General features: G+C 71.3%; 181 protein-coding genes, 1 tRNA gene, 2 rRNA genes, 3 pseudogenes and 1 riboswitch (2 of these 188 only partly in view). Of the genes and pseudogenes, 74 read left to right on the top strand and 113 right to left on the bottom strand.

What is annotated here, in order from left to right:
• The 10 genes from P8A18_RS26700 to mgtE all read left to right on the top strand — a co-directional run.
• Positions 1 to 631, top strand: the 3' portion of a protein-coding gene (locus tag P8A18_RS26700) for an alpha/beta fold hydrolase (protein ID WP_306058428.1). Its footprint begins 173 nt before the window's first position; only the last 631 of its 804 coding nucleotides appear in the window; its start codon lies beyond the left edge, outside the window; the stop codon is at positions 629 to 631.
• A 266-nt stretch (positions 632 to 897) separates the two neighbouring features.
• Positions 898 to 2064 carry a hypothetical protein gene (locus tag P8A18_RS26695; RefSeq protein WP_306058426.1) on the top strand — a complete coding sequence of 389 codons (1167 nt, stop codon included), beginning with the start codon at positions 898 to 900 and terminating at the stop codon, positions 2062 to 2064.
• Positions 2061 to 4628 carry a lantibiotic dehydratase family protein gene (locus P8A18_RS26690; RefSeq protein ID WP_306058424.1) on the top strand — a complete coding sequence of 856 codons (2568 nt, stop codon included), beginning with the start codon at positions 2061 to 2063 and terminating at the stop codon, positions 4626 to 4628. Before P8A18_RS26695 ends, P8A18_RS26690 begins: the two co-directional genes overlap by 4 nt.
• Positions 4625 to 6424, top strand: coding sequence for a hypothetical protein (locus P8A18_RS26685; protein ID WP_306058422.1), 1800 nt, complete (start codon positions 4625 to 4627; stop codon positions 6422 to 6424). Before P8A18_RS26690 ends, P8A18_RS26685 begins: the two co-directional genes overlap by 4 nt.
• The gene (locus tag P8A18_RS26680) at positions 6414 to 8372 is read left to right on the top strand and encodes a TOMM precursor leader peptide-binding protein (protein WP_306058418.1); all 1959 of its coding nucleotides are present in this window, start codon (positions 6414 to 6416) and stop codon (positions 8370 to 8372) included. Before P8A18_RS26685 ends, P8A18_RS26680 begins: the two co-directional genes overlap by 11 nt.
• Before the next feature lie 14 nt (positions 8373 to 8386).
• The gene (locus tag P8A18_RS26675; protein WP_306058416.1) at positions 8387 to 9907 is read left to right on the top strand and encodes a nitroreductase family protein; all 1521 of its coding nucleotides are present in this window, start codon (positions 8387 to 8389) and stop codon (positions 9905 to 9907) included.
• 16 nt (positions 9908 to 9923) lie between these two features.
• Complete coding sequence (locus P8A18_RS26670) at positions 9924 to 10985, top strand: thiopeptide-type bacteriocin biosynthesis protein (protein WP_371933717.1); 1062 nt, start codon at positions 9924 to 9926, stop codon at positions 10983 to 10985.
• Positions 10985 to 11977 carry an ABC transporter ATP-binding protein gene (locus tag P8A18_RS26665; protein WP_306058412.1) on the top strand — a complete coding sequence of 331 codons (993 nt, stop codon included), beginning with the start codon at positions 10985 to 10987 and terminating at the stop codon, positions 11975 to 11977. The genes P8A18_RS26670 and P8A18_RS26665 overlap by 1 nt, the downstream gene beginning before the upstream one ends.
• Positions 11968 to 12813 carry an ABC transporter permease gene (locus tag P8A18_RS26660; RefSeq protein WP_306058410.1) on the top strand — a complete coding sequence of 282 codons (846 nt, stop codon included), beginning with the start codon at positions 11968 to 11970 and terminating at the stop codon, positions 12811 to 12813. The genes P8A18_RS26665 and P8A18_RS26660 overlap by 10 nt, the downstream gene beginning before the upstream one ends.
• Positions 12814 to 13056: 243 nt before the next feature.
• On the top strand, positions 13057 to 14424 hold the full coding sequence (mgtE, locus tag P8A18_RS26655; protein ID WP_306058408.1) for a magnesium transporter: 1368 nt from the start codon (positions 13057 to 13059) through the stop codon (positions 14422 to 14424).
• A 93-nt stretch (positions 14425 to 14517) separates the two neighbouring features.
• Here mgtE and mhpA read toward each other — a convergent pair whose 3' ends face one another.
• Positions 14518 to 16083 (bottom strand): bifunctional 3-(3-hydroxy-phenyl)propionate/3-hydroxycinnamic acid hydroxylase MhpA, encoded by a 1566-nt coding sequence (gene mhpA, locus P8A18_RS26650; RefSeq protein WP_306058406.1) that lies wholly within the window; start codon positions 16081 to 16083, stop codon positions 14518 to 14520.
• A 237-nt stretch (positions 16084 to 16320) separates the two neighbouring features.
• On the opposite strand from mhpA, the gene P8A18_RS26645 reads away from it, so the two are divergent.
• From P8A18_RS26645 to P8A18_RS26625, 5 genes are all read left to right on the top strand, one after another.
• The gene (locus P8A18_RS26645) at positions 16321 to 16524 is read left to right on the top strand and encodes a thiazolylpeptide-type bacteriocin (RefSeq protein ID WP_306058404.1); all 204 of its coding nucleotides are present in this window, start codon (positions 16321 to 16323) and stop codon (positions 16522 to 16524) included.
• A gap of 80 nt (positions 16525 to 16604) precedes the next feature.
• The gene (locus P8A18_RS26640; RefSeq protein ID WP_306058402.1) at positions 16605 to 18254 is read left to right on the top strand and encodes a class I adenylate-forming enzyme family protein; all 1650 of its coding nucleotides are present in this window, start codon (positions 16605 to 16607) and stop codon (positions 18252 to 18254) included.
• Entirely contained in the window at positions 18251 to 19093 is an 843-nt protein-coding gene (locus tag P8A18_RS26635; protein ID WP_306058400.1) for a 2-amino-3,7-dideoxy-D-threo-hept-6-ulosonate synthase, read from the top strand. Before P8A18_RS26640 ends, P8A18_RS26635 begins: the two co-directional genes overlap by 4 nt.
• Entirely contained in the window at positions 19065 to 20183 is a 1119-nt protein-coding gene (locus P8A18_RS26630; RefSeq protein ID WP_306058398.1) for a 3-dehydroquinate synthase II, read from the top strand. The genes P8A18_RS26635 and P8A18_RS26630 overlap by 29 nt, the downstream gene beginning before the upstream one ends.
• Positions 20180 to 21418 carry an FAD-dependent oxidoreductase gene (locus P8A18_RS26625; protein WP_306058396.1) on the top strand — a complete coding sequence of 413 codons (1239 nt, stop codon included), beginning with the start codon at positions 20180 to 20182 and terminating at the stop codon, positions 21416 to 21418. The genes P8A18_RS26630 and P8A18_RS26625 overlap by 4 nt, the downstream gene beginning before the upstream one ends.
• Before the next feature lie 13 nt (positions 21419 to 21431).
• Here the strand turns inward: P8A18_RS26625 and P8A18_RS26620 are convergent, their stop codons facing one another.
• Positions 21432 to 22040: a response regulator transcription factor gene (locus P8A18_RS26620; RefSeq protein WP_018553615.1), complete on the bottom strand. Its 609-nt coding sequence runs from the start codon at positions 22038 to 22040 to the stop codon at positions 21432 to 21434.
• A 361-nt stretch (positions 22041 to 22401) separates the two neighbouring features.
• Positions 22402 to 23832: an esterase/lipase family protein gene (locus P8A18_RS26615; protein ID WP_306058393.1), complete on the bottom strand. Its 1431-nt coding sequence runs from the start codon at positions 23830 to 23832 to the stop codon at positions 22402 to 22404.
• Positions 23833 to 23907: 75 nt separating this feature from the next.
• Between P8A18_RS26615 and P8A18_RS26610 the strand changes: the two genes are divergently transcribed.
• The 5 genes from P8A18_RS26610 to P8A18_RS26590 all read left to right on the top strand — a co-directional run bounded on the left by P8A18_RS26610 (position 23908) and on the right by P8A18_RS26590 (position 31726).
• On the top strand, positions 23908 to 26028 hold the full coding sequence (locus P8A18_RS26610; RefSeq protein ID WP_306058391.1) for an ATP-binding protein: 2121 nt from the start codon (positions 23908 to 23910) through the stop codon (positions 26026 to 26028).
• Positions 26021 to 28324, top strand: coding sequence for a WD40 repeat domain-containing protein (locus P8A18_RS26605; RefSeq protein ID WP_306058389.1), 2304 nt, complete (start codon positions 26021 to 26023; stop codon positions 28322 to 28324). Before P8A18_RS26610 ends, P8A18_RS26605 begins: the two co-directional genes overlap by 8 nt.
• Before the next feature lie 65 nt (positions 28325 to 28389).
• Entirely contained in the window at positions 28390 to 29064 is a 675-nt protein-coding gene (locus P8A18_RS26600; protein ID WP_306058388.1) for an RES family NAD+ phosphorylase, read from the top strand.
• Between the two features lie 472 nt (positions 29065 to 29536).
• Positions 29537 to 29926: a hypothetical protein gene (locus tag P8A18_RS26595; protein ID WP_026249984.1), complete on the top strand. Its 390-nt coding sequence runs from the start codon at positions 29537 to 29539 to the stop codon at positions 29924 to 29926.
• A 186-nt stretch (positions 29927 to 30112) separates the two neighbouring features.
• A complete protein-coding gene (locus tag P8A18_RS26590) occupies positions 30113 to 31726 on the top strand; it encodes a hypothetical protein (RefSeq protein ID WP_306058386.1) in 1614 nt (537 codons plus the stop codon).
• Position 31727: 1 nt separating this feature from the next.
• On the opposite strand, the gene P8A18_RS26585 is transcribed toward P8A18_RS26590, so the two are convergent.
• Positions 31728 to 32048: a hypothetical protein gene (locus P8A18_RS26585; RefSeq protein WP_306058384.1), complete on the bottom strand. Its 321-nt coding sequence runs from the start codon at positions 32046 to 32048 to the stop codon at positions 31728 to 31730.
• Between the two features lie 210 nt (positions 32049 to 32258).
• Here P8A18_RS26585 and P8A18_RS26580 point away from each other — a divergent pair, with 210 nt between their 5' ends.
• The 6 genes from P8A18_RS26580 to P8A18_RS26555 all read left to right on the top strand — a co-directional run bounded on the left by P8A18_RS26580 (position 32259) and on the right by P8A18_RS26555 (position 37872).
• The gene (locus P8A18_RS26580) at positions 32259 to 33779 is read left to right on the top strand and encodes an ATP-binding protein (RefSeq protein ID WP_306058383.1); all 1521 of its coding nucleotides are present in this window, start codon (positions 32259 to 32261) and stop codon (positions 33777 to 33779) included.
• Positions 33776 to 34219: a roadblock/LC7 domain-containing protein gene (locus P8A18_RS26575; RefSeq protein WP_306058381.1), complete on the top strand. Its 444-nt coding sequence runs from the start codon at positions 33776 to 33778 to the stop codon at positions 34217 to 34219. Before P8A18_RS26580 ends, P8A18_RS26575 begins: the two co-directional genes overlap by 4 nt.
• A 17-nt stretch (positions 34220 to 34236) precedes the next feature.
• Complete coding sequence (locus P8A18_RS26570; protein ID WP_306058379.1) at positions 34237 to 34578, top strand: DUF742 domain-containing protein; 342 nt, start codon at positions 34237 to 34239, stop codon at positions 34576 to 34578.
• A 61-nt stretch (positions 34579 to 34639) separates the two neighbouring features.
• A complete protein-coding gene (locus P8A18_RS26565) occupies positions 34640 to 35188 on the top strand; it encodes a GTP-binding protein (RefSeq protein ID WP_136205309.1) in 549 nt (182 codons plus the stop codon).
• Positions 35185 to 36534, top strand: coding sequence for a cytochrome P450 (locus tag P8A18_RS26560; protein WP_306058377.1), 1350 nt, complete (start codon positions 35185 to 35187; stop codon positions 36532 to 36534). The genes P8A18_RS26565 and P8A18_RS26560 overlap by 4 nt, the downstream gene beginning before the upstream one ends.
• 90 nt (positions 36535 to 36624) lie before the next feature.
• A complete protein-coding gene (locus tag P8A18_RS26555) occupies positions 36625 to 37872 on the top strand; it encodes a cytochrome P450 family protein (RefSeq protein ID WP_306058375.1) in 1248 nt (415 codons plus the stop codon).
• Between the two features lie 85 nt (positions 37873 to 37957).
• On the opposite strand, the gene P8A18_RS26550 is transcribed toward P8A18_RS26555, so the two are convergent.
• Together P8A18_RS26550 and P8A18_RS26545 are read right to left on the bottom strand one after the other, a co-directional pair.
• Complete coding sequence (locus P8A18_RS26550) at positions 37958 to 38167, bottom strand: DUF397 domain-containing protein (RefSeq protein WP_306058374.1); 210 nt, start codon at positions 38165 to 38167, stop codon at positions 37958 to 37960.
• A complete protein-coding gene (locus tag P8A18_RS26545; RefSeq protein WP_306058372.1) occupies positions 38149 to 38991 on the bottom strand; it encodes a helix-turn-helix domain-containing protein in 843 nt (280 codons plus the stop codon). Before P8A18_RS26545 ends, P8A18_RS26550 begins: the two co-directional genes overlap by 19 nt.
• A 176-nt stretch (positions 38992 to 39167) precedes the next feature.
• Here P8A18_RS26545 and P8A18_RS26540 point away from each other — a divergent pair, with 176 nt between their 5' ends.
• Entirely contained in the window at positions 39168 to 39461 is a 294-nt protein-coding gene (locus P8A18_RS26540) for a hypothetical protein (protein WP_306058369.1), read from the top strand.
• Positions 39462 to 39895: 434 nt separating this feature from the next.
• On the opposite strand, the gene P8A18_RS26530 is transcribed toward P8A18_RS26540, so the two are convergent.
• Positions 39896 to 40255, bottom strand: coding sequence for a winged helix-turn-helix transcriptional regulator (locus P8A18_RS26530; protein WP_371933795.1), 360 nt, complete (start codon positions 40253 to 40255; stop codon positions 39896 to 39898).
• 110 nt (positions 40256 to 40365) lie between these two features.
• Here P8A18_RS26530 and P8A18_RS26525 point away from each other — a divergent pair, with 110 nt between their 5' ends.
• Positions 40366 to 41013 carry an NAD(P)-dependent oxidoreductase gene (locus P8A18_RS26525; RefSeq protein ID WP_306058366.1) on the top strand — a complete coding sequence of 216 codons (648 nt, stop codon included), beginning with the start codon at positions 40366 to 40368 and terminating at the stop codon, positions 41011 to 41013.
• 217 nt (positions 41014 to 41230) lie between these two features.
• Positions 41231 to 42490 carry a DUF3500 domain-containing protein gene (locus tag P8A18_RS26520; protein WP_306058364.1) on the top strand — a complete coding sequence of 420 codons (1260 nt, stop codon included), beginning with the start codon at positions 41231 to 41233 and terminating at the stop codon, positions 42488 to 42490.
• 278 nt (positions 42491 to 42768) lie between these two features.
• Here P8A18_RS26520 and P8A18_RS26515 read toward each other — a convergent pair whose 3' ends face one another.
• Entirely contained in the window at positions 42769 to 43296 is a 528-nt protein-coding gene (locus tag P8A18_RS26515) for an SRPBCC family protein (protein ID WP_306058362.1), read from the bottom strand.
• 153 nt (positions 43297 to 43449) lie between these two features.
• Between P8A18_RS26515 and P8A18_RS26510 the strand changes: the two genes are divergently transcribed.
• The 4 genes and pseudogenes from P8A18_RS26510 to P8A18_RS26500 all read left to right on the top strand — a co-directional run.
• The gene (locus tag P8A18_RS26510) at positions 43450 to 44355 is read left to right on the top strand and encodes a helix-turn-helix domain-containing protein (protein ID WP_306058360.1); all 906 of its coding nucleotides are present in this window, start codon (positions 43450 to 43452) and stop codon (positions 44353 to 44355) included.
• 83 nt (positions 44356 to 44438) lie between these two features.
• Positions 44439 to 45467, top strand: a complete 1029-nt coding sequence (locus tag P8A18_RS26505) for a hypothetical protein (RefSeq protein ID WP_306058358.1) — start codon at positions 44439 to 44441, stop codon at positions 45465 to 45467.
• 372 nt (positions 45468 to 45839) lie between these two features.
• Positions 45840 to 46190 (top strand): annotated as a pseudogene (locus P8A18_RS34365) (DUF4158 domain-containing protein); the annotation flags it as partial.
• A gap of 64 nt (positions 46191 to 46254) precedes the next feature.
• A pseudogene (locus tag P8A18_RS26500) lies at positions 46255 to 46575 on the top strand (Tn3 family transposase); the annotation flags it as partial.
• A 345-nt stretch (positions 46576 to 46920) separates the two neighbouring features.
• Here the strand turns inward: P8A18_RS26500 and P8A18_RS26495 are convergent.
• From P8A18_RS26495 to P8A18_RS26485, 3 genes are all read right to left on the bottom strand, one after another.
• Positions 46921 to 47646 carry an ABC transporter permease subunit gene (locus tag P8A18_RS26495; protein ID WP_306058356.1) on the bottom strand — a complete coding sequence of 242 codons (726 nt, stop codon included), beginning with the start codon at positions 47644 to 47646 and terminating at the stop codon, positions 46921 to 46923.
• A gap of 107 nt (positions 47647 to 47753) precedes the next feature.
• Positions 47754 to 49316, bottom strand: a complete 1563-nt coding sequence (locus tag P8A18_RS26490) for an ABC transporter permease subunit (RefSeq protein WP_306058354.1) — start codon at positions 49314 to 49316, stop codon at positions 47754 to 47756.
• The gene (locus P8A18_RS26485; RefSeq protein ID WP_306058352.1) at positions 49313 to 50260 is read right to left on the bottom strand and encodes an ATP-binding cassette domain-containing protein; all 948 of its coding nucleotides are present in this window, start codon (positions 50258 to 50260) and stop codon (positions 49313 to 49315) included. The genes P8A18_RS26490 and P8A18_RS26485 overlap by 4 nt, the downstream gene beginning before the upstream one ends.
• A 218-nt stretch (positions 50261 to 50478) precedes the next feature.
• Here P8A18_RS26485 and P8A18_RS26480 point away from each other — a divergent pair, with 218 nt between their 5' ends.
• The 6 genes and pseudogenes from P8A18_RS26480 to P8A18_RS26455 all read left to right on the top strand — a co-directional run bounded on the left by P8A18_RS26480 (position 50479) and on the right by P8A18_RS26455 (position 57455).
• On the top strand, positions 50479 to 51639 hold the full coding sequence (locus P8A18_RS26480) for a sensor histidine kinase (protein ID WP_306058350.1): 1161 nt from the start codon (positions 50479 to 50481) through the stop codon (positions 51637 to 51639).
• Positions 51636 to 52313 carry a response regulator transcription factor gene (locus P8A18_RS26475; RefSeq protein ID WP_306058348.1) on the top strand — a complete coding sequence of 226 codons (678 nt, stop codon included), beginning with the start codon at positions 51636 to 51638 and terminating at the stop codon, positions 52311 to 52313. Before P8A18_RS26480 ends, P8A18_RS26475 begins: the two co-directional genes overlap by 4 nt.
• Before the next feature lie 183 nt (positions 52314 to 52496).
• Positions 52497 to 52685: pseudogene (locus P8A18_RS34455) on the top strand (zinc finger domain-containing protein); the annotation flags it as partial.
• Positions 52686 to 52827: 142 nt separating this feature from the next.
• A complete protein-coding gene (locus tag P8A18_RS34360) occupies positions 52828 to 53850 on the top strand; it encodes a recombinase family protein (RefSeq protein WP_371933794.1) in 1023 nt (340 codons plus the stop codon).
• A gap of 126 nt (positions 53851 to 53976) precedes the next feature.
• The gene (locus P8A18_RS26460) at positions 53977 to 57267 is read left to right on the top strand and encodes an AAA domain-containing protein (protein WP_306058347.1); all 3291 of its coding nucleotides are present in this window, start codon (positions 53977 to 53979) and stop codon (positions 57265 to 57267) included.
• Between the two features lie 17 nt (positions 57268 to 57284).
• Positions 57285 to 57455, top strand: coding sequence for a hypothetical protein (locus P8A18_RS26455; RefSeq protein WP_306058345.1), 171 nt, complete (start codon positions 57285 to 57287; stop codon positions 57453 to 57455).
• 115 nt (positions 57456 to 57570) lie between these two features.
• Here the strand turns inward: P8A18_RS26455 and P8A18_RS34450 are convergent, their stop codons facing one another.
• The 8 genes from P8A18_RS34450 to P8A18_RS26410 all read right to left on the bottom strand — a co-directional run bounded on the left by P8A18_RS34450 (position 57571) and on the right by P8A18_RS26410 (position 74984).
• Positions 57571 to 59214: a carbohydrate binding domain-containing protein gene (locus P8A18_RS34450; RefSeq protein ID WP_306058343.1), complete on the bottom strand. Its 1644-nt coding sequence runs from the start codon at positions 59212 to 59214 to the stop codon at positions 57571 to 57573.
• A 325-nt stretch (positions 59215 to 59539) separates the two neighbouring features.
• Positions 59540 to 60214 carry a lytic polysaccharide monooxygenase auxiliary activity family 9 protein gene (locus P8A18_RS26445; protein ID WP_306058341.1) on the bottom strand — a complete coding sequence of 225 codons (675 nt, stop codon included), beginning with the start codon at positions 60212 to 60214 and terminating at the stop codon, positions 59540 to 59542.
• 1417 nt (positions 60215 to 61631) lie between these two features.
• A complete protein-coding gene (locus P8A18_RS26440) occupies positions 61632 to 67685 on the bottom strand; it encodes a hypothetical protein (protein ID WP_371933793.1) in 6054 nt (2017 codons plus the stop codon).
• An 88-nt stretch (positions 67686 to 67773) separates the two neighbouring features.
• Positions 67774 to 70050 (bottom strand): hypothetical protein, encoded by a 2277-nt coding sequence (locus P8A18_RS26435; protein ID WP_306058337.1) that lies wholly within the window; start codon positions 70048 to 70050, stop codon positions 67774 to 67776.
• A gap of 520 nt (positions 70051 to 70570) precedes the next feature.
• On the bottom strand, positions 70571 to 70963 hold the full coding sequence (locus P8A18_RS26425) for a type II toxin-antitoxin system death-on-curing family toxin (RefSeq protein WP_306058335.1): 393 nt from the start codon (positions 70961 to 70963) through the stop codon (positions 70571 to 70573).
• Positions 70960 to 71154, bottom strand: coding sequence for a ribbon-helix-helix protein, CopG family (locus P8A18_RS26420; RefSeq protein ID WP_007445201.1), 195 nt, complete (start codon positions 71152 to 71154; stop codon positions 70960 to 70962). The genes P8A18_RS26425 and P8A18_RS26420 overlap by 4 nt, the downstream gene beginning before the upstream one ends.
• 286 nt (positions 71155 to 71440) lie before the next feature.
• Positions 71441 to 72811: a class I SAM-dependent RNA methyltransferase gene (locus tag P8A18_RS26415; protein WP_306058332.1), complete on the bottom strand. Its 1371-nt coding sequence runs from the start codon at positions 72809 to 72811 to the stop codon at positions 71441 to 71443.
• 124 nt (positions 72812 to 72935) lie between these two features.
• Positions 72936 to 74984, bottom strand: a complete 2049-nt coding sequence (locus P8A18_RS26410) for an APC family permease (protein WP_306058330.1) — start codon at positions 74982 to 74984, stop codon at positions 72936 to 72938.
• Positions 74985 to 75281: 297 nt separating this feature from the next.
• Between P8A18_RS26410 and P8A18_RS26405 the strand changes: the two genes are divergently transcribed.
• The gene (locus tag P8A18_RS26405; RefSeq protein ID WP_018551451.1) at positions 75282 to 75950 is read left to right on the top strand and encodes a potassium channel family protein; all 669 of its coding nucleotides are present in this window, start codon (positions 75282 to 75284) and stop codon (positions 75948 to 75950) included.
• Positions 75950 to 76627, top strand: a complete 678-nt coding sequence (locus P8A18_RS26400; protein WP_018551452.1) for a potassium channel family protein — start codon at positions 75950 to 75952, stop codon at positions 76625 to 76627. Before P8A18_RS26405 ends, P8A18_RS26400 begins: the two co-directional genes overlap by 1 nt.
• 61 nt (positions 76628 to 76688) lie before the next feature.
• Here the strand turns inward: P8A18_RS26400 and P8A18_RS26395 are convergent, their stop codons facing one another.
• The 12 genes from P8A18_RS26395 to P8A18_RS26340 form a co-directional block, all read right to left on the bottom strand.
• On the bottom strand, positions 76689 to 77447 hold the full coding sequence (locus P8A18_RS26395) for a DUF3159 domain-containing protein (RefSeq protein WP_018551453.1): 759 nt from the start codon (positions 77445 to 77447) through the stop codon (positions 76689 to 76691).
• A 3-nt stretch (positions 77448 to 77450) separates the two neighbouring features.
• The gene (locus tag P8A18_RS26390; protein WP_306058327.1) at positions 77451 to 77867 is read right to left on the bottom strand and encodes an OB-fold nucleic acid binding domain-containing protein; all 417 of its coding nucleotides are present in this window, start codon (positions 77865 to 77867) and stop codon (positions 77451 to 77453) included.
• A gap of 87 nt (positions 77868 to 77954) precedes the next feature.
• Positions 77955 to 78647, bottom strand: a complete 693-nt coding sequence (locus P8A18_RS26385; RefSeq protein WP_306058325.1) for a response regulator — start codon at positions 78645 to 78647, stop codon at positions 77955 to 77957.
• A complete protein-coding gene (locus P8A18_RS26380) occupies positions 78644 to 81256 on the bottom strand; it encodes a sensor histidine kinase (RefSeq protein ID WP_306058323.1) in 2613 nt (870 codons plus the stop codon). Before P8A18_RS26380 ends, P8A18_RS26385 begins: the two co-directional genes overlap by 4 nt.
• A gap of 165 nt (positions 81257 to 81421) precedes the next feature.
• The gene (locus P8A18_RS26375; RefSeq protein WP_306058322.1) at positions 81422 to 82156 is read right to left on the bottom strand and encodes an ABC transporter ATP-binding protein; all 735 of its coding nucleotides are present in this window, start codon (positions 82154 to 82156) and stop codon (positions 81422 to 81424) included.
• Positions 82157 to 82268: 112 nt separating this feature from the next.
• On the bottom strand, positions 82269 to 82946 hold the full coding sequence (locus P8A18_RS26370; RefSeq protein ID WP_306058320.1) for a potassium-transporting ATPase subunit C: 678 nt from the start codon (positions 82944 to 82946) through the stop codon (positions 82269 to 82271).
• A 6-nt stretch (positions 82947 to 82952) separates the two neighbouring features.
• Positions 82953 to 85037, bottom strand: a complete 2085-nt coding sequence (gene kdpB, locus P8A18_RS26365; protein WP_371933716.1) for a potassium-transporting ATPase subunit KdpB — start codon at positions 85035 to 85037, stop codon at positions 82953 to 82955.
• Positions 85034 to 86698, bottom strand: a complete 1665-nt coding sequence (kdpA, locus tag P8A18_RS26360; protein WP_306058317.1) for a potassium-transporting ATPase subunit KdpA — start codon at positions 86696 to 86698, stop codon at positions 85034 to 85036. The genes kdpB and kdpA overlap by 4 nt, the downstream gene beginning before the upstream one ends.
• A gap of 7 nt (positions 86699 to 86705) precedes the next feature.
• Positions 86706 to 86795 carry a K(+)-transporting ATPase subunit F gene (gene kdpF / locus P8A18_RS26355; protein WP_018520580.1) on the bottom strand — a complete coding sequence of 30 codons (90 nt, stop codon included), beginning with the start codon at positions 86793 to 86795 and terminating at the stop codon, positions 86706 to 86708.
• Positions 86796 to 87099: 304 nt separating this feature from the next.
• Positions 87100 to 87864, bottom strand: coding sequence for a DUF3710 domain-containing protein (locus P8A18_RS26350; RefSeq protein WP_306058315.1), 765 nt, complete (start codon positions 87862 to 87864; stop codon positions 87100 to 87102).
• Position 87865: 1 nt separating this feature from the next.
• On the bottom strand, positions 87866 to 88399 hold the full coding sequence (dut, locus tag P8A18_RS26345) for a dUTP diphosphatase (RefSeq protein WP_018551463.1): 534 nt from the start codon (positions 88397 to 88399) through the stop codon (positions 87866 to 87868).
• Positions 88399 to 88983 (bottom strand): PaaI family thioesterase, encoded by a 585-nt coding sequence (locus tag P8A18_RS26340; protein ID WP_026249571.1) that lies wholly within the window; start codon positions 88981 to 88983, stop codon positions 88399 to 88401. Before P8A18_RS26340 ends, dut begins: the two co-directional genes overlap by 1 nt.
• A gap of 58 nt (positions 88984 to 89041) precedes the next feature.
• Between P8A18_RS26340 and P8A18_RS26335 the strand changes: the two genes are divergently transcribed.
• Positions 89042 to 89500, top strand: a complete 459-nt coding sequence (locus P8A18_RS26335) for a DUF3093 domain-containing protein (protein WP_018551465.1) — start codon at positions 89042 to 89044, stop codon at positions 89498 to 89500.
• 6 nt (positions 89501 to 89506) lie between these two features.
• On the opposite strand, the gene P8A18_RS26330 is transcribed toward P8A18_RS26335, so the two are convergent.
• The 4 genes from P8A18_RS26330 to P8A18_RS26315 all read right to left on the bottom strand — a co-directional run bounded on the left by P8A18_RS26330 (position 89507) and on the right by P8A18_RS26315 (position 93071).
• Positions 89507 to 90460: a hypothetical protein gene (locus P8A18_RS26330; protein ID WP_306058313.1), complete on the bottom strand. Its 954-nt coding sequence runs from the start codon at positions 90458 to 90460 to the stop codon at positions 89507 to 89509.
• Between the two features lie 13 nt (positions 90461 to 90473).
• Positions 90474 to 90770, bottom strand: coding sequence for a DUF4193 domain-containing protein (locus tag P8A18_RS26325; protein ID WP_003965732.1), 297 nt, complete (start codon positions 90768 to 90770; stop codon positions 90474 to 90476).
• A 406-nt stretch (positions 90771 to 91176) separates the two neighbouring features.
• Positions 91177 to 92412 (bottom strand): sensor histidine kinase, encoded by a 1236-nt coding sequence (locus P8A18_RS26320; RefSeq protein WP_306058278.1) that lies wholly within the window; start codon positions 92410 to 92412, stop codon positions 91177 to 91179.
• A 5-nt stretch (positions 92413 to 92417) separates the two neighbouring features.
• Positions 92418 to 93071 (bottom strand): response regulator transcription factor, encoded by a 654-nt coding sequence (locus P8A18_RS26315; protein ID WP_306058276.1) that lies wholly within the window; start codon positions 93069 to 93071, stop codon positions 92418 to 92420.
• A 381-nt stretch (positions 93072 to 93452) separates the two neighbouring features.
• Between P8A18_RS26315 and P8A18_RS26310 the strand changes: the two genes are divergently transcribed.
• Entirely contained in the window at positions 93453 to 93629 is a 177-nt protein-coding gene (locus tag P8A18_RS26310) for a hypothetical protein (protein ID WP_306058274.1), read from the top strand.
• Between the two features lie 105 nt (positions 93630 to 93734).
• On the opposite strand, the gene P8A18_RS26305 is transcribed toward P8A18_RS26310, so the two are convergent.
• Both P8A18_RS26305 and P8A18_RS26300 read right to left on the bottom strand, forming a co-directional pair.
• Complete coding sequence (locus tag P8A18_RS26305) at positions 93735 to 94559, bottom strand: inositol monophosphatase family protein (RefSeq protein ID WP_306058272.1); 825 nt, start codon at positions 94557 to 94559, stop codon at positions 93735 to 93737.
• A gap of 45 nt (positions 94560 to 94604) precedes the next feature.
• A complete protein-coding gene (locus P8A18_RS26300) occupies positions 94605 to 95732 on the bottom strand; it encodes a ferrochelatase (RefSeq protein WP_306058269.1) in 1128 nt (375 codons plus the stop codon).
• A gap of 208 nt (positions 95733 to 95940) precedes the next feature.
• Between P8A18_RS26300 and P8A18_RS26295 the strand changes: the two genes are divergently transcribed.
• Positions 95941 to 97263, top strand: coding sequence for a D-arabinono-1,4-lactone oxidase (locus P8A18_RS26295; RefSeq protein ID WP_306058267.1), 1323 nt, complete (start codon positions 95941 to 95943; stop codon positions 97261 to 97263).
• A gap of 15 nt (positions 97264 to 97278) precedes the next feature.
• Here P8A18_RS26295 and P8A18_RS26290 read toward each other — a convergent pair whose 3' ends face one another.
• Positions 97279 to 98289, bottom strand: a complete 1011-nt coding sequence (locus tag P8A18_RS26290; protein ID WP_306058265.1) for a hypothetical protein — start codon at positions 98287 to 98289, stop codon at positions 97279 to 97281.
• A gap of 495 nt (positions 98290 to 98784) precedes the next feature.
• Here P8A18_RS26290 and sepH point away from each other — a divergent pair, with 495 nt between their 5' ends.
• Positions 98785 to 99843 carry a septation protein SepH gene (gene sepH / locus P8A18_RS26285; protein ID WP_306058262.1) on the top strand — a complete coding sequence of 353 codons (1059 nt, stop codon included), beginning with the start codon at positions 98785 to 98787 and terminating at the stop codon, positions 99841 to 99843.
• A gap of 102 nt (positions 99844 to 99945) precedes the next feature.
• Here the strand turns inward: sepH and P8A18_RS26280 are convergent, their stop codons facing one another.
• Complete coding sequence (locus P8A18_RS26280; RefSeq protein ID WP_306058260.1) at positions 99946 to 100776, bottom strand: sulfurtransferase; 831 nt, start codon at positions 100774 to 100776, stop codon at positions 99946 to 99948.
• A 230-nt stretch (positions 100777 to 101006) separates the two neighbouring features.
• On the opposite strand from P8A18_RS26280, the gene P8A18_RS26275 reads away from it, so the two are divergent.
• Positions 101007 to 101783 (top strand): VOC family protein, encoded by a 777-nt coding sequence (locus tag P8A18_RS26275; protein WP_306058258.1) that lies wholly within the window; start codon positions 101007 to 101009, stop codon positions 101781 to 101783.
• A 147-nt stretch (positions 101784 to 101930) separates the two neighbouring features.
• On the opposite strand, the gene P8A18_RS26270 is transcribed toward P8A18_RS26275, so the two are convergent.
• The 4 genes from P8A18_RS26270 to P8A18_RS26255 all read right to left on the bottom strand — a co-directional run bounded on the left by P8A18_RS26270 (position 101931) and on the right by P8A18_RS26255 (position 107375).
• Complete coding sequence (locus P8A18_RS26270; RefSeq protein WP_306058256.1) at positions 101931 to 102581, bottom strand: thymidine kinase; 651 nt, start codon at positions 102579 to 102581, stop codon at positions 101931 to 101933.
• Between the two features lie 58 nt (positions 102582 to 102639).
• Positions 102640 to 103827, bottom strand: a complete 1188-nt coding sequence (locus P8A18_RS26265; protein ID WP_306058254.1) for an alkaline phosphatase family protein — start codon at positions 103825 to 103827, stop codon at positions 102640 to 102642.
• The gene (locus P8A18_RS26260) at positions 103827 to 104423 is read right to left on the bottom strand and encodes a DUF5998 family protein (protein WP_018551479.1); all 597 of its coding nucleotides are present in this window, start codon (positions 104421 to 104423) and stop codon (positions 103827 to 103829) included. The genes P8A18_RS26265 and P8A18_RS26260 overlap by 1 nt, the downstream gene beginning before the upstream one ends.
• A 90-nt stretch (positions 104424 to 104513) precedes the next feature.
• The gene (locus P8A18_RS26255) at positions 104514 to 107375 is read right to left on the bottom strand and encodes a bifunctional acetate--CoA ligase family protein/GNAT family N-acetyltransferase (protein ID WP_306058252.1); all 2862 of its coding nucleotides are present in this window, start codon (positions 107373 to 107375) and stop codon (positions 104514 to 104516) included.
• Between the two features lie 173 nt (positions 107376 to 107548).
• Between P8A18_RS26255 and P8A18_RS26250 the strand changes: the two genes are divergently transcribed.
• Complete coding sequence (locus P8A18_RS26250) at positions 107549 to 107830, top strand: HPr family phosphocarrier protein (RefSeq protein ID WP_018105371.1); 282 nt, start codon at positions 107549 to 107551, stop codon at positions 107828 to 107830.
• A gap of 182 nt (positions 107831 to 108012) precedes the next feature.
• Here P8A18_RS26250 and P8A18_RS26245 read toward each other — a convergent pair whose 3' ends face one another.
• The 4 genes from P8A18_RS26245 to P8A18_RS26230 all read right to left on the bottom strand — a co-directional run bounded on the left by P8A18_RS26245 (position 108013) and on the right by P8A18_RS26230 (position 112944).
• Positions 108013 to 108717: a GntR family transcriptional regulator gene (locus tag P8A18_RS26245; RefSeq protein ID WP_306058248.1), complete on the bottom strand. Its 705-nt coding sequence runs from the start codon at positions 108715 to 108717 to the stop codon at positions 108013 to 108015.
• A 189-nt stretch (positions 108718 to 108906) separates the two neighbouring features.
• Complete coding sequence (locus P8A18_RS26240; protein ID WP_306058246.1) at positions 108907 to 109761, bottom strand: M23 family metallopeptidase; 855 nt, start codon at positions 109759 to 109761, stop codon at positions 108907 to 108909.
• Between the two features lie 13 nt (positions 109762 to 109774).
• Positions 109775 to 109942: riboswitch (cyclic di-AMP (ydaO/yuaA leader) on the bottom strand.
• Positions 109943 to 110164: 222 nt separating this feature from the next.
• Entirely contained in the window at positions 110165 to 111547 is a 1383-nt protein-coding gene (locus P8A18_RS26235; protein ID WP_306061157.1) for a M16 family metallopeptidase, read from the bottom strand.
• Between the two features lie 26 nt (positions 111548 to 111573).
• The gene (locus tag P8A18_RS26230; RefSeq protein WP_306058244.1) at positions 111574 to 112944 is read right to left on the bottom strand and encodes a M16 family metallopeptidase; all 1371 of its coding nucleotides are present in this window, start codon (positions 112942 to 112944) and stop codon (positions 111574 to 111576) included.
• A 335-nt stretch (positions 112945 to 113279) separates the two neighbouring features.
• Between P8A18_RS26230 and P8A18_RS26225 the strand changes: the two genes are divergently transcribed.
• On the top strand, positions 113280 to 115730 hold the full coding sequence (locus P8A18_RS26225; RefSeq protein ID WP_306058242.1) for a DNA gyrase/topoisomerase IV subunit A: 2451 nt from the start codon (positions 113280 to 113282) through the stop codon (positions 115728 to 115730).
• Positions 115731 to 115756: 26 nt separating this feature from the next.
• On the opposite strand, the gene P8A18_RS26220 is transcribed toward P8A18_RS26225, so the two are convergent.
• Together P8A18_RS26220 and P8A18_RS26215 are read right to left on the bottom strand one after the other, a co-directional pair.
• Positions 115757 to 116896 carry a CobW family GTP-binding protein gene (locus P8A18_RS26220; RefSeq protein WP_306058240.1) on the bottom strand — a complete coding sequence of 380 codons (1140 nt, stop codon included), beginning with the start codon at positions 116894 to 116896 and terminating at the stop codon, positions 115757 to 115759.
• Positions 116897 to 116915: 19 nt separating this feature from the next.
• Positions 116916 to 118076, bottom strand: coding sequence for a citrate synthase/methylcitrate synthase (locus P8A18_RS26215; RefSeq protein ID WP_306058238.1), 1161 nt, complete (start codon positions 118074 to 118076; stop codon positions 116916 to 116918).
• Between the two features lie 134 nt (positions 118077 to 118210).
• Here P8A18_RS26215 and P8A18_RS26210 point away from each other — a divergent pair, with 134 nt between their 5' ends.
• Positions 118211 to 119515: a citrate synthase gene (locus P8A18_RS26210; RefSeq protein ID WP_306058236.1), complete on the top strand. Its 1305-nt coding sequence runs from the start codon at positions 118211 to 118213 to the stop codon at positions 119513 to 119515.
• A gap of 29 nt (positions 119516 to 119544) precedes the next feature.
• Here P8A18_RS26210 and P8A18_RS26205 read toward each other — a convergent pair whose 3' ends face one another.
• From P8A18_RS26205 to P8A18_RS26175, 7 genes are all read right to left on the bottom strand, one after another.
• Positions 119545 to 120564: a LacI family DNA-binding transcriptional regulator gene (locus P8A18_RS26205; protein ID WP_306058235.1), complete on the bottom strand. Its 1020-nt coding sequence runs from the start codon at positions 120562 to 120564 to the stop codon at positions 119545 to 119547.
• Between the two features lie 274 nt (positions 120565 to 120838).
• Positions 120839 to 122431 (bottom strand): monocarboxylic acid transporter, encoded by a 1593-nt coding sequence (locus tag P8A18_RS26200; RefSeq protein WP_306058233.1) that lies wholly within the window; start codon positions 122429 to 122431, stop codon positions 120839 to 120841.
• Complete coding sequence (locus tag P8A18_RS26195; RefSeq protein WP_306061155.1) at positions 122428 to 122871, bottom strand: DUF485 domain-containing protein; 444 nt, start codon at positions 122869 to 122871, stop codon at positions 122428 to 122430. Before P8A18_RS26195 ends, P8A18_RS26200 begins: the two co-directional genes overlap by 4 nt.
• A 131-nt stretch (positions 122872 to 123002) precedes the next feature.
• On the bottom strand, positions 123003 to 123680 hold the full coding sequence (locus P8A18_RS26190; protein WP_306058232.1) for a response regulator: 678 nt from the start codon (positions 123678 to 123680) through the stop codon (positions 123003 to 123005).
• Entirely contained in the window at positions 123677 to 124840 is a 1164-nt protein-coding gene (locus P8A18_RS26185) for a sensor histidine kinase (RefSeq protein WP_306058230.1), read from the bottom strand. Before P8A18_RS26185 ends, P8A18_RS26190 begins: the two co-directional genes overlap by 4 nt.
• The gene (locus tag P8A18_RS26180) at positions 124837 to 125355 is read right to left on the bottom strand and encodes a CcdC protein domain-containing protein (protein ID WP_306058228.1); all 519 of its coding nucleotides are present in this window, start codon (positions 125353 to 125355) and stop codon (positions 124837 to 124839) included. The genes P8A18_RS26185 and P8A18_RS26180 overlap by 4 nt, the downstream gene beginning before the upstream one ends.
• A 131-nt stretch (positions 125356 to 125486) precedes the next feature.
• A complete protein-coding gene (locus P8A18_RS26175; RefSeq protein WP_306058226.1) occupies positions 125487 to 127607 on the bottom strand; it encodes a DNA gyrase/topoisomerase IV subunit B in 2121 nt (706 codons plus the stop codon).
• Between the two features lie 434 nt (positions 127608 to 128041).
• Between P8A18_RS26175 and P8A18_RS26170 the strand changes: the two genes are divergently transcribed.
• Entirely contained in the window at positions 128042 to 128275 is a 234-nt protein-coding gene (locus P8A18_RS26170; RefSeq protein WP_024489001.1) for a DUF7455 domain-containing protein, read from the top strand.
• A 106-nt stretch (positions 128276 to 128381) separates the two neighbouring features.
• Here P8A18_RS26170 and P8A18_RS26165 read toward each other — a convergent pair whose 3' ends face one another.
• From P8A18_RS26165 to P8A18_RS26140, 6 genes are all read right to left on the bottom strand, one after another.
• Complete coding sequence (locus P8A18_RS26165; RefSeq protein ID WP_306058220.1) at positions 128382 to 129212, bottom strand: S1 family peptidase; 831 nt, start codon at positions 129210 to 129212, stop codon at positions 128382 to 128384.
• Between the two features lie 164 nt (positions 129213 to 129376).
• On the bottom strand, positions 129377 to 130921 hold the full coding sequence (locus P8A18_RS26160) for an RNA polymerase sigma factor (protein WP_026249577.1): 1545 nt from the start codon (positions 130919 to 130921) through the stop codon (positions 129377 to 129379).
• A 323-nt stretch (positions 130922 to 131244) separates the two neighbouring features.
• A complete protein-coding gene (locus P8A18_RS26155) occupies positions 131245 to 132111 on the bottom strand; it encodes a FadR/GntR family transcriptional regulator (protein WP_018551499.1) in 867 nt (288 codons plus the stop codon).
• A gap of 180 nt (positions 132112 to 132291) precedes the next feature.
• Complete coding sequence (locus tag P8A18_RS26150; RefSeq protein WP_306058217.1) at positions 132292 to 134106, bottom strand: ATP-binding cassette domain-containing protein; 1815 nt, start codon at positions 134104 to 134106, stop codon at positions 132292 to 132294.
• Between the two features lie 220 nt (positions 134107 to 134326).
• A complete protein-coding gene (locus P8A18_RS26145) occupies positions 134327 to 135091 on the bottom strand; it encodes an NUDIX hydrolase (protein ID WP_306058215.1) in 765 nt (254 codons plus the stop codon).
• A 141-nt stretch (positions 135092 to 135232) separates the two neighbouring features.
• Positions 135233 to 136540 (bottom strand): DUF4192 domain-containing protein, encoded by a 1308-nt coding sequence (locus P8A18_RS26140; protein WP_306058213.1) that lies wholly within the window; start codon positions 136538 to 136540, stop codon positions 135233 to 135235.
• Positions 136541 to 136650: 110 nt separating this feature from the next.
• On the opposite strand from P8A18_RS26140, the gene P8A18_RS26135 reads away from it, so the two are divergent.
• Entirely contained in the window at positions 136651 to 138822 is a 2172-nt protein-coding gene (locus P8A18_RS26135) for a RecQ family ATP-dependent DNA helicase (RefSeq protein WP_306058211.1), read from the top strand.
• Between the two features lie 218 nt (positions 138823 to 139040).
• Positions 139041 to 139670, top strand: coding sequence for a hypothetical protein (locus P8A18_RS26130; protein WP_306058209.1), 630 nt, complete (start codon positions 139041 to 139043; stop codon positions 139668 to 139670).
• 246 nt (positions 139671 to 139916) lie between these two features.
• Here P8A18_RS26130 and P8A18_RS26125 read toward each other — a convergent pair whose 3' ends face one another.
• From P8A18_RS26125 to P8A18_RS26115, 3 genes are all read right to left on the bottom strand, one after another.
• The gene (locus tag P8A18_RS26125; protein ID WP_306058207.1) at positions 139917 to 140534 is read right to left on the bottom strand and encodes a hypothetical protein; all 618 of its coding nucleotides are present in this window, start codon (positions 140532 to 140534) and stop codon (positions 139917 to 139919) included.
• A gap of 60 nt (positions 140535 to 140594) precedes the next feature.
• Positions 140595 to 141305 (bottom strand): ribonuclease HII, encoded by a 711-nt coding sequence (rnhB, locus tag P8A18_RS26120; RefSeq protein WP_306058206.1) that lies wholly within the window; start codon positions 141303 to 141305, stop codon positions 140595 to 140597.
• A gap of 115 nt (positions 141306 to 141420) precedes the next feature.
• Positions 141421 to 142047 carry a TetR/AcrR family transcriptional regulator gene (locus tag P8A18_RS26115; RefSeq protein WP_306058204.1) on the bottom strand — a complete coding sequence of 209 codons (627 nt, stop codon included), beginning with the start codon at positions 142045 to 142047 and terminating at the stop codon, positions 141421 to 141423.
• A 239-nt stretch (positions 142048 to 142286) separates the two neighbouring features.
• Here P8A18_RS26115 and P8A18_RS26110 point away from each other — a divergent pair, with 239 nt between their 5' ends.
• The gene (locus tag P8A18_RS26110; protein WP_306058202.1) at positions 142287 to 143840 is read left to right on the top strand and encodes an MFS transporter; all 1554 of its coding nucleotides are present in this window, start codon (positions 142287 to 142289) and stop codon (positions 143838 to 143840) included.
• 235 nt (positions 143841 to 144075) lie between these two features.
• On the opposite strand, the gene P8A18_RS26105 is transcribed toward P8A18_RS26110, so the two are convergent.
• From P8A18_RS26105 to P8A18_RS26090, 4 genes are all read right to left on the bottom strand, one after another.
• The gene (locus P8A18_RS26105) at positions 144076 to 145572 is read right to left on the bottom strand and encodes a DUF4153 domain-containing protein (protein ID WP_371933715.1); all 1497 of its coding nucleotides are present in this window, start codon (positions 145570 to 145572) and stop codon (positions 144076 to 144078) included.
• 620 nt (positions 145573 to 146192) lie between these two features.
• Positions 146193 to 147095: an ADP-ribosylglycohydrolase family protein gene (locus P8A18_RS26100; RefSeq protein WP_306058198.1), complete on the bottom strand. Its 903-nt coding sequence runs from the start codon at positions 147093 to 147095 to the stop codon at positions 146193 to 146195.
• 10 nt (positions 147096 to 147105) lie between these two features.
• A complete protein-coding gene (locus P8A18_RS26095) occupies positions 147106 to 147765 on the bottom strand; it encodes a histidine phosphatase family protein (RefSeq protein WP_306058196.1) in 660 nt (219 codons plus the stop codon).
• A gap of 90 nt (positions 147766 to 147855) precedes the next feature.
• A complete protein-coding gene (locus tag P8A18_RS26090; RefSeq protein WP_306058194.1) occupies positions 147856 to 148461 on the bottom strand; it encodes a YdbC family protein in 606 nt (201 codons plus the stop codon).
• Positions 148462 to 148652: 191 nt separating this feature from the next.
• Between P8A18_RS26090 and P8A18_RS26085 the strand changes: the two genes are divergently transcribed.
• A complete protein-coding gene (locus tag P8A18_RS26085) occupies positions 148653 to 149189 on the top strand; it encodes a TerD family protein (protein WP_306058192.1) in 537 nt (178 codons plus the stop codon).
• A 132-nt stretch (positions 149190 to 149321) separates the two neighbouring features.
• Here P8A18_RS26085 and P8A18_RS26080 read toward each other — a convergent pair whose 3' ends face one another.
• The 3 genes from P8A18_RS26080 to nrdR form a co-directional block, all read right to left on the bottom strand.
• Complete coding sequence (locus tag P8A18_RS26080; RefSeq protein ID WP_306058190.1) at positions 149322 to 150437, bottom strand: hypothetical protein; 1116 nt, start codon at positions 150435 to 150437, stop codon at positions 149322 to 149324.
• A gap of 195 nt (positions 150438 to 150632) precedes the next feature.
• Complete coding sequence (locus tag P8A18_RS26075; RefSeq protein ID WP_306058188.1) at positions 150633 to 153530, bottom strand: vitamin B12-dependent ribonucleotide reductase; 2898 nt, start codon at positions 153528 to 153530, stop codon at positions 150633 to 150635.
• A 167-nt stretch (positions 153531 to 153697) separates the two neighbouring features.
• Entirely contained in the window at positions 153698 to 154210 is a 513-nt protein-coding gene (gene nrdR, locus P8A18_RS26070; RefSeq protein ID WP_018551516.1) for a transcriptional regulator NrdR, read from the bottom strand.
• Positions 154211 to 154705: 495 nt separating this feature from the next.
• Here nrdR and lexA point away from each other — a divergent pair, with 495 nt between their 5' ends.
• Complete coding sequence (lexA, locus tag P8A18_RS26065; RefSeq protein ID WP_026249583.1) at positions 154706 to 155500, top strand: transcriptional repressor LexA; 795 nt, start codon at positions 154706 to 154708, stop codon at positions 155498 to 155500.
• A gap of 82 nt (positions 155501 to 155582) precedes the next feature.
• Here lexA and P8A18_RS26060 read toward each other — a convergent pair whose 3' ends face one another.
• Genes P8A18_RS26060 through P8A18_RS26040 form a run of 5 tightly spaced genes read right to left on the bottom strand, consistent with a single transcriptional unit; the run spans position 155583 to position 163583 of the window.
• On the bottom strand, positions 155583 to 157553 hold the full coding sequence (locus tag P8A18_RS26060; RefSeq protein WP_306058186.1) for an ATP-dependent DNA helicase: 1971 nt from the start codon (positions 157551 to 157553) through the stop codon (positions 155583 to 155585).
• 50 nt (positions 157554 to 157603) lie between these two features.
• Positions 157604 to 159472 carry an IucA/IucC family protein gene (locus P8A18_RS26055; protein WP_306058184.1) on the bottom strand — a complete coding sequence of 623 codons (1869 nt, stop codon included), beginning with the start codon at positions 159470 to 159472 and terminating at the stop codon, positions 157604 to 157606.
• Positions 159473 to 159532: 60 nt separating this feature from the next.
• Entirely contained in the window at positions 159533 to 160243 is a 711-nt protein-coding gene (locus P8A18_RS26050; RefSeq protein WP_306058182.1) for a GNAT family N-acetyltransferase, read from the bottom strand.
• An 18-nt stretch (positions 160244 to 160261) separates the two neighbouring features.
• Positions 160262 to 162175, bottom strand: coding sequence for an IucA/IucC family protein (locus P8A18_RS26045; RefSeq protein ID WP_306058180.1), 1914 nt, complete (start codon positions 162173 to 162175; stop codon positions 160262 to 160264).
• 28 nt (positions 162176 to 162203) lie between these two features.
• Positions 162204 to 163583: a diaminobutyrate--2-oxoglutarate transaminase family protein gene (locus tag P8A18_RS26040; protein WP_306058178.1), complete on the bottom strand. Its 1380-nt coding sequence runs from the start codon at positions 163581 to 163583 to the stop codon at positions 162204 to 162206.
• 325 nt (positions 163584 to 163908) lie between these two features.
• On the opposite strand from P8A18_RS26040, the gene P8A18_RS26035 reads away from it, so the two are divergent.
• Positions 163909 to 165138 carry a trypsin-like serine peptidase gene (locus P8A18_RS26035; protein ID WP_202453124.1) on the top strand — a complete coding sequence of 410 codons (1230 nt, stop codon included), beginning with the start codon at positions 163909 to 163911 and terminating at the stop codon, positions 165136 to 165138.
• A 128-nt stretch (positions 165139 to 165266) separates the two neighbouring features.
• Entirely contained in the window at positions 165267 to 166436 is a 1170-nt protein-coding gene (locus P8A18_RS26030) for a trypsin-like serine peptidase (protein WP_306058175.1), read from the top strand.
• Positions 166437 to 166505: 69 nt separating this feature from the next.
• On the opposite strand, the gene hflX is transcribed toward P8A18_RS26030, so the two are convergent.
• The 7 genes from hflX to P8A18_RS25995 form a co-directional block, all read right to left on the bottom strand.
• Positions 166506 to 168026, bottom strand: coding sequence for a GTPase HflX (gene hflX / locus P8A18_RS26025; RefSeq protein WP_306058173.1), 1521 nt, complete (start codon positions 168024 to 168026; stop codon positions 166506 to 166508).
• 142 nt (positions 168027 to 168168) lie between these two features.
• Positions 168169 to 169635 carry a M1 family metallopeptidase gene (locus P8A18_RS26020; protein ID WP_306058171.1) on the bottom strand — a complete coding sequence of 489 codons (1467 nt, stop codon included), beginning with the start codon at positions 169633 to 169635 and terminating at the stop codon, positions 168169 to 168171.
• Positions 169636 to 169724: 89 nt separating this feature from the next.
• Complete coding sequence (locus P8A18_RS26015; RefSeq protein WP_306058169.1) at positions 169725 to 171869, bottom strand: RelA/SpoT family protein; 2145 nt, start codon at positions 171867 to 171869, stop codon at positions 169725 to 169727.
• Positions 171870 to 172009: 140 nt separating this feature from the next.
• Positions 172010 to 172882 carry a diaminopimelate epimerase gene (gene dapF, locus P8A18_RS26010; RefSeq protein WP_306058167.1) on the bottom strand — a complete coding sequence of 291 codons (873 nt, stop codon included), beginning with the start codon at positions 172880 to 172882 and terminating at the stop codon, positions 172010 to 172012.
• 75 nt (positions 172883 to 172957) lie between these two features.
• A complete protein-coding gene (locus tag P8A18_RS26005; protein ID WP_306061153.1) occupies positions 172958 to 173410 on the bottom strand; it encodes a hypothetical protein in 453 nt (150 codons plus the stop codon).
• 308 nt (positions 173411 to 173718) lie between these two features.
• Positions 173719 to 174504: a GNAT family N-acetyltransferase gene (locus P8A18_RS26000; RefSeq protein ID WP_306058165.1), complete on the bottom strand. Its 786-nt coding sequence runs from the start codon at positions 174502 to 174504 to the stop codon at positions 173719 to 173721.
• Positions 174505 to 174687: 183 nt separating this feature from the next.
• On the bottom strand, positions 174688 to 175254 hold the full coding sequence (locus P8A18_RS25995) for a TetR/AcrR family transcriptional regulator (protein ID WP_306058163.1): 567 nt from the start codon (positions 175252 to 175254) through the stop codon (positions 174688 to 174690).
• 190 nt (positions 175255 to 175444) lie between these two features.
• Here P8A18_RS25995 and P8A18_RS25990 point away from each other — a divergent pair, with 190 nt between their 5' ends.
• Positions 175445 to 176872 carry an MFS transporter gene (locus P8A18_RS25990; protein ID WP_371933714.1) on the top strand — a complete coding sequence of 476 codons (1428 nt, stop codon included), beginning with the start codon at positions 175445 to 175447 and terminating at the stop codon, positions 176870 to 176872.
• A 147-nt stretch (positions 176873 to 177019) separates the two neighbouring features.
• On the opposite strand, the gene P8A18_RS25985 is transcribed toward P8A18_RS25990, so the two are convergent.
• A complete protein-coding gene (locus P8A18_RS25985) occupies positions 177020 to 177628 on the bottom strand; it encodes a TetR/AcrR family transcriptional regulator (protein ID WP_306058159.1) in 609 nt (202 codons plus the stop codon).
• 67 nt (positions 177629 to 177695) lie between these two features.
• On the opposite strand from P8A18_RS25985, the gene P8A18_RS25980 reads away from it, so the two are divergent.
• Positions 177696 to 179030, top strand: coding sequence for an alpha/beta hydrolase (locus P8A18_RS25980; protein ID WP_306058157.1), 1335 nt, complete (start codon positions 177696 to 177698; stop codon positions 179028 to 179030).
• A gap of 159 nt (positions 179031 to 179189) precedes the next feature.
• On the opposite strand, the gene miaA is transcribed toward P8A18_RS25980, so the two are convergent.
• Positions 179190 to 180131: a tRNA (adenosine(37)-N6)-dimethylallyltransferase MiaA gene (gene miaA, locus P8A18_RS25975; protein WP_306058155.1), complete on the bottom strand. Its 942-nt coding sequence runs from the start codon at positions 180129 to 180131 to the stop codon at positions 179190 to 179192.
• A gap of 145 nt (positions 180132 to 180276) precedes the next feature.
• Between miaA and P8A18_RS25970 the strand changes: the two genes are divergently transcribed.
• Positions 180277 to 180531: an antitoxin gene (locus P8A18_RS25970; protein ID WP_018551534.1), complete on the top strand. Its 255-nt coding sequence runs from the start codon at positions 180277 to 180279 to the stop codon at positions 180529 to 180531.
• Between the two features lie 101 nt (positions 180532 to 180632).
• On the opposite strand, the gene P8A18_RS25965 is transcribed toward P8A18_RS25970, so the two are convergent.
• Both P8A18_RS25965 and miaB read right to left on the bottom strand, forming a co-directional pair.
• Positions 180633 to 181346: a class III extradiol dioxygenase subunit B-like domain-containing protein gene (locus tag P8A18_RS25965; protein WP_306058153.1), complete on the bottom strand. Its 714-nt coding sequence runs from the start codon at positions 181344 to 181346 to the stop codon at positions 180633 to 180635.
• A 52-nt stretch (positions 181347 to 181398) separates the two neighbouring features.
• Complete coding sequence (gene miaB / locus P8A18_RS25960) at positions 181399 to 182919, bottom strand: tRNA (N6-isopentenyl adenosine(37)-C2)-methylthiotransferase MiaB (protein WP_306058151.1); 1521 nt, start codon at positions 182917 to 182919, stop codon at positions 181399 to 181401.
• Positions 182920 to 183041: 122 nt separating this feature from the next.
• On the opposite strand from miaB, the gene P8A18_RS25955 reads away from it, so the two are divergent.
• On the top strand, positions 183042 to 184040 hold the full coding sequence (locus tag P8A18_RS25955; protein WP_306058149.1) for a TAXI family TRAP transporter solute-binding subunit: 999 nt from the start codon (positions 183042 to 183044) through the stop codon (positions 184038 to 184040).
• 139 nt (positions 184041 to 184179) lie between these two features.
• Here P8A18_RS25955 and P8A18_RS25950 read toward each other — a convergent pair whose 3' ends face one another.
• Complete coding sequence (locus P8A18_RS25950) at positions 184180 to 185574, bottom strand: sensor histidine kinase (RefSeq protein WP_306058147.1); 1395 nt, start codon at positions 185572 to 185574, stop codon at positions 184180 to 184182.
• A gap of 15 nt (positions 185575 to 185589) precedes the next feature.
• Complete coding sequence (locus P8A18_RS25945) at positions 185590 to 186282, bottom strand: response regulator transcription factor (protein ID WP_306058145.1); 693 nt, start codon at positions 186280 to 186282, stop codon at positions 185590 to 185592.
• Positions 186283 to 186602: 320 nt separating this feature from the next.
• On the opposite strand from P8A18_RS25945, the gene P8A18_RS25940 reads away from it, so the two are divergent.
• From P8A18_RS25940 to P8A18_RS25910, 8 genes are all read left to right on the top strand, one after another.
• Entirely contained in the window at positions 186603 to 187391 is a 789-nt protein-coding gene (locus P8A18_RS25940; RefSeq protein WP_026249590.1) for an amino acid ABC transporter ATP-binding protein, read from the top strand.
• Positions 187392 to 187460: 69 nt separating this feature from the next.
• Positions 187461 to 188300, top strand: coding sequence for a glutamate ABC transporter substrate-binding protein (locus P8A18_RS25935; protein ID WP_306058142.1), 840 nt, complete (start codon positions 187461 to 187463; stop codon positions 188298 to 188300).
• A 75-nt stretch (positions 188301 to 188375) separates the two neighbouring features.
• Positions 188376 to 189041, top strand: a complete 666-nt coding sequence (locus P8A18_RS25930; protein WP_306058140.1) for an amino acid ABC transporter permease — start codon at positions 188376 to 188378, stop codon at positions 189039 to 189041.
• Positions 189038 to 189949 (top strand): amino acid ABC transporter permease, encoded by a 912-nt coding sequence (locus P8A18_RS25925; RefSeq protein WP_306058138.1) that lies wholly within the window; start codon positions 189038 to 189040, stop codon positions 189947 to 189949. The genes P8A18_RS25930 and P8A18_RS25925 overlap by 4 nt, the downstream gene beginning before the upstream one ends.
• Before the next feature lie 197 nt (positions 189950 to 190146).
• Positions 190147 to 191760, top strand: coding sequence for an FAD-dependent monooxygenase (locus tag P8A18_RS25920; RefSeq protein ID WP_306058136.1), 1614 nt, complete (start codon positions 190147 to 190149; stop codon positions 191758 to 191760).
• 32 nt (positions 191761 to 191792) lie between these two features.
• Positions 191793 to 191879, top strand: coding sequence for a putative leader peptide (locus P8A18_RS34345; protein WP_311307652.1), 87 nt, complete (start codon positions 191793 to 191795; stop codon positions 191877 to 191879).
• A gap of 104 nt (positions 191880 to 191983) precedes the next feature.
• Positions 191984 to 192511, top strand: coding sequence for a cupin domain-containing protein (locus P8A18_RS25915; protein WP_371933792.1), 528 nt, complete (start codon positions 191984 to 191986; stop codon positions 192509 to 192511).
• Positions 192508 to 192918: a rhodanese-like domain-containing protein gene (locus P8A18_RS25910; protein WP_306058133.1), complete on the top strand. Its 411-nt coding sequence runs from the start codon at positions 192508 to 192510 to the stop codon at positions 192916 to 192918. The genes P8A18_RS25915 and P8A18_RS25910 overlap by 4 nt, the downstream gene beginning before the upstream one ends.
• Before the next feature lie 59 nt (positions 192919 to 192977).
• Here P8A18_RS25910 and P8A18_RS25905 read toward each other — a convergent pair whose 3' ends face one another.
• Together P8A18_RS25905 and P8A18_RS25900 are read right to left on the bottom strand one after the other, a co-directional pair.
• Entirely contained in the window at positions 192978 to 195533 is a 2556-nt protein-coding gene (locus tag P8A18_RS25905; protein WP_306058131.1) for an FtsX-like permease family protein, read from the bottom strand.
• On the bottom strand, positions 195530 to 196222 hold the full coding sequence (locus P8A18_RS25900) for an ArsR/SmtB family transcription factor (RefSeq protein ID WP_306058130.1): 693 nt from the start codon (positions 196220 to 196222) through the stop codon (positions 195530 to 195532). The genes P8A18_RS25905 and P8A18_RS25900 overlap by 4 nt, the downstream gene beginning before the upstream one ends.
• A 442-nt stretch (positions 196223 to 196664) precedes the next feature.
• On the opposite strand from P8A18_RS25900, the gene P8A18_RS25895 reads away from it, so the two are divergent.
• Entirely contained in the window at positions 196665 to 197348 is a 684-nt protein-coding gene (locus P8A18_RS25895; RefSeq protein WP_306058128.1) for a DUF6197 family protein, read from the top strand.
• Between the two features lie 151 nt (positions 197349 to 197499).
• Here the strand turns inward: P8A18_RS25895 and recX are convergent, their stop codons facing one another.
• The 4 genes from recX to P8A18_RS25875 form a co-directional block, all read right to left on the bottom strand.
• Entirely contained in the window at positions 197500 to 198141 is a 642-nt protein-coding gene (gene recX, locus P8A18_RS25890; protein WP_306058127.1) for a recombination regulator RecX, read from the bottom strand.
• A 4-nt stretch (positions 198142 to 198145) separates the two neighbouring features.
• The gene (gene recA / locus P8A18_RS25885; RefSeq protein WP_306058125.1) at positions 198146 to 199273 is read right to left on the bottom strand and encodes a recombinase RecA; all 1128 of its coding nucleotides are present in this window, start codon (positions 199271 to 199273) and stop codon (positions 198146 to 198148) included.
• Between the two features lie 237 nt (positions 199274 to 199510).
• Entirely contained in the window at positions 199511 to 200680 is a 1170-nt protein-coding gene (locus P8A18_RS25880) for an AI-2E family transporter (protein ID WP_306061151.1), read from the bottom strand.
• A 172-nt stretch (positions 200681 to 200852) separates the two neighbouring features.
• Positions 200853 to 201047, bottom strand: a complete 195-nt coding sequence (locus P8A18_RS25875) for a DUF3046 domain-containing protein (RefSeq protein ID WP_306058123.1) — start codon at positions 201045 to 201047, stop codon at positions 200853 to 200855.
• A gap of 78 nt (positions 201048 to 201125) precedes the next feature.
• Here P8A18_RS25875 and P8A18_RS25870 point away from each other — a divergent pair, with 78 nt between their 5' ends.
• Positions 201126 to 202040, top strand: a complete 915-nt coding sequence (locus tag P8A18_RS25870; RefSeq protein ID WP_306058121.1) for a hypothetical protein — start codon at positions 201126 to 201128, stop codon at positions 202038 to 202040.
• An 84-nt stretch (positions 202041 to 202124) separates the two neighbouring features.
• Here the strand turns inward: P8A18_RS25870 and P8A18_RS25865 are convergent, their stop codons facing one another.
• The 3 genes from P8A18_RS25865 to P8A18_RS25855 are packed head-to-tail and all read right to left on the bottom strand — an operon-like array spanning position 202125 to position 204104.
• Positions 202125 to 202430 (bottom strand): AzlD domain-containing protein, encoded by a 306-nt coding sequence (locus tag P8A18_RS25865; RefSeq protein ID WP_018551556.1) that lies wholly within the window; start codon positions 202428 to 202430, stop codon positions 202125 to 202127.
• Positions 202427 to 203230 carry an AzlC family ABC transporter permease gene (locus P8A18_RS25860; protein ID WP_306058119.1) on the bottom strand — a complete coding sequence of 268 codons (804 nt, stop codon included), beginning with the start codon at positions 203228 to 203230 and terminating at the stop codon, positions 202427 to 202429. The genes P8A18_RS25865 and P8A18_RS25860 overlap by 4 nt, the downstream gene beginning before the upstream one ends.
• 10 nt (positions 203231 to 203240) lie before the next feature.
• Positions 203241 to 204104 (bottom strand): AraC family transcriptional regulator, encoded by an 864-nt coding sequence (locus tag P8A18_RS25855; protein ID WP_306058117.1) that lies wholly within the window; start codon positions 204102 to 204104, stop codon positions 203241 to 203243.
• A 101-nt stretch (positions 204105 to 204205) separates the two neighbouring features.
• Between P8A18_RS25855 and P8A18_RS25850 the strand changes: the two genes are divergently transcribed.
• Both P8A18_RS25850 and P8A18_RS25845 read left to right on the top strand, forming a co-directional pair.
• Positions 204206 to 208870, top strand: a complete 4665-nt coding sequence (locus tag P8A18_RS25850) for an Lhr family helicase (protein WP_306058115.1) — start codon at positions 204206 to 204208, stop codon at positions 208868 to 208870.
• Positions 208871 to 209037: 167 nt separating this feature from the next.
• Complete coding sequence (locus P8A18_RS25845; RefSeq protein WP_306058113.1) at positions 209038 to 209868, top strand: DNA-formamidopyrimidine glycosylase family protein; 831 nt, start codon at positions 209038 to 209040, stop codon at positions 209866 to 209868.
• Here P8A18_RS25845 and P8A18_RS25840 read toward each other — a convergent pair.
• From P8A18_RS25840 to P8A18_RS25790, 11 genes are all read right to left on the bottom strand, one after another.
• Positions 209861 to 210127 (bottom strand): hypothetical protein, encoded by a 267-nt coding sequence (locus P8A18_RS25840; RefSeq protein WP_018551561.1) that lies wholly within the window; start codon positions 210125 to 210127, stop codon positions 209861 to 209863. The genes P8A18_RS25845 and P8A18_RS25840 overlap by 8 nt on opposite strands.
• Positions 210128 to 210406: 279 nt before the next feature.
• Positions 210407 to 210601 carry a CsbD family protein gene (locus P8A18_RS25835; RefSeq protein WP_306058111.1) on the bottom strand — a complete coding sequence of 65 codons (195 nt, stop codon included), beginning with the start codon at positions 210599 to 210601 and terminating at the stop codon, positions 210407 to 210409.
• Between the two features lie 55 nt (positions 210602 to 210656).
• On the bottom strand, positions 210657 to 211130 hold the full coding sequence (locus P8A18_RS25830) for a Dps family protein (protein ID WP_306058109.1): 474 nt from the start codon (positions 211128 to 211130) through the stop codon (positions 210657 to 210659).
• Between the two features lie 369 nt (positions 211131 to 211499).
• Positions 211500 to 211883: a helix-turn-helix domain-containing protein gene (locus tag P8A18_RS25825; protein ID WP_018105285.1), complete on the bottom strand. Its 384-nt coding sequence runs from the start codon at positions 211881 to 211883 to the stop codon at positions 211500 to 211502.
• Positions 211884 to 211992: 109 nt separating this feature from the next.
• Positions 211993 to 212502 carry a CinA family protein gene (locus P8A18_RS25820; protein WP_306058104.1) on the bottom strand — a complete coding sequence of 170 codons (510 nt, stop codon included), beginning with the start codon at positions 212500 to 212502 and terminating at the stop codon, positions 211993 to 211995.
• Positions 212499 to 213215 (bottom strand): CDP-diacylglycerol--glycerol-3-phosphate 3-phosphatidyltransferase, encoded by a 717-nt coding sequence (pgsA, locus tag P8A18_RS25815; protein WP_306058102.1) that lies wholly within the window; start codon positions 213213 to 213215, stop codon positions 212499 to 212501. Before pgsA ends, P8A18_RS25820 begins: the two co-directional genes overlap by 4 nt.
• Positions 213212 to 214690: a 30S ribosomal protein S12 methylthiotransferase RimO gene (gene rimO / locus P8A18_RS25810; RefSeq protein WP_026249596.1), complete on the bottom strand. Its 1479-nt coding sequence runs from the start codon at positions 214688 to 214690 to the stop codon at positions 213212 to 213214. Before rimO ends, pgsA begins: the two co-directional genes overlap by 4 nt.
• A 134-nt stretch (positions 214691 to 214824) precedes the next feature.
• Positions 214825 to 215625 carry a helix-turn-helix domain-containing protein gene (locus P8A18_RS25805; protein WP_018551567.1) on the bottom strand — a complete coding sequence of 267 codons (801 nt, stop codon included), beginning with the start codon at positions 215623 to 215625 and terminating at the stop codon, positions 214825 to 214827.
• Between the two features lie 202 nt (positions 215626 to 215827).
• Positions 215828 to 218608, bottom strand: coding sequence for a DNA translocase FtsK (locus P8A18_RS25800; protein ID WP_306058100.1), 2781 nt, complete (start codon positions 218606 to 218608; stop codon positions 215828 to 215830).
• Between the two features lie 193 nt (positions 218609 to 218801).
• Positions 218802 to 219479: a response regulator gene (locus P8A18_RS25795; protein WP_018551569.1), complete on the bottom strand. Its 678-nt coding sequence runs from the start codon at positions 219477 to 219479 to the stop codon at positions 218802 to 218804.
• Positions 219480 to 219723: 244 nt separating this feature from the next.
• Positions 219724 to 225204 carry a HAMP domain-containing protein gene (locus tag P8A18_RS25790; RefSeq protein ID WP_306058098.1) on the bottom strand — a complete coding sequence of 1827 codons (5481 nt, stop codon included), beginning with the start codon at positions 225202 to 225204 and terminating at the stop codon, positions 219724 to 219726.
• A 400-nt stretch (positions 225205 to 225604) separates the two neighbouring features.
• On the opposite strand from P8A18_RS25790, the gene P8A18_RS25785 reads away from it, so the two are divergent.
• Positions 225605 to 228232, top strand: coding sequence for a SpoIIE family protein phosphatase (locus P8A18_RS25785; RefSeq protein ID WP_306058096.1), 2628 nt, complete (start codon positions 225605 to 225607; stop codon positions 228230 to 228232).
• 58 nt (positions 228233 to 228290) lie between these two features.
• On the opposite strand, the gene P8A18_RS25780 is transcribed toward P8A18_RS25785, so the two are convergent.
• The 3 genes from P8A18_RS25780 to P8A18_RS25770 form a co-directional block, all read right to left on the bottom strand.
• Positions 228291 to 228363 (bottom strand) — tRNA-Thr (locus P8A18_RS25780).
• Positions 228364 to 228557: 194 nt separating this feature from the next.
• Positions 228558 to 228674, bottom strand: a 5S ribosomal RNA gene (rrf, locus tag P8A18_RS25775).
• Between the two features lie 96 nt (positions 228675 to 228770).
• Positions 228771 to 230686 (bottom strand): 23S ribosomal RNA (locus tag P8A18_RS25770) (it continues 1209 nt past the right edge of the window).

Here is a 230686-nt window from a genome sequence, read left to right as displayed (position 1 = left end):
GCGCGGACACGGCGCCTCCGAACGCCACCCGCACGATGTCTCCCGCGCCGCGTACATCGCGGACGTCATCGCCGTCATCGACCACTTCGCCCTGGACCGCCCCGTCCTGGTCGGCCAGTCCATGGGCGGCCACACCGCGATGCTCACCGCAGCCGCGCACCCCGGCCGCATCGGCGCGCTGGCCCTCGTGGAAGCCGGCTTCGGCGGCCCGAACCCGGACCTCCCCACGAACATCGGCAACTGGCTGGACTCATGGCCGGTCCCGTTCCCCTCGCCCGAGGCGGCGGCAGCCTTCTTCGGCGGCGGCAGCCTCGGCGCGGGCTGGGCGGCGGGCCTGGAACAGCGCGCCGACGGCTGGTGGCCCCGCTTCGACCGGGACGTCCTGGTCCGCTCACTGGCGGAGAACGCCCAGCGCTCCTTCCACGACGCGTGGGCCCGCGTCACGTGCCCCACCCTGCTCGTCCTGGCCCGGTCCGGCTTCCTCCCCGCCGACGAGGTCACCGAGATGCTCCGCCTGCGCCCCGAAACCAGGGCCGTCAGCATCCCCGGCACGGGACACGACGTACACCTGGAGGCGCCGGAGGCGCTGTACGGGGCGCTGTCGGGGTTCCTGGCCGAGGCCGCCCGGTAGCAGGGCACGAGGACGTCGACGTCCCCGGCCTCCGATCCGGGGCCGGGGCCGGTTCACCGACGGGCGGTCCGGTTCGGTGCGTTCGGCCGATCCTATGCACCGCGGTCGCGCGCGCGTCGACTCCTCACCTGCGGAAAGTGATCAATGTCATCAAAGGCGTGACGCATGTCAGCCGGGCTCCCCCTGCCGTTGTCCGGTCACCCGGCGGCGACGCAGGATCGGCGGCGGCTCGCCCCGACCGCCCCGATCACGGCAGGTGACACGGTTTGAACCTGGATACCGAACCCGCTGCAATTCCGGCCCGTGCCCCTGGCATCACCACCGGAGTCCGGCTCTTCACGCGAGGGGGCATCCATCCCCAGTGGCTGGCGAACGCCGTCCTGCCCGCCGTCCGGGCGCTCGACGAGGAGCTGAACGCCCCGGTGCTGTATCTGCGGCGGGGCTGGCTGCACGGCCCCCATGTGGACCTGGTGGCCCGGCCGGCCGGGGGTGAGGCGGGGGCCGTGCTGCCGTGGGACGACATCGCGGCGAAGCTGGACGCGGGGCCGCTGGTCCCCGATGAGCAGCTGAGCGAGGAGGACTACCTCGTCCGCGCACGGGAGTTCGGCAGGCTGGAGCGGGTCGAGCCGCCCTATCTGCCGATGCACCCGCACGGCCGGCTCGAATGGCTGGACGCCACACGGACCGCCACCTGGCCCGAGCCGCTGAACGCCCTGTGCGATCTGGCGCTGACCCGGATCAACCGGCCGCTGACGGCGGCGGTCGCCGAGGCCGCCGCGGGTGCGGGCACCCTGCCCACCCGGGTGGCGGAGGCGATGGTCGCGCTGGCGGCGTCCCACCACTCCGGTATCCCGTTCGGGGTGTTCTCGCTGCGCAGTCACGCCGAGGCGTTCCTCTCCTGGGCGGCGCCCCGCAAGGACGTACGGCCGGTCTTCGCCCGCCGGCTCGCGGGTGACGCACCGCTGCTGCGGGCCCTGGTCGAGCAGACCCTGGCGGACACCGGCGGCCCCTCGGCGGCCCGTTGGCGTCAGGCGTTCGGCTACTGCATGGGGGTCTTCGACTCGGCCGTCGCGCAGGAGACGCTGACCCTGCGGACGCTGGAGGAACGGGAGGGCGGCTTCGACCGGCGCACCATGGGACCGCCCGGCCAGGAGGACGTCACCGGCCACCGGGGCAGCGACTTCCACACCGCGGTGAACGCCTCGGGGGCCGTGGCCGGCACCACCGACTGGTTCGCGTCCTACCGCCTGTTGATCAACCTGTTCTACCAGCAGCTCCTGCTGCTGGACGTGTCCCCGATGCACCGCTACTACCTGTGCTACGCCATCGCGGAGACCGTGGACGAGGTGCTGGGCGAATCCTGGAGCGACCGCCTGGCCCGGACGGCACAGGCCCGGACGGCCGCGGGCCTGCCTGCCGGGACCGTCGCGTGAGGCCCGGGACGACGGGCGAGGACGCCCCCGCCGCTGAACCGCTCTGGATGCTGCGCGTCAACCCGCTGCCCAGGGCGCGGCTCGCGGACCCCGTACTGGCCGCGCTGCTGGACGAGGTGTGCGCCGCGGAGAACGAGGTCGAGGCCGCGGCGGAGGTCTGCTCGGCTCAGCTGCACCAGCTGATCGGCGCCACCGCCGACCCCGGCGGGCGCGGCCCGCTGATCGCGCTGCGCCGGGACATCCACAACGACCGCGCCCCGCGCACCGGGGACGAGCCGGTGCCCGCGGTGGCCCGCTGGCGGGCGGCCCGCTCCGAGCGGGACGCGCTGCGCGAGGCGCTGGACCGGGAGTATCCGCAGGCCGCCGGCCGGGAGCGGAAACGGCTGGCGGGGCTCCTCGCCGATGACGACCTCAGACGTTCGCTCGCCCTGGTCGCACCGGAGGTGGCCGCCGGCGCCGACCGCTACCGGGCCGCCCTGGAGGGCGGGGGGAAGCTGTCCGCCCGGCTGCGCAAGTCCGAACGCGGCCTGGTCCAGTACGTCACCCGCGCCATGATCCGCACCAGCCCGCTCTCCCGGTTCACCGCGGTCGGGCTGGCCCGCCCCGGCCCGCGGGGCGTCGCGCTCGACGACGTGGCCCCCGACGGCGCGGTCCCGGTCGTCGGGCTGGACCGGATCATGCTGCACTACGTCCTCGGCGGACTCAGGTACGAGGCCGAACCGGGGCGGGCGGTGCGGCCGGAGGACTGGGTGCAGCTGCCGCCGACCTCCGAATTCGGGCCGGGGCGCGAGAAGCTGATGTTCCTTCAGCCCTCCGGGGGCCTCATCCGCCGGCTCTCCACCTCGGTCGCGGGGCCGGTGCGTCCGATGCTGAACGCCGTGGCCCTGGGCGCCCGGCAGGTGTCCGCCGTCGCGGCCGAGGTGGCCGGGGAGTTCGGCTGCCCGGCCGAGGACGCGCTGACCGCGGTGCGGGGGGCCGTGCGTGCGGGAATCCTCTGCCTGAGCGACGGCCCCGAGGACGGCGACCTGCCCTTCCGTACGGCGCTCGACCGCCCCGGCCTGCCCAGCGCCCCGCTCCTGGCGGAGGTGAACGGGCTGCTCCCGGAGGTCGCCGCCGCCCCGGCCGAGCGGCGGACCGCCGTGCTCACCCGGCTGCGCGGCACACTCGCCGACCTCAGCAACCGCGCCGGCCGGCCCGCGCAGGTCCTGGTGGAGGAGGACTACGTACTGCCGTCCCTGACGGTGGACACCGCCCCCTGGCACGGCGCCCTGGACGACATGGCGGCGGTGGTGGAACTCCTGTCGGTCTTCGACCGGTTGCACGACATCCGCGCGGTGCTCTCCGCGATCTTCGTGGAGTGGTACGGAGCGGGGGCCGAGGTGCCGCTCGCCGAGCACGCCGAACGGATCTCCGCCGAGGTCTACCGGCGGGGCGGTTCGCTGGACGGCGAGATCCCCCAGGACGGCGGCCCGGCCGACGGCTCCCTCGGCCGGCTGCACCAACTGCGCGTGGACGTCCTGGCCCGGATGCGGAGCAGGCTCACGGACGCGGGCCCCGACGCCCGGGACGTGGTCCTGACCGCGCGGGAGGCCCGCGGCCTGGTCGCCGCGCTCCCGGACCGCTTCCGCCAGGACCCGCTGGCCTACGGCGTGCTGGTGCAGCCCTGGCAGGACCGGCTGATCTACAACGACGCGTACGCCGGGCACGGCATGCTCTACGGCCGGTTCCTCGGCGCCGACCGCGAGCTGGACGGCCCGGCCCTGCCGTATCTGGCACAGCGGCTGCGGCGGCAGTACGGGGCGGACGGCCGGCGGGTCGCCGAGGACCTCGGGCTGCACCGGCTGAACGTCAACGCGCACGCCCGGGTGCTGCCCCACGGCATCGACGCGGAGGGCTGGTTCACTCTGCGCCTCGCCCACGATCCGGCCACCGACGCGCTGTGCGTCCGCGACGCCGAGGGCCGCGACCTGCGGGTGCTGACCCTGGGCAGCGGCCACCCCGAGTTCCTGCCCGCCCCGGTGCGTATCGCGGCGTGGCTGGTCAGCGGCGGCCGGCTGATGGAGGACTTCGTCGGCGACTGGCTCGCGTCGGCGGGCGGTTCGGGTGACGCCACCCGGGTCTGCCCCCGGGTCTCGGTGGGGCGCGCGGTGCTGGCCAGGCGGCGCTGGTACGGCGGGAGGGAACTGGCCGAAGCGGTCACGGCCGGCCGGGAGGAGACCGACCGGCTGCGGGCACTCGCCCGCTGGCGCGCCCGGCACGGCGCACCCGCCGAAGTGGTCCTCAAGACACCGCTGGAGGACACCTACGGAACGGAGGCGCTCCAGGCCGCCGCCGCGCTCGGCTTCGGCGCCGAGGAACACCGGCAGCGGCAGAAGCCCCAGTACACCGACCTGGAGAGCGCCGTGAGCGTACGGGTGCTGCCCCGGCTGATGGAACGGCGGAGCCCCGGCTATCTGGAAGAGGCCCTGCCCACCGTGGCGGACTCCCGGCACGCGGCGGAATGGGTGGTCGAGATCGCCCGGACCGCCGGTGCTCCCTTCACCTACGGAGGAAAGACCGCATGACGATGAGGTCACGGCCGTATCTGCACTACGCACCCGTCACGGGAGGCGTCTACTTCAGTGGGCCGCGCACCCAGTTCGTGATTCTGGGTCCCAAGGTGCTGCTCACCGTCGCGGATGTCTGCGTCCCGCTGCTGGAGACGGGCGCCACGGAGGACGAGCTGGTGACGGCGCTCGGCTCGGAGCGGGCCAGGCCCGCCGTGCGCAGGCTCACCGACGAACTGCGCGCCCGCGACCTGCTGCTGGACCCGGAGCGGTTCACCGCCGGCGCACCGGACGAGGAGACCCGGGAGCGTTTCGGTGAGGCGCTCGCCCATCTGGAGGCGTTCAGCGACGACCCGTACGCCGCCTTCGGCGCGCTGCGCGCCGCCCGGGTCCTGCTGCACGGGCCCTGCGCGGCCGTGCTGCCCGCGGCCCGTGGGCTGGCGCGGGCCGGTGCGGGCCGGCTGGTGCTCGCCCCCACCGACCCGCAGGACGCGGTGGCCACCGCGCGGCGGCTGGGCGCGAAGCTGCTCACGGACGGCGTGGACGGTCTGGACGTGAGCGATGTGGACGCGGTGATCTGGTGCGCCGAGGGCCCCGGTGTCGCGGAGGCCGCCGCCCGGCTGCTGGGGCTCCCCGACGGTGTGCCGCTGGTCCCGGTGCGGCTCGGATCCACCGCCCTGGCCGGCCCGGTGGTGACCGGCGGGTCCGGCGCGCACACCGCCGACGCGCTGGCGGCCCGTGCCGAGGACTGGGCCGCTGCCCGGGAGACCGGGCCCGCGCCCCGGCCCGGCGCCGACGCGCTGGCGGGGGCCCTGGCCGGGCAGTTGGTGTTCGAGGTGCTGGCCGGTGTCGGCACGGCGGGCGGCGCGCATGTCGTGCACGGGGAGGACCTGTCGGCGGACATGCTGCGCACCGCGGCGGGTGCCACCGTGCCGGAGCCCGCTCCGGCTCCGGCTCCCGTGGAGAGCGGGAACGCCCCGGTGACGGACCCGGCGCTGCAAGGCGTCGTCGCCCCGCTGTCCGCGCCCTGGACCGGGCTGTTCGAACTGGCCGAGGGCGGCGACCTGCCGCAGCTGCCGCTGGCGCTGCGCGAGGCGGGGCTGCCCGGCCGGAAGGGGGCCGGGGTCATCGGCTGGGCCAGGGACCAGCAGGGTGCCACCGTCGCGGTCGCCCTGGAGGCCCTGCGTCAACTGGCCGTCCCGGAAGGCGGTCCGGCGGTGGGCGCCGCCGGGATCACCGAGGACCAGTGGCTGCTGGACGGCGCCCTCAGGCTGCTGACCGAGCGCGCCGCACCGAGTGAGCGGCCGGACCCCGTACGCCTGCTGCCCGCCACCGAGGTGGTGCGGCGCGCTCTGGCCGAGGAGCACGGACTCCCGGTCGTGGTGCGGCTGCTGGAGATACCGGGGATCGGCTGGCCGCTGGCGCGGGCGGTGCACGCCGAGACCGGCGAAGTGTACGGACACGGCTGGGGCCCGACCGGGGAGGAGGCCGCGCACGGCTGCCTCGGTACGGTCCTCGCCGGCCGCATCGCGGCCGGGTTGCGGCCCGGTGCCGGGGTCGCGGCCGTGCACACCGGGGCCCTGCGGACGGCCGGTCCGCAAGCCCTGGCGCGGCTGCGCGCGGAGATCGCCGCCCGCGCGGCGGCGGGCCTCCTCCCCGGGGAGCCCGTGGGGACACCGCTGCGGTCCGACCCGGTGCTCGGCACCCTGCCCGTCTTCTTCGGCCCGGTCGCGCTGAGCCCCGTCCCGAGCCCCGTCCCCCCGGCTTCCCCCGAAGCCCCGGCGCACGCCGAGGAGCCCGCACATGCCCGGTGAGATCATGACGGCCCCCGCCCGGCCGCAGCCCGCCGCCGGCCCGGACCCGGAGGTGGCGACCGGTCCCGACCTCACCGGGCCCGCCGCCGGGGAGTGGGCCCGAGCGCTGCTCCCGCTGGTCGCCGCCCGGCCCGGCTCCCTCTCCCTGAACCGCGGCTGGAACCCGGACTGGGAGCGGGAGCGGGTGGACGCCGCGTCGGCCGGCGGCCGGCCGCATCTGTCGGTCCGGCTGTTCGGCGGTGAGGTCCTGATCGGCCCGTACTGGGTCCCCGGGGCGGAGGGCGGCTGCGCGGGCTGTGCGGAGCTGCGTTCCCGGGTGGTCGCCGGCCATCCCCTGGCCGCCGACCCCCTGCGGCCGGTCTCGCGTCCCGCGATGCGCCGCCCGTTCCTGCTGGAAATGCTGGCCCCCGTCCTCCGGAGCCTGGACGAACGCCCCCTGGAAGCCGGTGAGTTGTACGCGCTCGGCGGGCCTTCCTCCCGCCGCCATCTGGTCCGGCGCAGCGCCCGCTGCCGGGTCTGCGCCGCCGACCCCGCCGGGCTCGACCCGGCCCCGCCCGCCCCGTGGCCGGTGCGGCGGATACTCGCCGGACCGGACGGGCCGACGCGCGGCGCGGACGGTGCCGGACTGCTCGGCCCCGGACTGCTCCGCGCGCGGACGGTGGACCCCCGGTTCGGGCCGGTCGACCGGGTGGTGCGGGAGGCGTCGCCGCCGTACGCCATGAGTGTGGCCTCCCTGCCGGAGTCGCTGGCCATGGGCTTCGCCCGCGCGGGGACCTTCGCCGACGCCGAGCCGGTCGCCATCCTGGAGGCGTACGAGCGGCTGGGGGGCTTCCCCCACGAGGCGGCCGTCGTCGGCGCGGTCAGCTACCGCGAGGTCGCCGACCGGGCCGTGGACCCCGGCACCCTCGGCCAGTACACCGAGGAGCAGCTGGCCCACCCCGGCAGCCGGGTCACGCCGTACAGCCCGGACACCCCGATGGACTGGGTGTGGGCCCGGGACCTGCACGGCGGGCCGTCGTCGCTCGTCCCGGCGGAGATCGGTTTCTACCAGTACGACCACCGGTTCGGGCGGGCGTACGACACGGTGCGCCGCAGCGACTCGCGGGCACGCACCTTCTACTTCCACGACTCCTCCAGCGGCTGCGCCCTGGGCTCGTCGCCGGAGGAGGCGGTGCTGCACTCGCTGTTCGAACTGGCGGAGCGGGACGCCTTCCTGAACGCCTGGCACCGGGCGGCTCCGTTGCCGACGATCGAGCTCTCCTCCGTCACCGATCCGGCCTCGCGGCGCCTGCTGGACCTGATCGACGCGCACGGCTTCGACGTCCATCTGCTGGTGGCGACGGGCGACATCGACCTCCCGGTCGTCTGGTCGCTCGCGGTGAACCGGGAACAGCCCTTCCCGGCCAGCTTCTCCGCCGCGGGGTCCGGCTGCGACCCGGTGGCCGTGGCGCGTACCGCCCTGTGGGAGCTGGCGCAGCTGGTCACCGATCCGGTGACCTGGACCCGCGAGGACATCGAGCCGATGTTCGCCGATCCGTGGCTGGTGGACCAGTTGCACGACCATCTGAAGCTGTACTCGCTGCCGGAGGCGCTGCCGCGCGTCGTCTCGGTGCTCGGCGGGCGCCGGGTCGCCCTGCGGGACGCCTTTCCCGCCTGGCCGCACCGGCTGCGGGAGGCGGCGGGCGGCGATGTGCGCCGGGCGCTGGACTTCACCGCCGGGCTCTTCGCGGACGCCGGTCTCGAACGTGTCCTGATGGTGGACCAGTCCACCCGTGAGCACCGGGACCTGGGGCTCGCGGTCGCCAAGGCGGTCGTGCCCGGCATCACCCCGATGTGCTTCGGCCAGCCCCAGCAGCGGCTGAGCGGGCTGCCCCGGCTGGCGGCCGCGCTCGCGGGCACCCCCGCGGAGCACCGTAAGGCGCCCTACGACCCCCACCCGTTCCCGTGACCGCGGAGGCAGCTGTGAACGTACCGGAAGCCCCCGCGCCGGACCGTGCGGGCCCGGTGCCCGAGGACGCGGACACCATGGCCCGGGACCGGATGTGGTACCTGTTCGCCGCCGGGGCCGACCGGCCGGCCGAGCCGCCGATGCCGCCGGACGCGGAGCCGCCGCCCGGCGTGCCGGTCTCCGCCCTGCCGGTGGCCCCCCGGCTGCCCGGCACCGCCCGGTTCGACGACCTCACCGCGCTGCCGCCGGGAACGGTCGACCTGCTGGAGGACGCCCCCTTCCCGGCGGGCCGGATCACGGGCGTACCGGAGGACCGGGCACTGGCACACGCGCTGGTCGCCGCCTTCGGGGTGCAGCGCCGCGAGCCGGAGAACCCGTTCAACGACCACCGGGGCTACGCCTCGGTGCGGGCCAAGTTCCCGGTGCAGGTCCTCGTCAACGACCGGGGCAGGCGGCAGGTGTTCGACCCGTACCGGCGGGCACTGGCCGGGCTGTCCGGCGCCTCGTCGGCGCCCTCGGCGGCCCGGGAGGTGCTGCTCACCGGGCGCTTCACCCGGCTCCCCGCCACGTACCGCTGGTACCGGGGCTCGCTGGTGCAGCTGGAGCTGGGCATCGCGCTGCGCGCGCTGTGCGTGGCCCTCGAACTGCTGGGAATCCCGGCGCGGGTGCGGTTTCCCGGGCCCGGTGCCCGGCAACGGCTCGCGGAGTTCGGCCTCACGCCCAGCTGGGAGTGGACCCTGCCGGTGGTGGTCGAGCTGACCGGGGACGCCTCCGCGGGGCCGGCGGGTCCGGACCACGGCCCGGCCGAGGCGGTGCCGGACGGGGTGATGGCCGATGTGGTGGAGATGAACCGCGCCCAGGAGTTCCCCGCCGCCGCGGCCCCGGTGGACACGGCCATCGCGTCCACCGCGCCGGACACCGGCCGGTCCTGGGCGGAGGTGCTGTGGCAGCGCACCTCGGGACGGATGCCGCGCGGCCTGTTCGGGAACAACGCCCGGCCGCGCACCGTACCGGGCGAGGTGCTGGACACCGCGCGCGACTGGCTGCTGACGCCCCCGCCGGGCGCCGGACCGCGGACGGCGGCCGGGGCGCTGCGCGTCACCGCCGTCACCCAGTCGGTGACCGGCCACCCCGACGGGGTGTACGAGGTGACCCCCTCGGCCTACACCCCGCGCGCCACCGGCCCCGGCGTACCGGCCCGGCTGGAGGAGATCTACGGCTACCCCCTGGCACCGGGCAACGGCTGCGACGTACGGCACGCGTCGGTGCTGTGGTTCCTGTCGTTCCGTCCCCGGGAACTGGCCGCGCACCTCGGCACCAGTGGCTGGACGGCGGCGCAGTACGCCTGCGGCTGGGCCGTGCACGGACTGACGCTGGCAGCGGCGTCCGCGGGCCTCTACGCGCGCCCGGTGCGGGCGTTCCGTGAGGCGCCCGCACGCCGCATCCTCGGGCTGCCGTCCGACGAGATGGTGGTCCTCGCAGTGATCAGCGGGACGTCGCGGTTCAGCGGCCCGCTGCTCGACCTCCGGCAGTGACGCTCGACCTCCGGCAGTGAATGAGAGAACGGAGACAACAACGGTGCAGTCCACATCCACCGGTCGCACGGCATCCCGGACAGCTCACCGGCCGGCTTCCGAGGCGGCGGCCTCCCGGGAACTGGGCCCCGCGGTCCAGTGGCGTTCCTGGCACCTCCACATCGGGTCCATGGCGCGGTCCGCGCACGACCGGGTGGTCACCGACGTCATCGGCCCCGCGGTGGACCTGTTTCCCGGCCACCCCTGGTTCTTCATCCGGTACTGGCAGCACGGGCCGCATCTGCGGCTTCGGGTCGGCGGGCTGACCGCCTCGGAGACGGCACGCGCCGAGCGGCTGCTCCAGGACCGGCTCGGCCGCGCGACCCCGCTCCTGGAGGGTGAGGAGCCGCTCGACCGGGACACGTATCTGGCGCACGCCCGGCGGCTCTCCGCGCTGGAGGAGCCGCACCGAGGCGTCCGCCCGGCCGGCCCCCGGGACCCGGGCGTCTACCAGGACACCTATGTCCCGGAGACCGAACGGTACGGCGGGCCCGCTCTGATGCCCGCCACGGAGCGGCTGTTCCAGCTCTCCAGCGAACTGGTGCGCGCCTTCCTGCCCCGGCTGCCCGACTCGCGGTCGCGTTCGGCGATGGCGCTGCGGGCGGCCATGTCCGCCGGTACGGCGCTGGGCGGCCCGGCCGACCAGGCCATGTTCTACGCGCGTGGCCTGGAGGCCCTGCGGCAGATGGTGGGGGCCGGATTCCGGCTCTCCACCGAGCAGTTGGACCGGCTGTGCGGGTCCAGCCCGGGCGCCGGGAAACGTCCGGCAGGGGCGCCGCCCGCCGTCGACCCGGCCCAGCACGGCCCGTTCGCGTCCTGGCACACCCTGCTCTGCGACCTGGCCGAGCGGGTCCGTACCGAAGGCACCGCCGAACATCCCGGGGAGGTCTTCTTCTCCCACGTCCACATGCTGCACAACCGCCTCGGACTGACCATGGCCGAGGAACTCCAGACCTACGCCCGGCTGGTCCACCTCTTCCCGCCTCCGGAGCCCGGCACGCCCGAAGCCCTCGCGCAGCCGGCACCCAAGGAGCACTGATGGCACGCACCCTGCTCACCCCGGCGGCCTCCGCGGCGGCCCCGTCCGCCGGCGCACCGCCGATGGCCGTCCGGACCATGGGCATGTCCCGGTCCTACGGCGACAAGACCGCGCTGCACCCGATCGATCTGGAGATCCGCGGCGGCGAGCTGGTCGGCCTGCTGGGGCCCAACGGCGCGGGCAAGTCCACGCTGCTCAGCCTCCTCGTCGGGCTGCGCCGGCCGACCTCGGGCCACTGCGAGCTGTTCGGCGGCGACCCGCGCAGGGCGGTGCACCGCAGGCTGATCGGTGTCACCCCGCAGGAGACCGGGCTGCCCCCCACGCTCCGGGTCGGCGAGGTGGCCGACTTCGCCGCCGCGCACTACGAGAACCCGGTCCCCCGGGGCGAACTGCTGGACCACTTCGGGCTGCTGGACAAGGAGCGCCGTCAGACCGGCGGGCTGTCCGGCGGTGAGAAGCGCCGGCTCGCGGTGGCCCTGGCCTTCGTGGGGCGGCCCCGCATGGTGTTCCTCGACGAGCCCACCACCGGGCTCGACGTGGAGACCCGCCGCACCCTGTGGGAGGTGATCCGCGCCTTCCATGCCGAGGGCGGCACCGTGCTGCTGACCAGTCACTACCTGGAGGAGATCGAGCAGCTGGCCGACCGCGTGGTGGTGCTCACCCGGGGCCGGGTCGCCGCCGACGACACGGTGGACGCGCTGCGCGGGCTGGTGCGCGCCCAGCGGGTCAGCCTGCTGGCCGACGAGGTGCCCCCGTTGCCCGGCATCCTCACCTCCGAGCGCGTCGACGGCCGTATCCATCTGCTGACCCCCGACGCCGACGCGCTGGTGCGCGATCTGGTCATGAGCGGGGCACCGTTCTCCGGGCTCGAAGTCCGTTCGGCGACGCTGGAAGAGGCGTTCCTCACCCTCGCGGACGAGGCGGAGGCCGACGACGCCCCCGCCGGCACGCCCGCGAAGACGACACAGTTGGGAAACGGCCCGTGGCGATAAGCACACCTGAGACGGCAAGCGCCTCCGAGGCGGCCCCCGCCGGTCTCCTGCCCGGCGGGCCCCCCGCCGAAGGGGTACGCGCCGCCCTGCGCACCCAGGTCAGGATGTCCCTGATGCACGCGCGCTACCAGCTGCTGCGCACCCTGCGCATCCCGATCGCGCTGGTGGGCACGGCGTTCTTCCCGGGCGCCTCGATGCTGTTCTTCGTCGTCCCGGCCGCCGGCGACGACCCCGTGGGCGCGACCTACGCGACCGCCGCGATGGTGGTCTTCGCGACCATGATCAGCAACCTCTTCGGGCACGGCATCGGGGTGGCGGAGGAGCGCCAGCACCCGTGGGACCTCTACACCCGTACGCTGCCCAGCGGGCCGGGCCCCAAGTTCGCGGGACGGCTGCTGTCCGGGCTGCTCACGATGCTGCTGTCCATGATCCCGCTGCTGCTCATCGCCGCACTGGCGACCGAGGCCACCACCACCCTCCTGGGCTTCCTGACCGGTGTGGTCGTCGTGATCCTGGTCTCCGTCCCGTTCACCCTGCTGGGGCTGACCATCGGCTATCTGCTGCCGATCCGGGCGGCGTTGACGGTGGTTCAGCTGACGTTCTTCCCGCTGGCCTTCGCCGGAGGGCTGTTCTCCGGGGCGGGCCAGGCACCCGGCTTCATCGAGACGATCGCCCCCTTCACGCCGACGCGCGGGGCCGCCGAGCTGATGTGGGCGGCTGTGGGCGACTACCAGCTGAACCCGGTCGCGGCCATCTCCTTCGTGGGGTGGACGGTGGCCCTGGCGGTGCTGTCGGTGTACGCCTACCGGCGCGACGAGGGCCAGCGCTTCCACTGAGCCCGCCCCGGTGGAGCGAACCGGCGGAGGGGGTGAGGGTCCGGGGGGACCGTCACCCCCTCCGCCGGTTCGGCCGGCCGGCTCCGCCCTCGCTCGCGAAGGGCGGTGTCGGCCCCGGCAGGCCACGCGCGCTATCCTGCGAGCGCGTCTTCAAGGGCGGAGGACACGGCAACGGTGCCGGTCGGTCCTCGCAGGCGGGTGATACCCGATTCCCTGATCCACCGCTGTACCCGAGGACCTGCCATGCCACAGTCGAACCCGCCGCCCGAGCCGAGCGCGGAGCAGGCCGAGTCGTTGCGGGACGTCGTGGGCGACCAGCGACTGGATGCCGCCCAGGAGTGGCTGGAGGCGCATCCGCCGCATGTGATCGCCGATGAGCTGGCACGCATGGACGCGGTCGACGCCGGGGTGGCGTTCCGGCTGCTGCGCAAGGACCGGGCGCTGGAGGTGTTCGAGGAGCTGGAGCCGGTCGACCAGCAGCAGATCCTGGAGGGGCTGCGGGACCGCTCCTTCCGGGACCTCATCGAGGACATGGCCCCGGACGACCGGGCCAGGATGCTCCGGGAGGCCCCGGCCAAGGTCGTCAAGCGGGTGCTGGCCGGGCTGAGTCCCAACGAGCGCAGGATGACCTCCTCGCTGCTCGGCTACCCGGAGGGCTCCGTAGGCCGTTACATGACACCCGAGGTGATGGCGCTGTCGCGGGCGCTGACCGTCGAGCAGGCGCTGCGTACCGTACGGGAGAAGGGGGCGGACGCGGAGACCGTGTACACCCTGCCCGTGGTCGACTCCGGCCGCCGGCTGACCGGGGTGGTGGAACTGCGTGAACTGGTGCTCAACGCACCGGGCACGATGGTCTCCGATCTGGTCGTGACCGAGCCGGCCTCCGCGTACGCCACCGACTCCGCCGAGGCCGCGGCCCGTCTGATGCGGGAGACCAACGACTTCAACCTGCCCGTCGTCGACAGCGAGGAACGGCTCGTCGGGCTCTTCACCATCGACGACGCCGTGGAGGTCATCGAGGCGGCCGACACCGAGGACGTCGCCCGCCAGGCGGGTGCCGCGCCGTGGGCCGGCCACTACATGGCCGCCTCCGTGTGGCAGCTCGCCCGCTACCGGGCGCTGTGGCTGAGCCTGCTGCTGGTCGCGGCGACCCTCACGGTCGGCGTGACCCGGGCGTTCGAGACCACCCTGGAACAGGTCGCCGCCCTCGCGCTGTTCATCCCGATGCTGATCGGCGCGGGCGGCAACGCCGGCGCCCAGGCCGCCACCGCCTGTGTACGCGCCCTGGCGGTCGGCGAGGTCAGGAGTTCGGACCTGATAAGGGTGATCTGGCGGGAATGCCGGGTGGGCCTGGTCCTGGGGTCCCTGCTGGCCGTGCTCGGCCTGCTGCTGGGCACGGTGTTCGTCAGCGCGAGGATCGCCCTGGTGGTCGGTATCACCCTGGTCATCATCTGCGGGTGGGCGGCGACCATCGGCGGCGCCATGCCGCTGCTGGCCCGACGGATGCGGATCGACCCGGCGGTGGTCTCCGCGCCCATGGTCACCACCCTCGTGGACGCCACCGGCCTGATCATCTACTTCCTGACCGCGAAGGCCGTCCTGGGCGTCTGACCCGCACACCGGACGGAGCCGGCCGCCGGGACGTGTCCTGACCGCCCGCCGTCAGGTGAGCGGCGGGCCGGGACCCACCCGGGCGCCGGGGCGTTACGCGGTCGGCTCCAGGGACGGCGACCAGTGGCCGGCCAGCCCGCTCAGCAGCGCCTCGGTCTCCGCCGGGTTCCGGGCCAGGCCGTAGACCCGGCAGTCGGGGCGGACGACCGCCGCCGTCGCGCCGAGCGACCCGAGCCAGCCCCGCAGCGGCGCGTCGGCGGGGTCCCCGGGCCGCAGGTGACGCGTCCGCAGCCGCCAGCGTGCCGCGCACCGAGGCAGCCCGGGGGCGAGCGGCGCGGCGGGGCCGTCCGTGCTGAGGAGCACCGGGTCCGGGCCGAGGTGCCCGGCGCCGCCCAGTACCCCGGGCGGGACCGGCAGCCCCGCGCCGAAGCCCGCCGTGCCGTCGGCCCCCCGGTGGTACAGCCCCCCGTCCGGGGTGTGGACGCCGGGCTGTGCGGGGCGGGCGACGTCCGCGTCCGGCCGGGACGCCATCGCCCTGTCCCGGTGTGCCGCGGCGACCGGATCGGTCAGGCAGATCATCCGGCCGAGCGCCACCGACCGGTCGATGCTCGCCTGGGCGTCCGGGCGGCGCTCGGCCTCGTAGCTGTCCAGCAGCTCCGGCAGCGCGGCACCGGCCAGCACCCGGTCCAGCTTCCACGCCAGGTCGCCGGCGTCGCGGATGCCGGAGCACATGCCCTGCCCGGCGAACGGCGGCATCTGGTGGGCGGCGTCCCCCGCGAGCAGCACCCGGCCGGCCCGCCAGCGGTCCGCGTTGCGGGCGGTGAAGGTGTAGACGGCGTGGCGTTCCAGCGTGGCGTTGCCCGGTTCGACGCCGAACATGGCCAGCAGCCGCCAGGCGTTCCGGGCGGTGCCGAACGCCTCGGGGGCCTCGCCCGGCAGCCGCATGAACTCCCAGCGGCGGTGCCCGGGCCCGGCCGAGACCGCGACGCGGGGGCGGGCGGGGTCGGCGATCTGCACGTTGCACGGCGGGAAGTCCGCCGCCCGGTGCGGAGTCACATCGCAGGCCATCCAGTCCAGTGCGAAGCCGCCCTCGCTCAGCGTGGCGCCCACCGCCTCGCGCACCATGCTGTTGGCGCCGTCGCACCCGACGATCCAGCGGGCCCTCAGCACCCGCTCCGGGCCCCCGGCGACGGGGCGCACCGTGAGGTCCGCGCCGGTCTCCCGGGCGGTCAGCCGGACCGCCTCGTGCCCGCGCAGCAGCCGCAGGTTCGGTATCCGCGCGGCGCGCTGCTCCAACGCCTCCTCCAGGCCCGGCTGGTACATGGAGGTGGACGCGGGCCAGCGGTGGGCGGGGTCGTGGCCCAGCCCGATACGGAGCAGGGTGCGGCCGGCCGCGTCGGCGACCACGTAGTCCTCGGAGGGTTCCCCGAACGTGCTCAGGTGGGGGCCGGCCCCCGCGGCGTCGAGGATGCGGGCGGCGTCGGCGTCGAAGGCGACGGCGCGCGGCATCGGGTACGGCCGGGGCCAGCGTTCGACGACGGTGACCTGCCGGCCGCGCTGGGCGAGCAGGATCGACAACACCTGGCCGACCGGGCCGAATCCGACGACGAGGACGTCGGCGGGGGCCTCTTCCGAGGCCGGGGGCGGCGCAGCGCTCAACTTTCTCTCCCCTCCCGAAGAGCGAGTGGACTGCCCGGGTGGGACCGCGCCGGGAAATCCGGAAACGTGGTCACGCTAGCCCCCGTTCCACGCCGGGGGGCCCCGCGGAACCCCCCTGGGGAAAGAACGTGATGAATGTCAGCGCGGCCCGGGCGGCCGTTGTCCCGGCCGACGCGCGGCTGCCAGCATCAGCGCGTCATCGAAGCCCTCTGCACAAGGCATTGGAAGGGATCAATCATGAGCACTCTCGCGAGCGAGACCCCCGCCGGCGACCTGTTCGCCTCGTTCGACATCGACGAGCTGGAGGTGCTGGAGGTCTCCGACAGCGTGGGCCTGCCGGAGATGGGCGCGAGCTCGTCGAGCCTGAGCGTCGCCTCCGAGGCGGCGGCGGACGTCAGCCTCTGCTGTTCGTCGTCCTCCTCCACCTGCTGCTGCTGCTGATCGCAGGTGCCCGCGTACCGGACCGCCTTCCCGGTCCGGTACGCGGGACCGTCCCCGCGCACGTCCTGGAGAGGAGCCCCATGACCGCTGGTCCCCCCGTGCGGATACCCCCGTCCTGGGCGCGGCACGAGCACTATGCCTTCCGGCTTTCGCACACCTGGGCACAGCACCCGGACGCGCCGGCGGTGTACTGGTCGGGGCTCTGCCTCACCGCGCGGGAGAGCCTGTCCCTGGTCTTCGACACGGCTGCCGCGCTACGGGACGGGGGGATCGCCCCGGGCGACACCGTCGCCCTTCTCACGGCGGCCAATCACCCCACGGCGCTCTTCGCGCGCTACGCCGCGCATCTGCTGGGCGCGGCCGTGGTGTCGGTCCGCGCGGCCAACCCCCGCAGCGACGCCGAGATGCTCCCGCCCGAGGTCCAGGCCGAGGTGCTGCGGGACACCGGCAGCCGCCTCCTGGTCGCCGACGAGACCACGGCGGTACGGGCCGCCGCACTGGTCTCGCCCGCTCTGCCCGGCCTGTTGCTGCCCGCCCCCGGCAGCTCGGCCCCACCCGCAGGCGGCGCCCTGGCCCCGGTGCCCCCGGACGCCGGCTTCGGACCTGACGACGTGGCCGCGTACGCCCCCGGGGTCCGCGCCCGGATCACCTTCACCAGCGGGACGACCGGACTGCCCAAGGGGATCGTCCAGAGCTACCGGACCTGGAACTCGACCGTCGGCGTCTACCCGGCCGCCCCCGGCCCCACCGGGCCCGCCCGCGTCCTGGCCGTCACCCCGGTCAGCCACACGGTGGGCTCCATGGTGGACGCGGTGCTGGCCGCCGGCGGGTCCGTGGTGCTGCACGAGGGGTTCGACGCGGACGAGGTGCTGGACGCCTTCGGCCGCCTCGCCGTGACGGACACCTATCTGGCGGTGCCGCACCTCTACCGGCTCACCGAACGGCTCTCCGCGGCCGGCGTCCGCCCGGACCTGTCCGCGCTGCGCCAGGTGGTGTACAGCGGGACCCCGGCCGCGCCGCACCGGATCGCCGACGCGCTGCGCTGGTTCGCCGGCCCGCTGTCCCAGCTGTACGGCTCATCGGAGGCGGGCGGCATCTGCGGCCTGGACCGGCTGGACCATCAGGAGCCCGAGCTGCTGGGGGCCGTGGGCCGGCCGTTCCCCTGGGTGGAACTGAGCCTGCGCGACCCGGAGACCGGCCGGGACGTCCCCAGGGGCGGGACCGGCGAGGTGTGCGTGCGGTCCGCGACAGCCATGGACGGCTACCTCGGCCGCGACCCGGCGGAGGGCACCACCCCGGACGGCCGGCTGCGCACGGGCGATCTCGGCCGTCTCGACGTGTACGGCAGGCTCCGGCTGACCGGCCGCCTGGGCCACGTCATCAAGAGCGGCGGCCAGAAGGTGCATCCGGCCGCCGTGGAACGCGTCCTGTCCGAGCATCCGGCGGTGCGGGAGGCGGTGGTGTTCGGCGTACGGGACCACGACCGGGTGGAGCGGGTGTACGCGGCGGTGTCGCTGCGTCCGGGGAGTGAGGGCGACGACGTCCGGCTGCGGGCCCATGTCGGGGCGCGGCTGGACTCGGCCCATGTGCCGGTGCACATCAGCCGGTGGCCCGAGCTGCCGTCGAACGACAGCGGCAAGCCCGATGTGCGGTATCTCCGCGGCCTCGCGGAGGCGGCGGACAGCGAACCCGGCGTGCGGGAAACCACCGGGGAGAGGAGAGCGATATGACGTCATATCTGCATTTCGCGCGGGAGATGCGGCTCGGCAGGCTGTTCCGTCACGGGGACGGCCGGCTTCTGATCACCCCGCTCGACCACTCCGTCACCGATGGCCCGGTGGTCCCTCGCGGCAGCACCATCGACCATCTCACCGGCCAGCTGGCCGCGGGCGGTGTCGATGCCGTGGTCGTCCACAAGGGGGTGCTGCGGCACATCAGCCCGTCCCGTTTCGCCGGGATGTCGCTGATCGTCCACCTCAGCGCGAGTACCCGGCACGCGCCGGACTCGGACGCCAAGTACCTGGTGACGGCGGTGGAGGACGCGCTGCGGCTCGGGGCGGACGCGGTGAGCGTCCACATCAACATGGGCTCGGCGGACGAGCGGCAGCAGATCGGGGACCTGGGCCGGGTCGCGGACCTGTGCGACCGCTGGAACCTCCCCCTGCTGGCGATGGTCTATCCGCGCGGCCCCGGTATCGACCATCCGCAGGCCCCGGAGCTGGTGGTGCACGCGGCGACGCTCGCCGCGGACCTCGGCGCGGACGTGGTCAAGGCCCCGTACGCGGGGAGCGTGGCCGAGATGCGCGATGTGGTCGCCGCCTGCCCGATCCCGCTGCTGTGCGCGGGCGGTCCCCGCCGTGGTTCGGGCACCGACGCGCTCGCGTTCGTCAGGGACGCCCTGCTCGGCGGCGCCGCCGGGGTCGCGATGGGGCGCAACATCTTCCAGGCCGCCGATCCCCGCCGGATGGCCGCCCGGGTCGCCGCCGTGGTGCACGGCGAGCCCCAGCCGCTCGTGGCCGACACGACAGAAGGGCAGTGTGATGAACGGACAGAAGCTGTGCTGGCTTGATATCCGTGGCGCCGGTACCGCCCGGCCCGCGATCATCGAGGAGGCCCTGCACCAGCGGACCGACGGCATCGTCGCCGGTGACCTGCAGACCCTGGCCGACCTCCCGCCCACCGTCCGCAAGGTGCTGCTGCCCAGCGGTGAGGGCTGGTGGCGGGACGAGTGCTTCCCCGGCGCGGCCGACATCGTCATCCTGCCGCCCGGCTTCGCCGGCCGCGCGGAGCTGGAACAGGCCCACCCCGAGGTGGAGTTCGGGCGCCTGGTGGAGATCACCGACGCCACGAGCCTGGAGGAGGCGTGCCACGCGGCGCGCACCGAGCGCTGGAGCGTCCTCGACTTCCGCGATCCGACCAAGATCCCGCTGGAGATCGTCATCGCCGCCGCCGCGGGCTCCAAGGGCGCGATCGTGACCACCGCCGGCGACCCGGAGGAGGCGGCGATCACCTTCGGGGTGCTGGAACTCGGCTCGGACGGGGTGATGATGCCCGGCCGCTGTGTGGGGGACGCCACCGCGCTGGTGGAGGCGGCCCGTTCCTCGGCCGGTGAACTGACGCTGACCGAACTGACCGTCACCGCCACGACGCACATCGGCATGGGCGAGCGGGCCTGTATCGACACCTGCAGCCAGCTCGGCGAGAACGAGGGACTGCTGGTCGGCTCCTACTCCAAGGGGATGGTGCTGTGCGTCAGCGAGACGCACCCCCTGCCGTACATGCCGACCCGTCCCTTCCGGGTGAACGCCGGCGCCGTGCACAGTTACGTCGTCGCACCGCACGGCCGCACCAACTACCTCAGCGAACTCCACGCGGGCGCCCCGGCACTGGCGGTGGACTCCACCGGACGCACCCGGGTGGTGCCGGTGGGCCGGGTCAAGGTCGAGACCAGACCGCTGATCTCGGTCGACGCGGTGTCACCGGAGGGCGTACGGGTCAACCTCATCCTCCAGGACGACTGGCACGTACGGGTGCTGGGGCCGGGCGGCGTGGTGCTGAACTGCACCGAACTCGCCCCGGGCGACACGCTGCTGGGCTACGTCCCCACGGCCGACCGGCATGTGGGCTACCCCATCGACGAGTTCTGCCGCGAGCAGTGACCAGGACGCGGGAGGTACCGGCACGTGCCGCCGCCGTGGCGGTGATCGGCGGCGGCATCGCGGGGCTGACCCTGGCCCTCGCCCTGCGGCGGGAAGGGGTGGACTGCACCGTCTTCGAGCGGAGCCCGGAACCGGCCGGGGCGGGAGCCGGGCTCCAGCTGGCACCCAACGCCACCAGGCTCCTGCACCGCCTGGGCGTCGCCGAAGCGCTCCGCGCGGTCGCGGTACTCCCCCGCGCCCTGCGGATCCGCGGCTGGGACGACGACCTCCCGCTCCACACCACCGCACTGGGCGACGCCTGCCGACACGGCTACGGCGCGCCCTACTACACGGTCCACCGGGCCCAGTTGCACCGCGTACTGCGGGAAGCCGTCGGCGGCGCCCAGGTGCGGACGGGCCACCGGCTGACGGACCTGACGGAGGACCCCGGCGGCGTGGACCTCACCTTCGCCTCGGGCGCCCGCCACCGGGCGGATGTGGTGATCGGCGCGGACGGCGTGCACTCCGCGGTCCGGGCCCGGCTGGCCGGCGACGCCCCCGTGTTCTCCGGCAGCAGCGCCTACCGCGGCCTGGTCCCGGCGGATCGTCTCCCCTGGGCCGCCGGTGAACCGGAGGTCCGGGTCTGGCCCGGCCCCGGACGCCATCTGGTGTGCTACCCGGTCTCCGCGGGCCGGGAGATCAGCTTCACCGCGACGGTCCCCGCGGCCTCGGCGGGCGAGGAGTCCTGGACGGCCGAGGGCGACCCGGCCGAACTCGCCGCCGCCTACGACGGCTGGAACCCCACGGTCACCCGCCTCATCGCCGCCGCCGACACGGTACGCCGCTGGCCCCTGCACGACCGCGAGAGCCTGCCCGACTGGGTCACCGCCCGGGTGGCCCTCCTCGGCGACGCCGCCCACCCCATGCTCCCCTTCCTCGCCCAGGGCGCGAACCAGGCGATCGAGGACGCGGTCACCCTGGCCGTCTGCCTGGGCCGGGCCGCGCCGGCGGACACCCCGGCCGCGCTCCGCCGCTACCAGGACCTGCGCCTGCCGCGCACCACGCTGATCCAGCGCGGCGCACGCCGGAGCACCCAGTACCTGCACCGGCCGGACCGCCCCCACCACCCCGGCGCCACCGCGGACCCGCACGGCCTGGCGGGGCTGCGGGCCATGGGATGGCTCTACGGCCATGACGCGGAGGCCGTCGCGACGGGAGAGGCACGGGAGCCGCTGACGGGGAGCACGGCACCCTGAGAGGCCCCCGCCCTCACAGCCACCGCTGCTCGGTGGCGATGCGCGCCGCGTCGAAGCGGTTGCGGGCCTGGAGTTTCCTGATGGCGGTCGAGGCCAGGTTCCGTACGGTGCCGACCGCCAGGTAGAGATCCCGGGCGATCTCCTTGAGCGAGGCGCCCGAGGCGGTCAGCCGCAGCACATCGGCCTCCCGGGCGCTCAGTGGACAGTGGAGCGACACCGGCTGCGAGACGAACAGCCCCGGGTCCATGGTCAGACACCCCACCGCGGCCCCGCGGATGGCCCCTATCAGGTACGGCAGTTCGACCTGTAGGGACACCACGCTCAGCACCCCGGCCCTGATCGCCTGGTCGGTGGAATTCGGCGAGGACTGACTCGAAATCAGCGCAACCCCGCACTGCGGCCGTGTCGTACGCAACTGGCCCAGTATGTCCAGCACGTCCTCGTCCACGGTGCCCGTCTCGACCACCGCGACGGCCGGCTCTAACCGCTCCACGGCCGGCAGAAGATCATCATGCTGCTTTGCGGCTCCGACCACGGAAAAGTCGGCCACGGTATCCAGGTACTTCGCCATCACCTCGACGGACAATGCGTACTCTCCGGCCACGACGATGCGGATGCTCATGCCAGTCCCCCCATGCACGCGGAAACAACACATCGAGGGACCACACGCGCCTCCGGGATGGCTCATTGTGGTCGCTCAATGATCTCATGAAGGTAATGGGTGAAGCCGTGAAGTGTTCATGTAATGACGGAGAATCTAGGCGTATAGCGTGAGGAGAGCGTGCAGGCATACCTCACCTACGGCCCATACGGCATAAATAGGTGCAGGCGGCGCGGCGCCTGCACGAGTCGGGATGTCGCCACACGCTGACGGAACGCGCCACGAAGTCCGCCCGCACCCGGCAGGCACTCCGGCGCTCCTCGTCGCCGCCTCTCGTCCACCGCCTGCCCGCCCGACGGCGGGGCGGGCAGGGCCGGCCGGCCTACTCCTCCGCGGTGTCGCCGCCGGCGAAGACGATCTGGGTGACCTCGGGGCCGTAGTTGGCTCGCGCGGTGATCCGGTAGAGGCCGGCGTCGGGCACGGTGACGTGGGCGCTGAGGCGGTCGTCGCCGGTGACGTCGAAGGAGAAGTCGGGTCCGCTCCACGTCCCGTCGAGGCTGGTGATGCCGCACTCCACATCGGCGGGCTCGTCGGTGCCGGTGAGGACGCACTCCCAGGCGGCGCCCGGGGTGACGTAGTCGGGGACGGTGAGGCCCAGACCGTCGTCGCCCTGCTCCGGGCCCCTGATCAGCGCGTCGTGGTCGAGGAGGAAGTCCTCGACGAGGGGCATCGCCCTCTTGTTGGCGGCGAGCGCCCCGTGCTGGGCGGCGAGAGGGATCGTGGGCGTGGTCACGGCGGCCGAACCACGGTGCACGGTGCCGTCCCCCCACACCTGCGTGCGGCGCGGGACTCCGTTGGCGTCGCGGCTCAGCTCGCCGTCCGCGCCGGTGACGAAGCAGTACTCGGACGCGCGCACCACGCCCTGGTCGAGCGTCAGGGACTGGACGGTGTCCTGCCGTACGCCGACGACGGGCTGCTGCCGCGGCAGGCTCTGGGCGTAGAGAGTGGTGAAGAAGTCCTGTGCCTGGGTGAAGAGTTCCTTGTCGCCGCCGAGTGCGGCGACGTCTGCGGCGGTGAGCCGGTGGACGTCCATGCCGTCCTCCAGGCACCTGAAGCGGGGCAGGAGTTCGTGGACGGCCGGCATGGTCGCGGCCGCCGCGGCCAGACGGGCGTGCGGCAGCGGCAGGGGCGCGCCCTGGAGGGCGTTGAGGATGTTGGCGGCGACGACGGAGCCCTGGAACGGGGTGCCCAGAGTGAGGATGCCTCGGGTGTCGGGGGCGAGGTCGTTGTCGCCGCCGAGGGTCAGGGCCGCGTTGGTGACCAGGCCGCCCATGGAGTGCGCGACGAAGACGAGACGGGCGGGGCGGTCTTCGAGGGCCTCCCGGCGGGCTTCGCCCTGCGCCGGGTGCGCGAGCCAGTTCTGCAGGTGGTCGCGGGCCTGCCGGGCGAGACGGCGGCCGTTGACGGCGATGGGAAGGCGCCAGTCGTAGGGGAAGGTCATGACGGCATCGGGGTGAGCGGCACGGTGCTCGGCGAGGTTCACCAGTCGGGTGTAGGGCTCGATGCCGCGCAGGAAAGGGCTCCAGACCGGAGTCCGGAGCAGCCTGCGCGCCTCGACCCGGCTGTGGTCGCCGGTGCGTTCCTCGTCGGTGAGGTGCAGGGGGGCGAGGCCGTTGGGGCGCAGCCAGGCCCGGGTGAGCCAGCGCGGGTCGGCGATCCCCCAGATCACCCGGCCCGTCGTGGTGTCGTACAGCTCGCTGCCCATGATCCCGGGGACGACGACGATCGCGTCGTGGGTGATGCGGTGGGTCACACCGGGCTGGACATGCGGAGCTGGAGCGGGCCGGACTTGCCCCCGGGGCTGGTTCATGGCTGTCACACTAATGACATGCGACACACGGGGGGCGAAGTACGGCCAACGGCACTTCCGTTACAGGGTGACGCCACGTCGATCGAGCGTGCGCTGCTGACTCTTGCCGTACGCGACTACCCTCGGGACCCGGCGCGCGAGCAGTTCGCCAGGGGCATCGACCAGCAGCGGGAAGTGGTCCACGAGTGGTGGTGGCGCACCCCGGATCCGGAGCTGGCGTTCACTCCGGTGGAGCCGCCCCAGGAGCTGGTGAACCGGGACGCGGTCGAGGAGTTCCTGCGCGCGTCGAAGGTGCGGGACATGAACGGCGAGGCGCTCGTGGTGTTCATCACCAGCCACGGCATCGCGGGCAGCTCGGACACGCACTTCCTGCGTCTTCCCGAAACGGATTCCAAACGCCTGCTGGCAACGGCCGTACGGACCGTGGATGTCGTGTCCGCGGCCCTGGACTCGCACGCCAGGAACGTTCTGGTGATCGTCAACACCTGTTTCGCCGGCAACATGGCCGCGGACCTGGCGGCCGCGCACAAGGAGATCAGACCGGACCGGCGGGACAACTGCCAGTTGGACGTCCTGGTGACCTGCGGTCTCAAGTCCAAGATCGAGGTCACCAGATTCCCCACCCTGTTACGGGCCGCTCTGGAGCGGCTGCGCCGCACCGCCGGCATCACCACCCCGTATCTGAGCGTCCCGGACTTCATCGCGCAGTACGCGCTGGGACTGCGGCCCGAGGAGGAGAAGAAGTTCAAACTCCACCACCTCGTCCAGGGCGGCACCCTTCAGCCCTCCGTCTGCCTGCCCAATCCCGGGTACGTCCGGCTGCCGGAGCTTCCCGGGGCCCTGGCGGGACACACTCCATGGGCTGCCGAGTACTGGCTGGACCGGGCGAGCGGCCGGCCCCATGACCAGGACTCGGGCTGGTACTTCCGCGGGCGCGAGTCGCTGAACAGGACGGTCGCCGACTTCCTGGGGCCCGGCACACGACGCGGTGTCCTGCTGGTCACGGGGTGCGCGGGCAGCGGGAAGTCGGCCGTCCTGGCGCGGGCGGTGATGCTCAGCGACCCGGAGTTCCGCGGCGACCCGCTGTACAAGCAGATCGAGGACAGCTCCGCGGCGGCCACGATTCCCGGGGAGAACCCCCGCTGCGCGGCGCTGCTGGCCCGCAGCCTCGACGCCGCCCAGTTCGCCGCGGGCCTGGTCACGGCCCTCGGGCTGCCACTGCGGCCGGTCGGTCCCACGGACGACCAGGTCGCCGTCTGGTCACGGCAGCTCCTCGCACATGTCGAGGAATCCGATGACCCGGTGACGATCGTGGTGGACGCCCTGGACGAGGCCCAGGAGCAGTCCCGGATCGTGAGTGATGTGCTCGGCCCTCTGGAGCCGTGGTGCCGTGTGCGCGTTCCCGGCCAGCGCCAGGACCGGCCGGCCGGCGACACCTCGCCCGGTCTGCGGCTCCTGATCAGTGTCCGTTCGAGTCAGCCCGCCCACTCCGCCGGCTCCGTCGCCGTCGAGGACGACGCGGGGCTGCTGCACACGCTGCGCCGCCTCTTTCCGGCCGCGCTCGTGGAACGCACGGACAACCCCGCCAGCAAGGAGGACATGAAGCGGTACCTGAGCGCGCTGATCACCGAGAGCGCGGGTGAGGAACTGGTCCGCGCGATCTCGCCCGTGGTGGACGCGGTGTGGCCGTCCTTCATCGACGCCCGGCTGGCGGGTTACCAACTGCGCAACGCGCCGGACCCGTTGGCCCTGGCCAGGGACGAGGAGTGGCATCGTACGACGCTGACGCAGGGCATCCGCGGGCTCCTGTACCGCGATCTGCGCATCGTGGAGAACGACGGCCTGCACCCCCGCGTCGCCCTCGCCCTGCTGAAGGCCTCCGCCTACGCCAAGGGCCAGGGCGTGCCCTGGGGCGAGGTGTGGCCGGCCATCGCAGGCGTCTTCCTGCTCCCCGACCAGCTGGAACCGCAGGAGTGGGACACGATGATCGGCAAGCTCCTCAGCGGCCGGCTGAGCGGATATCTGGCCCAGTCCATCGAGGACGACCGCCGCGTGTACCGTCCCGCTCACGAGGAGCTGGCCGCGGAACTCCTGCGGCCCGACAGCGATCTGCCGGCGTCCGGTGGTGACCATGACTGAGGCGTCGGAGGCGTACCAGCGCGACATCCACCGTCAGATCGCCGAACGGCTCAAGGATCTGGTGCCCAGCGATCCCACCCTGCCTCCCCACCCCTACCTGCGCCGGCACCTGGCCGAGCACGCTGCGCTGGGGGAGGTCTTCGACGACGACCACGTGACACCCGGCCTGCTGGCCTGGGAGAGCAGTTCGCAGGTCCGCAGGCTGCTGGCCGCGCAGGACACGACGAACGAGCGGCGGCAGTGGCTGTGTGCCTGGGCGGCCCTGGAGCCCTTCGCCCTGAACACCGATGCGCTCTCGCGCCTGAGCAGTCTGCGACTGGCCCGGCACGCGACCCTGCGGCCCCCCGTCGAGATCGTCCCCGCGGCACACACGGCCGCCTTCGGCGCCCCCGTCCCGGTGAGCCCGCTGTGGAGCGACCGCGTCGTGCCCACCCCCGCCTGGACGGCCAGCCCGGCCGAGGTGACGGCGCTGGCCACCCTGCACACGTCGGACGGCACGGCGCAGAAGATCGCCACCGGCGACGACACCGGGACACTGCGCCTGCTGCGCACCGACGGCCGGCTCACCCACATCCCCGTGCACCTGCATTCGGGGGCCATCACCCACCTGCTGGCGCTGCGCGGCGGCCTGCTCGTCACCGCCGGGACCGACGGCCGCGTCATGGCGGTCCAGGAGGAGGGCGGCCGGCTCACCCACCACCAGGTCGCACGCCGGGAGAGGACCTGGGTCAGCTCTCTGACCACCTACCAACCGCACGGGCGCCCGCTGTTGCTGCTCGCCGCGTTCAGCGACGGGGTGGTCGAGGCCGTCGACCTGGGCCGGTTCCACCGGCACCCGCTGCCCCTGGAGCGGCTCACGGACCCATCGGCGCTGTTGTGCGGCATCCGGACGGCCGACGGAGAGCAACGGCTGCTGTTCAGCGCCCGCGCCACCGTCCACCGCTACGACGGGAGCACGCCCGAGGTCCACGGCCGGCACCAGGCGCCCGTCCGTGCCCTGATCGCCCTTTCGCAGGCCGGCCGCTACGTCGTGGGCGACGAGAGCGGGAGGGTCACGCTGTGCGACCTCGAAGCGGACGGGCCGCTCGCTGTCGGACGTCATGACGCCGTCCAGGCGGGAAGCTCACCGGCACCCGTGACGGCTCTGCACGAGGTGGTCCTCGCGGACGGACCGGCCCTCGTGTCGGCCTCGGGTGACGGCACCCTGCGGTTGTGGCGGCTGCCGGACCTGCGGCCGGTCGCCGGTGTCCTGGCCGCGCACACCGCTCCGGTGAACGCCCTGACGCGCCTGCCCGGCCGCCGTCACGACCGGCTGCTGTCGGGCGGCGCCGATCACGTCGTGCGCGGCTGGTCCGTCGACGAGGCCACGTTCGGCCAGGAGCCCCAGACCTGGAACCGGGTCACGGCCTGCGCCGTGTCCCCTTCGGCTCCCCATCTGCTCGCCGTGGCCCGCGCGTCACGGGTGATCCTCAGGGACCTGGCCACCGGCACCGAGACCACCCGCATCAAGGGACGCCGTATCAGCGCCCTGGCATGGCTCCGGATCAACGGCCGCAGGCTGCTGGCCGTGGCACTCGACGACCTCAGCATCATCTGCGTGGACCCGGAGACCAACCGCCAGGCCGGCCCCCCGATGACCGGCCACAACCTGCGTATCCGCACACTCGTCACGCTGCCCACCCTGCTCGGCGAGCGACTTGCCAGCGCCGGCGCGGACGGGCGTGTCTGCGTCTGGGAGCCGGCGACGGGCAAGCGTCTCGCCCTCTTCGACGACCACGACCTCACCGTGCGGTGCCTGGCCACCCACCAGAACGCCGAGCACCGCCTGCTGGCGTCCGGCGGCAGCGACGGCAACATCAGAATCTGGAACGCGGACACGCTGGAGCAGCACTCCCCCACCATCAAGTGCGACCAGGGCCTGATCAACGACCTGGCCTTTGTCACCCCGGACGACGGCGGGCTGATCATCGCCGCGGCAGGACGGGACGGCACCCTGAAACTGTGGGACGCGGAAACCCGGGAACCGGTGCGCACGCTGGCCTGCGGCGACGGTGAGCTCAGCGCCGTCACCTCCGTACAGCTCCGCTACGGGCGCACGGCGCTGGCCGCGGCGGGCAAGACCAGCGTCCACCTGTGGGACGCCACGACGGCACAGCCCTTGCTGCAGATAGTCACGGGTTCGCCGATCACCTCGCTCAAGACCGTCCAGGACACCGATGACGGCACCTCGTCCATCCTCCTGGCCTCCGGCGAAGCAGGACCGATGGCGGTCCGCCTGCACCACAACCTGCTGTGACCCGCTGTGCGCTTCCACTCGACCGGCCTGTACGGGCCCGACCGACCGACCACGGACGAGGATCAATGACCGTTCCCCACCTGATTCCCGCACCCGCCGAGGGGGTCTGGCGCCTGGGCTGGGCGCACGACCCGATCAAGTACAACCAGGTGGAACCCGAGACGTTCGACGGCTCCTCCGCCGGCCGCTTCAGCCTGTTCTCGTACGAGACGCTGTACTGCGCGTCCAGCCCGGCCGGCTGCTACGCCGAGGCGCTCGCCCTGTACCGGGTCTCCCCCTTCATGCGGTCCCTGATGCGGGACGCGCCCGCCGGTCACGGCCACATGTCCGTGGGAGACATCCCCTCCAGCTGGCGCGATCTGCGCATCCTCGTCCGGCTGACCGCGTCTCCCCAGGCCCAGTTCCTGGACCTGGAGGACGACCGGACCCGTATCGCCCTCACGGAAGCGCTGGGAGAGGACTTACGGGCCTTCGGCGTGGAGGGCGTGCTGACCGACAAGGACATCCGGGGCAAGGACCGCACAGTCGCCCGGCAGATCGCGGCCTGGGCCGTCACCCAGCGCAACAAGGCGGGGCACCAGCTGATGCAGGGCATCACCTACCGGTCCGGTTACGGCGGATACCGCTGCTGGGCGATCCTGCGCGACGCCGAACTCGAAGAGCAGGAACGCAGGCCCATCAGGCAGGAGGACGTCGCACTGCGTGAGGTGGCCGAGGAATACGGGATCACCGTGCGGTGACGCCGTTGCGTCGTCCGGCCGTACAACGTGTCGCCCATTCAGGTCGTCTGCCTCAACGGCCCACTCGGTCGAACAACTTACCCATCCCGGGGTGAATACCCAGATGGGAGCCGTCCCCTCTCACCCAATGGTGGGATTCAGGTGTGTTTTTGAGCGGCAAAGCGATGGAGTAAGGAATCCCTAAACGGGTAGTCTTCAGGTAACTCACCCGAGGAGCAACCATGTTGAAGCACAGACCGCACACAGCACGGCTGTTACCGGCACCGCCCTGGCGGCCGTCGCCGGCCGCACAGCTGGCGTACGCGAACATGAATGCCTCCTCCCAGCCGACGTGGTGTGCCGCCCCGACCCATGAGCCGGACGGGCCCTGTCCGTATTGACCCGCACCGCCATCCGGCCCCGGCGCGTCGAAGCGCCAGCACTGCTTCGCCCACGCGCACACCCGGGGCGAGGAATCGAGGAGACCATGCAGATGCAGACCCAACGAGAGACATCGGCAGAGGCGGAGGGCCGCGCGCTGCGGACCACCACCGAACTGCGGCCCGATCAGATGGCTCAGCTTCTCCAGGACACGTTCAGCCAGAGAGTCGCGGCCCTCATCGCCGGGATCGAGGACCCGAAGCAGGTCGGGCGCTGGGCGCGGAGCCAGAACACGCCACGCATCGACTCCGAGAACCGGATGCGGGCCGCCTGCCAGGTCTTCGCCTTCATCTCCGACTGCGAGAACCAGCACATCGCCCGTGCCTGGATGCTGGGGATGAACCCCCAACTGGACGACGACTCCCCGATCGAGGCCATCGCCGAAGGCAGGTTCAAGGAAGCGATGGCCGCCGCACGGTCCTTCCAGCGCGGTGACCTCTGACCCGGACCTCACGCCCACGACGCGGCCCCGGTCACGCACCGGACGCGGATAGGGTGTTCGAGCGACGACACACCATGCTCGCTCAGGAGGTTACGGGTGGGGCCACGACCCCCGGCGATTCGCGTACCGGTCGGGGAGGGGTCCGACCGGTGGACGAGCCGGACGGCTCAGCGACGAGTCCTACTGGTGATCCACAACGTCACCTCGGCCGGCCGCCTGCTGGACCTGGTTCCGCTGTTCCACGACGACTTCCGCGTCCAGGTACTGGTCACTTCGACGGGCTCCTCGGCTTTCCAGGACGGCATCCGCGAGTTGCTCCGCGATCTGCAGCTTCCGGAACTGCCCTGGAAGCAGGCCCTCGCGACTCCGGTGGACCTGGCGGTCTCAGCAAGCCTCGGTGGCGAACTCAACCTGATTCAGGGTAATTTGTCAGTATTGTCACACGGGGTCGGATACACTAAGAAACTGGGCAAGCCGGGATCCGGGACGCCTACGTTCGGGCTGTCGCCGGAGTGGCTGCTGTCCGACGGGCGGGCCTTTGTCGACGGGCTCGTCCTCTCCCACCCCGAGCAGTTGGAGCGGCTGGCCCGGGTCTGCGAGGACGCGGTGCCCTCAGCCGTACTCGCCGGGGACCCGTGCTTCGACCGCATGCTCGCGGCGCGCCCGTACCGGGACAGATTCCGGCGAGCGCTCGGAGTCCGCAGCGGGCAGCGACTCGTCGTCCTGAACTCGACCTGGAACCCGGAGGGGTTCTTCGGCACCGGTGGCGGGCAGGACATCCTGCCCGGGTTGCTGCCCCGGCTCACCGCCGAACTGCCGGCCGATGACTACCGCCTGGCGGCCGTTCTCCACCCGAACATCTGGTACGGCCACGGCCCCGGCCAGATCCGGGCATGGCTGGACAGGGCCGTGCGCGACGGGCTGACCCTGATCGATCCCGCCCACGAGTGGCGGCAGGCCCTGCTCGCCTCCGACCTCGTCCTCGGGGACTTCGGCGCGGTGTCCTACTACGCCGCCGCCCTGGGCACGCCCGTCCTCCTGGCCGCCGACGGGACGGGGGTACTCGATCCCGAGGCACCGCTGGCGGAGTTCGTCCGCCGTGCGCCCCGACTCGCCCCCCCCCACGCCCCGCTCCTCCCCCAAGTGGAGCGGGAGATCGCCGCCCATCGCCCGGACCCGGACGCCGCCGGGTCCGTCACCTCCGAACCGGGCCGATCGGCCGAACTGCTGCGGCGGCACTTCTACACGCAGATGGACCTTCCCGAGCCGCCGGGCCCCGCATCCCTGGAGCCGCTGCCGCTCCCCGCGTACCGTCCGCGGAAGGTGACGTCACCGCTGCACGTACGGACCCGTGTGGAAGGGACGGACATCGCCGTCGAGCGGTCCGCCGGCCACCCCGCAGGGGCGGCCGGCGACGCGCATCTGTGCGTACACGAGGAGACCCGTCACCCCGGCGACCTGGACACGGCCGACGTGATCACGCGAGAGGCGCGGGCGGACGATCCGCGGCTGGGCGGTCCGGACACGTGGACCGACGAGGTGCTGCGGCTCCACCCCCACTGCTCGACGGCCGTGTACCTGACGGGACCGCACACCTGTGTCGTACGCGTTCGGGGGCGCCGACGCACGTTCCGGCTGTCCGCCGACACGAGCACCGGGGCGGACGCGGACCCGGCGGCGTACGCCTGCGCCTTCCACGTCTGGCTCGCGTACGGCGGCGCGGTCCCCGAGCGCGGAATCGTGCTCCGGATGCACAGCGCCGGCGGCGTACATCCGTTCCGCGTGGAAACCGCCGGCTGAGCTACCGGTCGATGGCCGCCTCGCAGCGACGCCGCAGACCGGCGAGGTAGGCCCGGTGCGGGGCGGCGGAGGCGGGCAACAACGCCTCGGCGTTCCCCTGCTCCCACCGCCCCGTCTCCCCCAGGCAGTGGGCCGGCTGGAAGTGGAGGGCCGCCGCCATCCGCTCGTCCGCCCGGCTCTCGTCGGCGCACCGGGCCGCGTCCCGCAGCGCGGGAAGCACCTCGTCCCAGTACCCCGCCTTCAGTTGCAGAGGCCACAGGGAACGGGCCAGCCACAGGGCGGTGCCGGTCCGCGGGCGGACATGTGGCCCCCAGGTCCTCACGCACCGGAACCGACGGCGCATGGGCGTCAACACGCCATTCCCGGCCGCCTGGTGTGACTGAAACGAATCGGTGCCCCGACAACTCCGGCCGGTTGACCTACGCTCTGCATGCTCCCAACCCCCCGCACGGGGGTTCGACGTGTCGTGAAAGGTTTCGCTTCTCGTGGCTGGCACCAATATCTACAGGGTCGTCAGATCGGGACCGCTGTGGTGAGCCGACCGTCGAGAGAGCCAGGACGCGGCCCCGGTGCGAGCGCCGCCGTCGCCGTCGCCGGATGGGCTGTCACGCTGTCGGCCGCCGCCGGTGCGGGGTGGGTCGTCGTCACCGCGGACGCCGAGCGGCACCGGGCGCTGGCGGGAGCCTGTGCCGCGGCGGTCGTCCTGTTGCTCGCCTGCGTACTCTTCCTCGCCCGGCGGCTGTCCACCGAACGCGCGCACCGGGCCCGGGAGGCCGAAGTCGCCACCGCCCGGGGCTCCGAGGTGGCGCGTCTGGCCGCGGTACGCGTCCCGGCCATCGCCGAGCGGCTGCGGACCGGACAGCGGCTGGATGGTGTGCCGGGGCCGTTGGCGTCGCCGGAGGAGACCGGTGAGGAATTCGCCCGAGCGCTGGACTCGGTCGTCGTCGCGCTCGGTTCGGACACGGCCGTGCACCGCGAGCGTGCGCTGCGCGACTCGGTGCAGGCCGCCTTCGAATCCGTGGCGCGCACCATGCATGTGATGGCCACCGTGCAGCAGCAGGTCCTGGACGAGGTCGAGCGCTCCATCGAAGACCCCCTTCTGATGGCGAACGTGATGAAGGCCGACCACGCGGCCTCGCAGATGACCCGCAAGGCGCAGACGCTTCTGGTGATGTGCGGGATCTGGCCCGCCCGTCGCGAGACCCGGCCGGTCTCGCTCTACGACTGCGTACGGGGCGCCCAGTCCCGGATCGTGGAGTTCGGACGGATCGAGGTGCACGGCGGACAGACCCTGTACGCGGTGCCCCCGGCGGTGGAGGGGCTGATGCACTCCATCGCCGAACTGCTGGAGAACGCCGCGGTGTTCTCACCGTCCAGCTCCCCCGTGGTCGTCAGCGTGCGGGAGGTGGGCGCCGGTGCGGTCATCGAGATCGACGACGCCGGGCTCGGGATGCCGCCGGACGTCCTGCACCAGGCCCTCGGCCAGCTTCGCGACGACCTGGACCTGACCCGCCTGGGCGCGGTGCCGCGGCTCGGCCTGGCGTGCGTCGGGCGCTGGAGCCGGGAGCTGGGCTTCAACGTGGAGCTGAGCGCGTCCTCGGCGTACGGCGGCACCCGGGCGGTGATGTTCGTACCGTTCCGGCTGCTGACCGAGCCGCTGCCGAGGGCCGCCGCACACCGCCGCCCGGCCGTCGAACCGGCCGAACACGTCGGGCCTGTCGTCTCCCCGGCAGATGTGCGCGACGACGCCCCCGAGCCGGCCGGCGCACCCGCCCCGACGACGGCCGGCCTGCCCCGGCGGCGCAGCCGGCGCGGTGCCACCCGGGCCACGAGCGCCGCACGGCACTCGGCGCCCGGCCCGCTGCCCGGTGCCGAACCCGCCGAACCCTGGACGCCGGAGGCGGCACGCGCCTCGATCACCAGCGTGGTGTCCGGAACCTTGCGTGGCCGGGCGGCCGTCGACGCGAACGGCGACACCGAACCGGCGTCGCCCCCGCACGGCGGACAGACCCTGCCCAGTACCCCGCACGAGCACGCCGGAGGCCGACCGTGACCGGAACCATCGCTCGACTCCCCGACTTGGGGTGGATGCTCCGCCCACTCACCGAGATTCCCGGCGTCCGGCACTCCGTGGTGGTGTCCGAGGACGGACTGCGTCTCGGGCACGCCTCCGCCGAGAACCTCACGGGTCCGGTGGCCGGCCTGAGCGTCGCCGAGGCGGAATCGCTGTCGGCGGCCTGCGCGGCGATGACCATGACGGGGCGGTCCACCAGCGCGCTGCTGTTCGGGCGGGACGCCCGGACACGCCAGTTGATGCTGGAGACCGACCAGGGGTTCGTGCTGTTCACCCATGCCGGGGTCGGCGCGCACCTGGGGGTCGCCACCGATCCGGACGCCGACGTGGGCCTGGTGGCCCAGCAGATGCAGTTGCTGGTCGCGAAGATCGGCGCACACCTGAGCAGCATGCCCCGGGACGAGGCCGCCGCAACGTGACGACGGAGCGGCCTGAGGTGCCGAGGGCCTCGGCGATCCGCCCGTATGTCATCACCCGCGGCCGCACGGAGTCCGACGGCGAGCCGCTGTCCTGGGAGTCCCTGGTGATGACGGCGGAGGCGGCGTTCCCCGCCACGCTCCAGCCGGAGCACCTCGCCATCCTCAAGCACTGCGAGGGGCTCATCTCCGTCGCGGAGGTGGCCGCTCACCTCGGCCAGCCGCCGTCGGTCGCGCAGGTGCTGCTCTCCGATCTCCTCCGATGGGGGCTGATCGTGACCCGGCCGCCCATCCCGCAGGCCGAACACGCCGATGTGACCATGCTCAGAAAGGTCCTCCATGGTCTCGAAAGTCGCCTCTGAAACTCTGGCCCCGGCCGGCCCGCCGCCCGCCGCGGCCGGCGGGAAGTACCTCGACTCAAGCGTGTCGGGCGCGGCGAAGATCCTGGTCGTCGGCCCGCTGGGGGTGGGCAAGACGACGCTGATCGGTACGGTGTCGGAGATCGAACCGCTCTCCACCGAGGCGTCGATGACCCAGGCGGGCGTCCGGGTCGACCCGGACGTGGACAGCGGCAAGAAGACCACCACGGTCGCCCTCGACTTCGGCCGGCTGACCATCGACGGCGACCTGGTCCTGTATCTGTTCGGCACTCCCGGACAGCAGCGGTTCCTGCCGGCCTGGCAGGACCTGGCCAAGGGGGCGCTCGGCGCGCTCGCGCTGGTGGACACCCGGGACCTGGCGGCCTCCTTCGACGCGCTGGGCAATCTGGAGGATCTGGACCTGCCCTTCGCGGTCGCCGTCAACGTCTTCCCGTCCGGCCCCCGTTACGACGCCGACGACATCCGTACGGCCCTCGATCTGCTGCCCGAAACTCCCCTGGTGACCTGCGACGCACGGGACCGGGCCTCATCGATCCGGGCGCTGATCGCCCTGATCCGTCACCTCATCCACGTCGCCACGGAGTCCTCATGAGCACGCCGCACCCCACGACCGGGCCGGCCGTCGGCTGCCCCGTGACCGGCGCCTCCGTCGCGACGGCCGCGCTGTACGGGCCCGACCTCGACGGCATGACGATGCCCGCGCTGTACGAGGAACTGCGCCGCGCACACGGCCCGGTGGCGCCGGTGTCCGTCGCCCCCGGCATCGACGCCTGGCTGGTCCTGGGCCACCGCGAACTGCTCCGGCTCACCCGCGAGGAGCAGGACTTCTCACACGACCCGCGCCGGTGGAGCCTGCTGCGTGAAGGCCGGGTGCCGGCCGACTCGCCGATCCTGCCGATGGTCGGCTGGCGCCCGGCGCTGCTCTTCGCGGACGGGCAGCAGCACCGCAGAATGCGCACCGCCGTCTCCGACGCGCTGGCCGGGATCAACGGACACGAGCTGCGCCGCAGCGTCCGGGCCACCGCCGAGGCCGTGATCGCCGGATTCGCGGCGCACGGCGAGGCCGACCTCGTCTCCGCGTACGCGCGCCTGCTGCCGATGCGGGTGATCGCCGGGCTGCTCGGGCTGGACGACCGGACCGGCGGGGAGCTGGTGGAGGCGGTGGCGGGCCTCGTGTCGGCCAGCAGCGTGGCAAGGGACGCGAGCCGCAGGATGGGCGCCATCCTGCACGGACTGATCGAGGAGAAGCGGCGGGTGAGGGGCGACGACATCGTCTCGGCGCTGCTGCACCACCCGGCGCGGCTCACCGACGAGGAGGTGCTGCACAACCTGGTGGTCATGTTCGTCGCGGGCAACCAGACCACGGTGAACTGGATCGCCACCACGCTGCGCATCCTGCTCTGCGACCCCGCTCTGCGCTCCTCACTGAGCGGCGGCCACCTCAGCGTGGACGACGCACTCGACGTGGTCCTGTGGCGCTTCCCGCCCACCCAGAACTTCCCGGCCCGCTACGCCACCCGCGACATGACGTTCGGCGGCCAGGACGTCCGGGCGGGCGACATGCTGATCCTGGGCCTGGCGGCGGCCAACGCGGACCCGGAGGTGCTGCCGGACGACGGCACCCCCGTGGTCGGCAACCGCTCCCATCTGGCATTCGGCGCGGGCCCCCACACCTGCCCCGCCCAGGACCCGGCCCGGCTGATCACCCGGACCGCGGTCGACACGATCCGGCACCGCCTGCCCGACCTGGAACTGTCGGTCCCGGAGAGCGAGTTGAAGTGGGTCAACTCGCCCTGGAGCAAGGGCCTGGGCACTCTGCCCGTACGTTTCACCTCACCGCAGTTGCCGCAGGGCCCGGTGCCCTCCCGGACGGCCGAGGCCCCCGCCCCGGCATGGCCGCACCGGAACGCGGCGCGGCCACAGACCCGCCCGCACTGACCCGCCCGAAGCGACCTTTCCGCGGCACGCCTCCCCCTCCCCCCTCCCTCCCTTCCCTCCCTTCCGACCCTCCGAAGAGCTGGAGCCCCGTTGAACACGTCACCGGTGAACCCCGCGGCCGACCTTCCGCACCGCCTCGACCCGGCGGGTGGCTGCCCGCACGCGGCCAACGCCCGGCTGCTGGCCCAGGGGGCGGTCACCCCGGTCGTCCTCCCCGGCGAGGTGCGGGGGATGGCGGTGCTGGGCCACGACGCGCTGAAGGAATTCCTCGCGCACCCCGACGTCGCCAAGAACGCACAGCACTTCACGGCGCTCCAGGCCGGGGAGATCGCCGACGGCTGGCCGCTGAAGACGTTCGCCACGGTGCAGGGGATGACGACCGCGGACGGCGCCGACCACCGGCGGCTGCGGTCGTTGATGAGCAAGGCGTTCACGGCCCGCCGGGTCGAGGAACTGCGCCCCCGTATCGAGCAGTTGACGCTGCGCCTGCTGGACGGCCTGGAGTCGGCCGCGACGGAGGACGGTGTCGTCGACCTGCGTACGCACTTCGCGCTGCCACTGCCGATGGGCGTCATCTGTGAGCTGCTGGGCGTGGACGAGGCCCACCAGGACCGGCTGCACGACCTCTCCAACCAGATCGTGGCCACGGACATCGGTCCGGCCGAGGCGATGGCGGCCAACCGGGAGATGGTGGAGACGCTGACCGAGGTGGCCAGGGCCCGGACCGCCGCCCCCGGCGACGACCTGACCAGCGCGATGATCGCGGCCCGCGAGGAGAACGGCGACCGGTTCAGCCCGCACGAGCTGATCGGCACGCTGATGCTGACCATCATCGCGGGGCACGAGACGACGCTGAACCTGATCACGAACGCCGTACGCGCCCTGTGCACCCACCGGGACCAGCTCGACCTGGTCCTCTCCGACAAGGCGAGCTGGTCGGACGTGGTCGAGGAGACCCTGCGCTGGGACAGCCCGGTCAGCTACTTCCCCTTCCGCTACCCCACCCGCGATCTGACCCTGGACGGCACCGTGATCCCCCAGGGCACCCCGGTCCTCGCCGGCTACTCGGCGGCCGGCCGCGACACCCGCGCCCACGGCCCGGACGCGGCACACTTCGACATCACCCGCACCGGCACGTCCCGCCACCTCTCCCTGGGACACGGCGCGCACTACTGCATGGGCGCACCCCTGGCCCGCCTGGAGAGCACCACGGCCCTGGAACAGCTCTTCACCCGCTTCCCGGACCTGGACCTCGCGGTCCCCGAGCCGGAACTGCCGCGCCACGCCTCGTTCGTGGGAAACAGCGTGCAGAAGCTTCCGGTACGGCTGAAGGGGTGAGAGGGCGCGGGGCGTTCACGCCGGAATGCCGACGGCCCCGCCGGCGGGTCGCCGTCGACGGGGCCGTCTCGCACGGCGGGGCGGCTTAGGCGCCCAGGGTTCCGCCCTTCACGGCGGACACGAAGGAGGACCAGTCGCCAGCCGGGAAGGCGAGGGCGGGGCCGTGTGGGTTCTTGCTGTCCCGAACAGGGATGAACGCGTCGAAATCATCGGAGACCTCGACGCACTGTCCGCCGTCCTGATTGCTGTAACTGCTCGCGCGCCAAGTCGCCACGGTCAGGTCGAGGGGTCGCACGGCACTTCCTCCAGAAGGCGCAGAATGAAATTCCGCGACTCGGCAGGGGGCAACGCCAGGTCGCGTACCGAATCATATACGCGTTGCAGCTGCTCAACCGGGCCTGTTTCCTCGATAAGTTCTCCGCGGTACCCGTTCTCCGCGTAGGCCACCGCACGCCCATCCGCCAGGCGAAGGAACATCACGTCAGTGTTGGTCAGGGCGTGGAGCCCCACGCCGAACGGCGCCACCTGCACCGTTACCCCGTCTCTCTCTCCCACCTCCCACAGGTACTTCAGTTGCTGCCGCCACTCGTCGGTGTTCCGCAAAGGGGTCCTGAGAACTGCCTCGGACAGGATGGTGCGGAACTGGGGCGCGGATTCGCCCACCAGTAGCTCCCGGCGCCCCATCCGTGCCTCAACCTGCTGATCCAGGGCGTCACCGCGCAGACCTCCTGCCGCGAGCAACTCCCGTGCGTACCCCGGTGTCTGCAAGAGACCGGGAACGATACTCACCGCGAAGTGCCACAGACTCGTCGCCTCCGCCTCCAGGCCCATGTACCGCCTATAGCGCTCCTTGAACTGCGTCTGGTCGCTGATGGCAAGTTCCCACAGCGCCAACAGCAGTCCCGGTGTCCCGTAGTGCTGGTCAAGCGCCTGCACCACCTCCGGGCCGCCGACCGTCTCGCCCTTCTCCATCTTCCCGAACAACGACCAGTCCCAGCCCAGTCGTTCACCGAGCTGCCGCAGGCTGTCGCCGCGCGCGGTACGCAGGTGCCGCAGCTCCTCCGCGAACCGTGCCCGTGGTTCCCTGCTGCGGCCTGATACCGCCCGCCTCGTCGGCATCGCGCCCTCCGTGGAACGTGTGGAACGTGGCTCGCCCGCTGGGGAGGCACCCTCCACCCTCGGTGTGTCACCCCTCTGACGGGGCCATTCTCGTAACGAGCCCCTCACGCACGGTACGACCGGGCGTGTGGCGAGGCAGAGGAATCCGCGAAAGAACAGCCGAAGGAAGCAGCCCCATGAAGCCGTCCCTCCCCCGCAGGACGCCCCAGGTGAACCCGTCCGTCCCCCAGGCGGGAAACGCGCCAACGGCCAAGGTCCAGGAGGCCGTCGATGCCCGCGACGACCTCGCCGCCGCCCTGACGGCCGCGGGTATCCAGCTGCCCGCGATGGACGTACGCACCCCGTGGCGAGACGCCGGGGACGAAGGCGGCGCACGGCCGGCCGACTACGCGCTCGTCCACCTCGGTGTCTGCTCCGCCCCCGTGGCGCACGCCCTCGCCGCAGTGATCAGGGGCGGAGCGACCGGGTGACCGACGGCGGCCTCCCTCGCGTCGGGACGACCGTGCACGACGGCGGGAGCGACCGGGTGGGACTGGTGGTGGGCCACAAGGGTCTGTGTTTCCGGCTCCGCCCCCTCGGCGGTGGCCGCGAGTGGGAAGCCGACCCGGCCCGCCTGCGGACGCTCAGCCCCTCCGAGTTACTGAGCGCCCGCGTCGCCGAGGCCAACGCCCGCAGCCGTACCGGCCTCCGTGTGTGCGACGTACGGACGTCGCCGCGGCTGCTTCCGGATGGGGCGCAGGCCCCGCCTCCTCCCCTCACCCGAGATCGGCCGGCAGATCGTCCAGCGCCGCCGGCTGCTCCGCGCGCGCGTGGCCGAGAAGGGTGACCGGCCCGGTGAGCGCGACCACGGCCGCGGCCAGGCCGCTCGGCACAGCCGGTCGCGGTCCATGGAGTCAGAAGGAGGTCAGTCCGCGCGGTCGTAGGCTTCCTGCGACGCTGTCACGTCGCCGAGGTGCGCGATCGACCATTCCTCCAGCGCGCGCAGCGGCGCACGCAGGGTGCGGCCCGCCTCGGTGAGCGTGTACTCGACGCGGACCGGAACCTGGGGGTGGACGGTACGGCGAACGAGCCCGTCCCGTTCGAGCCCGCGGAGAGTCTGGGTGAGCATCTTCTGCGAGACGCCCTCGATGCGTCGGCGCAACTCCGAGAAGCGGGCACTGCCGTCCCAGAGGGCGCCCACTACGAGCACCGTCCAACGGTCGCCAATGCGATCCAGGATGTGGCGAGTCGGGCAGTCCGCGCGATAGGGGCTGCCGTGGAGCACCGAATCGGACTGAGTGGTTACCACAAAGTGCCTTCTTCCGATAAGAGAGCTGCACTCCTACGGTAATCGCATGGCGTCGTCCGACGCCACCTCCCGTGGAAAGGCACCTCGTGTCTCGCATTACCGTCATCGGCGGCACCGGCTACGCAGGCTCGGCCATTGTCGCGGAGGCCGCCGCTCGCGGTCACCAGGTCACCGCGCTGAGCCGCTCACTCCCCGAAGCTCCCATCCCGAACGTGGCCTATGTCCAGGGCGACGCCACCGACGAAGCGACGCTCTCGGCGCCCATTGAGGGTGCGGACGTCGTAGTGGGCGCACTCGCCCCACGCGGGCCGCTGGCCGGCACTTTCCGCGACGCCTACAGCACCGTCGCGCGTCTGGCCGATGCCTCAGGCGTACGTCTGTTCGTCGTCGGCGGCTACTCGTCGCTGCGCCCTGCGCCCGGGGCGGACCGCTTCGTCACCGACCTCAGCCACATCCCCGCGGAGCTCCACGACGAGATCCGTGCCGGTGCGGCGCTCATCATCGAGGACCTCCCGGCCACGCCCGCGACACTCGACTGGGTCTTCGTGAGCCCGGCGCTCAGGTTCGGCTCACGTATGCCCGGCGAACGACTCGGCCGATATCGGCTCGGCGACGACGTCGCGGTCCAGCCCGAGGACGGCGGCGCGATCTCCGCCGCGGACTACGCACTCGGGTTCGTCGACCTGATCGAGAAGGGCGATCACCACCGGGCGCAGGTCAACCTCGGCCACTGAGTGGACGACTTCGGAAGTCTCCCGGGACTGACCGAGAAAACCCAACGTTGACATGTTCCCCCCTGATAGCAGCTTTCCGCTCTTCGAACGGGTCGCGAGGAACAACCGGAGCACCGCACTAGAAGACGGTTCCCTCACCCGGCCCTCCCGAATTCCGCCCAGGGGAAATGTTCCGGCCGTCTTTCCGCCACCGCTCCTCTCCAGCGAAGGACCCGGCATGAATGCCGACAACACGCAATGCGCCACCCCGGTCCGGCAGCACACACCAACTTCCCTGCCGCTTCCGAAGGCGAAGGGCACCATGCCGGTGGTCGACGGCATCCTCCACGCCGACCTGCTTCCACCGGAGATCACCTTCGAACTGACGGCGCCGATCCGCGCCTACCGCGAGCCCTACGTCGGCATCACCGCGGACGGTGCCCCTGCCCCCGGCCTCTACCGGCTGACCGACACGGGGAACCGGCCGACCGCGGCGGTCGACGCGGCTGACGCCTACCTCGACGCCCTCATGCCCTTCGAGCGGACCGTTGCCCGGCTACCGATGAACTCGCCCGACTGGCGGCTCTGGACCAACGCCATCCCCACCTGGACACCCAAGGGAATGCGGCTCGAACGCCTGACAGTCACCCAACGCGAACTGGCCCTGGCCGTCATCGAGGCGAGCCTCAGCCGGGAGGGGTTCGACCTCATCCGCGCCGCGATGCAGCTCAACGGCGCCCTGGGCGAGCTGATCGACGACTACCGCGACACCCTGACCGAGTTCACCTACTGGTTCACGATCTTCGGCGACCCCACCTCAGGACAGCCGTGGGGCTGGCAGCTCATGGGACATCACATCGACGTGCACTGTGTCTTCATCGGCAGCCAACTCGTCATGGCCCCCGTGTTCCTCGGCGCTGAACCGACCTCCTGTGACACCGGACGCTACGCCGGTGTCCACGCGTTCGACGACGAGACCGGACACGGCCTGACATTCCGCCGGTCCCTCACGGAGCAGCAGGAGAGCAGTTTCCTGCTCAGCCGCTCCATCAGTGCCCCCGACCCGGCCGGATCCTGGAACGGCCGGCACCTCGCCGGCGCCGGCAGCGACAACCTGATCCTGCCGGCCGAAGGGATCAACGGCGGCGAACTCTCCGCAGACCAACAGGACCTCCTCCTCGACCTCGTCCGCGTCTACCTGCGCCGGCTCCCCGCACTCCACGCGGAGCGCAAGCTCGAAGAGGTCGCCCGCCATCTCGACGACACCCACTTCGTCTGGCGCGGCGGCCACGACGACGTCTGCGCCTTCTACTACCGCATCCACTCCCCGATCCTGCTCGTGGAATACGACAACCACCCCGGTGTCTTCCTCAGTAACGAAGAACCCGCACGCCACCACGTCCACACGATCGTCCGCGAACCGGGCGGCAACGACTACGGCAAGAGCCTCCTCGCCCAGCATTACGCCACCCACCACACGCCGGACAGCGACCACTGACGTGCACAGCGGTATCCGATGCGGAAGCATCTCGTTGAGCTGAACACGAGCCGAGGCATCTCGTTGTGCTGAACACCAGTTGGGGCGACCGAGGTCGGACCGCTCCGGACGGCACGGACCTCGACTGCCTCCCGACCGTGACCGACCTGTGCCCGCACCGTCCGGCCGGCTGGGACCGCTCCGACCCCGTGCGCACCGAGCCGCGCCCCATGGGGATGGTCCCTTCTGCCGCCCACTCTCCGCGCGGATCCGCCCGTCCCAGCGGGCCACCGGCTCTCCTACCGAGTGCCGTGGCCCGCGGTCCACTCCGCCAGGGCGACCAGGGTGGACTCCACGCTCTGCGCCATGTGATCCCGCAGGGCAAGGAGGTCCTCAGGAGTGTCGCCCAGGACCGGGTCGGTACGCAGCAGTCGCCAGGCCTGCTCGACGATGCTGCCGGTGCCCTGCTCATGGAATCGCCAGTCCCAGCGCACGATGCCGTCCTCGGCCCCGCCGACGACGAAGGCGAACGCGGAACCCGGATCGGCTCGCACCACCTCGGAGCGGGTGACCCACTCGCGTCCGTCCCGACGGTTGCTGCCACTGAACCGTGCACCGACCCAGGGGCCGTCCCCCGGCTCGTAGTGCACCGCGCTGGCGCTCGGGCTCCAGGTCTCGATCAGCGAGACGTCGCTGATCAGGCGGTAGACGGAGTCCGGCGGCAGGGCGACCCAGCACCGCCTGACGAAGGAAAAGGGCGTCAGGTCGAAATCGGCCGGCGCATTCCGCGGGCCGGGGGTGAGGCTCTTGGACGTGGTGGCGCTCATGACTGCTCCATAAGTTGTTCGCCCTGGCCCGTCGGCGGACGAGCCTGTTGCCGGCTCATCCTGGGGGCCGGGTACGGGGAGCAGCCAGACCCTGCGGATCCGCACCCCAGCAGGGTGAGGCGCGGCTCAGTGGTGCCGCGCATACTCGTTTCCATGGACAAGCACGGGCAGCTCGCCGACTTCCTCCACGCACGCCGGAGCCTTCTGCGACCCGACGACGTCGGGCTGCGGACCTACGGCGAGCGGCGCCGGGTGCCGGGGCTGCGGAGGGAGGAGCTGGCCATGCTCGCGGGCATCAGTGCGCCGTACTACGCCCGGCTTGAACAGGGCCAGTCGCGCAACGCCTCCCGCGAGGTGCTCGATGCCATCGCGTCCGCCCTGCGTCTGGATGAGTCCGAGCGGGCCCATCTGCACGAGCTCGCCCGTGCACCGAAGCGAGGCAAGGCCGCACCCCGTCCCCGTCCTGAGCGCATCACCCCGGCTACCAGCGCGTTGCTGACAGCACTGGGAGGCACTCCCGCCATCGCCTTGGGCCGGCGCAGTGACGTTCTGGCCTGGAACACCCAAGGTCATGCGTTGTTCGCCGGCCATCTCGACCAGGGCGCCCCCGCGGAACCGGGCTGTCGGCCGAACATGGCCAAGCTGGTGTTCCTCGACGCGCACACCCGCGACCTCTATACCGATTGGCCCGCCAAGGCCAAGGCCGTGGTCGGCAACCTGCGCCTGACCGCCGGCCGGTACCCGGACGATCCGCTGCTGGCCGGGCTCGTCGGCGAACTGATCATGCGCAGCCCGGAGTTCGCCACCATGTGGGCGGATCACCGGATCCTGGCCTGCGACGTCGCCGATTACGAGATGCACCACCCCACGGTCGGGACCCTGACCGTCACTCAGCAGACGCTCCAGAGCCCGCAGGGGAGCGGTCCGGCCGTGGTGATCGCCACAACGGTCCCCGGCTCCCCTTCCGAGACGGCGCTGAAGCTGCTCGCCCACGGCACCGCGTCACGGGAAGCGGCCTCCCCGCGCACGGACGCCGACGCGAGCGCCGACACCATCTGAACCGGCCCCCTCGACCACCATCACCCCGGCACCGCCGCGTCGCGGCTACCGCCTGCCCGAAAACAGTGAGAGTGAAGGAACCCATGTCCCAGCGAATCAGCCGACGAAGCAGCAAGATCATCACGGCGGTCGCTCTGATGGCCGCCACCGCTTCCGCACTGGCCCTGCCCGCCCATGCGGCACCGGCGACGACCTACGCCGCACCGCCCGCCCACAGCGCCGCGGCGTCTCCGGGGTTCCTGAGCGACGTGCGGATCGCCACCCACTTCGACCTGGACGCGCGCCAGATGCCGGAGAACATCGCGCTGCTGCCCGACGGCACGGCAGACGTCACGTTCGCCGCCGCCCGCCAGGTCGCCCGGATCACACCCCGGGGTGCCACCCGCGTCCTGGCTACGCTGCCCGCGCCCGCCGACGGCGGAGTCAATACGCCCGCCCTGCGCTTCCCCCTGACCACCGGCATCGTCCACGCTCCGGACGGCGCCACATACGTGCTGTACGCGACCGGTACCGCCGACCTGACGGGCCTGTGGCGGCTGCGTCCCGGGCACGCTCCGAAGCGCATCGCCGCGCTGCCGGCGGACGGCCTGCCCAACGGCCTGGCACTGGACCGGCACAGCAAGCGGCTCTACATCACCGACTCGGTGCTGGGCACCATCTGGACCGTGCCGCTCTCCGGGGGCCGGCCCACCGCCTGGTCTACCGCGCCCGAACTCGCCTCGACCGACTTCCTCGGAGCCAACGGCGCGAAGGTGCACGACGGCGCGCTGTGGGTGACCAACCTCGACAAGGGCACCCTCCTGCGCATCCCGATCCGTCACGGAAACCGGGCAGGAAAGCCGCAGGTGAGGGCAACAGGCCTGGTGGGCATCGACGACTTCGCGTTCACCGGCCGCGGCAATGAGGTACTCGCCACGCTCAACGCCCCCAACAAGGTCGTCCGTATCCAGCCCGACGGCACCAGCACCACCGTCCTGGACGCCGGCGACGGACTCCAGAACCCCACCGCCGTCGCCCTGCGCGGCACGGAGGTGTACGTGCTCAGCGCCGCCTACACCACGGCCGCCGACCCGAACCTCCTGCGCGCCCGCCTGCACCGCCACCACGGCTGAGCCCTGTCCCGGAGGGCGCTTCGAAGGCAGCGCCGCCCGCCCGGGGAGGGCGGGCGGCGACGTCTGGGCCCGCTTCCATCAGCCTCGTGGTGCAGAGTTCCGGCAGCGGGCTCGCGGCTTCCACGGTCTCCTCGGGCTCGCCATCTCCGACGCCGCCACGCGTTCGGACACGGCCGTAACCACGAACTCGGCCCGAAATTCCGCCGCTGCGCCTGCGAGGCGCTCCAGGCGGCCAGACAACGGCCTGGTCCGCCCGCACCGACCGCCGCCCATCGGCATCGGCGGCGACGACGACGAGTGCCCCACGGACCAGTGGGACGCCGATCCGCGTACCCGGGGTATCGCCGAGGTGAGCCCAAAAGGGGCCGCGGGATGATCTTGAAGGCATGGGGGCCCGGCCCGTCACCCGTTCGGCTCAGTCTCGTTGGTGGTGATGCTGACTGTCATCTGGGGCTTGGGGTGGGTTGTGACCTCGATCGAACGGACAGCGATGAGCATCTTCTGGCCCTGCTGCTGACGCTGAAGTCGTATCAGCGCATGGGGTGCTTCCCGAAGGCGGAGGACATCCCGGAGGCGGTGGCGGAGTTCGTGCGGCGGGCGGTGGAGCTGCCGGAGGGCACGCTGCCGGTGTACCGGGCGGCGAAGACCGTGAAGAACCACCGGGGGCTGGTTCGGCAGCGGGTCGGCGTGGCCTACGGCCAGGTGCGGGCCCGGCGGATCGCCGAGGAGTCGATCCGCCGGGAGGCGGCGTCGAAGAACCGGCCCGCGGACCTGATTCGGCAACCGCGGCATCATCGCCGACAACGACCCCGTAGAGCAGGAGAAGGCGATGAAGTTCAACGCGCTGCTCACGAACGCGGTGATCTTCCACAACGCCCTGGACATCGCGGAGATCGTGCGGCAGCTGCTGGAGGAGGGCTGGACGATCGACCCGGAGTTCCTGGCGCACATCGCGCCGTACCTGGCCGAACACATCAACCGGTTCGGCGAGTACTCCACGCACGAACTCGGCATCCAACCCGACGCGTACGACCCGAAGCTCGACGTCGACTTCGCCCCGCTGCGCGAGCAGGACCCGTCCGTGGCCGGCTTCGGCCAGGCGGCCTGACCACCTTTGCCGAAGGGACCCCCGTCATGCAGGCCACCGCCCTCCTCGACACCCAGCTCCCCAGGGCCCGCGCGCGGGCCACCGTGGTGACGTCACCGGCCTGGTGGCGCCTTCCCTCCGAGGACCGCGCCGCCCACCGCCCTCGCCGCCGCGGTGTCCATAGTGCCCGGCCCCCGCACCGTGCCCGAGGCGGAAGCCGCCCGATCGGCGACGCCGGGCGGGCGGGTCGGCATCCTGAAGACCCGCCCGCCCGGCGTCGCTCCCGCTCGGCTGGATCGTTGAGCGGTATGGCGCCGGGCCGGGTAGGGGCCCGAATCCACCGCGCTCGTGGTCGGCTCGATTCGGCTACGCGTCGCGCCTGTGCAGCAGCAGGCTGCCGACCAGCAGCGCGGCCGCGGCCCACGTGGCGAGTACGCCCAGGCCGGCCCATGGGCCGATGGGCAGCTCGTGCAGATGGATGGTGGCTTGGACCGCGAGTCCGGCGGTCATGGGCGAGATCTGCTGAAGGTGCCGTTGCCACTCCGGGTCGTTGACCACCTGGGTGACGATCGGGAAGAGATAGAGCAGCCCCAGTACGATCCCGATGGCGGTCGCCGCCTCCCGTACCGCCGTCGCGACGCCGAGGCCGATCAGGGCGATCAGGACGAGGTAGAGGACCGAGCCCACGGCCGCGCGCAGGGTCGGGCTGTCGGCCAGGGACAGCGGGGCGTAGCCGTGGGCCTCGGTGAATCCGTTGCCGGGCAGGATGTAGCGGCCGGCGAGGAGTGAGGCGAGGACGGCAGCTGTCCCGGAGATCAGGACGACCGTGGTGAGGACCGTCGCCTTGGCGGTGAGGACGGTGAGCCGGTTCGGCACCGCCGTGAGTGTGGTGCGGATCATTCCGGTGCCGTACTCGCCGCTGACGGCCAGCACCGCGAGGACGGCGATGACCGCCTGCCCGACGGTGACGCCGGTCAGGGCGAGCTTGACGGCGTCCTGGCCGCACCCCGTATCCGGGCACTTCACGGCCTTGGCGGTGCCGCAGCCGAGGGCCACGGTCAGCGCGACGGCGAGCAGGAGCAACCTGCCCATGTCTCCTGTGGTGCGCAGCTTTGTCCACTCCGCGAGCAGGGCGCGGCCGAAGTCCCCTCGCCACGCGTGGTCCGCCGTGCTCGTGAGTCGTGCACTTCTCAGGAGACTCATACGTCCCGCCCGCGCAGCTGCACCACGGCCAGACCGAAGGCGAGCGTGGCATATCCGCACAGCACGGCGAGGCCGGCCCATGGTGCCAGGGGGTAGTAGCCGGTCGACGGTTCGTACACGCTGAGCACCTGCGCGTACTGCGGCAGGGTCTGCTGGATGGCGAAGCCCGCAGCCGGGGTCACCCGCAGCAGCCACTCCGAGACGCCCGGGGGCAGTACGCCGGAGGCGGCGAGCAGGAAGGGCAGCACGATCGACGCGATGACCAGGGCGACCGCCGTGCCGCTGCGCCGCAGCAGGGCGCCGACGCCGAGAGCGAGCACGGCGGTGGCTGCGCAGAGCAGGCCGGTGCCGACCATGACGCGCACTTCGGTCGCCGACGTGATGGGGAAGACATGGAAGCCCCTGCCGCGCGCGCTGCGTTCCCCGATGGGAACGGTGATCGCGGCGGCCACCAGGCCGATGGCGAACGCGATGCCCCCGGTCACCAGCGCCTTGGCACCAAGTACCCGGCCCCGCAGTGGGGTTGCCGCCATGGTCGTACGCAGCAGACCGCGCCGGTACTCGCCGGTGATGAACACCGTGCCCACGGCGATCACCACGATCAGCCCGGCGAAGGTGCCGACGAGGAAGTTCTCGACGGAGAAGCCGACGCCCATGGCGGGCCCGCCGACGACCGGTGCGATGTCACCGGCCCCGGTCACGGTGAACCCGCCGCCGTCGGTCTGGGTGAAGCCGCCCTCGGTGGTGTTCGTGTAGCTGCCGGACGTGCCCGCGTCGCCACCCACCTGTGTGCCGCTCCACACGCTCTGGGACCAGCCACCGGTGAGGCCGGGACGGCCGAAGGTGCCGGTGGCCACGGCGGGGCTGAAGCCCGTGCCCGCCGCGGTGTCCTGCTTCGCCTGCGGTGACGTGGCGAAGAGCCCGGCCTGCACGGTGCGCGCAAGCCCCGGCAGCTTCGCATGGCCGACCGTGGTCCAGTGGGAGCCGTCGGTGGAGGCGTAACCGGTGAGGCTGTCGCCGGAGCGGACCAGGCGCAGCCAGCGCGGGGACTCCTGGGTGACCTTGCCGGAAGGACCCGTCGTGTCGTGCGTGTAGTCGTACTGCATGCGCACGCCGTGGCCGCCGGTGGCCATGACTGCCGCGTACGGGGATCCCTGGGTGAGGCTTTCCTTCACGATGATCCCGGTCTTCGCCCAGGGCTGGGCGCCCTGGGCCGTCTTGCCTGGCCCTGTGTCGGCCACACCGGTCAGCGACCGCAGGGGAACGGTGAGGGTGCCGTCGCCGGTGAGCGTCTTGTGGACGAAGTAGAAGCTGTCGTTGACGGCCTCGCCGCCGGGTCCCTTCGGGTACGAGGCGGAGTCGGCGCCGCGACCGCCAGGGGTGGGGGCGGCCGTGCCGAGCAGGCCGACCATGATCGTCACCAGGAGCGCCCCTGCCATGGCGAGGACCCAGCCGCGTACCGTGCGGAACTTCGTCCACTCGGCGTGCAGCGTCCTGAGGAACCCGCTCCGCTCAGCGCGCCCTGTGGCCGGGGGGCGGGGGGTGAGGGTGGCTGTCATCGCGTGGCCTCCCCCGCCGGGATGCCCCGGTATTCCACCGCGTCCCGGGTGAGCGCCATGTACGCCTCTTCGAGCGTCGCCCGGTGCGCGGACACCTGGGAGAACGGCACCCCGTTCCGGGCGAGCAGTGCCACGATCTCCTCGTCGGGCAGGCCCGTGACGCCGAGGGTGTCGGGGCCGGTGGCGAGAACGGTGGCGCCCGCGCCGTGCAGGACCTGGGCGGCGCGCGGAGGCGCGGAGGTACGCAGGGTGACCCGGCCGCCGGACGCCTCGGCGAGCAGCCCGGACACGCTGGTGTCCGCGACGACCCGGCCGCGGCCGATCACCACGAGATGGTCCGCGGTGTCTTCGAGTTCGCTCATCAGGTGACTGGAGACCAGGACGGCGCGGCCCTGCCGGGCCAGCGACGACAGGAAGCCGCGCATCCACACGATGCCGTCGGGGTCGAGGCCGTTGAACGGCTCGTCCAGCATGACCACCGGCGGGTCCCCGAGCAGCGCCGCCGCGATCCCCAGGCGCTGGCGCATGCCCAGCGAGAAGCCGCCGGCCTTGCGCCGGGCCGCCGTGCCCAGGCCGGCCTGATCTATGACCTCGTCCACCCGCCGGCCCGACACGCCCTGTGAGTGGGCCAGCCACAGCAGGTGGTTACGGGCGGTGCGGCTCGGCTGCAGCGCGGAGGCGTCGAGCAGTGCCCCCAGATGCCGAAGCGGGCGACGCAGGGTGCGGTACGGCACCCCGTCGACCAGGGCCTTTCCCTCCTCAGCTGCGTCAAGGCCCAGGATCACGCGCATGGTGGTGGACTTGCCCGCGCCGTTCGGGCCGACGAAACCGGTCACCCGTCCGGGCCGCACGGTGAACGTCATCCCGTCCAGAGCCAGCTGTGGTCCGAAGCGTTTACGCAGACCGATGACCTCGATCGTCGCCTTCGTACTCTCATCACTCATGGGCTCCACCCTGTGACGGAGCGAGTTACAGGGGCCGAACGGTCACTGTCATCTCGTTGTTAGGCGCCTCGGCCTAGCCTGGCCGTGTACGTGTCCTGGTGCGGTGGCGAGAGGGGAGCATGCGGATGAAATGGGGTCCGTCCCGACGGCTCGCGGGCCTGACTGCCCGGCTCGGCCTGCGCCGTGGCACTGCCCGCACCCGCTTCACCGCCTTGTACGTGACTTTGTTCCTGCTGTCGGGAACGGCGCTGCTGGCCATCGCGGCCGTGGCGGCATCCGGCGGATCGCGCTCCAGCCAGACCGCCCCCGATGGCGGCACCGGTCAGCCCGCCACGGCGGCACAGGCCCAGGGCCGCATCGACGAGCTGGAGCAGCAGCTGACCCAGGCGCACGACACCCAGTCCCGGCAGATCGTGATCGGCTCCGCTATCGCCCTCGGCGTCATGGTGGTGATCTCGGTCGGCCTCGGTTGGTTCGTCGCCGGCCGGGTGCTGCGCCCGCTGCGCGTGATGACTGCGGCCACCCGCCGGATCACCGCCGACAGCTTGCACGAACGCCTGGCCATCGGCGGCCCCGGCGACGAGGTGAAGGATCTCGCCGACACCATCGACGACCTCCTCGGCCGCCTGGAGGGCTCCTTCGACGCCCAGCGCCTCTTCGTCGCCAACGCCTCCCACGAGCTGCGCACCCCGCTCACCACGATGCGGGCCTCCCTCGACGTGGCCCTCGCCAAGCCGGGCCCGGTACCCGAGACCACGGTCACGCTGGCCGCCCGGATGCGCGCCGAACTCGACCAGGTGGACCGGCTGCTGGAGAGTCTCCTCGTCCTGGCTCGCACCCAGCACGGCGAGTTCACCGACTCGGCGCGCCTCGCCCTCGGCCAACTCGCGCTGACCGCCTTGACCGGACGGGCCAAGGACATCGCGGCCAAGGGGCTGACCGTGCGTGAAAACCGGAGCGACGGCTCCGCGTGGGTGTGGGGCAGCCAGACGCTGCTGCGCCGCGTGGCCGACAACGTGGTCGACAACGCGATCGCGCACAACGACCCCGGGGGCTGGATCAGTGTCGCGGTACGGGCCGAAGGAGACGACGCGGGCGCAGTGTCCCTCGTCGTCGAGTCCAGCGGGCCGGTCCTTGACCAGCGGCGGGTGGCGGACCTCGCGCAACCTTTTCGCCGCCTTGGCGCCGACCGGACCGGCACCGGCCGGGGCAGCGGCCTCGGCCTCTCCATCGTCGCGGCCATCACCCAGGGCCACCACGGCACCCTGGACCTGCGCGCCCGGCCCGACGGCGGCCTGCGTGTGACGATCACCCTCCCCCGTACGGACGGCAGGGCGCCGGCGGAAGCCCCCGACACAGAGACGGGCGTGGCGCGTTGAGAGTCCTGGTGGTCGAGGACGCCCGCCCCCTCGCCGAAGTCATCGCCGAGGGACTGCGCGACCAGGGCATGGCCGTAGACGTGGCCCACGACGGGCTCGACGCCGCGGCCAAGCTGGACGTCAACGCGTACGACGTCGTCGTGCTCGACCGCGACCTGCCAGGTATCCATGGCGACACTCTCTGCCAGATGATCACCGAGCGGGACGGCCGCGTGATGGTCCTGATGCTGACCGCGGCCGACTCACCCGGCGACCGCGTCAGCGGCCTGACCCTGGGTGCTGACGACTACCTCGCCAAGCCCTTCCACTTTCCCGAACTCGTCCTGCGCATCCGCGCCCTGGCCCGCCGTCGCCCCGCCGCCCGGTCCCGCACCCTGAGCGCGGCGGATATCGAACTCGACCCGATGCGCCACACCGCCAGCCGCGACGGCCGCCAACTCGACCTCTCTGTCAAGGAATTCGCGGTACTCGAAGCCCTCCTGAACGCAAGCCCCGCCTTCCTCAGCGCGGAAGGCCTCCTCGAACAGGTCTGGGACGAGCACGCCGACCCGTTCACCAACACGGTCACGGTGACCATCAGCCGCCTGCGCCGCAAACTCGGCGACCCCCCGGTCATCGCCACCACACCCGGCGTGGGATATCGGATCATCGACCCAGCCGTCCCACCCGACTGAGCAGCCGACAGGGGCCGGCGGCCCACGCGTGGAGGCGGTGCTCAGTGCACCTGACTCCAGTCATCTGCGCAGCCGACTTCGGAGACTGACACACGCGGTTACTCTCACAAACGGGTCCTTTGCCCGAGCAGGATCAATAGTTGCCCGCCGGGCCTCGGTTGATCTCCGACCGGTTCTCAGAACTTGCTCTCACTCAAAAGAGGGACGGACCCCGTTCTGAGACTTGCATTGTGCGAAAATTCGAACCCATGGCGGACCCTCAGCAACCCTCCCCGACCGCCCGGTCGGTCGGACGCCGACGACATCGAGCAGCACGCCTGTCCGAAGTGTGACGCACAGCCCGGCTCACCCTGCCGCTCGCGCGGCGGCGCCGTCGCCTCCGCCTACCACACCCGCCGCTTCACCACGGTCCCACGCCTGAAGAAGGCGCTGAGGATGCCGACCCCCCGCGGACCGCAACCCCGGCAAGCCCTGGAGGCCCGGCCACACGGTCCCCGCGGCCGGCGACCCGGACCTGCCGAGCGCGGACATCCGCATCGGCTACGCCCGCTGCTCGCACCTCAGCCAAGAACTCGACTCCCAGCTCGACGCCCTCAGCAAGCACGGCATCCCCCGGGACAAGATCTTCAGCGAGAAGATCAGCACCCGCGTGCGGGTCCGCCCCCGGTTCGAGGCGGCGCTGCGTACGGCGCGGGAGATCAAGGCCCATGCCCCGCACTGCCGGGTCATCTTCACCGTCCACGAGATGAAGCGGCTCGGCCGCGACGCCGCCGAACTCACCGCCCTGGCAGACCACCTCACCGCTCACGGCCTCGTCCTGGAGACGCTTGCCGGGCCCCTGCCCGGCATCTACGACCCCGCGGGCGCGGCGCCGCTGCTGTTCGCGTTCTTCGCCGCGATGGCGGAGACCGAGCGCGCGAACACCCGTGAGTCGACGCTGGAGGGCCTCGACACCGCGGCACGCAAGGGCAAGCACGGCGGCCGGCCCCCGGTCATCACCGACGACATGCTCCACACCGTGCTCCGCCGGAGGGCCAACGGCGAGTCCGTCGAGCAGATCCAGCCCGACCTGATCATCCCCACCGGCAAGCGCAAGGGGCGCAGCCCTTCCGTCGCCAGCGTCTACCGAGCGCTCGCCGAGCACGCCAAGCACGAGGCGTACCACAACCGCGTCGGCCACCACGACTACGAGGGCGTCGCCCTCATCTCGCCGAACAGGGACGCCCCGTCACCGACCTCGGCACCCACCCCGCGCTCATCCTGCGCAACCACGGCCCGCCAGCCGTCGGCGACAGCGCCAAGCAGGCGTTCCTGCGCAATGTTCCACCTGGAGAAGGCGTGCGAGATCCAGGTCACCGCCCAGGCCGGCGGCACCGAACTCGTCCTGCCCTCCGACCAGGTGGCCGAGTACACCGCCCAGCAGCTCACCGGCGAGGGTGACGCCTCCTCCGACTTCGAGGACCACGACGCGTACGACCTGGCCTGGGCCGCCCTGCTGCGCCTGATGGAACGGATCGCGCCGGACTACAAGGACTGAGCACCCGGACGACCTCGCGGAATCCCGCCAGTCATCGCGATTCACTTTATGTGACAACGACCAGGTGGGTAGGGTGCGGCGGAGCGCCCCGCAGGCAACCGGGCGGCGCGGACCGGGGGGCGACTGGTGGGGTGGCGCGAGGAGATCGCCTCGGCGCTGGGCGAGTGGATCGCCGTCGAGGGAGGCGCGGGCCGGCAGCCGCGCTGGCAGCTCGTGGGGCGGGCGGCCCGGACCGGTGATCCGGGTGGTTACGTCGTCGATCTGCGTGGCTCCGACATCGGACCGGACCAGCTGGACGCCCTGCGACTGGCCGGACCGGATGACGATGGCATCGAGACCAAGGGCTTCGCCGCCTCCGAGGCCGTCCAGAACGGCTCCCTGCTCACCTTGCGGGTACCGGAGTTCGCCGAGGTCGCCGACCCTCATCTCTGGATACTCAAGCAGCCGCCCACCTTCCTGATCGAGGCGCTGCGCGACGGCATCACGGCGCTGGGCAAGCATCCCCTCGCCACCGCCCTGGCGACCGCGACGATCGGCGGCTCCTCGGCCCACGCCGTCGGGCCGCCGGGCTTGCATCCCGCCCAGGCCGACGCCTATCGGGCATGCCTCGGCGAAGGCGTCCACCTGGTGTGGGGGCCGCCCGGCACCGGGAAGACCACCGTCCTCAAACGGGCCATCGGCGACCTGATCGCCCGGGGCCGGCGTGTGCTGCTGGTGTCGGCGACGAACATCGCCGTGGACAACGCCCTGCTGGGCGTCGTACGCGAGAAGCGCCACCGGTCCGGTGACATCGTCCGGGTGGGGCCTCCACACCTGCGCGAGGTGGCCGACGACCCCTCCGTCTCCCTGCCCTTGATGATCAGGGCCAGGCTGGCCGAGGCGGCGGACCGGCGTACGAATCTGGAGGCGGAGCTCGTCGCCGTCGGGGAGCGGGCCCGGCAACTGGCCGCGCTGGAAAGCAGCCTCCAGGGCTTCGACGCCCCGGCGTACTTCGAGGCGCTGAAGTTCGTACGGACACCCGAGCAGGAAGTGGTGGCGACGCGGGCCCGGGCGGCGGCGGCCGAGGAGCGTCTTGTCGAGGCGGCCCACCGCCTCGAACGCCTCGCCGACGCCATCGGGACGGCCCGCGCACGCCGTGAGGCCGCCGAAGCGGCGAAGGCCCGCTGGCGCGAAGTCGACGGTCTCTCCGAGGAGATCACCCGCGTACGCGAGGCCGCGGAGAACAGGGAGGCCGACGTGCTGCTGGCGGACGGTCACCGCCGCGCCCTGGAACTGCGGCTGGAGAACGTCGCCGCCAAGGGCATCCTCGGCAGATGGAAGCACCGCGACACGATCATGGACCTTCAGGACGCACTGGCGGATGCCCGGCGGGCCGCCACGGTCGCCCGCACGGCGGCGCAGGAGGCCCGTACCACCGCCGCCGCCCACATCGCCCGGATCAGCGCCCGGATCGACGCGACGGCCGAAGCGATCCCGCTCACCCGGGAACAGATCACCCGCATCGAGGCCGACGCGGCGTCGCTCCTGGCCGAGAGCGAGCAGGCGGAGCGGCAGGTGCGCGCCCTTGAGCAGGACGCCATCCAGGCCTCCGAGACCGCGGCCCGCGCCCGGAAGGCCCACGCGCTGGCCGAAGACGCCGCCGCACAGGGCTGGCCGGCCCTGCACGACCGGGCCGTACGGCTGCGTCCCGAGGCGAGTGCCGACCGCACCCGGCGACCGGAGCTGGAGAAGCGGTACAAGCTGGCGCAGGAGGAGTACGACCGGCTCGCCCGCAATGCCCAGGGCGAGATCATCAAGTCCGCCAAGCTGGTCGCCACGACCCTGGCCCGGTTCCGCACCAACCGGACGGTCCTGGAGGGGCCGTACGACGTGGTCCTCGTGGACGAGGCGGGTGCCGCGACGCTGCCCGAGGTCCTGCTCGCCACCGGCAAGGCGGACCGGGCGGCCGTCCTGCTCGGGGACTTCATGCAGCTCGGACCGGTGATCCCGCCGGCCATCGGCAACAACGACCGCCCGGACATCAAGCGGTGGCTGCACCCGGACGTCTTCCAGCACTGCGGCATTCATGAACCGGCGGACGCCGAGGCGCACCCGTCGTGCGTCACGCTCACCGAACAGCACCGTTTCGGCCCCGCCGTCATGCGCCTGGTTAACGACCTCGCGTACGGCGGTGTCCTGTCGGGCGGCAGCCAGGTGCGGCGGCAACGGCCGGACAACGACCCCGAGATCGTCCTCATCGACACCGACGGCCTGGACGAGCTGGCGCGCGCCCATCCGACCGGCAGCCGCAAAGGGTGGTGGCCCGCAGGGTCGCTCATCGCCCGGGCCCTGGTGGAGCTCCACCGCGAGCAGGGCGAGGAGGCGGGCATCGTCACGCCGTACGGAGTCCAGGCCGAGGCCACCCTGGAGGCGCTGCGCGACGTCGAGAACGCCGGGCGCCCGCTCGCCGAGGTCGGTACGGCCCACCGGTTCCAGGGCCGGGAGTTCGACGTCGTCGTCTTCGACACGGTGGAGGGCAGCGGCGACAGCCGTGAGCTGTGGATGGCTCTCGCTCACCGGCAGCCGGGGGCCGAGGCCTGGCACCGCAACGGCCTCCGCCTGTTCAACGTGGCGGTGACCAGGACGAAGACCCGGCTGTACGTCATCGCCGGCGGCGCCCGCGTCAGGAACGCCAAGCCCGGAACGGCCCTTTCCCGGCTCGCCGCGCTGATCGGCACCCCCGGCGTCCGGGTTCTGAAGGCCAAGCACCTCATCGCCCCGCCGACGGCCCCGGTCCCGTTCCGGGGCGCGTTCGGCACGGCTCTGGCGGAGGTCCTGGGCCGGCACGTGGAGGTGGCCGACGTCCACGACGAGACGACGTTCTTCGACACCTTCGCCGAGGAGATCAACCGCGCACAGCACTCGCTGTGGCTGTGGGCACCGTGGGTCGCCAGGCGGCTCCGATCCCTGCTGCCCGCCCTCGCAGCCGCGTCCGGCCGAGGCGTACGGATCACGGTCTTCATCCGCGACGACACCGACACCTTGCAGCGCAAGCCCGCGAACCAGGCTCTGATCGCCGATCTTCGCGCCGTGGCCCACACCGTGGTCCCGATGAACGTCATGCACCAGAAGATCGCGGTCTTCGACGAGCGGACCGTGCTGCTCGGCAGCCTGAACGCCCTCTCCCAGAGCTGGACTCGGGAGGTGATGGTCACGATGCGCGGCGCGTACTTCGCCCGGAAGCTGCTCGCACACGAACACGCGAAAACCTTCGCCCGCCCGCCGAAGTGCGGCCGGTGCGGGGGCACGGAGATCGAGATCCGGCGCCGGAGGAACGGCAACTGGTTCTGGCGCTGCTACGCCACCGCGTGCAAGACGCCCCCTTCCGGGCGCTCCCACACCTGGACCCAGGACATCCGCCTGCGCGGCAGCCGTTGAGGGCGGCGGCCCCGCGCATGCGCGCACGGGAGTTGGCCGCCTCCATGAGCTACCGGATCGAGGAGGCGTACGCCCTGAACGGCCCGGGGACGCGGCCTGCAAGGAAGCGGACGGCCACCGGCCGCCGGGCTGCGGCGGAACAGCTGATCACGCGGCTGGGTGTCCCGCCGGACCGGCGCCGCCGTTGAGCGGGCCGTGACCGTTGAGCGGCAAGCGCCGCTCGGCCGCCTCACGGCACGGACAACTCCGGACGCGGTGGGTCAGGGTGACGCGCCCGGCCCCGGCGGGCCGGGCGCGTCGAACCTAGCGGTTCTGCAGGGACTTGACGTTGTTGCCGAAGGACCAGCCCTTCGAGCCGTCCCAGTTGAGGGACCACGTCATAAGGCCCTTGAGCGAGCCGTTGAACGTGTTCCACGCCTGGCTGACCTGGCTGGGCGCCATGTAGCCGCCGCCCGCGCCGGGCTGGGCCGGCAGGCCGGGCACCTGCTTGTCGTACGGCACCTTGATCGTGGTGCCCTGGATGGTCAGGCCGTTGTTGAGGCAGGTGGTCTGAGCGGCGAAGCCCTCCACGGTTCCGGCCTGGTACGAATCGCCCGAGCAGCCGTACATGCTGCCGTTGTAGTACTGCATGTTGAGCCACCACAGCCGGCCGTTGTCGACGTACTTCTTGATGATCGGCAGGTACGCGCCCCAGATGGACCCGTAGGTGACGCTGCCGCCGGTGACGTACGCGGTCTCCGGCGCCATCGTCAGGCCGAAGCCCGCCGGCATCTTGGCCAGCACACCATCGATGATGCGGATCAGGTTGGACTGGGAGGCGGACAGCGTGTTGATGTTCCCGCTGCCGGACAGCCCGGTCTCGATGTCGATGTCGATCCCGTCGAAGTTGTACTTCTTGAGAATCGGGACGACGGTCTCCACGAAACGGTCGGCGACCTTGCTCGACGACAGGTCGATGCCCGCGGCCGCGCCGCCGATGGACATCAGGAGCGTGGCGCCGTTCGCCTTGGCCTCACACATTTCCGCCGGCGTCGACACCTTCACACCCGCGTCCATGCCGTCCTCCCACAGGACGGTTCCGTCCGAGAGGATCACGGGGAAGGCTGCGTTGATGACGTTGTAGCCGTGCTGGGCGATCCGGCTGTCGGTGATGGGGGTCCAGCCCATGCCGGGGTGAACGCCGTTCGAAGCGCCGTCCCAGTTCTCCCAGTACCCCTGCAACACCTTGCCGGTCGGCTTGGGCTTCGTGGCACAGGTGTCGTCGCCCGGAGGATCGGTGGGCGGCGGGGTGGTGGGCGGGTCGGTGGGAGGCGGTGTCGTGGGCGGATCGGTGGGCGGCGGCGTGGTCGGCGGGGGCGTCGTGCCACCGGGGCCGGTGAGCGACACGTCGTCCGCGAGGTACGCGGGCGTCCCGTACCAGCCGTGCAGGTGGACCGTCACCGATGTGGTGTTCGCACCGGTGGTGAAGTCGACGCTGAGCTCGCTGTACGAGGAGGAGTTGGGTGTCCAGGTCTGCGGCTCGCTGGAGGCACCGGTGCCGCTGGCGCCGAGGTAGACGTAACTGCCCTGGACGAAGGCGCTCAGCGTGTACTTCGAGTTGGGCTGCACATTGACCGTCTGGGAGCACTCGGCATTGTCCAGACCGGAGGGTGTGGCCTTCAGCGCGGACGAGCCGGAGTGCGCCGGGCTGCCGGCGACCTGGCCGGAACTGTTGGTGCAGGACCAGCCGGAAAGGCCGCTCTCGAAGCCGGAGTTGGCCACCAGGTTGGTGGCATCGGCGGCGCCGGCCGATCCGGAACCGGCCAGGGTGACGCAGGCGCCGACGACGGTGGCGGCGCTGAGCCCGGCGATCGTACGGGTCACAACGGTCGAGCTGAGCCGGGCCCGGCCGGCGGCCGCATGGCCGCCGCCCGCCTCGGGGAGAGTCCGAATCCTCCGACGGAACATGCTGTGCTCCATTCTCGCCCCGAGCCGCGGGCGTGGGCGTGCGTGAGGGGCGCGGCCGCACGGCCCCGGATGAACTGGGGAGATGCGGTGCGGCAGTCGACGGGAGCGTAGAAGCGGGGGCCGGGCCCGTCAATAGGTCTGGACCAAAGACGAGCGTTTGCGGGTGGCCGCGCTTGCCGGACGCTTCAGGGCTGCCCCCTTCGGACCACGGGAGCCCCGCGGGGGCAGGGCAACCGGAGGGCTCCCCGCCCCGACGGGGCTCGTCATGCCGTGGGGCGCGTCATCGGCGCCCGGAAGAGGCCGGTGCCGTGCCACGCTCAACGGATCAGCCGAAGTTCACGTCACTGCACCACATGTAGGCCTGGTCGGTGTGCGAGGCCTGCCAGATCGTGAACACGATGTGACGTCCGGCGTAGCCGGAGGTGCTGACGTCGAACGTGTAGTCGGTCGACGGGCCGAAGCTACCTGTCTGCGTGATGAAGTCGAGGTTGCCCCAGCCCAGGGACTGAGCCTCGGGGTCGAAGCCCTGCTTGCTCACGTAGACCTTGAAATAGTCGGCACCGTGGGAGGCCTGGTCGGCCACGTGGACCGAGAAGTTACTGCCGACGTCGGTCGCCTTCCACTGCCCGGGCACGTCCAGGCTGGCGTTCCTCGAAATGTTGTTGCTGCAGAGCGTGCCGTCCGGGGTCCGCGCCTGGAACTGGCCACCGAGGCCGTCGCGAAGGGCGCTCATCCAGTTCCACATGGTGTCACTGTTGGCCTGGAAGGCCTGCCAGCACATGGGGTCCTCGGTCTGCATGGCCGGGTTCATGTGGTCGCTGCCCCACTTCTGCCAGCACTGATAGGCGCGGGAAGGAGGTCCGACGACGGAGCCGTGGGCCTGGGCGGGCGCCGACCAGACCAACGCGCCGACCACCACGGCGAACAGCGACACGAGCACCGAGAGGGGCCGACGAAGGATGGACCGGGAACGCCCGGATAAGGGGATGTGTTTGCGCATGGGGGGAACTCCTTGTGGTCGCGGACATGCATGGGAGCGCTCCCAACGGTACGAGCCCAGGAGTAAATGTCAACGCAACAAACAAGGTTGATCACGAGGAAGGCAGCCGGCAGGGGTGCGCCGGGAGATGGAGACCAACTTCCTCGGCCCGCCGGCCGCCTCCCTCCCGCTCTCCCCGGGCGTCACGCACCATCTCCTGCCAGCCGTTCGGAACCGGACCGACGTCGGACCTGACGTCGCCCTCGGCCCGGACCGACTTCCCAACGACGCCGGCCGGCAGGCGCACGGCTCGGACGGCAGGGCCCCGCCGAAGAACGCAGCGGCGGTCGCGGAACGCCGACTGGCACGGTGGGGGCGGGGTACGGGAACGAGTCCTCGTGTACGGCGAGTACGGGCCGGTACGCGCGTCATCCGGACCGGGCGAGGCACACAACCTCGTCGCCGACCAGGACCCCGGACTGGCCATCGTCCACGCCCTGGTCACGACTCACGGAGGCGCATCGACCGACACCTCACCCGGCCAGGGGTGCACGCCGCATCGTGCTGCCGATGAACAACCCGTAGTCCGGGCGGGACCGACCGCAGCGTGCCGTGAGTCGACGCATGAGGCCCCGCCGACCTGCAGCGGGGCTGCCCGCGACAGGCCCACTCGGCAGGACGCCAAGTCACCGACGGCACCGCGTCCGGTCGGTGCCGGGCCGGCCGGCTGCCTCTGACTGCACCTGCGCAAGGGAGGGGCCGGCTGCCGGGACCTCCCCGCATCCGGCCCTCTCTTCAAAACGTAGGACCAGGCGGCCTTGCGCATCGCTGCCGCGGAGGCCCGAAGCTTCCTTTTCGAGCGTCATCCAGGCGTCAGGAACCCCGCAGAAGCCATTGGAGGGCGTCGCCGCTGCAAGCGCCTCGTTCGCGAATTCGCTGGTCAGAGAGCCCTCAAAGAGCGATCCGTCCGATCGAACCGCTACATGGAGAGGAAAGGTCGAGACCCACCGGAGGAGCAAAAACGGAGGTCAGGCACCCTTGCCCGCAGGCTCAAGGATCGCGACGCACTCGACATGATGGGCCATCGGAAAGGTGTCGATCTGAGTAAGCCACAGAAAAGGGCAGGTCAGAGGCGCATTCTCGGCTTGATGTGCATCTTGAAGGAGCCCAGAGCGTCAAACGAGCGTCACGGCTGAAAGTGCCGGGTCGGTGTCGGGCTACCCGGCCTCGCGGCGAGGGAGCGGGATCCCCCGGGCAGATCGAGTTGCCGCAGTCTGTTCAGCCCTGAGGAGGCCGCGCGGTCTACCAGGATTCCTGGAATCGCCTGTACACGCCCCACTCTCGTCGGCGCAACAGGTCCTCCACCCACTACGGAACCGCGACCGGCATGCCCGCGATCGCCACGGCCATGTCCGGTCACGATGCACGTGCGGCCCCGTCACCCGTTGAGCGCCACGCACTCCCGGAGCACCGGTTCCAGGCGCAGCTGGGTGTCCTCGCGATCGAAGACCTGAAGGGCGTCGAGGAAGTCGACGATCCACCGCGCCTCGTCCTCGTCATCGATCTTGAGCGCGACGGCGGTCACCGCGCCTTCCAGGTCGAAGACGCCGTCCTTGAACTCGTCGGTGAGTGCCTGGTATCCAGCGGCCAGCAGCGGATCCGCGTACACGCCGGTCGCCTCGGCGAATGCGCGGGCCTGAGCCCGGTCCGCGCGGAGGTCGGCCAGACGACGCAACACATCGTCGGGGTTGCCCAATTCCTCGTGCAGGCGATGGGCCTGGTGCACCAGAAGCGGCCAGCCACCAGTCAGTTCGTGGAGACGGTCCAGACGGTCCTCCGTGTGGAACACGTTGATGCGCTGGGCCCAGCCGCGCAAACTGCGGTGGTCGTGCCTACGCAGCACCACTGGTGCGGCCGAGGGGGGCTCGTTTCCCGTCAGCAGGGAGCGCCACAGGGTGAGCTGAGCGGGGTCGGTGACGATCACGACCGCACGGGTGACCCCCGCAGTGGCGGGCAGCAGCGTCTCGGCCAGGTCGACAGCTTCGCGACAGGTCTCCGGACGGACTGGCTCCCGATAGTTGACGAAGTCGCTGATGACAACACGTCGTTCCCGGGGGCGTCCGCCGGTGAGTTCCTGTTTGTAGACGCTGGGCTTGCCCACGGGCGGCAGCGTCCAGCCGTCGATCGGCCCGGCGATCGTACGCAAAGTCCGGGCGACTTCGGTGACTCCGGTGGCGGTGCTGCCGAGGACGACTCGGGTCCGGTTGGACCGCTCGCCCAAGAGATCGTCGAGCTGGGTGTTGGTGAGCGGAGCCGGCCGCCCGTCGGGAAGCTCGGGGCGGCCCTCCTGGACGATGCTCTCCTGCAATTTGCAGTCCCGTTCGGCCCTAAGCAGACGTGCCTCCACCTCGTGGGAGGTCCCTATCATGCGCAGAGCATTGGGGCCGCGCAGATGCCAGCCCAATCCGTCGTGGTTGGGAGCGAGGACGCCGAGACCCACCATCTCGGAGAGGTAGGCGCGGAACCCCTCGGTATCGAGCTGTTCGAAGCCTATACGCCAGTACGTCTCGCACTCCTCGCGCAACTCGGTGTCACTCAGCCGCACCTCTAGGCCGTGATGGCGGGCGTGGTACGCCAGCACATTGGCGATCACGTCATAGCGGTGGTCGAGGCTCAGCGTGTCCTTGAAAGCCGCCGAGATACCGTCCCGGAGCGCGGCGTCCGACTCCACGATTTCGATGTCGGTCACCTCCACCTCATAAGGAGGTTCCCCGGCGCCGCGCCGCGTCCGCTTGCGGTGCATCAGCTCGACGAGCCGGTGACCGAACATCTGCAGCAGGAACGGCTGGTACGAGCAGTAGCCGAGCACTCGGTTGACTAGATCCAGGTCCTTGAACTCGAACCCGAGCGCCCGCATCGGCTCGACCAGCAGTTCCGCAGCCGACTGGGGAGCCAGCGGGCCGATCACCTTCGGGGTCTGAGCGAGGTGGCCGAACGGCCCGTTGCTCGCCAGCTTGGAGAAGCGCTGCACGGAGTGAAGTCCGGCGAATACGACCTTTGCCGCGTCCTTGGTGTCGGACCCGAGGCCCTTGAGCTTCTTGGTCTGGTCGAACCTCGGGGCGTCGGCCTCGAAGAACTGGTCGCACTCGTCGAGCAGGATCAGTAGTCGGCGACGGGAGTCTCCGTCCAGCCAGGCACGGATGCCGGCGCGCACCCGCTCGGAGGCCTCTTGTCGCTTTCCGGACCCTTGCGGCCGGTCATCGAGTACCTGTGCCACGGTCAGCTCTCTCAGGAGGACGCTCCACAGCGCCTCCGGCCCGCGCGAGCTGCCCTTGCCGATGTTCTCCTGGTCGAGGTTGATGTACACCGTCTGGTGATATCCGGGGCGCTGCTCCGTGAACAGTTCCCCGGCGTCGGCGAGCAGCGCCGACTTGCCCAGGCCCCGGCCCCCGTAGATGACCTGGGTGCCGCGCGGATCGAGGATGCTCTTACGTTCGGCGTCGCGGCCGTAGAACATCTCGCCGCCGATCCGGCCGCGCTTCTCCCTGATGTACGGGTTGACGCCGGAGAAGGGCAGCAGGGTCTGCGTGGCGGCGCTGACCTGGCGGTTGCCGCAGGCCGCGAGATAGGCGAGGGCGGCATCGTCCACCACGAGCAGCGGCTGCAACCGATCAGAACCGGCGGCGAGTTCGACTCGGGCTTCACAGCTCAGTGTGCCGAAGTAGACAACGAGAAGGCTCGCTCCGCTGGTGTCGCGCTCCGCCCAGCTCATGATGACCTTGGCGGGCGGTCGGCCCCAGACCATCATCACCCGCAGGTTGCCGCCCTGCTCTTTGATCTGCGAGCCGAACGCGGGCGCTTTCGCTCTACCGTTGATCTCCACGCCGGTTGCTTCGAAAAGACGGTATTCCCGCCGGTGCTGGGATCGGTCGTCGAGCGGCCTGGCGCTCTTGGCGTCGTAGCCGAGGAGCTTGAGGAGAGGCGGCACCTGTCGCGTCGGAGCCACCTGGAGCCGGTCCTTGCGTTCGGTGGCGGCAAGCGCGCGCCACTCGCCGAGGGCGTCGGCCGCCAGCGCCGCCTCATCGGTCGAGAGGCCGCCGTAGTCCAGGACGGGGACCATCGGATGCTTTCCGCCGGACCGGACCAGGTCGACGAGCTCATGGTCGATCCCTCCTGGCAGGCCGTCGGGCACGGCCGGGAAGAACTCGGTCAGATGGGACTCGCCGCCCTCGATCTCCGGGACCGGCTCGCCGATCTCCAGGAAGTAGACGAGGTCAGCAGCGGTGGCCAGGTCGTTCGTCTCCAGGCGTCGCAGGACCTGGGCCCGCTCTTCTACGGAAGGATCCAGGGCGTCGAGCCGAGCCCGGATTCGGTCCGCCGCCTGCTCCCGGAAGGCCGGCAGGCCACTCCGTACCGTGTCGAGCGCCCGCCGCACGTGCAGCAGGTCGTGTCGTTCACCGATTTCAAGGCTGTTGTGGGCGTCGGCGAGCAACTCTTGAAGACCCAGGTCCTGATCCTCGGTCACGGCACCGTCAGCCTGGGCACGGTGCAGCTCGGCGACGAGTGCGTCGTGTGCCTTCCGCAGCTGCGCACGCCGGGTGGCCTCCCTGTCGTCGATCTCGGCTTCCGCAGGCGGGACGAACTCCCCCGCCCCAGCGGCAGGCAACAACCCGCGCCCGGCCAGCTCGACGATGTCACGAGCCGCGGTGAACGCGTCGTGGGAGAGCCGCTCGTCCAGTGCCTCCTGCCAGCTCCGGTGGACCGCGGTCAGCAGTTCGTCGAGCGACGGCCGCTCGTCACGGGTGTCACACACCTTCAGCAGCTCCGCGTCCAGAACGAGCGCTGGGTCGACGGGACCGCCGGAACCCGTGGTCACGGTGGCATCAGCCAGCAGAGCGAACAGCTCCTCCATCGAGGTGTGAGCCGCCCAGGCCATCGCGCCCGAGAGGGCGTCCGGGCGCCGCGCCAACCGCTCCAGTTCGCCCAGCGCCGCTTCCCTGCCGTTTAGCAAGGACTGGCGCAGGGAGGCAACCTCCTTGACCGCCCGGCTGCCGTCGGAACGGTCGCCGCGACGGGTGCCGTCGACCGCCAGGCACCACTCCTTGACCAGGCTGACGGCCCGCTCCACGAGATGCACCAGATCCTGCCGCCCGGAGCCCTGGAGCGGCTTGCCGCTGGACGAGCGGTACTTGCGGTCCATGCGGTCGATCTCGCTGTTGACCTCGGCCAGTTTCGACAGCCGATCGGCCTGCTCACGCACCTGCTGCAGCGCGTCGCGGTCGTCGCCGACGACGGTCGTGAACAGCGAGCCGAGCATCCCGTCGGGGGCAAGCCAGCGTTTGGCGATCTCCGTCGCCCGTGCGAACCGCAGCCGCTGTGGCGAGAGCAGGGCACGACTCTGATCGCGTAGTTCCCGCAGCCGGGCCTCGGTCCCGGAGACGTCGGCGACCAGCGGCGAAGCGATCAGCAGGGCACCGCTGAGGGCACGGTCGGCGACGGCGGCCGCCGCATCCGCCAGCCGGCCCGGGAGCCTCGGCACCAGCGCCTTGAGCTGAGCGCCCGCAGCGTGGTCACCGCTGATCAGCGCGATAGTCAGCAGGGCGGGCAGCAGGAGGAGTTCGATGCCCTCGGTGTCCTGGCCCGCATATCCGCCGTACCTCTGGAGCAGGTCCGCCGTCAGCCGGGCACTCTGGCTGTCCCCGGACGTGAGCAACGCCGCGGCACCGGCCAGGCGGACCGCCGCCACCTGGGGCTCGGGGTGGCCGGCAGCCCTTGACACATGGTGGGCGAGTCCGAAGCGCCGTTCCATGATCAAACGCGCCAGGACCCCCTCGATAGCGGCCTCATCGGTGACGTCACCACCCGCCGGGGCCGCTTCCTGGATGAGCATGTCCTCGACGGGGGAAAGCGTGGGTGCGGCGAGTGCCTGGACGGGCGCGTCAGCGGAGGTGGAGGGCGCCGAGTCGCTGTCGGCGGCCAGCCCGACGTCTGCCCCGGGGGCGGGCACCGGCACAGCGGTCGTGGTGGTTTCCGGCTCGGCGGCGGGCTGGGGCGCAATCGTCTCGGTCGATGCGGCCGACTGCACGGTTTCGTGTTCTGCGGTCGTCTGGGCATCGGCGGATTCGGCGGTGCCGTGTGCCACGTCGCTGCCGGCGGGGCACACCGGACCATCCATCGGCTGGTCCAGCATCAGCTCGGGAGCGATGAGCACGGCCATGGCGCACGTGGGCAGGACCCGTACGACTTCTCCCTGCAGCGCCAGGATCTCCGTGGCGGCATCCGCCTGTCGTCCCAGCCTAATGAGCTGAGCCAAGGCAGCGAGCGCGGCGCTCTCCTCGTGGTGCAGCTCCTCCCACACCGGCTCGTCCAGCAGGCGGCGAGCCGCGCCGCGCACGGCCCCGGCGGCAGCGGCGGCAGCGGCGGAGCTGTCCGGGCGGCAGGCGACATCCAGCAGTTCCCGCAGCGACTCGCGGGCCTGGAGGTCACGCTCCCGCGCTGTCCGGTGTGCATGCGCAGCACGCGTCATGTCCTCTAGGCGAAGAGGCACCCCCTCGATCCCGGCAACCCGGAACACCGCGTCCACATCGTTGAAAACAGTGCTCAGCGCAGCGAGCCTAGCCAGGTCCTCGTCCTGCGGAGGGCGACCGTCCATGACCGCATCGGTGACCTCCTCCGCGGCCTGGCGGGCCCGCGCCAGGGCGGACTCCAGCTTCCGACATGCCTCCTCGGAAGCTGTGCCCACCTTGGTCCCTGTGCTGTCGGACGTGATTGCGGTCTTCTCGTGCGAAGTGCCGGGGTCCGCTGCTGCGGTCTCCGGGGCGCCGATGACCGGCCGGTCGGTGATGGCAGCGCGCCCTGGTTCACTGCCCTCCGCGAGCGCCAGCCCGTCGTCTTCTGTCGATCCAAAGGCGAAATCGGGGTACGTCTCCACGAGGGGCCGCGCCGCGGCAGCGACGGCGGCGAGCCGGGCCGCCTCCTCATCGTCGGCCGTCGCCCCGAACCAGTCCTGGTCCGCAGCCCAGGCAAGGATGTGGGCGTCGGTGACGGAGGCGTTACACCACGCAAACACGGTAGCCCTGACCAGCGTGGCGCCCCAGCGGGCAACAGGGTCGGGAACCGGCTCCCCGTCGTGCGCCAGGACGAAGTCGCCGACCTGGTTCATCACAGTGCCCGTGAGTCCCTTGATCCCACATGTGCAGGTGTGCTGCCGCGCCTCGCGCCGCAGCCTGGTGAGGACGTCCCGGCACAGAGCAGTGCTCACCCGTCGGGGGGCCGACATGCGGATGCCCAGACTGGTGAGCAACTCCTGGCGCTGCTTGGGTCGCAGCGAGTTGAAAGCAAGTTCCACCATGTCCGCCGTGAGGTCGTTCAGAGCGGCGACGGCCGGGGAGTCCAAGGCATTGAGCGCGGCAGCCATGCCTTCCAGATCCTCGGCCGAGACGCTCGGCGGGGACCATGGCGGCTCTGTGACAACGCGGTAGCAGTCCTGCATGTACACGCACTCCGTTTCTGTGGGTGAGCGGAAGGAGGCTTTGAGCGACGGAAAGAAGTGTGGGCCGGAGCCGTGGACGCGCGGAAGGTCAGTGGCCGCGCGTGTGCTCGGTAACGAACGTGTAGCCGGACGGCAGTTCCCAGCCGTCCGCCTTGCCGAGCCTGCGGCAGTGCTCCCGGAAGGCCGCGCGCTGAACGTCGCTGGGCAGACACCCCGGCCGCAAGCGGCGCAGATGACCTGCGACGAACTGAGCGCCGTGCAGTCCCTCAAGGTCCGATTCGCCACCGCCCCACGGACGTATCACCCGCGGCCTGGCGGGGCGGTAGCCGATTAGGGGAATGCTCCGTTGTCCGTCACGCGGGGGGAAGTGCGGTTGCCCCCAGGCGTCCATGCTGCCTAGGGCCGCCTCCAGAAGACGCCCAGCGAGCAGTTCGGCGACAGCCCAGTCCAGGGCGGCGGCCTGCGACCGGGCCGGTCGGCTTCCGTAGACCGCCCTCGGCAGGACCGACCGGTCCATCAGGGCATGGCCGTCCAGGGTGAGCAGGCCGCAACGGCGCACGGTGCGCATCACTAGTTGCCGGGGACCCAGCCCGGCCGCGCTGTCACCGTGGCGGCTGCTGCCCGGCACATCTTCCCTGGTGAGTACGCGAGGGTCGTAACAGTGCCCCGTCTCACGGTCACCGGCCCGCACCGATTCCTTCAACCGTGTGGTGGCCAGCCGAATGATCGTGTCGCCACGGAGCCGGCGCAGCTCCAGCATCAGGCCGGCGAAGAAGTCACCGGGCCAGACGATTCCCGTCAACCGAAGCGAGTCGTGCCCGAGTTCGGCCGCGATGTCCTGCACAGTCTCCTTCTGGTCCAACGTCTCACCAGCATGGTCGAGTTCGAGGCGAAGCGTGGGGTGCGCGCCGTGCGACCGGCGAAGCTCCTCCGCGACATACGGAGGCAGGGGGAACCAGCCGTCGATGAGATGGGCCAGCCGCAGAGGCGCCCGCCAGACGATCTCCTGCGCGTCGCTTCGCAGAAGTTCGCCGGCGCCGAGGGCGTCGTCGTCGGCGAGGGGCGCATCTACCGGTTCCAGCTCCGCTTCCGTTTCCGGCTCAGGCAGTGCCAGCAGTGTGGAGTTCCAGCCGCGCCCGGCCGGGACCAGAGGGTTTCCGGGTGCCTCCGCGTCGCCAGGATGGTGGGACCGCCATACCCCTCCCCCCTCGACGGCGTCGTCGAGCGTGATCCGGGAGCCGTTGCCGAACAGACCCTGGTCGCTGTCCCCTTGGACCACGTCGGCGAGCGCCACGTTCGCCCGGCACACCGCAGCGGCGTACCCCACCCCCCTGAGCCGTTCCGCCGTCCCGGGAAAACCGCGGAGCCGTGGTCCGACCGCCGTGTACACAGTGACCGGAGCGAGGAGGCCGTGTCGTCGTCTCGCCGGGGTGGCTGCGCGCTCGACCGCGGCCACGAGGGTCCTCAGGTCGTCGCCGCCCAGCGGTCCGGTGTCCCGCCAGCAGTCCGCGAGGGAGGTGCGGGTCATGACGTAGTGACCCCAGGTGCGCAACACGGTACTGGAATTAAGGACACCCCGCACCGTGTCGAGGAGACCTAACAGTCCGGCCCGCAGATCGTCGTCGTGCTTGCCTCCCACCAGGGAAGCAAGGGAAACAGGGATGAAGGGGCTGAGCAGCTGCTCCCGAGCCGTCGTCAGGAGATGTTCCGCGTAGGCCGTCAGATCGTCGCGTTGGGCTTCTCGCAAGGACGGGTAGCACACGTCGACGACGACATGCCCGTCCTCATTGATCCATCGCCCGCGCGTGCGCAAGCGATGAAGCTGAGCCGGTGAAAGGCTCAGGGCCGGACCGAAGGCGTGGAAGTCCGGGACCAGCAATTCTCTGCGCCGTGGCGCGGCATTCGCACCCGGCCTCCCCGGACCTTCTGCGCCCACGGGCGCCCCCGACACCCAGGCCGGTACGTCACCGAGCGCGCCCACCTCCGTGTGCGCGCCCTCCCGGTAGACGATCTCGGCGTAGAGCGGGTCCGACCCGGTGGCGACACACACCATGGCACCGACCGGGAGCACGGGAGCGCACTCGCCGAAGGTGATGACGGGGAAGTCGTCGAGGCACAGCGGGCTTCCGCCATAGCCGTCGCCTCCGAGGGCATACCCGAAGTACACGGCGTTGAAGGCGACGGTGGTGTGCACCGGCGCCGGACGGGCCGCGACAACCGCTTCGAGATAGCTCCGCAGCCGACTGCGTTCCTGGTAGGGGACGGCGTCGTAGCCCTCCGCCATGGCAGCGGTCAGGAGAGCCCTGTCACCGTACGGATCCAGCGCCCCCGTCCACTCACCCTCACCGGCCCCTTTTGCTGACACATACGGGTCCCCACCCATGAAACCTCCGCCGCACTACAGGCCGCCCCGGCCCACCTGCGGTAATCCCCGCAGAGTATGCCCATCCTTAGGTTTCATGTGCCGCTTTCGTCACTTTGTGATGGCCGACGATCGAATCCGCTTACCGCGTTCACGAATTCTGTGGAACCGAAGCGTTAACGCCACGAACACGGCCCGGCCGGAGAGACACACCAGCGCCCCTAACGCCAGGGGCCAGCCAGCCAACCACGCAATAGGCCGATCCTGTAACGGCCGGACGAGAAAGATCCACCACTCCGTGGACGGCATTGGTCGCACGCTGGCAGTCGTAGTCACCTATGGCCAGGTTAACCACACGCAACAGGCACAGCTCAGCGCCTGGGCTGGGTCCGGGATTGGAACGCAAGCGTCGAGCATGCCCGGCTGCGCCTGAGCAACCCACGAAACCGCAGCTCAGATCCCCTTCCCATTAGCTCCAGAATCGCCATGCAGTCCACATGAGGCGCCCCTGCCTCGTCGAACGTCAGGAAACAGGGAACCAGGTCGCGAGGCGCTTGGCGATCGCCGGTACATCGACGTTGTCCTGCGCGACTTCCTCGACGAACGGCCCGGCCACGGAAACGGGCGGCGGGACGGTACTCGCGCTGACGCCGTTGAACCGCAGGAAGACACGCATGGCAAGCCAGGCGGTGCGCTTGTTGCCGTCGATCAGCGCATGGTTGCGGGCGACGGAGTGCAGCAATGCCGCGGCCTTCTCGTGCAGCGTGGGATACAGCTCGGCTCCGAACACGTTCGTCCGGGGTCGCTCAATCGCCGACACCAGAAGACCCATGTCACGCACGCTGTGCTCCGTACCGTTGACCGTACGGGCGATGGCCAGGATTTCGTCGACCTGGATGTAGCGCACGTCGGTCACTTCAGGTAGTCCAGGATCTCCGCATCGCTGTCCATCAGCTCGGCCAGGACGTCATCGACCTTCAGCTCGGCCCGGTCCTGCGCGTCACGGATGGCCTCAATGGCGAGTTCCTGCTTACTGCGGCCCTCCCGACGGGCCCGCTCAGTGAGCTTCGCGTCAAGGTCATCCGGGAGTCGAAGTGTCATCGCCATACAAGGATGATACCAGGACGGTATCAAGTGCGGTCGGGTGGCGCTCGGCTCCGCGGAGCGTGGGGCCAGGCGGCCATGCGCATCGCCAACGCGGAGACCCGAAGACTTCCTTTTCGAGCGTCACCCGAGCGTCAAGAACCCCGCAGAAGCCACTGGAGGGCGTCGCCGCTGCAAGCGCCTCGTTCGCGAATTCGCTGGTCAGAGAGCCCTCAAGGAGCGATCCGTCCGATCGAACCGCTACACGGAGAGGAAAGGTCGAGACCCACAGGAGGAGCAAAAACGGAGGTCAGGCACCCTTGCCCGCAGGCTCAAGGATCGCGACGCACTCGACATGATGCGTCATAGGAAACAGATCGAACGCCCGCAGCGTCCGCACCCGGTATCCGCCCTCCCGGAAGTACGCCAGGTCCCTCGCCAGCGCCGCCGGGTCGCAGGCCACGTATGCGATGCGGCGGGCGCCCAGGCCCACCAGCTGCTTCACCGTGGCCTTGCCGGCGCCCGCGCGGGGCGGGTCCAGGACGATGAGGTCGCATTCGGTGATGCCCGTGCGGGGCAGGACCTGGTCGACCTTGCCGTGTTCGATGCGGACGCGGTCGAGGTCCTTGAGGTTGTGGCGGGCGTCCTCGACCGCGCGCTTGCCGGACTCGATGCCGAGGACCGCGCCCTTCTCGCCGATGCGCTGGCCGATGGCGCCGGCGAAGAGGCCGACGCCGCAGTAGAGGTCGAGGGCGGTGTCGTTCTTGCGGGGCAGCAGGCCCTGCATGACGGCGCGGACGAGGGTGTCGGCGGCCTGGGGGTGGACCTGCCAGAAGCCGCCGGAGCCGACGCGGTAGGTGCGGTCGTCGGCGCGTTCGCGGACGAAGCCGCGGCCGTGGACGCGGTGGACGCCGCCGTCGCGCTCGTCGACGCGGAGGACCGAGACGGGCTTGTCCAGCTCGACGAGGGGGAGGCGGCCGCCCGTGCGGGGGGTGAGGATGACCTGGCGGTCGTGGGAGCCGGTGGCGGAGATGGCCTCGACCGTGGCCATCTGGGGCCAGTCCTGCTTCTCGACGCCGAGCTCGGAGACACCGGGCGCGGCGATCATGCAGTGGTCGATGATCTCGACGTCGTGCGAGCGGTGCTTGCGGAGGCCGACGCGGCCGTCCTCGTCGATGGCGTACTGGACGCGGGTGCGCCAGGCGGGCACCTCGCCCGCCGGGAGCTTGTCGCCCTCGGCCGGCATGACCGTACCGTCCCAGCCGGCCTCCTCGGGGGTGAGGCCCGCGAGGCGCTGGAGCTGCTCCGCGATGACCTCGCCCTTGAGGCGGCGCTGGGCGCCCGGCTTGGCGTGCTGCCAGTCGCAGCCGCCGCACTTGCCGGGGCCCGCGAACGGGCAGGGGGCCTTCACCCGGTCCTTGGACGCCTCGATGATCCGTACCGCGTCCGCGCGCAGGAAGCGCGAGTCGTTGTCGCCGTCGGTGACCTTCGCGACGATCTTCTCGCCGGGCAGGGTGTGGCGTACGAACAGGACGCGGCCCTCGTCCGTCCGCGCGATGCAGTGGCCGCCGTGCGCGACCGGACCGACCTCGACCTCGTACTCCCGCCCGATGAGCGACTCCGGCCGCGTCTCCCCGGTCTGTGTCTCCCCGGACTGCGGCGACGTGGATTCGTTCTGCATGAGGGGCGGGCTCCAAGGGAAGGGGGGTGGCCGACGGCCGGACAACAACCTACGAGTCTACGTCGGTCTCGTCCGGCCGCCGACCATCGGAAGACCTCCCAGGGGTCCCCCGGGGTACCCCGCCTCAGCCCTTCGGCGTCGGGTCCTTGTGCTTGCGTTCCACCGGGCCGCGGCGCACCGAGCCGGGGGCGATCCAGTCCGCGCGCCTGCGTGCGCGCTTCTTGGCCGCCTCGGAGGACTCCAGCTGGTACGGGACCGAGGTGACCATCACGCCGGGGGTGAAGAGCAGCCGGCCCTTGAGCCGCAGGGCGCTCTGGTTGTGCAGCAGGTGCTCGTACCAGTGGCCGACGACGTACTCCGGGATGTAGACGCTCACCACATCGCGCGGGCTCTCCCGGCGCAGGCTCTTCACGTATTCGATGACCGGGCGGGTCACCTCGCGGTAGGGCGAGTCGAGGATCTTCAGCGGTACGTTGATGCCGCGCCGCTCCCAGTCCTCCCTGAGCGCCTTCGTCTCGGCCGGGTCCACGCTGATGGAGAGTGCCTCCAGGTGGTCCGTACGGATGAGCTTGGCGTAGGCGAGCGCGCGCAGGGTGGGGCGGTGGAGCTTGGAGACCAGGACGATCGAGTGGACCCGGGAGGGGCGGATGGACTCGTCGGGGGCGGCGGCGTCGGCGGCGATCTCCTCGGCGACCCGGTCGTAGTGCTTGCGGATCGCGGTCATCGTGCCGAAGAAGATCACCATACCGAGCAGCGCCACCCAGGCGCCGTGGGTGAATTTGGTGGCGAGGACGACGACGAGCACCAGGCCGGTGAAGAAGGCGCCGAAGGTGTTGATCGCGCGGGAGCGGACCATGTGGCGGCGCTTGGCCTGGTCCCGCTCCACGCGCAGGTGGCGGTTCCAGTGCCGGACCATGCCGGTCTGGCTGAGCGTGAAGGAGACGAACACGCCGACGATGTACAGCTGGATCAGCCGGGTCGAGTCGGCGCCGTAGACGACGACCAGCAGGATCGCGGCGCCGGCCAGCAGCACGATGCCGTTGGAGAAGGCGAGCCGGTCCCCGCGGGTGTGCAGCTGGCGGGGCAGGTAGCGGTCCTGGGCCAGGATCGAGCCGAGCAGCGGGAAGCCGTTGTACGCGGTGTTGGCGGCCAGGAAGAGGACGAGGGCGGTGGCGGCGGCGAGGATGACGAAGAAGAACGTGCCGTCGCCGAAGACCGCGGCCGCGACCTGGGAGATGACCGGGTCCTGGACGAAGCCGGAGCCGACCGGGGAGCCGTCGCGGACCAGGTCCGTCGCCGGGTTCTCGGCCATCTTGACGTCGGTGGCCATGGCCAGCGCGATGATGCCGCAGAACATGGTGACGGCGAGCAGGCCCATCATGGCGAGGGTGGTCGCGGCGTTCTTGCTCTTGGGCTTGCGGAACGCGGGTACACCGTTGCTGATCGCCTCGACACCGGTGAGCGCCGCGCAGCCGGAGGAGAAGGCGCGCAGCAGCAGGAAGACGAGGGCGAAGCCGGCCAGGCCCTGGTGCTCGGCCTTGATCGTGTACGCGGCGGTCGGGGCGCGCATGGTGTCGCCGAGGACGAGACCGCGGAAGGCGCCCCAGATGAGCATGATGAAGACGCCGGCCACGAAGAGGTAGGTGGGGATGGCGAAGAGCTTGCCGGACTCCTTGACGCCGCGCAGGTTCATCACCGTCAGCAGCACGATGGCCGCGACCGCGCACCCCGTCTTGTGCTCGACGACGAAGGGGATCGCCGAGCCGAGGTTCTCCACCCCGGAGGCGATCGACACGGCGACGGTCATGATGTAGTCGACCAGCAGGGCGCTGGCCACGGTCAGACCGGCCTTGGGACCGAGGTTGGTGGTGGCGACCTCGTAGTCGCCGCCGCCGCTCGGGTAGGCGTGCACGTTCTGCCGGTAGGAGGCGACGACCGTGAACATGAGGACCACGACCGCGACCGCGATCCACGGGCTGAAGTGGTAGGCCGACACACCCGCGATGGACAGCACCAGGAGGACTTCTCCGGGTGCGTACGCCACCGAGGACAGCGGGTCGGATGCGAAGACGGGAAGTGCGATGCGCTTGGGGAGGAGCGTCTCCCCCAGCCTGTCGCTGCGCAGGGCCCGTCCGATCAGAATCCGTTTGGGCACGTCGGTCAGTTTGGACACGCTGGGATCGTAAGGGTTCTGTATGGGGCCTGCCCCCGCACGACCGGCGTGGCCCGCCAATCTCCTGCACTCGGACGGGAGCGACGCGAAATCCTTAACGGAATCCTGGCACCGTGGCCCCGCGGCACCGCGTTGCGCGCACTCGGATGAGGCAAGGTATCCGGCGCGGCATAAGCTCGTATCCGGGCGACGGGAAACACCGTTGCCCCGTTGTTTGCCCGGCCAGCCGAGGAAAGAGTGTGAGCAGGGTGTTTTCGCAGGTCAGCCGGACGACCAGGACTGCGAGGTAGGCGCAAGGTGCACATCGTCATCATGGGCTGCGGGCGAGTGGGAGCCGCTCTCGCGCAGACCCTGGAGCAGCAGGGGCACACGGTCGCCGTCATCGACCAGGACCCCACGGCGTTCCGGCGCCTCGGCTCCGGGTTCGGCGGACGTCGCGTCACGGGGGTCGGTTTCGACCAGGACACCCTGCGTGAGGCGGGGATCGAGGAGGCCGGGGCGTTCGCCGCGGTGAGCAGCGGCGACAACTCGAACATCATCGCGGCCCGGGTGGCGCGCGAGATGTTCGGCATCGACAACGTCGCGGCGAGGATCTACGACCCCCGGCGCGCCGAGGTGTACCAGCGCCTGGGCATCCCCACGGTGGCCACCGTGCGCTGGACGGCGGACCAGATGCTGCGCCGGCTGCTGCCCTCGGGCGCGGAGCCGCTGTGGCGGGATCCGAGCGGTGGTGTGCAGCTCGCGGAGGTCCACACCACGCCGTCCTGGATCGGCCACAAGATCAGCACGTTGCAGGAGGAGACGGGCGTGCGTGTCGCCTTCCTCACCCGGTTGGGCGAGGCCATCCTGCCGTCGTCGCAGACGGTGCTCCAGGAGGGCGACCTCGTCCACGTGATGATGCGTACGGACGAGATCGCGAAGGTCGAGGCGGCGTTCGCCGAGGGCCCTGAGGAGGGCGGTCACTGATGCGTGTCGCGATTGCCGGGGCCGGTGCGGTGGGCCGTTCCATCGCGGGCGAGCTGCTGGAGAACGGGCACGAGGTGCTGCTCGTGGACAAGGCGCCGACCGCCATTTCGGTGGAGCGGGTGCCGATGGCCGAGTGGCTGCTGGCGGATGCCTGTGAGATCACGTCGCTGGACGAGGCGGCGTTGCAGCGCTGCAACGTCGTGATCGCGGCGACCGGCGACGACAAGGTGAACCTGGTCGTCTCGCTGCTCGCCAAGACGGAGTACGGCGTTCCGCGGGTCGTCGCCCGGGTGAACAACCCGAAGAACGAGTGGCTGTTCAACGAGTCGTGGGGCGTCGATGTGGCGGTCTCGACGCCGCGCCTGATGTCGGCGCTGGTGGAGGAGGCGGTGAGTGTCGGCGATCTGGTCCGGCTGCTGCGCTTCAGCCACGGTGACGCGAACCTGGTGGAGCTGACGCTGCCGCCGGAGTCGGCCCTGGCGGGTACGCAGGTCGGGGAGGTCGCCTGGCCGGAGGACACCTCGCTGGTGACGATCATCCGGGGGCAGCGGGTGCTGACGCCGAGCCCGGAGGAGAGCCTGGAGGCGGGTGACGAGCTGCTGTTCGTGGCCGCGCAGGCGCGCGAGGAGCAGTTGGAGGATCTGCTGTCGGTGCGCCAGGGCGATCCTGGGAAGTAGGACAGCGGCGGCACACGCGAGAGGGCCTGTCACCCCTGGTGACAGGCCCTCTCGCGTGGTTTCAGAACTCCTGGCCGCGGGCCGCTTCGGCGGCGGCCGCCTCCTTGCGTGCCTTCTCGGCCTGTTCCTCGGCCTCCATCTCGGCGAAGACGTCGATGGGCGGCGGAGCCTTGGCGAGGAAGACCCAGGTGAGGTAGACCGCCAGCAGGAACGGCGGGATCTTCAGGGCGACCAGCACCCAGCCGAACTGGGTGGTGTCGGCCCACCAGTACAGCGGGAAGAGGATCGCGCACTTGGCGAGCAGGATCAGGCCCCAGGCGTAGCTGGCCTTGGCGTAGGCCTTCTTGCGGCCGGGGTTACGGGTGCGCCAGGAGAGGTTCTCCTTGAAGACCGGGCCCAGGATGAGGCCGATCAGCGGGAGGCCGGCGACCGTGCTGACCAGATAGGCCAGGGCGAGGCCCAGGGTGTAGAGCATGCCCGGGAGGTAGAAGTCCTTGGCGTTGCCCGTCATCTTGGCGAAGACCACGCCGAAGGCCACCCCGAAGACACCGCTGAAGGCGTGCTTGACGGTGTCCTTGCGGATCAGCCGGACGGCCACGAGCGCCAGCGACACCGCGACGGCCGCGATGGCCGAGTTGGTCAGGTTCTTGTCGATGGTGAAGATCGTGACGAAGAGCAGTCCGGGCAGGACGGTCTCCACCATGCCCCGCACGCCACCGAAGGCCTCGAAGAGCGCTGCCTCGGTCACCGCCCTGGCATCGGCCTCCTGCTGGTCGGTGGTGCGGTCCGTGTCGGACGTCGGCTTGTCGAGAGACGTCACCGGCTACTCCTTGCCGAGCGGTCGGAGTTCGTATTTGGGGTTGAACAGCACCCTGCGCCCGTGGCTCATCGCGATCCGGCCGGAGGCGATGAGCTTGCGGCCCGGTTCTATGCCCACGATGGAGCGGCGGCCGAGCCAGACCACGTCGAGCGGTGCGGTGCCGTCGAAGATCTCCGCCTCCAGGGCGGGCACTCCGGCGCGCGGCCGCAGGGTCACCGTCCGCAAGGTACCAGTGACCTTCACGATCTGGCGGTCGGTGCATTCGGAGATCCGGGTGCACCCCGACGCCTGCGCGTCCTCCTCCAGCTCCTCGCACTCCAGGTCCTCCTGGGAGCTGGCAAGGCGGTCGAGCATCCGCCGGAAGCGCCCGGAAGGCCGGTCGGCCTTGTGGGGCTTCTCGAATCGAGGAACAGCACTCATACCCGAAGGGTACCGGTCCCGCGAGGTCGTCGCGGGTGGTCGCCGTCTCACTCGAACGGGGGGCGTGAATGCGCCCGGTCGCCGGGTTCAGGAGCGTTCGAAGCGGTAACCCATGCCGGGTTCGGTGACGAAGTGGCGGGGGTGGGAGGGGTCGGCCTCCAGTTTGCGCCTCAGCTGGGCCATGTAGACGCGCAGGTAGTTGGTCTCGGTGCCGTACGACGGTCCCCAGACCTCCTGGAGCAGCCTGCGCTGGCTGACGAGCCGGCCGCCGTTGCGGACCAGGACCTCCAGCAGGTGCCACTCGGTGGGTGTGAGCCGTACGTCGCGCCCCCCGCGGTGGACCTTCTTGGCGGCGAGGTCGACGGTGAAGCCCTCGGTCTCCACGATCTCGGCCTCGTCGGCGCCGGCCTGGCTCACGGGCTCGGCGCGGCGCACCGCCGCCCGCAGCCGGGCCAGCAGCTCGTCCATGCCGAACGGCTTGGTCACGTAGTCGTCCGCCCCCGCGTCCAGCGCCTCGACCTTCTCGTCGGAGGTGTGGCGGGCCGAGAGCACCAGGATCGGCACCCTGGTCCAGCCGCGCAGGCCCCTGATCACGTCGACGCCGTCCATGTCGGGCAGCCCGAGGTCCAGGACGACGACGTCGGGGTGGCGGGCGGCGGCGAGCTGGAGGGCGGTCGCCCCGTCGGGCGCGGCGTCCACCTCGTATCTGCGCGCCTTCAGGTTGATCACGAGGGCGCGTACGATCTGCGGCTCGTCGTCGACCACAAGCACCCTGGTCATCGCGGTCCTGCCTTTCTGCTGTGGGTGGGGCCGGTCGGGAGTCCCCTGTCGTCCAGGAGCTTTCCGTCGTCCAGGAGTTTCCCGTCGTCCGCGCGGGGAACGGAGGCGTGGCCCGGGGCCGCCTTGAGGGTCAGGACCATGGTGAGGCCGCCGCCGGGGGTGTCCTCGGCGTCGAGCGTGCCGCCCATGGACTCGGCGAATCCGCGGGCCACCGCGAGGCCGAGGCCCACTCCGGCGCCGCGCGGGGCGTCGCCGTAGCGCTGGAAGGGTTCGAAGATGCGCTCCTTGCCCTCGTCGGGGACGCCGCGGCCGCGGTCGGCGACCCGGAGTTCGACGCGGGTACCGAGCGCGCTGGCGGCGACGGTGACGCGGTCGCCGTCGGGGCTGTACTTGACGGCGTTCTCCACGACGTTGGCGACGGCCCGCTCCAGGAGCCCTGGGTCGACGGCGACCATGGGCAGCGTCTCGGGGATGTCCAGGTCGACGCTGTCCTCCGGGACGCCGCCCAGGGCCATGGGCACCACCTCGTCCAGGTCGATCTCCCGGATCAGCGGGGTGACCGTGCCGGTCTGGAGGCGGGACATGTCGAGGAGGTTGCCGACGAGGTGGTCGAGGCGGTCGGCACCGGCCTCGATGCCTTCGAGGAACTCGGCCTCGTCGTCGTCGGACCAGGCGACGTCGTCGGAGCGCAGGGAGCTGACGGCGGCCTTGATGGCGGCGAGCGGAGTACGCAGGTCGTGGCTGACGGCGGCCAGCAGCGCGGTCCTGATGCGGTTGCCCTCGGCGAGCCTGCGGGCCTCCTCCGCCTCGTCCACCAGGCGCTGGCGGTCCAGGACGACGGCGGCCTGGGCGGCGAAGGCGCCGAGCACCCGGCGGTCCTCGGCGGGCAGCACGCGGCCGGACAGGGCCAGGGCCATGTGGTCGCCGACGGGCATATCCACGTCGGCGTCCTCGGGGCGGGCGACCGGTGCCGGGCCCACGCTCCCGGCGCACGTCCACGGGTCGACGTCGCTCTGCCGCTCCAGCAGGGCGACGGACCCCATGCCGAAGGTCTCGCGGACCCGGTCCAGGAGCGCGGCCAGCGTGGTCTCGCCGCGCAGCACGCTGCCGGCCAGGAACGACAGGATCTCGGACTCCGCGCGCAGCCGGGCGGCCTGGTGGGTGCGGCGGGCCGCGAGGTCCACGACGGAGGCCACCGCGACCGCCACCGCGAAGAAGATCACGATGGCGACGAAGTTCTCCGGGTCCTGGACGGTGAGGGTGTGGGTGGGCGGGGTGAACCAGTAGTTCAGCAGCAGGGAGCCGGCGGCGGCGGACGCGAGGGCGGGCAGCAGTCCGCCGATGAGGGCGGCGGCGACGGTCATGAAGAGGAAGAGCAGGACGTCGTTGGCGAGCCCGGGGCCGGGCTCCAGGGCCTTGAGGAGCACGGCGAGGAGGACGGGACCGCCGACGCCGACCCCCCAGCCCCAGATGATGCGGGCCCGGCCGAGCCGGGCGCCGCGGGCGATGGGCAGGCCCCGGCCCTTGGCGACCTCGTCGTGGGTGACGATGTGGACGTCGAGGTCGGGGCCGGACTCGCGGGCGACGGTGGCGCCGACGCCGGGTCCGTAGATGTACTGCCAGGCCTTGCGGCGGCTGGAGCCGAGGACGATCTGTGTGGCGTTGACGCCCCGGGCGAACGCGAGGAGCGCGGAGGGTATGTCGTCACCGATGACGTGGTGGAAGGTGCCGCCCAGGTCCTCGACCAGGGTCCGCTGGACGGCCAGTTCCTTGGGCGAGGCCGAGGTCAGTCCGTCGCTGCGGGCGATGTAGACGGCGAGGATCTCGCTGCCCGAGCCCTTGGCCGCCATCCGGGAGGCGCGGCGGATGAGGGTGCGGCCCTCGGGGCCTCCGGTGAGGCCGACGACGATGCGTTCGCGGGCCTGCCAGGTGGTGCGGATGTTGTGCTCGCCCCGGTACTGCTGGAGGTATTCGTCCACCCGGTCGGCGACCCAGAGGAGGGCCAGTTCGCGCAGGGCGGTGAGGTTGCCGGGGCGGAAGTAGTTGGACAGGGAGGCGTCGATCCGGTCCGGTTTGTAGATGTTGCCGTGGGCCATGCGGCGGCGCAGGGCCTGGGGCGACATGTCGACCAGTTCCAGCTGGTCGGCGCGGCGGACCACCTCGTCGGGCACGGTCTCGCGCTGGCGTACGCCGGTTATGGACTCGACCACGTCGCCGAGGGATTCCAGGTGCTGGATGTTGACGGTGGAGACCACGTCGATGCCGGCCTGGAGCAGCTCCTCGACGTCCTGCCAGCGCTTGGCGTTGCGGGAGCCGGGCACGTTGGTGTGGGCCAGCTCGTCCACCAGGGCGACGGCCGGGCCGCGTTCCAGGACGGCGTCGACGTCCATCTCGGTGAAGAGGGCCGCGCGGTGCTCGATCTCGCGGCGCGGGACCTCTTCGAGGCCGGTCAGCATGGTCTCGGTGCGCGGGCGGCCGTGGTGCTCGACGAAGCCGATGACGCAGTCGGTGCCCCGTTCGACACGACGGTGCGCCTCGGCGAGCATCGCGTACGTCTTGCCGACGCCGGGTGCCGCACCGAGGTAGATCCGAAGTTTGCCGCGCCCCATGGCCCCATCGTCTTCCGAAACGGCGGCTGCCTCCGTGACAGCCCGTTGTCGAAACTACCCTGTGAATTTCCGGCATATCGGGCGGGGGGTGGGGAGGCGGTGTGATTTGACGCAACCCTGATACGGCGCCCCGGCTGTCACCGCTCCCACGTCAGTGCCCGCACGTCAGTGCTCGATGATGTGCCCGTCGCTGAGCTCCAGCACCCGGTCGGCCAGTCCGAGCAGCTGGGCGTCGTGGGTGGCGACGAGTGCGGTGACGCCCTCGCTGTGGACGACGGCCCGCAGCAGCTCCATCACCGCGAGGCCGGTCTCCGCGTCGAGCTGTCCGGTCGGCTCGTCGGCGATCAGCAGGGCGGGCCGGTTGGCCAGCGCGCGGGCGATGGCCACCCGCTGCTGCTGGCCGCCGGAGAGCTCGCCGGGGCGCTGGGCGGCGTGGTCGGCGAGCCCCACCAGGGACAGCAGCAGCGACACCCGTTCCTCGCGCTCCTTCGGGTCGGCCTTGCGCAGCCGCATCGGCACGCCGACGTTCTCCGCCGCCGTCAGGATCGGGATCAGGCCGAACGACTGGAAGATGAAGCCGACGCGGTCGCGGCGCAGCTCCAGCAGGCCGTTCTCGCCGAGCGAGGAGAGGTCGGTGCCGTCGACGGTGATCCGGCCGCCGTCGGGGCTGTCGAGGCCGCCGACGAGGTTGAGCAGGGTCGTCTTGCCGGAACCGGAGCGTCCCTTGAGAGCGACGAGTTCGCCGCGCGGCACGTCGAAGGAGACGCCACGCAGCGCGTGTACGGCTCCGGCGCCCGAGCCGTAGGAGCGGTGCAGGTCCTCGATGCGGACCATGGGGCCGTCCGCGACGGCCGTGCCGCCCTGCCCGCCGGTGTTCGTGTCGGCGGTGTTCTCGGTCATGGCGCTCCCCCGTGGGTCCTCGGTCTGTCGGCCGCCAGTATGTGCAGGTGGCACGGGACCGGGCAATGCCCGGGTACGGCCGCGGCGGCCGGACCCGGGCACGGCGTATCCGTCAGCGCGTCCCGGCACCGCCCATCAGCCGCCGCAGCGCGAGGTTGAGTCCGAGGACATTGACGCGGGGTTCCCCGATGAAGCCGAGGACGCGCCCGTCGGTGTGCTGCTCGACCAGCTCGGCGACCCGGTCGGCCGCGAGGTGGTTGCGGGCCGCGACACGGCGGACCTGGAGGTGCGCGTACGCCGGGGAGATGTCGGGGTCCAGTCCGGAGCCGGACGAGGTGACGGCGTCGGCGGGAACCCGGGCGGGGTCGACCGGATGGCCGGGGACGGAGTTGTCCCTGACGACGGCGGCCTTGGCGGCGGTGACCCGCTCGATGAGGTCCGCGTTGTCGCCGGAGAGGTTGCTCGCGCCGGAGACGAGCAGCGTGTAACGGGTGTTGAGGCTGTTGGTGCCGAGCCCCTCGGAGGGGCGCGGCTGGAACCACCTGAGGTCGGGGGCCGCGACCTCCTGCCCCTTCTTGAGGGGCAGGTCGTAGCGCTGGCCGATGAGGGCGGAGCCCACCACCTCGCCGCCGGCGGTGATCTCGGAGCCGTTGGCGCGGCCGGGCATGAACGCCTGGGCGATGCCGGTGACGGCGAGCGGGTAGATAACGCCGCACACCAGGGTGAGGACGAGCAGGGCGCGCAGGGCGGCCCAGAGCTGCCGGGCGGGGTTGCGTACGGACTGGTTCATGGCGGGTCAGCCGATTCCGGGGACGAGGGAGAGGAGCAGGTCGATGAGCTTGATGCCGGCGAACGGGGCGATCAGTCCGCCGATGCCGTAGACGGCGAGGTTGCGCCGGAGCATGGACGCGGCGCCGCCCGGCCGGTAGCGGACGCCCCTGAGGGCGAGCGGGACCAGCGCGACGATGATCAGCGCGTTGAAGATCACGGCGGCGAGGATCGCAGACCTGGGCGACGACAGGTCCATGATGTTGAGCGTGTCCAGGCCCGGGTGGACCGCGGCGAACATCGCGGGGATGATCGCGAAGTACTTGGCGACGTCGTTGGCCAGCGAGAACGTGGTCAGCGCCCCGCGGGTGATCAGCAACTGCTTGCCGATCTCCACGATCTCGATCAGCTTCGTCGGGTCGGAGTCCAGGTCCACCATGTTCCCGGCCTCCTTGGCGGCCGAGGTCCCGGTGTTCATGGCCACGCCGACGTCGGCCTGGGCGAGCGCCGGGGCGTCGTTGGTGCCGTCGCCGGTCATCGCGACGAGCCCGCCGCCCGCCTGCTCCCGCTTGATGAGGGCCATCTTGTCCTCGGGCGTGGCCTCGGCGAGGAAGTCGTCCACGCCCGCCTCCTGGGCGATGGCCTTCGCGGTCAGCGGGTTGTCGCCGGTGATCATGACCGTACGGATGCCCATCCGGCGCAGTTCGGCGAACCGCTCGGGCATGCCCTCCTTGACGACGTCCTTGAGGTGGACGACGCCCAGGACCCGCGCCCCGCTCCCGTCGTCCACGGCCACCAGCAGCGGGGTGCCGCCCGCGCCGGCGATGCGGTCGGTGAGCGCGCGGGCCTCGTCCGGGACGCTGCCGCCGCGTTCCCCCACCCAGGCGAGCACCGATCCGGCGGCGCCCTTGCGGACCGCGCGCCCTTCGGTGTCCACGCCCGACATCCGGGTGCGGGCGGTGAAGGCGACCCAGGTGGCACCGGACAGCTCCCGCGCGTGGCGTTCGCGCAGCCCGTACCGCTCCGTGGCGAGGACGACCACGGAGCGGCCCTCGGGTGTCTCGTCGGCCAGCGAGGCGAGCTGGGCGGCGTCCGCGAGCTCGGCCCCGGTGACCCCGGGCAGGGGCAGCAGTTCGGTGGCGCGGCGGTTGCCGAGAGTGATGGTGCCGGTCTTGTCGAGCAGCAGCGTCGAGACGTCACCGGCGGCCTCGACGGCCCGCCCGGACATGGCGAGGACGTTGCGCTGGACGAGCCGGTCCATGCCCGCGATGCCGATCGCGGAGAGCAGCGCGCCGATGGTGGTCGGGATCAGGCAGACCAGCAGGGCGGTCAGCACGATCATGGACTGCTCGGCGCCCGCGTGGACGGCGAAGGGCTGGAGGGTGACGACGGCGAGCAGGAAGACGACGGTGAGGGACGCCAGCAGGATGTTCAGGGCGATCTCGTTGGGCGTCTTCTGCCGGGCTGCGCCCTCCACCAGGGCGATCATCCGGTCGATGAAGGTCTCGCCGGGCTTGGTGGTGATCCGGACGACGATCCGGTCGGAGAGCACCTTCGTACCGCCGGTGACCGCGCTGCGGTCGCCGCCCGACTCTCGGATGACGGGGGCAGATTCGCCCGTGATCGCGGACTCGTCGACGCCTGCCACGCCTTCGACGACGTCTCCGTCGCCGGGGACGAGGTCGCCGGCCTCGCAGACCACGAGATCGCCGACGCGCAGGTCGGTGCCCGCGACCCGCTCCTCTCGCGCGCCGGTCAGCCGCCGGGCGACGGTGTCCGTCTTCGCCCGGCGCAGCGTGTCGGCCTGGGCCTTGCCGCGGCCCTCGGCGACCGCCTCCGCGAGGTTGGCGAAGACGGTGGTCAGCCACAGCCAGCCGGTGATCGCCCAGCCGAACCAGTCGCCCGGGTCCCGCACGGCGAGCACGGTGGTGAGTACGGAACCTGCCAGCACCACGAACATGACCGGTGTCCTGGCCATCACCCGCGGGTCGAGCTTGCGCAGGGCGACGGGGAGCGCGGCGGCCAGGGTCTTCGGGGAGAACAGCCCGGCGCCGGTGCGCCGCCGGGGCGCGGTGGTGGGCATGGGACGCTCCTGTCGCGTACGAGTGGTCATGACGCCAGCCCCTCGGCGAGCGGGCCCAGGGCGAGGGCCGGGAAGTAGGTGAGGCCGGCGATGACCACGACGACGGCGGCCAGCAGCCCGCTGAACAGCGGTGTGTGCGTGGCGAGGGTGCCGGAGGTGGCCGGTACGGGCCGCTGCTCGGCCAGCGAGCCGGCCAGCGCCAGGACGAAGACCATGGGCAGGAACCGGCCCAGCAGCATCGCGAGCCCGATCGTGGTGTTGAACCACGGAGTGTCCGCGTTGAGCCCGGCGAAGGCCGAGCCGTTGTTGTTGGCGCCGGAGGTGTAGGCGTAGAGGATCTCGGAAAAGCCGTGCGCGCCCGTGTTGGTCATCGACGCGGGCGGGGTGGGCAGCGCGATGGCGACGGCGGTGAAGCCGAGCACCAGGGCGGGGGTGACCAGGAGGTAGCAGGCGGCGAGCTTGATCTCGCGGGTGCCGATCTTCTTGCCCAGGTATTCGGGGGTGCGGCCGACCATCAGACCGGCGACGAACACCGCGATGACCGCCATGATCAGCATCCCGTAGAGCCCGGAGCCGACGCCGCCCGGCGCGATCTCGCCGAGCTGCATGCCGAGCAGGGTGATGCCGCCGCCCAGGCCGGTGAACGAGGAGTGGAAGGAGTTCACCGCCCCGGTCGAGGTGAGGGTGGTGGCCACCGCGAACAGGGACGAGCCCCCGACTCCGAACCGGGTCTCCTTGCCCTCCGTCGCCCCTCCCGCGATCTCGAAGGCGGGCCCGTGGTGGGCGGACTCGGTCCACATCATCAGCGCGCTGAAGCCGATCCAGAAGACGAGGGTCGTCGCGAGGATCGCGTATCCCTGCCGGACCGAGCCCGTCATGCGGCCGAAGGTGCGGGTCAGGGCGAAGGGGATGACGAGGATCAGGAAGATCTCGAAGAGGTTGGACAGGCCGTTGGGGTTCTCGAAGGGGTGGGCGGAGTTGGCGTTGAAGTATCCGCCGCCGTTGGTGCCCAGCTCCTTGATCGCCTCCTGCGAGGCGACCGCGCCGCCGTTCCACTGCTGCGGCCCGCCGGTGAACCGGCCGACCTCATGGATGCCGGAGAAGTTCTGCACGGCCCCGCAGGCGACCAGCACGAGTGCGCCGACGACCGACAGGGGCAGCAGGATGCGCACGGTGCCGCGCACCAGGTCGGCCCAGAAGTTGCCGAGTTCCCCGGTGCGGTGGGCGGCGAAACCTCGTACGAGGGCCACCGCGACGGCCATGCCGACGGCGGCCGAGACGAAGTTCTGCACCGCGAGGCCGCCGGTCTGCACGACGTGGCCCATGGTCTGCTCACCGGCGTACGACTGCCAGTTGGTGTTGGCGACGAACGAGGCGGCCGTGTTGAACGCCTGGTCCGGGCTGATCGAGGAGAAGCCGAGCGAGCCGGGCAGGACGCCCTGGAGCCGCTGGAGCAGGTAGAGGAGGAGGACGCCGACGGCGGAGAACGCGAGGACGCTTCGCAGATAGGCGGCCCGGCGCATCTGTGCGCCGGGGTCGGCGCCGATCGCCCGGTAGATCCACCTCTCGGCCCGCAGATGGCGGGGCGAGGTGTAGACGCGGGCCATGTGGTCGCCGAGGGGGCGGTGGGCCAGTCCCAGCGCCACGACGAGCGCGAGGAGCTGGAGTATGCCGGAGAGGACGGGGCTCATGTCGGGCTCAGAACCTCTCCGGGAAGAGGAGGGCGAGTACGAGGTAGCCCAGCAGGGCGGCGGCCACGACGAGGCCGGCCACGTTGTCCGCGGTCACAGCTTCGCCACCGCCCCGGCGACGAGTGCCACCAGCGCGAAGACAGCGATCGTGGTGACGACGAAGGCCAGATCGGCCATCGGGTGCTCCTGGATGAGGTGTCGATGGATCGGACCTCTTGAGCAAACCGCCTGCCGGAACCGCTGTGACCTGCGTTGATGCCTTCCTTACGCGAAGGGGCGCCGCTTTGACGGCGCCTGTACGCCCCCGATACGCGCCCTGTACACGCCGGAGCCGCGCAAAAGCCGGTGGGCCGCACCCCGGGAAGGGGTACGGCCCACCGGCCGGTGTCCGCGGGTGCGGGTCAGCGCACCTCGGTGATCTCGGGGCCGCGCTGGAGCTGGCCCATGCCACCGGAGAACTTCGAGCCCTCCTGCTCCTCCTGCTGGACGCCCTCGGGGACCATCTGGGCGTCGTTGGGGAGCTTGAGGACGATCGGGTCGCGGGGAGCCATCGGGCCCTCGCCGCGGACGACCACGGTGTCCCGGAAGACCGTCTCCAGGAGACCTGCGGCCTCCGGCTGCACGGCGCCCTGGCCGGAGATCACTCCGCGCAGGAACCAGCGCGGGCCGTCTACGCCGACGAAGCGCACCAGCTGCACGCCGTTCGTCCCGTCGGGAAGCTGTACGGGGACCTGCGCGCGCAGCTCCCAGCCCAGCGGGCCCTCGACCTCGTCGATGATGCCGCCCTGCTGGGTGATGCCGGAGGCGATCTCCTCGCGGACCTCGCCCCAGATGCCCTCCTTCTTGGGGGCTGCGAAGGCCTGGAGCTGGATCGCGCTGTCGCGCAGCACGACGGTGGCCGCGACGATCGCGTCGCCCGCGACCTCTACCCGCAGCTCCATGCCCTCGACGCCGGGCACGAAGACGCCGCCCAGGTCGACCCGGCCCTCGCCGGGCTGGGACACCTCGCTGATGTCCCACGGGCCGTCCGGGCGCGGCGCCGGCGGAAGGTTCGTCCGGCGCGATTCGCCCTCGGCGTCACCCTGCTCGTCGACGACCTGCTCGGCCTCGCGCGCCTCGTCCGCCGTGTCATCGGCGGCATCACTGTTCTTGCGACGTCCGAACACGTCACTGTCCTTCCCGGTCGGATTCGACCGAAGCGTAGCTGTTCCCGTCCTGGGGAACCCCGCCCCGGACGCCATCAACATCAACGGCGGCATGGCCGCCGGTGGACCCGAAGCCCCCTTCGGCCCGCGCCGAGCCGGGAAGCTCCGACACTTCGTGGAAGCGCACCTTCTCGACCTGCTGCACGACCAGTTGGGCAATCCGGTCGAACCGCTCGAACCGCACGGACTCGCGCGGGTCGAGATTGATGACAATCACCTTGATCTCTCCACGGTACCCGGCATCGACCGTCCCCGGGGCATTCACGAGGGCCACTCCGCAGCGGGCGGCGAGGCCGGATCGTGGGTGCACGAACGCGGCGTACCCGTCGGGCAGGGCGATCGAAACCCCGGTGGGCAGCACGGCCCGCTCGCCCGGCGCCAGCTCGGCCGCCTCGGTCGTCACGAGGTCGGCCCCGGCGTCTCCGGGGTGCCCGTAGGCCGGAAGGGGAACGTCCGGGTCGACCCGGCGGATCAGCACGTCGACAGGGTGGCGCATCAGGGGTTCACCTCGAAGGCACGGGCCCGCTTGACCTGGTCGGGGTCGGCCATCGCCGCCCGGATCTCGGCCGGCCGGCCGTTCTCGATGAAGTGGTCGACCTTGACCTCGATGAACAGGGCATCGGCGCGTACCGCCACGGGCCCGTCCGGGCCCCCGATCCGGCCGGTCGCCCGGGAGTAGATCTTGCGGCCGTGCACGGCGGTGATCTCGGCGTCGAGGAACAGCACGGTGTCGACGGGGACGGGGCGGACGAAGTCGGTCTCCAGCCGTCCGGTCACCGCGATCGCCCGCAGCAGCCAGTTCAGCGAGCCGAGCGTCTCGTCCAGCGCGGTGGCCAGCACACCGCCGTGCGCCAGGCCGGGGGCGCCCTGGTGGGCGGCCTTCACGGTGAACTCGGCGGTCACGCAGACACCCTCGCCGGCCCGCGCCTGGAGGTGCAGTCCGTGCGGCTGCCCGCCGCCGCAGCCGAAGCAGTGCTCGTAGTGCGCGCCGAGGAGTTCGCCGGGGGCCGGGGCGTCGGGGTGCCGGACCGGTTTCACCGCGTCGGCCGGGGGCGTCAGAGCCGCAGATGTTCCACTCACAGGCGCAGACCTTACCCGCGCGGATACCCGCCGGTCGCGCCGTGCCAAGCTTGGAGCCATGCAGCCTTCCACACCGCCCTTCGACGAACGTCTCACCGCTCCCCGTTCGTGGTGGCTGATCGCCGTCCTGATCGGCATCGCGTGCGCGCTGATGCTGCTGCCGCTGGGCACCCTGCCGCTGCTCGCCGGTCTCGCGGGCGGCACGGTCCTGTCGGCGGTCGCGGTGAGCTCGTACGGCTCCGCCCGCGTCCGGGTGGTGGCGGGTGCGCTCGTCGCCGGGGACGCGCGGATTCCGGTGTCGGCCCTCGGCCGGGCCGAGGCGCTGGACGCCGAGGAGGCGCGGGCCTGGCGCACGTACAAGGCGGACACCCGTGCCTTCATGCTGCTGCGCAGCTACATCCCGACGGCGGTGCGGGTGGAGGTCACGGACCCCGAGGACCCGACCCCGTACGTCTATCTGTCGACCCGCGACCCGCGGGCGCTGGTGGCCGCGCTGAACGCGGCGGTCCCGGCGTAGTCCCGGCTAGGGCCTTTCGCCGGGCGGCGGCTGTTCCAGCGGGGGCAGCTCGGGGAGGCGGTCCCAGGGGACCTGCTTCTTGCGCAGGTCCTTCCTGATGTGCCCGGCGAGCTTCCTGGTGTCGCGCCGGTTCATCACCGCGCCGACCGTGGCGCCGATCAGGAACGGGATGAGGTTCGGCAGGTCGCGCACCGTGCGCTTCATGATCTGCCGGCGCAGCTCGCGCTTCATATGCCCGCCCAGCGCCGCGTCGATCGTGACGGGCTGCAGGACGTCGATGCCGCGTTCCTCCGTCCAGGAGGTGAGGTAGGCGGTGGAGCGCCGGCCGACGCCGCCCGGTGGCCGCAGGCCGTAGACCTCGTGCAGTTCGGCGACGAGCTTCAGCTCGATCGCGGCGACGCCGGTGAGGTCCGCGGTCAGCTCGGCGAGCATGGCGGGGGGTACGGGCATCATGGCCGCCGCGCCGATTCCGGCGCCGACGGTGGCGGTCGCGCGGCTCGCGCCGGTGACCAGGCGGTCGGCGATCTCCTCCGGCCCGAGGCCGGGAAACTGTTCGCGCAGGGTGGCGAGGTCGCGCACAGGGACGCGGGGAGCGATGGCGATGATCAGGTCCGCGATATGACCGATCGTCGCCCTGGCGCTCTCCCCGCCCTTGCGTACGCCCCGTTTCACTGAATTCAGACGGCCTGCCCCGTTCGCGGGCTCCGTCCTGTCGACCTGTTCGGCCCCATCGGCCGTGTCGACTCCGGCAGCCTCGCGGACTGCCTCGGCTGCTACTTCCGCTGCTTCGAGCGAGGCCGCCAGGCCCCGCTCGTCGTCCTGTCCGTCCGGCGAGGGTGGCAGGGCGGACCGCTCGGCAGGTGCTGTCGCACCTTCTGCCGGGCCTGTACCGCCCTGTTGCGCCTCCGACGACTTCTTGCCCCAGGGGCGCCGCTTACGGAAGGGTGTGTCCCCTGCCACGGCTGACCGGACCTCAGTCGCAGTCGCGGCAGATCGGCTGGCCGTTCTTCTCGCGGGCCAGCTGACTGCGGTGGTGGACGAGGAAGCAGCTCATGCAGGTGAACTCATCGGCCTGCTTGGGCAGGACCCGTACGGCCAGCTCCTCGTTGGACAGGTCCGCGCCGGGCAGCTCCAGTCCTTCTGCGGCGTCGAACTCGTCGACGTCGACGGCGGACGCCGTCTTGTCGCTCCGCCGCGCCTTCAGCTCTTCAAGGCTGTCCTGATCGACGTCGTCGTCGGTCTTTCGTGGGGTGTCGTAATCCGTTGCCATGTCGCTCTCCCCCTCTGGGTGTCTGCGGGTGTCTCAGCGCACGTAACGCGTGAGAGGCCGGACTTGTGCCCGACCTGAGGCGGAGATTTTGCCTCACATCAAGGTCTGTTACTCAATCGACACCCAAAAGGACCGCTCCGGAGTGATCAGCTTGGGTGGCGTTGGGGACCGTACACGGTCCCGGCGGCGGCCTTCGCAGGCGCCACCCCGTGTACTTCCCGTGATGACGACCCCCGGAAACCCGGCGTTTCGCCGGGTTTCCGATGGGTTCCCTGGTCACGGAACGTGGACAGGGCGATATTCGCTTCTGTGATCGATCACACATGGACTTTCCGGGATCAGGTCCCGAAAATTCCGCTCAAAGCGAACAAAAAATAATCGGTGCGGGACCGCCTCGCTCCGCCCGTCACACAGGCAGTGAGACACGCATCACAAGACCACCGCCTTCGCGGGGCTCGGCGATGATACGGCCTCCGTGGGCGCGCGCGACGGACCGCGCGATCGACAGGCCGAGCCCGACCCCCTTGTCGCTGCCCGTGCGCTCGGTACGCAGCCGTCTGAAGGGCTCGAAGAGGTTGTCGATCTCGTAGGCGGGCACCACGGGGCCGGTGTTCGAGACGACGAGCACCGCCTGCCCCGGCAGAAGCTCCGTGCTCACCTCCACCCAGCCGTCCTCCGCCACGTTGTAGCGCACGGCGTTCTGCACGAGGTTGAGCGCGATGCGCTCCAGCAGGACGCCGTTGCCCTGGACGACCGCCGGGGCCAGCGTCACATGCATCTCCACGCCCTTGGCCTCGGCCTCCCCGCGCGCCTGGTCGACGGCGCGCGAGGCGACCTCGGCGAGGTCGACGGGTTTGCGCTCGACGATCTGGTTGTCGCTGCGGGCGAGCAGCAGCAGACCCTCGACCAGCTGCTCGCTGCGCTCGTTGGTGGCCAGCAGGGTCTTGCCCAGCTGCTGGAGCTCGGGAGGTGCCTGTGGGTCGGAGAGGTGGACCTCCAGCAGCGTGCGGTTGATGGCCAGCGGGGTGCGCAGCTCGTGCGAGGCGTTCCCGACGAACCGCTGCTGCGCGGTGAAGGCCCGCTCCAGACGGTCCAGCATGTCGTCGAAGGTGTCGGACAGCTCCTTCAGCTCGTCGTCCGGGCCGTCCAGCTCGATCCGCCTGGACAGGTCCGTTCCGGCCACCCGGCGGGCGATGCGGGTGATCCGGCCCAGCGGCGAGAGCACCCGGCCGGCCATCCCGTAACCGAAGGCGAAGGCGATGACGCTCAGGCCCACCAGGGCCAGCAGCGAGCGGTTGAGCAGCGTCTCCAGTGCCTGCTGGCGCTGGTGGTTGACGCAGGAGTTCATCGCCGCGTTCACCGCGCTGGGCGAGCTGCCCTCCTTCAGCAGGTTGCAGACATCACTGGACACGTACCCGTCGACGATCTTGAACGGCAGCTCGCTGCCCACGTGCAGGGCCTGGGCGGCCAGCATGTAGATGATCGACAGCAGCAGGATGCCCGCGATCAGGAACATGCCGCCGTACAGCAGGGTGAGCCGTATCCGGATGGTCGGGCGCAGCCAGGGGTAGGCGGGCTCCTGCTGCTTGGGCTCCCAGGTGGGTTTGGGGGGCGCCGCCGTGGGCGGCGGTACGGCGGGCACCGGGCTCAGATCCGGTAGCCGGAGCCGGGCACGGTGACGATCACCGGGGGCTCGCCGAGTTTGCGGCGCAGGGTCATGACGGTCACCCGGACGACGTTGGTGAACGGGTCGGTGTTCTCGTCCCAGGCCTTCTCCAGGAGCTGCTCGGCCGAGACGACCGCGCCCTCGCTGCGCATCAGGACCTCCAGGACGGCGAACTCCTTCGGCGCGAGCTGGACCTCCTGGTCGCCCCGGAACACCTCGCGCCGGTTGGGGTCGAGCTTGATGCCGGCCCGCTCCAGGACCGGCGGCAGGGCGACGGTCGTACGGCGGCCGAGCGCCCGGACCCGGGCGGTCAGCTCGCTGAAGGCGAAGGGCTTGGGCAGATAGTCGTCGGCGCCCAGCTCAAGCCCCTCCACGCGGTCGCTGACGTCCCCGGAGGCGGTGAGCATGAGCACCCGGGTGGGCATGCCCAGCTCGACGATCCGGCGGCACACGTCGTCGCCGTGGACCACGGGGAGGTCGCGGTCCAGCACCACGACGTCGTAGTCGTTCACCTCGATGCGCTCCAGGGCCGCGGCACCGTCGTACACGACATCGACGGCCATGGCCTCGCGGCGCAATCCGGTGGCCACCGCATCGGCGAGCAGCTGCTCGTCCTCCACGACGAGTACGCGCACGGCGCTTCCTTCCCTAGAACTTCGCAAGCGGTCTTCACCACGGGCCTCACGGCGTCCGGAACGGACCGGCCACCGGTGCCGCGGGCGTGCCCCGGCACACCCCGTGCGGCTCCATCCTGCCCGGAACGCGTATAAACCGGCGGTAAGACGGTGCGGTCCGACCTGCGGCTTCGAGGAAGCAACGGGATTTTTGGGCCAGTTGAGGTTTCTCTGAGGTTCGAGCGGGGGAGGACGCATTCACACCCCGCGATCACGTCTTTTATGTGGCGTGCCACAGGCCCCTCCGTCCCCGGAGAGTGCGTGATCACCCGCCCTACCGCCTCGGCGGAGGGAAATCCGGGCACACCCCCGTGCCACCGACCCACGATGAGGGGGCGCTTCATGGACGCTTTCACCGCAGGTCTGCTGCAACGCATCAGGACCACCGAGTCCGATCTCACGAAAGCACGCGAGACGGGCGACGATTTCCTCGCGGACGTCGAGCAGAGCGAACTCGACGACCTTCATCGCCTCGCCGCCGAGCACGGTGTTCAGATCAGCGCGGCGACGAACGCCTGAACCGTCGCGAGAGGGCCCCGGGACCGCCGCAGGGCGGCCACGGGGCTCTCTTCATGCCCGGCCCCGCCAGGAGGCGGCCAGGGCCTCCCGGCGGGCGTGGCTCAGTCAGTCGTGCCAGGCGCCGAGCTCCTCCAGGAGGGTCTGGAGGGGTTCGAAGACGCCGGGGGACGCGGCCACCATCAGCTCCCCGTCCCCGGGCCGGCCGGGACGTCCGCCGGTCAGGGCGCCCGCCTCCCGGGCGATGAGGTCGCCGGCGGCCAGGTCCCACGGGTGCAGGCCGCGCTCGTAGTAGCCGTCGAGCCGGCCGGCGGCCACGTCGCAGAGATCGATCGCGGCCGAGCCGCCGCGCCGGATGTCCCGCAGCCCGGGGATCAGCTTGCGCGCCACCTCGGCCTGGTGCGCCCGGACGTCCGCGACGTAGTTGAAGCCGGTCGACACGAGGGCCTCGGCGAGCGGCGCGGCGGGGCGGCAGCGCAGCCGGACGGGGGTGTCGCCGTGGATGCCGCCGGTGACGTACGCGCCGCCGCCGAGGACCGCGTGGTACGTCTCCTGGCGCATCGGGGCCGCCACCACCCCGGCGACCCGCTCGCCGTGCAGTTCCACGCCGATGGAGACGGCCCAGGTGGGCAGCCCGTAGAGATAGTTCACCGTGCCGTCGAGCGGGTCGATCACCCAGCGCACGCCACTCCTGCCCTCGGAGGTCGAGCCCTCCTCGCCGAGGAAGCCGTCGTAGGGGCGGCGCTCGGCCAGGAATCCGGTGATCAGCTTCTCGGCGGCGATGTCCATCTCGGTGACGACGTCCACCGGGCTGGACTTGGTCGCGGCCACGCCCAGCCGGGCGGGGCGCCCGTCGCGCAGCAGCCGGCCGGCGAGCTCGGCGGCCTCCAGGGCGAGATCGAGCAGGGTGTGCGACACGTCGGGGTCGGTCACGGCGCTCCCAAAGGGGTGAGAAGGGCGGGGTCGGTCGAGCGGGTGCTACGCGTACGGACTGTCGGCGCCCGCGGCGGCGGGCTTGGGCGCCCTGGCCGGGCAGCAGCCCACCGGGCACAGGTCGTGGCTCGCCCCGAGCGTTCCGAGCGCGCACCGCCGCGGCGGGCGGCCCCGCTCGGTGGCGGCCCGTTCGAGGACGAGGTCGCGCACGGCCGCGGCGAACCTCGGATCGGCGCCGACCGTCGCGGACCGGCGGACCGGCAGGCCCAGCTCGGCGGCCTTGGCGGTGGCCTCGGTGTCGAGGTCGTACAGGACCTCCATGTGGTCCGAGACGAAGCCGATGGGCGCCATCACCACGGCGGGGACGCCCTCGCCGTGGAGCGATTCGAGGTGGTCGCAGATGTCGGGTTCCAGCCAGGGGATGTGCGGGGCGCCGCTGCGCGACTGGTAGACGAGCCGCCAGGGGTACTCCACACCGGTCCGCTCGCGCACCGCGTCGACGATCAGGCGGGCGACGTCCAGGTGCTCGGCGACATAGGCGCCGCCGTCGCCGTGCGCCTCGACGGGCCCCGAGGTGTCGGCGGCCGAGAGCGGGATGGAGTGCGTGGTGAAGGCCAGGTGCGCCCCCGTACGCACGTCGTCGGGCAGGTCCGCCAGCGAGGCGAGCACGCCCTCCACCATGGGCTCGACGAAGCCGGGGTGGTTGAAGTAGTGCCGCAGTTTGTCCACGCGCGGCAGGGGAAGACCCTCGGTCTCCAGGGCGGCCAGCGACTCGGCGAGGTTCTCGCGGTACTGCCGGCAGCCAGAGTAGGAGGCGTAGGCGCTGGTCGCCAGGACGGCGATGCGGCGGTGGCCGTCGGTGACCATCTCGCGCAGCGTGTCGGTGAGGTAGGGGGCCCAGTTGCGGTTGCCCCAGTAGACCGGCAGACCGAGCCCGTGCTCGGAGAAGTCCTTGCGCAGCGCGTCGAGCAGGGCCCTGTTCTGGGCGTTGATCGGACTGACGCCCCCGAACAGGAAGTAGTGCTTGCCGACCTCCTTGAGCCGCTCCTCGGGGATTCCCCGGCCGCGGGTCACGTTCGCGAGGAACGGGACCACGTCGTCCGGGCCTTCGGGGCCTCCGAAGGAGAGCAGCAGCAGGGCGTCGTAGGGGGCGGGATCGCGCAGATCGGACATGACATCGATCCTGCCACCCGTGCCGGGGGCCGGTCCCACCGACATCCGGACCGGGGCGCCCGGCCGGGCCCCGCCGGGCGTGCGGCGGCTGCCGGAAGGGTGTGCGGGGGCCGTGAGTATGATCCCCCTCCAACCGGCCGGTAACCCGTCGTTCCGTCCGGGGGCACCACCGGCCCTGGGCCGGTTCCTAGGGAAGGGCGCGGGGAAGATGACCGAGACCTACGCACGGACGGCGACGAGCCCGTGGCGCAACTGGGCGGGGAATGTCACCGCCCGCCCGGCACGGACCGTGTCCCCCGCGTCCGTGGACGAACTGGCCGAGGCGCTGCGCAGGGCGTCCCAGGACGGGCTGCGGGTGAAGCCGGCCGGCACCGGCCACTCCTTCACGGCGGCCGCGGCCACCGACGGGCTGCTGATCCGGCCCGACCTGCTGACGGGCATCCGCGCGATCGACCGCACGGCGATGACGGTGACGGTGGAGGCCGGAACCCCGCTGAAGCGGCTCAACGCCGCGCTGGCCCGCGAGGGCCTCTCGCTCACCAACATGGGCGACATCATGGAGCAGACGGTGGCCGGGGCCACCTCCACCGGCACGCACGGCACCGGCCGCGACTCGGCGTCCATATCGGCGCAGATACGCGCCCTGGAGCTGGTCACCGCGGACGGCACGGTGCTGGCCTGCTCGGAGACCGAGAACGCCGACGTGTTCGCGGTCGCCCGGATCGGGCTCGGCGCGCTGGGCGTCATCACGGCGATCACCTTCGCCGTGGAACCGGTCTTCCTGCTGACCGCCCGCGAGGAACCGATGACCTTCGACAAGGTCACGGCGGAATTCGACCAGTTGGTGACCGAGAACGAGCACTTCGAGTTCTACTGGTTCCCGCACACCGGGAACTGCAACACCAAGCGCAACAACCGGAGCGCGGGCCCGGCGGCCCCGCCCGGGAAACTCAGCGGCTGGATCGACGACGAGCTGCTGTCCAACGGCGTCTTCCAGGTGGCCTGCTCGCTCGGCCGGGCGGTGCCCGCCACGATCCCCTCGATCGCCAAGCTCTCCAGCCGGGCCCTGTCCGCGCGTACGTACACCGACATCCCGTACAAGGTGTTCACCAGCCCGCGCCGGGTGCGGTTCGTGGAGATGGAGTACGCGCTGCCCCGTGAGGCCGCCGTCGAGGCGCTGCGGGAGGTCCGGGCGATGGTCGACCGCTCGCCGCTGCGGATCAGCTTCCCCGTGGAGGTGCGCACCGCCCCGGCCGACGACATCGCGCTCTCCACGGCCTCGGGCCGGGAGACCGCGTACATCGCCGTCCATCTGTACCGGGGCACGCCCTACCAGGCGTACTTCACGGCGGTCGAGCGGATCATGACCGCGCACGGCGGCCGCCCGCACTGGGGGAAGATCAACACCCGTGACGCCGCGTACCTCTCGGGGGTGTATCCGCGCTTCGGCGAGTTCACGGCCGTACGGGACCGGCTGGACCCGGACCGCCTGTTCGGCAACGACTACCTGCGCCGGGTCCTGGGCGACTGACCGGCGGGCCGGGGCTCACTCCCCCGCGTCGGTGCCGCCCGGTGCGGGCGCGCCGTCCGTGGCCGCGGGGCCGGGCGTGGTGTCCTGCCCGTCGTCCGTGGTGCCCGGGGTGGGCGTGGGCGACGGCTGAACGCCGCTGCCCGCCGGGTCGGACGGGGTGGGTGTGGGCGTCGGGCCCTGCGTGGAGCCGTCGTCCCGGTCCTGCCGCGGGCCGGTGGTGCCGTGCTCGTCGTCCTGGCCGCCGGTGCCGGGGGTCGCCGTGCTGTCGTCCCGGGCCGGGTCCGTGGGGCCGGCGCCGTGCTCCGGGTCGTCCGTGGTGCCGGAGGGCGCCGGAGTGGACGGTCCCGCGTGGTTCTCGCCGCGTACGACGGAGCCGACCGTGGTGCCCCGGCCGCCGCTCAGGTCGTTGCCGGAGATCAGCTCGAACGTGGTGATGCCCGCCATCGAGACCACGAACACCGCCGCCGCGCCGATCGCCGAACGCTTCCAGCCGCGCACCCGGGTGCCGTGCGTGGTCGCCTGCGAGAACGCGTCGTCGGCCCCGGGAGCGTCCGGCACCTGACGCAGGACGGTGGTGGCGTCCGGCGCGGGGAGGGCGGTGGTCCCCTCGACGCGCCGCAGCACGGTCGTCTCGTCGGCGTCCACGCGGCGCAGGACCGTGGTGGCGTCGTCCACCGCTCCCAGCAGGACGGTCTCGTCCGCGGGCGCCTCGCCGCCGGCCGGGGCCTGCTGCCGTACGGTCGTCCGCCGGGTGTGGACCGTCACCTCACGGCCCGGGTGCGTCACCTGAACGGTGACCTCACGTATCTGCTCACCCGTACGGCGGAAGAAGTGCTGGAACACCGAGCCGCCGCAGGTGGCCACGATGCTCATGACTCCGGCCCCCGCGATGGTTCCGTACACGCCCAGCTGGGAAGCCGCCACGGCCGCCGCCACCGCCGCGACCGCACTGCCCGCGACCTGGGGCAGGCTCAGATCGATCCGCCTCTCCTTGGGTTCTATGTCACTTTCCGGCTTCTGCACCATTTCCAGCCCTTGATTGACATCTCTCCCACCATGCACCAACTAGGGACATGCGAGCGAAGCCGAAAGTTCCGGTTGCATGGATTGTGTGAAGCACGACACGGATCAGGGGCGATCGGCGTTCGGAGGGGTAGGTCAACTCCCGCACCTGACGAGAACTTCGACGGCGCGGCGGTCCACCCACATGGCCCGAATGGAGTACTGTGGCGAGCCCTGGGGCCGGACTCCCGCGTGGGTGTCCGGAACCTTCGGGAGGGGGCCGAAGGAGGCACTCGATCCGGCGGCGCACGGCATCACACGGCGGCCTGCTACACGGAGTGACCATCGGTCACTTTGCGTTGCGCACGGGCTACCGTGTCATACCGGCGAGCACGGGCTCACGCCCGACACGCCGGGCAACACGGCAATGTTGTGGCAGGCTGCACCCGGGCAGGCCACACTCGACTAGCGGAAGCAGCGACGCACGTGACGTCGGCAGGCACCACCCGGGAGGTCCCCATGCCCGAACTGCGTGTCGTGGCCGTCTCCAACGACGGCACACGACTGGTGCTCAAGGCTGCGGACAGCACGGAGTACACGCTTCCGATCGACGAGCGGCTGCGAGCCGCCGTGCGCAACGACCGCGCGCGGCTCGGCCAGATCGAGATCGAGGTGGAGAGCCACCTCCGCCCCCGCGACATCCAGGCCCGGATACGAGCCGGCGCCTCCGCGGAGGAGGTCGCCCAGTTCGCCGGGATCCCCGTCGACCGTGTCCGCCGCTTCGAGGGCCCCGTGCTCGCGGAGCGCGCCTTCATGGCCGAGCGGGCCCGGAAGACTCCTGTGCGCCGTCCCGGCGAGAACACCGGCCCCCAGCTCGGCGAGGCGGTGCAGGAGCGGCTGCTGCTGCGCGGCGCCGACAAGGAAACCGTCCAGTGGGACTCGTGGCGCCGCGACGACGGCACCTGGGAGGTCCTCCTGGTGTACCGGGTCGCCGGTGAGCCGCACTCGGCGAGCTGGACGTACGACCCGCCGCGCCGGCTGGTCCAGGCCGTCGACGACGAGGCGCGTTCGCTGATCGGCGAGACGGACGAGGTCGCGGCTCCCGAGCCCAGCTTCCCGTTCGTCCCCCGGATCGCCCGGCTGCCGCGCGACCGGCCACTGGACCGCGCGCTGGACCGGCAGATCGAGCGCCCGGCCCCGCCGCCTCCCCCGGAGCCCGAGGAGCGCATCGGCGGGGTGACGGCGAGCGAGCGCGATTCGCTCACCAGCCTGCTGGAGGCGGTCCCGAGCTTCCGCGGTGACATGGTCGTGCCGGAGCGGCCGTCGCCGCCCGAGCCCCCGGCCATCGAGCCGGCCGTGCACGAGCCGGAGGCCGAGGAGCCGCCGGCCGCATCGGCGGGCGCGGGCTCCGCGTACGCGGACGTCCTGATGCCGCGCGCGGTCGCCGGCCACCGCGACCGGCTGACCGGGACGACGGACCGGCAGGCGGAGGCGGACGGGGTCCGCCCCGGGCGCCGGGCAGCGGTGCCGAGCTGGGACGAGATCGTCTTCGGCACACGCCGCAAGAAGCAGGACTGAGAAGGTCCGGACAGCATGACGGGGGCCCTCGCGCGGTTACGAAAGGGCCCCCGTGCGCCGTACCGGCACAACCGGCCGCGCCGGTTCTGCGGCGAGGTCCCGTTACTGGGGGTCGGGCCCGGTCGCGACGGGGCGCGATTCGTCTCCGGACCACTGCGACCAGGAGCCCGCGTAGAGCGCGGCCCGGTGCCCGGCGAGCTCCAGCGCCAGCACCTGCTGGGCCGCGGAGACACCCGAGCCGCAGTAGACGCCGACCTCGGTGGTGCCGTCACCGGCGCCCAGCCCGGCGAACCGGGCGGCCAGGCGCTCGGGGCTCAGAAAGCGCCCGTCCGCGTCCACGTTCTCCCCGGTCGGGGCCGAGACCGCGCCCGGGATGTGCCCGCCGACCCGGTCGATGGGCTCCACATCGCCCCGGTAGCGCTCGGCCGCCCGCGCGTCGAGCAGCAGGCCCGAGCGGGCCAGAGCGGCGGCGCCGTCCGCGTCGAGCAGTGCCAGCGCCCCCGGCACCGGCACGAAGTCGCCCTCCACGGGGTGGGGCGTCTCCTTCGACAACTCCCCCGTCCAGGCGGCGAGACCTCCGTCCAGCACCCGCACGTCGCGGTGCCCCGCCCAGCGCAGCAGCCACCAGGCACGGGCCGCCGCCCAGCCCTGTCCGCCGTCGTAGACGACGACCGGAGTGTTCTCGCTGACCCCGGCGCGGCGCATCACGGCGCCGAAGTCCGCAGGCTCGGGCAGCGGGTGGCGGCCGCCGTCCCCCGGCGGAGCGGCGAGCTCCGTGTCGAGGTCGACGAAGACCGCGCCGGGGATGTGCGCCGCCTCGTAGTCGGACCGGCCGTGCGGCCCGCCGAGCTGCCAACGTACGTCCAGGAGCACCGGCGGACGTGGCCCCGCCAGTTCGCTCACACATTCGGATGCGGAGATGATGGGCTTCATGCGTGCCATCCTCACGCAGGCGCCCGGCCGCCCGGAACAACGGCCGAGCCGTCATACCCCAACAAACCGGGCCACCTGCACCGAGATCCCGGAAAAGACGGCGCGGCCGGAGCGCATCCCGCGCCCGGTGGTGCCAACATCTGCACGGGGCGTACACGACCCGCACCGCACCACGGCGCGGCCGCCCCGTTCCCCCGTACGGCCACCACGATGGTCCGAGGAGAGTGACGATGACCGAGGCTGCCGCTCGGCGTACACCCGGAACACCTTGCTGGGTGAGCCTGATCGTGCACGGCCTGCGCACGACCCAGAACTTCTACGCCGAGCTGTTCGGCTGGGAGTTCGGCCCCGGCCCCGAGCAGCTCGGCCCGTACGTGCGGGCGCTGATCGACGGAAAGGAGGTCGCGGGCATCGGCCGGCTGCCGCCCGACCGGCACCTCCCGATCGCCTGGACGACCTATCTGGCCACCGACGACGCCGATCTGACGGCCGAGTCGATCCGCGCCTGCGGCGGCACGGTCGGCGTCGGGCCGCTGGACGCGGGTGAGGCGGGCCGGATGGCCATCGCGTCCGACCCGAGCGGCGCCGTCTTCGGGATCTGGCAGGCGGCCGCGCATCTGGGCACCTCGCTGGCCGGGGCGCCCGGCACCCCCGTCTGGAACGAACTGGTGACCCGGGAGACCTCCTCGGTCGCCAAGTTCTACCAGGCGGTCTTCGGCTACGAGTCCAAGGCCGTCGTCTCGGCCGACTTCGACTATCAGACCCTGCACATCGAAGGCCGTCCGGTGGCCTCGCTGCACGGAGTCGGTCACGCGCTGCTGCGCGACCGGGGCCCGCACTGGATGACGTACTTCGAAGTCGCCGACACCGACGCCGCCGCCCATCAGGTGGCGGAGCTCGGCGGGCAGGTCCTGAGCCCTCCGCGCGAGAGTCCGAGCGGGAGAGTGGCGACGGTCGCGGACCCGGAGGGCGCGGTGTTCACGATCCAGCGGTCGGCGGAGAGCTGACGGCGCTCCGCGGCCGGGGCCGGCGAGCGGGCGCCGGTCGCGTCGCCGAGCCGGGTCGGTGCGGCGTGGACCTGGCCGATCTCGTCGCGCGCGTCGGGGCCGGTTGCCCGCCGCGGGCGGCCGGCTGAGGGACGGGCCGCGCCGGGGTCAGGCGGAGGACACCGGCAGGACGTCCGGGGAGAGCGCGCCCGCCTGCGTGGACGCCGCGGTCGCCCGGCGCCGGTGGTGGCGGCGGCAGAGCACCTCGTAACCGACCTCGCCCGCCGGGCGGTTCACATCGCCGACGACGACCTGCGCGCCCTCGACGACCATGTCGCCGTCTATGGTCCGCGCGTTGTGGGTGGCGCGGGCGCCGCACCAGCACAGGGCCTCCACCTGGAGGGCCTCTATCCGGTCGGCCAGCTCGACCAGCCGCTGGGAGCCGGGGAACAGCCTGGTGCGGAAGTCCGTCGTGATGCCGAACGCGAAGACGTCCATCTCCAGGTCGTCCACGACCCGGGCCAGCTGGTCGATCTGGTCGGGCGCCAGGAACTGCGCCTCGTCCACGATCACGTAGTCGACCCGGGCGCCCTTGGACAGCTGGGCGACCAGATACGCGTAGAGGTCCATGCCCTCGTCCGCCTCGACCGCCTCCGTCACCAGGCCCAGCCGGGAGGACAGCTTCCCCTCCCCCGCCCGGTCGTCCCGGGTGAAGATCACGCCCTGAAGGCCCCTGGCCGAGCGGTTGTGACCGATCTGGAGGGCCAGCGTGCTCTTTCCGCAGTCCATCGTTCCGGAGAAGAACACAAGCTCGGGCATGAGGGGTTGAGCACCTTTCGGGACGGGCGGGGAGAGCGGCGGGACACAACGGCAGGGGTTACGAGCGTACTTCCAGGAGCGGGACGAGCTGCTCGACGGGGGTCATCGAGCCGTGCATGCCGACCATGGCCGACTCGTGCGGCTCGTTGCGGGAGGCGATGATCACCACGTCGTCGTGGGCGGCCGCGACCACGTCGCCGATCCTGCCGTACACCCGTTCGTCGATCCGCGGGCCGAACCAGCCGGCCGCGACGGCCTCGTCCCGGCTCGCCACCCAGAACTGCTCGCCCAGCACCTCGCGCCAGACGGTGAGCACGTCCGACTCGGCGCCCGGGACCGCGTACACGTGCCGGGCGCGGCCCTCGCCGCCGAGCAGCGCGACGCCCGCGCCCAGCTCCCAGTCCTCGTCGAAGTCGATCCGGGACTGCTCGTCGAACGGGATGTCGATCATCCCGTGGTCGGCGGTGATGTAGAGCGCCGAGCGCGGCGGGAGCTTCTCGGCCAGGCGCTGGGCCAGTCCGTCGACGTACATCAGCTGACCGCGCCAGGCGTCGGAGTCGGTGCCGAAGCGGTGCCCCTTGCCGTCGACCTCGCTGTAGTACGTGTAGACGAGCGAGCGGTCGCCCGCGGCCAGCCGCTCGGCGGCGGTGTCCATCCGTTCCTCGCCGGTGAGCCGGCCGAGGAAGGAGCCGCCGCTGAGCGCGACCTTGGTCAGCGGGGTCTGCTCGAAGGCCGGGGCGGAGACCTGCGCGGTACGGACTCCGGCGGCGTCGGCGAGCTGGAAGACGGTGGGGTGGGGCTGCCAGGCCTTCGGTGGGGTCCACGGATTCCAGCGGAGCTGGTTCATCAGCTCGCCGGTCTGCGGATTGCGGACCGCGTAGCCGGGAAGGCCGTGCTCGCCGGGGGGCAGCCCGGTGCCGACCGAGGCCAGTGAGGTCGCGGTGGTGGCCGGGAAGCCCGCGGTGATCGGGCGGCCCGTGCCGCCGCGCGAGCCGGGCAGCAGGGAATGCAGGAACGGGGCCTCGTCGGGGTGGGCCCTGATCTGCTCCCAGCCGAGGCCGTCGATGAGGAAGACGCAGTTGCGGTCGGCGGGGGTGAGCTCACCGATCGCCGCGGTGAAGCCGGGCACTTCCTGACCCGCGAGGAGGGTCGGCAGCAGATCGGCGAGCGAGCCGCTGCCGTACTCCGGGACGGGGGCCGTGTCGACGGGCAGCAGGACAGGATCCTGCCAGGCCGGCTGGGCCATCAGCGGCCGGCCGCCGCGGTCGCGGCCGTGGCCTCGGAGAGCGCCTGGGCGAAGGCGAGGGTCTGGCGCACGGTGTCCGGGCCGTCGCCGGCCTCGCTGACCCGCAGGCTCAGATCGTCGGCGGTGGAGTTGCCGGTGTAGCCGTGGTCGGCCTCGCAGTTGGGGTCGCCGCAGGCGGCGGGCTCCAGGTCGATCCGGGAGACCGCGCCCCAGCCGATGGTCAGGACGACCTCGCGGGGCAGGGTGCCCGGGACGTACTTCTCCGGGTTGGCCACGACCCGGCTGACCACGACCGAGGAGATCCGGTCGAGCTTGACCGACTCGGTGGAGGTGGTGGCGTACGGCGACGGGGAGCTGGTGTCGGCGTTCTGCTCGTCGGTGTGGCTGACGATGAAGCGGGTGTCCGTGAGCACCAGCACCGTGACGTGCCGGCGCACCTCGTTGGAGTCGAAGGTCGTCTCCTGGTGCACCAGGTACGAAGCGACCGGCTCACCGCCCACGGCGGCCTCCACCGCCTCGGCCACGAGGGCCGGGTAGTAGCCGCTGCGCTCGATCGCCGCGCGCAGCCCCTGGGTCGTCGTACCGGTCTTAGCCATGGGGACCATCCTACGGGGGACGGAAGGCTGCCGGGGACGCCGCTGCGCCCCTGTGCGGGCGGGGTCCAGCGGGCCTCCAGCCCTTCGGGGTCAGTAGTTGGACAGGCGGCGCGGGCCGAGGTCGTTACGGGCCGGGGGCGGCGAGAGGCGGACGCTCGCCCCGAGGACGGAGAGCCCCTGGGGGGCGACCACGACCGGTTCCAGGGCGATGGAGACCACTTCGGGGTGGTCGTCGACCAGCCGGGACACCCGCAGCAGCAGTTCCTCCAGCGCGGCGGTGTCCACCGGGGCCGAGCCGCGCCAGCCGAAGAGGACGGGGGCGGCCCTGATGGAGCGGATCAGCTCGGCGGCGTCGCGGTCGGTGGCCGGGACCAGGCGGTGGGCGGTGTCGCCGAGGAGTTCGGAGGGCGCGCCCGCCAGGCCGAAGGAGAGGACGGCGCCCGCGGCCGGGTCGATGGTGGCCCGCACGACGGTGTCGACGCCGCGCGGGGCCATGGCCTGGACGACGGGCCGCAGCTCCGCGGGCTTGCCGAGCAGTTCGGTCAGATCGCTGTACGCGCGGCGCAGCGCGGCCTCGCTGTCGAGGTCGAGACGTACGCCGCCGAGGTCGGCCCGGTGGCGCAGATGGGGCGCGGTGGTCTTCAGCGCCACCGGGTAGCCGAGCAGGGCGGCGGCGGCCACCGCCTCCTCGGGTCCGGGGGCCGACAGCGTGGGGCGTACGGCGATGCCGTAGCAGGCGAGCAGTTCGCGGGCCTCGTCATGGCCCAGCGGCCGGCCGCGCGGGTCGGGGTCCTGGCCGAGCAGGGCGTCGATGCGGGCGGCGGCGCCCTGCGCGTCGATGGTGTCGTCGAGGAAGTCGGGCACCTTGCCGGGCACCGCGGCCTGGCGTCGCCACTGGGCGTACCGCACGGCTTCGGCGAGGGCCCGGACGGCGCGCTCGGCGGCGGGGTAGGCGGGGATGCGGCCGGCGGGGCGGGTCGCGTCGGGCGCCTCGGGGGCGGTGTCGTCCGTGGCGGGCGGCGGTGCGGGGGCCTGCTGCGCCGCGGTGAAGGGCCGAGCGGCCGGGCGCCGCTGGGCCACGGTGCTGGTGGCGGCGGCCAGGGCCTCCGCGAGGCCGCCGATCTCCACATGGACCACGGCGACCGGCTTGGCGGGTCCGGTGGCGGCCGCCGCGTGCAGGGCGGTGGCCAGGACCTCGCCGTCGCCCGACTCCGCCTCGCCGTCCTCGCCGACCCAGGGGATGGCCGTCACGATCACGGCGTCGCAGTCCCCGTCGGCCAGCGCCCCGGCCAGCGCGTCCCTGAAGTCCTGCGGGGTGGCGGAGGTGGTGAGGTCGACGGGCGGGCGCGGGCGGAGGCCCTCGGCCAGGCAGACGTCGTAGGTGAGCAGGCCGAGGGACTCGGAGTTGCCGAGGATCGCGACGCGTCCGCCCGCCGGGAGCGGCTGGTCGGCGAGGAGCAGGCCCGCGTCGACCATCTCGGTGACCGTGTCGACGCGGATCACGCCCGCCTGCCGCATCAGCGCGGAGACCGTCGCGTCGGGGATGCGGCTGACGGGGACGGCGTGGCCGGGCGGGGTGGAACCGCTGTGCCGGGCGCCCTTGACCACGACGACCGGCTTCACGGCGGCGGTGCGGCGGGCGAGGCGGGTGAACTTGCGGGGGTTGCCGAGCGACTCCAGGTAGAGCAGGGCGACGTCGGTGTCCGGGTCGTCGTACCAGTACTGGAGGAAGTCGTTGCCGGAGATGTCGGCGCGGTTGCCGGCCGAGATGAAGGTGGAGAGGCCCGCGCCGCGCCGGTAGAGGCCGGAGAGCAGGGCGATGCCGATCGCGCCGGACTGGGTGAAGAGGCCGATGCGCCCGGAGGCGGGCCGTTCCGGGGCGAGGGAGGCGTTGAGCCGGACCGCCTCGGCGTTGTTGATGATGCCGAAGGCGTTGGGTCCGATGATCCGCATGCCGTACGAACGGGCCTGGCGCACCAGTTCGCGCTGGCGCTCGCGGCCTTCGGCGCCCCACTCGGCGTACCCGGCGGAGAGCACCACCAGGCCCTGGACGCCGTGTTCGCCGCAGTCCGCGACGGCTTCCGGGACCCGGTCGGCCGGTACGGCGACGACGGCGAGGTCGACGGGTTCGCCGATCTCGCCCAGGGAGCGGTGGGCGGGTACCCCGTCGATCGTGGACCGGTCGGCGGCGAAGGCGCTGTTCACGGCGTAGGCGCGGCCGGTGAAGCCCGCGCCGAGCAGGTTGCGCAGGACGGTGCGGCCGACGCCGCCGGGGTTGCGGCCGGCCCCGATGACCGCGACGGAGCCGGGGGCGAGCAGGCGCTGCACGGAGCGGGCCTCGGCACGCTGTTCCCGGGCGCGCTGGACGGCCAGGGACTCGGCGGTGGGTTCGAGGTCCAGGGTGAGGTGGACGGAACCGTCCTCGAAGCTGCGCTGCTGGGTGTAGCCGGCGTCCCGGAACACCTTGATCATTTTGGTGTTGGCGGGCAGCACCTCGGCGGCGAAGCGGCGGATGCCGCGCTCGCGGGCGACGGCCGCGATGTGTTCGAGCAGGGTCGAGGCCACGCCCCGGCCCTGGTGGGCGTCCTGGACGAGGAAGGCGACCTCGGCCTCGTCGGCGGGGGCGGAGGCGGGCCGGCCGGTCGCGTCGATCCGGTCGTAGCGGACGGTGGCGATGAACTCGCCGCCCACCGTGACGGCGAGGCCCACCCTGTCGACGTAGTCGTGATGGGTGAAGCGGTGGACGTCCTTGGCGGAGAGCCGGGGGTAGGGCGCGAAGAAGCGGTAGTACTTCGACTCGTCGGAAACCTGCTCGTAGAAGCTGACCAGGCGTTCGGCGTCGTCCGTGGTGATGGGCCTGATCCGCGCGGTGCCGCCGTCGCGGAGCACCACGTCCGCCTCCCAGTGATCGGGGTAGGCGTGATGCGGACTCTGCTCCGGAGAGGGCTGCATGGGCCAAGCCTACGGCGGTCCCACCGGTCGCGGGGGGCTCGGGGCCGGGGCACTCTGGGTGTCCGGACGACGGTACGGTGCGGGGCGCGGGAGGGCCCGCGGGTCGACCCGGAGCATCGCGCACCACATGAGAGACTGGTCTAGACAACCATTGAATCGTGAAGGGCAGAACCATGGCTGAGCGCCGCGTCAACGTCGGTTGGGCCGAGGGCCTGCACGCCCGCCCCGCTTCCATCTTCGTCCGTGCCGCTACGGCTTCCGGCGTTCCCGTCACCATCGCCAAGGCGGACGGCAACCCGGTGAACGCGGCCTCCATGCTCGCGGTGCTCGGGCTCGGGGCGCAGGGCGGCGAGGAGATCGTCCTCGCGTCCGACGCGGACAACGCCGAGGCCGCTCTGGACCGTCTGGCCAAGCTGGTCGCCGAGGGGCTCGAGGAGCTTCCGGAGACCGTCTGAGTCCGCGCGGCCACGATCGCCGGAATTCTCACGGGAAAGCCGCGGCCCCCCTCACGGGGTGTCGCGGCTTTTTCGTGCGCGCACGCGTACGGGTAATGCGGTGACGGCGCGCACAGAATAATCGGGCGGCCTCTTTTTACGTGTTTTTACATACGCCTTTCTTTCTTTGTACGTGCCCTTTGTTAATTCCGGCCGCTCGCGGTGTTCACGGCACGTTGCGAGGTCCTCACACGGGTGGCGCGGGGGACGGTGGCCGGCCGCGCGGGGTGGCGCAGCCGGTGCGTGGCGCCCGCCCGTTCGGCGAGCTGCGCGGCCAGGGCCCTCGCCCGCTCCGCGTCGCCGCGCGCCACGGCGTCCACGAGCGCGCCGTGCTCGGCCCAGGCGTCGGCCGGGCGGGCCGGCTGGTCGACCGCGTACATCCAGGCGATCTTGTGCCGCAGCTGGGTGAGCAGGGCGATGAGGCCGGGGCTGCCGGATGCCTGGGCGAGCGTCTCGTGGAACCAGCCGCCGAGGGAGCGCAGGTCCTCGCCCTCGCCCCGGCGGGCGCGCTCCTGGCCGAGTCTGACCAGGCCGCGCAGCACCTTGAGGTGGGCGTCGGTGCGGCGCAGGGCGGCACGGGCCGCGCCGAGCGGTTCCAGCAGCATGCGGACCTCCAGGAGGTCGGCGGCCTCCTGCTCGGACGGCTCGGCGACGCAGGCTCCGGCGTGTCTGCGGGTGACCACGAAGCCCTCGGACTCCAGGGTGCGCAGCGCTTCCCGTACGGGGACGCGGGAAACCCCGTAACGCCGCGCGAGCACCTCCTCGGTGAGCCGGCCGCCGCGTTCGAAGACACCGGAGACGATGTCGTCACGGATTGCCGTGCATACCGAATGCGCTGGAACACGCATGTCCGAACCTCCGCCTCAATCCCCGCGAACAGCGGCCGATCGACACCTCTGCCGCGACTCTATTGCAATGCGCCCACATTTCCGATGCCGGGCGGGAATTCATGAATATCTTTTGGTCACGGGCGGGTCCGGGCACGGCGAAGGCCCCGGCACGGTGCCGGGGCCTTCGCCGTGGAGTCGGGCGGGCGGTCAGACGGTGACGCCGTGGGCGCGCAGGTAGGCGACCGGGTCCATGTCGGAGCCGTACGAGGGGGTGGTGCGGGCCTCGAAGTGGAGGTGCGGGCCGGTGGAGTTCCCGGTGGAGCCGGAGAGCCCGATCCGCTGCCCGGCACCGACGCTCTGGCCGACGGCGACGCCGATCGAGGAGAGGTGGCCGTACTGGGTGTACGTGCCGTCCGTCATCCGGAGCACGATGTTGTTGCCGTACGCCCCGCCCCAGCCGGCCTCGACGACCGTACCGGCGCCGACGGCGACGACGGAGCTGCCGGAGGCGGCGTGGAAGTCGATGCCGGAGTGGCTGCCGGAGGACCACAGCGAGCCGCTGGACTTGTAGCCGGTGGTCACGTAGGAGCCGGCGACGGGGAGCTGGTAGGACGTGCCCGGGGTGGCGCGGGCGGAGGAGCGGGCCGCGCGGGACGTGCTCTCGCGCGCCTCCTCGGCACGGGCGGCCGCCTCGGCCTTCGCCTTGGCCCTGGCGGCCTTCTCCGCGGCCTTCTTCTTCGCCTCGGCCTTCTTCTTCGCCTCGGCCTTCTTCTTCGCCTCCGCCTCGGCGGCGGCCTTCTTCTGGGCGACGTCGGCCTGGTGCTGCTGCGCGGCGGCCTGTGCGTCGATCCGGTCGGCGAGGGTGTTCTCGATGGACATGATCTGGGCGAGACCGGTCTCGTCGGCGGCGGGGGCCGGGGAGGCCCCGGCGGCGAGAGCCGGGGAGGCCAGGGAGCCGATGACGCCGGTGGCGGCGAGCGTCGCGACGCCGACGGCCTTGGCGCCGGTACGCGTCAGACGGCCCGGGGCACGGTGCTTCCCGGTGGCACGGGTGAACGCCATGGGGTGGCTGGTCCTTTCCTTCCTTCTCGCCTACCGGGTTAGCTGACGGGTTCGGAGCAGGAAGGTCTCCTACGGATGCCCCGGCCTCGCGGGAGGCGGAAGCGTCCGATTCACCCCAGGGACTGCGTGGGTCCCCGGCTCCCCTGGCTCGCGCCTGACGGGGACTCGGCGATGACTGCCCGGTACGCCGCGGATGCGGCATACGAGTGGCGGACAGCCGGGCCGACGCTAGGCGGCCGCGCTTCCCGTCACCAAACGGACGGGAGGTTTTGTAGCGCATCCCACAGGGTTGATTCATTACCTATGAGACAAAGAGTCATGAATCAGACATAAAAGGAGGCTCCGGCGGCAACGACACGCCGGAGCCTCTCCGTTGCCCGCGCGGCGGGCGGAGTGTGAGCGGTCAGCCGCTGACGACCGTCACCTCTCCGATCCCGAGGGCCCTGACCGGCTCCTCGATGCGCGAGGCGTCACCGACCAGGACCGTGACCAGCCGGTCCACCGGGAAGGCGCTGACCACGGCCGCGGTCGCCTCGACGGTGCCGGTCTCGGCGAGGCGGGCGTACAGCGTCGCCTGGTAGTCGTCCGGAAGGTGCTGTTCCACCTGGTCGGCGAGGGTGCTCGCGACGGAGGCCGCCGTCTCGAACTTCAGCGGGGCGACGCCCACGAGGTTCTGCACGGCGGTCTCGCGCTCGGCGTCCGTCAGACCCTCGGCGGCCAGCGTCCGCAGGACCTTCCAGAGGTCGTCCAGCGCCGGTCCGGTGGACTCGGTGTCCACGGAGCCGCTGATGGCGAGCATCGCCGCGCCCGTCGCGCCCGAGGCGGAGTCCACCGCGCCGGAGCGCAGCACCTGGGCGAAGGCCCGTACGCCGTAGGTGTAGCCCTTCTCCTCGCGCAGCACCCGGTCGAGCCGGGAGGTGAGCGTGCCGCCCAGGCAGTACGTGCCGAGCACCTGGGCGGGCCACACGCTGTCGTGGCGGTCGGCGCCGATGCGGCCGATGAGCAGTTGCGTCTGCACCGCGCCGGGGCGGTCCACGATCACCACCCGGCCAGTGTCATCGGCCGTGATCGGCGGGAAGGGGCGGGCCCGGCCGGCGTTCCCCGACCAGTCGCCGAGGGTGTCGGCGAGCAGCGCGTCCAGATCGATGCCGGTCAGGTCGCCGACCACGACGGCGGTCGCGGTGGACGGGCGGATGTGCGCGTCGTAGAAGGCGCGCACGGCCGCGGCGTCGATCCGCGCCACGGTCTCCTCGGTGCCCAGACGGGGCCGCGACATGCGGGCCGAGGCCGGGAAGAGCTCCTTGGAGAGCTGCTTGGCCGCGCGGCGGGCCGGATTCGCCTGCTCGTGCGGGATCTCGTCCAGGCGGTTGCGCACGAGGCGCTCGACCTCGCTGTCGCTGAACGCCGGCGCCCGCAGCGCCTCGGCGACCAGCCCGAGCGCCTTGGCCAGCCGGGAGGCCGGGACCTCCAGGGAGACCCGGACACCGGGATGGTCGGCGTGGGCGTCGAGCGTGGCGCCGCACCGCTCCAGCTCGGCGGCGAACTCCTCGGCGCTCTGCTTGTCGGTGCCCTCGGACAGGGCGCGCGACATGATCGTGGCCACGCCGTCCAGGCCCTCGGGCTCGGTGTCCAGCGGGGCGTCGAGGAAGATCTCGACGGCGACGACCTGCTGGCCGGGGCGGTGGCAGCGCAGCACGGTGAGCCCGTTGGGCAGGGAGCCGCGCTCGGGGGCGGGGAAGGCCCAGGGGCGGGCCGCGCCGGGGGCGGGCCGGGGGTGGTACTGCATCGAAACTTCAGTCGCGGCAGCGTCGGTCACTGGTCCGCCCCTTCGTGCGCGTCGGTGTCGGTGGCGGCGGCCTCCGCCTCTTCGGCGGTCTCGGGCTCGACCGGTTCGTAGACCAGCACCGCCCGGTTGTCGGGGCGCAGCTGGGCGCGGGCGGCCGCCTTGACCTCGTCCGCCGTGACGTCGAGCACCCGGTTGACCGCGGTCAGCGCGAGCTGCGGGTCGCCGAACAGCACGGCGTAGCGGCACAGTTCGTCGGCGCGGCCCGCGACCGTGCCGAGCCGGTCCAGCCACTCGCGCTCCAACTGGGCCTGGGCGCGTTCCATTTCCTCGGGTGTGGGGCCTTCCTCGGCGAACCGGGCCAGCTCCTCGTCGACCGCGGACTCGATCCCGGCCACCTCCACACCGCCGGACGTCTTGACGTCCAGCCAGCCCAGCGAGGGCGCGCCCGCGAGCCGGAGCAGCCCGAATCCGGCGGCCACGGCCGTACGGTCACGCCGGACCAGGCGGTTGTGCAGCCGGGAGGACTCGCCGCCGCCCAGCACGGTCAGCGCGAGATCCGCGGCGTCGCACTCGCGGGTGCCGTCGTGGGGCAGCCGGTAGGCGGCCATCAGGGCGCGCGCCGGAACCTCCTCGCGGACCTCCTCGCGCAGCTGGCCGCCCATGATCGGGGGCAGCGCGCCGTCGCGCGGCGGCTGCTTGCCGTCGTGGGACGGGATGGAGCCGAAGTACTTCTCGATCCAGGCGAGGGTCTGCTCGGAGTCGATGTCACCGACGACGGACAGCACCGCGTTGTTCGGCGCGTAGTACGTACGGAAGAACGTGCGCGCGTCCTCCAGGGTCGCCGCGTCCAGGTCGGCCATCGAGCCGATCGGGGTGTGGTGGTACGGGTGGCCCTCGGGGTAGGCGAGAGCCGTGAGCCGCTCGAACGCGGTGCCGTACGGGACGTTGTCGTAGCGCTGGCGGCGCTCGTTCTTGACGACGTCGCGCTGGTTCTCCATGGACTCGTCGTCGAGCGCGGCGAGCAGCGAGCCCATCCGGTCGGCTTCGAGCCACAGGGCCAGCTCCAGCTGGTGCGTGGGCATCGTCTCGAAGTAGTTGGTCCGCTCGAAGCTGGTGGTCCCGTTGAGCGAGCCGCCGGCGCCCTGCACCAGCTCGAAGTGCCCGTTCCCCTTGACCTGGCCGGACCCCTGGAACATCAGGTGCTCGAAGAGGTGCGCGAGACCGGTGCGCCCCTTGACCTCGTGGCGCGAGCCGACGTCGTACCAGAGGCACACCGCCGCGACCGGGGTCAGATGGTCCTCGGAGAGCACCACGCGCAGGCCGTTGGCCAGACGGTGCTCGGTCGCTGTCAAGCCGCCGGAGCCGGCCTGGGCTGTGGCCGTGTGACCCATGGGCATGTACGTCCCTTCGATCGCGCTACTGGTTGTCGATGTGGATGAAGATGTGGGTGAAGATGTGGGTGAAGCCGCTTCGCGAGCTGGTTCCGCGAGGTTGATTCGAGACACAGCCACTGTATGCAAGCGAACAGAAACCTGGCGAAGTTCCCCTCACGGTGAAAGTTCACGAGAAGGTGCGGACGGGCGGTCTCCGGCCCCCTCGGAACGTACGGAGAACACCCTTTGGGACGGGTCGAGGTCAGGGTTGTCAGTGGCGCGGTCCACAATGGTGCGCGTCAGAACCTGAGGGAACCTGAGGTTGCCCGCACAGAATCCGTGAAGGAGTCGCAGCAGCGATGGCCCGCCGCAGCACGAAGACCCCGCCGCCGGTCGACTTCGAGGAGAAGATCCTCGACATCGACGTCGTCGACGAAATGCAGGGCTCCTTCCTCGAGTACGCGTACTCGGTGATCTACTCACGGGCCCTGCCGGACGCCCGTGACGGCATGAAGCCGGTGCACCGCCGCATCGTCTACCAGATGAACGAGATGGGCCTGCGCCCGGACCGCGGCTTCGTGAAGTGCGCCCGGGTGGTCGGCGAAGTCATGGGCAAGCTGCACCCGCACGGCGACGCGTCGATCTACGACGCGCTGGTGCGGATGGCCCAGCCGTTCTCGATGCGCCTCCCCCTGGTCGACGGCCACGGCAACTTCGGCTCGCTGGGCAACGACGACCCGCCGGCCGCCATGCGGTACACCGAGTGCCGGATGGCCGACGCGACCTCGCTGATGACGGAGTCGATCGACGAGGAGACGGTCGCCTTCCAGTCGAACTACGACGGTCAGGAGCAGGAGCCGGTCGTCCTCCCGGCCGCCTACCCCAACCTCCTGGTCAACGGCACGACCGGGATCGCGGTCGGCATGGCGACCAACATGCCGCCGCACAACCTGGGCGAGGTCATCGCCGCGGCCCGGCACCTGATCAAGCATCCGGGCGCGGACCTGGAGACCCTGATGCGGTTCGTCCCGGGCCCCGACCTGCCGACCGGCGGGCGCATCGTGGGCCTCGGCGGCATCAAGGACGCGTACGCCAGGGGCCGCGGCACGTTCAAGATCCGCGCGACGGCCGTCGTGGAGAACGTCACGCCGCGCCGCAAGGGCCTGGTCGTCACCGAACTGCCCTTCACCGTCGGTCCGGAGAAGGTGATCTCCAAGATCAAGGACCTGGTCTCGGCGAAGAAGCTCCAGGGCATCGCCGACGTCAAGGACCTCACCGACCGCTCGCACGGCCTGCGCCTGGTCATCGAGATCAAGAACGGCTTCGTGCCGGAGGCGGTGCTGGAGCAGCTCTACAAGCTGACGCCGATGGAGGAGTCCTTCGGTATCAACAACGTGGCCCTGGTCGACGGCCAGCCGCTCACGCTGGGCCTCAAGGAGCTGCTGGAGGTCTATCTCGACCACCGCTTCGAGGTGGTGCGCCGGCGCAGCGAGTTCCGCCGGACCAAGCGCCGCAACCGTCTGCACCTGGTCGAGGGTCTGCTGGTCGCCCTGGTCGACATCGACGAGGTCATCCGGCTCATCCGGTCGAGCGACAATTCGGCGCAGGCGAAGGAGCGGCTCATCGAGCGCTTCGCGCTGAGCGAGATCCAGACGCAGTACATCCTGGACACACCGCTGCGCAGGCTGACCCGGTTCGACCGGATCGAGCTGGAGAGCGAGCAGGACCGGCTGAACGCCGAGATCGCCGAGCTGACGTCGATCCTCGATTCGGACACCGAGCTGCGCAAGCTGGTCTCCTCGGAACTGGCCGCGGTCGCCAAGAAGTTCGGCACCGCCCGGCGCACGGTGCTGCTGGAGTCGGCCGGCGCGCAGGTCGCTTCGGTGCCGCTGGAGGTGGCGGACGACCCGTGCCGGGTGCTGCTGTCCTCGACCGGTCTGCTGGCGCGTACGGCCAACGACGACCCGATCGTCTTCGCCGAGGGTGCCAAGCGGTCCAAGCACGACGTGATCGTCTCCGCGGTGCCGGCGACGGCACGCGGTGACATCGGCCTGGTGACGTCCGGCGGGCGGCTGCTGCGGCTGCCGGTGATCGATCTGCCGCAGCTGCCGGACACGCACGCGGCGCCCAGTCTGTCGGGCGGCGCGATGATCGGGGAGTTCCTGACGCTGGAGGCGGACGAGGAGATCGTCTGTCTCACCACGCTCGACGAGGAGTCACCCGGCCTGGCCATCGGCACGTTGCAGGGCGTCGTGAAGCGCGTGGTGCCGGACTATCCGGCCAACAAGGACGAGCTGGAGGTCATCACCCTCAAGGACGGTGACCGGATCGTCGGCGCGGCCGAGCTGCGGACCGGTGAGGAGGACCTCGTCTTCATCACCTCGGACGCGCAGCTGCTGCGCTACCCGGCCGCGCAGGTACGTCCCCAGGGCCGGCCGGCCGGCGGTATGGCGGGCGTCAAGCTGGCGGCGGGTGCGCGGGTGCTCTCGTTCGCCGCGGTGGACCCGGCGGCGGACGGCGCGGTGTTCACGGTCGCGGGTTCGCACGGCACGCTGGACGACTCGGTGCTGACATGCAAGCTGACCCCGTTCGACCAGTATCCGCGCAAGGGCCGGGCGACCGGTGGGGTGCGCTGCCAGCGGTTCCTGAAGGGCGAGGACGTGCTGGTGTTCGCCTGGGCGGGGACGACTCCGGCCAGGGCGGCGCAGAAGAACGGCGCCCCGGCCTCGCTGCCCGAGCCCGATCCGCGGCGCGACGGTTCGGGGACGCCGCTGCCGAGCCCGGTCGCGGTGATCGCCGGCCCGGTGTAGGCCGCCGGCCCGGCGGGCGAGGCGTCCTACGCGGCGTCGTCGCCGGGCTGTTGCACGTACCGCAGGACGCCCCACATGGCTCGCTCGTGTGCGGCGTCCTGCGGCGTTTCCGGGCCAGGTGTTCCCACGCCGGGCGCTCCCGGGCCGGTGCCGGGGCCGCCCGGCTCCTCCGTCGTGCGGCAGCTCTCCAGTTCCTTGCGCAGGGCCGGCGCGTCGATGCCGGAGCCGATCAGGACGAGATGGGTCCGCTTCGGCTCGCCGCGCGTCCAGGGCCTGGGGGTGAAGCGCAGGAACCTGCCTACGGCGTGCACCCCGTAGGCGTTGTCCGGGTCGCCCGCGCCGAAGCCGACGTAGCCCTTGATCCGGTACAGGCCTTCGGGCCGTGAGTCGAGGAAGCCCATCAGCCGGCGGGGGTCCATCGGCGCGTCGGAGGCGAAGTCGACGCTCTCGTACGCCGTGTGCAGATGGTCGCCGTGGCCGTCCTCCTCGGCGCGCTCCTCCAGGTACAGGTCCTCGAAGGTGAGCTGGCGCGCCTTCTCGTCCCCGTCCGGGCGCAGCGCCGCGTCGAGGAGCAGTTCCGGGTCGATCCGCCCGTAGGTGGCGGGGACGACCGCCGCGGTGCTGCCGCTGTCGGTGACGGCCTGCCGGATGCGGGCGCACTCCGCGTCCCCGGCCCGGTCCGTCTTGTTCAGCACGACGAGGTCGGCCACCGCGAGATGGCGGTCGATCTCCGGGTGGCGCTGCCGGGTGGCCTCGAACTCCGCGGCGTCGACCACCTCGACCAGTCCCCCGTACACGATGTGCGGGTTGTCGCTGGCGAGGATCATCCGGACGAGTTCCTGCGGCTCCGCGAGCCCGCTCGCCTCGATGACGATGACGTCGAGCCGGGCGGCGGGCCGGGTGAGGGTCTCCAGATACGTGTCCAGTTCGCTCGCGTCGACCGCGCAGCACAGGCAGCCACCGCCCAGCGAGACGGTCGAGCCGACCTGTCCGGAGACGGTCATGGCGTCGATCTCGATGGCCCCGAAGTCGTTGACGACGACGCCGATCCGGTTCCCCGCGCGGTGCCGCAGGAGGTGGTTGAGCAGCGTCGTCTTGCCGGATCCCAGGAATCCCGCGAGGACGACGACCGGGATCTGTGGGCTGCGGGGCGACGACGGGCTCAACGGGGACCTTCCTGCGGGGTCAGACTGCCGGGACCGGCTGCGGCGGGGGCGGGCCGACGTAGCGGGCCGCCGGGCGGATGATCTTCGAGTCCTCCGCCTGCTCCAGGATATTGGCGCTCCAGCCCACGACCCGCGCCGCGCAGAAGGTCGGGGTGAACATCTCGCGCGGCAGCCCGCACAGCTCCATGACCACTCCGGCGTAGAACTCCACGTTGGTGTGCAGTTCGCGCCCCGGCTTGAGTTCGGCGAGGATCGCCTCGACCTGGCGTTCCACCTCGACGGCGAAGTCCACCAGCGTCCCGCCGAAGCCCTGGGCGATGGACCGCAGCATGCGGGAGCGGGGGTCCTCGGTACGGTAGACCGGGTGGCCGAAGCCCATGATCCGGTCGCCTGCGAGCACCCGCTCGCGGATCCAGCCGTCGATGCGGTCGGGGGTGCCGATCGCGTCCAGGGTGTCGAGGGCGCGGCTGGGCGCACCGCCGTGCAGCGGGCCGGAGAGTGCCCCGACGGCGGCGACCAAGCAGGCGGCGATGTCCGCTCCGGTCGAGGCGACGACCCGTCCGGTGAAGGTCGACGCGTTGAATCCGTGGTCGACGGTGGCGATCAGATACTGCTCGACGGCCCTGACCCGGGCCGCGTCCGGCACGGAACCGGTCAGCATGTAGAGGTAGTTGGCCGCGTGCGGCAGGTCGGCGCGCGGTTCCACGGGGTCGAGTCCCTGGCCGAGGCGGTGCAGGGCGGCCAGCACGGTGGGGACTGCGGCGCAGGCGGCCAGGGCGTCGGCGCGACGCCGGGGCGCGTCGATGTCGTACACCGGCCGGAAGCCGGCCGATGCCCCGAGCAGGGAGAGCGCCGTGCGCAGCCCGGACAGCGGGCCCGACACCGCGCTCGCGCGGGCTATGGCCGGCAGGGCGTCGCGTACCGCGTCGGGCAGGACGCGCAGGGCGGCCGTACGGGCGGCGAAGTCGGCGCGGGCCGCCGGAGCGGGCAGCTCGCCCTCGGTCATGAGGTACCAGACGTCCTCGAAACTGCGGGTCCGCGCCAGTTCGACCGCCGAGTACTGGCGGTAGTGGTAGAAGCCCTCGCGGCCCCGGACGTCCCCGAGGGCCGTATCGGTCACGACGACACCCGCGAGACCTCGGGGGACGTCGAGCGGTGTTCCGCCGGTCGTGGTCGTCATTGCTTCCTCCGTGGGCAGTCCGGTGACTCCTTGATATTGATTCGACTGTCCATGAATGACTGCAAATCTGTCAACATTGATTGAATCAATACAGATCCATGGATTCGATGACGGCACGGGGATACGGTGACGGCATGACGGACCAATCAGGGGCGGACGAGGCACGGCCGGGCACGGCGGGCGAGCGGCTCACCACGCGGGAAACGGCCGAGCGCCTCGGCGTGAAGCCCGAGACGGTGTACGCCTATGTCAGCCGCCGCCAGCTGAACAGCAGCCGTGAGCCGGGCGGGCGCGGCAGCACGTTCGACGCGGCGGAGGTCGACGCGCTGGCGCGGCGGACGGGACGCAGGGAGCCGCCCTCCCCCGCCGGTGAGCCCTCCGTCCGTACCGGTATCACCCTCATCACCGGTGAGCGGTACTACTTCCGGGGGGTGGACGCGGCGGAGCTGGCCACGCGCCATTCGTACGAGGAGGTCGCCGAGTGGCTGTGGACCGGTGAGCTGCGGCCGGGCGTGCGTTTCACCGCTCCGGCGCAGACCGTGTCCGCCGCCCGCCGGGCGGTCGGCGCGCTGCCGGAGCACTGCGGGTCAACGGACCGGCTACGGGTGGCGGTCGTGGCCGCCGCTGCCGCCGACCCGCTGCGTTTCGACCTGTCGCGCGCGGCGGTGCTCGGGGGTGCGCGAAGCCTGATCCCCGCGCTGGTCGCGGCGTTGCCGACGGTGGGCCGGGAGCGGGCGGACGGCAGCGGCAGCGGGGAAGCCCCGGACGGCTTGGCCCGTCAACTGTGGCCGAAACTCACCGCACGTGAGCCCGACGAGGCGTCACTGGCCGTCCTGGACACCGCGCTCGGCCTCCTGATCGACCACGATCTGGCCGCCTCCACGCTGGCGGCGAGGGTCGCCGCCTCCGCGCGCGCTCATCCGTACGCGGTGGTCTCGGCGGGTCTCGGCGTGCTGGAAGGCCCCCTGCACGGCGCGGCCGGCGGGCTGGCGCACCGCATGCTGGCGGAGGTTCTGGAGCGCGGCGGCGCGGCCCCGGTGGTCGCGGACCATCTGCGGGCCGGCCGCCAGGTGCCCGGACTCGGCCATCGGCTGTACACCGGCGAGGACCCCCGCGCGCAGACCCTGTTCGGCCTGCTGGCACACATCCCCCGGGCGGCTCCGGCCCTGGCCGCCGCCCGTGACGTGGTCGCGACCACCGCACGGGACGCGACCCTGTACGCCAACGTCGACCTGGCCCTGGCCGTTCTCTCGGTCGCCTCGGACATGCCCGCGGAGGCGGGAGAGACCGTGTTCGCGATCTCCCGTACGGCGGGCTGGATCGCGCATGCACTGGAGGAGTACGGGGAACGCCCGCTGCGGATGCGTCCCAGCGGGCACTACACGGGACCCCGGCCGCCCCAGCCGCTCCCCGTACCGGATGGGGTACTCACGCAATAGACGGCACCGTTGACGCAAAATTGCGACGGTCAGCGGGAAGCACCGCGCGGAGGCTGGGCCGTGGAGCCTCGAACAACGAGTTCCGGTTCGAAGAGCAGCTCGTCCGAGGGCACCGCACGCCCGCCGATCTGCACGGAGAGCAGCTCGACCGCGGCCCGGCCCATGGCCTCGATCGGCTGGCGGACGGTGGTGAGCGGCGGCTCGGTGCAGTTCATGAAGGCCGAGTCGTCGTACCCCACGACGGACACGTCGTCCGGCACCGAGAGGCCCCGCCGCCGGGCCGCGCGGACGGCTCCCAGGGCGAGCGGGTCGCTGGCGCAGATGAATCCGGTGACACCGTCGTCCAGCAGCCGCGTGGCGGCGGCCTGCCCGCCCTCCAGCGAGAACATGGCCCGGGTCACCCACGCGTCCGGGATGCTCGTGCCGGACTCCTCGGCGAGCACGCGGGCGGCGGCCAGCTTGCGCTGCGAGGGCATGTGGTCCGAGGGGCCGAGCACCAGCCCGATGCGCTCGTGGCCCAGCGAGACCAGGTGGCGCCAGGCCTGCTCGACGGCCACGGAGTCGTCGCAGGAGACGCAGGGGAAGCCGAGGTGGGCGATGGCCGCGTTGATCAGGACGACGGGGATCTTGCGGTCGGCCAGCACCTTGTAGTGGTCGTGCGGGGCGTCGGCCTGGGCGTAGAGGCCACCGGCGAAGACCACGCCCGAGACCTGCTGCTGCAGGAGCAGTTCGACGTAGTCCGCCTCGGAGACCCCGCCCTTGGTCTGGGTGCACAGGACGGGGGTGAGGCCCTGCTGCGCGAGCGCGCCGCCGACCACCTCGGCGAATGCGGGGAAGATCGGGTTCTGCAGTTCGGGCAGGACGAGGCCCACCAGCCGGGCCCGTTCGCCGCGCAACTGGGTCGGCCGTTCGTAGCCGAGGACATCGAGCGCGGACAGAACAGCCTGCCGCGTGGCGTCGGAAACGCCCGGCTTGCCGTTGAGCACCCGGCTGACCGTGGCCTCGCTGACTCCAACCTTCTGTGCCACCTGAGCAAGTCGTCGCGTCATACACGCAAGATTAGCGCAAGAAACGCAAACAGATTGCGTGGGGTAGGAAACAAGGCGATTTCCGGAAGCGCGGAAGCGCCCGAACCGCTTCTCCGGCCACTCCTACGCATGAGCATCGGCGCCCTGCTTCAAACCTGCCCGGCTGCCACCACCCCTACGCGCGTCACCGTACTAGCCACCGGCCGCCTCGGGCATCCCTCGGGCAAGCGGCTCCCCGCTGTCGGGACACGAACAGTTTCGAGGGCATCGACGACCGGCCCGCGCTCCGCACGGCTCACACCGCGCCGGCCCCCGTCATCGCGCGCACCTCGATCTCCGCGTGCTTGGCCGCGTCTGGCGGTTCGCCGGCGGTGACGGTGCCGATCCAGCCGGCGAGGAAGCCCAGCGGGATGGAGACCAGGCCGGGGTTCTCCAGGGGGAAGACCTGGAAGTCGGCGCCGGGGAAGAGCGAGGCGGGGCTGCCGGAAACGACCGGGGACAGCAGGACGAGCAGGATGGCGGGAATCAGGCCGCCGTAGACCGACCAGACCGCGCCGCGCGTGGTGAAGTTCCGCCAGAACAACGAGTAGAGCAGCACCGGGAGGTTGGCCGAGGCGGCGACCGCGAAGGCCAGGCCCACCAGGAACGCCACGTTGAGGTCCTGCGCCAGCAGGCCCAGCCCGATGGCGGCCACTCCGATGCCGGCCGCCGCCACCCGGGCCACGGCCACCTCGCTGTGCTGCTTGCCGCCGGGCCGCTTGAGCGAGGCGTACAGATCGTGGGCGACGGACGCGGACGAGGCGAGGGTGATGCCGGCGACGACCGCGAGGATGGTCGCGAAGGCGACGGCGGCGACCACGGCGAACAGGATCGTCCCGCCGGTGGAGCCCTCGCCCCCGCCGAGCACCATGGCCAGCAGCGGAACGGCCGTGTTCCCGGCGGGGTTCGACTCCCGTACGTCGGCCGTGCCGACCAGCGCCGCCGCGCCGAACCCCAGCACGATCGTCATCAGGTAGAAGCTCCCGATGAGGCCGATGGACCAGACGACCGACCGCCTGGCCGCGCGGGCGGTGGGCACGGTGTAGAAGCGGGACAGGATGTGCGGCAGCCCCGCCGTGCCCAGTACCAGGGCAAGACCGAGGCTGATGAAGTCGATACGCGCCGTCCAGCTCCCCCCGTACCGCAGGCCGGGCGAGAGGAAGTCCTTGCCGTAGCCGCTGTGGCCGGCGGCGGAGTGGAGCAACTCGTTGATGTTTCCGTGGAAGTGGACCAGGACGAGCACGGTCAGCGTGACGGTGCCGGCCATCAGCAGGACGGCCTTGACGATCTGGATCCAGGTGGTGGCGCGCATCCCGCCGAGCGAGACGTACACCACCATGAGCGCCCCGACGCCGATGACGGTCCAGGACCGGGCCGCCCCGCTCGTCCCGCCGAGGAGCAGGGCCACCAGACTGCCCGCGCCGACCATCTGCGCCACCAGGTAGAGCACGGAGACGGTGACGGAGGACGTCCCCGCCGCGATGCGGACCGGGCGCTCCGCCATCCGGGCCGCCACCACGTCGGCGAGGGTGAACCGCCCGCAGTTGCGCACGAGTTCCGCCACGAGCAGCAGGACGACCAGCCAGGCGACCAGGAAGCCGACCGAGTAGAGCATGCCGTCGTAGCCGAAGAGCGCGATCAGACCGGAGATGCCCAGGAAGGAGGCTGCCGACATGTAGTCGCCCGCGATGGCGAAACCGTTCTCCATCGGGGAGAACAGCCGGCCACCGGCGTAGAACTCCTCGGCCGATCCGTGCCTGTTGCGGCTCACCCAGGTCGTGATGGCGAGAGTGACCGCGATGAAGACGCTGAACAGCAGCAGCGCCAGTGTCTGATGGTGGCCGCTCACCGCCCGGCCCCCCGCGTCATCTCCTGGGTCTCCCAGCGCAGGTCGAGCGCGGCCCGGTCCCGGCGCAACCGCGCGTGCCGTGCGTACGCCCCCGTGAGCAGGAACGTCGTCAGGAACTGACCGAGCCCGGCGACCATCGCCACATTGACCGCCCCGGCCACCGGCCTCGCCATCAGCCCCGGCGCGGTGACCGCGGTGACGACATAGGCGAGGTACCAGACGAGGAAGGCGACGGTGGCGGGGACGACGAAGCGCCGGTAGCGGCGGCGCACCTCCTGGAAGGCCTCGCTGCGCTGCACCTCCAGATAGATGTCCGCCGCGCTGTGGCCGTCCCTCGGTGCGGCCGGCCCAGGCACCCGGGCGGGCGCGAGACCGCCCGCGCCGTCCAGCTCCTCCCATCCGGAGGCCGACGCGTCGTCCCACGGGTCATCGAGCCGCATCGCTGCGGACTCGCGCCCTGCTCTCTTGTCCACCGAACAACTCCCCTTGTCCACGGACCACTTCGGCCGCGTATCCAAGAATGGGCAGATCGGAAAGATCCCGAGCGCTTCATTCGCCGGACTTCACCTCTTCAGGTGAAGCTTCTCCCGGGCGGACGTACAAGTCGCCGAACGTACGCATAGCGCACCGCCTGGGCCCGGTCGCGGAGCCCCGCCTTGGCGAAGAGGTTGTTGATGTGGCTCTTCACCGTGGCCTGCGAGATGTGGAGGCTGCGGGCGATGTCCGCGTTGGACATCCCTTCGGCGATCAGCACCAGCACCTCGGCCTCACGGGGCGTCATCCCGTCCGGCAGCTTCGGCTCACCGTGGCCGTCCGGCGGAGGCGGCCCCTCGGTGAGCTGTTCCAGCAGGCGGGCCTGCACCGTGGGCGAGAACCCGGCCTCCCCGGAGAGCACGGCCTGGACAGCCCGCACGATCTCGTCGCCCCCCGCGTCCTTCGTGAGGTATCCCCGCGCCCCCGCCCTGAGGGCCGGAAAGAGGGAGTCGTCGTCCTCGAACGTCGTGAGCACCACGACCTGGGTGCCGGGGAACTGCTCCCTGATGCGCCGTGTCGCCTCCACCCCGTCGCAGCGGGGCATCCGCAGGTCCATGAGGACCACGTCCGGCGCGTGCTCGGCCACCTGGGCGACCGCTTCCTCCCCGTCCTTCGCCGAACCGACCACCTCGATGCCCGGCAGCAGGCCGAGCAGCATCACGATTCCCTCCCGGACCACCGCCTGATCGTCGGCAACCACCACCCGCGCCGTCACGCGGGCACCCGCAGACTCACCACGAACCCCTCCTCGCCCGGACCGGCCTCCAACGTGCCGCCCAGCAGTTCCGCGCGCTCACGCATCCCGAGCAGACCGTAGCCGGAACCGCTGCCGGCCAGTTCGCCTCCAGGACCCCGCCCTCCCGAGTCCTTGACTTCCAGAACGACGCCGTCGGACTGGTACTCCAGCCGTATCAGCACCCTGGCCCCCGGCGCGTGTTTCCGGACGTTGGTCAGCGCCTCCTGTGCCACGCGCCGGACCGCCTGCGACGCCTGGGCGGTCAGCGCCCGCCGCTCCCCCTCCACCCTGACCTCGGCCGGCTCGGCCGTCACCAGCTGCCTCAGGAAGTCCTCCACCGGTGACACCTCTCCCCGCAGCGCGGAGAGTGCCTGGCGTGTCTCCGCGAGGCCCTCGCGGGCCATCGAGCGGGCGGCGACCACCCGCTGGAGGACCTGGTCCCGGAACTCCCCCGCGGGCTCCCTCTCGATCAGCAGCCGCGCCGCCTCCAGGTGCACCAGCTGGGCGGAGAGGCTGTGCGCGAGCACGTCGTGGATCTCCCTGGCGATCCTGGAACGCTCGTCCAGCGCCGCCGTCTCGGCCTCCGCCACGCGGGCCGCCCGCTCCTGGGCCAGCAGCCGCTGCGCGTTGCCGCGCGCCTCGGCGTCCAGGCGCAGGACGTACCCCGCGAGGCAGAGCCCCGCCGTGGTCACCGCCGTGGTCACCCAGTCGCTGGTGTCCACCACCGCGTAGGCGCCGAGGGCCACGGCTGTGGCCGGGACGCCCGCCGAGAGCGGCAGCCGCTCCAGCGCGGTGACAGCGCAGCCACACCAGAGCACCGCCGCGGGGACGGACGCCCCCGCCTGCCCTGCCCCGAACGCGGCCAGCATCAGCAGCCCCAGCAGACCGAGCGACGGCCAGAGGCGGTTCTCCAGGCTGGTCCGGAAGAAGGCGATGGCGAGCAGGGCGCAGACCAGCACGCCGGCCAGACCGACCACGATCTCCCAGGGGCCGAACAGCCCGCCGGTGAAGGTCCCCCACAGCATCAGGGTGAGCAGGGCCGCCCGCACGGACCAGGCGATCCCGGTCCGCGCACGGGTGCGGAATTCCCTGGCGAGAGCCTCTCTCGACGGCCAGCTCGTCCAGGCGGAGGAGGTCACACGTGTTCCTTCCCTGCCGGCCGGACGGGGGCGCCGGCGGCGAGGCCACCGTACGACGCCGGTATCGCAGCGGCCCGCCACGCCAGAAGCCCGCCGCGCACCATCAGGGTCGCCGCGAGAGCCGCCATCAGGGCGGGGCTGCCCTGATGGACCCCCAGCACCGCGGCAACCCCGTAGAGAGCCGCCCGCAGCGCCAGTCCTCCGGTCCAGACGAGGACGGTGGCCTTGGTGCCCCTGCTCCACAGCGAGCCGTCCTCGGCCCGCCAGACGCGGGACGTCCATGCCCATGCGGCGCCCGTGAGCAGCCCCACGGCCAGCTCCGCTCCCAGGACGGCGACCGAGGCCATGCGGTGGTGCGGGTCGATAAGTCCGGGCTCACGCACGGCCATGACGAGCAGCACGGCGGGCAGCACCCACCAGCGCCGGTCGCCGGAGATCCGCTGCGCGGAGCACTGACGGACCACGACGAGGGCGATGACCGCGACGATCACCAGGACATTGACGAGCCCGGACATGGGCGCCTCCGAGATGCGAGAAGTTCTGCACCTCCGACGCTACGGAAAGGTCCCGGCCGGCAGATCGGCTCCAGGGTGGATCATGGGTGGAGCCTTCGTCTCCACCCACGGGTGGAGACGAAGGCTCCGGCTCAGACGTCGATGCGCGAGCGGTCCAGCGTGGCCGCGGAGCTGGTGATGAACTCCTTGCGAGGTGCCACCTCGTTGCCCATCAGCAGGTCGAAGACCTTCTCGGAGGACTCCAGGTCGCCGATGTTGATGCGCCGCAGCGTGCGGTGGCGCGGGTCCATCGTCGTCTCCGCCAGCTGGTCGGCGTCCATCTCGCCCAGCCCCTTGTAGCGCTGGATGGAGTCCTTGTACCGGATGTTCTTGCGCTGGAGCTCCAGCAGGCGCTGCCGCAGCTCGTTGTCCGAGTACGTGTAGATGTACTTGTCCTGGCCCTTCTTCGGCTGGACCAGCTCGATCCGGTGGAGCGGGGGCACCGCGGCGAAGACCCGGCCCGCCTCGACCATCGGCCGCATGTACCGCTGGAAGAGCGTCAGCAGCAGGATGCGGATGTGGGCGCCGTCGACATCGGCGTCGACCAGCAGGACGATCTTTCCGTACCGGGCGGCGTCGATGTCGAAGGTCCGCCCGGAGCCGGCTCCTATGACCTGGATGATCGCTCCGCACTCGGCGTTCTTCAGCATGTCGGAAACCGACGCCTTCTGAACGTTGAGAATCTTGCCGCGGATCGGCAGCAGTGCCTGGAATTCGCTGTTCCGGGCGAGCTTCGCCGTGCCGAGCGCGGAGTCGCCCTCCACGATGAACAGCTCGCTGCGCTCCACGTCGTCACTGCGGCAGTCGGCGAGCTTCGCCGGCAGCGAGGACGACTCCAGTGCCGTCTTGCGACGCTGGGCGTCCTTGTGCTGGCGGGCCGCGATCCGGGTGCGGGCAGCCGCCACCGCCTTGTCCAGGACAGCCCTGGCCTGGGCCTTCGCGTCCCGCTTGGTGGAGGTGAGGAAGGCCTTGAGCTCCTTGGCCACGACGTTGGCGACGATCCGGTTGGCCGCCGAGGTGCCGAGCACCTCCTTCGTCTGCCCCTCGAACTGCGGTTCCGCCAGGCGGACGGTCACGACCGCGGTGAGGCCCTCCAGCGCGTCGTCCTTGACGATGTCGTCCTCGGCCACGCGCAGCAGCTTCGCGGAGCGGAGCACCTCGTTGACCGTCTTGGTCACGGAGCGCTCGAATCCGCTCACGTGCGTGCCGCCCTTGGGGGTGGCGATGATGTTGACGAAGGACTTCAGGTTGGTCTCGTAGCCGGTGCCCCAGCGCATCGCGATGTCGACGGCCAGTTCCCGGGTGACCTCGGTCGCCGTCATGTGTCCGCGGTCGTCCAGGACGGGGACGGTCTCCTTGAAGGTGCCCTGCCCGGTCAGCCGCAGGACGTCGCAGACGGCCTTGTCCTGGGCGAGGTACTCGCAGAATTCGCTGATGCCTCCGTCGAAGCGGAAGGTCTCCTCGGTCTTGCCCGCTCCGTCCAGGCCCCGCTCGTCGCGCACGACGATGGTGAGACCGGGAACGAGGAAGGCCGTCTGGCGGGCCCGCTGGTGGAGCGTGTCGAGATTGAGCTTGGCGTCCTTGAGGAAGATCTGCCGGTCGGCCCAGTACCGCACCCTCGTGCCGGTACGTGCCTTCGGGACGCGCTTGCCCTTGAGCAGCCCGTTGGACGGGTCGAACGGGCTGTCCGGCCCCTGCTCGGTGAAGATGCCGGGGACGCCCCGCCGGAAGCTGATCGAATGGGTCGCGCTGTTGCGGTCGACCTCGACGTCCAGCCGGGCGGACAGGGCGTTGACCACGGAGGCGCCGACGCCGTGCAGACCGCCGGACGCGGCGTAGGAACCGCCGCCGAACTTACCCCCGGCGTGCAGCTTGGTCATCACGACCTCGACGCCCGAGAGCCCTGTCTTGGGCTCGACGTCGACCGGGATGCCCCGGCCGTTGTCACGGACCTCGACGGAGTTGTCGTCGTGGAGGATGACCTCGATGTGGTCGCAGTATCCGCCGAGGGCCTCGTCGACGGAGTTGTCGATGATTTCCCAGAGGCAGTGCATCAGGCCGCGGCTGTCGGTGGACCCGATGTACATGCCAGGGCGTTTACGAACCGCTTCGAGCCCCTCAAGTACGAGCAGGTGCCGCGCGGTGTAGTTGGAACCGTCTCGGTCTGCTCCGGTCAGCAGCGCAGTGGACGGCACGGACGTATCGGCGGTCACGCGGTTCGCTCCTCGCTGAATTTCATTTGGGGCCCAGTGGGTCACGGGCTCGGCTTCGGTTGCCGCTGTGAGGGTACCGAGGCCTGGTAGAGCGGGTGAAACGCCACCCAGGGAGAACCCCCAGACTAAACCAGGCTCGCATACACGTTCGATCCCTCCTTGGAGTGACGTGCACATCACGTTCCCTTCCAGGCATGAACCATTTAGGCTCCGGGCACGTCCTCAAGAACAACCGGCAAGCCAGCCGGCCCGGACCGACCAAACCCAGCAACGCGAAACCGTAGCGCCACGCAATACGGCACATTCGCCGCGAACCGGCAACAGACAGCCATCCCGAGAAGAAGTTTCGAAGAAAAGCCACGAGCGGGAACGTTTTCGGCCTGGTTGGATGTTGACCCTGGTACGACAGCTCGTCGAGCTAGAGAAGAGGCGACGTGACTACTGTTCTGACCCCCGCGAGCCCGCTGACCGCAGCAGACCGCTGTGACCGTTGCGGCGCCCAGGCCTACCTGCGCGTCGTGCTCATCAGTGGCGGTGAACTGCTCTTCTGCGCCCACCACGGTCGCAAGTTCGAGCCGGAACTCAAGAAGATCGCCGCGGAAATACAGGATGAGACGGACCGACTGACGGCCGTGCAGGCCCAAGCCGCCGAAGAGGAACAACACTGACACCTCGCATCCACGACGAGCCAGGGGCCGGTCCCGGGACCGGCCGACGGGCGGCTTCCCATGTGAGGGAAGCCGCCCGTTCTCGTACCTGTGGTGCCTGGGCCGGTCAGTCGGCGGCCGTCATCCAGCCGATGGCGGCCGAGATCCGCGTGTAGACGCCGGGGCTCCCGGCGCGGCCGCAGCCGTTCCCCCAGGAAACCAGCCCGACAAGCCGACCCTGGGCCACCAGAGGGCCTCCGCTGTCGCCCTGGCAGGCGTCGTACCCGCCCTCGGGTTCGCCGGCGCAGAGCATGGACGAGGCGTCGTACGCGCCGGTCCTGCCGCCCGGGTAGGCCTGTTCGCAGGAGCTGTCGGGCATGATGCTCACCCCGGCGGACCTGAGTGACGACGCGTAGTCGCCGTACCCGGTCGTGTCACCCCAGCCGTAGACGGTCGCAGCGGTACCCGCCCGGTACGCGGAGTCACCGCTCTCGGCCATGGGGATCGTGTCCTGCTCGGGCAGCGCCTCGGAGAGGGTCAGCACCGCGACGTCCCCGCCGTTGGTCGCGGCGTCGAACCCCGGGTTGACCCACGTCCCGCTCACCGGGATCTCCTTGCCGCCCGTGCCGTTGAGCTCGTCGCGGCCGGAAATGATCCGCAGGTCACTCACCTGGCCCACATCGGTGCCCAGCGCCTCCCGGCTCAGGCAGTGCGCGGCCGTGAGCACCTTCTTCGGTTCCACCACGACACCGCCGCAGAACTGACCGGCCCGGGTACCCCCGAACCGGTCACGGCTGGAGAGAGCCACCACCCACGGGCTGTCCGCGACGTGCGCGGGCGTGCCCCCGATGATGATGCTGTCCGCAACCGCTGTGGCGGGGGACACCAGCGGTATCACGGCCGTGGCGGCGGCAAGGGCGAGCGCCCCGGTCATGGTGCGGACGACGGTGCGGGACATGCGTACTCCTGACTCTGTGATGGACGATGCCTACCCAGAGTCATTCCGTCGACCCCTACGCGCATCCGCGCGCCCCGCGAGGAAGCGAAGAACACGAACGTACGAGCGAGGGCCCGGCTCCCCCTCGGGGATCCGGGCCCTCGCTCGTACGTGCTGCCGTCGACCTAGTCGAGGTAGTCCCGCAGGACCTGCGACCGCGACGGGTGGCGGAGCTTCGACATCGTCTTCGACTCGATCTGACGGATGCGCTCGCGCGTCACGCCGTAGACCTTGCCGATCTCGTCCAGCGTCTTCGGCTGCCCGTCGGTGAGGCCGAAGCGCATGGAGACCACGCCCGCCTCACGCTCGGACAAGGTGTCGAGAACCGAGTGCAGCTGCTCCTGGAGGAGCGTGAAGCTCACCGCGTCGGCCGGTACGACCGCCTCGGAGTCCTCGATCAGGTCGCCGAACTCGCTGTCCCCGTCCTCACCCAGCGGGGTGTGCAGGGAGATGGGCTCGCGCCCGTACTTCTGGACCTCGATGACCTTCTCGGGGGTCATGTCGAGTTCCTTGGCCAACTCCTCCGGGGTGGGCTCGCGGCCCAGGTCCTGGAGCATCTGGCGCTGGACGCGCGCGAGCTTGTTGATGACCTCGACCATGTGCACCGGGATACGGATGGTGCGGGCCTGGTCGGCCATGGCGCGGGTGATCGCCTGACGGATCCACCAGGTGGCGTACGTGGAGAACTTGTAGCCCTTGGTGTAGTCGAACTTCTCGACCGCGCGGATCAGACCGAGGTTGCCCTCCTGGATCAGGTCCAGGAAGAGCATGCCGCGACCGGTGTAGCGCTTGGCCAGAGAGACCACGAGGCGGAGGTTGGCCTCCAGCAGGTGGTTCTTGGCCCGGCGGCCGTCCTCGGCGATGATCTCCAGCTCGCGCTTGAGCTTGGGAGCGAGCTTGTCGGCGTTCGCCAGCTTGTCCTCGGCGAACAGACCCGCCTCGATGCGCTTGGCGAGCTCGACCTCCTGCTCGGCGTTGAGGAGGGGAACCTTGCCGATCTGCTTCAGGTAGTCCTTGACCGGGTCGGCCGTGGCGCCGGCGACGGCGACCTGCTGCGCGGGCGCGTCGTCCTCGTCGTCGTCGGAGAGGACGAAGCCCTTGTTCTCGCCCTCGCCCTCCTCTTCCTCGCCCTTGCCGGCCTTGACCTCCTCGACGACGTCATCGCCGTCGAGAATCTCCTCGTCCTGCTTGCCGGCCTTCTTCGAGGCCGTCTTCTTGGCCGCCGTCTTCTTCACGGCGGTCTTCTTGGCCGCCGTCTTCTTGGCCGCCGCCTTCTTCGCGGGCGCGGCTGCGGGGGCTTCCTCGGCCGGGTCCGCGGCCTGGGCGGACGGGGCGGCGGGCGCCGCGACCGTCCGCGTCACCGTCGTCTTGGCCGCGACGGTCTTGGTGGCGGTGCGCTTGACCGGGCTCTTCGCTGCAACGCTCTTGCGGGCGCGCTTCGACGGCTCCGCGGCACTGACCATCAGCGTCACACCCTCTTCCTCGAGGATCTGGTTGAGGCTGCGCAGAACGTTCTTCCACTGGGTTGGCGGAATCTGGTCAGCCTCGAAGGCCCGACGCACGTCATCGCCGGCGATCTGCCCATCAGCCTTTCCCCGCTCGATGAGCGCCATCACAGATTCGGACTCGGCGATCTCCGGCGGGAGCGTACGGGATGTGCTGGCCGACACGAACAACCTCTCGGAACGATGGAAACGGCTTCCGGTCCGGCCCGGGGAGGGCTGGAACCGACGACCGCCGGGCGGGAAATGCACCGACGGCGCGGGCTAGGCCTCAGAACTGCACAGCGCCCTGAACGGCTGCTGTATTCCTTCTGCGACGGTCACCTCTTAAGTCATCGCGCTGTTTCGAGGAGTGTTACGTCCGTTCCGCGTGGCCCGAGTCACACCCCATTTGCGATGAACACGACCAAGGCGACATCTCTCCGCCTCTGTGCCGCCGGATCACCGGGGTCCCGGCGGCACCTGACGCGTACACCTTGCCCGTGCCGCGGTCAGTGCTCGCGGGGCGCCGGCACCACTCGCTCCACCTCGTGGTGGCCCACCAGCAGCTGGCGCATGGACGCCTCGGCGCCCGCGGAGTCGCCGGACGCGAGGGCCTCGACGATGCGCGCGTGCAGGGCGACGGAAGCGTCACTGGGCCGGTCACAGGCGGTGGCCGGTCCTCCGGAGACCTGCAGTGCGGCGGAGACGATTCCGGAAAGGTGCTCCAGCATGCGGTTGCCCGCGGCCTGGATGAGCAGGGAGTGGAACTCCGCGTCGGCTCGGGCACACGTGATCATGTCGCCCTGCCCGAGCGCGTGCCCCATGATCTCGACCATGTCAACAAGACGCTGCTGAAGATCCTCACGCCCGTGTCCGGCGGCCAGGCGAGCGGCGAGCGGTTCGATCGTCCAGCGAAGATCACCCAGCTCGCGACGCTGGTCGTCGCGCTGCGGACCGAAGGCACGCCATTCGATGATGTCGGGATCGAGCAGATTCCAGTCACTGACGGGCCTCACCCGCGTGCCCACGTTGGGGCGGGCGCTGACCAGCCCCTTGGCCTCAAGCACGCGGAGCGATTCCCGCACGACGGTCCTGGAAACCTCGAAACGCTGGCCGATCTCCTCCGGCACCAGCGGGCGGTCCGCACCGAGGTCGCCGGAGACGATCATCTGTCCCAGCTGCTGAACAAGTTGGCCGTGCAGCCCGCGGCCACGGCTGGCCGACCCCCGTCGGCCCACCCGGCCGAGCTCGGAATCAGGACCGTCCCAGGAACGCACGGCGGCGCGCTCGCCGGCCGGCGCCTCCGCGTAGGGGTAACGGTCGAGTTCACCCGGTCCGGCGAGGCCGGAATCGGCGGAGCGGGCGGTGGTCATCATGGTGTGCGCAAGGGTACTCACGCATCCTTTGTCGGCGGGTCTCAGCCGCCCCTTGAGGTCTTTGCTGAAAAGCACACGAAAGGGTGATCGCCACCTGCCTCCCAATTGACGCCTTACTGGTATAAACCGGGCATTTCAAAAGGAGTTACGAGAACCCCTCCCGCCCGGCACCCCCGGTGATCACCAACGGACCTTCCCGCGGAGGCCGGTGAACAGATACGCGCAGATGAGGACCGACAACGACAGGGCCAGGGCGGCCCCCACGGGATGCGCCACAAGTCGTACGACGGCCAGCAGCCACCGGTCCGCCTCCTGCGGCCACTGGAGCCAGGCCAGCTCCCGCAGCCGTCCCGGAAGTCCGGTCACCGAACGCACGGTCGACCCCTTGGGCATCCGCTCGACCAGCGGCACCACCAGTACGGGTACGGCGAGTACGGCGGCGATTCCCGCAGCCGTCACCCGGAAGATGCCGGCGGCCAGCAGCCCGGCCCAGGCGCATCCGACAGTCAGCCCGGACCAACTCACGGCCAGGGACACCGCATTCGCCGGAACCCGGAGCAAGTCCCCGCCGTACACGACCCGAAGGGACTCCGCCGAGGTCAGCACGACGACCAGCGCCAGCAGGAGCGCGACGCCCCCGGAGACGGCGAGCTTGGCAAGGAGCAGGCCGAGCCTGCGGGGCACCGCGCCCCGGCCCGCGGCGAGCGCCGGGTATCGGAACTCGTCGCCGAAGGACAGCGCACCGAGCAGCCCCGCCCCGAGCGCGGCGGGCGGGAGCGGCAGCAGCGAGGGCCAGGCGGCGAGCACGTCGGGCAGCGGGGTGCGGCCGTCGCGGGCCAGCAGCACGGAGAGCCCGACGGAGGCGGCCAGGACGACGGCCATGACCACGGTCGTGGTCCGCACACCGAACAGGCGGCGCAGTTCGTAACGCACCGGCCGCAGCGGCCCACGGGCCGGGCGCCGCCTGATCGGGGGCGGCAGTTCGCCGCGCGTGGCGGCCGCACCGGAGCCCGGCACGGCGCGCGACGCGTCGGCCCCGGGTTCGGCCGGGGGTCCGCAGCTCTGGGCCGCGGACCCGGCGGCCACGCCGGCAGGGGCCGTGTCGCCGACCTCGTCGGCGAGCTGGTGGACGGGGAGCCCATGGCGGAACGCCGTATCACCGACCTCCGCGCAGCTGCTGCCGTACACGGACAGCCGACTGCCGTCGGCCTCGGCGACGACTTCGACGGACCGCCGGGCGGCCCGCGCCTCCCGGCTCACGAGCGCGGCGAGGCGTGCGGCGTGCGGGGAGCGGACGGCTACGCGGGGCCGCAGTCGGGTACGGGAGAAGGCCGCACCGTCCTGGTTCGCGACCAGGCGACCGGCGTCGATGGTCACCACATGACCGGCCGTGCGCGCGGCCTCCTTGGGGTTGCTGGTGGTGAACAGGACGGTGCCGCCGCCCTCGGCGTGGGAACGCAGCATCCCGCGCAGCCAGTCGGCGTCCCGTGGCGCCAGCCCCTCCACGGGATCGTCCAGGAGAAGCGTGTGCGGGTCGCCGAGCAGTGCGCAGGCGAGGGCCAGCCGGCGGTCCATGGCGAGGGAGAGCGCGCCGATGCGCTGGTCCCCCAGACCGTCCAGCCCCACCATGTCGAGCAGGTCGTCCGCTCGGGAGACGGGCGCTCCGGCCGCTGCACAGAGCATGCGCAGCTGTCCCCGAGCCGTCCTGGCCGGATGCCCCGGCACGTCCCCCAGCACCACGCCCACCTCACCGGCCGGGCGCGGGACGCTGTGCAGCGGGCGCCCCCGGAAGTAGGTGATACCCCGGCCCGGATCGAGTTCGAGCATCAGCCGCAGGGCCGCGGTCTTACCGGAACCCGGCGCCCCCAGAAGCGCGGTGACACAGCCGGGCCCCGCGTCGAACGTGAGGTCGTCCACGACGGGCGCGTGCCCACGGGGGCGGGTGCTCGCGTGTCTACGGGGGCGGGTGCTGGTGAGTCCGATGGCCTGGAGCATCGCTTCTCTCGCAGGGAATGGGACGGCGAAAGCGCGGCCGCCCGGCGGCGAGTGAGTACCGCAGCACGATAACCCGACATATAGGATTTTCTACGTACCGCGGAACGTGCGGCGTTCCGGAATGCTCCAGACGTTCTGGATGCTCCGTACCTACCCGCTCACCTGCCGGTCCCTCTCCGGCCTCCCCCCTGCTCCCCCCGTGCTTCCCGCGTGCTGCCCGTCAGACCTCGGGGCGCAGCATCGGCGGGTTGAGCACCGTCGCCGCACCGGCCCTGAACAGCTGGGCGGGGCGGCCGCCTTGCCTGGTGGTCGTACCGCCGGCCGGGACCAGGAAGCCCGGCGTACCCGTCACCTTGCGGTGGAAGTTCCTCGGGTCGAGCACCACACCCCACACCGCCTCGTACACCCGACGCAGCTCGCCGACCGTGAAAGCGGGCGGACAGAAGGCGGTGGCCAGCGAGGAGTACTCGATCTTGGAGCGGGCCCGCTCCACTCCGTCGGCGAGGATCCTGGCGTGGTCGAAGGCCAACGGGGCCTGGTGCTCACCGTCCGGGCCGTAGCCGCCCTCCGGGCCGAGCAGGTCCTCGACCGGCGCCCACCGCGCGCTGTTCGCGTCGCCCCCCGCCCTGGGAGCGGGCAGATCCGGGGCCAGCGCTAGATGGGCGACGCTCACGACCCTCATTCGCGGATCGCGCGCCGGGTCCCCGTAGGTGGCGAGCTGTTCCAGATGGGCGCCGTTGCCGACGGCCGGAGCTGCCGGATCCTGTGCGCACAGACCGGTTTCCTCGACCAGTTCCCGTGCCGCCGCGGCTCCGAGATCCTCGTCGGCTTTGACGAAGCCTCCGGGCAGGGCCCACCTCCCCTGGAACGGGGTCTCACCTCGGCGTACCACCAGCGCACAGAGCGCGTGCCGGCGCACCGTGAGCACGACCAGGTCGACGGTGACGGCGAATGGCGGAAAGCGCGACGGGTCGTAGGGCGGCATGCCGTGATCATAGTCGTCTTCCTGACGATAAACACTCCCTTCCCAAGGTCTCTTCACATGCTCGCGCACCCGCGCCGTGGGCTCCAGGAGGATCGCGGTCGGCCTCGGCGTGCGGCGCCGGGGGCTGGCGCCGCACCCGGTTCAGCGGCCGGTCCTGGTCCCCCGGCGCCCTTGGACGCCGGGCCGGCCGGTCCGGCGCCTGCCTGCCGTCGCACCTGGGCCCGGCCGGGTGGAGCCGGCACGCGTACGGGCGCGCCCGGCCGGCCGCACGCGTACGGAACGGGCCCCCGCGACCCGTTCCGTACGCCGGCCGTGCCGGGCGGCCCGGGTGCCGCGTTCACCGCGCAGGCAGCGCCGCAGCGTCTCGGGGTCGAGTCCCTGATTGCAGGCCTCGTGCAGAAGCTGGGCGAAGGTGTAGTCCGGATCGAGCTGCAGAGCGAGCCCCAGCGCCACGCGCGCGGCGGGTTCGTCGCCGGTCGACCAGGAGACCCACCCCGCCAGCGCGAGCGGGGCCGCGGCGTGCTCCTCGTAGGGGGCGACGCAGCGACGGGCCAAAGCCCGCCACAGCCTCAACGCGGGGTCCGCCTCGGGCCCTTCCATCCATTCCGCGGCCCTGTCGCGGGTCTCCCGGTCCTGGAGCCCGAGGATCATTGATGCCGCCTCCTCGTCGCTGATCAGCCGGTCGTCGTTGATGTCCGCCAGCGACGGCACGGCCGCGGGGGCCTGCCCGAGCCGCTCCATGAGACGGCGGGCGAGCTTCAGCGTGGAACCGCCGACCTCCTTGCGACTCTCCCGGTCCAGCAGCTTGGGCACCATCGCGCTCCCCGCCGCGTCCAGGGCCCGCTGCTGGCCCTCGCCCGCCGCGCGGGTGAGCGGTGTGAGCCGCGCCTCCATCTCGCGCAGCGACCCGCGCACCTGGATGCCGGCGTAGGTGGCCGCCGCCGCCATCACGGAAGTCCCGGGCATCGCCAGCGGGCTGCCCTCGGCCGGGCAGCAGCGGGCATCGGGGCAGACGTAGGACCAGTAGCGGTTGCCGGAGATGCACAGCGCTTCGAGCACGGGCACATCCAGTGCGCCGCAGGCCGTACGCAGCCGCTGGGCGAACGGCCGCAGCCGCTCCATCGTCTGGTTGCCCGTCTCTCCGTCGGCCGGGTCCTGGCAGAGGAAGATGACGATGGCGTCGGGGCGCCCACCGCGCCTTTCGCTCCCCTTGACGAGGCACTCGGCGAGCTGCTCGGCCACTGATGGCCACTCCTGCGCGGACTGCGGGATGCCGAGCCTCAGTCGCCCTCCGAACCGGCCCCGGCCCCCGTACAGGGCGACCATGACCACGCTGTCGTTCGGATGGAATCCCATGAGATAGGGGAGGGCGTCGGCCAGCTCGGCCGGGCCTCGCAGGGTGATCTGCTGTTCGTCGGACGGGCCGGTGGATTCGTGGTGCTTGCTCATGGCATGACCGTCTCGCGGCCGAAAGATTTCCGCTACCCCCTGTGGATAACTTATCCACAGGGGGTGACCGGCCATTCGCGGTTGTCGGTGCCATCGGGTTGCATGGGGGCATGACCAACGCAGACCGCGCAGAGCTCAGGGCTTCGGCCGATTCCGTACTGGCCCGACTCGTAGGTGACACCTCCGGCACCGCCCGGCTGCGTGAAGACCAGTGGCGGGCCATCGAGGCACTCGTCGCCGACAAACGCCGAGCGCTGGTAGTCCAGCGGACCGGATGGGGCAAGTCCGCCGTGTACTTCGTCGCGACCTCGCTGCTGCGCGCCAGGGGCAGCGGCCCGACCGTGATCGTCTCGCCGCTGCTGGCACTGATGCGCAACCAGGTCACGGCGGCGGCCAGGGCCGGCATCAGCGCGCGCACGATCAACTCGTCCAACACGGAGGAGTGGGACACCATTCAGGCCGAGGTGGCCGCCGGTGAGGTCGATGTGCTGCTGGTCAGCCCGGAGCGGCTCAACAATCCCGACTTCCGCGACCAGGTGCTGCCCCGGCTGGCCGCGGCGACCGGGCTGCTCGTCGTCGACGAGGCGCACTGCATCTCCGACTGGGGCCACGACTTCCGTCCCGACTACCGGCGTCTGCGCACGATGCTCGCCGATCTCCCCGCCGGTGTCCCGGTCCTCGCGACCACCGCCACGGCGAACGCCCGCGTGACCGCCGACGTGGCAGAGCAGTTGGGCACCGGCGCCGGTACCGACGCCCTCGTCCTGCGGGGCCCGCTGGATCGCGAGAGCCTGAGCCTGGGTGTGCTGCGACTGCCCAACGCCGCGCACCGGCTGGCGTGGCTCGGTGACCATCTCAAGGAACTCCCGGGCTCGGGAATCATCTACACCCTGACGGTCGCCGCGGCCGAAGAGGTCACCGCCTACCTCCGCCAGTGCGGGCACACCGTCGCTTCGTACACCGGCCGTACGGAGAACGCCGAACGGCAGCAGGCGGAGGACGATCTGCTGGCCAACCGGGTCAAGGCGCTGGTGGCGACCTCCGCGCTCGGCATGGGGTTCGACAAGCCGGACCTCGGCTTCGTCGTGCACCTGGGATCGCCCTCCTCCCCCATCGCCTACTACCAGCAGGTGGGCCGCGCTGGCCGCGGGGTCGAGCATGCCGAGGTGCTGCTCCTGCCGGGCAAGGAGGACGAAGCCATCTGGCAGTACTTCGCTTCGGTCGCCTTCCCGCCGGAGGAGCAGGTCCGGCGCACCATCGACGCGCTCGCCCAGGCCGGCCGGCCGCTGTCGCTGCCCGCCTTGGAGCCCCTGGTCGACCTGAGGCGTACACGTCTGGAGACCATGCTCAAGGTGCTCGACGTCGACGGGGCGGTCCGGCGGGTGAAGGGGGGCTGGACAGCGACGGGTGAGCCCTGGGTCTACGACGCCGAGCGCTATGCCTGGGTGGCCAGGCAGCGGGCGGCCGAGCAGCAGGCCATGCGCGACTACGCGACGACGGACGGCTGCCGGATGGAGTTCCTGCGCCGTCAGCTGGACGACGAGGAGGCGACCGCGTGCGGGCGCTGCGACAACTGTGCCGGCGCGCGGTTCGACGAACAGGTCTCGGACGCCGCTCTGGACACCGCGAAGGGTGAGCTCGGCAGGCCGGGTGTGGAGGTGGAGCCGCGCAAGATGTGGCCCACCGGTCTCGCGTCGGTCGGTGTCGATCTCAAGGGGCGGATTCCGGCGGGGGAGCTTTCCGGCACGGGCCGGGCGCTCGGGCGGCTCTCCGACATCGGCTGGGGCAACCGGCTGCGTCCGATGCTGGCGGCGCAGGCGCCCGACGGTCCTGTGCCGGACGACGTGGCCGCCGCGGTGGTGACCGTGCTGGCCGACTGGGCCCGGGGCCCCGGCGGCTGGGCCCCGGATGCCGTCGACGCGGTGCCGCGGCCGGTCGGTGTGGTCACCATGGCCTCGCGGCGCCGGCCGCAGCTCATCGAATCCCTCGGCAGACACATCTCCGAGGTGGGGCGGATGCCGTTGCTGGGGCACGTCGGCCATGTTCCGGGCACCGAGGACATCCGGATCTCGCAGACCAACAGCGCCCAGCGGGTCCGGGCCCTGCACGAGAGGCTGGTCGTGGGGCCCGAGCTCGCCGAGGCCCTCGCGTCGGCAGGCGGGCCCGTGCTTCTCGTGGACGATCTGTCGGACACGGGCTGGACGCTCGCGGTGGCGTCCAGGCTGTTGCGGCGGGCCGGAGCTCAAGCGGTGTTTCCGCTGGTCCTCGCCGTTCAGGCGTGACAGGAGGCGTCAGCCGGGGCTGGACTGGGCAGGGATATCCGTGTCATTCCGGCTGATTACCGTCAGCCTCACCAATTGCTCGTTGCCGCCTGCCGATACGCCAGGAAGAATTGGAGTCGCTCCCCGCACGGTCCTCTCGCGGGCCCGAAAGGGCTGTGCCGCGGCGCGCCCTCACTCGACCCTGCCCGCATCGTGGGCGCGTATGCGAAGGGAGGACCGTGACCTTCGGATTCGCTCCGTCCGCAGCCACTTCGATGTCGCCAGCCGCCGACTCCGCCAACCGCCTTGCCAGAATGCTCGAACCGGCCGAGTGGGCGGCGGCGGGGATACCCCTGCTGCGCAGCCCGCGTGAGGTGGTCAGCGGGCTGCACGCCCGGCACCGGCCGACGCCGGCCACCGCCGTGGTGGCCGTGCTGGACCATGAGGAACGCCTGAAGGCCAGCGCCTCGTTCGCCCGTCGCTCCGTGACGGCCGACGGCTGGGAATTCCGGAACTCGCTGCTGGCGCACCTGCGCCGGGTCATCCCGCACGATCTGCGCCGCCGCACGCCCGTCCGCACCGCGGTGCTGCTCTACTGCCGCGACGGCGACGAGCGCTGGACCGAGGAGGACGGGGCGTGGATGTGGGGGCTGCGCGACGCCTGCACGCTGCACGGCCTGCGGTGCGGCGCGTACATCACGCTGACCCGCGGCGGCTGGCAGGTGCTGGGCGAGGGGCGTGGCGGCCGTCGCCCCAACTCCGCCTCGCAGCCCGCGTCGCTCGCCGATACCGCGCTGGACCTCGATCGGGCACCGTCGCGCACCGGTGGGGGCGCGGCGCAGGCATTGCACCGCTCAGCCGCCCGCTGAGCACCCCGCAGGACCAGGCCGCCCTCGCGGGCAGCCGGCTGATGAACGCAGGCCTGGCAGCCGGGTCACCGCGGACCAGTGTGTACCGGGCACGCCTCAGGACACGTGTACCGGGCACGGCTAAGAACATATGTATCGGGCACGGCTCAGGACACTAGTGCTGCCGGGCACGCCTCAGGGCGTGTCCGGCAGAGCCCCTTCGTTCACCCGGAGGCGAGGCAGGACTCCGCGGACACGCCCTGGGGCTCAGACGCCCGCGCCGAGGGCGGTGTTGATCCGCTGCGGGTCGCCGCAGACGATCAGCAGCGCGCCGGCACGCTCGCGCACCGCGGTCAGCGCGCGCGTGGCCACGTCGTCGGCCGGTCCGTTGACCGCGACGATCACCACGGGCCGGGGCTTGACCCGGTTCACGGCTGCGGCAGCGGCGAAGAAGACGTCGTCGCCCGCTTCGTGCTGGGACCAGTAGGCGGCCTCGCCGAAGGACAGCTCATGTGTCGCCCACGGGTGCTGACCGCCCGTGGTCAGCACCAGGATGTCGCCGGGCGCGCGGCCCGAGTCGAGCAGCAGGTCCACCGCCTCGTCGGCGGCGTCGAGTGCGCCGTCGGCCGTTGCGGGGATCACCTGGAGCTGCGGCGCGGAACGATTCTGCGGCTGCGGCGTCTGGGGACGGCCGGGGGTGGAGTGCTGGCGCTGCGCCGGGGGCGCAGGCCGCGGGCCGGGACCCGGACGACCGGGGCGCGGCATGGCCGCTGTACGCGGCCCGGGTACGGGACGAGGGGTCGACGCGGCGCGGCCGGTGGCCGGAGTGGCGCGGGGACCCTGGGCGCTCTCGTGAATCTGAGGCTCCTCGGGGATGAGAGGCATGGGTGGTTGTCTATCAAACGCCGACGCGTCGGGCATCGGCGGGTGGGAACATATACGCGATCAGAAGTCGAAGCCGAGCTGGCCCCCGCTTTCCAGTGCGGCCGCCTCGGCGGAGAAACGGACCTTCTTCAGGTGCTGCCACCTGGGCAGCGCGTCGAGATAGGACCACGAGAGACGATGGTGGGCGGTGGGCCCACGCTCCTCAAGTGCGGCCCTGTGCACGGGGGACGGGTAACCGGCGTTGGCGTCGAACGCGAAGTCGGCGTACTCGCCGCTCTCCGCGCCGAGTTCGGCCATCATGGTGTCCCTGCGGACCTTCGCGATCACCGAGGCGGCCGCCACCGCGACGCAGGACTGGTCGCCCTTGATGACGGTGCGGACCTGCCAGGGACTGCCCAGGTAGTCGTGCTTGCCGTCCAGGATCACGGCGTCCGGGCGGACCGGCAGCGCCTCCAGGGCACGCACGGCGGCGAGCCGGAGGGCGGCGGTCATCCCGAGTTCGTCGATCTCCTGCGGCGAGGCGTCACCGAGTGCGTACGCGGTGACCCAGCTCTCCAGCAGCGGCGCGAGTTCCGCGCGGCGCTTCGGGCTGATCAGCTTGGAGTCGGTGAGTCCGGCGGGAGGCCTGCGAAGCCCGGTGACCGCGGCGCACACGGTGACAGGTCCCGCCCACGCTCCGCGTCCGACCTCGTCGACACCGGCGACGGTCCTGGCACCGGTGGTAGCGCGCAGTGAGCGCTCGACGGTGTGCGTGGGTGGTTCGTACGGCATGGCGTCTGTCAGCGTACGCCGAAGGGAACGCCAGGAACACCCCGGGGCGCCCCTCGGCCGCCCGCACCGGCGCCGTGACGCCGGGCGGGCCACCGCGGAAGGCCGGAGCGCGACCTCAGGGGGCGTCCGGGCGGAAGAACGGGACCACGACCTGATCGATCAGCGCCTCGATCTCCTCGTCGTCCCACACGCTGCCGCACACCTTGGTGCGATACATCATCATCGCGGGGATGACGTCGAAGGCCAGCTCCCGCAGGGCACCGGCGCGCACCTCGCCGCGTTCGACGCCCCGGCTCACCACTTCCCTGATGAGGTCGGTCGACGGCCGGATCACGCCGTTGAGGATCACCGACTGGAAGCGTTCCGCCGTAACGCCGTCGCATTCGTGAATGACCGACCGCAGGGCAGAGCCGGACGTGGAGAGCATCGCGTCCCGCATGGCGCGGCACAGCTGGTAGAGATCGTCGCGCACGTTCCCCGAGTCGGGGGCAAGGCCCAGCGCCGGCAGCGCGCTGCGCAGCGCCTCGGCGACCAGCTCCTCCTTGGAGGACCAACGGCGGTAGATCGCGGCCTTTCCGGTCTGCGCACCGGCGGCCACCCCTTCCATCGTCAGCCCGTTCCAGCCGACCTTACTGAGCGCTTCCAGCGCCGCTTCGAGGATCGCGCGTTCCAGCACGGATCCTCGGCGGCGAAGGGACACCACCGACTGCCGGGCGGCGGCAGCCGATCGCGAAGTAGCCATGAACTTCTCTCCATCGAAGAGGTGGGGTTCGCCCCCGTGAACCCGCCGGGGTCGGAAGTCGGCGGGCGCTGGGTGCGACGGGCGGCACGGGACCGAGCAGTTCCCGGCCGGAACAGCGGCTCCGGGCAGAACCGCCAACGACGGACCCAGTGAACGGTTGCGTTCACTGGAGGGGACTCACTAACGTTGACGGCACAGTGAACGGAACCGTTCACTAATTCACTTGTGGGGGACCTTCAGTGACCACCTCTCAGTTAGACGCGCGGAGCTCTCCGGGCACGGCGCGCCGGCAGGGCCGACCTGGAATCGCCCTGGCCGTCATCGCCGCCTGTCAGTTGATGGTTGTGCTCGACTCCACAATCGTCAACATCGCACTCCCGCACATCCAGGGAGCCCTGCGTTTCTCGACCACGGATCTCTCCTGGGTCCTGAGCGCCTACACGCTCACCTTCGGCGGCCTGCTGCTGCTCGGGGGCCGGGCCGGGGACATCCTCGGCCGCCGCCGCGTGTTCATGGCCGGCATCCTGATCTTCACGCTCGCCTCGCTCCTCGGTGGATTCGCCCAGGAGCCCTGGCAGTTGCTCGCCGCCCGCGCGCTCCAGGGCATCGGCGGCGCGATCGCCTCGCCTACCGCCCTCGCCCTGATCACCACCACATTCCCCGAAGGCCCCGAGCGCAACCGCGCCTTCGGTGTCTTCGCCGCGGTGTCCGCGGGCGGTGGTGCGATCGGCCTGCTGGCGGGCGGGATGCTCACCGAATGGCTCGACTGGCGCTGGGTGTTCTTCGTCAACGTGCCGATCGGTGTGCTGATCGCCGTCCTGGCTCCGATGTACATCAACGAGTCCGCGAGGCATCCGGGCCGCTTCGACATATCCGGCGCCCTGACCTCGACTCTCGGCATGGCCTCGCTGGTGTACGGGTTCATCCGGGCCTCCGAGGAGGGCTGGCGCGACTCGCTCACCCTGGCGTCCTTCGGTGCGGCGGTGATTCTGCTCGCTCTCTTCGTGCTCGTCGAGATGAAGGCCAAGGAGCCGATCACGCCGCTGCGGATGTTCGCCGACCGCAATCGCTCCGGCACATACGTGATCATGCTCAGCCTGGCCGCGGCCATGTTCGGGATGTTCTTCTTCATCGTGCTGTTCGTGCAGAACGTCCTGGCCTACAGCCCCATCGAGTCCGGCCTGGCCTTCCTGCCCGTGACCGTCGCGATCATCATGGGAGCGGGGCTCTCGCAGCGGTTCCTGCCGGTTCTCGGTCCCAAGCCGTTCATGGTCACGGGTTCGGCGCTCGCGGGTATCGGCCTGTTCTGGCTCACCTTCATCTCCTCCGGCAGCTCCTACCCGGCGGGGGTCCTCGGCCCGATGCTCGTGTTCGGCTTCGGTATGGGGCTCAATTTCGTGACGCTCACCCTGACGGCGGTCTCCGGGGTCGCGCAGCACGAGGCGGGCGCCGCCTCCAGCCTGCTCAACGCGAGCCAGCAGGTGGGCGGTTCGCTGGGGCTGTCCATCCTGGTCACGGTCTTCGGTACGGCCAGCCGCAGCGAGGCGGAGAAGCAGGTGCCGAAGTTCCTGGCGCAGGCTTCGCCGGAGCAGAAGGCTCAGTTCGCCAAGACCCGGGAGCTGCCCGGAAGCTGGGGCCACGCGGTGCTCGCCGAGGGCATATCCACCGCGTTCCTCGCGGCGGTGGCCATGGCCGGCCTCGCCCTGCTGACCGCGCTGCTCATCATCCGGGTGCGCAAAAGCGACCTGGACGCGCTGAGCGGCAAGGCCGCGGCCGGGGGGCCGGCGGCCTAGCGTGCGTCCACCGCGCGGACACGATGCCGGTTGCGGGCCGCCTCGGGGGGGGCGGCCCGCATGTCCGGCGTTTCCGTACGGAAGGCATCCCCGCCGGCAGGCCGGTGACGCGGGGCGCGTGCGGGGACCCTCGGTGCGGGTCCGTGCGGACCGGCCGGGCCGGCCGAGTCAGCACGGAACGGCCCGGATCAGTACGGTCCGTGCGGAGCCGGCCGGATAGACCGGGCCGGCCGGGTCAGTACGGGTCGTAGGGGTCGTACGGGTCGTCCGTCCCGCCGCCGCGTTCCTCGCCGTTGTCGCCCGAGCTCAGGCCCCGGCATTCGAGTGTGCGGTAGCCGGGGTCCCAGTCGCCGAGGATGTCCCGGGCCCGCTTCTCCCCCCAGCTCGTCGCGTACCAGGGCTCGTCCGAGCCCCGCAGTCCGCGTTGGATGTCCGCCAGCGCACAGGAGCGCAGGGGTTCCGGCAGAGTGTCGAGGGCGGGCACGGCATCGGCCGACAGCCCCTTGAGGTACTCGATGTCGATCGAGTGATCATCGCGGTAGCGCTGCACGTTCTGCTCGGCGATCAGACCGTCGGGCGAGACCAGCCCGAAGGCCAGTACGCCGACGGCCGCGCTCGCCGCGACGGCCCGCGGCAGCAGCCGGGGGCCGAAGACACCGGCCGCCATGATCAGCACGAGGACCACCCCGAGCCACAGTTCCACCGCGGCCACCGAGATGCGCAGCCGGGTCAGGCCGTACGCGTCGACGTAGAGGTCCATGCGCCGCAGCGCGGAGGCCACCACGACGAGCGTGAGCAGGCACAGGGTGCCGAGCACGCCGCGTACGAGCGTGCGGTCGCGGGCGCCGCCGCGAGGAGCCCAGCGCAGGGCGAGTGCGATCACCCCGAGCGTGAGGACCGTGGCCCAGAGCAGCTGCCAGAAGCCCTGGCGGGCGTACTCGGAGTAGCTGAGGTCCGTCTCGGCCATCACCTTGTCGTATCCACCGAGCAGCACCGTGAGCTGAATGGCGAGGAAGACGGCGAAGAGCAGGTTCAGGACGACCAGCGGCAGCGCCCATTCCAGCCGTCCGCGGGCCTTGCCGGGGCGTATCGTCGCCCGGTCCCAGCGGACCGGCGCGGCGGCGGTGTACGCGGCGGCAAGGGCACCGACGAGGCCGAGCACGCCCAGGAAGATCCGCCACGGGCTGTCGCCGACCGACACATCGGGGGTCAGGCTGCCGAGGAGATCGGCGAAGGCCGCGTCGGCGCTCGCGAAGAGCGCCCCGAACACGATGAGCAGGACGACGGCCACGGCCGCGGACCGCAGGACGACGCCGTAGCGGTCCCGCGACCCCGCCATGCGGTCGCGCACGCCCCGGACGCCCCAGCCCAGCGATTCGAAGACGGAGGTGAACAGGCCGAACGAGCCGAGGAAGACGCCGAGCCAGCTGCGGCTGCCGTGCAGCGCCAGCGAGCCGAGCGCCAGAGCGGACACGAGAGCGAGGAACGTCGGCCAGCCCGCGTCCCGGAGCGCGGGAACGACCAGCAGCGCCAGTCCCCCGATCCCCCACACGGCGCTCCAGGGGCGCAGCCGCCGGCCGGCCGCCCACGCGGCGATGTACGCCCCGGCCGCCGCGGGCAGCGCGACGATGAGCATGTTCAGGCCGATGCCGTCGCCCAGCAGGACCGTGCTGAGCAGTGCGGTGGCGAGGACCGCCCAGAGGGTTCCGGGGTGCACGGGCCCCGGCTTCACCGAGCGGAGGCGCGAGACCGCCGAGGGCTGCGGCTTGCCCCACGGGTCGGTCCGGGGCGGCTGTCCGGGGGGCTGCTGCGCGTAGGCCGGGATCTTCGGCGGCTCCGGAACGGTGCTCTGCCCCGTGGCGCGGGCCGCGGGGTCCGCCGGTGCCGCGGGGTCCGCCGGTGCCGCGGGGTCCGCCGGTGCCGCGGGGTCCGCCGGTGCCGCGGCGGGGGCGGGTATGCGCCCGTCCGCGGGATCGGTCCCTGCCTCGGGGGACCCGCCTCCTGACGAGGCCGCCCCGGAGGCGTCAGGCGCGGGCCGGGGCTCTGCGGATGCGGCCGGCGCAGGTGCGGGCCGGGCTGAATCTGACGGATTTTCTGACGGAATTTCTGACATGGGACCCCTCCCCACCGGGGTCCGCTCACGCGTGCCCAGGGCGGCGCGCGGCCCCCCGGCGTCTCATTCGGTGCGCGCCCGTCGTGATGATCACCGAGGGCGGCGTGGCCGAAAGAGTAACCCCGTGCGATGGCTGTCGGCCGGGCCGGGCTCGGCTGTGGCAGGACCGTGACAGTCGGGGCGGCGGTCCGGCTGGACCGCGTCCGGAAAGTCCCGTCGCACGCCCGGGGCGCGCGGCCTCAGGCCGCGCGCGTCGACCAGTGCGGCAGCTCTTCCGTCTGCGCCACCCATGCCGCCGGTGGTGCGCCCGCGCTGCCTGCCGCGACCACTCCGCCGACGATCGCGCAGGTCGTGTCGACGTCGCCGCCTGCCTGTGCGGTCACCCAGAAGGCCTGCTCGAAGTCGCCGAGGCTGCGGGCCGCCGACCACAGGGCGAACGGGACGGTGTCGTGCGCGCTGGTACGGCGCCCGTTGCCGAGGACCGCCGCCACGGTGCCCGCGTCCTCGTAGTCCAGCATGTCGCGGGCGCGCCGCAGCCCGGCGCCGACCGCGCTGCGCGGGACGAGCGCGACGACACCGTCCAGCAGGTCCGCGGGGGCGGGGGGCCCGGACGGCGAGGCCACGAGCGCGGCGGCCGCCGCCACGGCCATCGCACCCACGACGGCCTCCCGGTGCTGGTGCGTGGTGTACGAGGAGATCTCGGCCTGGTGCGTGGCCTGCTCGGGGTCGTCCGCGTACCAGGCGCCGAGCGGCGCGATGCGCATCGACGAGCCGTTGCCCCACGAGCCCTGGCCCTTGAACAGGGCGGAGGCGAGCTCCCGCCAGTCCCCGCCCTCGCGCACGAGGCGGAGCAGCCGGTTGACGGCGGGGCCGTATCCGCGGTCGAAATCGTGGTGCTCCGCGAACGAGTGGGCGAGGGCGTCCTGGTCGATACGGCCGTGGTCGCGGAGCACGGCCAGGACGGAACAGGCCATTTCCGTGTCGTCGGTCCACTGCCACGGCCCGGGGGGCAGTGCGCGGTCCTTCAGGAGCGGATAGTTGGCCGGCACGAAGAACTGGGAGCCCAGGGCGTCTCCCACGGACAGGCCGCGCAGGCTGGCGAGGGCGCGTTCGATGCGCTGGTCGGAAGCGGATTCGGTCATCGCTTCCACTCTATCCGGTGATGCCGTACGGCTCAGGGGTACGCCAGCGCTCGAAGGGCCGGTCGAGGGTGTAGCGCCCGTCCTTGCCCAGTACCAGCGTGCGCGATTCCCCGTTTCCGGGGTTGGAAAGCGATTCGAATTCGGCCACGGACCAGTGGAACCAGCGCATGCAGAACAGCCGCATGGTCAGCCCGTGCGTGACGAGCAGGACGTTCGGCGGGTGGTCGGGGGCCTCGAAGCTGCGGTGCAGGCTCTCCAGGAAGGCGCCGACCCGGTCGTACACGTCCGCCCCCGACTCGCCCTGCGCGAAGCGGTAGAAGAAGTGCCCGTAGGCGTCCCGGTACGCCTTCTGGAGCCTGACGTCGTCGTGGTCCTGCCAGTTCCCCCAGTCCTGCTCGCGCAGCCGGGGCTCCTCACGGACCCGCACGCGCCCGGCGTCCAGGCCGAGGGAGGCGAACGTCTCGTGGGTGCGCCGGTAGGGGGAGACGTACACACTGACCCGCTCCGGGCCGAAGAGTTCGCGCAGCCGCACCCCCGTCTCGCGGGCCTGGCGCAGCCCTGTGGGGGTGAGCCTCAGCGCGTGGTCGGGCTCGCGCTCGTACACGGTGTCGTCGGCGTTGCCCTCGGACTCCCCGTGCCGGACAAGAACGATGCGTTGCGGTCGTGCCATGCACCGACCCTAGATCGAGTTGCCGCCGTTCGAGCAGTTGTCCGGAAATCATCGGTGCATGTCGTCGGCGCTACCCCGTTTCCCGGGCGGTCACACCGTCCAGGACGGTTCGAGTTGCACGACGTCCCCGGCCAGCGCGGCCACGTCCTGTTCGGTCTGCGCGCGCTCCGAGAGCCGGTCGACACTGCCCGGCCGGTACTTTCCGCGCTCGGCGCTGGACTGCCACATCGACAGGACCAGGAACTCGTGCCCCGGCGCCTCGCCGAAGATGCCCCGCAGCATCCCGGGCGACCCCGCCATCGCCGGGTTCCACACCCGCTGCTGCATGAGCGCGAAGTGCTCGACCCGGTCCTCGTGCACCTGGCTGTGGGCCACCCTGAGCACGTCCGCGTCCGTGAAGCGGGGTTCGAATCCGGTCTTCACGTCGAAGCGGTACTCGAAGAGCTTGACCTGGATGTCGTTGTACGTACCGGCCTGCGCGGCCGCCAGGGTGTCGTGGCCGCGTGCCATGAACGAGTCGTAGAAGACCCGGTTCTCCCAGAAGGCGAAGACATGCGCCACCTCGGGCCGGCCACGGCTCCAGCCGCCGCCCTGCCCCCTGAACCCCGGCTCACCCAGCAGCCCCGCCCACTTCCGCTGCCCCCGTTCGAATCCTCGACGGTCCGTCACACTGCAGCGAATCCACTTGACCAGCACGGCGCCATCGTACGGCCGCCGGGCGTGGCGTGGGTCACGCTCCGGGTCAGTACGCCGGAACCGGCCTTCTCTCGTCGGATCGTGGCCCGTTTCAGCCGCTCGCATCCAAGCCTGTTGGTTCCGTGGGCAGTTACGGACATGATCGGAGGACGGAACCGGAGCAACGCCCCCGGGCGCAGGAGGACAGTCCGATGAGCACTCCCAACAAGGACCTCGAAAAGGTCGAGGTGAGGATCAAGTGGGACCCCAGCGACCAGAGTGAGGCCCCCAACGACCTCGACATCATCGCGGCGACCTACCCGGCGGACGAGCCGTACGGCAGCCCGGCGTACCTCGTGCACTTCGACAGCCGGGCACCCGACGGCACCATCACGCTGAACCGCGACAGCAGGACGGGACAGGGGCTGGGCTACGACGAGGAGATGACGCTGGAGCTGGACCGGCTCTCCGAGGAGTACGGCCGGGTCGTCGTCGGTGTGGCCATCCAACAGCGCGACGGACTCAAGACGTTCGGCGCCATAGAGAACACCGGGGTCCAGATCCGCGAGGGCTACGCGACGCTCGCCGAGGACGACTTCTCCTCGGTGGGCAACGCCACGGCGGCCGTCGTGGCCGAATTCGTACGCGACTCCGCCGGCGGCTGGCGCTTCCACGGGACGGTACGGGGCTTCGACGGGGACCCGGACTCGTTCGCCACGGCGATGGGCAGCCGCGACTACGGCGCATGACACCGGGAACGGCGAACGGGTGCGGGCGGGTCTTCCGTGAAGACCCGCCCGCACCCGCTGTCATGTCACCCGTGGTGTCTCAGGACACCGGGTTCACCGGTACTGGCGGAGACCACTCATTCCTGGCGTGCGCTATTCCTCGGCATCTGGCTCTCGATCGGGGAACGCACGCAGCCTCAGCTGTGGCGCCCGGTGGTCGGCGAGCCACCGCATCCGGTTGTCATCCGCGGCAATCCCGGCACGTGCGGCCTGGATCCACTCCTCGCGGTCGAGTACCTCGAGGTAGGTCGCCCGGAGCGCTTCCTGTTGTGCCGCGGTGCACCCCGCAGCCTCGGAAGGCTCCGTAGTCAGGTGCTGAGTGAGCACCGCGATCGTGAAGTAGCGCTCCATGGTCGGGCTGAGCAAACCCACATGGCGGGCATGAGCTTCCAGGACCACTCTCGAATGGGGGTATTGAGCGAGAGTGAGTCCCATCCCCCCGCAGTCGCTCATGAGATGGAGTAGCCGACCGATGTGGTCGACCATCTCTCGGTCAGTGTCGAGCTCTGCAAGCGCCTCATGGAGTCTGGCGACTGTGGCGACCTTGCCGGCGAAGTATCCGTTGAGGAAGTCGCCATCACAGGCCCTACGCAGCAGCCATGGTCGGGCAGCTGGGTCGTCGAGTCTGCAGAGAGCTTCGACGACGTAGACACGTCCCCAGCCGGTGACTCGCTCGGCGAGCCAGAGCAGGGCTTCGACTCCTCCTGTCTGCCGCTCGAAGGCGTGCGCCGCCAGCGGCCCGAAGCGGTCGGAGAGCAGCCCGATCGTCTGAATCAGCGGGATGTCGTCAGCTGTTCCCGCAACGGCGAGCAGGGCAAGCCCGACAGTGACTGAGCAGCGATCGGTGCCATAGCGGACCAGCCAGCGGCCCGTTTGACGAGCGCGTTCTATGTCCACCCGCGCAGCCACGGCGGCGATGTGCTCGTTGTGGTGAATCGGGACATAGACGTCGTGGAAGACGTCGGCCAATTCGCTGGGCAGGGTGGAGGCCCGCGCGAAATGCGTGTCCAGAATGAGCGCAATATCCTTGCCGGCCAAGTGCCGGTCCTTGGGTGCCTTCGGGCCTCGGCGACGGTGCAACGCGTCATCGGGAAAGGGGTACCCGTCGCGCGGAAGCGGCTCATCCGGAACCAGTTGATGTAGCCGCAGCGCGTGGTCGAACAGCGTTGTCGGTGATCCGGGCAGCCCTGTCCCGGTCGTCCCGTTCATCGGCGGACGGAGGACTCGATTCTCTTGATCATGGACCGGAGCATGCCACGAGAGTAATCGCCGCGACAACCCTCGATACGGTGGCGCGTTGCATCAAACACAACAGCCAGGCGTCACGCTCGTCGAAGGCGGTGGAGCCGCGAGACCGGCTCCACCGCCCTGAACAGCTACTTCACGCCCTGAAAGCGCTCGGTGTCAGCTGCAACCGCTGGTCGAGCCGCAGCCCTCGCAGATGTAGCAGGAACCCGCGCGCTGCATCTTCGTACCGCAGGAGAAGCAGAGCGGGGCGTCCGCGCTGATGCCGAGCTGCATCTCGACGAGCTCGGCCGAGGTGTGGGCCGTCTTGGGCTCGGCCTTCCCGGTCTTCTCGGCCGGGACCGCCTTCAGCGTCTCCGTCCGCACCGGGGCGGACTGCGCCAGGACCTCGGCCTCCAGCTGCTCCTCCTCGAACGTCGGCTCGTAGGAACCGGTGTCGAGGTGGCGCTGACGCTCCTCGGCGGAGTGGATGCCGAGGGCGGAGCGGGTCTCGAAGGGCAGGAAGTCCAGCGCCAGGCGGCGGAAGATGTAGTCGACGATCGACTGCGCCATCCGCACGTCCGGGTCGTCCGTCATGCCGGCCGGCTCGAAGCGCATGTTGGTGAACTTCGAGACGTACGTCTCCAGCGGGACGCCGTACTGCAGACCGACCGAGACGGCGATGGAGAAGGCGTCCATCATGCCCGCGAGGGTCGAGCCCTGCTTGGACATCTTCAGGAAGACCTCGCCGAGACCGTCGTCGGGGTAGGAGTTGGCGGTCATGTAGCCCTCGGCGCCGCCCACCGTGAAGGAGGTGGTGATGCCGGGCCGGCCCTTGGGCAGGCGCTTACGGACGGGGCGGTACTCGACGACCTTCTCGACCGCCGTACGGATGGTGTCCTCGGCCTTGGCCGTGACCGCTTCCTTCTCCTTCTCCTTGGTCTTCGCGGAGAGGGGCTGCCCGACCTTGCAGTTGTCGCGGTAGATCGCGAGCGCCTTGACGCCCATCTTCCACGCCTCGAAGTAGACCTCCTCGACGTCCTCGACGGTGGCCGTCTCCGGCAGGTTCACCGTCTTGGAGAGCGCGCCGGAGATCCACGGCTGGATGGCCGCCATCATGCGCACGTGGCCCATCGCGGAGATGGAACGCTCGCCCATCGCGCAGTCGAAGACCTCGTAGTGCTCGGTCTTCAGGCTGGGGGCGTCGATCACATTGCCGTTCTCGGCGATGTGGGCGACGATCGCCTCGATCTGCTCCTCCTGGTAGCCCAGGCGGCGCAGGGCCTGCGGGACGGTGCCGTTGACGATCTGCATCGAGCCGCCGCCGACCAGCTTCTTGAACTTGACCAGGGCGAGGTCGGGCTCAAGGCCGGTGGTGTCGCAGGACATGGCGAGACCGATGGTGCCGGTGGGCGCGATGACCGAGGCCTGCGCGTTACGGAAACCGTTCTTCGCGCCGAGCCGGATCACGTCCTGCCAGGCCTCGGTCGCGGCGGTCCAGATCGGGTTGTCCAGGTCGTCGGCGTGGACGGCCACGGCGTTGGCGTCGGCGTGCTGCTTCATGACGCGCTGGTGCGGCTCGGCGTTGCGGGCGTAGCCGTCGTACGGGCCGACGACGGCGGCGAGCTCGGCGGAGCGGCGGTAGGAGGTGCCGGTCATCAGCGAGGTGATGGCGCCGGCGAGCGCGCGGCCGCCGTCGCTGTCGTACGCGTGGCCGGTCGCCATCAGCAGGGCGCCGAGGTTGGCGTAGCCGATGCCGAGCTGGCGGAAGGCGCGGGTGTTCTCGCCGATCTTCTCGGTCGGGAAGTCGGCGAAGCAGATGGAGATGTCCATCGCGGTGATGACCAGCTCGACGACCTTGGCGAAGCGCTCGGACTCGAAGGACTGGTTGCCCTTGCCGTCGTCCTTGAGGAACTTCATCAGGTTCAGCGAGGCGAGGTTGCACGAGGTGTTGTCCAGGTGCATGTACTCGCTGCACGGGTTCGAGCCGTTGATGCGGCCGGACTCGGGGCAGGTGTGCCAGTGGTTGATCGTGTCGTCGTACTGGATGCCCGGGTCGGCGCAGGCCCAGGCCGCCTCGGCCATCTTGCGGAAGAGGGACTTGGCCTCGACCTCTTCGATGACGTCGCCGGTCATCCGGGCACGCAGCCCGAACTTGCCGCCGGACTCGACGGCCTTCATGAACTCGTCGTTCACCCGGACCGAGTTGTTGGCGTTCTGGTACTGGACGGACGTGATGTCGTCGCCGCCCAGGTCCATGTCGAAGCCCGCGTCGCGCAGGGCGCGGATCTTCTCCTCCTCCTTCACCTTGGTCTCGATGAAGTTCTCGATGTCGGGGTGGTCGACGTCGAGGATGACCATCTTGGCCGCACGGCGGGTGGCGCCACCGGACTTGATCGTTCCGGCGGAGGCGTCGGCGCCCCGCATGAAGGAGACGGGGCCGGAGGCGTTGCCTCCGGAGGAGAGGAGTTCCTTGGAGGAACGGATACGGGAGAGGTTCAGGCCGGCGCCGGAGCCGCCCTTGAAGATCATGCCCTCTTCCTTGTACCAGTCGAGGATCGACTCCATGGAGTCGTCGACGGCCAGGATGAAGCAGGCCGAGACCTGCTGCGGCTGGGGCGTTCCGACGTTGAACCACACCGGCGAGTTGAAGCTGAAGATCTGGTGCAGGAGGGCGTACGCCAGCTCGTGCTCGAAGATCTCCGCGTCGGCGGGGGAAGAGAAGTAGTGGTAGTCCTCGCCGGCCTTCCGGTACGTCTTGACGATCCGGTCGATCAGCTGCCGCAGACCGGTCTCGCGCTGCGGGGTGCCGACGGCGCCCCGGAAATACTTGCTGGTGACGATGTTGACCGCGTTCACCGACCAGAAGTCGGGGAACTCGACGCCACGCTGCTCGAAGTTGATCGAGCCGTCGCGCCAGTTGGTCATGACGACGTCACGGCGCTCCCAGGCCACCTCGTCGTACGGATGCACGCCGGGGGTGGTGTGGATGCGCTCGATACGCAGGCCCTGCTTGGACGCAGTCGACTTGGTCCCCTTGCGGGAACCTCGTGCCGGGCCGCTCGCCGTCTCTGTCATGCCGCCTCCCATATATGGGCAAAAACGCCCTGAAGTGCCGAGAACTTCCCCGGGCACAGTGTGTGTCTGATGCTTCGGCCGCCGTATTCGTCATACGCCGCCCGGAACAAGGTCCAGGTGCCGGCCCGCGCCCCGATCCCCGGATCGGCGCGGCCGGCTACTGCCGCTCAGTCGGCGGCGACGGCGGGAACGGGGACCTCCAGGGTCTCGCCGCTCCCGCATCCTTCTGCGGAGGGCCGCCGCTCACGGAGTTCCGTGATGGCGGCCTCGAAGTCTTCGAGGCTGTCGAACGCCCGGTACACGGACGCGAACCGCAGGTAGGCGACGAGGTCGAGTTCCTGCAGGGGGCCGAGGATGGCCAGGCCCACGTCGTGCGTGGTCAGCTCGGCGCTCCCGGTCGCGCGCACCGCCTCCTCGACCCGTTGGCCGAGTTTGGCGAGGGCGTCCTCGGTGACGGGACGCCCCTGGCACGCCTTGCGCACCCCGGAGATCACCTTGGTGCGGCTGAAGGGCTCGGTCACACCGCTGCGCTTGACCACCATGAGCGAACAGGTCTCCACCGTCGTGAAACGGCGGGAGCAGTCGGGGCACTGGCGGCGCCGGCGGATCGAGGTCCCGTCGTCGGTGGTGCGACTGTCGACGACCCGGCTGTCGGGGTGCCTGCAGAAGGGGCAGTGCATGGCTCCCAACCCTCCTTCACAGCACGACTGAATAGCCTCTTCAGGCCCGGCGCGGGGCCCTCGAAGCGGTCTCAAGCATAGGCGATGACCGCACCCCCGATTCACGGGGACCACAACCTCTGGGCGGCCGGAACAATCCAACCACTAGATCTTGGGTTTGGCCGCGCATTTGGCCCTGGAGCGTGTCGCACCGGGAGGGCGACCGGAAGGCAGCGTACGGCCGACCAAGAGGGTACGGGAAGCGCCCGGACGGCGGACGACCGGGCGGCCACCCCCGCGCGCGTCCGGCGCGGCACGGAACGCTACGGTCTGGGGGTCACGGCCACCCACCCTCCGCCCCCTCGCGGCGCTGCGCGCACACGCAGCCTCATACACCCGGCAGCGAACGCCCGGCACACTTTCATTCGTTTTTCACTCGAACGTGTGTTTGGCGCAACCTTTCGAAAGCTACTACCGTTGTCCAGCTAGGGAGACCATTCGAGAGGGGCCGCCGACGTGACCACCACCGCAGACAGTGCCATCATCACTGCCCAGGACCGCTCCCAGAGCCGAGTCGAACCGGTGCATGCCATGAGTGACTCAGTCACGAACACGGAGGGGCCGGAGCCCGGTCGCCCAGCGCGCTCGCTCCCCGGACGACCTCCTGGAATCCGGGCGGACAGCTCGGGGCTCACGGACCGGCAGCGGCGGGTGATCGAGGTCATCCGGGATTCCGTGCAGCGGCGTGGATATCCGCCGTCGATGCGGGAGATCGGTCAGGCGGTCGGCCTTTCCAGCACCTCCTCCGTCGCGCATCAGCTGATGGCTCTGGAGCGCAAGGGCTTCCTGCGCCGCGATCCCCACCGCCCCCGGGCGTACGAGGTACGCGGCTCGGACCAGCCGAGCACCCAGCCGACGGACACCACGGGCAAGCCCGCCGCCTCGTACGTGCCGCTGGTGGGCCGGATCGCGGCCGGTGGACCGATCCTCGCCGAGGAGTCCGTCGAGGACGTGTTCCCGCTCCCCCGGCAGCTGGTCGGTGACGGTGAGCTGTTCGTGCTGAAGGTCGTCGGCGACTCGATGATCGAAGCGGCGATCTGTGACGGCGACTGGGTCACCGTGCGACGCCAGCCCGTCGCGGAGAACGGCGACATCGTGGCCGCCATGCTGGACGGCGAGGCCACCGTGAAGCGCTTCAAGCGGGAGGACGGCCACGTCTGGCTCCTCCCCCACAACGCCGCGTACCAGCCGATCCCCGGCGACGAGGCGACCATCCTCGGCAAGGTCGTCGCGGTGCTGCGCCGGGTCTGAGACCGGCACTCCGCGCCGTACGAGCGGGCCCCGGGCCACTGGCCCGGGGCCCTCCTTGTTGTGTACGGAGGGAGGACTGGCCCTAGCCCTGCGCAGCCTTCGCCGCGGCGTCGATCGCGGCGAGGGAGCGGCGGGCCTGGTTCCGGTCGGTGGTGTACCAGAAGCCGGGGAGCGAGGCCCGCAGATAGCTGCCGTAGCGGGCGTTGGCGAGGCGTGGGTCGAGCACCGCGACGACGCCCTTGTCCCCCGTGGCCCGTACGAGACGGCCGGCTCCCTGGGCCATCAGCAGCGCGGCGTGCGTGGCCGCCACCGCCATGAAGCCGTTGCCGCCCGCTTCCTCGACCGCCTTCTGGCGCGCGCTCATCAGCGGATCGTCGGGCCGGGGGAACGGGATACGGTCCATGACCACCAGCTGGCAGCTCGGCCCGGGGACGTCCACGCCCTGCCACAGCGACAGCGTGCCGAAGAGGCAGGTCTCCGGGTCGGCCGCGAAGTTCTTGATCAGCTCGCCCAGGGTCTCCTCGCCCTGGAGCAGGATCGGCTTGTCCAGCCGGCCCCGCAGTTCCTCGGCGGCGGCCTTGGCCCCCCGCATCGAGGAGAACAGTCCCAGCGTGCGCCCGCCGGCGGCTTCGACCAGCTCGGCCAGCTCATCGAGCATGTCCGTACGGGAGCCCTCCCGGCCCGGGGTCGCCAGATGCCGGGCGACATACAGGATGCCCTGCTTCGGGTAGTCGAAGGGCGAACCGACGTCGAGGCCCTTCCACTGCGGGACGTCGTCGCCCGCGGTCCCCTCGGGGGCGAGCCCCAGGGAGGCGCCCACACCGTTGAAGTCGCCGCCGAGCTTGAGCGTGGCCGAGGTGAGGACGACGGAGCGCTCGGTGAAGAGCTTCTCGCGCAGCAGCCCGGAGACGGAGAGCGGGGCGACCCGCACGGAGGCGCCGAACCGGTCGTGCCGCTCGTACCAGACGACGTCGTACTCGGAGCCCTGCGTGATGCGCTCCGCGACGGCGTGGATGGACTCGACCGAGGCCAGCGCCTGCTTGCGGACCGCGTCCTCGTCCTGGACGGACTTGTCCCGGGTGGAACCGATCGCGGAGATCACCGTACGCGCGGCGTCCCGCAGGGCCATCAGCGCGTATCCGAGATCCTCCGGGACCTCCTCCAGACGGCCGGGGAGCGCCAGCTCCATCACCCGCTCGAAGCCCTCGGACGCGGTCTGCAGCGCGTCGGCCGCCTTCTCGTTGACCAGCTTCGCGGCGCGGCGCACCGCGCGGTTCACCTGGCCCGGGGTCAGCTCGCCGGTGGCCACCCCGGTGACCCGGGAGACCAGCTCATGGGCCTCGTCCACGATCAGCACCTCGTGCTGCGGGAGCACCGGGGCGCCCTCGATGGCGTCGATCGCCAGCAGCGCGTGGTTGGTGACGACCACGTCCGCGAGCTTGGCCCGCTCCCTGGCCTGCTCGGCGAAACACTCCGCCCCGTACGCGCACTTGGTGGCGCCCAGGCACTCCCGGGACGTGACGGAGGTCTGCGCCCAGGCCCGGTCGGAGACGCCGGGGGTGAGGTCGTCCCGGTCGCCCGTCTCCGTCTCGTCCGCCCAGTCCCGCATGCGCAGGAGGTCCTGGCCGAGCTTGCTGGACGGCGCCGCCGCCTCGAACTGGTCGAACAGGCCCTCTTCCTCCTCCTGCGGCACGCCCTCGTGCAGCCGGTGCAGGCAGAGGTAGTTCGACCGGCCCTTCAGCATGGCGAACTGGGGGCGGCGGCGCAGCAGCGGATGCAGCGCGTCCACCGTGCGCGGCAGGTCCCGCTCGACCAGCTGGCGCTGGAGGGCCAGGGTCGCCGTGGCCACGACGACGCGCTCGCCGTGTGCCAGGGCCGGCACCAGGTAGCCGAGCGATTTGCCCGTACCCGTGCCGGCCTGGACGAGCAGGTGGGATTGGTCGTCTACCGCCTCGGCGACGGCACCGGCCATGGCGGCCTGGCCGGGCCTCTCCGTACCGCCGACGGCGGTCACGGCGGCGTGCAGGAGCTCGGGGAGGGATGGCTTCGTCATAGCCCGGCCAGCCTACGGGGCTCCACTGACAACGACGCTCACTCCCGGCCTCACGCCGAGAGGTGGAGCGGGTTGGCCACGGAGCCGTGGACCGCCGCGTGCGGGCGTTCGGGCCGGTCGCGGTAGCCGTCGAGATGCAGACGATTGCGGTTCAGACAGAGGCGCTCGATCCGCGGGGTCAGCATGTCGAACGTCTCGAACCGCTCCTTCAGCTCGGGGAACCGGGCGTGGTGGCGCAGGATCTCCGCCCGGACGAGTGACCAGAATTCGCCCTCGGGGACACCGAGCTGTTCCTCGCAGAGCGGGGAGAGGAACCGGAAGACCCCGGTGAAGAGTCCGGAGTGGATGAACTGGGTGAGGAAGGCCGGTTCCTCGGTCAGCAGGACGCGGCGCACGTCGGGCGGCATGGTGTCGTGTTCGGGCAGCGGCTGCGCGCTCACGTTGACGTCGTCCACGAAGTCCTTGATCGCGAGACGTACGGGCACGTCCTGGTCGTCGAAGACCACGATCGCGTTCTCGCCGTGCGGGGAGAAGACGGTGCCGTAGCGGTAGAGGAAGTGCAGCAGCGGCGGCAGCAGCGCGGCGAAGAGCCGGGAGAGCCAGACGGTGGGCGTCAGCCCGGAGCGGGCGACCAGCTCGGCGGTGAAGGCGCGTCCCCGCGGGTCGGTGTGGAGCAGCGAGGCGAGGGTACGGGCCCGCTCCCCCGGCGCCAGACGCGGCAGCAGGGGCTCGCGCCAGATCGCGCCGAGGATCTCCTTGAACTGGTACGGCGTCTCGGGGAGGTGGTCGTACAGCGGGTGCTCGACGGTGACCGACGCGACCTCGCCGAGCAGGATGACGCCGCAGGTGTCGCGCAGGAACGGATCGTTGTCGCGCAGCCCCAGCACCCAGTCCGTTACGGCGGGGGCGGCGATGGTCCGCTCGGTCGGCAGCCCGCGCCAGACCAGCGTGTTGAGGATCGACAGCGGGAGCTTGACCGTGTGCCGGTCGGGTCGCGCGACGTTGGCGAAGGTACGGATGGACTGCTGCGGCAGCCGCACGTCCGGGTCGGCGGGCAGGGGCACGATGTCGCCGACGGCGATGGCCGGGGCGAAGAGCGGCACGATCCACTCGTCCCACTGCCAGGGGTGGACGGGCAGGTAGTGGTAGGCGTCCGGGTCGAGGCCGCGGGCGCGCAGGGTGTCGGCGAAGGACGCGCGGACCTCGGCGTCGAGCTCCTGGGCGTAGAGCGGCCCCGGGGTGGCCAGCCGGCCCACGCCCCGGTAGGCGGCGATCCGGTGGGAGACGGCCAGCCACGGCAGCCTGACCGGTTTCCTGGCCTCGGGGGTGTAGCGGGAGGCGTCGGTGGCGGAGAAGCCGAGGCGGCCCTTGTTGGCGACGATCCAGGGGTGGCCGGTCTGGTGGCCTTCGAGTTCCGCGTAGCCGAGGTCGGCCAGTTCGGCGGCGGTGAGCGCGGTGTGGTCGAGGCGGGCGTCCGCGGTGAGCGTCGTGGTCAGCTCACGGATGAGGTGGCCGAGGGTGGCGCCGTCGAGCCCGAGGAGGTGGCGGGCCCGGGTGAGGAACAGCAGCGGATCGCGGAAGGGGACGCCGTCCGCTGCCTGCGGGTCCTGGCCGTCCGCCGCCCGGTGGGAGTCGGGGTGGGCTGTTTCCCGGATCGATTCCGGGTCCACGCGCCAGCTGCCGTACACGCCGCGCCGGGCGGTGAAGCTCAGGGTGGAGCCGTCGTCCAGTCCGAGGGTGTAGGTGTCGCCGCCGGGGGTTCGTACGGCCGGCTCGATGACTTCCTCGTAGGCGAACTCACCGAGCGTCTTGGCGAGCATCCGGGCGGCGGCCCGGTCCCAGGCCTCCCGGTTCAGCTCCGGGGTACTGAGCAGCGCGGGCGGCTCCATTGCGGCGTGGTGCGCAGGGTATTTCGGCACGGGGACTCCTCGGGATGGAACCGATGGGGTTCGAGCGGTGCGGACAGGTCGGGGAAGGGTTCATGGGCTGGTTCGGTGGGCTCGGTCGCGGATCATCAGCGCGGCCCGCTTCTCCGGGAGGTCGACCTCGGCGGAGAAGCGGAATCCGGCGCTCAGGAACGCGGAGACGGATGGGACGTTGCGGAGGTCGGGCTCGGCCACGACCCGGGTGCAGAGCGGAAGGTTGTCGAGTACGAGACCGGCCACGGCGCGCAGCAGCGTCGTGCCGGTGCCCCGGCCGCGGTGGCCTTCGGCGATGAGGAGGTGGACTCCTGTGTCGTGCGGCCGGGCGGGATAGTGGCGGGCCAGCGGGTCGAGGTCGGCCCGGTAGATCTCCCAGTAGCTCATGGGCGTACCCGACAGCACGCCGAGGCAGGGGATGCTGCGGCCGTCGCCGTCGAGTTGGGAGGCGAGATGCCCGGCCGTGACGCTCTCGTCGCCGGCGAGCTCCCAGAAGGCCGCGATCACGGGGTCGTTCATCCACCGGCTGATCATTGTGAGATCGCGCTCGGGGCGGACGGGGACGAGTTGGAACACCCCGGCCGGGGTGGCGACGGGCTGCCAGTCCGCCGGCCGGCCGAGGGGTCCGGACGAGGGGTCACGGTGCCGGGGCGTGGGTGCCTCCTCCTGGAAGAGCGCGCGGAGTTCAGCGGTGATCCGCAGTTCGAGTGTGTCCTCGGCGCCCGTGTCCCGCCGATCGGCGAGACTGGTGTGCGCATCGGAGGGAGGCAACGGTGGGGCGCTCCTTACTCAGCCGTGCAGGGGGTTGGTGATGGTGACGTAGACGGACTGGGTGTCCACGGGGCCGACGAGTTCGTCGAGTCCGTGCAGGCGGGTCAGCATGTTGGCCTTGCAGCGCAGGCGCGGGGTTTCGAGCAGGTGGGCGGGGAACGGTGAGCCCAGTTCGCACGCCGACTTGAGGAACCGCCGGAAGGCGTCGAGGAGCATGTCCTCGTCGGCGAGGCGCTGGGCACCGAATGCCCCGATCAGTCCGAATACGTTGTTGATGCCGAGGTAGTAGGCGAAGCGTTCGTCGGTGACGGCGTCGGAGACGAAGGTGTCGCTGACGGATCCGATGCCGGGGAGCCTGCGGTCGAGTGCGGCGCGGTGTGATTCACGGAAGTAGTAGCCCTGATTGTCACGGTAACGCCCGCCGGCGGGCCAGCCGTCCGCGTCGAGCAGGACCAGGGTGTTCTGCTGGTGGGCCTCCAGCGCGACACCGGCGTGCGCGTCGAGCCAGAGCACCGGCTGCACGACGCGGTCGAGGTAGCGCAGGAACCACTCGGCGGCCACCGCGGTCGTGGTCCGTCCCGTGACGGCGGCGAGACGGTGGACGACGTCGGCGAGGCGGGAGTGCAGGCCTGGCCGGCCCGGCCAGGGGCGCGGCGCGGTGAGCCCGGCGATGCAGACCGCGTCGTCGTCCCGCCCGAAGGGGTTGTGGCGGAGCATGACGTCGAGGCCCTGCACCGGCGTGCCGTCCGGGGTGTCGACGGCGAGCCAGGCGGGGTCGCGCACGATGTCGAAACCGGGGTGCTCCGCGTGCCACTGGCGGGCCAGCCCGGTGCGCAGCAGCCGGTGGACCTCCACTCCCCGGTGGAGTTCCTTGCGGAGGTTCTCCCGGCGGGAGTTGGTGATGCGTACGCCGAGGGAGAGCTTCAGCATCAGGTCGGCGCCCGGCCGGTGCACGGTGCGCACCGAGGACGTGGGGTGCCAGTGCGCGCCGTACGGGCCCAGGTCGTGCAGGAGGCCGGAGCCGATGAGGGCGGCGACTTCGGGCCTGCCGCGCAGTTCGCGGGCCTGCCAGGGGTGGAGGGGAATGGGCGTGGTGCGTTCGGGGAAGGGCAGGCCCGGGGCGTGCCGGGCGACGAGCTGCGCGGCGGAGACGGGGCGGCCCTGGTCGGTCCACGCGGAGTCGGTGGCCAGCACGGAGCGGTCGGCGGCCATCCAGTGGAGCGGGAAGGAGCCGTGCAGTTCGGGTGAGTAGAGCCGGTTCTCGGCGTCGGTCAGCCCTTCCCTGCTCTTGGGCGAGGGATGCAGCGGGTGGCCGAGCAGGAGCGACTGCTCGGCGGTGAGGAAGAGGTCCGCCTCGTCGGGAGCTCCGGGCCGGCTGCGCCGCTCCGCGATGAACGAGGCGGTGCGCCGTACGGAGTCGGCGACCCGGCCGACCATGTCGGCGCCCTCGTTGTGGTCGGCCTCCCGGCCGAGCAGGGCGGCCACGGTGACGGCGTCGGCGGTCGGCGCGCCGACGGGGGCCTGTTCCAGGGCGGGCGGCCCGAAGCGGTGCCAGCCCGTGGCCGACCAGTGGAGGACGGGGACGAGCAGGGCGGTGCCGCTCGCGGGGAGCGGGACGCGCAGGGTTTCCTCCGCCGGGCGGGGCAGATCGCACTCGCGGACCCAGCAGCGCAGCAGGTTCTCGATGCCCGCCGCGTCGGCGGCGCGGAGCGGATCGGGATGGTCCAGGGGGTCGGCGGCCGGGGCCGAGTCGTCCGGGTGTACGGCGGCCGGGGGCGGGGAAGCGGGCCTCGACGCGTGCCACAGTTCGTGCGGCGTTTCCTTCTGGCGGGGCACGGTCGTCGCCTCGACGGCGAGTTGACCGGGGGCTGCGGCCTCGGGGAGGGGGCGGGAGGGAGGGCCGTCGGCCTCGGGCGCGGGGGTGGGGTTCACGGCGGTCTTCCTGTGCTGGTGTCCGTGGTCAGCGGATCGATCCGGTCGGCGTCCGTCGGTGCGGTGAGCGCTCGGCGGCTGCCAGGGCATCGGCAAGGCGGTCGATGACCGCGGTTGCCTGTTCGTCGGTGAGCGTGAGGGGCGGAAGCAGGCGTACGACGGTGGAGTGCCGGCCGCCGAGTTCGACAATAAGGCCGCGGCGCAGGCATTCCTGCTGAACGGCGAGAGCGAGGACCGGATCGGGCGGCGCCTCGGTGCCGGTACCCCGCGGACGGGTCTCGGGGTCGACGACCTCCACGCCGATCATCAGGCCGCGTCCCCGCACGTCACCGATGCACGGATGGCCGGCGGCGAGCGAGCGCAGGCTCGCCAGCATGCGGTCCCCGAGGACCCCGGCCCGCTCCGCGAGTCCGTTCTCCCGGACGTAGGCGAGGGTGGCGGTGCCCGCCGCCATGGCCAGCTGGTTTCCGCGGAAGGTGCCCGCGTGGGCGCCGGGCTGCCAGGTGTCGAGTCCGGAGCGGTAGACGATCACGGCGAGCGGGAGGGAGCCGCCGATGGCCTTGGACAGCACCATCACATCGGGCACGATCCCGCTGTGTTCGACGGCCCAGAAGGCACCGGTCCGGCCGACGCCGGTCTGGACCTCGTCCGCGATCAGCGGGATGGAGCGGTCCTCGGTGATCTCCCGCATCCGGCGCATCCAGCCGTCGGGCGCGGGGTTGACTCCGCCCTCGCCCTGGACCGGTTCGAGGATCATCCCGGCGGGGGCGGGCGTCCCGCTCTTGGGGTCGTCCAGCAGGCTCTCGGTCCAGCGCGCCGCGGTCCGTGCCCCGGCTTCGCCGCCGATACCGAAGGGGCAGCGGTAGTCCTGCGGGAACGGCAGCCTGGTCACCCGTACGTCCTCGGCGCCGCCGGACGCGGCGAGGGCGCCCGCGGTCATGCCGTGGTACGCGCCGGTGAAGGCCAGCAGGCCGCTGCGGCCGGTGGCGGCGCGGACCAGTTTGAACGCCGCCTCGACCGCGTCCGTACCGGCGGGTCCGCAGAACTGGATCCGGGCGTCGTCGGCGAACCGGCCCGGCAGAGTGGCGAACAGCTCCGTGGTGAAGGCGTCCTTGACCGGTGTCGCCAGGTCCAGCACATGCAGCGGGGCGCCCGAGTCGATGACCTTCTTGATCGCTTCCAGGACGACCGGGTGGTTGTGGCCGAGCGCCAACGTCCCGGCTCCGGAGAGGCAGTCGAGATAGCGCCGCCCGTCCGCGCCCTCGATGGTCAGTCCCCGGGCGCGCACCGGCACGATCGGCAGCGACCTGGCGTAGGTGCGGGCGGCCGATTCGCGCAGGGACTGGCGGCGCAGGATGCCTTCGTGGGCGGACAGGGGTGGTGCCGGAGCTGGTTCGGTCACGGCCACGGCTCTGGATCCTCCCGCTGTAACAGTTGCGTTGCACGTCAGTACGATTCCGCAAGGACGGCCTGCGAGGGTGAACGCTGTCTCCGTGCCCCCTCCGTACCAACGACGAAGGAGGCAGAGGATCACGGGTAAATCCGAAGATCCTTGCGGGGCGCAACCCTGCCGCGCACCACCCGCGGCGCCACCGGCATAGTGGGGGCCGCGCCGGGCTCCGGGACACCTCCCGAAGGCCGCGGCGCCCTGCCCGTTCGGTGCGCTCTGCGGCTCGCCGTGCACAAGTGCAGTACAGAAGCGTTGAGTTACGAAGTCCCAGGGGGATCAGCAGATGCGTCTCGTTCGACCAGGAAACACCGCACGCCGCAGGGGAAGTGCCCGCCTCACCTCCTCCCCCGTGCTCGCCACCGCCGCCGTCGCCGCCGTCCTCGCGCTCACCGCCACGGCCTGCGGGCCGACCGAGGACGACGCGAACTCCGAGCCGAGCAGCAGCAGCTCCGCCGGCCGGACGGACAACAAGATCGCCATCCCGGACGAGCTGAAGGACCGGCTCAAGGAACACGGGATCGACCTGGACCAGTGGAAGGACGGCGAGTGGAAGAACTGGGACACGGACAAGTGGCTGCGTGAGGCCAAGGACTACATCAACCCGATCATCGCGGGGCTGTGGGACCCGGACCGCATGCGGGACGCCGACAAGCCGCCGGAGAATCCGGTCGACAACGACATCTCGGGCGACGAGGGCGTGACGGACCCGACGCCCGCGCCGGTCCGGGCCGTGGGCGTGAACACGCCGTACCACGACAACGCCGCGGAGTCCGGCAAGCTGTTCTTCGACGGCCCCGAGGGCTCGATGGTCTGCTCGGCGACCGTGGTGAAGGACCCGGCGCACCCGGGCAAGTCCAACATGGTGTGGACCGCGGGCCACTGTGTGCACGCGGGCAAGAAGGGCGGCTGGTACCGCAACATCGCCTTCGTCCCCTCGTACAACAACAGCGGTCTGTCGACGGCCGAGCTGCGCGACAACCCGCCCAAGGAGAAGGTCGCCCCGTACGGCATCTGGTGGGGCAGCTGGGCGCAGACCTCGCAGCAGTGGATCGACCAGGGCGCGTCGGTCGGCGGCCTGGGCGCCCCGTACGACTTCGCCGTGCTGCACGTCACGCCGGAGGAGGGTTCGAACGGCAAGTCCCTTGAGGAGACCGTCGGTTCGGCTCTGCCCGTCGAGTTCAACGCGCCGGCCGTGCCGAAGATCGCCGACATGACGGCGACCGGCTTCCCGGCGGCGGCCCCGTACGACGGCCAGAAGCTGTTCCAGTGCAAGGACAAGCCCGGCCGTCTCTCGCTCGCCCAGGGCGACCCGACGATGTACCGCATCGGCTGCTCGATGACCGGCGGTGCCTCCGGCGGCGGCTGGGTCGCCACCGGTCAGGACGGCAAGCCCGCGCTGGTGTCGAACACCTCCATCGGCCCGGTGACGGCGGGCTGGCTGGCCGGACCGCGCCTCGGCAAGGAGGCCAAGGGCGTCTACGAAGAAGTCAGCAAGAAGTACGCGGACAAGTAGCCGGCAGGACCGCGCCCACCGGGGCGCGGATGGCGGCGGGCAGGGGTCTTCGGGGCGGACGGCGGTCCGTTCCGCGGGCCCCTGCCCCGCGACCGACCGATGTGCAGATTCCAGGGGGATTCCTTTTCATGCGATCCATACGTCCGCTGCTCGCCGCGACCGGACTGGCCGCCGCGCTCGCGCTGACGGCCACCGCCTGCGGGCCCACCGAGGACGAGGGCGCCGACAAGCCCGCGGCTGCCGCGTCCGGCGGCGCCCAACAGGACGGCGGGCCTGCCGCCGGCCTGGCCGACGCGCTGAAGAAGCACGGGATCGACCCGGACAAGTGGCGTGACGGCGAGTGGAAGAACTGGGACAAGGCCGCTTGGCTGCGTGAGGCCAAGGACTTCGTCAACCCGGTCATCGAGGGGCTGTGGGAGCCGGACCGGATGAAGTCGGCGCAGGACCCGGCCAAGACGATGTCCGCCGGGGACTTCTCCGGTGACCAGGGCGTCACCGACCCGGAGCCGAGACCGGTCACGGCCGAGCGCGAGAAGACCCCGTACCACAACTACGCGGCCCCGGTCGGGAAGGTCTTCTTCGACTCCCCCAAGGGCCACATGGTCTGCTCGGGCACGGTCGTCAAGGACCCGGGGAACCCGGGCAGGTCCAACCTCGTGTGGACCGCCGGCCACTGCGTCCACGCCGGGTCCGAAGGCGGCTGGTACCGCAACATCGTCTTCGTGCCCGCGTACAACGACAAGGGCCGGAGCGCCGCCGCGCTGAAGAACGCACAGCCGCAGGAGATCGCCCCGTACGGGGCCTACTGGGCGGACTGGGTCAGCACCTCCGGTGAGTGGATCACCAACGGCGGTCCCACCGGCGGCGAGGGCGCCCCGTACGACTACGCGGTGCTGCACGTGAAGCCGGAGCGCGGCACCAAGTCGCTCGAAGAGACCGTGGGCAACGCCCTCCCGGTGAACTTCGACGCCCCCGAGATCGCGCAGATCGGTGCGATGGGCGCGTGGGGCTACCCGGCCGCCCCGCCGTACGACGGTCTGATCATGCACAAGTGCGTCGACCGGCCCGGCCGGCTGTCGATCAGCCCCTCCACGCCCACCATGTACCGCATCGGCTGCACGATGACGGGCGGTTCGTCCGGTGGCGGCTGGTTCAGCGAGGGCGGTGACGGCACGTTGGCCCTGGTCTCCAACACGTCGATCGGCCCGGTCACCTCGGGCTGGCTGGCGGGGCCGCACCTGGGTGAGGGCGCGCAGCAGATCTTCACGACGATGAGCCGGAAGTTCGGCGCCGAGTAGCGGCGCGTACGGCCGAAGGCCCGTTCCCTCGCAGGGGAACGGGCCTTCGGTACTTCCGGTGCGGTCCGGTCAGTGCACCGCGGGGACGAACGCCGCGAGCTCCGATGCCAGCTCCTCGTGCACCCGCGCCTTGAGCAGCGTGCCCTCCGACGTGTGCTCCTCGGAGACCACCTCGCCCTCGGCGTGCACCCGGGAGACGAGTCCGCCCTGGGTGTACGGCACGAGCGCCTCGATCTCGACCGACGGGCGGGGCAGCTCGCTGTCGATCAGCGCGAGCAGCTCGTCGATCCCGGCGCCGGTACGCGCCGACACCGCGATGGCGTGCCGCTCGTTGCGCAGGAGGCGCTGGAGGACCAGCGGGTCCGCGGCGTCCGCCTTGTTGACCACGACGATCTCGGGCACGTCCGTCGCGCCGACCTCGCGGATCACCTCGCGCACCGCGGCGAGCTGCTCCTCCGGCACGGGGTGCGAGCCGTCCACCACGTGCAGGATGAGATCGGACTCGCCGACCTCCTCCATGGTGGAGCGGAACGCCTCCACGAGGTGGTGCGGCAGATGCCGTACGAACCCGACGGTGTCGGCGAGCGTGTAGACCCGGCCGCTCGGCGTCTCGGCCCGGCGCACGGTCGGGTCGAGGGTGGCGAACAGGGCGTTCTCCACGAGCACGCCCGCGCCGGTCAGCCGGTTGAGCAGCGAGGACTTGCCCGCGTTGGTGTAACCGGCGATGGCGACGGAAGGCACCTTGTTGCGCCGGCGCTCCTGGCGCTTGAGGTCGCGGCCGGTCTTCATCTCCGCGATCTCCCGGCGCATCTTCGCCATCTTCTCGCGGATCCGGCGCCGGTCCGTCTCGATCTTGGTCTCACCGGGGCCGCGGGTCGCCATGCCGCCACCGCCGCTGGAACCGCCGCCGCCCATCTGACGGGACAGCGACTGACCCCAGCCGCGCAGCCTCGGCAGCATGTACTGCATCTGCGCGAGGGAGACCTGCGCCTTGCCCTCACGGGACTTGGCGTGCTGGGCGAAGATGTCCAGGATCAGCGCGGTCCGGTCGACCACCTTGACCTTGACGACGTCTTCGAGGTGGATGAGCTGGCCGGGGCTGAGCTCACCGTCGCAGACGACGGTGTCCGCCCCGGTTTCGAGGACGATGTCGCGCAGCTGAAGCGCCTTGCCGGAACCGATGTACGTGGCCGGGTCGGGCTTGTCGCGGCGCTGGAATACGGCGTCGAGCACCAGGGCTCCCGCCGTCTCGGCGAGCGCCGCCAGCTCGGCGAGCGAGGTCTCCGCGTCCTGCACGGTGCCCGAGGTCCAGACGCCGACGAGCACCACGCGCTCCAGGCGCAGCTGCCGGTACTCGACCTCGGTGACGTCTTCGAGCTCGGTGGAGAGTCCGGCCACGCGCCGCAGGGCGGCACGCTCCGAGCGGTCCAGCTGCTCGCCGTCCCGCGCTCCGTCGATCTCTTGGCTCCAGGCGACGTCCTCTTCCATCAGGGCGTCGGCCCGCAGGCCCTCGGTGAGGCTCTCGGTCGCGTTCTCCGTGGCACTCTGCGCGTTCTGCGCGTCCTGGGGAAGGGAAGAAGAGGAGGTCATTGGATCCTTACGTCGATAGGAGTGGTTGCATCAGTCACAACGCGTAACCTCTGCGGATGATTCCCGTACGGGAAATCCTCCGCTCCGGCCGCCGCGGCGACGCCTCGATAGTGGCATGGTCCGTGCGGGCCGTCATCCGGGTTTACCGCTGTCCCCGTTCCACCGCGGGTGCGGTGCTGTGCCAGTCGGGATGTCCGGGCATGGGCGGCGTCTTCGCCCCGTACAGCCAGCCGTCGAAGAACGCGGTCAGGTCGCGTCCCGCCACCCGTGAGGCGAGCCGGACGAAGTCGGCCGTGGCCGCGTTGGAGTCGCGGTTGCCCCGCACCCAGAGCCGCTCCAGTGTCCCGAAGGCGTCCTGGCCGATCTCCTGGCGCAGGGCGTAGAGGACGAGCGCGCTGCCGTCGTAGACCACCGGCCGGAACAGGCTGATCTTCTCGCCGGGCGCCGGCGCGGCGGGCCGGGCGGGCGGGCCTCCGGCAGCGCGCCAGGTGTCCGACCAGGTGTAGGCGCTGCGCATGCGCTCCTCCAGCGGCTTGCCGGCGTGGTCCTCGGCGTACCGCGCCTCGTACCAGCTGGCGTGCCCCTCGTTCAGCCAGAGGTCGGACCAGGTCCGCGGGGAGACGCTGTCGCCGAACCACTGATGGGCCAGCTCGTGGACCAGGACCGAGTCGACGTACCACTCGGGGTAGCGCGCGTCGGTGAACAGTCGCTTCTCGAACAGGGAGAGGGTCTGGGTCTCCAGCTCGAACCCGGTCTCGGTGTCGGCGATCAGCACCCCGTAGTTCTCGAAGGGGTACCGGCCGACCTGCTGTTCCATCCAGGCCAGTTGGTCCGGGGTCTTCTTCAGCCAGGGTTCCAGGCGGTCCCGGTCGGCCGCCGGTACGACGTCGCGCACGGGCAGTCCGTGCGGCCCGGTCCGCCGGACCACGGCCGAGCGGCCGATGCTGACCTGGGCCAGTTCGGTGGCCATGGGGTGCTCGGTGCGGTAGGTCCAGGTGGTGCTGTCCCCGTGCCGGCTGCGGCCGGTGGGCAGGCCGTTGGCCACCACCGTCAGTTCGCTCGGGGCGGTGACGCGGAAGGTGAAGTACGCCTTGTCGGCGGGGTGGTCGTTGCCCGGGAAGACCCGGTGTGCGGCGTCGGCCTGGTTGGCCATGGCGAGCCCGTCGGCGGTCCGCACCCAGCCTCCGCTGTCGCGTTCGCCGGAGGGGTCGCTGGTGTGGCGGACGGTGACGCGCAGGGGCACACCGGCCGGAACACGGCCCGCCGGACGCACGATCAGGTCCTCGTCCGCGACCTCGAAGTCGGCGCGCAGGCCGTTGACGGCGACGGACCGGACGGTGCCCCGGGTGAAGTCGAGGTTGATCCGCTCCAGCGGCTCGGTCGTCTTCATGTCGATGGTGGTGACGGCGGACAGCGGCTCGTCGTTGTGGCCGTTGTAGGTGAGGCCGATGTCGTAGGCGAGTACGTCGTACCCGGGGTTGCCGAGGTGGGGGAAGAGCGGGTCACCGATGCCGAGCGGCACCGGGGCGGGCAGGGTGGTGGCGGCGACGAGCGCGGCCGACGCGGTGGCCAGCAGGGCGGCCCGCAGACGGCGGGAGAGGAACGGCATGGACTACGGCTATCAGCGCGGCCCCTCCCCCAGGGTGCGGCGCGCGCCGCGCCACCCGAATGAGAACGGCGCGCGGTCCCCCCGTCCCGTCAGAGCGCTCCGGCCGGATGCTGGGCGCGCGAGACGTCGTACACGCCGGGCACCTCCCGCATGGCGCGCATCAGCGCGGGCAGCCCCGCCGCGTCCGGCAGCCGCAGGGTGTACGTGTGCCGTACGCGCTGTTCGCTCGGGGGCTCCACGGTGGCGGAGATGACCGCCGCGTCCGCCCCGGCGATCGCCTCGGTGAGGTCGGCCAGCAGCCGGGGCCGCCCGAAGGACTCCGCGACCAGCGTCACCCGGCACGCCTGCTCGTCGCCCCAGCTCACCGCGACCTGCGCCCGTCCGACGGCCTCCATCCGGGCCACCGCGGGACATCGCAGTCGGTGCACGGTCACGGCGGCGCCCCCGCGCACGGTGAAGCCGGTCACCTCGTCGGAGGGCACGGGGGTGCAGCAGCCCGCGAGCCGCACCGCGGCGTCCGGCTGTTCGACCACTGCGCTGGCGGTACGGGCCCTGGGGGCCCCCGGTCCGAAGGGCGGGGCGGACTGCGGCTCACGGCCCGCCGGCACGCCCGGCTGTCCGGAATCGGCGGCCTGGGGGTGGGCTTCGAGCCAGCCGGTGATGGCGATGCGGGCGGCGGGCGTACGCGCGTGGTCCAGCCAGTCGGGAGAGGGGCCGGATGCCGCGTCCTCGGCGAGCAGCGGCTGCACGGTGTCGCCGTCCTTGAGCACGGTGCTGAGCGTGGCCAGCCTGCCGTTCACCCTGGCTCCGATGCAGGTGTGCGCCGCGTCTGCGTGCTGGGCGTAGGCCGCGTCGACACAGCTGGCTCCGGCGGGCAGGCCGAGGGTGCCGCCGTCGGTGCGGAAGACGGTGATCTCGCGGTCCTGGGCGAGGTCGGCGCGCAGGGAGGTCCAGAAGGTGTCGGGGTCGGACGCGGACTGCTGCCACTGGAGGAGCCGGGAGAGCCAGCCGGGGCGGGTGGGGTCGGCCCGCTCGCCTTCGGTGCCTTCGCCGTCGGTGCCTTCTCCGTCGGCCGGTTCGGCGGTCTGGGCGGTGCCGTCCGCCGCGTACGGATTGCCGAGGGCGATGACTCCGGCCTCGGCGACCTTGTGCATCCGGTGGGTGCGGATGAGGACCTCGGCCACCTCGCCGTCCGGGCCCACCACCGCGGTGTGCAGCGACTCGTAGAGGTTGAACTTGGGGGCGGCGATGAAGTCCTTGAACTCGGAGATGACCGGTGTGAAACAGGTGTGCAGCTCCCCGAGGACGGCGTAGCAGTCGGCGTCCTCACCGACGAGCACCAGCACGCGTCCGAAGTCGCTGCCGCGCAGTTCGCCGCGTTTGATGCGGACGCGGTGGACGGAGACGAAGTGGCGGGGCCTGACGAGGACCTCGGAGGGGATGCCGGCCTCGCGCAGCACCGAAGCCACGTTGCCCGCGATGGCGGTGAGGGGGTCCGGCCCGTCCGCCGCCGCGGCGATCACGGCGCTGGTCCGGGCGTACTCCTCGGGGTGGAGGATGGCGAAGACCAGGTCCTCCAGCTCCGTCTTGAGCGCCTGGACGCCGAGCCGCTCCGCGAGGGGGATCAGCACATCGCGGGTGACGTTGGCGATCCTGGCCTGTTTCTCGGGACGCATCACGCCGAGGGTTCGCATGTTGTGCAGCCGGTCGGCGAGCTTGATCGACATGACGCGGACGTCGTCCCCGGTGGCGACCAGCATCTTGCGGAAGGTCTCGGGTTCGGCGGCCGCCCCGTAATCGACCTTTTCGAGTTTGGTGACGCCGTCGACGAGGTAGCAGACCTCCTCGCCGAACTGCTCCCGGACCTGGTCGAGAGTCACCTCGGTGTCCTCGACCGTGTCGTGGAGGAGGGAGGCGGTCAGCGTGGTGGTCTCGGCGCCGAGCTGGGCGAGGATGAGGGTGACCGCGAGCGGGTGGGTGATGTAGGGCTCGCCGCTCTTGCGCATCTGTCCGCGGTGCGAGCTCTCGGCGAGGAGGTAGGCGCGCTGGAGGACGGCGAGGTCGGCGTCGGGGTGGTGGGCGCGGTGGGCCTCGGCGACATGCGCGAGGGCGTCGGGGAGGCGGTCGCGGGAGACCGGGCCGAGCAGGGCGGCCCTGCCGATCCTGCGGAGGTCGATCCGGGGACGGCCCCGCCTGCGGATGGGAGCACCTGGGCTGGTGGCCTCTGCACTCATGGGGCACCTCCGGCGACGTCGACCGGCGGTGGGGAGGTGCGGTCGCGCCTCCGGGCCGGTGCTTGATGCTACCGAGCCCACCACGTGGCGGAGTCCCGCTCTCGCCCAGCGTGAAACGGATCACCCATTCGAGCGAAGCGTTACCCGTTCAGCGTTTCGAGCCAGGCCGGATCGATCTTGCCCTCGGCGACGATGACGGCCGGCCCGGTCATCTCGATCTCGCCGTCCGGGTGCTCCGTGATGACGAGACTGCCGCCGGGCAGGTCGACGGTGTACGTGACGGGCTCGCCGGTCGTCGTCGGGTCCAGCGCGTCCCGGCGGGCCGCCGCGACGGCCACCGCGCAGGCACCGGTGCCGCAGGAGCGGGTCTCGCCGGAGCCGCGCTCGTGGACCCTCATGGCGACGTGGCGGGGGCCGCGGTCCACGACGAATTCCACGTTGACCCCGTCGGGGTAGACGGCGGCCGGGACGAAGAACGGCTCGCTGAGGAGGTCACCGGCGTGCGCCAGGTCCTCGACGAAGGCGACCGCGTGCGGGTTGCCCATGTTGACGTTGCGGGCGTCCCACTCGCGGCCGTCCACGGTGACGGTGACGCCCTCGGCGGGCAGCAGTGCGCGGCCCATGGAGACGGTGATGTCGCCGTTCTTGGCGAGGTGGACCTTCTTCACGCCGCCGCGGGTGGCGACCGCGAGGTCGCCGTCATCCACGAGGCCGGCGCGCTGGAGGTAGTGCGCGAAGACCCGCACGCCGTTGCCGCACATCTCGGCGACGGACCCGTCGGCGTTGCGATAGTCCATGAACCACTCGGCGTCCCGCGCCATGGCCCGCGCCTCGGGGTGCGCGGCACTGCGCACGACGTGCAGCAGGCCGTCGCCTCCGATGCCCGCCCGGCGGTCGCAGAGCCGGGCGACGACGGAGGCGGGCAGGGCGACGGCGTTGTCCGCGTCGGGAACGATCACGAAGTCGTTCTCGGTGCCGTGGCCCTTGAGGAAGGCGATCTGCGAGGTGGTCACGGGACAACTGTACGAGGCTGCACCGGCAGCGCCGCAAACCGGCCCGCCGGGCCCGGAGCCGCCCGGCCCCGCCCGTCAGCGCAGCCGCGCCACGCGCCAGACGGCCAGCGCGACCAGTACGGCGCAGACCCCGGCGTAGAGCGCGACCACGCGCCAGTCGGGGCGCTGCGAGGAGCCCCGGGACGGCAGTCCGGGCCAGGTGTGCCCGACGCGGCGGGCGGCCATCATGGACCACCCCGCGGCGCAGCAGCTGATCAGCAGGCCCAGCATCGCGACGACCGCGCCGCCGTCACCGAACTCGAAGGCGAGCGGGAAGGCGAACATCAGCGAGCCCATCGCGGCGAGCGTGACGATGGGCGCGAGCTGCCAGATGCGCAGCCGGCGGGCGGGGCGCAGCTCGACCTCGACCTCGGGGGTCACGTCGAGCTCGTCGGGCCCGTCCGGGCTCAGGCTCACTGCCTCGTTCCGCGCTTCCTGAGCGTCCTGCTCCGGTGCGTCCTGTTCCGTGTCGCGAGGGCCGGCCTCCATCGCCACGCGCCCTCCCAACTCGGACCCCAGTCGATCGATGCTCGATGATGGCACGGCCGGGGTCGCCGAAATGACGGGCAGAGCGTCCCGATGCCATCACGTGATCAGGCTGTTATAGCCCCGCCTCGGGGTTTATGCAGGTCAGACGCCTGCTGCTGGTCGGCGAGTCAGCAAGAGGTCAGCAATAGTTCCAGGTCAGCGCCCGATTGACCGTCACGACCGCCCCGGAGAAGGACCGTCTGAATCATGCCGAACAAGCTTGCGCGGGGTACGGGTACGGGGAGCTTCCCGGGGAGGGCGGGCCGGGTTCAGGGCGACCAGACATACGGTGTCGTCGTGGTGACCGCGTGCAGGCCGAGGCGGGTCAGGATCGGGGCGCTGTCGGCCGAGGCGTCGACGTAGAGGTAGGGGACGTCACGGGCGGCGGCGAGTTGGGCCCGGTGGGCGACCATGGCCCGGTAGATGCCCCGCCCGCGCCATTCCTCAAGTGTCGAGCCGCCCCAGAGGCCGCCGAAGTCGATGCCGTCCTTGAACACCAGCCAGGCGGCGCAGACGACTTCGGCGCGTGCCTCGGCGACGAGGACGACGGTGCTCTCGGGGGCGTTCTCGATTCGGGCGGTCAGGTCGTCGGCGAGCCAGCTCCAGTCCTCGTTCCAGACCGTGCTCTCCATGGCGGCGACGCGCTGGAGGTCCGGTCGGGAGGTGACACGGCGGAGGGTCACACCGTCGGGCAGGACGGGGTCTGCCGCCAGGTCCGCGGACTGCCCGATGAGCACGGTCTCACTGTCCTCGGCGACGAAGCCGGCCGCCGTGAGCCGAGCGGTGAGGTCGGCGGGGAGATCATGGGCGCGGGTCTTCCATTCGACCGCCTCACCACGGGCAGCGTAGAAGTCACGCTGCCGCGCTATGAGCGCGTCGAGTTCCGCCCCGTCCACTCCGAGGTCGCGTGGGCCCGTGACGAAGCCACGGTGCCAGCCGACGACACGGGTCAGTGGGCCGTCCTTCTCGATGCGCGCGCTGCCGCCGGGCGGGGTGACACCACGGAGTTGGGCGTCGTACGCGATGCGGAGTTGATTGATCAGAGTGTCGTTCACTCGAACACCGTACGGACCGGGTCAAGCGATTGACATGCGATCAGACCGGTCCGTAAGGCGTCGCACGCCGTCGTCACTGCCGGTCGAGGGTGGTAGCGACCTGGTCCATGACGTGCTGCCGGTACGCCCGTTGCCGTTCGCGCCGTTCAGCGCTTGCCAGGACCCGCAGGGGACGCGGTGAGGTCACAGCAGTCGGTCGACCAGCCCGTCGACGTAATCCGGGGCGAGCGGGCCCATGCCGAACAGGACGCGGATATACATCGGGGCCAGGACGTGGTCCAGCACGTCGAGCGCGTCGGGTGCGCGCTCCCCGCGTTCGCGGGCGCGGTCGAGCATGGCCTGTAGTTGCCGGGTGCGTTCGGCACGGAAGTCGTCACGCGCCCGCAGCCCCTGCTGACCATCGCTGGAGAGGGCCACGGCCAGGCGCACCAGCAACAGGCCGTCGGGCCCGGTGATCTCGCGGGCCACTTGCGCCGCGTAGGTGCGCAGGTCGCCGGCCAGGGTTCCGGTGTCGGGCATCGGGGACTGGGTGTTGAGGCGGGTGAGCGCCACGTCGGTGAGCAGCGTTTCCAGGCTGCCCCACCGGCGGTAGATGCTGCTGTCGGCCACGCCCGCGCGGGCCGCGACCTCGCCGACGGTGAAGTTGCCGTAGCCGCGCTCACTGATCAGTTCGGTGACGGCCCGGTGCACCTCCGCGCCGACGCGGGCGCTACGCCCGCCGGGCCGCCGGGCTCGCTGCTGTTCGCTCATGACTCCACCTTAACGCAGTTCGCACTTGCGTTTACAGGGGACCCTCCGTACAGTCCCCTAACGCAGTCACCGACTGCGTTAGGGCGTCCGGAGGCCGACCCTGTCGGCTGTGGAGGGGCGCGGTCGACCATCGAGAGGAATCCCCTTGCCCGCATCGCCTGCTTCCGTAGGCAGTGGACCGAGCAGGACCGTGCTGCTCACGGTGACCTGCCTGGGCCAGTTCATGGTTCTGCTCGACAACACGATCGTCGGGGCGGCGCTGCCCGATATGCAGGACCGGCTGCACACGCAACTGACCGGTCTGCAATGGATCGTCGACGCGTATGTGCTGCTGGTCGCCATGCTGCTGCTGTCCGGCGGCGTCTTCGCCGACCGGTTCGGCCGCAAGCGGGTGTACCTGACGGGCGTGGCGGTGTTCACCGCCGCGTCGGTGGTGTGCAGCCTCGCGCCCTCGGTCGGCTGGCTGGTCGCCGGCCGGGTACTGCAGGGCATCGGGGCCGCGGCTCTGAGTCCTGCCTCGCTGGCCCTGCTCATCGCCGCCTGCCCCGTACCGCGGGAACGGATCAAAGCGATCGGGCTGTGGGCCGGTTTCAGCGGACTCGGAATGGCCGTGGGCCCCGTGGCCGGCGGCGTGCTGACCGATGTCTTCGGCTGGTCCGCCATCTTCCTGGTCAATCTGCCCATCGGCGTGGTCCTGCTGGTGGCCGGTGCGCGCAGCCTCGAAGAGACCCGCAATCCGAACGCCCCTGCCATCGATGTGCCGGGAACGGTGCTGTCCGTTCTGGGGGTGGGGGCACTGACCTACGGGCTGATCGAGGGTGGCGCCCGCGGCTGGACGACGCCGGTGATCCTGGGCAGCTTCACCGCGGGAGTGATTCTCCTCGCCGCCTTCCTCGCCGTCGAAGCGCGGCGCTCCGCTCCGATGCTGCCACTGCCGCTGTTCCGGCAGCGCCTGTTCACCGTGTCCAACACCGCCATGGTCGTGGTCGGGTTCGCGTTCATGGGCTCGTCGTTCTTCTTCTCCCAGTTCTTCGTGTACGTCCAGGGCAGCTCGATCCTGCGCGCCGGCCTGCAGACCCTGCCGGTATCCCTCGGCATGGTGATCGTCAGCCCGTACGCGGGCCGCCTCGCCGCCCGGTACGGCTTCCGCATCGTGGTCACCACCGGCCTCGCCCTCGCCGGACTGGGGCTGCTGGCGCTCGGAACGGTGCACGCCGACACCGGCTACGCGAACGTGTGGTGGCGGCTCGGAGTCGTCGGCACCGGCTTCGCCCTGACCCTGTCCCCCCTGACGGGAGCCGCCATCCAGGCGGTCAGCCCGCAGGAAGGCGGCCTCGCATCAGGCATCAGCAGCACCACACGGCAGATCGGCGCGGTACTCGGCGTGGCCGTACTCGGAGCCGTCGTCCGCACCCGGCAGACCGGCGGCGCCTCCTTCGAGACCGGCCTCAACAGCGCGTTCCTCGCCGCCGGCGCCGTCACCTTGGCCACCGCCGTGTTCACCGGCCTGTGGCTGACCAGGTCCGAACCAGCGCCGGAAGCCTCCGCGGCGCCGCGACGTCCCGCCGTCCCGAGCGCGGTCACCGCCTCGAACGAGGCATCCGGGAACAGCCGTTGACGACAACAGCCGCCTCGGACGGCCGCCGTACCGCGCAGGGCGCTCCCACAGCCGGGCCGACGCGTGGCCGGCCCGGCTCGGCCCGAAGTCCCCGGGGCCGACCGCCCGGCTCCCCCCGCTCCCCTGCGGCCGGGCAACCCTCGGCCGTTACCCCTCGGGGCGAAGGGCGGGGAAGACGGAGGGGGTTGCCCAGCCTCGCAGCACCGCGTCAACCGTTGACCGGAAGGCGGTCCGCGCTGCGGCGCCTTCGAGACTCCCGGCGAGTTCGAGGGTCACGAGCCCGTGCAGGGCGACCCACAACGAGACGGCGATCAGTGTGGTGTCGCCCGCGAGGACATGAGCTGCCACGGCGCGGTCGATCGCCGCGACGAGCGGTCGCACCGGGTCCCGGTCGCCGATCCGGTCCGACGGGACGAAGGACTGCGCGCCACCGAACAGCACCGTGTACAGGTGGCGGTGTTCGAGTCCCCAATGGCGGTACGCCACGGCCAACGCGTACAGATCCTCCAGGGCGTCCTCCGAGTCGGGAACGGCCGTCAGGTCCTGGAACAGGCCGGCGACAGCCTGGTCGCGCACCTCCCGGATCAGCCCGTCCTTGCCCTGGAACAAGGTGTACACCGCCGCTGTCGACGTCCCGGCGGCGGTGGCCAGCGCGCGGACCGTGACCGACCCCTGGGGGCGGGTGGCGAACATCTCGGTCGCGCATGCCACGAGCCGCTCCCTGACCGCGGCGTCGTTCGTTCTCGGCCTTCCCATGGGGACCAGTCTACCCATGCTGATAACATCGTTTCAAAACAGCGTTTCAAAACTTTGGGAGATCACCTTGCCACCGTCCCTCATACGTTCCCTGCGCTTCACGGGCCGCCTGCTGGCCGCCACCGCCGCGACGGTGGGGGTGGTCGCCGTGTTCCTGGCGCTGATCGTTGCCACCGACGGAGCGGGGTCGGGGTTGGCCGCGTGGTTCGCGGCTGTCGGGGTCGCGGCCCTCGCGGCGATGTGGCGGGGCCGGCGACGCTCCTGGCAAGGACGGCTGGTGCCCTTCCTGCCGGTGCTGGTCGCAGCGGCCCTGACGCTGTCGGTGTGCGTTCCCACCGCCCCCACGACGCGCCGCTACCCGGCCGCCCTGTCGTTCGTGACCACCGAGCACATGCGCCTGTCCACCGGCAGCCGGGTCGCGGTCTACCACTATCCGCCCACCGGCAGCGGCCCCCGGCATCCCGTTCCGCTCGTCTACCTCAACGGCGGGCCGGTGCGCGGCATCTCGGTGCTCGACCACCGCTTCCTGCGGCGGCTCGCGGGACAGGGCTACGACGTGTACGCCTACGAGCAGGCCGGCGGTGGGCGCAGCGACCTGCTGCCCATGGACCAGTACTCGGTCACCCGGTCCGTCCGCGACCTCGGCGCCTTCGTCGACAAGCTCGGCAGGGGCCGCGCCGACGTGCTGGGTTTCTCATCGGGCGCGGTCGTGCTCACCCGCGCGCTGGCCGACCCGGCGATCGCCGGCCACCTGCGCCGGGCGGTCATCGCCGAGCCGGGCCCGGTGGACGGTCCCACCGCCCGGATCGCGGGGCAGAAGGGCCGGCCCTCGGCCCGCGGCATCGCGCCGGCCCCATCCGGACCGCGCTCCACACACGTCCCGCGGTACGCGGTCGCGTTCGGCCTCATGCGGCTCGGACTGCTCAACCCCGACAACGGGCTTATAGGGCAGGCGGAGGGCGACAACGCCTTCACCGCCGCCGATCTCGGCAGCGACACCGCGTCCGCCTACTGCGCGCGGGACGCGCACCGCATCCCGGTCGAGGACACGGAGCAGAACTTCTCCTTCAGCCCCGCCGCCAGCCTTCGTATCCAGCAGACGATCAAGGACTCCGCCTCCCTCGCTCCTCAGCTGAGTCGCTCCCGGACACCCACGATGCTGATGATCGCCGAGTGCTCCTCCCAGGTCCGGCAGTGGGCGACGACCGTCCTCGCGGACGACCCCGCCATCCGGCGCACCCAGTACATGCCCGGTGTCGGCCACCACATGTGGAACGGCCTGGGTGACAACGACCAACGAGCGGCAGCCGTCATCACCGCGTTCCTCCAGGACGAGCCCGCACCGCTGCCCGACTACCCGACCCGGGCCGATATCCCGGCCTTCCTTCGCGATCACAAGTGAGCGGGCAGGGGCCGGTCCGAAGCCGGAGACGCTCGCCGGGCCCGTTTCCGGCAGCTGCGAGGCCACCGGCCCCGGGAAGCTCCGCCCCGTGGGAGCCTCTCCGGCCCGCTCCATGCGGCACCACGGGTTCCTGCCGCACTCGCGCCCCGCCCCATGCGATCAGGCTGTGACCGCCCGTTCGACCAACGCCAGCGCCTGGCCCGGGAGTTCCCCGCGGTGGTCCACGGCCCCGCTCAGCCACTGGACGCGCGGGTCGCGCCGGAACCAGGAGTCCTGGCGGCGCGCGAAGCGCTTGGTGGCGCGCACGGTCTCGGCGCGCGCCTGGTCCTCGGTGCACTCCCCGGCGAGCGCGGAGAGCACCTGCTGATACCCGAGCGCGCGGGAGGCGGTACGCCCTTCACGCAGCCCCTGGGCCTCCAGTTCGCTCACCTCGTCCACGAGCCCCTCCTCCCACATGCGGTCGACGCGCAGGGCGATGCGCTCGTCGAGTTCGGGGCGGGCCACATCGACGCCGATCTGGACGGCGTCGTAGACCGGGTCGTCGCCGGGGAGGTTCGCGGTGAAGGGCTTGCCGGTGATCTCGATGACCTCCAGGGCGCGCACGATGCGGCGGCCGTTGCTCGGCAGGATCGCGCGGGCGGCCTCGGGGTCGGCGGCGGCGAGTCGCGCGTGCAGTGCTCCGGAGCCGTGCTCGGCCAGCTCCTCCTCCAGGGCGGCCCGGACGCCGGGGTCCGTGCCGGGGAACTCCAGGGCGTCGATCGCGCCCTTCACGTACAGGCCGGAGCCGCCCACCAGGACGGGGGTGCGGCCCTCGGCGAGCAACCGGTCGATCTCGGCGCGGGCCAGGCGCTGGTACTCGGCGACGCTGGCGGTCTCGGTGACCTCCCAGATGTCCAGCAGCCGGTGCGGGACACCGTCGCGCTCGGCGAGCGTCAGCTTGGCGGTTCCGATGTCCATGCCCCGGTAGAGCTGCATGGAATCCGCGTTGATCACTTCGCCGTCGAGCCGGTGGGCGAGGTGCACCCCCAGATCGGACTTTCCTGCTGCGGTGGGACCGACGACGGCGATGACCCGCGGTGCGGGGGGAGCTGAGCTTGTCACCGCCACAGTCTCTCCCAAACCCGCGGCTCGGGTCCCGAATGAGGGAAGCCCGGACGGGGAAGGTGACGCGGCAGTGCGGTCTTCCCCGTACAGTGGTTGTACATATGGGTTATTTCTCACAGTTCCCGAGCGGAGAAGGTGTCCGATGGGTTTCATGGACAGTGTGAAGGCGAAGCTGGCCCCGGCGAAGGAGAAGGTCAGCGACCTCGCGCAGCAGCACGGGGACAAGATCGATCAGGGTCTCGACAAGGCCGCGCGGACGGTTGACGAGAAGACCAAGGGCAAGTACAGCGACAAGATCGTGACCGGCACGCAGAAGGCCAAGGACGCGGTGGAGAAGCTGTCGAACAAGGACGGCGACACCAGCACGGGCGGCAGCACGCCGCCCCCCGCTGCCTGAAGCGGTCCGGCAGGACAGCCGATGAGGGCCCCGGAGCGGTTTCGCTCCGGGGCCCTCATCACGTGTGCGTCCTCATGACCAGGCGGCGACCGTGTGCGTCCTCATGACCAGGCGGCCACCATGTAGCCCACCCCGTAGGGCGCGTCCTCGTAGAGCAGCCGGCCGGCCTGTCCCGCTCCCTCGGCCGCCCCCGCGAGCACCTGCCAGGGCGCGCGGCCCGCGGCCTTGAGTTCGTACGCGAGTGCCTCGTCGAGCGCGGCGAGCGCTTCCGGGTCGGCGGCGCCCAGGGCGCGTGCGGCCGCCGCGTCGAAGTCGGCGGCGCGTTCGTCCAGGTAGCCCGGGGCCTTCACGGTGCGGCAGGCGCTGCCGTCGCCCATCACCAGCAGCGCGACCCGGTCCGCCCGGCGGGCCAGCTCCCGCCCGGTCTCCATGCAGCGCGCGGTATCCAGCGGCTCGCCCACGCCGAGGCCCTCGACGGGGGCGTCCGCCCATCCGGTACGGGCCAGCAGCCAGGCGCCGACCGCGAGCGACGGCGGGAGCGGCCGGCCGGCCGGTGTGCCCCGGTCCTGTCCGAGCCGTACCTCAAGGCCGACGCCGAACTCGCGGAAGCTGCCGGTGGCGCCCTCCGGATGGATACCGCGCCCGGCCGGCTCCGCCGGGCCGATCACGACCAGCAGGTCGGGCCGGGAGGCCGCGAGCACGCCCAGGGCGTCGGTGGAGGCGGTTCTGGCGGCATCGAGCTCGGGCGCGGCACCGGCGGCCACGTCGGGGACGAGCAGGGGCGGGCAGGGGCAGACAGCGGCGGCGACAAGCATGGTCGGCAGCGTACTGCGGTCGCTCCCCCGCCGGGGCGGGCCGTCCCGACGGTCAGTCGCAGCCGCAGCCCGGGGCCGCCGTCGCGGGCAGGGGGGCCGGGGCGCCGATGCCGGGCAGGCCCAGCATGACGCCGGCCGGCTTGGCGGCGGCGGCCGCGTTGCGCTTCTCCCAGGCATCGCCCGACCGGGTCCTGCGCACGGCGACGGGGACGCCCTCGGCGAGCAGGTGGTGCGGGGCCGCGTAACTGATCTCGACGGTCACCACGTCACCGGGGCGCACGCCCTGGTCCGGCTTGGTGAAGTGGACGAGGCGGTTGTCGGCGGCGCGGCCGGACAGCCGGTGGGTGGCACCGTCCTTGCGGCCCTCGCCCTCGGCGACCATGACGTCCAGGGTGCGGCCGACCTGCTTCTTGTTCTCCGACCAGGAGATCTCCTCCTGGAGGGCGGACAGGCGCATGTACCGCTCCTGGACGACCTCCTTGGGGATCTGCCCGTCCATGTCGGCGGCGGGCGTACCGGGCCGCTTGGAGTACTGGAAGGTGAAGGCGTTCGCGAAGCGTGCCTCACGGACCGCGTGCATGGTCTGCTCGAAGTCCTCCTCGGTCTCACCGGGGAAGCCGACGATGATGTCCGTGGAGATCGCGGCGTCGGGCATCGCGGCGCGCACCTTCTCGATGATGCCGAGGAAGCGTTCCTGCCGGTAGGAGCGGCGCATCGCCTTGAGGACCTTGTCGGAACCGGACTGCATCGGCATGTGCAGCTGTGGCATCACGTTCGGCGTCTCGGCCATGGCGGCGATGACGTCGTCGGTGAAGTCGCGCGGGTGCGGCGAGGTGAAGCGGACGCGCTCCAGGCCCTCGATCCTCCCGCAGGCGCGCAGCAGCTTGGAGAAGGCCTCGCGGTCGCCGATGTCGGAGCCGTACGCGTTGACGTTCTGGCCGAGCAGGGTGATCTCGGAAACACCCTCGGCGACCAGGGCCTCGATCTCGGCGAGGATGTCGCCGGTGCGGCGGTCCTTCTCCTTCCCGCGCAGGGCCGGGACGATGCAGAAGGTGCAGGTGTTGTTGCAGCCCACGGAGATGGAGACCCACGCGGCGTACGCGGACTCGCGGCGGGTGGGCAGCGTCGAGGGGAAGGCCTCCAGGGATTCGGCGATCTCGATCTGCGCCTCCTCCTGGACCCGGGCGCGCTCCAGCAGGACGGGCAGCTTGCCGATGTTGTGCGTGCCGAAGACGACGTCCACCCAGGGCGCCCGCTCGACGATCGTGTCGCGGTCCTTCTGGGCGAGACAGCCGCCGACCGCGATCTGCATCCCGGGGCGCCTGGTCTTCATGGGGGCGAGCCGGCCGAGGTTGCCGTAGAGCTTGTTGTCGGCGTTCTCGCGTACCGCGCAGGTGTTGAAGACGACGACGTCGGCGTCCCCGTCGGAGCCCTCGGGCGCGCGGACGTATCCGGCGTCCTCCAGGAGCCCCGACAAGCGCTCGGAGTCGTGGACGTTCATCTGGCACCCGTAGGTGCGCACCTCATAGCTCTTCTGGACGTCCACTGCTTCGCTCCGGTTGCCGCTGCTCATGCGACAAGGGTAGGCGCTGCCCGGACACCCTCCGCCTCGGGCGGCGTCCGGGGCCCGTACCGGCGGGGTGATCCGGCGGCGGCCCTGGCCAGGGCCCGGAACCACCTGGCAGGATCGCCGCCATGCTCCCGGCCCTGTCCCGAATCGGCCGGCGCCGCTCCCTGCGGGCGGGCGCCGTCCTCGTCGTCGTGCTCGGGCTGCTGCTCTGGTGGCTGCTCCCCCTCCGCGATCCGGCGCCGACCGGCACGCTGTCGTTCAGCACCGGGGTGCGCAGCGGCGTCTACCAGCGCTACGGGGAGCGGCTGAAGGGGGCCCTCGCCAAGGATCTGCCCGAGGTGTCGATACAGCTCCAGACGAGCGAGGGCTCGCAGCAGAACATCGCCCGGGTCGCGACGGGCAAGGCCGACTTCACCATCGCCACCACCGACGCCGTCGCCGCCTATCTGCGTGCCCGGGGGCCCGGCTACGAGCGGCTGCGCGGCTGTGTCCGGCTGTACGACGACTACATACAGCTGGTCGTGGAGCGCGGTTCGGACATCCGCAGTGTGGCGGATCTGCGGGGCAGGACGGTCGCGGTGGGGCAGCCGGGGTCGGGGGTGAAGCTGGTCGCCGACCGGCTGATGACGGCCGCGGGTCTCGACCCGGTCGAGGATGTGACGGCTGTGCCGGCGGGCATCGACACGATGCCGAAGCTGCTGGAGGAGGGGAAGCTCGACGCGTTCTTCTGGTCCGGCGGGCTGCCCACGACGGCGGTGGCCGATCTGTCGGAACGGTTCTCGGTCCGGCTGATCCCGCTGGAGGACAAGCTGATCAAGCAGCTTCAGGCGGCGGGCGGCTCCACCGGCTACTACCGCTCGGCCGTGATGCCCGCCGACGCCTATCGCAACGCGCAGCAGGGCCAGGCCGTCCCCACGGTCGCGATCGCCAATGTGCTGGTCACCACGGACCGCACCGACGCGGCGATGACGGAGGCGTTCACCCGGACCGTGATCGACAGCCGCGACCGCATCGGGCGCGAGGTGCACGCGGCGCAGCTGGTGGACCTGCGGACGGCCATCTACACCGACCCGCTCCCGCTGCACGAAGGTGCCAAGCGCTACTACCGCTCGGTCAAGCCGTAGCGGCGGTTCGCTGCGCGGGCCCGGCTCCGGCCCCGGCCGCGCGGGCCCGGCTCCGGCTCCTCGTGCCGCCCGGTGCTCCCTCGCACCGGCGGCTCGCCCGCGCAAGCCCGGCCCCGGCTCCGGCCGTGCGGCCCCGGCGTCAGCCCTTCGGATCGTGGCGCGGCACCGAGACCGTCACGCTCAGCCCGTTCGGCTCCTTGCGCGCGTACGCGAGCGAGCCGCCGCCCGCCGTCAGGAGCGCTCCGGCGATGGAGAGCCCGAGGCCCGATCCCTGGATGTTCTGGTGCTGGGAGCTGCGCCAGAAGCGGTCGCCGACCCGTTCGAGCTCCTGCTCGGTGAGGCCGGGTCCGCTGTCCGCGACGACCACCGTGACGTCCTGGCTGCCGGAGGCGACGGTGACGCGGACCTCCTCGTCGGCGGGCGTGAACTTGAGGGCGTTGTCGATGATGGCGTCGAGGGCGCTGGACAGGGCGATGGGGTCGGCCCACGCGGTGACTGCGGGCAGCCCGTCGGCCCGGAGCCGTACCCCCTTCTCCTCGGCCACCGGCCGCCAGGAAGCGACCCGTTCGGCCGTGAGCGCGCCGATGTCCGTGAGCCGGAGGTCGGTATCGGCGTGCTCGGCGAGCGCCAGGTCGAGCAGGTCGTCGAGGACCTGGCCTAGGCGCCGGCCCTCGGTGCGCACGGAGGCGATCTCCTCGTTGCCCTCGGGGAGTTCGAGGGCGAGGAGCTCGATGCGCAGCAGCAGCGCGGCCAGCGGGTTGCGCAACTGGTGGGAGGCGTCGGCGACGAAGGCGCGCTGCTGCTCCAGCACGTCCTCGACGTTGTCGGCCATCTCGTTGAACGACCGGGCCAGCCGCCTGAGTTCCGGGGGCCCGCCGGATGCCGCGACCCGGGACCGCATCCGGCCGCTGGCGATGTCGTGGGCGGCCGCGTCCAGCGTCTTGACCGGCAGCAGGACCCAGCCGGTGAGGCGGATCGCGGCGCCGACGGCCACCAGCATCGCGACCACCTCGCCCGCCGCGATCAGCAGCCAGCCGCGCATCGTGTCGGCGCGCATCTGGCCGGTGGGCGAGTCGATGACGACGACCGCGATCACGTCGCCGTCCCGTACGACGGGCGAGGCGACGACGACGCGGCCGTCCTGCCAGGGCCAGACCTGCGGCGGGTCGTGGCTGCGGCGGCCGAGCAGTGCCTCGCTGAACGCGGCGCGGCCCTCGCCCTCGACGGGGAGCCGCCAGGTGTCCGGGGCCTTCGCCATGGCGGAGTCGTCGCGGTAGAAGACGCCGGCCCGGATGCCGTACACCGAGTTGTACGTCTCCAGCTCGGTCTGGAGCGTGCGGCGGCGTTCGTCGTAGCCGAGGGTGCGCTCGGTGATGAACTGGGCGAGCGCGGCGAAGCGTGCCGTGTCGTCGATGCGGTCGATCACGACGCGCTGCTGCTCGGCCGCGGCCACGCTGACGGCCAGCGGGAAGCCGAGCGCGAGCAGGACACTCGCCATCAGGACGATGAGCAGCGGGAGCAGCCGGGTACGCACCGGGGACGTACGCCTCTACGCGGACGGTGAGACGAGGCGGTAGCCGACCCCGCGCACGGTCTCGATCAGTGCGGGCAGCCGCAGTTTGGAACGCAGGGACGCGACGTGGACCTCAAGCGTGCGCCCTGTTCCCTCCCAGCTGGTCCGCCACACCTCGCTGATGATCTGCTCCCGGCGGAAGACCACACCGGGCCGCTGGGCGAGCAGGGCGAGCAGATCGAACTCCTTGCGGGTGAGCTGGACCTCGCTGCCGTCGACGCTCACCCGGCGGGTCGGCAGCTCGATGTGCACGTGTCCCAGGCGCAGTCCGGCGGCGGGCGTGGGCGCGGTGTCCTCGTTGCTCGCCTTGCGCCGGCTGACGGCGTGAATACGGGCCAGCAGCTCGCCGGTGTCGTACGGCTTGGTCACGTAGTCGTCGGCGCCGAGGTTGAGTCCGTGGATCCGGGAGCGTACGTCGGCGCGGGCGGTCACCATGATCACCGGTACGGAGCTGCGCTTGCGGATCTTGCCGCACACCTCGTAGCCGTCCTGGTCGGGCAGCCCGAGGTCGAGGAGGACGACACCGAAGGGCTCCGTGTCGGCGGGCAGGAGCGCTTGCAGGGCCTCGTCGCCGCTGCGGGCGTGGACCACCTGGAAGCCGTGCCGGGCGAGGATCGCGGACAGGGCGGCGGCGACGTGGTTGTCGTCCTCGACGAGCAGCAGTCTCATGGCCCCCCTCTGGCGTGTGGTTCGCGTGTGTTCGTCCGGTCGTGTACGCCCCGGTCACTTCCCCGTTCCGGGGCGTTTCACGTAGGGGTGTACCAGGGAATCCACGCCGATCACGGGTGGACAGTCAAGTACTTGTCCGTTGTATCCGGGTTTCCGTTATGCACCCGGTACGGCCGGTGCGAGAGGCGTGACGTCCCCTTCACACGGAGTGTCCGGTTGCCGCCGGATCGTTATGCTCAATTTCCGCTCAGATGTAATGACGTTGGTAGCACTGCGTCACTAAGGTCCTTCCCAACCGAGGAGGACGGAGCAAGAAGCCGATGAGCGGAGTTTCAGTGACCAAGGGCGCCGAGGACGCTGCACCCGCGCCCGGTGGCGATCTGGTTGTGCTGAGCAACGTCAACAAGCACTTCGGCGCGCTGCATGTGCTCCAGGACATCGACCTGACGATCGCCCGCGGCGAGGTCGTGGTCGTCATCGGGCCGTCCGGGTCCGGTAAGTCCACGCTGTGCCGCACGATCAACCGCTTGGAGACGATCGACTCGGGCGCGATCTCGATCGACGGGAAGCCCCTGCCCGAGGAGGGCAAGGAGCTGGCGCGGCTGCGCGCCGATGTCGGCATGGTCTTCCAGTCGTTCAATCTCTTCGCCCACAAGACGGTCCTCGAAAACGTGACGCTCGGCCAGCTGAAGGTCCGCAAGGCGGACAAGAAGGCGGCCGAGGACAAGGCGCGTTCGCTGCTCGACCGGGTGGGCGTCGGGACCCAGGCCGACAAGTACCCCTCGCAGCTCTCCGGTGGCCAGCAGCAGCGCGTGGCGATCGCCAGGGCGCTGGCGATGGACCCGAAGGTCATGCTCTTCGACGAGCCGACCTCGGCGCTCGACCCGGAGATGATCAACGAGGTGCTGGAGGTCATGCAGCAGCTCGCCCGCGAGGGCATGACGATGGTCGTCGTCACCCACGAGATGGGCTTCGCCCGCTCAGCGGCGAACCGGGTCGTCTTCATGGCGGACGGAAAGATCGTCGAAGAGGCCACGCCCGACCAGTTCTTCAGCAACCCGCGCAGTGACCGGGCCAAGGACTTCCTGTCGAAGATCCTTCACCACTGATGGAGCCTTCAGCACCGGCTTCCGTATCTGCTGATCACTCACATCGCGTCAACTCTAGGGAATTTCACCATGCAGCTTCGTAAGGTCACTGCCGCCTCGGCCGCCGTGCTCGCCCTCGCCCTCACCGCCACCGCCTGTGGTTCCGACGACAAGGACGACGCGTCCGGGTCGGGCGGCAAGAAGATCACGATCGGCATCAAGATTGACCAGCCGGGTCTGGGCCTGAAGACCCCGGACGGCAAGTACACCGGCTTCGACGTCGATGTCGCCACGTACGTCGCCAAGGAACTCGGCTACGACGCCAAGCACATCGAGTTCAAGGAGACCAAGAGCGCCGACCGCGAGACGGCCATCTCGCGCGGTGACGTGAAGTTCATCGTCGCCTCCTACTCGATCAACGACGAGCGCCTGCAGAAGGTCGACTTCGCCGGTCCGTACCTCCTGGCCCACCAGGACATCCTGGTCCGCGCGGACGACAACTCGATCACGAAGCCCGAGGACCTGAACAACAAGAAGCTCTGCTCGGTCACCGGCTCGACCTCGGCGCAGAACATCCACGACAAGCTGGCCCCGAAGGCGCAGCTCCAGGAGTACGGCGGCTACTCCGAGTGTCTGACCGGCCTGGAGAACAAGGTCGTCGACGCCCTGACCACGGACGACAGCATCCTGGCCGGTTACGCCGCGCAGGACGCCAACAAGGGCAAGTTCAAGCTGGCCGGCTTCAAGATGACCAACGAGAACTACGGCATCGGCCTGAAGAAGGGCGACGCCGACTTCAAGAAGAAGGTCAACGACGCGCTGACCAAGATGGTCGAGGACGGCTCGTGGGACAAGGCCGTGGAGGCCAACTTCGGCCCCGCGAACTACAAGAACGACCCCGCCCCGAAGATCGGCAACGTCGTCAAGTGAAGCAGGGCTGACCGGGCGCGCCGCCGCTGACCGGCGGCGCGCCACGCCCTCCTACACGCGGAAGCACGGGAGATCGTGTTCGACTTTCTTGATGGTTACGACCTGCTGGGGGCCTTCTGGGTGACGGTGAAGCTCACCGTCTACTCCGCCCTCGGCTCCCTCATATGGGGAACGCTGCTGGCCGGCATGAAGGTCAGCCCGGTCCCCCTGATGCGCGGTTTCGCGACCGGCTATGTGAACGTGATCCGGAACATTCCGCTGACCGTGATCATTATGTTCGCCTCGCTGGGCCTGTACTCGACGCTCAACATCGCTCTCGGCGGCACCGATATCAAGGGCATCAACTTCCGGCTCGCGGTGCTCTCCTTCATCGTCTACACCGCCGCGTTCGTGTGCGAGGCGCTGCGCTCCGGCATCAACACGGTGCCGGTCGGCCAGGCCGAGGCGGCACGGGCACTCGGCCTCAGCTTCACTCAGGTCCTGCGGCTGATCATCCTCCCGCAGGCGTTCCGGTCGGTGGTCAACCCACTGTCCAACGTGCTCATCGCGCTGACGAAGAACACCACCGTCGCCTCCGCGATCGGAGTGGCGGAAGCCTCGTACCTGATGAAGGGCATGATCGAGAACGAGGCGCAGTTGCTGCTGATCTCGGGCATCTTCGCCCTCGGTTTCGTCATCCTGACCCTTCCGACCGGTCTCATCCTCGGCTGGGTGGCCAAGAAGGTGGCGGTGAAGCGATGAGTTCCGTCCTCTACGACGCCCAGGGGCCCCGCGCCAAGCGGCGCAACATCCTCTACACGGTCCTCTTCGTGCTGGCCGCCGCGGCGGTGCTGTGGTGGGTCTACGACGGCCTCGCCGAGAAGCACCAGCTCGACTGGATCAAGTGGAAGCCGTTCTTCACCAGCCCCCAGCCCTGGGAGACCTTCATCTGGCCGGGCTTCCAGAACACGATCAAGGCGGCGTTCTTCGCTCTGATCATCGCGCTGCCGCTGGGCGCGCTGTTCGGGATCGGGCGGCTCTCGGACCACCGATGGGTCCGGGTTCCGGGCGGGGTGGTCGTGGAGTTCTTCCGCGCCATTCCCGTGCTGCTCCTGATGGTCATCGCCAACCAGGCGTACTCCGAGTACACCGAGCTCGAACCGGACACCCGTCTGCTGTACGCCGTGGTGACCGGCCTGGTGCTCTACAACGCCTCGGTGCTCGCCGAGATCGTGCGGGCCGGCATCCAGACGCTTCCGCGCGGACAGACGGACGCGGCCAAGGCGATCGGCATGCGCAAGGGCCAGACGATGGTCTTCGTGCTGCTGCCGCAGGCCGTCACCGCCATGCTGCCCGCGATCGTCAGCCAGCTCGTGGTGATCGTGAAGGACACCGCCCTCGGTGGCGCGGTGCTCAGCTTCCCCGAGCTGCTGGCGGCCGTGCGGCCGATGTCCGCGAACTACGGCTCCAACACCATCGCGTGTTTCACCATCGTCGCGGTGATCTACCTCGCCCTGAACTACACCCTCACCTCGTTCGCGAGCTGGCTGGAGCGGCGGCTCCGGCGCGGGAAGAAGAGCACGGGCGCGGTACTCGGCACCGGCCCGGGGGGCGATCTGGAGACGATCGACGCGCCGGCGCTCAACACGGATGACGGGCGCGCCGTCTGACAGCCCGTCTCAGGACGCCCGCGAGGGGCGGTGGCGCACCTGCCACCGCCCCTCGCCGCGTTCCGGCGTCGCTTGACGCAAGCACCGGCAGTAGGTTGCATACGTTCTGTGATCGCGCACCGAGCCCCCTACGCCGCCGCATCCCCTTCGACGCCCGCGCCCCTTCCGTCCCGTTCCACCCTGATGGGGGACGCGCCGTGGACCCGGTGATCATCGTGGGTGCCGGGCCGGTCGGCCTGGCGCTCTCGCTCGCCCTCGCCGCGCAGGGGGTGCCGTGCGTGCTCGTGGACGAGGACCCGGGCAAGGACGAGACCCGCCCCGCCCGCACGGTCGTGCTGCGCGAGGACACCGCGGCCTTCCTGGAGCGGCTCGGCTGCAAGACGCTGCACGACGAGGGGCTGCGCTGGTCCGGCTGGCGGTCCGTGCGGCGCAAGCAGCTGGTACGCGAGCTGCCGCTCGGTGAGGCCGTGCCCGGCGGCGACGGGCCGGCCGCGCCCGTCCATGTGCCGCAGCACGCGCTGGTGCGGGGGCTGCGGGACGCGGTGGCCGCGCAGGAGCTGGTGCGGACGGCCAGGCTCGGCCGGATCGACACGCTGGAGCAGGACCGGTCCGGGGTCACCGTGCACACCAGGGAGCCGGCTTCGACCTGGTGGCGCGGGAGTTACCTGGTGGGCTGCGACGGGGCCCGGTCCACCGTGCGCAAACTCCTCGACATCCGGTTTCCCGGACGTACGGCTGTGGAACGGCACGCCGTGGCCGCGCTGCGCACCGAGCTGCCCTGGCCCGGCGAGGCCGTACTGCACCGGTCGCCGCCGTGGCGCACCGGGGGCGCCGAGGTCACCGCGCGGCCGCTGCCGGACGATGTCTGGCGGCTGGACTGGCTGCTGCCCGCGCGCGGCGAACTGGTCACGCCGGACGCCCTCGTCACGCGCGTACGGGACACCCTGGCGGGCTGGTGCGGCGAGACTCCCCCGTACGAGCTGCTGGACACCGGGGTCTACACGCTCCACCACCGGCTGGCCCGGCGGTGGCGGGTGAAGCGGGCCTTCCTGGCCGGGGACGCCGCCCATCTGCTGGGTGCCCTGGGCACGCAGGGGCTGGACGAGGGGCTGCGGGACGCGGAGAACCTGGCCTGGAAACTGGCCCTGGCCTGGCACCACGGCGCGTCCGACGTGCTCCTCGACAGCTACCAGGCCGAGCGCCGGGCCGCCGTCGCCTCGCGGCTGCGCGCCGCCGACCAGTCGCTGCCGATACTGCGGGGCAGCGGAGGGCTGCGGACCCTGGTCCCGGGGAGCGCACGGGGGCACGACGCGCTGCTCGCGGACGGACATCTGGGCTGTGGCCCCCTCGGTGCGCCCCCCTCCTACTCCCTGTCCCCCCTTGCGCCCCCGCGCGCCGAGGCGCACGCGTCCGTGGGTACGCCCCCCGGTGCGCCGGTGGCCGATGTACGGGTCACCGCGCCCGACGGCACCGCGGTGCGGCTGCGGGAGCGGCTCGGGCAGGGGCATCTGCTGGTGGTGCTCGTGGCGCCGGGAACCGGAGTATGGGACCGGCGGCACTGGATGCGCGCTGGAGTGATGCCCCGGCTGGTCGAGGCCGTGGCGGCCCTGCCGGTCAAGGCCGAACTGCTGGTGACCGAGAGCTATCCGGGGGCGTCCGCGCACACGGTTCTGCTGGTCAGGCCGGACGGCCATCTCGTCGAGTCGTTCGGCGGCGTACGGCCCGCGGAGCTCTTCGCGGCGGCGGACGCGGCACGCGGAGGGGCGGCACGGACGTCGGTCCGCTCCGACCGCACCGCAGACATCAATTGACGCCCACAGGCGCACATGGTCTACTCCCGGGCATGACCGACACCGATGTGCGCCTGTGGCGGAGGGTCCATATGGACCTGCTCCGCTATGCGGGCTGCGTGTGTCGCCCGTCCTGCTGAATCCCGCTTCTCCTGCCTTCGCCGCGTGTGCTGTGCCGTGCGGCGGGGTAACCGCGCGAACCCCAGGACGGCTCCCCGTGTCTGCTTCTCCCTCTCCCCTCTCCGTGCCCGTACCCGCGTCCGCTCCGGCTCCAGCTCCGGCTCCGACCGTGGCGGAACTGCTCGACTTCGTCCGCCGCACCGCCGAGGACACCGCCCTCGTCGCCTCCCTTCCCCTCGACCCCGAGGGCCGAACGTGGGTCAGGCTCGACGGCCCCGGCGGCAGCGAGGCGTGGCTCATCGGCTGGCCGCCCGGCACCGGCACCGGCTGGCACGACCACGCCGACTCGATCGGCGCCTTCCTCACCGCAGCCGGCACGCTCAGGGAGCACTCCCTCGCCGCCCGGCTGCCCACCGACGGCTGGAAGACCCTGGAGCTGGCCGGGGACATCGACCGCACCCGGGAGCTGTCGTCGGGCCAGGGCAGGGCCTTCGGCCGGCACCACGTCCACGAGGTCCTGAACGAGTCCGCCACGGAGCATGCCGTCTCCGTCCACGCGTACTACCCGCCGCTGCCCCGGATCCGGCGCTACAGCCGCTCCGGCGCCGTACTCCGCCTGGAGCAGACCGAGCGCCCGGAGGACTGGCAGTGAGCCACGGACCGCACGAGGGCGGCAGCGAGCCGGTCGGGATCGACGAGCTGCTGGAACGGGTCAGGGCCGGCTATGTACGGGTCGGTCCGCGGGAGGCGTGGACCGCGGCCTCCGAAGGCGCTCTGCTCGTGGACATCCGCTACGCGCAACTGCGTGAACGGGACGGGCTGATCCCGGGGGCACTGGTCGTCGAACGCAACGAGCTGGAATGGCGGCTGGACCCGCGGGGAAGCCATCGCGCCCCGGAGGCCGTGAGCCACGGTCTCCGGGTGGTGGTGATCTGCAACGAGGGGTACGCGTCGAGCCTCGCCGTCGAGTCCCTGCACCGGCTGGGGCTGTACCGGGCGACGGACCTGGTGGGCGGCTTCCAGGCCTGGCGGGCGGCGGGGCTGCCGGTCGAGGTGTGACGGGTGGGGGCGGCGGATCGCCGCCCGGTGGGGCGGCGGGCCGCCACCCCACCTTCCCGTCACTGGCTGGTGGCGACCTCCACCGGGCGGGCCCGCAGGGCCAGCCGGCCGGGCAGCGCGGTGGCGGCCAGGGCGAGCAGGGCGGCGGCGCCCACCACGGACCCGTACACCAGCGGGAGCAGGCCGGGCGCCGCGCTGCCGGTCATCCCGATGCTGAAGGCGGTCAGGACGGCGAGCGCGATGCCGGTGCCGAGCGCGGTGGCAAGGATCAGGACCGACAGGGTCTCGGTACGGAGCATCCGCAGCACCTGACGGCGCGTGGCGCCGGCCAGCCGCAGCAGCGCGAACTCCCTGAACCGCTCGGACACCGACATGGCGAGCGTGTTGACGACGGCGATGGCGGTGAAGGCGAGGACCAGGCCCATGGCCAGAAGGTTGACCTCGGCGTTCTGCTGCTCGCGGTCCGCCTGGAGCCGGTCGGCGACGGCCGGGGCGACCACCGTGACGCCGGGGTATTCGCTCACCGCGGCGGACAGGGAGTGGCCGGACGCCGCTCCGGCCACCAGGACCGTCGCGGCCAGGGGGTTGTCCATGTGCCGGGCGACCAGGTCGTGCGGCAGGGTCAGGTCGCCGAAGCCGAGCCCGCTGCGGTAGACGGCGGCGACCGTGAGGGTGGCGGGGGTGCCGTCGCCGAGGTGCAGCACGAGTTCACCGCCGGGGCGCAGCCCGAGGCGGTCGGCGGCGAGTTCGCTGATCGCGGCGGACCGCTCGTTCGCGGCGAACGCGGCGAGAGAACCGCTCGTCACGCCCGGGTCCCAGGTGCGGGTGAGGCCCGCCCCGGTGACGCCCTGCGCGGTGTACTTCTCCAGCCCGACCCGCACGGTGGTGCGGACCACCTCCGTGGCGGCGGTGACACCGGGCGTCGCGCGGACGGCCTCGGTGGCGGCTGCCGGAACTCCTGGCCCTTGCGCGCCGAGCACCCAGGTAGCGCGTACGCCCTCCCTGGCCTGGGTGCGGGCGGCTTCGCTGATGGTCGGCTGGAGGAAGAGAACCGTGCAGGTCATACCGATGAGCAGGGTGAGTGGGGTGACGACGGAGGCCATCCGGGTCGAGTTCCCGCGGATGTTGGCGGTGGCCAGGGCGCTCATGGGGCCTGTCCGCCGAAGCACGCCGGCCGCCAGGAAGGCGGCGGCTCGGACGAGGAGCGGGCCGAGCAGCGCGCCGGCCGTGGCCGACACCACCACGGCCAGGAAGGTGACCGGGGTGGAGGCGGCCTCGGTGCGCAGCACGCTCAGCACACCGACCAGCACACCGCCGCCCGCGAGCAGGAACAGCCCGGCGAGCACGCGCCCCCTGGCCGGGCGGCCGCGCTCGACCGCGGACTCGGCCATGGCCTCGGCCGGGCGCAGACCCGCGATGCGCCGGCCCGAGATCCGGGCGGCGGCCCAGGCACCCAGGAGCGTGACGGCGACGGCGGCGCAGGCGGGCAGGATGCCGGCCGTCGGTTCCAGGGTCTGCGGGACCACTCCCATGGCGGTGAACCGGTTGTGCAGCCATCCGGCGAGCGGCAGTCCGGCGAGGGCGCCGAGGACACCGGCGATGGCCCCGACGACCAGGGCCTCCCGGCCCAGCAGCCGGCGGACCTGCCGCGAGGTGGCGGCGATGGTACGGAGCAGGGCCAGCTCTCGGTGGCGCTGCTGGACGGAGAGCGCGAACGTCCCGACGACGACGAGCACCGCGACCAGCAGTGAGGTGCCGCCCATGGCCCCGCCCATCGAGACCAGCTTGACCCGGGCGCCCGCGGCGTCGAGGAATTCGACCGGCCCGCGCCCGTCACCGGTCGTCACCTGTGCGGTGGTGCCCTTGAGGGCGGCGGTGACCTGCTGCTTCAACCGGCCGATGTCCGTGCCGGGCGTGGGCAGCACACCGAGCACGGTGACCTGGCCCGCGCGGTCGGCGAGGCGTGTGGCCTCGGCGTTGGAGAAGAACAGCGCGGTCTGCTGCCGCAGTCCGCCCCGCCCCTGGGGCGCGGCGATGCCGCTGACGCGGTACGTGTGAGGGGCCCGGGTCGACTGCACGGTGATCGGGTCCCCGGTCGTGAGGCCCGCCCGCTCGGCGAGGGCCCGGTCGATCACCACGTCGTCGGCGGAGGCGGGGGCCTTGCCCGCGGTCAGAGCGAAGGGCGTGAGCGGAGCGGACGTCCAGGCGTGCCCGTAGGAGGGGGCCCCGCCGTCTCCCCCTTCACCGGGCAGGCCGAGCGGCTGGGCCAGGAAGGTCAGTTCGGGGACGACGGTACGCACACCCGGCAGCGTGCGAATCCGGTCGGCGGTGGCGGCCGGGAGCCAGGCCCGCTCGGCGACCGGCTTCGCCTTGTGCTTGACCTTCGTCCTGCCGTTGCCCTTGTGCTTGACGGTCGTGCGGTGGACGTTCTGGTCGGCGGAGACGAGGAGCGGGGTGGCCGCGTACCGCTCGGTGGCGATCCGCCCGCGCAGGCCGGTCTCCAGGAGGGTGCCGCAGGCGGTCACCAGGGCGGCGGCGCACATGAGGGCGAGGAAGGCTCCGAGGAATCCGGCCTTGCGGTGCCTGATCGTCCGCAGGGCATAGCGCAGCATCATGAGGCGTCCGTCTCCGGTCGGTCGGTGCGGGCGGTGAGGGCGTCGGCGCCGGGGGTGCCGGGGCCCGGGTCCGGGAAGGCGAGCAGGCGGGTGTGGACCGTGCGCGCGTCCGGCGGGGTGTCGGCTTCGGTGCGCTTGTAGCGGTTCATGAGGGCGATGTACTCCTCGAAGAACGAGCGGAGTTCGGGCGGGGTGAGGCGCAGGGCGCCGCGCGAGTACGCGAAGGCATCGGCCCACTCGTCCGCACCCGCCCCGGTCGCCTCCGCGTCGGCCGCCTGCCCGTCCGCCGCCCGCTCCGCCGCCTTCGCGCTCTCGCGCTGGAGCCGCTCGAAGAGGGCGAGGTCGGCGGCGTACGCGTGGCGGTTCAGCTCGTCCATGACGAGCCGCAGCTCGGGCGTCCTGCGTGACGGCGGCGGGAAGCGGCGGTCGCCCGGGACAGCCCGCCACCACCTGGCCCGGCGCCCGGCGGGTTCCTGCGGTTCGGTGTCGGCCACGAAGCCGTAGCGGGCCAGTTCGCGCAGGTGGTAGCTGGTCGCGCCGGTGTTCAGGCCGAGCGCACGGGCGAGGATCGCGGACGTCGCGGGGCCGTGCAGGGTGAGGTGCTGAAGGATCTGCTGACGTCGTGGCTGGGCGAGCGCCTTGAGGGCGGCCAGCTCCGTGATCTCGGTACCGCCGGGCTTCTCTGGCATGCGTCACACACTGCTCTGTGCACAGGTATCTGTGCACTGGAGCACTCCGCCGTCTCCGTACGGGGGCTTTCCCCCGCACGGCGCGTGCGGGGGGGGACATACGGGGGGGAGTGCGGACGTACGGGGGGAGTGCGGGCCGCACGGGGGGGGGGCCGCACGGGCCACACGGGCTGTTCGGACGTGCTGCCCGTGCGGGGTGTACGGGCAGCACGGGACCCCGCGACGGACGCACGGCCCCTACGGGCTGTGCGGCTGTGCCGCCCGTACCGGCTCTGTACGGGACCCCGCGACGGACGCTTCCCCGACCGGAATGCGCCGGAATGCTCCGCGACACACCCGTATGGCATCGCTCCGGTGGAGCGATCCGGTCACCGGACGGAGATTCGCCTCAACGGCGAGCACCGCCGGGACGCCGGACCGCTACGACGGGGAGCACGCACCGATGCCCACCACCGCACTCACTCCCGACGGACTCGACGCCCAGGCCGCGCGTCTCCACGACTCGGCGGCCTGGCAGCAGATCATCACGGGCTGGGACCTCACCGCACCCGCACCCGCACCCGCACCCGCACCCGCACCCGACGACACTCCCGCACCCGGCGTCCCGTGCCCCGTCACCCCCGCCGGTCCACAGGAGCGGCCGGGCTCCCCTGCCGACTGGCGCGCCCTGCTGTCCGTGCCGGTGGACCGGTTGATCTCCGACACGGTCCGCGCCCTGCCCCCCGCCGCACCCCGCGAACGTCCGCTCCCCGGGCGGATCGGTGCGATGCTGCCCGACCGGCTCCACACGTGGCGGCGCATCGGACAGCCCGAAGTGCGACCGTCCGTCCACCTCGCCCACGCCCGGCAGATCCTCACCGAATGGGGATGGCAGAACACCCCCTACCGGCTCCGCAACGCCCGGGGTGCACGCTGCATCTGCGGCGCCATGCTCACCGCGCACCGCCTGGGCCACGGCTCGGCGGAGACGGTCGACCGGGCCGGAGCCTGGCTGATCGCCGAGTTGCGCTCCCAGGGCTGGACCGGGCTGATCGGGCCGTGGAACCGCTACCCGGGCCGCACCGCCGCAGACGCCCTCGCCCTGATCGACGCCACCATCAGCCGCGCCGCCCAGGCCGGCCAGTGACAGCTGCCTCGTGACGGCTTCCCCCCTGGCACTGACAGTCGGCCCCCGCCGGCTGCCCCCGTGACAGCCGGTCCGTGGCAGTCGGCCCCCGCCGGCTGCCCCGTGACAGCCGGTCGCTCCCTCTTGGCCAACCGTCTCTGCGGCGCTTCGGTCAGAACGGCTCGTCCAGCCCCTCCGTGTCTTCCCCCTCTTCCTCCAGAGCCCGGCGCACCACGCGCAGGGCCATCCCCTCGCCGTACCCCTTGCGGGCGAGCATCGCCGCGAGGCGGCGCAGTCGTCTGTCGCGGTCCAGCCCCCGGGTGGACCGGAGCTTGCGGGCGACCAGCTCCCGTGCGGTCGCCTCCTCCTGCTCGGAGTCGAGCTGCCCGACGGCTTCGTCGATCACCGTGGCGTCCACACCCTTGGTCCGCAGCTCGCGGACGAGCGCGCGGCGGGCGAGACCGCGGCCGTGATGCCGGGACTCCACCCAGGCACCGGCGAACGCGGCGTCGTCGATCAGCCCGACGTCCTCGAAGCGGGAGAGGACTTCCTCGGCCGCCTCGTCCGGGATCTCCCGCTTGCGCAGGGCGTCCGCGAGCTGTTTACGGGTGCGCGGTGTGCCGGTGAGCAGCCGCAGGCAGATGTTGCGTGCCTGCTCGACCGGGTCGCGCGGTTCCCCCTTCTCGGCCCTCGACGAGGAGGGGGAACCGCTGTCACTGGGCCGGGAGCGGGAACGGCGTCCCGCCCCCTCACCGAACCCGGAGCCCGCGCCGGGGTCGGCGGCGCTGTCCGGCCACTCCGTACGACGCGTCACCGGTCTAGCTCTTGGCCGCGGCCGCCTTGGCCGGCTTGGTCTTGCCGGCCGGAGCGGTCGCCGGCTTCGCAGCCGCGTCGGCCGGGGCCGCCGCGCCTGCCGCGTCCGCACCGGACTCGGCGGAGGCGTCCTCGGGCTGGACCCCGACGCCCAGCTTCACCAGGATCTTCTTCTCGATCTCGTTGGCGAGGTCGGGGTTGTCCTTGAGGAAGTTGCGGGCGTTCTCCTTGCCCTGGCCGAGCTGGTCCCCCTCGTACGTGTACCAGGCGCCGGCCTTGCGGACGAAGCCGTGCTCCACGCCCATGTCGATCAGGCCGCCCTCGCGGCTGATGCCCTGGCCGTAGAGGATGTCGAACTCGGCCTGCTTGAAGGGCGGCGCGACCTTGTTCTTGACGACCTTGACGCGGGTGCGGTTGCCGACGGCGTCGGTGCCGTCCTTGAGCGTCTCGATCCGGCGGATGTCGAGGCGCACCGAGGCGTAGAACTTGAGCGCGCGGCCACCGGTGGTGGTCTCCGGCGAGCCGAACATCACACCGATCTTCTCGCGGAGCTGGTTGATGAAGATCGCGGTGGTCTTGGACTGGTTGAGCGCGCTGGTGATCTTCCGGAGCGCCTGGCTCATCAGACGGGCCTGGAGGCCCACGTGCGAGTCGCCCATCTCACCCTCGATCTCCGCGCGCGGCACGAGGGCCGCCACGGAGTCGATGACGATCAGGTCGAGAGCGCCCGAGCGGACCAGCATGTCGACGATCTCCAGGGCCTGCTCGCCGTTGTCCGGCTGGGACAGGATGAGGCTGTCGATGTCGACGCCGAGCTTCTTCGCGTACTCGGGGTCGAGAGCGTGCTCCGCGTCGATGAAGGCCACCGAGCCGCCGAGCTTCTGTGCGTTCGCCACCGCGTGCAGCGTCAGCGTCGTCTTACCGGAGGACTCCGGTCCGTACACCTCCACCACACGGCCGCGCGGCAGACCGCCGACGCCGAGCGCGACGTCGAGCGCGGTGGACCCGGTGGGAATCACCTCGATGGGCTCGTTCGGCCGCTTGCCGAGGCGCATCACCGCGCCCTTGCCGAATTGCCGTTCAATCTGTGCGAGTGCGGCGTCCAGCGCCTTCTCGCGGTCGGTTCCTGCCATGGGTTCCACCCGATTTGCTTGAGTCGATCGCTTCACGTCAAAGACGCTAACCCCTGCCACTGACAATGGGCCTCGACGTCCTCCCGGCCTGTGGACAACTCCACGGTCGGGCCCGGGAAAACCCGGCCGGAATCCCATGAGAATGGATGTTCGATTTTAGTGTCAAGCGCACCACGCCACCGGGCCCCGCCCCTCGGACACCCGCCCGAAACGGCCAGGAACGGCCAGGAAACGCCCCTACGGCTCCCGTGTGCCCTCCGACACCCCGGCCTCCGGCTCCCGGCCTCCGGGGGCCGCGGGGGTGGTCGCCGGCCGTCGCAGGCGCGTCCAGAGGGGTTCTCCCCGCACGCCGGGACGGCCGCCCTGGACGCGCGGGTCGTCCGTGACGTCGTACCGCTTCACGTAGGCGCCGAGGAAGGCCTGGAGCGTGGCCACGGCCGGGATGGCGATCAGCGCGCCGACGGCGCCCATCAGCGCCGTACCCGCGATGACCGAGCCGAACGCCACCGCGGGGTGGATGTCGACCGTCCTGGCGGTCAGCTTGGGCTGCAGCACGTAGTTCTCGAACTGCTGGTACACCACGACGAAGCCGAGGACCCAGATCGCGTACCAGGGTTCGACGGTGAACGCGATCAGCATCGGCAGGGCGCCCGCGAGATAGGTGCCGATCGTGGGGATGAACTGGGAGACGAGCCCGACCCAGATCGCGAGCGCGGGTGCGTACGGCACTTCGAGGGCGGCCAGCAGGATGTAGTGCGCGATCCCGGAGATGAGCGCCATCAGGCCGCGCGAGTAGAGATAACCGCCGGTCTTGGCGACCGCGATCTCCCAGGCCCGCAGCACCTCGGCCTGGCGGGCTGGGGGCAGTACGGAGCACAGGGCGCGGCGCAGCCTGGGGCCGTCGGCCGCGAAGTAGAACGAGAACAGGAAGATCGTCAGCAGCCTGAAGAGGCCGCCGAGGACCGTGGTGGACACGTCGAGGACACCGGTCGCGCTGTTCTGTACGTACTTCTGCAACCAGTCGGAATGCAGCAGGCTGTCCTGGACCTCGACCCGGGACAGCTCCGTGTTGAAGCTCTGGTTGACCCAGTTGATCACCGAGTCGAGATACTTCGGGAAGTCGTCCACCATGTCGACGATCTGGCCCGCGAGCATCGAGCCGAGCATGACCACGAAACCGGCCCCGGCGATCAGCACGACGAGGAAGACCAGGAAGGTCGCGAGCCCCCGGCGCATGCCGCCGGCCGACATCCGGCTCACGGCGGGCTCGATGGCGAGCGCCAGGAAGAAGGCGATCAGCACATTGATCAGCAGGCCGATGAGCTGGTCGAACGCCCAGCTGCCGAGCCGGAAGCAGGCGTAGAGCGCCAGCGCGAGCACCATGGCGCGCGGCAGCCAGGCGGGCATGCGGGCCGGACCGGTGCCGGACGGTGCGACCGGTGGCCCGGACGGCGCGGCGGGCGGCGTGCGGGGAGGCTGGATCTGAGCGGTCTCGTCTGTCGGTGCCACGCTGCCAGTCTCGCCTACCCGCGCGGCAACCGGTCACGCACCCCGTTTCGCACGCGGCGATCCCACGGCGTCAGCGCTTGTCCGCGGGAATGTCCACCGCCGCGCAGACACCGCGCCAGACGTCCTTGGTCTCCCAGCCCGCCGCCAGCGCCTGCTGCACCGTGCGTCCGCCGAGCTCGGCCATCACGTGGTCGCGTGCGAAGGATTCCGCGTAGCCCGCGCCGAAGTGGTCCGCCATCCGTTCCCAGAAAATCGTCAACCGCATGCCCTCAGTATCCCGCTCCAGAGGGTGCGGCAGGCGGCCCGGCCCTGCGGGGGCGCCCGACACCCTACGGTCGGGTCCATGGCTGGAACTGGAACAAGTCCCCTCGACCGTGCCGAGCAGTTCATCTGGCTCACGGCCCGTGTCCTCGAACAGCGGCGGTTCGCCCATCAATTCTTAGCGGGAGGAGCGGACGCCGTGGAAACGGCACTCGCCGCCTACGCCAATGAGGACGGCGGTTACGGCCACGCGCTCGAACCCGATCTGCGCGGCCCCGTCAGTCAGCCGCTGCACACCGCCCACGCGCTGAGCGTCCTCGACTCCATCGGCCGCTGCGACGGTCCCCGGGTGGAGCGGATCTGCCGCTATCTGACGGAGGTCTCGACCAAGGAGGGGGCCCTGCCCGCCCTGCTCCCCTCGCAGCGCGGCTACCCGGCGGCCCCTTTCATCCCGATCGTCGACGACCCGCCGGCCGAGCTGCTGGCCACCGGCCCCGTCGTCGGGCTGCTGCACCGCAACGCGGTGTGGCACGCCTGGCTCTTCCGGGCCACCGACTTCTGCTGGGCGGCCGTCGACGCGCTGGACGTCTCGCATCCGTACGAGATCGAGGCCGCGCTCGCCTTCCTCGACGGGGTGCCCGACCGGACCCGGGCCGAGGCCGCCGCCGAACGGCTGGGACGGCTGGTGCGCGACCAGCGGCTCGCCGTGCTCGCCCCGGAGCGGCGCGCCGAGTATCCGGTGGCCGCCGGATACGCGCCGGGCGAGCAGCACTTCCCGTACGACTACGCCCGTACACCCGAATCGCTCGCCCGCCGTTGGTTCACCAACGCCGAGATGGACCGCTCGCTCGACCACCTGGCGGCCGCGCAGGAGGAGGATGGCGGCTGGCCGGTGACCTGGCGGCAGTGGGCGCCGGGGACGGCGCTGGAGGGGCGGCCCCTGGTGACGCTCAGGGCGTTGCAGACCCTGCGGGCGCATGGGCGCGGCCTGGACTGAGAGCGAGGTAGCGCGGGTGTAAGGGACACGGCCCGTGTGCCGTGCCCCTTACACCCGCGCCTCTTGCGTATCCCCCGTCCCGGGCTACCCCAGCGCGCGCACGCCCGCGGTGACGGCGACCGCCGCGCCCACCACGACCAGGAAGGGGGCGCGCAGGACGAGGGCGAGCGCCGCCGCCGCGAGCCCCGCGGCCCTGGCGTCCAGCGTCAGGTGCTGTCCGTCGCCGAAGGTCTGCTGGGCGGTGAGGGCGGCCAGCAGGGCCACCGGCAGCAGCGCGGCGAGGCGCTGGACGAGGGGGCGCTCCAGGGCGCCGGCGGGCACCAGGAGGCCGAGCAGCTTGGCGAGGTAGCAGCCGACGGCGGTCAGCGCGATGGCGATCCAGACGTTCATCGGTCCTCCTCCGTACGGGCCGGGCCCGCGTCCTTCGTTCCGGTCGTTCCCGCTCCGGCGTCGCCGCCCTTGGCGCGCCCCATCAGGAACAGGACGACGGGCGCGGCGAGCGCGGACAGCAGAACGGGCACCCCCGCGGGCAGCACCGGCAGCAGGCCGAGGGCGAGCAGAACGGCGAGCCCCGCGGTGACGCGCTCGGTCGTGGACTTCAGCATCGGGGCGAGCAGCGCGAGGAACACGGCGGGGCTGGCCGCGTCCAGTCCCCAGGCGTCGGTGTCACCGAGCGCCTCGGCCCCCAGGGCGCCCAGCAGCGTCGTCAGGTTCCACAGCACGTAGAGGGTGAGCCCGGTCACGGTGAACCCGATCCGCGCCGCCCGGCGGGTGGGCTGGGGCAGGGTCACGGCGGTCGTCTCGTCGATGACCCACTGGGCGGCGAGCGGGCGCAGGGCGCGCGGCAGGGCGAGGAGCTGTGACAGGCGCAGACCGTAGAAGGCGTTGCGTACGCCGAGGAAGAAGGCGCCGGCGGCCGCGGTGTACGGGTTGCCGCCTGCGGCGAGCGCGCCGACCAGGGCGAACTGGGAGGCGCCGGTGAAGACGAGCAGGCTGAGCGCGCAGGTCTGGAGCAGGCTCAGGCCCGAGCCCGCCGAGGTGACCCCGAAGGCGAAGCCGGAGAGGCCGACGGCTACGCCGACGCCGAGCGCGTCCCGTACGACGGCCGCGTCCGGCTTGGTCCCGGCGGCGAGCGTGCTGCCGGAGGCCGGTTCGGCGGTAGTGCGAAGGTGTGCTGTCTTTTCTGCCACATCCGGAACGCTACCGGGACGGTTCAGGACCGGTCTTGTACGTTCTTGCGCGTTCGCGCTGGTAGGCGCCGGGTGGCACACCCACGATCCGGGTGAAGTGACGGTTGAGATGCGGCTGGTCGGTGAAGCCGACCTCGGCGGCCGCGATCGCCGGTGCCGTACCCGCGTCGAGCATCCGGCGCGCACGCCGTACCCGGGCGTCGGTGAGCCAGGTGTGCGGGGGCATGCCGTACTGCTTCTTGAACGCGCGCAGCAGGGCGAAGGGGCTGGTGCCCAGCTCGGTCGCCAGCGCCTCCAGAGTGGGCGGGGCGGCCATCCGCGACTCCAGGAGGCTCCGGGCGCGCGCCGCGTCGCGCGCCCCCGCCGCCCGGGGCGCGGGGGTGGGGAAGGCGCTGCCGTGCCGGGTGAGCAGGTGGGTGACGGCGACGCGCAGCATGCTGTCGGCGGCCAGTGCGTTGCCCTCCTCCGCAGCCCGGTGGACCTCGCCTATGAGCCGGGCGGCGTGCGGATCGGCGACCCCGGTCTCGGTGAAGCCGACGGTGCCGCGCAGGTTCGTCGTATCGGCGGCGATGGCGTTGACCACCTCCACGGACGGGTAGAGCGTGGCGTACACCCAGCCCTCGGGGACGCTGGCCCGAGCGGTGTGCGGCACCTCCGGATTGATCATGACGACGGTGCCGGGGCCCGCGTGCACGGTCCCGGAAGGTGTCCCGATGTCCTCGACCCCGTGGCTGATGGTGGCGAAGACATAGCCCTCGTGGCTGTGGCGCGGGAAGGTGTGGCGGATGTAGCGGGCGCGCAGCAGGTCGAGGTCGGGCAGCTCCGCGTAACTCCAGTGCCGCGCCCACTCCGCCGGTTGCTGTGCTCCTGCCATGCTCGGATTCTCGCAGCTCGCGGGCGGTCCGGCCGCTGATGGTGCCGCCCGCTCAGCGGTTGTCACGGCCGTTGTCAGTGGTGGGGTGCACGATGGGGAACATGACCGGCTCCGCACTCGATTCCTTCTCCCCCGCGACCCGCAGTTGGTTCACGGGGGCCTTCAGCGCGCCCACCGCCGCGCAGGAAGGCGCCTGGCGGGCGATCGGCGAGGGATCGGACGTGCTGGTCGTCGCGCCGACCGGCTCGGGCAAGACACTGGCCGCCTTCCTCGCCGCGCTGGACCGGCTCGCCGCCGTGCCGCCGCCCGCCGAGGCGAAGAAGCGCTGCCGCGTGCTGTACGTGTCGCCGCTCAAGGCGCTCGCGGTAGACGTGGAGCGCAATCTCCGCTCGCCCCTGACCGGCATCCGCCAGGAGTCCGTGCGCCAGGGCCTGCCCGAGCCCGAGGTGCGGGTGGGCATCAGATCGGGTGACACACCCGCCGCCGAGCGCCGCTCGATGGCGAACCGGCCGCCGGACATCCTCATCACGACGCCCGAATCGCTGTTCCTGATGCTGACCTCCTCGGCCCGGGAGGCGCTGGCCGGCATCGAGACGGTGATTTTGGACGAGGTGCACGCGGTGGCGGGCACCAAGCGGGGTGCCCATCTCGCCGTGTCCCTGGAGCGCCTGGACGAGCTGCTGCCCCGGCCGGCCCGGCGGATCGGCCTTTCGGCCACGGTCCGGCCGGTCGACGAGGTGGCGCGCTTCCTCTCCCCGCAGCGCAAGGTGGAGATCGTCCAGCCGCCGTCCAGCAAACAGTTCGACCTGTCCGTGGTCGTGCCGGTCGAGGACCTGGGCGAGCTCGGCGGCTCCCCCGCCACCGACGACTCCTCCGGGCAGGCCGAGAAGCCGTCGATCTGGCCGCATGTGGAGGAGCGGATCGCCGATCTCGTCCAGGCGCACCGCTCCACCATCGTCTTCGCCAACTCCCGCCGCCTGGCGGAGCGCCTGTGCAACCGGCTCAACGAGATCGCCTACGAGCGGGCCACCGGCGAGACCATGCCGGAGGCCCACTCCCCCGCGGAGATCATGGCGGAGTCCGGCGCCGCCAAGGGCGCCCCCGCCCTGCTCGCCCGAGCCCACCACGGATCGGTCTCCAAGGAACAGCGCGCCCAGGTCGAGGAGGACCTCAAGGCGGGCCGGCTGCCCGCGGTGGTCGCCACGTCCAGTCTGGAGCTGGGCATCGACATGGGCGCGGTCGACCTGGTGATCCAGGTCGAGTCGCCGCCCTCGGTCGCCTCCGGGCTGCAACGGGTCGGCCGCGCCGGCCATCAGGTGGGCGCGGTCTCCACCGGCGTCGTCTTCCCGAAGTACCGAGGCGACCTGGTGCAGGCGGCCGTGGTCACCGAGCGGATGCGCACGGGCTCCATCGAGGCGCTGCGCATCCCCTCCAATCCGCTGGACGTGCTGGCCCAGCAGCTGGTCGCGATGGTCGCCCTGGACAGCTGGCAGGTGGACGACCTGCTCGCGGTGGCCCGCCGGGCCGCCCCCTTCGCCTCGCTCCCCGAGTCGGCGTTCACCGCGGTGCTCGACATGCTCGCCGGCCGCTACCCGTCCGACGCCTTCGCGGAGCTGCGGCCCCGCGTCGTCTGGGACCGCGTCGCCGGTACGGTCACGGGCCGCCCCGGCGCCCAGCGCCTCGCCGTCACCTCCGGCGGGACCATCCCCGACCGGGGGCTGTTCGGGGTCTTCCTCGCCGGCGCCGACCCCAAGAAGGGCGGCGGCCGGGTCGGGGAGCTGGACGAGGAGATGGTGTACGAGTCCCGGGCCGGCGATGTGTTCACGCTGGGTACCACCTCCTGGCGGATCGAGGACATCACCCGCGACCGGGTCCTCGTCTCGCCCGCGCCCGGCGTCCCCGGGCGGCTGCCCTTCTGGAAGGGCGACCAGCTGGGCCGGCCCCTGGAGCTGGGTCGCGCCCTGGGGGCCTTCCTGCGTGAGCTCGGCGGGCTGTCCTCACAGGACGCGCGCGACCGCCTGCTCGCCGCGGGCCTCGACACCTGGGCCGTGGACAACGTCCTGGCGTATCTGGACGAGCAGCGCCGGGCCTGTGGCCATGTGCCGGACGACCGGACGATCCTGGTGGAGCGCTTCCGCGACGAGCTGGGCGACTGGCGCGTCGTCGTGCACTCCCCGTTCGGCGCCCAGGTGCACGCCCCGTGGGCGCTGGCGCTCAGCGCCCGGCTCGCCGAGCGGTACGGGATGGACGCGCAGGTCATGCATGCCGACGACGGCATCGTGCTGAGGCTGCCCGACGCCGACATGATGGGCCTGGACCTCCTCGACTTCGACCCGGCGCAGGACCCCGGCCAGGGAGCCCCGGAACCGCTCGCCCCGGCCAACACCGCCTTCGACAGCGACCAGCCCCCGGTGGGTGCCGCCGACGTCTCCTTCGACAAGGGCGAGATCGCGCAGATCGTCACCGACCAGGTCGGCGGTTCCGCCCTGTTCGCCTCACGGTTCCGCGAGTGCGCGGCCAGGGCACTGCTGCTCCCCCGCCGCAGCCCCGGCAAACGCACCCCGCTCTGGCAGCAGCGCCAGCGGGCCGCCCAGCTCCTCCAGGTGGCCTCCGAGTTCGGCTCCTTCCCCATCGTTCTCGAAGCGGTCCGCGAGTGCCTCCAGGACGTCTTCGACGTCCCCGGCCTCACGGAGGTGATGGGCGACCTGGAGGCCCGGCGCATCCGTCTCGTCGAGGTCACCACCCCGGAGCCCTCCCCCTTCGCCCGCTCGCTCCTGTTCGGGTACGTCGCCCAGTTCCTGTACGAGGGCGACTCACCCCTCGCCGAACGGCGCGCCGCCGCGCTCTCCCTCGACTCCCGGCTGCTGGCCGAGCTGCTGGGCCGGGCGGAGCTGCGCGAGCTGCTCGACGCCGACGTCCTGACGGAGCTGGAGCGGGAGCTCCAGTGGCTGGCGGACGACCGCCGGATCAAGGACGTCGAGGGCGTCGCGGATCTGCTGCGGGTCCTCGGCCCGCTCACCGACGACGAGCTGGCCGAGCGCGGGGCCGAACCCGCCTGGGCAGGGGAGCTGGAGTCGGCCCGCCGCGCCATCCGGGTCCGGATCGCCGGCACGGGCCACTGGGCGGCGATCGAGGACGCGGGCCGGCTGCGCGACGCCCTGGGCACGGCGCTCCCGGTCGGCGTCCCCGAAGCGTTCACCGAACCGGTGAAGGACCCCCTCGGCGACCTCCTCGCCCGCTACGCCCGTACGCACGGCCCGTTCACCTCCACCGCGGCCGCGGCCCGGTTCGGCCTCGGCACGGCCGTCACCGACGGCGCGCTGCAACGGCTCGCGGCCACGGGCCGGATCGTCCAGGGCGAATTCCACCCCGCCGGCATCGGCCAGGAGTGGTGCGACGCCACGGTGCTACGGCGGCTGCGGCGCCGGTCGCTGGCCGCGCTCCGGCACGAGCTGGAGCCGGTCCCGCCCGCCGCCCTCGCCGGATTCCTGCCCCAGTGGCAGCACCTCGGCGGCAACAGCCTGCGCGGCATCGACGGTCTGGCCCGCGCCATCGAGCAGCTCCAGGGCGCGCCGGTCCCCGCCTCGGCGCTGGAGCGGCTCGTCCTTCCCAGCCGCGTCACCGGCTACTCGCCCGCGCTCCTGGACGAGCTGACGACCACGGGCGAGGTCGTGTGGGCCGGGGCGGGTGCCCTGCCCGGAAAGGACGGCTGGCTCTCCCTCTACCTGGCCGACAGCGCGCCCCTCCTCCTGCCCCCGCCCCGCCCTCTCGAACTGAGCGCGCTGCACGAGTCCGTGCTGACCGCCCTCGGCGGCGGGTACGGCCTCTTCTTCCGCCAGATCGCCGACCTGGTCCGCGCCACCACCCACCCGGACTGCACCGATCCGCAGCTGGCGGACGCCGTGTGGGACCTCGCCTGGTCGGGCCGGCTCACCAACGACACCCTGGCACCGCTGCGCTCCCTCCTCGGCTCGGGCCGCACGGCAGGGTCGACCGCGCATCGTGCCCGGCGCAATGTGCCCCGCGGCCGTTACGGCACGCTGACGGCGGCGGCGCGGCCCACCTCGCGCACCGGCCCCCCGACGGTCTCCGGCCGCTGGTCCCTGCTCCCGGCAGCCGAGCCCGACCCCACGCACCGGGCCCACGCCCTGGCCCGCACCCTGCTGGACCGGCACGGGGTGGTGACCCGGGGCGCGGTCCAGGCCGAGGGGGTCGAGGGCGGCTTCTCGGCGGCGTACCGCGTGCTGTCGGCCTTCGAGGACAACGGGCAGGCGCGCCGCGGCTATGTCGTGGAGGGGCTGGGGGCCGCGCAGTTCGCGATGGACGGCGCGGTCGACCGGCTGCGTGCGGTCTCCACCGCCCGCGACCGTACGGAGCCCGGCGCGGACCCCCGCGCCCTCGTCCTGGCGGCGGCCGACCCGGCCAATGCCTACGGCGCCGCCCTGCCGTGGCCGGAGCCGCCGGACGGTGCCGGGCACAAGCCGGGCCGCAAGGCGGGCTCGCTCGTCGTCCTGGTCGACGGCGAGCTGACGCTGTACATGGAGCGCGGCGGCAAGACCCTGCTGGCCTGGCCGACCGATCCGGACGATCCGGCGCTCCGGGCGGCGGCCGGGGCGCTGGCGTCGGCCGCCCGTGCCGGGGCCCTGGGCACGGTGACCGTCGAGCGCACCAACGGCGCCTCGTCCCTCACCTCCCCCCTGGGCCGCACGCTGGAGGCCGCCGGCTTCCTGGCCACCCCGAGGGGCCTCCGCCTCCGCGCCGCGTAGCCGCGCCACCGCGTAGCTGCACCGCCGCGCCGGTCGGGGCAACGTACAGACGGCCCCGCCCAGACGGCCCCACCCCTGCCGTCCAACCACCACCCGCGACCGCCCCGCGAACTGCGCACCGCGCCGGGAGCGCCCGCCCCGCCCGCGCCCCGCCGCATCATGGAGGCATGCCCGAAGGAGACACCGTCCTGCAGACCGCGAAACGGCTGCACAGCGCGCTCGCCGGCCGTGTCCTCACCACGTCCGACCTCCGCGTCCCCCGGTTCGCCACCGCCGACCTCACCGGCCGGGCCGTCCTGGACTGCTCCGCGCGGGGCAAGCACCTGCTGACCCGCATCGAGGGCGGCCTCACCCTGCACAGCCACCTGCGGATGGACGGAGCCTGGCGCGTCTACGCCCCGGGCGAGCGTTGGCGCGGCGGCCCGGGCCACCAGATCCGGGCCGTCCTGGGCAACGAGGCACACACTGCCGTCGGCTACCGCCTCCCGGTCCTCGAACTCCTGCGCACCCGGGACGAGGAACAGGCAGTCGGCCACCTCGGCCCCGACCTGCTGGGGCCGGACTGGGACGCCGACACGGCGCTGCGCAACCTGCTCGGGGACCCCGCCCGCCCCCTCGGCGAGGCCCTGCTCGACCAACGCAACCTGGCCGGCATCGGGAACATCTACAAGGCAGAGCTCTGCTTCCTGGCCCGCGCCACGCCCTGGCTCCCCGTCGGCGAGCTGCCCGCCCCGACCGCAGTCCTCCTGGTCACCACGGCCCGGCAGCTCCTGGACGCCAACCGCGACCGCCCCCACCGCGTCACGACCGTCGGCGCCCGTCCCCGTACCGCACGGGACAGAGGGCCCCGCACCCGCCGTCCGAGTGAGAACCTCTGGGTCTACGGCCGGACCCGCCGTCCCTGCCTGCGCTGCGGAACACCGATCCGGGAGGCCGAGCAGGACGGCCGCCCCGCCTACTGGTGCCCCCGCTGCCAGACCGGCCCGACCCCTACTTGACCGGCCGCCGCCGCCAGTACCGGCCCACCGCCCCGCGCGCCCATGCCGTGCCGCGCCGCAGCAGCCCCGTCCCGGCGTCGAAGATGCCCATGGGCCTCGCGGTCGCCGCCACATGCACCGGCAGAAGGCTCAGCCCCCATCCACCCGCCGCCACCGCTCCCTCGACCAGCCCGGCGTGCGCCGGCTCCAGGACCAGCCGCAGCACGGCCCACCACCACACACCGCAGAGAACGAGCGCCGGCACCCATCGCCGCACCATGGCTGCCTCCTCCGGCCGAACCTAGTCCGCCCCGCTCACCCGGGCGAGAGCGCACCGGTGCACCACCGGCGCGCGCGGGGCGGGCGCGCACCACCGCCGTCCCACCGGGCGGCTCCCCGGCACAAGCACCCGCACACTCGTCGCGCCCAGCGCCCGCGCCCGCCTCACACCGGCACGGACCGGCACCCCGCCCAAGCGAATGCCTGCCCGAAGCGGGGCGGGGGCCCCTGCCCAGAGCGGAGCCCCCACCGCGCACGGTGGGGGCTCTCCTCGGACAGGTCAGTCCTTGTCGTCGCCGGTGAGGGAGTCCTTGACGCCGTCCGCCCGGTCGCGGGCGTCGTCCATGGTGCCCTTGGCCTTGCCCTTCGCCTGGTCGGTCTTGCCCTCGGCCTCCTTGCGACGGTCGCCGGTCATCTTGCCCATGGCTTCCTTCGCCTTGCCGGTGATCTTGTCCTTCGCGCTTCCGTCATTCATGGGTCACTCCTCCATTGGAGAGAACCGGTGCCCGCACGGGGCACCGCGGTGTCGTTCAGGCGTTCTCGGCCTGGAACATCCACGCGTGCTTTTCGAGATCGGCGGTCAGCGTGATCAGGATGTCCTGGCTGACCGGGTCCGGGGTCTCGGTCGCCTCGATCCGCTCCCGCATCCGCCCGATGACCACGCCGAGGGCGTCGATCAGGGTCTTGACCGCGTCCACGTCCTTGATCCAGCCCTCGGACGAGCCGGATTCGATGGCCGTGCTCCTGGCGACCGTCGCGGCTCGCCCGTCCGGGTTCACACCGAGCGCGGAGGCCCGTTCGGCGACCGTGTCGGAGTGCTGGCGAGCGGTGTCGACGACGTCGTCGAGCTGGAGGTGCACGGACCTGAAGCGCGGCCCGACCACGTTCCAGTGCACCTGCTTGGCCACCAGAGACAGGTCGAGGAGGTCCACCAGCGCGCCCTGGAGCGCATCCCCGACAGTTTTGAGGTCGGTCTCGGACAGCGGGCTCTTCACCACAGACATGCACGTCTCCGATCTGGAATCCGTTCCGTTCAGCACCACCACGATGGCACAAACGAAGCAAAACGGTCATTCGAGGAAGTCTCTGTACGGGATCGCACCGGATTGTTCCTCGGTCTCATCCACGCACCTGCCCCCCATCGCCCCACTGACACACCGCGCGCGAAAGTCCGGCACGGCCCGCCGGACGCACCACACAGCACCGCATCGCACCGCATCGCACCACACAGCACCGCACCGCACCGCACCGCATCGCACCGCATCGCACCACACAGCACCGCACCGCATCGCATCGCACCAGGCATGCCAAAGCCCCGGTCCGCCCCACGAGGGGGAGAACCGGGGCTCCGGCTTCACACCGAACCGATCGGATCAGGCGGCGACGACGTCCACCGCTTCCGCGGGCGCCTTGATGGTCACCCGCCCCGTCGGTACCCCCGCCACCGAAGTAACAGAGACGGAGTTGAGCATGGGGCGCACCGGTACAGGTACCGGATCGCTGGCTGCTGCCGACTCGGCCAGTTCGGCCAGGGACAGCTCATCGCTCACTTCACGCATGAGCTCGGACATCCGTACGTCAAGCGCGTCGCAAATGGCGGAGAGCAGTTCGGAGGATGCCTCCTTCTGCCCCCGCTCCACCTCGGAGAGATAGCCGAGCGAAACTCGGGCGGACGAGGAGACTTCGCGCAGAGTACGGCCTTGGCGCTGGCGCTGCCGACGCAGCACGTCACCCAGCAGGCGACGGAGCAGAATCATCGGTGGCTCCCTCCTCGGACCGCGTAGCCGCATCCTTCACGCCCCACCGTACCGCCTAGCGCTGCGGCCGTGCGGGGAGCGATGTCGTGTTCACTCAGGGCTGCAAACATCAATTCCCCCCGTTCTCTTCCGTATCCTGTGCGCTCGCATTCTCATGGAGTTCGCCTGAGAGCAGGTCGAGCGCGCTTCGTACGCTCTCTTTACGAATGTCCGCCCGGTCACCGTTCAACCGCAGTGCGGCCACTTTCCCGCTGCCCCGCGGGCCGCTGACCGCGACGAAGACGGTTCCGACGGGTTGACCGTCCTGCGGCTCGGGGCCGGCGACTCCGGTCGTCGCCACTCCCCAGTCTGCGCCCAGAACCCGGCGGGCGCCCGCTGCCATCTGGCGCGCGACCTCGGCGTCCACCGCCCCGCGCTCCGCGAGGAGAGCCGCGTCCACCCCCAGGACTTCACTCTTCAGGGGGGTCGCGTAAGCCGTGACGGACCCCCGGAACGCCTGTGAGGCACCGGGCACGGACGTGAGTTCGGCCGCGACCAGACCGCCGGTCAGCGACTCCGCGACGGCGAGGGTCTCCCCTCGCGCGACGAGCAGCCGCAGCACCCGGCCCGCGGCACTCACCGCTCGGCCTCCGCCGCGTCACGGGCCCCGGCGACCGGCTCCGTGCCGTCGGGCGCGCCCTCGGCCGCACGCTCCGCCGCCAGCCCCTGGCGCCGGAGCACCACGGCCTGCCTGACGTAGTCGAGACCGGTGACGACGGTCAGCACGACGGCCACCGCCATCACCCAGAAGCGGAGGGTGGCCAGCGGCCCGGTCAGGGCCAGCACATACATCCCGACCGCCGTGCCCTGCGCCAGCGTCTTCATCTTGCCGCCGCGACTGGCCGGAATGACCCCGTGCCGGATCACCCAGAACCGCATCAGCGTGATGCCGAGCTCGCGGAAGAGGATCACGCCCGTGACCCACCAGGGCAGATCGCCGAGATACGACAGACAGATCAGCGCCGCACCCATGATCGCCTTGTCCGCTATCGGGTCGGCGATCTTCCCGAAGTCCGTGACCAGGTTGTACGTGCGGGCCAGATGCCCGTCGAACAGGTCGGTGATCATCGCGACGGCGAAGGCCGCCCAGGCGAAGGAACGCCAGGCCGGGTCGTACCCGCCGTTGTGGAGCAGCAGCACCACGAAACCGGGGACGAGCACGAGCCGGGCCATCGTCAGGAGATTGGCGACGTTCCACAGACTGGCCTGATTGACCGCAGCGGCGCCCAGCTTTCCGCCACGGACCGGCGTCGAGCCGGAGCCGCCCGCCGCGGATGCCGGGACTCCGGTCATCTGGCTACCTCCACAAGCTCACTGCACTCGGCGATCAGGTCCACGCCTTCGGTGCCCACCACCTTTGCCTCGACCATACGGCCCGGGACGAGGCCCTCGCGTGTGGTGAAGAGCACCTGCCCATCCGTTTCGGGTGCCTGGTGCGCGGCGCGGCCGATGGCGCGCGGCTCGTCCTCGGTGGGTTCGACGGACTCGACCAGCACCTGGAGGGATTCCCCGAGGCGCTCCTCGGCCCGCTGCGAGGTCAGCTCCTCGGCGAGCTGCGAAATGTGTGCGAGCCGCTCGGCGATGACGTCGGCGTCCAGCTTGTTCTCGTAACCGACGGCTTCGGTGCCCTCCTCGTCGGAGTAGCCGAAGACGCCGATGGCGTCGAGGCGCGCCCCGGTGAGGAACCGTTCCAGCTCCGCGAGATCGTCCTCGGTCTCGCCGGGGAAGCCCACGATGAAGTTGGAGCGGGCACCCGCCTGCGGTGCCTTGCCCCGGATGGTCTCCAGCAGCTCCAGGAAGCGGTCGGTGTCGCCGAAGCGGCGCATCGCCCGCAGCACGCCGGGGGCCGAGTGCTGGAAGGACAGGTCGAAGTAGGGCGCGACCTTGGGCGTCGAGGTGAGGACGTCGATCAGGCCGGGCCGCATCTCGGCGGGCTGGAGGTAGCTGACCCGGATGCGCTCGATGCCGTCGACGTCCGCGAGCTCGGGCAGCAGCGTCTCCAGGAGACGGATGTCACCGAGGTCCTTGCCGTACGAGGTGTTGTTCTCGGAGACGAGCATGACCTCCTTGACGCCCTGCTCGGCCAGCCAGCGGGTCTCGCCCAGCACGTCGGAGGGGCGCCGGGAGATGAAGGAACCGCGGAAGGACGGGATGGCGCAGAAGGAGCAGCGGCGGTCGCAGCCGGAGGCCAGCTTGACCGAGGCGACGGGGCTGGTGCCCAGCCGCCGGCGCAGCGGCGCGCGCGGCCCCGAGACCGGGGCGACGCCTTCCGGGAGGTCGGCGGGGGCGGGAGCGGCCTCCTGCGCGTGGCCGGGCAGGGAGACCGCGGCGTCCTGCCGCTCGGCCGGGCTGATCGGCAGCAGCTTGCGGCGGTCGCGGGGGGTGTGGGAGGCGTGGATGCCGCCGTTGAGGATGGTCTGGAGGCGGTCGGAGATGTCCGTGTAGTCGTCGAAACCAAGGACTCCGTCCGCCTCGGGCAGGGCCTCGGCGAGGTCCTTGCCGTAGCGCTCGGCCATGCAGCCGACGGCGACGACGGCCTGGGTGCGGCCGTGGTCCTTCAGATCATTGGCTTCGAGCAGGGCATCGACGGAGTCCTTCTTGGCGGCTTCGACGAACCCACAGGTGTTGACCACGGCGACATCGGCATCGGAGGCATCCTCGACGAGCTCCCAGCCGTCCGCTGCCAAGCGGCCTGCGAGCTCCTCCGAGTCCACCTCGTTACGGGCGCAGCCAAGAGTGACAAGGGCGACGGTACGGCGTTCGGGCATGGACTCAAGACTACTTTGTCCCGGCACTGCCCCCGCCGCGCAGGGTTCGTCCGTCACCCGGAGTGACAAAGACGGCGAGCGCCCGGCACGAGGGCCGGGCGCTCGCCGCGCCGCGTGGTTTCCGGGGTGGGCGGTCAGCCGACCTCGGGGTCGCCCTTGGTGTAGGAGAGCCGCTCGACCTGTCCGGGCTGGAACTGGTCCTCAACCTTCTTGCCGTTGACGAACAGCTCTATCGATCCGGCGTTGCCGAGGACCAGGTCGACGCGCTCCTTGTCCTGGAAGGTCTTCGACTCGCCCTGCTGAAGGGTTCCGTCGAAGAGGGACCGGCCGTTGTGGTCCTTGGCCGAGATCCAGCTCTTGCCCTGGGTGGCGCTGAGCTTGACCGTGACCTTGTCCTGGGGCGCCGCGGCGATCGCGCTGTCGGAGGGGGCCGGCTTGGGGTCGGCGGCCTTGCTGGCGGAGGGCTTCGGGGCGATCTTGTCGGACGTCGGCCCCTCGGCGACACGGCCGGCGGTCGAGGATTCGTCACCGCCCTTGAAGAAGGTGAAGCCGACGAAGCCGACCACGGCGACGATCGCCGCGACCATGGCCGCCGTCCAGTTGGGCCGGCGGGGTTCGGAACGGATGCGCTCGGCCTCGAACAGCGGTGCCGCCGGGGTGGGCGCGGGACGGCCGCCGTGCTCGGCGTCGTACTGCGTGACCAGCGGCTCGGGGTCGGTGCCGACGGCACGCGCCAGCGTTCGGATGTGGCCGCGGGCGTACACGTCGCCGCCACAGCGGGAGAAGTCGTCCTGCTCGATCGCGTGCACGATGGGGATGCGCACCCGGGTGGACGTGCTGACCTCTTCGACCGTGAGACCTGCGGCGATACGAGCCTGCTGAAGCACTCGACCGATCGAAGGGCGGTCGTCTTCGGGGGAGTTGCCGATGGACACGGGGGCGCCTTTCGAGCGTGAGCCACCTGCTGGGTGTTCAGTCTAGGGGGGGTACGAAAGGGAGGGGCAACCGGGCGGGAGGACTTTGTACGCCATCAGATTCGAACAGAGCCGGATTCGCCGGGCCGTCCCGGGGGAAGGACGCTCTGTCCCTCCCTTCAGGTTGACGTACGACCCGGCGAAACGGTTGCCCGGGAAACCCTTACGAAGCGGTTTCCCCGCGGATCTGTGCCAACACCCCGTCGAGCTCGTCGGGTTTCACGAGGACGTCGCGGGCCTTGGACCCCTCGCTCGGCCCGACGATGTTGCGCGACTCCATCAGGTCCATCAGACGGCCGGCCTTGGCGAAGCCGACGCGCAGCTTGCGCTGGAGCATCGAGGTCGACCCGAACTGGGTGGAGACGACCAGCTCGGCGGCCTGGCACAGCAGGTCCAGGTCGTCGCCGATGTCCTCGTCGATCTCCTTCTTCTGCTTGGTGCCGACCACCACGTCGTCTCGGAAGACGGGGGCCATCTGGTCCTTGCAGTGCTGGACCACCGCCGCGACCTCGTCCTCGGTGACGAAGGCGCCCTGCATGCGGGTCGGCTTGTTCGCCCCCATCGGCAGGAACAGCCCGTCACCCTTTCCGATGAGCTTTTCGGCTCCGGGCTGGTCCAGGATGACGCGGCTGTCGGCGAGGGAGGAGGTGGCGAAGGCGAGCCGGGAGGGCACGTTCGCCTTGATGAGACCGGTGACGACGTCCACCGACGGGCGCTGTGTGGCGAGGACCAGGTGGATGCCGGCGGCGCGGGCCAGCTGGGTGATGCGGACGATCGAGTCCTCGACGTCGCGCGGGGCGACCATCATCAGGTCGGCCAGCTCATCGACGATCACCAGCAGATACGGGTACGGCGAAAGCTCCCGCTCGCTGCCCTCGGGCGTCTTGAGCTTGCCGGTGCGCACCGCGTGGTTGAAGTCGTCGATGTGCCGGTAGCCGAACGCCGCGAGGTCGTCGTAGCGCAGATCCATCTCCCGGACGACCCACTGGAGGGCCTCGGCGGCCTTCTTGGGGTTGGTGATGATCGGCGTGATCAGGTGCGGGATGCCCTCGTACGCGGTCAGCTCGACACGCTTGGGGTCGACCAGGACCATGCGCACGTCCTCCGGGGTCGCCCGCACCATGACCGAGGTGATGAGGCAGTTGATGCAGGAGGACTTTCCGGAACCGGTCGCACCGGCCACCAGGACGTGCGGCATCTTCGCGAGGTTGGCCATCTCGTAACCGCCCTCGACGTTCTTGCCGAGCGCGACCAGCATCGGGTGGTCGTCCTCCGCCGCGTCCGCGAGCCGCAGCACATCCCCGAGGTTGACCATCTCGCGGTCCGAGTTGGGGATCTCGATGCCGACGGCGGACTTCCCCGGGATCGGCGAGATGATGCGCACGTCGGGACTGGCGACGGCGTATGCGATGTTCTTGGCGAGCGCCGTGATCCGCTCGACCTTCACGGCGGGGCCGAGCTCCACCTCGTACCGCGTCACCGTCGGCCCCCGGGTGAAGCCGGTGACGGCGGCGTCGACCTTGAACTCGGTGAAGACGTTGGTCAGCGAGGCGACGATCGCGTCGTTGGCGGCGCTGCGCGTCTTGCCGGGTCCGCCGCGCTCCAGCAGGTCGAGGGAGGGCAGCGAGTAGGTGATGTCCCCGGACAGCTGGAGCTGCTCGGCGCGGGCGGGCAGCGGCTGCGCATCCGAGCGGTCGGGAACCGACTTGGTCAGATCGGGTACGCCACCGGCCGGGGCCGGCTCGTCCGGCTTCCCCGCGGACCTCTTGGCCGGCTCCGCCTCCCTGGCCCCCGGCACCGGCGTGCCCGCACGCTCGCGCTCCACCGAGACGCCCTGGGTCAGATCGGCGACGACCGGCGAGGGCGGCATGCCGTTGAGCACGGCCCCGTCGAGCGCGGCGGCAGCGGCGGCCGCCACGTCCACCGCGTCCATGGTGCGGTTCATCGCGGGCTGTACCGAGGGCCTGCGCGGCCTGCGCCGCTTGGTCAGCGCCTCGGCCTCCGCCAGGTCCGGGTCGTATTCGTCGGAGGCCTCCGTGCGGCGTCCCCCAGAGCGCCGTGAACGGGCGGGCAGCGACTCGCGCCACTGCTCCTCGTACCGCTCGTCGTCGCCGTCCTCCTCCCGCGCCTCGGGGCCGGGGGCCGGCTCGATGATCCCCAGCTTGACGCCGAGCAGCCGCAGCCGCTGCGGGATGGCGTTCACCGGGGTGGCCGTGACGACCAGCAGGCCGAAGACGGTGAGCAGCAGGAGCAGGGGGACGGCCAGCACCTCGCCCATGGCGAGGATCAGCGGCTTGGACGCGCCCCAGCCGATGAGCCCGCCGGCGTCCTGCATGGCCGCGGTGCCCTCGCCGCGTCCGGGCGCCCCGCAGGCGATGTGCACCTGGCCGAGCACGCCGATGACGAGGGCGGACAGCCCGATGACGATGCGGCCGTTGGCCTCGGGCTTCTCCGGGTAGAGGATCAGCCGCACGGCGATGGCGCCCAGCAGTATCGGCACGAGCAGGTCGAGCCGGCCGAAGGCGCCGGTGACGAGCATCTCCACGAGGTCGCCCACGGGACCGCGCAGATTCGACCAGGTGCCCGCCGCGACGATCAGCGCGAGGCCGAGCAGCAGCAGCGCGACGCCGTCCTTGCGGTGCGCGGGGTCGAGGCCCTTGGCGCCGCGCCCTATGCCGCGGAACATCGCTCCGACGGCATGGGCCGCGCCGAGCCAGACGGCCCGCGCCAGCCGGTACACGCCGTTGGTGGGCGACGGTGCCGGCGGCGGCGCGGCCTTCTTGGCAGCCGTCTTCCTGGGGGGCGCCTTCTTCGCTGGGGCGCTCTTCTTGGCTGCGGTCTTCTTGGCGGGCGCGGCTTTCTTCGCCGGGCCCGGCCCACCGCCGACGCGCTTCGCGGTGCCCGCCGTGCCCTGGGAACCCTTGCCGGACGTACGTGAGGCCATGGGGCCGAGGTTACCGGTGTTGGCCGGTGAACACGTGCGCGTACCGGTTCACCCGTCCGTGTCGCCCTGTGGTGGCCACAAGCTGACGGGCCCTCATCGCCACTCGCCCGCCGAACCCCCCGCGGCAGCGGCCCAGTTGCCCCGCACCCGCCCCGAAAGGTCCCGCCCGCAAGACGGGTGCGCCGCGGTGCCGTTACGAGGGAATGGGCGCCGACGCGCCACCCGTGCCCGGTTCCAGGGCGTCCAACGCCCGGCGCAGGCCGGTCAGTTTCCGTTCGAGATGGGCGGCCGTGGCCACCGCGCCGGCGTCCGCCGACTCGTCGTCCAGCTGTTTGGACAGGGCTTCGGCCTGCTCCTCGACGGCCGCCAGCCGTGCGGAGAGCTCGGCCAGCAGACCTGCGGGTTCCCTCTCCTGCTGGGTGCCCGCGCCTCCGCCGCCCTCCAGCTGGAGCCGCAGCAGCGCCGCCTGCTCCCTCAGCTGGCAGTTCTTCATGTACAGCTCGACGAAGACCGAGACCTTGGCCCGCAGCACCCACGGGTCGAACGGCTTCGAGATGTAGTCCACCGCGCCGGCCGCGTAACCCCGGAAGGTGTGATGCGGGCCGTGGTTGATCGCGGTGAGGAAGATGATCGGGATGTCCCGGGTCCGCTCCCGTCGCTTGATGTGCGCGGCGGTTTCGAAACCGTCCATGCCTGGCATCTGGACGTCCAGCAGAATGACCGCGAAGTCGTCCGTGAGCAGCGCTTTGAGCGCCTCCTCCCCTGACGATGCCCGTACCAGTGTCTGATCGAGCGCAGAGAGGATGGCCTCCAGCGCCAGCAGATTCTCCGGCCGGTCATCGACCAGGAGGATCTTGGCCTTCTGCACCATGGCCCGTCCTCCTCGCCCCGGAATTGCACCGGGCGCCGCCCCAGGGGACGACTCCCTTACGCCGTCCGTCCTTGTGCCGGTCATGGTAACCGCACCCCGGCGGTCACCACACCCTGTCACCGCGATGTCACTGTGCACGTACCTGAAACGCGGCGGGAGACCAGAAGGTTCCCCGTAATCCGCGTTCCCACACTCCTTCTGACAGAGCCGGTCAACAAAACAGCATGGATTCACTCAACAACGATCACTCTCCGCGCATCCATTGCTCCATGACCGAAAGAAGATGATCAGGGTCGACCGGCTTCGTGACGTAGTCCGACGCGCCCGACTCAAGTGCCTTCTCCCGGTCGCCCTTCATCGCCTTCGCGGTCAACGCCACGATCGGCAGACCGGAGAACTGCGGCATCCTGCGGATCGCCGACGTCGTCGCGTAGCCGTCCATCTCCGGCATCATGATGTCCATCAGTACGACCGTCACATCGTCGTGCTGCTCCAGGACTTCGATGCCCTCGCGCCCGTTCTCGGCGTAGAGGACCGTCAGCCCGTGCTGCTCCAGCACGCTGGTGAGCGCGAAGACGTTACGGATGTCGTCGTCGACGATCAGCACCTTCTCGCCGCTGAACCGGAACGTCCTGCGCACCTCCGGCTCGTCCTGCCCGCCGAGCGCCCACGACTCCGGTGCGGCGGCCGGGGCCTGCTGCGGGGCGGGGGCGGCGGGCCGCGCGGGCAGCGCCGGCTGCTGCTGCCCTCCTCCCAGCGCCTTGCGACGGCGCCTGAGCAGCCCCGCCGCGCCACCGGCGTCCTGCCCGCCGCCCGGCCGCGGCACGGCCTGCTCGGCGTCCGGAGCGCCCGGCACGTACACCTGCCCGGCTTCCGGCGCCCGTACGCCCTCGACCGCCCCGGTCCGGCCGTCGGTGGGCCCGGGACCGATCTGCGGGTAGCCCTGCGGCGGGAGTTCGCTCGGGTGCAGCGGCAGGTACAGCGTGAACGTCGAACCGCGGCCCGGCTCGCTCGCGGCGTGGATCTCGCCGCCCAGCAGCCGCGCGATCTCACGGCTGATGGAGAGGCCGAGACCCGTACCGCCGTACTTGCGGCTGGTCGTCCCGTCCGCCTGCTTGAACGCCTCGAAGATCACCCGCATCTTGCTCGCCGCGATCCCGATGCCCGTGTCGGTCACCGAGAAGGCGATCAGGTCACTGTCCGCGTCCCGCAGCGAACCGGCCTCCAGCAGCTGCTCGCGGATGGCGTCCGGCACCTCTTGGCCGGCGTGCCGGATCACCAGCTCGACGGCCCCGCTGTCGGTGAACTTCACCGCGTTGGAGAGGAGGTTGCGCAGCACCTGGAGCAGCCGCTGCTCGTCGGTGTGCAGTGTGGCCGGCAGCTCCGGCGACACGCGTACGGAGAAATCCAGCCCCTTTTCCGCGGTGAGCGGCCTGAACGTCGCCTCCACGTAGTCCACCAACTGCACGAGGGCGATACGGGTCGGGCTGACGTCCATCTTGCCCGCCTCCACCTTCGACAGGTCGAGGATGTCGTTGATCAGCTGAAGCAGGTCCGAACCGGCCCCGTGGATCGTCTCGGCGAATTCCACCTGCTTCGGCGAGAGATTGCCCTCGGCGTTGTCCGCCAGCAACTTGGCCAGAATGAGCAGCGAGTTGAGCGGTGTGCGCAGCTCGTGCGACATGTTCGCCAGGAACTCGGACTTGTAGCGCATCGAGACGGCCAGCTGTTCGGCGCGCTCCTCCAGGACCTGCCGCGCCTCCTCGATCTCGGTGTTCTTGACCTCGATGTCGCGGTTCTGCCGGGCCAGCAGCTCGGCCTTCTCCTCCAGTTCGGCGTTGGACGCCTGGAGGGCCTTCTGCCGGTTCTCCAATTCCTGCGAGCGGTCGCGCAATTGCTCGGTCAGTTCCTGGGACTGCTCAAGCAGCTTCTCGGTCGTCGTGTTGACGCTGATCGTGTTGACGCTCGTCGCGATCATTTCGGCGAGCTGGTTGAGGAAGTCGCGCTGGATGTGCGTGAACGGCTGGAACGAGGCCAGTTCGATCACGCCGAGCACCTTGCCCTCGAAGAGCACCGGCAGCACGATCACATGCGCGGGCGGTGCCTCGCCGAGCCCGGAGGAGACCTTCAGATAGCCCGGCGGAACGTTGTCCACCTGGATCGTGCGCTTCTCCTCGGCGGCCGTGCCGATGAGCGTCTCCCCCGGCCGGAAGGACGTGGGCATGGAGCCCGCCGAGTAGCCGTAGCTACCCCGCATGCGCAGCTCGTACGCCCCCTCGCGGTCGCCCTCTCCGCCCAGCGCGTCGGTCTCGCCGGTGGACGTGGCCAGGAAGAAGGCGCCGTGCTGCGCTGAGACGACCGGCGTCAGCTCGCTCATGATCAGCGAGGCGACGTCGTCGAGGTCCCGCCGCCCCTGCATCAGACCGGAGATCCGGGCGAGGTTGCCCTTGAGCCAGTCCTGCTCCTTGTTGGTGGCGGTGGTGTCGCGCAGGTTCGCGATCATCGTGTTGATGTTGTCCTGGAGGGCCTGGATCTCGCCCGCCGCGTCCACATCGATCTTGAGGTTGAGGTCGCCCCGGGTCACCGCCGTGGCGACGGCCGCGATGGCCCGCACCTGACGGGTCAGGTTCCCGGCCATCTCGTTCACCGACTCGGTGAGGTCGCGCCAGGTGCCGTCCACGTCCCGCACCCGCGCCTGGCCGCCGAGCTGGCCCTCGGTGCCCACCTCGCGGGCGACCCGGGTCACCTGCTCGGCGAACGACGACAGCTGGTCCACCATCGTGTTGATGGTGTTCTTCAGCTCCTGGATCTCACCGCGCGCGTCGATGTCGATCTTCTTGGTGAGGTCGCCCTTGGCGATGGCGGTGGTGACGGTGGCGATCTGGCGCACCTGGCCCGTCAGATTGGACGCCATCGAGTTCACGGACTCGGTGAGGTCCTTCCACGTACCCGAGACGCCCGGTACGCGCGCCTGGCCGCCCAGCTCGCCCTCCGTGCCCACCTCGCGGGCGACGCGGGTCACCTCGTCCGCGAACGAGGACAGGGTCGTCACCATCGTGTTGACGGTGTCGGCCAGCTCGGCCACCTCACCGCGGGCCTCCACGGTGACCTTCTTCGTCAGGTCGCCGTTGGCGACGGCGGACGAGACGCGGGAGATGTTGCGCACCTGGCTGGTCAGGTTGTTGGCCATCAGGTTGACGTTGTCGCTGAGGTCCTTCCAGATGCCCGTCGCGCCACGCACCCTGGCCTGACCGCCGAGGATGCCCTCGGTACCCACCTCGCGGGCGACCCTGGTGACCTCGTCCGCGAAGTTGAGCAGCTGGTCGACCATCGTGTTGACCGTCGTCACCAGTTCGAGGATCTCGCCCTTGGCGTCGACGGTGATCTTCTTGGACAGGTCACCGTTGGCGACCGCCGTGGTGACCTCGGCGATGTTGCGCACCTGGAGGGTGAGGTTGTTCGCCATGCCGTTGACGGACTGCGTGAGGTCCTTCCACGTACCGGACACCCCCTGCACCTCGGCCTGACCGCCGAGCATGCCCTCCGTACCCACCTCGCGGGCCACCCGGGTCACCTGCTCGGCGAAGTTCGAGAGCTGGTCGACCATGGTGTTGAGCGTGTTCTTGAGTTCCAGGATCTCGCCGCGCGCGTCCACGTCGATCTTCTGCGACAGGTCACCCCGCGCCACCGCCGTGGCGACCTGCGCGATGCTGCGGACCTGGTCCGTGAGATTGCCGGCCATGCCGTTCACGGAGTCCGTCAGGTCCCGCCACACCCCGGCCACGCCGGGCACCTGCGCCTGGCCGCCGAGACGCCCGTCGGTGCCCACCTCGCGGGCCACCCGCGTCACCTGGTCCGCGAAGGCGGAGAGCTGGTCGACCATCGTGTTGATGGTGTTCTTGAGTTCCAGGATCTCGCCGCGCGCGTCCACGTCGATCTTCTGCGACAGGTCGCCCCGCGCCACCGCCGTCGTGACCTGCGCGATCTGGCGCACCTGCGAGGTCAGGTTCCCCGCCATGAAGTTGACGGAGTCCGTGAGCTCCTTCCACGTACCCGAGACGCCGTCGACCCGCGCCTGACCGCCGAGGCGGCCCTCCGTGCCCACGTCCCGCGCCATCCGCGTCACCTGGTCGGCGAACGAGGACAGCTGCGCCACCATCGTGTTGACGGTGTTCTTCAGCTCCAGCATCTCGCCCGCGACATCGACGGTGACCTTCTGCGACAGATCGCCGTTGGCCACAGCCGTCGTCACCTGGGCGATGTCCCGCACCTGGCCGGTCAGGTTCCGGAAGGCCGTGTTCACGGAGTCCGTGAGGTCCTTCCACGTCCCGGCCGCGCCCGGCACCTCCGCCTGGCCGCCGAGCCGGCCCTCGACACCGACCTCCCGGGCCACCCGGGTCACTTCCGAACCGAAGGACTGGAGCTGGTCGACCATCGTGTTGACGGTGTTCTTCAGCTCCAGCATCTCGCCGGCCACGTTGACCGTGACCTTCTGCGTCATGTCACCGCTGGCGACCGCCGTGGTCACCTGGGCGATGTCGCGCACCTGGGTCGTCAGGTTGCGGAAGACCGTGTTCACCGAGTCGGTGAGGTCCTTCCACGTACCCGCCGCGCCCGGCACCTGCGCCTGGCCTCCGAGCAGCCCCTCACCACCGACCTCGCTGGCCACGCGCGTGACCTCGTCCGCGAAGGTGCGCAGCGTCTCGGTCATCTGGTTGATCGTCTCGGCGAGCTGGGCGACCTCGCCGCGCGCGCTCACCTGCACCTTCTGCGACAGGTCACCGTTGGCGACCGCCGTCGTGACCTCCGCGATGCCGCGCACCTGGGAGGTGAGGTTCCCGGCCATCGTGTTGACGGAGTCCGTGAGGTCCTTCCACACCCCGGCCACGCCCGGAACCGTGGCCTGACCGCCCAGCTCGCCCTCCGTGCCCACCTCGCGGGCGACCCGGGTCACCTCGGAGGAGAACGACGACAGCTGGTCGACCATCGTGTTGACGGTGTTCTTCAGCTGGAGCATCTCGCCGGCGACATGGACGGTCACCTTCCGCGACAGGTCACCCTTGGCGACCGCCGTCGTCACCAGCGCGATGTCGCGCACCTGTGCGGTCAGCCGGTACGCCATGGTGTTGACGGAGTCCGTGAGGTCCTTCCACGACCCGGACATCCCGCGCACCTGCGCCTGCCCGCCGAGCTTGCCCTCGGTCCCCACCTCGACCGCGACCCGCGTCACCTGCTCGGTGAACGCCGACAGCTGGTCGACCAGGTTGTTGACGGTACGGGCGACCTTGAGGAACTCGCCGCGCAGCGGCCGTACCGTCTCGTCCGCGGTGTGGGAACGGAGCTCCATCCGCTGTTCGAGGTCGCCGTCGGCCACGGCCGACAGCACCCGCCCGACCTCGGAGACGGGGCGCGCGAGATCGTCCACCAGCTCGTTCGAGGCGTCGATGGCGGCCGCCCAGGAACCCTCGCAGGCGCCCGTCTCCAGCCGCTCGGTGAGCTTGCCCTCCCGGCCGACCACGCGGCGCACCCGCGCCAGCTCGCCCGTGAGGTGCACGTTCCGGTCGGCGACCTCGTTGAAGACCGCGGCGAGCTCCGCCATCACGCCTTCGCCGGAGACGGTGACCCGCCTGCGGAAGTTCCCGTCGCGCATGGCCACCAGACCGGCCAGCAGTCTGTGGAGCGCCGCGGCGTCGACCTCGACGGTTCCATTGCGCTGCTTCTTCACGGACTGTCCGCCTTTACTGCGCGTGCTTGATCCCCGCGCCGCCACGTCAGACTCCACCGTGTCCCTCCCGCAGGGGTTGACCATCTAGCTAGGACCTCGTCCGAGAGCCTGCCCACAACTTCCATGGCTCACCGCCACAGCCCACCGTCGACGGGTGACCATGCGGACGTCAAATCGTTGAAACGTACCAGGCGGGAACCGGTCGGGGTGCGACCTCCCATGGTTGTCCCCCATCCCTCCCAAGGGAAGCCCGACCTTGTCGGGAACCAGGCCGTTCCCGCCCATGCCTGTCCGAAGTCGGCCCTCGTGTACCCGGTGCGCGTGGGGAGCGTCTAGCCTGGCAGGCGAATCGAAGCGGCGAGAAACGGGCACAGGACTCGGGGAAGCGACGAGACACCATATGGGGAGTGCTGTGATCACGGCGCGTGCGGCTGCCACCTTCGACCCGGTGGCGCGCTCCGTCGCTACGGCCCGCGCCTTTGTCCGCGACACGCTCCAGGGGTGGGGGTACACCGACGTCGTGGACGACGCCGTCGTCCTGACCAGCGAGCTCGTCACCAATGCGGTGGTCCACGCGGGCACGGCGGCCGATGTGCTGTGCCTGCGCACGGAGGACGGCGTCCGCGTGGAGATCTCCGACCACTATCCGGAGCGCGAGATCCCGCTCCAGTCGTCGGGACTGGAGCTCGGCAGCCTCGACAGCGAGAACGGCCGCGGACTGCTGCTGTGCGCCGCGCTGGCTTCCCGCTGGGGCGTCGAATACTCCCCCACCCGCAAACATGTCTGGTTCCAGCTCGATCTTCCCGACCGCCCGGTGGGCATCCGCTCCGCCGGCCCGCTCCTGCCCGTCGGTCTCCTCCCGGTCGCCGACGAACGCGTCAGGGTCGCCGTCGTCCAGATCGACAGCACGGGCGCCGTCGCCGCGTGGAACGACGACGCCGCGTACCTGTTCGGCTACACGGCGGACCAGGTCATCGGCAAGCAGCTCACCGACTTCACCGCCTGGCCGCAGACCCCGGGCACGAACACGGGCATCGCCGACGCCCTGCGCCTCTCCCGCTGGGAGGGCAGCTACGGCATCCGGGGCGCCGACGGCCGCACCATCCCGGTCTACGGCTCCCACCTGCGGGTACGCGATACGCAGGGCGAGCCGTCGACGGTCTGCCTGCTGGTACGCGACTACGAGCGCGCGGTCCTCCAGTCCCCGGTACGCGCCCCGGTCTCGGACGCCGCCGAGAGCCGCAAGACGGACCCCTTCGAGGTCTTCATCGGCTCTCCCGCCCCCGACGACCTCGACGGGCTGCTCCAGCGCACCGTCGAGCGGGCACGCGACATGCTCGACGCCGACGCCGCCTTCCTGCTGCTGGCGACGGACGACGAGACCGAGCTGGAGGTACGGGCCACGACCGGCCTGCCCTCGGCCCGCCAGCGCTTCGCCCGCGTCCCCGTGGAGGCCGGCACCGGACGGTACGGCTCCGCGCGGATGCCCGCCGTCCACGAGGACCTGGACGCCGTCCCGGGCGCCGTGCCGCTGCTCGGCAACACCGGGATGCGCTCGGTGGTCACAGTCCCGCTGAAGGTCGAGGGGCGGCTCACGGGCTCGCTGGGCGTCGCCGCCGAGGCCGCCGGCCGGTATTCCAACGAGGAGGCGCTGCGTCTCCAGTTCGCCGCGGACCGGATCGCCCTGGCGGTCGAGTCGGCGCGCCTGGGCGAGCTGGAACGGCTGCGCCGCGGCTCGCTGTCCTTCCTCGTCGAGGCGTCGGACCTGCTGGCGGGCACGCTGGACCGGGACCAGACGCTGGCGCTGATGGCCCAGATGACGGTCCCGACCCTGGCGACGTGGTGCGCCGTCTACACGATCGCCGACCAGTCGTCGGAGCCGGACCTCTCCTACGTCCTGCACGAGGACGAGGACCGCATCGACGGCCTCAAGGCCCTGCTCACCCGGATCGACCCGCCGGAGCCGGTGCCGACCCCCGGCGCCCGTGTGTGGTCCGCGCCCTCGGAGGCCGCCCACGAGGCGGCGCTGCGCACGTCGATGCGCAGTATCGGCGCCGGCGAACAGGGCGGCCTCGACTCGGGCACGCGTACGACGCTGGCCACGGCCGCCGCGGTGGGCGGTGAGACGGTGGTCCTGCCGCTCGTCGCCCGCAACCGGGTGATCGGCATGCTCACGCTCGGCAAGCCGTCCGACGACCACTTCCGCCAGGAGATCCTGGAACTGGCCGAGGACCTGTCCCGCAGGGCCGCCCTGGCCCTGGACAACGCCCGCCTGTACTCGGAGCGCACGGCGATCAGCCAGTCCCTCCAGCGCAGTCTGCTGCCGCCGGGCCTGCCGACCGTCCCGAACGTCGAGGTCGATGTCATCTACCGTGCGGCCGGCGAGGGCAACGAGGTCGGCGGCGACTTCTACGACGTATTCCCGATCCGGGACGGCGCCTACGGCTTCGCCATCGGCGACGTCTGCGGTACGGGGCCGGAGGCGGCCGCTGTGACGGGCCTGGCCCGCCACGCGCTGCGCCTGCTGGCCCGGGAGGGCTTCGGCGGCCCCGCGGTCCTGGAGCGGCTCAACGCGGCCATCCTGGACGAGGGTTCCCGCAGCCGCTTCCTCACGCTTCTCTACGGGGAGCTGTGGCCGCAGGAGGACGGCAGCGCGCTCCTGAAGGTCGTCTGCGCCGGGCACCCGCTGCCGCTGCGCCTGCGCCAGGACGGCTCGGTCGAGCCGGCGGCGGACCCGCAGCCGCTGCTGGGCGTCCTGGAGGACCTGGAGCTGTACGAGCAGACGCTGACCCTGGAGCCGGGCGATGTACTGCTGTGCGTCACGGACGGTGTGACGGAACGCCGGGAGGGTACGCGCATGCTCGGCGACGACGGCCTGGCGGAGGTGCTGGCCCACTGCACGGGTCTTACGGCAGGCGCGGTGGCCGCACGCATTCTCCGGGCCGTGGAGCGCTTCGCGGCCGATCCGCCGTCGGACGACATGGCCATCCTGACGATGCGCGTCCCGGAACCGCACCCGGCCCCGTAGAGGCGCCCCGCACATGCGAAAGGCCCCCGCCGTGTGGCGGGGGCCTTTCGTTTGTCGGAGCCCCAATGCGGAATCGAACCGCAGACCTTCTCCTTACCATGGAGACGCTCTACCGACTGAGCTATTGGGGCCTTGTTGCCCTGCGGCAACGAGCTAAAGCATACCCCGATCCGAGGGGTGCGCAAAACCGCCTGGCACACCGTCACCCGGCCCGGCCGGCACATGGGTCGGTGGCCGGGCAAGGGGATGCACGGGCGGTGTCGAGGGAGGGCGTAAACGCAGAAGAGCCCCGTGCCACAAGGGCACGGGGCTCTTCCTAAAAGGAGTTCGGCGGCGTCCTACTCTCCCACAGGGTCCCCCCTGCAGTACCATCGGCGCTGAAAGGCTTAGCTTCCGGGTTCGGAATGTAACCGGGCGTTTCCCTAACGCAATGACCACCGAAACACTATGAAATTAAACAACACCGGGCGCTGCGTTTAATTAAACACAGTCACGGCAGTTCGTTATTTCAGAACCAACACAGTGGACGCGAGCAACTGAGGACAAGCCCTCGGCCTATTAGTACCAGTCAGCTCCACCCGTTACCGGGCTTCCACATCTGGCCTATCAACCCAGTCGTCTACTGGGAGCCTTAACCAATCAAGTTGGTGGGAATACTCATCTCGAAGCAGGCTTCCCGCTTAGATGCTTTCAGCGGTTATCCTTTCCGAACGTAGCCAACCAGCCATGCCCTTGGCAGGACAACTGGCACACCAGAGGTTCGTCCGTCCCGGTCCTCTCGTACTAGGGACAGCCCTTCTCAATATTCCTACGCGCACAGCGGATAGGGACCGAACTGTCTCACGACGTTCTAAACCCAGCTCGCGTACCGCTTTAATGGGCGAACAGCCCAACCCTTGGGACCGACTCCAGCCCCAGGATGCGACGAGCCGACATCGAGGTGCCAAACCATCCCGTCGATATGGACTCTTGGGGAAGATCAGCCTGTTATCCCCGGGGTACCTTTTATCCGTTGAGCGACAGCGCTTCCACAAGCCACTGCCGGATCACTAGTCCCGACTTTCGTCCCTGCTCGACCCGTCGGTCTCACAGTCAAGCTCCCTTGTGCACTTACACTCAACACCTGATTGCCAACCAGGCTGAGGGAACCTTTGGGCGCCTCCGTTACTCTTTAGGAGGCAACCGCCCCAGTTAAACTACCCATCAGACACTGTCCCTGATCCGGATCACGGACCCAGGTTAGACATCCAGCACGACCAGAGTGGTATTTCAACGGCGACTCCACAACCACTGGCGTGGCCGCTTCAAAGTCTCCCACCTATCCTACACAAGCCGAACCGAACACCAATATCAAACTATAGTAAAGGTCCCGGGGTCTTTCCGTCCTGCTGCGCGAAACGAGCATCTTTACTCGTAGTGCAATTTCACCGGGCCTATGGTTGAGACAGTCGAGAAGTCGTTACGCCATTCGTGCAGGTCGGAACTTACCCGACAAGGAATTTCGCTACCTTAGGATGGTTATAGTTACCACCGCCGTTTACTGGCGCTTAAGTTCTCAGCTTCGCCACCCCGAAAGGCAGCTAACCGGTCCCCTTAACGTTCCAGCACCGGGCAGGCGTCAGTCCGTATACATCGCCTTACGGCTTCGCACGGACCTGTGTTTTTAGTAAACAGTCGCTTCTCGCTGGTCTCTGCGGCCACCCCCAGCTCAGGAAGCAAGTTCCCTCACCAGTGATGGCCCCCCTTCTCCCGAAGTTACGGGGGCATTTTGCCGAGTTCCTTAACCATAGTTCACCCGAACGCCTCGGTATTCTCTACCTGACCACCTGAGTCGGTTTAGGGTACGGGCCGCCATGAAACTCGCTAGAGGCTTTTCTCGACAGCATAGGATCATCCACTTCACCACAATCGGCTCGGCATCAGGTCTCAGCCTTATATGTGTGACGGATTTACCTACCACACGGCCTACACCCTTACCCCGGGACAACCACCGCCCGGGCTGGACTACCTTCCTGCGTCACCCCATCGCTTACCTACTACAAGTCTGGTTCATCGGCTCCACCACTACCCTCAACTCCGAAGAGATCGGGCCGGCTTCACGGACTTAGCATCGCCTGATTCAGTACTGGGCGTTTCAAAGCGGGTACCGGAATATCAACCGGTTGTCCATCGACTACGCCTGTCGGCCTCGCCTTAGGTCCCGACTTACCCTGGGCAGATCAGCTTGACCCAGGAACCCTTAGTCAATCGGCGCACACGTTTCTCACGTGTGTATCGCTACTCATGCCTGCATTCTCACTCGTGAACCGTCCACAACTCGCTTCCGCGGCTGCTTCACCCGGCACACGACGCTCCCCTACCCATCCCAGCGGGCGTTGGCCCTCATGCTGGAATGACACGACTTCGGCGGTACGCTTGAGCCCCGCTACATTGTCGGCGCGGAATCACTTGACC

The organism is Streptomyces sp. Mut1, from assembly GCF_030719295.1.
In the GTDB taxonomy this organism is placed as follows: Bacteria; Actinomycetota; Actinomycetes; order Streptomycetales; family Streptomycetaceae; genus Streptomyces; species Streptomyces castrisilvae.
Note: the sequence above shows the minus strand (reverse complement) of the source record. Positions and strands in the feature narration are given on the sequence as shown.

Coding starts and splice junctions, on each gene's coding strand:
- hflX (WP_306058173.1), bottom strand. CDS start 168,026: ATGACCTCCTCTTCTTCCCTTCCCCAGGACGCGCAGAACGCGCAGAGT.
- P8A18_RS26515 (WP_306058362.1), bottom strand. CDS start 43,296: ATGAGCGCCACCACGTCCAAGAGCCTCACCCCCGGCCCGCGGAATGCG.
- mgtE (WP_306058408.1), top strand. CDS start 13,057: ATGCCACAGTCGAACCCGCCGCCCGAGCCGAGCGCGGAGCAGGCCGAG.
- kdpB (WP_371933716.1), bottom strand. CDS start 85,037: ATGACCACTCGTACGCGACAGGAGCGTCCCATGCCCACCACCGCGCCC.
- P8A18_RS26235 (WP_306061157.1), bottom strand. CDS start 111,547: ATGCAGTACCACCCCCGGCCCGCCCCCGGCGCGGCCCGCCCCTGGGCC.
- sepH (WP_306058262.1), top strand. CDS start 98,785: ATGCCCGAACTGCGTGTCGTGGCCGTCTCCAACGACGGCACACGACTG.
- P8A18_RS26075 (WP_306058188.1), bottom strand. CDS start 153,530: ATGACAGAGACGGCGAGCGGCCCGGCACGAGGTTCCCGCAAGGGGACC.
- P8A18_RS26165 (WP_306058220.1), bottom strand. CDS start 129,212: ATGTCCCGCACCGTCGTCCGCACCATGACCGGGGCGCTCGCCCTTGCC.
- P8A18_RS25840 (WP_018551561.1), bottom strand. CDS start 210,127: ATGGTGCGGCGATGGGTGCCGGCGCTCGTTCTCTGCGGTGTGTGGTGG.
- P8A18_RS26135 (WP_306058211.1), top strand. CDS start 136,651: ATGACCAACGCAGACCGCGCAGAGCTCAGGGCTTCGGCCGATTCCGTA.
- P8A18_RS25985 (WP_306058159.1), bottom strand. CDS start 177,628: ATGGGAAGGCCGAGAACGAACGACGCCGCGGTCAGGGAGCGGCTCGTG.
- P8A18_RS26685 (WP_306058422.1), top strand. CDS start 4,625: ATGACGATGAGGTCACGGCCGTATCTGCACTACGCACCCGTCACGGGA.
- P8A18_RS25850 (WP_306058115.1), top strand. CDS start 204,206: ATGACCGGCTCCGCACTCGATTCCTTCTCCCCCGCGACCCGCAGTTGG.
- P8A18_RS26400 (WP_018551452.1), top strand. CDS start 75,950: ATGCGTGTCGCGATTGCCGGGGCCGGTGCGGTGGGCCGTTCCATCGCG.
- P8A18_RS26015 (WP_306058169.1), bottom strand. CDS start 171,869: ATGAGTGCAGAGGCCACCAGCCCAGGTGCTCCCATCCGCAGGCGGGGC.
- P8A18_RS26210 (WP_306058236.1), top strand. CDS start 118,211: ATGACGGACCAATCAGGGGCGGACGAGGCACGGCCGGGCACGGCGGGC.
- P8A18_RS26605 (WP_306058389.1), top strand. CDS start 26,021: ATGACTGAGGCGTCGGAGGCGTACCAGCGCGACATCCACCGTCAGATC.
- P8A18_RS26260 (WP_018551479.1), bottom strand. CDS start 104,423: ATGGCTAAGACCGGTACGACGACCCAGGGGCTGCGCGCGGCGATCGAG.
- nrdR (WP_018551516.1), bottom strand. CDS start 154,210: ATGCACTGCCCCTTCTGCAGGCACCCCGACAGCCGGGTCGTCGACAGT.
- P8A18_RS26455 (WP_306058345.1), top strand. CDS start 57,285: ATGCGCGCACGGGAGTTGGCCGCCTCCATGAGCTACCGGATCGAGGAG.
- P8A18_RS26115 (WP_306058204.1), bottom strand. CDS start 142,047: ATGGCTACTTCGCGATCGGCTGCCGCCGCCCGGCAGTCGGTGGTGTCC.
- P8A18_RS25830 (WP_306058109.1), bottom strand. CDS start 211,130: ATGTCTGTGGTGAAGAGCCCGCTGTCCGAGACCGACCTCAAAACTGTC.
- P8A18_RS26245 (WP_306058248.1), bottom strand. CDS start 108,717: ATGCGTGTTCCAGCGCATTCGGTATGCACGGCAATCCGTGACGACATC.
- P8A18_RS26635 (WP_306058400.1), top strand. CDS start 18,251: ATGACGTCATATCTGCATTTCGCGCGGGAGATGCGGCTCGGCAGGCTG.
- P8A18_RS26080 (WP_306058190.1), bottom strand. CDS start 150,437: ATGAACGGGACGACCGGGACAGGGCTGCCCGGATCACCGACAACGCTG.
- rnhB (WP_306058206.1), bottom strand. CDS start 141,305: ATGCCGTACGAACCACCCACGCACACCGTCGAGCGCTCACTGCGCGCT.
- P8A18_RS26545 (WP_306058372.1), bottom strand. CDS start 38,991: ATGCCGACGAGGCGGGCGGTATCAGGCCGCAGCAGGGAACCACGGGCA.
- P8A18_RS26095 (WP_306058196.1), bottom strand. CDS start 147,765: ATGGCACGACCGCAACGCATCGTTCTTGTCCGGCACGGGGAGTCCGAG.
- P8A18_RS25865 (WP_018551556.1), bottom strand. CDS start 202,430: ATGAACGTCTGGATCGCCATCGCGCTGACCGCCGTCGGCTGCTACCTC.
- P8A18_RS25900 (WP_306058130.1), bottom strand. CDS start 196,222: ATGCCAGAGAAGCCCGGCGGTACCGAGATCACGGAGCTGGCCGCCCTC.
- P8A18_RS26380 (WP_306058323.1), bottom strand. CDS start 81,256: ATGGGGCGCGGCAAACTTCGGATCTACCTCGGTGCGGCACCCGGCGTC.
- P8A18_RS25880 (WP_306061151.1), bottom strand. CDS start 200,680: ATGCCCGCCTGGCTGCCGCGCGCCATGGTGCTCGCGCTGGCGCTCTAC.
- P8A18_RS34450 (WP_306058343.1), bottom strand. CDS start 59,214: ATGTTCCGTCGGAGGATTCGGACTCTCCCCGAGGCGGGCGGCGGCCAT.
- P8A18_RS26100 (WP_306058198.1), bottom strand. CDS start 147,095: ATGACCGAATCCGCTTCCGACCAGCGCATCGAACGCGCCCTCGCCAGC.
- P8A18_RS26415 (WP_306058332.1), bottom strand. CDS start 72,811: ATGCAGAACGAATCCACGTCGCCGCAGTCCGGGGAGACACAGACCGGG.
- P8A18_RS26310 (WP_306058274.1), top strand. CDS start 93,453: ATGGACGCTTTCACCGCAGGTCTGCTGCAACGCATCAGGACCACCGAG.
- kdpA (WP_306058317.1), bottom strand. CDS start 86,698: ATGAGCCCCGTCCTCTCCGGCATACTCCAGCTCCTCGCGCTCGTCGTG.
- dut (WP_018551463.1), bottom strand. CDS start 88,399: ATGCGCCACCCTGTCGACGTGCTGATCCGCCGGGTCGACCCGGACGTT.
- P8A18_RS26620 (WP_018553615.1), bottom strand. CDS start 22,040: ATGAGCATCCGCATCGTCGTGGCCGGAGAGTACGCATTGTCCGTCGAG.
- P8A18_RS25845 (WP_306058113.1), top strand. CDS start 209,038: ATGCCCGAAGGAGACACCGTCCTGCAGACCGCGAAACGGCTGCACAGC.
- P8A18_RS25945 (WP_306058145.1), bottom strand. CDS start 186,282: ATGAGACTGCTGCTCGTCGAGGACGACAACCACGTCGCCGCCGCCCTG.
- P8A18_RS25825 (WP_018105285.1), bottom strand. CDS start 211,883: ATGATTCTGCTCCGTCGCCTGCTGGGTGACGTGCTGCGTCGGCAGCGC.
- P8A18_RS26680 (WP_306058418.1), top strand. CDS start 6,414: ATGCCCGGTGAGATCATGACGGCCCCCGCCCGGCCGCAGCCCGCCGCC.
- P8A18_RS26510 (WP_306058360.1), top strand. CDS start 43,450: ATGGACAAGCACGGGCAGCTCGCCGACTTCCTCCACGCACGCCGGAGC.
- P8A18_RS26155 (WP_018551499.1), bottom strand. CDS start 132,111: ATGATGACCACCGCCCGCTCCGCCGATTCCGGCCTCGCCGGACCGGGT.
- P8A18_RS26370 (WP_306058320.1), bottom strand. CDS start 82,946: ATGAACCAGTCCGTACGCAACCCCGCCCGGCAGCTCTGGGCCGCCCTG.
- P8A18_RS26540 (WP_306058369.1), top strand. CDS start 39,168: ATGAAGCCGTCCCTCCCCCGCAGGACGCCCCAGGTGAACCCGTCCGTC.
- P8A18_RS26445 (WP_306058341.1), bottom strand. CDS start 60,214: ATGCGCAAACACATCCCCTTATCCGGGCGTTCCCGGTCCATCCTTCGT.
- P8A18_RS26035 (WP_202453124.1), top strand. CDS start 163,909: ATGCGTCTCGTTCGACCAGGAAACACCGCACGCCGCAGGGGAAGTGCC.
- P8A18_RS26665 (WP_306058412.1), top strand. CDS start 10,985: ATGGCACGCACCCTGCTCACCCCGGCGGCCTCCGCGGCGGCCCCGTCC.
- P8A18_RS25925 (WP_306058138.1), top strand. CDS start 189,038: ATGAGTTCCGTCCTCTACGACGCCCAGGGGCCCCGCGCCAAGCGGCGC.
- P8A18_RS26215 (WP_306058238.1), bottom strand. CDS start 118,076: ATGACGACCACGACCGGCGGAACACCGCTCGACGTCCCCCGAGGTCTC.
- P8A18_RS25940 (WP_026249590.1), top strand. CDS start 186,603: ATGAGCGGAGTTTCAGTGACCAAGGGCGCCGAGGACGCTGCACCCGCG.
- P8A18_RS25855 (WP_306058117.1), bottom strand. CDS start 204,104: ATGGCAGGAGCACAGCAACCGGCGGAGTGGGCGCGGCACTGGAGTTAC.
- P8A18_RS25870 (WP_306058121.1), top strand. CDS start 201,126: ATGGCTGGAACTGGAACAAGTCCCCTCGACCGTGCCGAGCAGTTCATC.
- P8A18_RS34345 (WP_311307652.1), top strand. CDS start 191,793: ATGACCGACACCGATGTGCGCCTGTGGCGGAGGGTCCATATGGACCTG.
- P8A18_RS25965 (WP_306058153.1), bottom strand. CDS start 181,346: ATGCTTGTCGCCGCCGCTGTCTGCCCCTGCCCGCCCCTGCTCGTCCCC.
- miaB (WP_306058151.1), bottom strand. CDS start 182,919: ATGAGCAGCGGCAACCGGAGCGAAGCAGTGGACGTCCAGAAGAGCTAT.
- P8A18_RS26560 (WP_306058377.1), top strand. CDS start 35,185: ATGAGCACGCCGCACCCCACGACCGGGCCGGCCGTCGGCTGCCCCGTG.
- P8A18_RS26495 (WP_306058356.1), bottom strand. CDS start 47,646: ATGGGCAGGTTGCTCCTGCTCGCCGTCGCGCTGACCGTGGCCCTCGGC.
- P8A18_RS26020 (WP_306058171.1), bottom strand. CDS start 169,635: ATGCCGTTCCTCTCCCGCCGTCTGCGGGCCGCCCTGCTGGCCACCGCG.
- P8A18_RS26645 (WP_306058404.1), top strand. CDS start 16,321: ATGAGCACTCTCGCGAGCGAGACCCCCGCCGGCGACCTGTTCGCCTCG.
- P8A18_RS26385 (WP_306058325.1), bottom strand. CDS start 78,647: ATGACCAGGGTGCTTGTGGTCGACGACGAGCCGCAGATCGTACGCGCC.
- P8A18_RS26270 (WP_306058256.1), bottom strand. CDS start 102,581: ATGCCCGAGCTTGTGTTCTTCTCCGGAACGATGGACTGCGGAAAGAGC.
- P8A18_RS26140 (WP_306058213.1), bottom strand. CDS start 136,540: ATGAGCAAGCACCACGAATCCACCGGCCCGTCCGACGAACAGCAGATC.
- P8A18_RS26240 (WP_306058246.1), bottom strand. CDS start 109,761: ATGGCGTTCACCCGTGCCACCGGGAAGCACCGTGCCCCGGGCCGTCTG.
- P8A18_RS26640 (WP_306058402.1), top strand. CDS start 16,605: ATGACCGCTGGTCCCCCCGTGCGGATACCCCCGTCCTGGGCGCGGCAC.
- P8A18_RS25795 (WP_018551569.1), bottom strand. CDS start 219,479: ATGGTGCAGAAGGCCAAGATCCTCCTGGTCGATGACCGGCCGGAGAAT.
- P8A18_RS25905 (WP_306058131.1), bottom strand. CDS start 195,533: ATGATGCTGCGCTATGCCCTGCGGACGATCAGGCACCGCAAGGCCGGA.
- P8A18_RS26230 (WP_306058244.1), bottom strand. CDS start 112,944: ATGCCCATGGGTCACACGGCCACAGCCCAGGCCGGCTCCGGCGGCTTG.
- pgsA (WP_306058102.1), bottom strand. CDS start 213,215: ATGACCGGAGTCCCGGCATCCGCGGCGGGCGGCTCCGGCTCGACGCCG.
- P8A18_RS25955 (WP_306058149.1), top strand. CDS start 183,042: ATGCTCCCGGCCCTGTCCCGAATCGGCCGGCGCCGCTCCCTGCGGGCG.
- P8A18_RS26440 (WP_371933793.1), bottom strand. CDS start 67,685: ATGCAGGACTGCTACCGCGTTGTCACAGAGCCGCCATGGTCCCCGCCG.
- P8A18_RS26390 (WP_306058327.1), bottom strand. CDS start 77,867: ATGAGTGCTGTTCCTCGATTCGAGAAGCCCCACAAGGCCGACCGGCCT.
- P8A18_RS26375 (WP_306058322.1), bottom strand. CDS start 82,156: ATGACCGAGAACACCGCCGACACGAACACCGGCGGGCAGGGCGGCACG.
- P8A18_RS26265 (WP_306058254.1), bottom strand. CDS start 103,827: ATGGCCCAGCCGGCCTGGCAGGATCCTGTCCTGCTGCCCGTCGACACG.
- P8A18_RS26250 (WP_018105371.1), top strand. CDS start 107,549: ATGGCTGAGCGCCGCGTCAACGTCGGTTGGGCCGAGGGCCTGCACGCC.
- P8A18_RS26290 (WP_306058265.1), bottom strand. CDS start 98,289: ATGGTGCAGAAGCCGGAAAGTGACATAGAACCCAAGGAGAGGCGGATC.
- P8A18_RS26335 (WP_018551465.1), top strand. CDS start 89,042: ATGCAGCCTTCCACACCGCCCTTCGACGAACGTCTCACCGCTCCCCGT.
- P8A18_RS26030 (WP_306058175.1), top strand. CDS start 165,267: ATGCGATCCATACGTCCGCTGCTCGCCGCGACCGGACTGGCCGCCGCG.
- P8A18_RS26610 (WP_306058391.1), top strand. CDS start 23,908: ATGCGACACACGGGGGGCGAAGTACGGCCAACGGCACTTCCGTTACAG.
- P8A18_RS26600 (WP_306058388.1), top strand. CDS start 28,390: ATGACCGTTCCCCACCTGATTCCCGCACCCGCCGAGGGGGTCTGGCGC.
- P8A18_RS26295 (WP_306058267.1), top strand. CDS start 95,941: ATGACCGAGACCTACGCACGGACGGCGACGAGCCCGTGGCGCAACTGG.
- P8A18_RS26325 (WP_003965732.1), bottom strand. CDS start 90,770: ATGGCAACGGATTACGACACCCCACGAAAGACCGACGACGACGTCGAT.
- P8A18_RS25785 (WP_306058096.1), top strand. CDS start 225,605: ATGGGGAGTGCTGTGATCACGGCGCGTGCGGCTGCCACCTTCGACCCG.
- P8A18_RS26520 (WP_306058364.1), top strand. CDS start 41,231: ATGAATGCCGACAACACGCAATGCGCCACCCCGGTCCGGCAGCACACA.
- P8A18_RS26280 (WP_306058260.1), bottom strand. CDS start 100,776: ATGAAGCCCATCATCTCCGCATCCGAATGTGTGAGCGAACTGGCGGGG.
- recA (WP_306058125.1), bottom strand. CDS start 199,273: ATGGCAGGAACCGACCGCGAGAAGGCGCTGGACGCCGCACTCGCACAG.
- P8A18_RS26595 (WP_026249984.1), top strand. CDS start 29,537: ATGCAGACCCAACGAGAGACATCGGCAGAGGCGGAGGGCCGCGCGCTG.
- P8A18_RS26490 (WP_306058354.1), bottom strand. CDS start 49,316: ATGACAGCCACCCTCACCCCCCGCCCCCCGGCCACAGGGCGCGCTGAG.
- P8A18_RS26195 (WP_306061155.1), bottom strand. CDS start 122,871: ATGCGGCTCGATGACCCGTGGGACGACGCGTCGGCCTCCGGATGGGAG.
- P8A18_RS25895 (WP_306058128.1), top strand. CDS start 196,665: ATGCCCACCACCGCACTCACTCCCGACGGACTCGACGCCCAGGCCGCG.
- P8A18_RS25935 (WP_306058142.1), top strand. CDS start 187,461: ATGCAGCTTCGTAAGGTCACTGCCGCCTCGGCCGCCGTGCTCGCCCTC.
- P8A18_RS26085 (WP_306058192.1), top strand. CDS start 148,653: ATGAGCACTCCCAACAAGGACCTCGAAAAGGTCGAGGTGAGGATCAAG.
- P8A18_RS26420 (WP_007445201.1), bottom strand. CDS start 71,154: ATGGCGATGACACTTCGACTCCCGGATGACCTTGACGCGAAGCTCACT.
- P8A18_RS26005 (WP_306061153.1), bottom strand. CDS start 173,410: ATGGAGGCCGGCCCTCGCGACACGGAACAGGACGCACCGGAGCAGGAC.
- P8A18_RS26180 (WP_306058228.1), bottom strand. CDS start 125,355: ATGTCCGGGCTCGTCAATGTCCTGGTGATCGTCGCGGTCATCGCCCTC.
- P8A18_RS26125 (WP_306058207.1), bottom strand. CDS start 140,534: ATGCCTCTCATCCCCGAGGAGCCTCAGATTCACGAGAGCGCCCAGGGT.
- P8A18_RS26225 (WP_306058242.1), top strand. CDS start 113,280: ATGGCCCGCCGCAGCACGAAGACCCCGCCGCCGGTCGACTTCGAGGAG.
- P8A18_RS26630 (WP_306058398.1), top strand. CDS start 19,065: ATGAACGGACAGAAGCTGTGCTGGCTTGATATCCGTGGCGCCGGTACC.
- P8A18_RS26205 (WP_306058235.1), bottom strand. CDS start 120,564: ATGACGCGACGACTTGCTCAGGTGGCACAGAAGGTTGGAGTCAGCGAG.
- P8A18_RS25875 (WP_306058123.1), bottom strand. CDS start 201,047: ATGCGGTTGACGATTTTCTGGGAACGGATGGCGGACCACTTCGGCGCG.
- P8A18_RS25970 (WP_018551534.1), top strand. CDS start 180,277: ATGGGTTTCATGGACAGTGTGAAGGCGAAGCTGGCCCCGGCGAAGGAG.
- P8A18_RS25800 (WP_306058100.1), bottom strand. CDS start 218,608: ATGGCCTCACGTACGTCCGGCAAGGGTTCCCAGGGCACGGCGGGCACC.
- P8A18_RS26060 (WP_306058186.1), bottom strand. CDS start 157,553: ATGACGAAGCCATCCCTCCCCGAGCTCCTGCACGCCGCCGTGACCGCC.
- P8A18_RS26275 (WP_306058258.1), top strand. CDS start 101,007: ATGACCGAGGCTGCCGCTCGGCGTACACCCGGAACACCTTGCTGGGTG.
- rimO (WP_026249596.1), bottom strand. CDS start 214,690: ATGCCCGAACGCCGTACCGTCGCCCTTGTCACTCTTGGCTGCGCCCGT.
- P8A18_RS26255 (WP_306058252.1), bottom strand. CDS start 107,375: ATGCAGCCCTCTCCGGAGCAGAGTCCGCATCACGCCTACCCCGATCAC.
- P8A18_RS26485 (WP_306058352.1), bottom strand. CDS start 50,260: ATGAGTGATGAGAGTACGAAGGCGACGATCGAGGTCATCGGTCTGCGT.
- P8A18_RS26505 (WP_306058358.1), top strand. CDS start 44,439: ATGTCCCAGCGAATCAGCCGACGAAGCAGCAAGATCATCACGGCGGTC.
- P8A18_RS26145 (WP_306058215.1), bottom strand. CDS start 135,091: ATGCCGCCCTACGACCCGTCGCGCTTTCCGCCATTCGCCGTCACCGTC.
- P8A18_RS26300 (WP_306058269.1), bottom strand. CDS start 95,732: ATGTCCGATCTGCGCGATCCCGCCCCCTACGACGCCCTGCTGCTGCTC.
- P8A18_RS26150 (WP_306058217.1), bottom strand. CDS start 134,106: ATGCTCCAGGCCATCGGACTCACCAGCACCCGCCCCCGTAGACACGCG.
- P8A18_RS25835 (WP_306058111.1), bottom strand. CDS start 210,601: ATGAATGACGGAAGCGCGAAGGACAAGATCACCGGCAAGGCGAAGGAA.
- P8A18_RS25995 (WP_306058163.1), bottom strand. CDS start 175,254: ATGAGCGAACAGCAGCGAGCCCGGCGGCCCGGCGGGCGTAGCGCCCGC.